General features: G+C 70.1%; 203 protein-coding genes, 2 tRNA genes and 6 pseudogenes (2 of these 211 running past the window's edge). 92 read left to right on the top strand and 119 right to left on the bottom strand.

Annotated elements, in window-relative coordinates; genetic code table 11:
• The 3 genes from QFZ67_RS22545 to QFZ67_RS22535 all read left to right on the top strand — a co-directional run.
• On the top strand, positions 1-520 hold the end of the coding sequence (locus tag QFZ67_RS22545) for a CocE/NonD family hydrolase (RefSeq protein ID WP_307662888.1). The gene continues 1,076 nt to the left of window position 1, outside the view; only the last 520 of its 1,596 coding nucleotides appear in the window; its start codon lies beyond the left edge, outside the window; it ends in the stop codon at positions 518-520.
• A gap of 29 nt (positions 521-549) precedes the next feature.
• Complete coding sequence (locus QFZ67_RS22540; RefSeq protein WP_307662887.1) at positions 550-996, top strand: DUF6069 family protein; 447 nt, start codon at positions 550-552, stop codon at positions 994-996.
• Positions 997-1,187: 191 nt separating this feature from the next.
• Positions 1,188-1,655 carry a cupin domain-containing protein gene (locus tag QFZ67_RS22535; protein WP_307662886.1) on the top strand — a complete coding sequence of 156 codons (468 nt, stop codon included), beginning with the start codon at positions 1,188-1,190 and terminating at the stop codon, positions 1,653-1,655.
• Between the two features lie 959 nt (positions 1,656-2,614).
• On the opposite strand, the gene QFZ67_RS22530 is transcribed toward QFZ67_RS22535, so the two are convergent.
• The 7 genes from QFZ67_RS22530 to galU form a co-directional block, all read right to left on the bottom strand.
• Positions 2,615-2,688, bottom strand: a tRNA-Ala gene (locus QFZ67_RS22530).
• A gap of 80 nt (positions 2,689-2,768) precedes the next feature.
• Entirely contained in the window at positions 2,769-3,860 is a 1,092-nt protein-coding gene (gene glpR, locus QFZ67_RS22525; RefSeq protein WP_307662885.1) for a gephyrin-like molybdotransferase receptor GlpR, read from the bottom strand.
• Between the two features lie 136 nt (positions 3,861-3,996).
• On the bottom strand, positions 3,997-4,608 hold the full coding sequence (locus tag QFZ67_RS22520; RefSeq protein ID WP_307662884.1) for a GNAT family N-acetyltransferase: 612 nt from the start codon (positions 4,606-4,608) through the stop codon (positions 3,997-3,999).
• Between the two features lie 18 nt (positions 4,609-4,626).
• Positions 4,627-5,184 (bottom strand): molybdenum cofactor biosynthesis protein B, encoded by a 558-nt coding sequence (locus tag QFZ67_RS22515; RefSeq protein ID WP_373430089.1) that lies wholly within the window; start codon positions 5,182-5,184, stop codon positions 4,627-4,629.
• A complete protein-coding gene (gene moaC / locus QFZ67_RS22510) occupies positions 5,181-5,693 on the bottom strand; it encodes a cyclic pyranopterin monophosphate synthase MoaC (RefSeq protein WP_373430239.1) in 513 nt (170 codons plus the stop codon). Before moaC ends, QFZ67_RS22515 begins: the two co-directional genes overlap by 4 nt.
• Positions 5,694-5,733: 40 nt before the next feature.
• Positions 5,734-7,035, bottom strand: coding sequence for a gephyrin-like molybdotransferase Glp (gene glp / locus QFZ67_RS22505; RefSeq protein ID WP_307662882.1), 1,302 nt, complete (start codon positions 7,033-7,035; stop codon positions 5,734-5,736).
• A gap of 4 nt (positions 7,036-7,039) precedes the next feature.
• On the bottom strand, positions 7,040-7,942 hold the full coding sequence (galU, locus tag QFZ67_RS22500) for a UTP--glucose-1-phosphate uridylyltransferase GalU (RefSeq protein ID WP_307662881.1): 903 nt from the start codon (positions 7,940-7,942) through the stop codon (positions 7,040-7,042).
• Between the two features lie 94 nt (positions 7,943-8,036).
• Here galU and QFZ67_RS22495 point away from each other — a divergent pair, with 94 nt between their 5' ends.
• Positions 8,037-8,693, top strand: a complete 657-nt coding sequence (locus QFZ67_RS22495; RefSeq protein WP_307662880.1) for a 5-formyltetrahydrofolate cyclo-ligase — start codon at positions 8,037-8,039, stop codon at positions 8,691-8,693.
• Here QFZ67_RS22495 and QFZ67_RS22490 read toward each other — a convergent pair.
• On the bottom strand, positions 8,683-11,409 hold the full coding sequence (locus tag QFZ67_RS22490) for a penicillin acylase family protein (RefSeq protein WP_307662879.1): 2,727 nt from the start codon (positions 11,407-11,409) through the stop codon (positions 8,683-8,685). The genes QFZ67_RS22495 and QFZ67_RS22490 overlap by 11 nt on opposite strands.
• 222 nt (positions 11,410-11,631) lie before the next feature.
• Here QFZ67_RS22490 and QFZ67_RS22485 point away from each other — a divergent pair, with 222 nt between their 5' ends.
• From QFZ67_RS22485 to mscL, 6 genes are all read left to right on the top strand, one after another.
• Positions 11,632-13,140, top strand: coding sequence for a potassium/proton antiporter (locus QFZ67_RS22485; protein WP_307665922.1), 1,509 nt, complete (start codon positions 11,632-11,634; stop codon positions 13,138-13,140).
• 284 nt (positions 13,141-13,424) lie between these two features.
• The gene (locus QFZ67_RS22480) at positions 13,425-14,720 is read left to right on the top strand and encodes an MFS transporter (RefSeq protein WP_307662878.1); all 1,296 of its coding nucleotides are present in this window, start codon (positions 13,425-13,427) and stop codon (positions 14,718-14,720) included.
• Positions 14,721-14,788: 68 nt separating this feature from the next.
• The gene (locus tag QFZ67_RS22475) at positions 14,789-15,139 is read left to right on the top strand and encodes an FmdB family zinc ribbon protein (protein ID WP_307662877.1); all 351 of its coding nucleotides are present in this window, start codon (positions 14,789-14,791) and stop codon (positions 15,137-15,139) included.
• A 76-nt stretch (positions 15,140-15,215) separates the two neighbouring features.
• The gene (locus QFZ67_RS22470; protein WP_307662876.1) at positions 15,216-16,121 is read left to right on the top strand and encodes an S-methyl-5'-thioadenosine phosphorylase; all 906 of its coding nucleotides are present in this window, start codon (positions 15,216-15,218) and stop codon (positions 16,119-16,121) included.
• A 234-nt stretch (positions 16,122-16,355) separates the two neighbouring features.
• A complete protein-coding gene (locus tag QFZ67_RS22465; protein ID WP_307662875.1) occupies positions 16,356-16,889 on the top strand; it encodes an RcpC/CpaB family pilus assembly protein in 534 nt (177 codons plus the stop codon).
• 132 nt (positions 16,890-17,021) lie between these two features.
• The gene (gene mscL, locus QFZ67_RS22460; RefSeq protein WP_307662874.1) at positions 17,022-17,486 is read left to right on the top strand and encodes a large conductance mechanosensitive channel protein MscL; all 465 of its coding nucleotides are present in this window, start codon (positions 17,022-17,024) and stop codon (positions 17,484-17,486) included.
• A gap of 16 nt (positions 17,487-17,502) precedes the next feature.
• On the opposite strand, the gene QFZ67_RS22455 is transcribed toward mscL, so the two are convergent.
• Positions 17,503-17,709: a hypothetical protein gene (locus tag QFZ67_RS22455; protein ID WP_307662873.1), complete on the bottom strand. Its 207-nt coding sequence runs from the start codon at positions 17,707-17,709 to the stop codon at positions 17,503-17,505.
• A 312-nt stretch (positions 17,710-18,021) separates the two neighbouring features.
• Here QFZ67_RS22455 and QFZ67_RS22450 point away from each other — a divergent pair, with 312 nt between their 5' ends.
• From QFZ67_RS22450 to QFZ67_RS22440, 3 genes are all read left to right on the top strand, one after another.
• Positions 18,022-19,161: a low temperature requirement protein A gene (locus QFZ67_RS22450; protein WP_373430088.1), complete on the top strand. Its 1,140-nt coding sequence runs from the start codon at positions 18,022-18,024 to the stop codon at positions 19,159-19,161.
• Between the two features lie 42 nt (positions 19,162-19,203).
• On the top strand, positions 19,204-20,274 hold the full coding sequence (locus tag QFZ67_RS22445) for a P1 family peptidase (RefSeq protein ID WP_307662871.1): 1,071 nt from the start codon (positions 19,204-19,206) through the stop codon (positions 20,272-20,274).
• A gap of 185 nt (positions 20,275-20,459) precedes the next feature.
• Positions 20,460-21,233: a DUF6227 family protein gene (locus tag QFZ67_RS22440; RefSeq protein ID WP_307662870.1), complete on the top strand. Its 774-nt coding sequence runs from the start codon at positions 20,460-20,462 to the stop codon at positions 21,231-21,233.
• A 448-nt stretch (positions 21,234-21,681) separates the two neighbouring features.
• On the opposite strand, the gene QFZ67_RS22435 is transcribed toward QFZ67_RS22440, so the two are convergent.
• The 3 genes from QFZ67_RS22435 to QFZ67_RS22425 form a co-directional block, all read right to left on the bottom strand.
• Positions 21,682-22,563 carry a peptidase gene (locus QFZ67_RS22435; protein ID WP_307662869.1) on the bottom strand — a complete coding sequence of 294 codons (882 nt, stop codon included), beginning with the start codon at positions 22,561-22,563 and terminating at the stop codon, positions 21,682-21,684.
• Between the two features lie 88 nt (positions 22,564-22,651).
• On the bottom strand, positions 22,652-23,197 hold the full coding sequence (locus tag QFZ67_RS22430; protein WP_307662868.1) for a hypothetical protein: 546 nt from the start codon (positions 23,195-23,197) through the stop codon (positions 22,652-22,654).
• Between the two features lie 49 nt (positions 23,198-23,246).
• A complete protein-coding gene (locus tag QFZ67_RS22425; RefSeq protein ID WP_307662867.1) occupies positions 23,247-23,714 on the bottom strand; it encodes a hypothetical protein in 468 nt (155 codons plus the stop codon).
• A gap of 611 nt (positions 23,715-24,325) precedes the next feature.
• Here QFZ67_RS22425 and QFZ67_RS22420 point away from each other — a divergent pair.
• Complete coding sequence (locus tag QFZ67_RS22420; RefSeq protein ID WP_307662866.1) at positions 24,326-25,990, top strand: S8 family serine peptidase; 1,665 nt, start codon at positions 24,326-24,328, stop codon at positions 25,988-25,990.
• 248 nt (positions 25,991-26,238) lie between these two features.
• On the opposite strand, the pseudogene QFZ67_RS22415 reads toward QFZ67_RS22420, so the two are convergent.
• The 5 genes and pseudogenes from QFZ67_RS22415 to QFZ67_RS22395 form a co-directional block, all read right to left on the bottom strand.
• Positions 26,239-27,310 (bottom strand): annotated as a pseudogene (locus QFZ67_RS22415) (replication initiator); the annotation flags it as partial.
• A 174-nt stretch (positions 27,311-27,484) separates the two neighbouring features.
• Positions 27,485-29,140: pseudogene (locus QFZ67_RS22410) on the bottom strand (IS481 family transposase); the annotation flags it as partial.
• Between the two features lie 314 nt (positions 29,141-29,454).
• Positions 29,455-29,850 (bottom strand): ATP-binding protein, encoded by a 396-nt coding sequence (locus QFZ67_RS22405; protein ID WP_307662865.1) that lies wholly within the window; start codon positions 29,848-29,850, stop codon positions 29,455-29,457.
• A gap of 131 nt (positions 29,851-29,981) precedes the next feature.
• Positions 29,982-30,392: a hypothetical protein gene (locus QFZ67_RS22400; protein WP_307662864.1), complete on the bottom strand. Its 411-nt coding sequence runs from the start codon at positions 30,390-30,392 to the stop codon at positions 29,982-29,984.
• A 4-nt stretch (positions 30,393-30,396) separates the two neighbouring features.
• Positions 30,397-31,902: an MFS transporter gene (locus QFZ67_RS22395; RefSeq protein ID WP_307662863.1), complete on the bottom strand. Its 1,506-nt coding sequence runs from the start codon at positions 31,900-31,902 to the stop codon at positions 30,397-30,399.
• Between the two features lie 63 nt (positions 31,903-31,965).
• Between QFZ67_RS22395 and QFZ67_RS22390 the strand changes: the two genes are divergently transcribed.
• Positions 31,966-32,928: a YafY family protein gene (locus QFZ67_RS22390; RefSeq protein WP_307662862.1), complete on the top strand. Its 963-nt coding sequence runs from the start codon at positions 31,966-31,968 to the stop codon at positions 32,926-32,928.
• Positions 32,929-33,071: 143 nt separating this feature from the next.
• Here QFZ67_RS22390 and QFZ67_RS22385 read toward each other — a convergent pair whose 3' ends face one another.
• Positions 33,072-34,064, bottom strand: coding sequence for an RNA polymerase sigma factor RpoD/SigA (locus QFZ67_RS22385; protein ID WP_307662861.1), 993 nt, complete (start codon positions 34,062-34,064; stop codon positions 33,072-33,074).
• Between the two features lie 146 nt (positions 34,065-34,210).
• Between QFZ67_RS22385 and QFZ67_RS22380 the strand changes: the two are divergent.
• Positions 34,211-34,726, top strand: a pseudogene (locus QFZ67_RS22380) (N-acetyltransferase family protein); the annotation flags it as partial.
• Between the two features lie 83 nt (positions 34,727-34,809).
• Here the strand turns inward: QFZ67_RS22380 and QFZ67_RS22375 are convergent.
• Complete coding sequence (locus QFZ67_RS22375; protein WP_307662860.1) at positions 34,810-35,592, bottom strand: dioxygenase; 783 nt, start codon at positions 35,590-35,592, stop codon at positions 34,810-34,812.
• 122 nt (positions 35,593-35,714) lie between these two features.
• On the opposite strand from QFZ67_RS22375, the gene QFZ67_RS22370 reads away from it, so the two are divergent.
• On the top strand, positions 35,715-36,239 hold the full coding sequence (locus QFZ67_RS22370) for a MarR family winged helix-turn-helix transcriptional regulator (RefSeq protein WP_373430087.1): 525 nt from the start codon (positions 35,715-35,717) through the stop codon (positions 36,237-36,239).
• A gap of 185 nt (positions 36,240-36,424) precedes the next feature.
• Here QFZ67_RS22370 and QFZ67_RS22365 read toward each other — a convergent pair whose 3' ends face one another.
• Together QFZ67_RS22365 and QFZ67_RS22360 are read right to left on the bottom strand one after the other, a co-directional pair.
• Positions 36,425-37,942 carry an MFS transporter gene (locus tag QFZ67_RS22365; protein ID WP_307662858.1) on the bottom strand — a complete coding sequence of 506 codons (1,518 nt, stop codon included), beginning with the start codon at positions 37,940-37,942 and terminating at the stop codon, positions 36,425-36,427.
• A 135-nt stretch (positions 37,943-38,077) separates the two neighbouring features.
• Positions 38,078-38,731, bottom strand: coding sequence for a TetR/AcrR family transcriptional regulator (locus tag QFZ67_RS22360; protein ID WP_307662857.1), 654 nt, complete (start codon positions 38,729-38,731; stop codon positions 38,078-38,080).
• Positions 38,732-39,010: 279 nt separating this feature from the next.
• Between QFZ67_RS22360 and QFZ67_RS22355 the strand changes: the two genes are divergently transcribed.
• Entirely contained in the window at positions 39,011-40,300 is a 1,290-nt protein-coding gene (locus QFZ67_RS22355) for a M6 family metalloprotease domain-containing protein (RefSeq protein WP_307662856.1), read from the top strand.
• On the opposite strand, the pseudogene QFZ67_RS22350 reads toward QFZ67_RS22355, so the two are convergent.
• A pseudogene (locus QFZ67_RS22350) lies at positions 40,287-41,988 on the bottom strand (class I adenylate-forming enzyme family protein). The gene QFZ67_RS22355 and the pseudogene QFZ67_RS22350 overlap by 14 nt on opposite strands.
• Before the next feature lie 40 nt (positions 41,989-42,028).
• Positions 42,029-43,183: a CapA family protein gene (locus QFZ67_RS22345; RefSeq protein WP_307662855.1), complete on the bottom strand. Its 1,155-nt coding sequence runs from the start codon at positions 43,181-43,183 to the stop codon at positions 42,029-42,031.
• Between the two features lie 151 nt (positions 43,184-43,334).
• On the opposite strand from QFZ67_RS22345, the gene QFZ67_RS22340 reads away from it, so the two are divergent.
• Positions 43,335-43,410, top strand: a tRNA-Arg gene (locus tag QFZ67_RS22340).
• Between the two features lie 621 nt (positions 43,411-44,031).
• Here the strand turns inward: QFZ67_RS22340 and QFZ67_RS22335 are convergent.
• The 8 genes and pseudogenes from QFZ67_RS22335 to QFZ67_RS22300 form a co-directional block, all read right to left on the bottom strand.
• On the bottom strand, positions 44,032-44,205 hold the full coding sequence (locus tag QFZ67_RS22335; RefSeq protein WP_307662854.1) for a CsbD family protein: 174 nt from the start codon (positions 44,203-44,205) through the stop codon (positions 44,032-44,034).
• Positions 44,206-44,297: 92 nt separating this feature from the next.
• Positions 44,298-44,741 (bottom strand): hypothetical protein, encoded by a 444-nt coding sequence (locus tag QFZ67_RS22330; protein ID WP_307662853.1) that lies wholly within the window; start codon positions 44,739-44,741, stop codon positions 44,298-44,300.
• Between the two features lie 264 nt (positions 44,742-45,005).
• Positions 45,006-46,484 (bottom strand): SulP family inorganic anion transporter, encoded by a 1,479-nt coding sequence (locus tag QFZ67_RS22325; protein WP_373430086.1) that lies wholly within the window; start codon positions 46,482-46,484, stop codon positions 45,006-45,008.
• Positions 46,485-46,501: 17 nt separating this feature from the next.
• Entirely contained in the window at positions 46,502-47,083 is a 582-nt protein-coding gene (locus QFZ67_RS22320; protein WP_307662851.1) for a carbonic anhydrase, read from the bottom strand.
• Between the two features lie 74 nt (positions 47,084-47,157).
• Positions 47,158-47,559, bottom strand: coding sequence for a hypothetical protein (locus QFZ67_RS22315; protein WP_307662850.1), 402 nt, complete (start codon positions 47,557-47,559; stop codon positions 47,158-47,160).
• Positions 47,560-47,788: 229 nt separating this feature from the next.
• A pseudogene (locus tag QFZ67_RS22310) lies at positions 47,789-47,966 on the bottom strand (cell division protein ZapE); the annotation flags it as partial.
• 929 nt (positions 47,967-48,895) lie between these two features.
• Complete coding sequence (locus QFZ67_RS22305) at positions 48,896-49,510, bottom strand: hypothetical protein (protein WP_307662849.1); 615 nt, start codon at positions 49,508-49,510, stop codon at positions 48,896-48,898.
• On the bottom strand, positions 49,507-49,959 hold the full coding sequence (locus QFZ67_RS22300) for a M20/M25/M40 family metallo-hydrolase (RefSeq protein WP_307662848.1): 453 nt from the start codon (positions 49,957-49,959) through the stop codon (positions 49,507-49,509). Before QFZ67_RS22300 ends, QFZ67_RS22305 begins: the two co-directional genes overlap by 4 nt.
• A gap of 185 nt (positions 49,960-50,144) precedes the next feature.
• On the opposite strand from QFZ67_RS22300, the pseudogene QFZ67_RS22295 reads away from it, so the two are divergent.
• Together QFZ67_RS22295 and QFZ67_RS22290 are read left to right on the top strand one after the other, a co-directional pair.
• Positions 50,145-50,456 (top strand): annotated as a pseudogene (locus QFZ67_RS22295) (LysR family transcriptional regulator); the annotation flags it as partial.
• A 151-nt stretch (positions 50,457-50,607) separates the two neighbouring features.
• Positions 50,608-50,985: a hypothetical protein gene (locus QFZ67_RS22290; RefSeq protein ID WP_307662847.1), complete on the top strand. Its 378-nt coding sequence runs from the start codon at positions 50,608-50,610 to the stop codon at positions 50,983-50,985.
• Positions 50,986-51,567: 582 nt separating this feature from the next.
• On the opposite strand, the gene QFZ67_RS22285 is transcribed toward QFZ67_RS22290, so the two are convergent.
• The 3 genes from QFZ67_RS22285 to QFZ67_RS22275 form a co-directional block, all read right to left on the bottom strand.
• Positions 51,568-51,948 (bottom strand): hypothetical protein, encoded by a 381-nt coding sequence (locus tag QFZ67_RS22285; protein WP_307662846.1) that lies wholly within the window; start codon positions 51,946-51,948, stop codon positions 51,568-51,570.
• Positions 51,945-52,532, bottom strand: coding sequence for a TetR/AcrR family transcriptional regulator (locus QFZ67_RS22280; RefSeq protein ID WP_307662845.1), 588 nt, complete (start codon positions 52,530-52,532; stop codon positions 51,945-51,947). The genes QFZ67_RS22285 and QFZ67_RS22280 overlap by 4 nt, the downstream gene beginning before the upstream one ends.
• A 162-nt stretch (positions 52,533-52,694) precedes the next feature.
• Positions 52,695-53,930, bottom strand: a complete 1,236-nt coding sequence (locus tag QFZ67_RS22275) for a PP2C family protein-serine/threonine phosphatase (RefSeq protein ID WP_307662844.1) — start codon at positions 53,928-53,930, stop codon at positions 52,695-52,697.
• Between the two features lie 105 nt (positions 53,931-54,035).
• Between QFZ67_RS22275 and QFZ67_RS22270 the strand changes: the two genes are divergently transcribed.
• Positions 54,036-54,134: an SHOCT domain-containing protein gene (locus tag QFZ67_RS22270; protein WP_307662843.1), complete on the top strand. Its 99-nt coding sequence runs from the start codon at positions 54,036-54,038 to the stop codon at positions 54,132-54,134.
• A 235-nt stretch (positions 54,135-54,369) separates the two neighbouring features.
• Positions 54,370-54,819, top strand: coding sequence for a hypothetical protein (locus tag QFZ67_RS22265; RefSeq protein WP_307662842.1), 450 nt, complete (start codon positions 54,370-54,372; stop codon positions 54,817-54,819).
• Between the two features lie 90 nt (positions 54,820-54,909).
• On the opposite strand, the gene QFZ67_RS22260 is transcribed toward QFZ67_RS22265, so the two are convergent.
• The 3 genes from QFZ67_RS22260 to QFZ67_RS22250 all read right to left on the bottom strand — a co-directional run bounded on the left by QFZ67_RS22260 (position 54,910) and on the right by QFZ67_RS22250 (position 60,829).
• Positions 54,910-55,800: an adhesin gene (locus QFZ67_RS22260; protein WP_307662841.1), complete on the bottom strand. Its 891-nt coding sequence runs from the start codon at positions 55,798-55,800 to the stop codon at positions 54,910-54,912.
• Positions 55,801-55,983: 183 nt separating this feature from the next.
• Positions 55,984-57,717, bottom strand: coding sequence for an MFS transporter (locus QFZ67_RS22255; RefSeq protein WP_373430238.1), 1,734 nt, complete (start codon positions 57,715-57,717; stop codon positions 55,984-55,986).
• Positions 57,718-58,009: 292 nt separating this feature from the next.
• Positions 58,010-60,829 (bottom strand): serine hydrolase, encoded by a 2,820-nt coding sequence (locus QFZ67_RS22250; RefSeq protein WP_307662839.1) that lies wholly within the window; start codon positions 60,827-60,829, stop codon positions 58,010-58,012.
• 253 nt (positions 60,830-61,082) lie between these two features.
• Here QFZ67_RS22250 and QFZ67_RS22245 point away from each other — a divergent pair, with 253 nt between their 5' ends.
• The 3 genes from QFZ67_RS22245 to QFZ67_RS22235 all read left to right on the top strand — a co-directional run bounded on the left by QFZ67_RS22245 (position 61,083) and on the right by QFZ67_RS22235 (position 63,320).
• On the top strand, positions 61,083-61,814 hold the full coding sequence (locus tag QFZ67_RS22245) for a GPP34 family phosphoprotein (RefSeq protein ID WP_307662838.1): 732 nt from the start codon (positions 61,083-61,085) through the stop codon (positions 61,812-61,814).
• Between the two features lie 243 nt (positions 61,815-62,057).
• On the top strand, positions 62,058-62,915 hold the full coding sequence (locus QFZ67_RS22240) for a helix-turn-helix transcriptional regulator (RefSeq protein WP_307662837.1): 858 nt from the start codon (positions 62,058-62,060) through the stop codon (positions 62,913-62,915).
• Positions 62,916-63,110: 195 nt separating this feature from the next.
• Positions 63,111-63,320, top strand: coding sequence for a DUF397 domain-containing protein (locus tag QFZ67_RS22235; RefSeq protein ID WP_307662836.1), 210 nt, complete (start codon positions 63,111-63,113; stop codon positions 63,318-63,320).
• A gap of 178 nt (positions 63,321-63,498) precedes the next feature.
• Here QFZ67_RS22235 and QFZ67_RS22230 read toward each other — a convergent pair whose 3' ends face one another.
• Entirely contained in the window at positions 63,499-64,341 is an 843-nt protein-coding gene (locus QFZ67_RS22230) for a hypothetical protein (protein WP_307665920.1), read from the bottom strand.
• A 96-nt stretch (positions 64,342-64,437) separates the two neighbouring features.
• On the opposite strand from QFZ67_RS22230, the gene QFZ67_RS22225 reads away from it, so the two are divergent.
• Both QFZ67_RS22225 and QFZ67_RS22220 read left to right on the top strand, forming a co-directional pair.
• Positions 64,438-65,220 (top strand): SDR family oxidoreductase, encoded by a 783-nt coding sequence (locus tag QFZ67_RS22225; protein ID WP_307662835.1) that lies wholly within the window; start codon positions 64,438-64,440, stop codon positions 65,218-65,220.
• A 322-nt stretch (positions 65,221-65,542) separates the two neighbouring features.
• The gene (locus tag QFZ67_RS22220) at positions 65,543-67,126 is read left to right on the top strand and encodes a sodium:solute symporter family protein (protein ID WP_307662834.1); all 1,584 of its coding nucleotides are present in this window, start codon (positions 65,543-65,545) and stop codon (positions 67,124-67,126) included.
• 67 nt (positions 67,127-67,193) lie between these two features.
• On the opposite strand, the gene QFZ67_RS22215 is transcribed toward QFZ67_RS22220, so the two are convergent.
• The 12 genes from QFZ67_RS22215 to QFZ67_RS22160 form a co-directional block, all read right to left on the bottom strand.
• A complete protein-coding gene (locus QFZ67_RS22215) occupies positions 67,194-68,309 on the bottom strand; it encodes an ADP-ribosylglycohydrolase family protein (RefSeq protein ID WP_307662833.1) in 1,116 nt (371 codons plus the stop codon).
• A gap of 215 nt (positions 68,310-68,524) precedes the next feature.
• Positions 68,525-72,079, bottom strand: a complete 3,555-nt coding sequence (locus QFZ67_RS22210) for an ATP-binding protein (protein WP_307662832.1) — start codon at positions 72,077-72,079, stop codon at positions 68,525-68,527.
• 4 nt (positions 72,080-72,083) lie between these two features.
• Positions 72,084-74,720 carry a bifunctional FO biosynthesis protein CofGH gene (locus QFZ67_RS22205; protein WP_307662831.1) on the bottom strand — a complete coding sequence of 879 codons (2,637 nt, stop codon included), beginning with the start codon at positions 74,718-74,720 and terminating at the stop codon, positions 72,084-72,086.
• Positions 74,721-74,753: 33 nt separating this feature from the next.
• Entirely contained in the window at positions 74,754-74,912 is a 159-nt protein-coding gene (locus tag QFZ67_RS22200; protein WP_307662830.1) for a hypothetical protein, read from the bottom strand.
• A 215-nt stretch (positions 74,913-75,127) separates the two neighbouring features.
• Complete coding sequence (locus QFZ67_RS22195; RefSeq protein WP_307662829.1) at positions 75,128-77,161, bottom strand: nitrate- and nitrite sensing domain-containing protein; 2,034 nt, start codon at positions 77,159-77,161, stop codon at positions 75,128-75,130.
• A gap of 441 nt (positions 77,162-77,602) precedes the next feature.
• Positions 77,603-78,271 carry a dihydroxyacetone kinase subunit DhaL gene (gene dhaL / locus QFZ67_RS22190; protein ID WP_307662828.1) on the bottom strand — a complete coding sequence of 223 codons (669 nt, stop codon included), beginning with the start codon at positions 78,269-78,271 and terminating at the stop codon, positions 77,603-77,605.
• Positions 78,272-78,317: 46 nt separating this feature from the next.
• Complete coding sequence (gene dhaK / locus QFZ67_RS22185) at positions 78,318-79,310, bottom strand: dihydroxyacetone kinase subunit DhaK (protein WP_307662827.1); 993 nt, start codon at positions 79,308-79,310, stop codon at positions 78,318-78,320.
• A gap of 170 nt (positions 79,311-79,480) precedes the next feature.
• Positions 79,481-81,163, bottom strand: coding sequence for a phosphoenolpyruvate--protein phosphotransferase (locus tag QFZ67_RS22180; RefSeq protein WP_307662826.1), 1,683 nt, complete (start codon positions 81,161-81,163; stop codon positions 79,481-79,483).
• On the bottom strand, positions 81,160-81,801 hold the full coding sequence (gene dhaL, locus QFZ67_RS22175) for a dihydroxyacetone kinase subunit DhaL (protein ID WP_307662825.1): 642 nt from the start codon (positions 81,799-81,801) through the stop codon (positions 81,160-81,162). The genes QFZ67_RS22180 and dhaL (QFZ67_RS22175) overlap by 4 nt, the downstream gene beginning before the upstream one ends.
• Positions 81,802-81,935: 134 nt before the next feature.
• Complete coding sequence (gene dhaK, locus QFZ67_RS22170) at positions 81,936-82,934, bottom strand: dihydroxyacetone kinase subunit DhaK (RefSeq protein ID WP_307662824.1); 999 nt, start codon at positions 82,932-82,934, stop codon at positions 81,936-81,938.
• Positions 82,931-83,707, bottom strand: coding sequence for an MIP/aquaporin family protein (locus tag QFZ67_RS22165; RefSeq protein WP_307662823.1), 777 nt, complete (start codon positions 83,705-83,707; stop codon positions 82,931-82,933). Before QFZ67_RS22165 ends, dhaK (QFZ67_RS22170) begins: the two co-directional genes overlap by 4 nt.
• 379 nt (positions 83,708-84,086) lie before the next feature.
• Entirely contained in the window at positions 84,087-84,863 is a 777-nt protein-coding gene (locus tag QFZ67_RS22160; protein ID WP_307662822.1) for an IclR family transcriptional regulator, read from the bottom strand.
• Between the two features lie 60 nt (positions 84,864-84,923).
• Between QFZ67_RS22160 and dhaM the strand changes: the two genes are divergently transcribed.
• The 4 genes from dhaM to QFZ67_RS22140 all read left to right on the top strand — a co-directional run bounded on the left by dhaM (position 84,924) and on the right by QFZ67_RS22140 (position 87,332).
• A complete protein-coding gene (gene dhaM, locus QFZ67_RS22155) occupies positions 84,924-85,316 on the top strand; it encodes a dihydroxyacetone kinase phosphoryl donor subunit DhaM (RefSeq protein WP_307662821.1) in 393 nt (130 codons plus the stop codon).
• The gene (locus QFZ67_RS22150) at positions 85,300-85,590 is read left to right on the top strand and encodes an HPr family phosphocarrier protein (protein ID WP_307662820.1); all 291 of its coding nucleotides are present in this window, start codon (positions 85,300-85,302) and stop codon (positions 85,588-85,590) included. Before dhaM ends, QFZ67_RS22150 begins: the two co-directional genes overlap by 17 nt.
• Positions 85,591-85,666: 76 nt before the next feature.
• Complete coding sequence (locus tag QFZ67_RS22145) at positions 85,667-86,155, top strand: ATP-binding protein (protein ID WP_307662819.1); 489 nt, start codon at positions 85,667-85,669, stop codon at positions 86,153-86,155.
• A gap of 202 nt (positions 86,156-86,357) precedes the next feature.
• On the top strand, positions 86,358-87,332 hold the full coding sequence (locus tag QFZ67_RS22140) for an aldo/keto reductase (RefSeq protein ID WP_307662818.1): 975 nt from the start codon (positions 86,358-86,360) through the stop codon (positions 87,330-87,332).
• A gap of 515 nt (positions 87,333-87,847) precedes the next feature.
• Here the strand turns inward: QFZ67_RS22140 and QFZ67_RS22135 are convergent.
• Positions 87,848-88,264, bottom strand: a complete 417-nt coding sequence (locus QFZ67_RS22135) for an ATP-binding protein (protein ID WP_307662817.1) — start codon at positions 88,262-88,264, stop codon at positions 87,848-87,850.
• Positions 88,265-88,387: 123 nt separating this feature from the next.
• Between QFZ67_RS22135 and QFZ67_RS22130 the strand changes: the two genes are divergently transcribed.
• The gene (locus QFZ67_RS22130; protein WP_307662816.1) at positions 88,388-89,242 is read left to right on the top strand and encodes a helix-turn-helix transcriptional regulator; all 855 of its coding nucleotides are present in this window, start codon (positions 88,388-88,390) and stop codon (positions 89,240-89,242) included.
• Positions 89,239-89,433, top strand: a complete 195-nt coding sequence (locus tag QFZ67_RS22125) for a DUF397 domain-containing protein (protein ID WP_307662815.1) — start codon at positions 89,239-89,241, stop codon at positions 89,431-89,433. The genes QFZ67_RS22130 and QFZ67_RS22125 overlap by 4 nt, the downstream gene beginning before the upstream one ends.
• A gap of 184 nt (positions 89,434-89,617) precedes the next feature.
• Here QFZ67_RS22125 and QFZ67_RS22120 read toward each other — a convergent pair whose 3' ends face one another.
• Entirely contained in the window at positions 89,618-90,445 is an 828-nt protein-coding gene (locus QFZ67_RS22120; RefSeq protein WP_307662814.1) for an LLM class F420-dependent oxidoreductase, read from the bottom strand.
• 247 nt (positions 90,446-90,692) lie between these two features.
• Between QFZ67_RS22120 and QFZ67_RS22115 the strand changes: the two genes are divergently transcribed.
• The gene (locus QFZ67_RS22115) at positions 90,693-92,225 is read left to right on the top strand and encodes a CehA/McbA family metallohydrolase (RefSeq protein WP_307662813.1); all 1,533 of its coding nucleotides are present in this window, start codon (positions 90,693-90,695) and stop codon (positions 92,223-92,225) included.
• Positions 92,226-92,279: 54 nt separating this feature from the next.
• Here the strand turns inward: QFZ67_RS22115 and QFZ67_RS22110 are convergent, their stop codons facing one another.
• Entirely contained in the window at positions 92,280-92,783 is a 504-nt protein-coding gene (locus QFZ67_RS22110) for a DUF1203 domain-containing protein (protein ID WP_307662812.1), read from the bottom strand.
• 261 nt (positions 92,784-93,044) lie between these two features.
• Between QFZ67_RS22110 and QFZ67_RS22105 the strand changes: the two genes are divergently transcribed.
• The 3 genes from QFZ67_RS22105 (at position 93,045) to QFZ67_RS22095 (ending at position 96,275) form a co-directional block, all read left to right on the top strand.
• Positions 93,045-94,334 (top strand): hypothetical protein, encoded by a 1,290-nt coding sequence (locus QFZ67_RS22105; RefSeq protein WP_307662811.1) that lies wholly within the window; start codon positions 93,045-93,047, stop codon positions 94,332-94,334.
• A 149-nt stretch (positions 94,335-94,483) separates the two neighbouring features.
• A complete protein-coding gene (locus QFZ67_RS22100) occupies positions 94,484-95,395 on the top strand; it encodes an RNA polymerase sigma-70 factor (protein ID WP_307662810.1) in 912 nt (303 codons plus the stop codon).
• A 103-nt stretch (positions 95,396-95,498) separates the two neighbouring features.
• Positions 95,499-96,275 carry an SDR family oxidoreductase gene (locus QFZ67_RS22095; protein WP_307662809.1) on the top strand — a complete coding sequence of 259 codons (777 nt, stop codon included), beginning with the start codon at positions 95,499-95,501 and terminating at the stop codon, positions 96,273-96,275.
• A 126-nt stretch (positions 96,276-96,401) separates the two neighbouring features.
• Here QFZ67_RS22095 and QFZ67_RS22090 read toward each other — a convergent pair whose 3' ends face one another.
• The 9 genes from QFZ67_RS22090 to QFZ67_RS22050 form a co-directional block, all read right to left on the bottom strand.
• Positions 96,402-97,955 (bottom strand): APC family permease, encoded by a 1,554-nt coding sequence (locus tag QFZ67_RS22090; protein ID WP_307662808.1) that lies wholly within the window; start codon positions 97,953-97,955, stop codon positions 96,402-96,404.
• Between the two features lie 226 nt (positions 97,956-98,181).
• On the bottom strand, positions 98,182-99,642 hold the full coding sequence (locus QFZ67_RS22085) for an aldehyde dehydrogenase family protein (protein WP_307662807.1): 1,461 nt from the start codon (positions 99,640-99,642) through the stop codon (positions 98,182-98,184).
• The gene (locus QFZ67_RS22080; protein WP_307662806.1) at positions 99,639-101,378 is read right to left on the bottom strand and encodes an amidohydrolase family protein; all 1,740 of its coding nucleotides are present in this window, start codon (positions 101,376-101,378) and stop codon (positions 99,639-99,641) included. The genes QFZ67_RS22085 and QFZ67_RS22080 overlap by 4 nt, the downstream gene beginning before the upstream one ends.
• A gap of 458 nt (positions 101,379-101,836) precedes the next feature.
• Complete coding sequence (locus QFZ67_RS22075; protein ID WP_307662805.1) at positions 101,837-102,958, bottom strand: LLM class flavin-dependent oxidoreductase; 1,122 nt, start codon at positions 102,956-102,958, stop codon at positions 101,837-101,839.
• Between the two features lie 102 nt (positions 102,959-103,060).
• Positions 103,061-103,822, bottom strand: a complete 762-nt coding sequence (locus QFZ67_RS22070) for an SDR family NAD(P)-dependent oxidoreductase (RefSeq protein WP_307662804.1) — start codon at positions 103,820-103,822, stop codon at positions 103,061-103,063.
• Positions 103,823-103,832: 10 nt separating this feature from the next.
• A complete protein-coding gene (locus QFZ67_RS22065; RefSeq protein ID WP_307665919.1) occupies positions 103,833-104,738 on the bottom strand; it encodes an LLM class F420-dependent oxidoreductase in 906 nt (301 codons plus the stop codon).
• Between the two features lie 179 nt (positions 104,739-104,917).
• The gene (locus QFZ67_RS22060) at positions 104,918-105,559 is read right to left on the bottom strand and encodes a pentapeptide repeat-containing protein (RefSeq protein ID WP_307662803.1); all 642 of its coding nucleotides are present in this window, start codon (positions 105,557-105,559) and stop codon (positions 104,918-104,920) included.
• Positions 105,560-105,618: 59 nt separating this feature from the next.
• Positions 105,619-106,032: a PaaI family thioesterase gene (locus QFZ67_RS22055; RefSeq protein WP_307662802.1), complete on the bottom strand. Its 414-nt coding sequence runs from the start codon at positions 106,030-106,032 to the stop codon at positions 105,619-105,621.
• Between the two features lie 64 nt (positions 106,033-106,096).
• A complete protein-coding gene (locus QFZ67_RS22050) occupies positions 106,097-107,323 on the bottom strand; it encodes an amidohydrolase family protein (protein WP_307662801.1) in 1,227 nt (408 codons plus the stop codon).
• Positions 107,324-107,519: 196 nt separating this feature from the next.
• On the opposite strand from QFZ67_RS22050, the gene QFZ67_RS22045 reads away from it, so the two are divergent.
• The 3 genes from QFZ67_RS22045 (at position 107,520) to QFZ67_RS22035 (ending at position 111,888) form a co-directional block, all read left to right on the top strand.
• Positions 107,520-108,296: a polysaccharide deacetylase family protein gene (locus tag QFZ67_RS22045; RefSeq protein WP_373430237.1), complete on the top strand. Its 777-nt coding sequence runs from the start codon at positions 107,520-107,522 to the stop codon at positions 108,294-108,296.
• A gap of 179 nt (positions 108,297-108,475) precedes the next feature.
• Positions 108,476-111,427, top strand: a complete 2,952-nt coding sequence (locus tag QFZ67_RS22040) for an AfsR/SARP family transcriptional regulator (RefSeq protein ID WP_307662799.1) — start codon at positions 108,476-108,478, stop codon at positions 111,425-111,427.
• Between the two features lie 212 nt (positions 111,428-111,639).
• Positions 111,640-111,888 carry a sigma-like protein gene (locus QFZ67_RS22035; RefSeq protein WP_307662798.1) on the top strand — a complete coding sequence of 83 codons (249 nt, stop codon included), beginning with the start codon at positions 111,640-111,642 and terminating at the stop codon, positions 111,886-111,888.
• Positions 111,889-112,055: 167 nt separating this feature from the next.
• On the opposite strand, the gene QFZ67_RS22030 is transcribed toward QFZ67_RS22035, so the two are convergent.
• On the bottom strand, positions 112,056-113,618 hold the full coding sequence (locus tag QFZ67_RS22030) for a FadD3 family acyl-CoA ligase (protein WP_307662797.1): 1,563 nt from the start codon (positions 113,616-113,618) through the stop codon (positions 112,056-112,058).
• Positions 113,619-113,677: 59 nt separating this feature from the next.
• Between QFZ67_RS22030 and QFZ67_RS22025 the strand changes: the two genes are divergently transcribed.
• Genes QFZ67_RS22025 through QFZ67_RS22015 form a run of 3 tightly spaced genes read left to right on the top strand, consistent with a single transcriptional unit; the run spans position 113,678 to position 116,026 of the window.
• Positions 113,678-114,826, top strand: a complete 1,149-nt coding sequence (locus QFZ67_RS22025; protein ID WP_307662796.1) for a lipid-transfer protein — start codon at positions 113,678-113,680, stop codon at positions 114,824-114,826.
• A gap of 1 nt (position 114,827) precedes the next feature.
• A complete protein-coding gene (locus QFZ67_RS22020; RefSeq protein ID WP_307662795.1) occupies positions 114,828-115,253 on the top strand; it encodes a Zn-ribbon domain-containing OB-fold protein in 426 nt (141 codons plus the stop codon).
• Entirely contained in the window at positions 115,250-116,026 is a 777-nt protein-coding gene (locus QFZ67_RS22015) for an enoyl-CoA hydratase/isomerase family protein (protein WP_307662794.1), read from the top strand. The genes QFZ67_RS22020 and QFZ67_RS22015 overlap by 4 nt, the downstream gene beginning before the upstream one ends.
• A gap of 237 nt (positions 116,027-116,263) precedes the next feature.
• Here the strand turns inward: QFZ67_RS22015 and QFZ67_RS22010 are convergent, their stop codons facing one another.
• The 6 genes from QFZ67_RS22010 to QFZ67_RS21985 all read right to left on the bottom strand — a co-directional run bounded on the left by QFZ67_RS22010 (position 116,264) and on the right by QFZ67_RS21985 (position 121,912).
• Positions 116,264-116,758 carry a hypothetical protein gene (locus tag QFZ67_RS22010; protein WP_307662793.1) on the bottom strand — a complete coding sequence of 165 codons (495 nt, stop codon included), beginning with the start codon at positions 116,756-116,758 and terminating at the stop codon, positions 116,264-116,266.
• 89 nt (positions 116,759-116,847) lie between these two features.
• The gene (locus QFZ67_RS22005; RefSeq protein ID WP_307662792.1) at positions 116,848-117,390 is read right to left on the bottom strand and encodes a hypothetical protein; all 543 of its coding nucleotides are present in this window, start codon (positions 117,388-117,390) and stop codon (positions 116,848-116,850) included.
• A 70-nt stretch (positions 117,391-117,460) separates the two neighbouring features.
• Positions 117,461-117,967: a hypothetical protein gene (locus tag QFZ67_RS22000; protein WP_373430085.1), complete on the bottom strand. Its 507-nt coding sequence runs from the start codon at positions 117,965-117,967 to the stop codon at positions 117,461-117,463.
• Between the two features lie 91 nt (positions 117,968-118,058).
• Positions 118,059-120,509, bottom strand: a complete 2,451-nt coding sequence (locus tag QFZ67_RS21995) for a PQQ-binding-like beta-propeller repeat protein (RefSeq protein WP_307662791.1) — start codon at positions 120,507-120,509, stop codon at positions 118,059-118,061.
• Positions 120,510-120,701: 192 nt separating this feature from the next.
• A complete protein-coding gene (locus QFZ67_RS21990; protein ID WP_307662790.1) occupies positions 120,702-121,016 on the bottom strand; it encodes a hypothetical protein in 315 nt (104 codons plus the stop codon).
• A gap of 122 nt (positions 121,017-121,138) precedes the next feature.
• Complete coding sequence (locus tag QFZ67_RS21985; protein WP_307662789.1) at positions 121,139-121,912, bottom strand: VOC family protein; 774 nt, start codon at positions 121,910-121,912, stop codon at positions 121,139-121,141.
• Between the two features lie 310 nt (positions 121,913-122,222).
• Here QFZ67_RS21985 and QFZ67_RS21980 point away from each other — a divergent pair, with 310 nt between their 5' ends.
• Positions 122,223-122,870 carry a TetR family transcriptional regulator gene (locus tag QFZ67_RS21980; protein ID WP_307662788.1) on the top strand — a complete coding sequence of 216 codons (648 nt, stop codon included), beginning with the start codon at positions 122,223-122,225 and terminating at the stop codon, positions 122,868-122,870.
• Positions 122,871-123,234: 364 nt separating this feature from the next.
• On the opposite strand, the gene QFZ67_RS21975 is transcribed toward QFZ67_RS21980, so the two are convergent.
• Entirely contained in the window at positions 123,235-123,705 is a 471-nt protein-coding gene (locus QFZ67_RS21975; RefSeq protein WP_307662787.1) for a nitroreductase family deazaflavin-dependent oxidoreductase, read from the bottom strand.
• Complete coding sequence (locus QFZ67_RS21970) at positions 123,705-124,889, bottom strand: acyl-CoA dehydrogenase family protein (protein ID WP_307662786.1); 1,185 nt, start codon at positions 124,887-124,889, stop codon at positions 123,705-123,707. The genes QFZ67_RS21975 and QFZ67_RS21970 overlap by 1 nt, the downstream gene beginning before the upstream one ends.
• Positions 124,890-125,032: 143 nt before the next feature.
• Between QFZ67_RS21970 and QFZ67_RS21965 the strand changes: the two genes are divergently transcribed.
• The gene (locus QFZ67_RS21965; protein ID WP_307662785.1) at positions 125,033-126,202 is read left to right on the top strand and encodes an acetyl-CoA acetyltransferase; all 1,170 of its coding nucleotides are present in this window, start codon (positions 125,033-125,035) and stop codon (positions 126,200-126,202) included.
• 124 nt (positions 126,203-126,326) lie between these two features.
• Here QFZ67_RS21965 and QFZ67_RS21960 read toward each other — a convergent pair whose 3' ends face one another.
• Together QFZ67_RS21960 and QFZ67_RS21955 are read right to left on the bottom strand one after the other, a co-directional pair.
• Positions 126,327-126,521: a hypothetical protein gene (locus QFZ67_RS21960; protein WP_307662784.1), complete on the bottom strand. Its 195-nt coding sequence runs from the start codon at positions 126,519-126,521 to the stop codon at positions 126,327-126,329.
• A gap of 151 nt (positions 126,522-126,672) precedes the next feature.
• Positions 126,673-127,245, bottom strand: coding sequence for a TetR/AcrR family transcriptional regulator (locus tag QFZ67_RS21955; protein WP_307662783.1), 573 nt, complete (start codon positions 127,243-127,245; stop codon positions 126,673-126,675).
• 52 nt (positions 127,246-127,297) lie between these two features.
• On the opposite strand from QFZ67_RS21955, the gene QFZ67_RS21950 reads away from it, so the two are divergent.
• Entirely contained in the window at positions 127,298-127,966 is a 669-nt protein-coding gene (locus QFZ67_RS21950) for a pyridoxal 5'-phosphate synthase (RefSeq protein ID WP_307662782.1), read from the top strand.
• Here QFZ67_RS21950 and QFZ67_RS21945 read toward each other — a convergent pair whose 3' ends face one another.
• Both QFZ67_RS21945 and QFZ67_RS21940 read right to left on the bottom strand, forming a co-directional pair.
• On the bottom strand, positions 127,967-128,377 hold the full coding sequence (locus tag QFZ67_RS21945; protein WP_307662781.1) for a Zn-ribbon domain-containing OB-fold protein: 411 nt from the start codon (positions 128,375-128,377) through the stop codon (positions 127,967-127,969).
• A complete protein-coding gene (locus QFZ67_RS21940; RefSeq protein WP_307662780.1) occupies positions 128,377-128,826 on the bottom strand; it encodes a DoxX family protein in 450 nt (149 codons plus the stop codon). Before QFZ67_RS21940 ends, QFZ67_RS21945 begins: the two co-directional genes overlap by 1 nt.
• A 171-nt stretch (positions 128,827-128,997) precedes the next feature.
• Between QFZ67_RS21940 and QFZ67_RS21935 the strand changes: the two genes are divergently transcribed.
• From QFZ67_RS21935 to QFZ67_RS21925, 3 genes are all read left to right on the top strand, one after another.
• Positions 128,998-130,146 (top strand): NAD(P)/FAD-dependent oxidoreductase, encoded by a 1,149-nt coding sequence (locus QFZ67_RS21935; protein WP_307662779.1) that lies wholly within the window; start codon positions 128,998-129,000, stop codon positions 130,144-130,146.
• Between the two features lie 276 nt (positions 130,147-130,422).
• Positions 130,423-132,642 carry an acetate--CoA ligase family protein gene (locus tag QFZ67_RS21930; RefSeq protein WP_307662778.1) on the top strand — a complete coding sequence of 740 codons (2,220 nt, stop codon included), beginning with the start codon at positions 130,423-130,425 and terminating at the stop codon, positions 132,640-132,642.
• Positions 132,643-132,679: 37 nt separating this feature from the next.
• Positions 132,680-133,513 carry an enoyl-CoA hydratase/isomerase family protein gene (locus QFZ67_RS21925; protein ID WP_307662777.1) on the top strand — a complete coding sequence of 278 codons (834 nt, stop codon included), beginning with the start codon at positions 132,680-132,682 and terminating at the stop codon, positions 133,511-133,513.
• Positions 133,514-133,701: 188 nt separating this feature from the next.
• On the opposite strand, the gene QFZ67_RS21920 is transcribed toward QFZ67_RS21925, so the two are convergent.
• Complete coding sequence (locus tag QFZ67_RS21920) at positions 133,702-134,586, bottom strand: sigma-70 family RNA polymerase sigma factor (protein ID WP_307662776.1); 885 nt, start codon at positions 134,584-134,586, stop codon at positions 133,702-133,704.
• A gap of 187 nt (positions 134,587-134,773) precedes the next feature.
• Between QFZ67_RS21920 and QFZ67_RS21915 the strand changes: the two genes are divergently transcribed.
• Positions 134,774-135,388: a flavin reductase family protein gene (locus tag QFZ67_RS21915; RefSeq protein ID WP_307665918.1), complete on the top strand. Its 615-nt coding sequence runs from the start codon at positions 134,774-134,776 to the stop codon at positions 135,386-135,388.
• Here QFZ67_RS21915 and QFZ67_RS21910 read toward each other — a convergent pair.
• Entirely contained in the window at positions 135,378-136,736 is a 1,359-nt protein-coding gene (locus QFZ67_RS21910; RefSeq protein ID WP_307662775.1) for an MFS transporter, read from the bottom strand. The genes QFZ67_RS21915 and QFZ67_RS21910 overlap by 11 nt on opposite strands.
• Positions 136,737-136,795: 59 nt before the next feature.
• Here QFZ67_RS21910 and QFZ67_RS21905 point away from each other — a divergent pair, with 59 nt between their 5' ends.
• A complete protein-coding gene (locus QFZ67_RS21905) occupies positions 136,796-137,788 on the top strand; it encodes a GlxA family transcriptional regulator (RefSeq protein WP_307662774.1) in 993 nt (330 codons plus the stop codon).
• Positions 137,789-137,823: 35 nt separating this feature from the next.
• Here QFZ67_RS21905 and QFZ67_RS21900 read toward each other — a convergent pair whose 3' ends face one another.
• The 3 genes from QFZ67_RS21900 to QFZ67_RS21890 form a co-directional block, all read right to left on the bottom strand.
• Positions 137,824-138,873, bottom strand: a complete 1,050-nt coding sequence (locus tag QFZ67_RS21900) for a Zn-dependent alcohol dehydrogenase (RefSeq protein WP_307662773.1) — start codon at positions 138,871-138,873, stop codon at positions 137,824-137,826.
• Positions 138,870-140,087, bottom strand: coding sequence for an acyl-CoA dehydrogenase family protein (locus QFZ67_RS21895; protein WP_307662772.1), 1,218 nt, complete (start codon positions 140,085-140,087; stop codon positions 138,870-138,872). Before QFZ67_RS21895 ends, QFZ67_RS21900 begins: the two co-directional genes overlap by 4 nt.
• 352 nt (positions 140,088-140,439) lie before the next feature.
• Positions 140,440-141,351: an SDR family NAD(P)-dependent oxidoreductase gene (locus tag QFZ67_RS21890; protein WP_307662771.1), complete on the bottom strand. Its 912-nt coding sequence runs from the start codon at positions 141,349-141,351 to the stop codon at positions 140,440-140,442.
• Positions 141,352-141,434: 83 nt separating this feature from the next.
• On the opposite strand from QFZ67_RS21890, the gene QFZ67_RS21885 reads away from it, so the two are divergent.
• Positions 141,435-142,361: a cyclase family protein gene (locus QFZ67_RS21885; protein WP_307662770.1), complete on the top strand. Its 927-nt coding sequence runs from the start codon at positions 141,435-141,437 to the stop codon at positions 142,359-142,361.
• 32 nt (positions 142,362-142,393) lie between these two features.
• On the opposite strand, the gene QFZ67_RS21880 is transcribed toward QFZ67_RS21885, so the two are convergent.
• The 4 genes from QFZ67_RS21880 to QFZ67_RS21865 all read right to left on the bottom strand — a co-directional run bounded on the left by QFZ67_RS21880 (position 142,394) and on the right by QFZ67_RS21865 (position 146,539).
• Positions 142,394-142,846: an ATP-binding protein gene (locus QFZ67_RS21880; RefSeq protein WP_307662769.1), complete on the bottom strand. Its 453-nt coding sequence runs from the start codon at positions 142,844-142,846 to the stop codon at positions 142,394-142,396.
• Between the two features lie 413 nt (positions 142,847-143,259).
• Positions 143,260-144,183 (bottom strand): acyl-CoA dehydrogenase family protein, encoded by a 924-nt coding sequence (locus QFZ67_RS21875; RefSeq protein ID WP_307662768.1) that lies wholly within the window; start codon positions 144,181-144,183, stop codon positions 143,260-143,262.
• Positions 144,183-145,316 carry an acyl-CoA dehydrogenase gene (locus QFZ67_RS21870; RefSeq protein ID WP_307662767.1) on the bottom strand — a complete coding sequence of 378 codons (1,134 nt, stop codon included), beginning with the start codon at positions 145,314-145,316 and terminating at the stop codon, positions 144,183-144,185. The genes QFZ67_RS21875 and QFZ67_RS21870 overlap by 1 nt, the downstream gene beginning before the upstream one ends.
• Positions 145,316-146,539 (bottom strand): amidohydrolase family protein, encoded by a 1,224-nt coding sequence (locus tag QFZ67_RS21865; RefSeq protein WP_307662766.1) that lies wholly within the window; start codon positions 146,537-146,539, stop codon positions 145,316-145,318. The genes QFZ67_RS21870 and QFZ67_RS21865 overlap by 1 nt, the downstream gene beginning before the upstream one ends.
• 140 nt (positions 146,540-146,679) lie before the next feature.
• On the opposite strand from QFZ67_RS21865, the gene QFZ67_RS21860 reads away from it, so the two are divergent.
• The gene (locus QFZ67_RS21860; RefSeq protein WP_307662765.1) at positions 146,680-148,194 is read left to right on the top strand and encodes a class I adenylate-forming enzyme family protein; all 1,515 of its coding nucleotides are present in this window, start codon (positions 146,680-146,682) and stop codon (positions 148,192-148,194) included.
• Positions 148,195-148,365: 171 nt separating this feature from the next.
• Here QFZ67_RS21860 and QFZ67_RS21855 read toward each other — a convergent pair whose 3' ends face one another.
• Together QFZ67_RS21855 and QFZ67_RS21850 are read right to left on the bottom strand one after the other, a co-directional pair.
• A complete protein-coding gene (locus QFZ67_RS21855; RefSeq protein WP_307662764.1) occupies positions 148,366-148,878 on the bottom strand; it encodes an EF-hand domain-containing protein in 513 nt (170 codons plus the stop codon).
• Positions 148,879-148,991: 113 nt separating this feature from the next.
• Positions 148,992-149,366, bottom strand: coding sequence for an STAS domain-containing protein (locus QFZ67_RS21850; protein WP_307662763.1), 375 nt, complete (start codon positions 149,364-149,366; stop codon positions 148,992-148,994).
• Positions 149,367-149,566: 200 nt separating this feature from the next.
• Here QFZ67_RS21850 and QFZ67_RS21845 point away from each other — a divergent pair, with 200 nt between their 5' ends.
• Complete coding sequence (locus QFZ67_RS21845; RefSeq protein ID WP_307662762.1) at positions 149,567-150,148, top strand: sigma-70 family RNA polymerase sigma factor; 582 nt, start codon at positions 149,567-149,569, stop codon at positions 150,146-150,148.
• A gap of 47 nt (positions 150,149-150,195) precedes the next feature.
• Entirely contained in the window at positions 150,196-151,464 is a 1,269-nt protein-coding gene (locus QFZ67_RS21840) for a maleylpyruvate isomerase N-terminal domain-containing protein (RefSeq protein WP_307665917.1), read from the top strand.
• 37 nt (positions 151,465-151,501) lie between these two features.
• Here QFZ67_RS21840 and QFZ67_RS21835 read toward each other — a convergent pair whose 3' ends face one another.
• Positions 151,502-151,807, bottom strand: a complete 306-nt coding sequence (locus QFZ67_RS21835; protein WP_307662761.1) for a trypco2 family protein — start codon at positions 151,805-151,807, stop codon at positions 151,502-151,504.
• 36 nt (positions 151,808-151,843) lie between these two features.
• Here QFZ67_RS21835 and QFZ67_RS21830 point away from each other — a divergent pair, with 36 nt between their 5' ends.
• From QFZ67_RS21830 to QFZ67_RS21815, 4 genes are all read left to right on the top strand, one after another.
• Positions 151,844-155,635: a tetratricopeptide repeat protein gene (locus QFZ67_RS21830; protein ID WP_307662760.1), complete on the top strand. Its 3,792-nt coding sequence runs from the start codon at positions 151,844-151,846 to the stop codon at positions 155,633-155,635.
• 61 nt (positions 155,636-155,696) lie between these two features.
• A complete protein-coding gene (locus QFZ67_RS21825; protein WP_307662759.1) occupies positions 155,697-156,518 on the top strand; it encodes a hypothetical protein in 822 nt (273 codons plus the stop codon).
• Between the two features lie 17 nt (positions 156,519-156,535).
• Positions 156,536-156,859 (top strand): hypothetical protein, encoded by a 324-nt coding sequence (locus QFZ67_RS21820; RefSeq protein ID WP_307662758.1) that lies wholly within the window; start codon positions 156,536-156,538, stop codon positions 156,857-156,859.
• Positions 156,856-158,238 carry an extracellular solute-binding protein gene (locus tag QFZ67_RS21815; RefSeq protein ID WP_307662757.1) on the top strand — a complete coding sequence of 461 codons (1,383 nt, stop codon included), beginning with the start codon at positions 156,856-156,858 and terminating at the stop codon, positions 158,236-158,238. The genes QFZ67_RS21820 and QFZ67_RS21815 overlap by 4 nt, the downstream gene beginning before the upstream one ends.
• A gap of 13 nt (positions 158,239-158,251) precedes the next feature.
• Here QFZ67_RS21815 and purU read toward each other — a convergent pair whose 3' ends face one another.
• Together purU and QFZ67_RS21805 are read right to left on the bottom strand one after the other, a co-directional pair.
• Positions 158,252-159,103, bottom strand: a complete 852-nt coding sequence (purU, locus tag QFZ67_RS21810) for a formyltetrahydrofolate deformylase (RefSeq protein ID WP_307662756.1) — start codon at positions 159,101-159,103, stop codon at positions 158,252-158,254.
• Positions 159,104-159,174: 71 nt separating this feature from the next.
• The gene (locus tag QFZ67_RS21805; RefSeq protein WP_307665916.1) at positions 159,175-159,621 is read right to left on the bottom strand and encodes a hypothetical protein; all 447 of its coding nucleotides are present in this window, start codon (positions 159,619-159,621) and stop codon (positions 159,175-159,177) included.
• A 173-nt stretch (positions 159,622-159,794) separates the two neighbouring features.
• Between QFZ67_RS21805 and QFZ67_RS21800 the strand changes: the two genes are divergently transcribed.
• Positions 159,795-161,213 carry an ABC transporter substrate-binding protein gene (locus QFZ67_RS21800; protein WP_307662755.1) on the top strand — a complete coding sequence of 473 codons (1,419 nt, stop codon included), beginning with the start codon at positions 159,795-159,797 and terminating at the stop codon, positions 161,211-161,213.
• A 27-nt stretch (positions 161,214-161,240) separates the two neighbouring features.
• Here the strand turns inward: QFZ67_RS21800 and QFZ67_RS21795 are convergent, their stop codons facing one another.
• Complete coding sequence (locus QFZ67_RS21795; protein ID WP_307662754.1) at positions 161,241-162,785, bottom strand: hypothetical protein; 1,545 nt, start codon at positions 162,783-162,785, stop codon at positions 161,241-161,243.
• 162 nt (positions 162,786-162,947) lie between these two features.
• The gene (locus QFZ67_RS21790) at positions 162,948-164,330 is read right to left on the bottom strand and encodes a transcriptional regulator (protein ID WP_307662753.1); all 1,383 of its coding nucleotides are present in this window, start codon (positions 164,328-164,330) and stop codon (positions 162,948-162,950) included.
• Positions 164,331-164,607: 277 nt separating this feature from the next.
• Here QFZ67_RS21790 and QFZ67_RS21785 point away from each other — a divergent pair, with 277 nt between their 5' ends.
• The 5 genes from QFZ67_RS21785 (at position 164,608) to QFZ67_RS21765 (ending at position 169,626) form a co-directional block, all read left to right on the top strand.
• Positions 164,608-165,264, top strand: a complete 657-nt coding sequence (locus QFZ67_RS21785) for a bifunctional DNA primase/polymerase (RefSeq protein ID WP_307665915.1) — start codon at positions 164,608-164,610, stop codon at positions 165,262-165,264.
• A 59-nt stretch (positions 165,265-165,323) separates the two neighbouring features.
• Positions 165,324-166,145 (top strand): ABC transporter ATP-binding protein, encoded by an 822-nt coding sequence (locus QFZ67_RS21780; protein ID WP_307662752.1) that lies wholly within the window; start codon positions 165,324-165,326, stop codon positions 166,143-166,145.
• Positions 166,142-167,737, top strand: a complete 1,596-nt coding sequence (locus tag QFZ67_RS21775) for a transporter (protein ID WP_307662751.1) — start codon at positions 166,142-166,144, stop codon at positions 167,735-167,737. Before QFZ67_RS21780 ends, QFZ67_RS21775 begins: the two co-directional genes overlap by 4 nt.
• A 70-nt stretch (positions 167,738-167,807) precedes the next feature.
• Positions 167,808-168,836: a hypothetical protein gene (locus QFZ67_RS21770; protein WP_307662750.1), complete on the top strand. Its 1,029-nt coding sequence runs from the start codon at positions 167,808-167,810 to the stop codon at positions 168,834-168,836.
• A 325-nt stretch (positions 168,837-169,161) separates the two neighbouring features.
• Entirely contained in the window at positions 169,162-169,626 is a 465-nt protein-coding gene (locus tag QFZ67_RS21765; RefSeq protein ID WP_307662749.1) for a subtilase-type protease inhibitor, read from the top strand.
• Here QFZ67_RS21765 and QFZ67_RS21760 read toward each other — a convergent pair.
• The 3 genes from QFZ67_RS21760 to QFZ67_RS21750 all read right to left on the bottom strand — a co-directional run bounded on the left by QFZ67_RS21760 (position 169,623) and on the right by QFZ67_RS21750 (position 172,026).
• Entirely contained in the window at positions 169,623-169,955 is a 333-nt protein-coding gene (locus QFZ67_RS21760) for a hypothetical protein (protein WP_307662748.1), read from the bottom strand. The two genes, QFZ67_RS21765 and QFZ67_RS21760, sit on opposite strands and share 4 nt — an antisense overlap.
• A 3-nt stretch (positions 169,956-169,958) precedes the next feature.
• Positions 169,959-170,828 (bottom strand): alpha/beta fold hydrolase, encoded by an 870-nt coding sequence (locus tag QFZ67_RS21755; RefSeq protein ID WP_307662747.1) that lies wholly within the window; start codon positions 170,826-170,828, stop codon positions 169,959-169,961.
• 505 nt (positions 170,829-171,333) lie between these two features.
• A complete protein-coding gene (locus tag QFZ67_RS21750; protein ID WP_307662746.1) occupies positions 171,334-172,026 on the bottom strand; it encodes a metal-dependent transcriptional regulator in 693 nt (230 codons plus the stop codon).
• 248 nt (positions 172,027-172,274) lie between these two features.
• Between QFZ67_RS21750 and QFZ67_RS21745 the strand changes: the two genes are divergently transcribed.
• Positions 172,275-173,030, top strand: coding sequence for an SIS domain-containing protein (locus tag QFZ67_RS21745; RefSeq protein ID WP_307662745.1), 756 nt, complete (start codon positions 172,275-172,277; stop codon positions 173,028-173,030).
• A gap of 97 nt (positions 173,031-173,127) precedes the next feature.
• Here QFZ67_RS21745 and QFZ67_RS21740 read toward each other — a convergent pair whose 3' ends face one another.
• Both QFZ67_RS21740 and QFZ67_RS21735 read right to left on the bottom strand, forming a co-directional pair.
• Positions 173,128-174,351, bottom strand: coding sequence for an ATP-binding protein (locus tag QFZ67_RS21740; RefSeq protein WP_307662744.1), 1,224 nt, complete (start codon positions 174,349-174,351; stop codon positions 173,128-173,130).
• Complete coding sequence (locus QFZ67_RS21735) at positions 174,348-175,025, bottom strand: response regulator transcription factor (protein ID WP_307662743.1); 678 nt, start codon at positions 175,023-175,025, stop codon at positions 174,348-174,350. The genes QFZ67_RS21740 and QFZ67_RS21735 overlap by 4 nt, the downstream gene beginning before the upstream one ends.
• Positions 175,026-175,113: 88 nt before the next feature.
• Between QFZ67_RS21735 and QFZ67_RS21730 the strand changes: the two genes are divergently transcribed.
• From QFZ67_RS21730 to QFZ67_RS21715, 4 genes are read left to right on the top strand one after another with little or no spacing between them, the layout of a single operon-like run.
• On the top strand, positions 175,114-175,617 hold the full coding sequence (locus QFZ67_RS21730; protein WP_307662742.1) for a hypothetical protein: 504 nt from the start codon (positions 175,114-175,116) through the stop codon (positions 175,615-175,617).
• Positions 175,614-176,675, top strand: coding sequence for an efflux RND transporter periplasmic adaptor subunit (locus tag QFZ67_RS21725; RefSeq protein WP_307662741.1), 1,062 nt, complete (start codon positions 175,614-175,616; stop codon positions 176,673-176,675). Before QFZ67_RS21730 ends, QFZ67_RS21725 begins: the two co-directional genes overlap by 4 nt.
• Positions 176,672-177,382: an ABC transporter ATP-binding protein gene (locus QFZ67_RS21720; protein WP_307662740.1), complete on the top strand. Its 711-nt coding sequence runs from the start codon at positions 176,672-176,674 to the stop codon at positions 177,380-177,382. Before QFZ67_RS21725 ends, QFZ67_RS21720 begins: the two co-directional genes overlap by 4 nt.
• The gene (locus tag QFZ67_RS21715; protein WP_307662739.1) at positions 177,379-178,581 is read left to right on the top strand and encodes an ABC transporter permease; all 1,203 of its coding nucleotides are present in this window, start codon (positions 177,379-177,381) and stop codon (positions 178,579-178,581) included. Before QFZ67_RS21720 ends, QFZ67_RS21715 begins: the two co-directional genes overlap by 4 nt.
• Positions 178,582-178,900: 319 nt before the next feature.
• Here QFZ67_RS21715 and QFZ67_RS21710 read toward each other — a convergent pair whose 3' ends face one another.
• Positions 178,901-180,283, bottom strand: coding sequence for a PAS domain-containing protein (locus QFZ67_RS21710; RefSeq protein ID WP_307662738.1), 1,383 nt, complete (start codon positions 180,281-180,283; stop codon positions 178,901-178,903).
• A 487-nt stretch (positions 180,284-180,770) separates the two neighbouring features.
• Here QFZ67_RS21710 and QFZ67_RS21705 point away from each other — a divergent pair, with 487 nt between their 5' ends.
• Positions 180,771-181,649 (top strand): winged helix-turn-helix transcriptional regulator, encoded by an 879-nt coding sequence (locus QFZ67_RS21705; RefSeq protein WP_307662737.1) that lies wholly within the window; start codon positions 180,771-180,773, stop codon positions 181,647-181,649.
• Here the strand turns inward: QFZ67_RS21705 and pdxH are convergent.
• Positions 181,641-182,264: a pyridoxamine 5'-phosphate oxidase gene (pdxH, locus tag QFZ67_RS21700; RefSeq protein ID WP_307665913.1), complete on the bottom strand. Its 624-nt coding sequence runs from the start codon at positions 182,262-182,264 to the stop codon at positions 181,641-181,643. The two genes, QFZ67_RS21705 and pdxH, sit on opposite strands and share 9 nt — an antisense overlap.
• 478 nt (positions 182,265-182,742) lie before the next feature.
• On the opposite strand from pdxH, the gene QFZ67_RS21695 reads away from it, so the two are divergent.
• Positions 182,743-183,843 carry a citrate synthase 2 gene (locus tag QFZ67_RS21695; protein WP_307662736.1) on the top strand — a complete coding sequence of 367 codons (1,101 nt, stop codon included), beginning with the start codon at positions 182,743-182,745 and terminating at the stop codon, positions 183,841-183,843.
• A gap of 387 nt (positions 183,844-184,230) precedes the next feature.
• Here QFZ67_RS21695 and QFZ67_RS21690 read toward each other — a convergent pair whose 3' ends face one another.
• The 9 genes from QFZ67_RS21690 to QFZ67_RS21650 form a co-directional block, all read right to left on the bottom strand.
• Entirely contained in the window at positions 184,231-184,818 is a 588-nt protein-coding gene (locus QFZ67_RS21690) for a TetR/AcrR family transcriptional regulator (protein WP_307662735.1), read from the bottom strand.
• Positions 184,806-185,552: an enoyl-CoA hydratase family protein gene (locus tag QFZ67_RS21685; RefSeq protein ID WP_373430084.1), complete on the bottom strand. Its 747-nt coding sequence runs from the start codon at positions 185,550-185,552 to the stop codon at positions 184,806-184,808. The genes QFZ67_RS21690 and QFZ67_RS21685 overlap by 13 nt, the downstream gene beginning before the upstream one ends.
• Positions 185,549-187,144: a 4-coumarate--CoA ligase family protein gene (locus QFZ67_RS21680; protein WP_307662734.1), complete on the bottom strand. Its 1,596-nt coding sequence runs from the start codon at positions 187,142-187,144 to the stop codon at positions 185,549-185,551. Before QFZ67_RS21680 ends, QFZ67_RS21685 begins: the two co-directional genes overlap by 4 nt.
• A gap of 40 nt (positions 187,145-187,184) precedes the next feature.
• Positions 187,185-188,345 carry an acyl-CoA dehydrogenase family protein gene (locus tag QFZ67_RS21675; RefSeq protein WP_307662733.1) on the bottom strand — a complete coding sequence of 387 codons (1,161 nt, stop codon included), beginning with the start codon at positions 188,343-188,345 and terminating at the stop codon, positions 187,185-187,187.
• Positions 188,342-190,513 carry a biotin carboxylase N-terminal domain-containing protein gene (locus QFZ67_RS21670; RefSeq protein ID WP_307662732.1) on the bottom strand — a complete coding sequence of 724 codons (2,172 nt, stop codon included), beginning with the start codon at positions 190,511-190,513 and terminating at the stop codon, positions 188,342-188,344. Before QFZ67_RS21670 ends, QFZ67_RS21675 begins: the two co-directional genes overlap by 4 nt.
• A 10-nt stretch (positions 190,514-190,523) precedes the next feature.
• Entirely contained in the window at positions 190,524-192,122 is a 1,599-nt protein-coding gene (locus tag QFZ67_RS21665; RefSeq protein WP_307662731.1) for an acyl-CoA carboxylase subunit beta, read from the bottom strand.
• Positions 192,119-193,792, bottom strand: a complete 1,674-nt coding sequence (locus tag QFZ67_RS21660; RefSeq protein WP_307662730.1) for an acyclic terpene utilization AtuA family protein — start codon at positions 193,790-193,792, stop codon at positions 192,119-192,121. The genes QFZ67_RS21665 and QFZ67_RS21660 overlap by 4 nt, the downstream gene beginning before the upstream one ends.
• Positions 193,793-193,794: 2 nt before the next feature.
• Complete coding sequence (locus QFZ67_RS21655; protein WP_307662729.1) at positions 193,795-194,583, bottom strand: TIGR03084 family metal-binding protein; 789 nt, start codon at positions 194,581-194,583, stop codon at positions 193,795-193,797.
• Positions 194,584-194,660: 77 nt separating this feature from the next.
• The gene (locus QFZ67_RS21650; protein ID WP_373430083.1) at positions 194,661-195,623 is read right to left on the bottom strand and encodes a DMT family transporter; all 963 of its coding nucleotides are present in this window, start codon (positions 195,621-195,623) and stop codon (positions 194,661-194,663) included.
• A gap of 110 nt (positions 195,624-195,733) precedes the next feature.
• Here QFZ67_RS21650 and QFZ67_RS21645 point away from each other — a divergent pair, with 110 nt between their 5' ends.
• The 9 genes from QFZ67_RS21645 to QFZ67_RS21605 all read left to right on the top strand — a co-directional run bounded on the left by QFZ67_RS21645 (position 195,734) and on the right by QFZ67_RS21605 (position 200,563).
• Positions 195,734-196,591 carry a LysR substrate-binding domain-containing protein gene (locus QFZ67_RS21645; RefSeq protein WP_307662728.1) on the top strand — a complete coding sequence of 286 codons (858 nt, stop codon included), beginning with the start codon at positions 195,734-195,736 and terminating at the stop codon, positions 196,589-196,591.
• A 137-nt stretch (positions 196,592-196,728) separates the two neighbouring features.
• The gene (locus tag QFZ67_RS21640) at positions 196,729-196,920 is read left to right on the top strand and encodes a hypothetical protein (protein WP_307665910.1); all 192 of its coding nucleotides are present in this window, start codon (positions 196,729-196,731) and stop codon (positions 196,918-196,920) included.
• Entirely contained in the window at positions 196,904-197,428 is a 525-nt protein-coding gene (locus QFZ67_RS21635) for a DUF6879 family protein (protein ID WP_307662727.1), read from the top strand. The genes QFZ67_RS21640 and QFZ67_RS21635 overlap by 17 nt, the downstream gene beginning before the upstream one ends.
• Entirely contained in the window at positions 197,425-198,255 is an 831-nt protein-coding gene (locus QFZ67_RS21630) for a helix-turn-helix transcriptional regulator (RefSeq protein ID WP_307662726.1), read from the top strand. The genes QFZ67_RS21635 and QFZ67_RS21630 overlap by 4 nt, the downstream gene beginning before the upstream one ends.
• A gap of 81 nt (positions 198,256-198,336) precedes the next feature.
• Positions 198,337-198,594: a hypothetical protein gene (locus QFZ67_RS21625; protein ID WP_307662725.1), complete on the top strand. Its 258-nt coding sequence runs from the start codon at positions 198,337-198,339 to the stop codon at positions 198,592-198,594.
• Between the two features lie 88 nt (positions 198,595-198,682).
• Complete coding sequence (locus QFZ67_RS21620) at positions 198,683-198,916, top strand: DUF397 domain-containing protein (protein ID WP_307662724.1); 234 nt, start codon at positions 198,683-198,685, stop codon at positions 198,914-198,916.
• 72 nt (positions 198,917-198,988) lie between these two features.
• Complete coding sequence (locus tag QFZ67_RS21615; RefSeq protein ID WP_307662723.1) at positions 198,989-199,456, top strand: hypothetical protein; 468 nt, start codon at positions 198,989-198,991, stop codon at positions 199,454-199,456.
• A 19-nt stretch (positions 199,457-199,475) separates the two neighbouring features.
• Positions 199,476-200,009: a DUF6879 family protein gene (locus tag QFZ67_RS21610; RefSeq protein ID WP_307662722.1), complete on the top strand. Its 534-nt coding sequence runs from the start codon at positions 199,476-199,478 to the stop codon at positions 200,007-200,009.
• A gap of 119 nt (positions 200,010-200,128) precedes the next feature.
• On the top strand, positions 200,129-200,563 hold the full coding sequence (locus tag QFZ67_RS21605; RefSeq protein WP_307662721.1) for a pyridoxamine 5'-phosphate oxidase family protein: 435 nt from the start codon (positions 200,129-200,131) through the stop codon (positions 200,561-200,563).
• Here the strand turns inward: QFZ67_RS21605 and QFZ67_RS21600 are convergent.
• Positions 200,550-203,414, bottom strand: a complete 2,865-nt coding sequence (locus QFZ67_RS21600; protein ID WP_307662720.1) for an FAD-binding and (Fe-S)-binding domain-containing protein — start codon at positions 203,412-203,414, stop codon at positions 200,550-200,552. The two genes, QFZ67_RS21605 and QFZ67_RS21600, sit on opposite strands and share 14 nt — an antisense overlap.
• Before the next feature lie 219 nt (positions 203,415-203,633).
• Between QFZ67_RS21600 and QFZ67_RS21595 the strand changes: the two genes are divergently transcribed.
• Positions 203,634-204,329, top strand: coding sequence for an ATP/GTP-binding protein (locus QFZ67_RS21595; RefSeq protein ID WP_307662719.1), 696 nt, complete (start codon positions 203,634-203,636; stop codon positions 204,327-204,329).
• An 82-nt stretch (positions 204,330-204,411) separates the two neighbouring features.
• The gene (gene serC / locus QFZ67_RS21590) at positions 204,412-205,530 is read left to right on the top strand and encodes a phosphoserine transaminase (protein WP_307662718.1); all 1,119 of its coding nucleotides are present in this window, start codon (positions 204,412-204,414) and stop codon (positions 205,528-205,530) included.
• 97 nt (positions 205,531-205,627) lie between these two features.
• Here serC and QFZ67_RS21585 read toward each other — a convergent pair whose 3' ends face one another.
• On the bottom strand, positions 205,628-206,599 hold the full coding sequence (locus tag QFZ67_RS21585; protein ID WP_307662717.1) for a WD40 repeat domain-containing protein: 972 nt from the start codon (positions 206,597-206,599) through the stop codon (positions 205,628-205,630).
• A 124-nt stretch (positions 206,600-206,723) separates the two neighbouring features.
• On the opposite strand from QFZ67_RS21585, the gene QFZ67_RS21580 reads away from it, so the two are divergent.
• Positions 206,724-207,413, top strand: a complete 690-nt coding sequence (locus QFZ67_RS21580) for a GDSL-type esterase/lipase family protein (protein ID WP_307662716.1) — start codon at positions 206,724-206,726, stop codon at positions 207,411-207,413.
• Positions 207,414-207,431: 18 nt separating this feature from the next.
• Here the strand turns inward: QFZ67_RS21580 and QFZ67_RS21575 are convergent, their stop codons facing one another.
• The gene (locus tag QFZ67_RS21575) at positions 207,432-208,211 is read right to left on the bottom strand and encodes a hypothetical protein (RefSeq protein ID WP_307662715.1); all 780 of its coding nucleotides are present in this window, start codon (positions 208,209-208,211) and stop codon (positions 207,432-207,434) included.
• A gap of 378 nt (positions 208,212-208,589) precedes the next feature.
• Here QFZ67_RS21575 and QFZ67_RS21570 point away from each other — a divergent pair, with 378 nt between their 5' ends.
• A complete protein-coding gene (locus QFZ67_RS21570; RefSeq protein ID WP_307662714.1) occupies positions 208,590-208,763 on the top strand; it encodes a DUF397 domain-containing protein in 174 nt (57 codons plus the stop codon).
• Between the two features lie 70 nt (positions 208,764-208,833).
• Here the strand turns inward: QFZ67_RS21570 and QFZ67_RS21565 are convergent, their stop codons facing one another.
• Positions 208,834-209,301: a hypothetical protein gene (locus tag QFZ67_RS21565; RefSeq protein ID WP_307662713.1), complete on the bottom strand. Its 468-nt coding sequence runs from the start codon at positions 209,299-209,301 to the stop codon at positions 208,834-208,836.
• 233 nt (positions 209,302-209,534) lie between these two features.
• Positions 209,535-210,047: a carboxymuconolactone decarboxylase family protein gene (locus tag QFZ67_RS21560; RefSeq protein WP_307662712.1), complete on the bottom strand. Its 513-nt coding sequence runs from the start codon at positions 210,045-210,047 to the stop codon at positions 209,535-209,537.
• A 24-nt stretch (positions 210,048-210,071) separates the two neighbouring features.
• Between QFZ67_RS21560 and QFZ67_RS21555 the strand changes: the two genes are divergently transcribed.
• The 3 genes from QFZ67_RS21555 (at position 210,072) to QFZ67_RS21545 (ending at position 211,989) form a co-directional block, all read left to right on the top strand.
• Entirely contained in the window at positions 210,072-210,587 is a 516-nt protein-coding gene (locus QFZ67_RS21555) for a MarR family winged helix-turn-helix transcriptional regulator (protein WP_307662711.1), read from the top strand.
• A 41-nt stretch (positions 210,588-210,628) separates the two neighbouring features.
• Positions 210,629-210,829 carry a hypothetical protein gene (locus tag QFZ67_RS21550; RefSeq protein ID WP_307662710.1) on the top strand — a complete coding sequence of 67 codons (201 nt, stop codon included), beginning with the start codon at positions 210,629-210,631 and terminating at the stop codon, positions 210,827-210,829.
• A 170-nt stretch (positions 210,830-210,999) separates the two neighbouring features.
• Complete coding sequence (locus tag QFZ67_RS21545; RefSeq protein ID WP_307662709.1) at positions 211,000-211,989, top strand: aldo/keto reductase; 990 nt, start codon at positions 211,000-211,002, stop codon at positions 211,987-211,989.
• Positions 211,990-212,128: 139 nt separating this feature from the next.
• Here QFZ67_RS21545 and thpR read toward each other — a convergent pair whose 3' ends face one another.
• The 3 genes from thpR to QFZ67_RS21530 all read right to left on the bottom strand — a co-directional run bounded on the left by thpR (position 212,129) and on the right by QFZ67_RS21530 (position 214,717).
• Entirely contained in the window at positions 212,129-212,698 is a 570-nt protein-coding gene (thpR, locus tag QFZ67_RS21540) for an RNA 2',3'-cyclic phosphodiesterase (RefSeq protein WP_307662708.1), read from the bottom strand.
• 224 nt (positions 212,699-212,922) lie between these two features.
• The gene (locus QFZ67_RS21535; protein ID WP_307662707.1) at positions 212,923-214,245 is read right to left on the bottom strand and encodes an MFS transporter; all 1,323 of its coding nucleotides are present in this window, start codon (positions 214,243-214,245) and stop codon (positions 212,923-212,925) included.
• 28 nt (positions 214,246-214,273) lie between these two features.
• The gene (locus QFZ67_RS21530) at positions 214,274-214,717 is read right to left on the bottom strand and encodes a MarR family winged helix-turn-helix transcriptional regulator (protein ID WP_307662706.1); all 444 of its coding nucleotides are present in this window, start codon (positions 214,715-214,717) and stop codon (positions 214,274-214,276) included.
• Between the two features lie 140 nt (positions 214,718-214,857).
• Here QFZ67_RS21530 and QFZ67_RS21525 point away from each other — a divergent pair, with 140 nt between their 5' ends.
• The gene (locus QFZ67_RS21525; RefSeq protein WP_307662705.1) at positions 214,858-215,040 is read left to right on the top strand and encodes a ribbon-helix-helix protein, CopG family; all 183 of its coding nucleotides are present in this window, start codon (positions 214,858-214,860) and stop codon (positions 215,038-215,040) included.
• A gap of 60 nt (positions 215,041-215,100) precedes the next feature.
• Here QFZ67_RS21525 and QFZ67_RS21520 read toward each other — a convergent pair whose 3' ends face one another.
• Positions 215,101-216,546 (bottom strand): NCS2 family permease, encoded by a 1,446-nt coding sequence (locus QFZ67_RS21520; RefSeq protein ID WP_373430236.1) that lies wholly within the window; start codon positions 216,544-216,546, stop codon positions 215,101-215,103.
• Positions 216,547-216,728: 182 nt separating this feature from the next.
• Between QFZ67_RS21520 and QFZ67_RS21515 the strand changes: the two genes are divergently transcribed.
• Both QFZ67_RS21515 and QFZ67_RS21510 read left to right on the top strand, forming a co-directional pair.
• On the top strand, positions 216,729-217,049 hold the full coding sequence (locus QFZ67_RS21515) for a DUF2530 domain-containing protein (protein ID WP_307662703.1): 321 nt from the start codon (positions 216,729-216,731) through the stop codon (positions 217,047-217,049).
• Between the two features lie 137 nt (positions 217,050-217,186).
• The gene (locus QFZ67_RS21510) at positions 217,187-219,646 is read left to right on the top strand and encodes an HAD-IC family P-type ATPase (protein WP_307662702.1); all 2,460 of its coding nucleotides are present in this window, start codon (positions 217,187-217,189) and stop codon (positions 219,644-219,646) included.
• Between the two features lie 170 nt (positions 219,647-219,816).
• On the opposite strand, the gene QFZ67_RS21505 is transcribed toward QFZ67_RS21510, so the two are convergent.
• From QFZ67_RS21505 to QFZ67_RS21495, 3 genes are all read right to left on the bottom strand, one after another.
• Positions 219,817-220,467, bottom strand: a complete 651-nt coding sequence (locus tag QFZ67_RS21505; protein WP_307662701.1) for an SUMF1/EgtB/PvdO family nonheme iron enzyme — start codon at positions 220,465-220,467, stop codon at positions 219,817-219,819.
• 97 nt (positions 220,468-220,564) lie between these two features.
• Positions 220,565-223,708: a sacsin N-terminal ATP-binding-like domain-containing protein gene (locus tag QFZ67_RS21500; protein WP_307662700.1), complete on the bottom strand. Its 3,144-nt coding sequence runs from the start codon at positions 223,706-223,708 to the stop codon at positions 220,565-220,567.
• Positions 223,709-223,892: 184 nt separating this feature from the next.
• Positions 223,893-224,188 carry the 3' portion of a DUF3027 domain-containing protein gene (locus tag QFZ67_RS21495; RefSeq protein ID WP_307662699.1) on the bottom strand. The gene runs 640 nt beyond the window's last position, so 296 of the gene's 936 nt are visible here — the last part of the coding sequence; the start codon falls outside the window, past its right edge — the gene reads right to left on this strand; it ends in the stop codon at positions 223,893-223,895.

Raw genomic sequence — 224,188 nt, 5'->3', positions numbered from 1 at the left:
CGAGTGGACGGTGGGCACCACCGTCATCACCGACGGCATCCCGCAGCCCACCCGCGGCATCCTCACCTTCACCACCCAGCCGCTGGAACACGACACCGAGGTCACCGGGAAGATCACCCTCGTGCTGTACGCCGAGTCCGACCGGACCGACACCGAATTCCACGTCAAGGTCTCCGAGCAGAAGGCCGTTCCGAAGCTCAAGGAGGCCCTCATGCGCAAGGTCGCCAAGAACGTGCCGCCGCCCTCCGCGATGGTCACCCGCGGCTGGCTGAAGGCCTCCCACCGCACCCATCCGCCCCAGCCGATCGAGCCGGGGAGCGTCGTCCGCTACGAGATCGAGGTCTGGCCGACCTCCTACCTCTTCCCAAAGGGCAGCCGCATCCGCCTGGAGATCGCCAACGGCGATTCCCCGGTCGCCGACGGCCTGTTCCACCACTACTACGGCCACCAGGTGGGCCGCGACCTCATCCACCACGACGCCGACCACCCCTCCCACCTCATCCTGCCCGTCATCCGCTGACCCCCACCTCTTCCAACGGAACAACCATCATGGCCACCACATCGTCTGCACCGAGACCATCCGCCCGCCGCCTCACCGAAACCCCAGCCCGGGTACTGCGACCGGCCGCCATCGGCATCGCTCTCCTCGCGAACCTCGCGTACGTGCTCGTCCTCACCGAGGTCGCCGGGTACGACCTCAGGACTCCCGCGATGTTCGGCCGGCCGGCCCAGTCCATCCTGATCAGCGCGGTGATCGCCGCCTCCGTCGTCCCGGCGCTGCTCGGCTGGGGACTGCTGGAGCTGCTGGAACGATTCGTCCCACGGCGGGCCACCGTCATCTGGGAGGCGCTAACGGCTCTGGTGCTCGTCGCCAGTCTTCCCTACAACGGGGCCGGCATCACGACATCCGACCAGCTCCTGCTGGCCCTGATGCACCTCATCGTCGGCGCGGCGGTGATCCCCGCATTCGTAAACACGTCACTGCGCCGATCCTGACGCCCGGCTCAGGCCATCCGAACAGCTCGTGGTGCCATCCCGGGTGTGACTGACGGCGTCTGCACCGTCTACCCCATGCTTACCGCCCTTCAACAGGGCCCCCGCGTCCAGGTCGTCGCCAACGCCGGCGTCGGCCTCCTCCCCGCCTGACTCGCCCTACGCGAGCCACCGCACCCACCCCGGAGACCGCCATGACCATGGCCTACCTCGCCCAACCCGAGCAGCAGCAGACCCTTGAATGGCTCGACGGCGGGCTGTTCACGATCCTGCTCGACAGCCAGGCCACCGAAGGACAGCTCACCGTCGGACGGTTCGACATCCCCAAGGGCGAGGCCCCACCCTTCCACCTCCACACCCGCGAGGACGAGGTGTTCCTCCTCCTCAAGGGCGAGGCACTCGTGTGGGTCGGAGACGCACGCCACGAACTGTCCGAAGGCGGCGTCGTCTACCTGCCCCGCAACATCCCCCATGGCTACCGCATCACGTCCGACCGCGCAGACCTCCTCCTCATCGCCACCCCCGCGGGCATAGAGGAAATGTTCCGGCACGCCGGACGTGACGTCACCACCCCCCGCCCCGACGGGTTCGAGATCACCAAAGCCAAGCTCGCCGAAGCCGCCGCCCTGCGCGGCAACCGCATCATCGGACCACCTCGCTGACCATCCGCCCTCACCGCGTCCGCCCCCACCCGCCGTCCCGCATCAGCGGCAGGACGGCCCGCCGCTCCGCTCGGTGTGGCGTTCCCCGCATTCGTGATCACGTCACTGCGCAGATCCTCAAGCCCGGCTCAGGCCGTCCGAGGAGCTCGTGGTGCCCTCCTGCGCACGTCCAGTTCCTCGACCTCGAGACGGCGTCGAGCGCTTCGTTGTACGTGCCGTCCCGTCGTGCGGCAGGAGCGCGGTATTCCCTGCGCACGCCGCGGCCAGCGGCACCCGGACCCGCCGGGGGCAGGCTGCGGCGGGGGCAAGCGGATCGGTCCGATGCCAGCGGCCCACCATCACCGTCCGTCCCGGCGACCTCGGAAAACTCGACAAGTTCCGGCAGAGCCGGCATTACCTTCACCCCAGCTGGCAGAACGCCTACCGGCCGGGCCGGGCAAACATCGAAGGTCTCAACGGCAGGCTGAAGGGCACGGCATCGACATCGCCGACCCCAGGAAGCGACTCGCTCACGGCCGCGTCGCGCAGACCATCCTGCTCGCCCTGATGATCTGCAGCAGCAACCCGCACGTCTTGTTCACCTGGCACCAAAGCGCGGCCACCAACGCAGGCACCGACAGCCCTGCCGATGAAATCAGCGAGCTCGCTGGTGCCGCTCCAACGCCACTGGTCGCGACCGGGCTTCCCCCACCCGCTCGGCCGCCAGCCCGCACGAATACCTGACACCCCAGCACGTTGAACCGGATACGCGCGCGTCCAGCGATGGCCCCGGCACCTCCCACGCACCCGAACCACCCCGAACCCCAGGCCAATGTCTGCCAGGCAACCGCCCCCGGCCCCGCCCGCGTTCGGACACCACCTCGAACAGACCGCGGAAACGCCGAAATCCCGCCCGATCTAAGTGATCGGACGGGATCTCGTGAACTCTCCCTGAGCGAACTCAAGAACAGCCGTTGTTGTGGACCTGTGGGGATTTGAACCCCAGACCCCCTCGATGCGAACGAGGTGCGCTACCAGACTGCGCCACAGGCCCTTGCAACGAGTGAAACTCTAGCATCCTCGTCGGGGTGCTTGGAAATCCGTTCCGGCGCTGGTCACGCGCCGATGGCGGGCTCACTCGTTGGCGGCGCGGGGCCTGTCCTCGTCCGCGTACTGATCGAAGAGCGGGGTGCGTCCGCGCTCGCGCGCACGCCGGGGCGCAGGCGTGCGCCGGCTCGGCGCGGGGTCCGCCGCCGGGGCCGGCCCGGAGGTCGGTTCCGCCGTCGAGGAGCGGGCCGCGCTCCAGGTCTCCGGGTCGCTCACGTCCACGCCGCTCGTGGCGCGCGGGGCGACGGGCGCGGTGACGTACGTCGGCAGCGGGACCGGGACCGGCTCCCAGCTGTCGCCGCGCGTCGGCCCGCGTTCGCGCTGCTGGTCGACCCACTCCGCGTGGTCCGTCTGCTCGACCAGCGCACGGCGGCCTGCCTCCTGCGGGGAGAGGGCGCTGCCCGGTTCTGGCTCGGTGCGTCCCGCGGGCTCCTCGTCCGGCTCGGCAGTGGCCGCCGCGTCCGGGTGCCGGCGGGGACGGTTCTCGCGCAGCCGCTGCGCCGCCGCCTCGGCCCGGCGGCGGTCCATGGTGAACGCGAAGCGCCGGCGCTCCTGGGTGCGCAGATGGACGATGTACGCGCTGAGAAGTATGGCGGGGACGGCCGGGGCCCACAGGAAGCGGAGTCCGCCGACCGCGGCGACGATCGCGCCGAGCGTGAACGCGAGGAAGAGGACCACGGTGGTACGTCTGCGGCGGGCCAGGACCTTGGTGCGCCGGGCGCGCTCGGCGGCGGAGCCGTTCGGCCGCGGACGCGGACGCGGCACCGGGCGTCGCGCCTGGGCCTGGGGCGGGACGGGCGCCTGGCGGGCCGGGATGTCCATCCGGGCTTCGGTACGGGCCGGGGGCGCGGCGAAGGCCCGGACGTCCACGGAACTCAAACGGTCCGTGGAGGCATCCGGGTCCGCCTCGGGCTCAGCCTGCTCGGCGGTGCGTTCCCGCAGCTCCTTGGCGTACCGGCGCTCCATTGCACCGCGTCCGGACAGCAGCCGGATGGCGGTGGAGAAGCGTTCCGTCGGACGGGCTTCATTGAGCTCGTCCTGCCTGCGGAGCCACATCGGCACCAAGTAGGCGGCCCAGGCCCCGACGATGACTGCGTAGATGAGGCCGCTGCTGCTCACGCATCACACCGTAGAGGGATTTACGCAAGGGCATCCGCCAATTGGCCCGGTGTGTCGCACGATCTGGCTGATATCACGGACTTTTTTTGTGATTGTTCAGATCGGAACATGGTCGACAGCGATCGCTTTCGAACGTTTATTTTATTTCCCGCGACGTCCCGGGTCGTGCCTGGTGCCAGCGGCGAAGCAGTCCTTCGGGCACCTCTTCGGCCGTGAGGGCGAACACCAGATGGTCCCGCCACGCACCGTCGATGTGGAGATAACGAGGGCGCAGTCCCTCTTCGCGGAATCCGAGTTTCTCCACGACCCGGCGACTGGGAGCGTTCTCGGGCCGAATGCAGACTTCCATGCGGTGCAGTCCGACCGAGCGGAAACAGTGGTCGACGGCGAGCGCGACGGCGGTCGGCATGACCCCACGGCCCGCGATCTCCCGGTCCACCCAGTAGCCGACATGGCCCGAGCACATCGAGCCCCAGGTGATCCCGGCGACCGTCAACTGGCCCACCAGTCGGCCCTGGTACTCGATGACGAAGGGGAGCATCCGGCCCGCGTTGGCCTCGGTGCGCAGATGGCGGACCATCTGCCGGTATGTGGGCCGGTGCGCGACGGGCCCGCCCGGTGCGGGCGGCGGGATGGTCGCCTCCCAGGGCCGCAGCCAGTCGCGGTTGCGCCGGTTCACCTCGCGCCAGTTCCGCTGGTCGCGCAGCTTTATCGGGCGGAGGACCACATCACCGTCCGCCAGGATCACCGGCCAGGTGGGGGGCGTTCAGCTTGGGCTCCGGGGGGATCTTGGGTGATCGCCGCCGCGGATCTGGTCCACGGCATGCACCAGTAGCTGCTCCAGTACGGCGAGGCCGTCGCGCACCCCGCCGGTGGAGCCCGGCAGGTTGACGATCAGGGTGCGTCCCGCGACTCCGGCGAGCCCCCGGGACAGCGCCGCGGTGGGCACCTTCTCGCGTCCGTACGCGCGGATCGCCTCGGGGATGCCGGGGATCTCGTGGTCGAGCACCCGCCGGGTGACCTCGGGGGTCTTGTCGGTGGGCGAGATGCCGGTACCGCCGGTGGTGAGGATGACGTCGTACGCGGCGGCGACGCCGTCGCGCAGGGCCTGCTCGACCGGGTCGCCGTCCGGGACGACGCGCGGCCCGTCGACCTGGAAGCCGAGCGCGGCCAGCCCCTCGGCGAGGATCGGACCGCCCTTGTCCTCGTACACACCGGCGGCCGCGCGGTTGGACGCGGTGATGACCATGGCCCGCTGGGCCGCCTCGGGGCGCGGCCCGTGGCTGTGGCCGTACACCTCTCCGGCCCTTGGCGCCGGGCTCATGAGCGGCTCCAGTCGCCGGACTTGCCGCCCGTCTTCTCCTCGACCCGGACGTCGGTGATCACCGCGCCCTTGTCGACGGCCTTGACCATGTCGACGACGGTGAGCGCGGCGACCGAGACGGCGGTCAGGGCCTCCATCTCGACGCCCGTACGGTCGGTGGTCTTCACCGTGGCGGTGATCTCGACGGCGTCGTCCGCGACCGCCAGATCGAGGGTGACGCCGGAGACCGCGAGCGGGTGGCAGAGCGGGATCAGATCGGGGGTGCGCTTGGCGCCCATGATGCCCGCGATACGGGCCGTCGCCAGCGCGTCACCCTTGGGCACGCCCTCGCCCCGCAGCAACTCCACGACCTGCGGTGATACCAGGACCCGGCCGCTGGCCCGGGCGGTGCGTGCGGTGACGTCCTTTCCGGAGACGTCGACCATACGGGCCGCCCCCGCGTCGTCGATGTGCGTCAGCCTGCCTTGCGTACTCATTTTGCTGTGGCGCTCCCGGTCCTGGCCCCTCAGGGCCTGTGTGGGCAGACACGGTACCGCCACCGTATGCAGGTCAGCCGAGGAGGACCACTTCCACCTCCGCGCCCGGCTCGGCCGAGGTGTCGGGCTCCGGGACGACGATCAGGCAGTCGGCATGGGCGAGGGCCGCGATCAGATGGGAGCCGGAACCGCCGACCGGAGAGACGGTGCCCGACTCGGGGTCGTACACACCGCGCAGGAACTGCCGCTTGCCCGCGGGCGACGTCAGCGGATTGTCGGCCTTGAGCAGGGCGCGCGCCTTCGGGCGGTGGACGTCCTTGAGCCCCATCAGGGCCCGGATCGCGGGACGTACGAACAGCTCGAAGGAGACGTACGAGGAGACCGGATTACCGGGCAGCGCCAGCAGCGGGGTGTGCTCCGGGCCGATCGAGCCGAAGCCCTGCGGCTTGCCGGGCTGCATGGCGAGCTTGCGGAAGTCGATCCCGCTGCCCGGCACGTCCACGTCGCCCACCGAGGCGAGGGCCTCCTTGACGACGTCGTACGCGCCGACGCTCACGCCGCCCGTCGTGACCAGCAGATCGGCGCGGATCAGCTGGTCCTCGATGGTGGCGCGCAGCACCTCCGCGTCGTCGGTGACCGCGCCCACCCGGTAGGAGAGGGCGCCCGCGTCGCGGGCGGCGGCACACAGCGCGAAGCTGTTCGAGTCGTAGATCTGGCCCTCGCCCAACTCCTCGCCGGGCTGTACCAGTTCGCTGCCGGTGGAGAGCACGACGACGCGCGGACGGGGACGGACGCGCACGGAGCCGCGGCCGATCGCGGCGAGCAGGCCGATCTGCGGGGGACCGAGGACGGTGCCCTCCTCCAGCGCCAGGTCGCCCGCCTGGACGTCGCTGCCGCGGGCGCGCACATGGGCGCGCGCCTCGGCCGGCCGGTGGACGCGGACCTCGCCGCTCGCGCCCTCCGGGGCCTCGCCGGCCGGGCGCATCGTGGTGGCGGCTCCGCCGCCCGTGCCGCCGTCGGTCCACTCGACCGGGACGACCGCCTCCGCGCCGGGCGGCAGCGGGGCGCCGGTCATGATGCGGGCGGCCTGGCCGGGTCCGACGGTGGGCAGCCCGCCGCCGCCGGCCGGCACATCGCCGATCACCGTGAGAACGGCGGGGAACTTCTCACTCGCGCCGGCGACATCGGCCGTGCGGACCGCGTACCCGTCCATGGAGCTGTTGTCGAAGGGCGGCAGCGCGACCGGCGCGGTGACGTCCTCGACCAGGACGCAGCCCTGGGCGTCGGGCAACTGCAGCTCGATCGGGTCCAGCGGGCGGATCGCGCCGAGGATGTCCTCCAGGTGGTCGTCCACCGACCAGATCGTGCTGCTCACGGTGTTACATCTCCTCGGTCACATAACTGCGAAGCCAGGTCCGGAACTCCGGGCCCAGGTCTTCACGTTCGCACGCGAGTCTGACAATCGCCCGCAGATAGTCCCCACGGTCGCCGGTGTCGTAGCGGCGGCCCTTGAAGATCACGCCGTGCACTGGTCCGCCCACCTTCTCGTCCTCGGCGAGTTTCTCGAGTGCGTCGGTGAGCTGGATCTCGTTGCCCCGGCCCGGCTCGGTCTCACGAAGTATGTCGAAGACGGCAGGGTTCAGGACATAGCGGCCGATGATGGCGAGGTTACTGGGGGCCTCGGACGGGTCGGGCTTCTCGACCAGGTTGGTCACCTTGACGACGTCGGACTCGCCGGTGGCCTCGACTGCCGCACAGCCGTACATATGGATCTGGGCGGGGTCGACCTCCATCAGCGCGATGACGCTGCCGCCCTCCCGCTCCTGGATCTCGACCATCCTGGCGAGCAGCGGATCGCGCGGATCGATCAGGTCGTCGCCGAGGAGGACCGCGAAGGGCTGGTCGCCGACGTGCGGGGCGGCGCAGAGCACGGCGTGGCCGAGGCCGCGCGGGTCGCCCTGGCGGACGTAGTGCATGGTGGCGAGGTCGCTCGACTCCTGGACCTTCGCGAGGCGGCGGGCGTCGCCCTTGCGGGTGAGCGCCTCTTCCAGCTCGTAGTTCCGGTCGAAGTGGTCCTCGAGCGGCCGCTTGTTGCGGCCCGTGACCATGAGTACGTCGGAGAGGCCGGCCGCGACCGCCTCCTCGACGACGTACTGGATCGCGGGCTTGTCGACGACAGGCAGCATCTCTTTGGGAGTGGCTTTCGTGGCAGGCAGGAACCGGGTTCCGAGGCCTGCGGCAGGGATGACAGCCTTGCTGATCCTGGGGTGCGACTGAGTCATGCGCAGCACCATAGCCGTCGAGTATGGGCTGAAGATGAGCCTCCGGTTAACTTCCGACTCATAAAGACATGTACGAGAGGTTTGTGAACGGGTAATGAGCGGTGACTTGTCCGGAAAGAGTGCGGTTCGGCGTGAACTCCTGGACGCCCGGGCCCTCCTGTCCCCTGAGGACGTCCAGCGGGCCGCCGCGATTCTCGCCCGGCTGGCCCTTGACCTCCCGGAATTGGCCGAAGCGGGCACAGTCGCCGCATACGTCTCCGTCGGGCGCGAGCCCGGCACCCGCGCGCTGCTCGACGCGCTGCGCGCGCGGGGCGTACGCGTCCTGCTGCCGGTCCTGAAAGCGGACAACGATCTGGACTGGGGAGTGTACGAGGGCGCGGAACATCTGGTGCGCGCGGGGCGCGGGCTGCTGGAGCCGGACGGCGCGCGGATCGGCGTGGACGCCGTGCTGGATGCGGATGCCGTGCTCCTTCCCGGGCTCGCGGTGGACGCCCGCGGTATGCGGCTCGGCCGCGGCGGCGGCTCGTACGACCGGGTCCTCGCCCGCCTCTCGGCGGCGGCCGCCGACCCGGCGCTGGTGGTGCTGCTGTACGCGAACGAGGTGGTCGCGCGGGTCCCCGAGGAACCGCACGACCACCCCGTGCACGCGGTGGTGACACCCGAGGCCGTCAGGCGCTTCACCGGCTCGACGGACGCTACGGACGCTACGGACGCTACGGACGCTACGGACGCTACGGACGCTACGGAGTGAGCTTGAGGGTGTCGGAGGTCTTCTGGGACACGGCCTGCGCACTGTAGGCCCAGTCGAGAAGCTCGCCGTTCGCCCACTTGTCCGTCTGGTCGGTGTAGTGCGCGCTGTACGCGTGCCCCGACGCGCCGGTCAGATTGATCCACCGGGACTTGTCCCAGTCGCCGACGTTGACGACCATCCGCATCGACGGCACCCAGATGACTCCGTAGCCGCCCGCCGCGTTCCAGCCGGTCGCATTGACCGCGGCCTCGCCGCCGCCAAGATTCCACGGGCCGCGGTTGAGCACGAACTGCAGGAAGCCGGGACCCTCGGTGCCGAGCGTCTGGTTCCTCAGCGTCAGCTGGTGCAGCCGGCCCCAGCTCCAGCTGGATGCATCCTTGCCGAGCTCGGCCGTCAGCTCCCAGCGGGCGTCCTCCATGGCCCGCGCGAGCAGCTGGTCACGCGTGGTGGTGGCCGAGTCGGTACGGCTGGCCGGGGACTTCCACCACTCGTTGTTCTCGTCCTCGAGGATCTTGATCACGACCTCGTACCAGCGGTCGCCGCCGTCCGGCTGCGCTGACTCCGTGTCGCGCTGGCCGCACTCGCGCACCCGCTCGGTCAGCTGGTCGTCCGGGGCCGAGCTGTCGGCCGGGCGGACGTTGAGGCACTCGCCCTCGACGCGCAGCTCCTTGGGCAGCTTGTTGCCGAAGGCGAGCTTGAGGACATTGCGCCAGACCCCGTTGAAGTACGCGGCGGCGCCGGAGTCCGCCTCCTGGGTGTAGTCCCAGCCCTCCAGCAGCTTCTGCGCCTCGCGGACGTAGCTGTCCGAGACGTCGATCTTCAGCAGATACGGCGTGAGCCGCTTGGCGATCTCGCTGCTGTTGTCCATCTGCATGGTGCGCATGTCTTCGGTCGAGATCTTGCCGCCGCCCTGGATCTTCGACTCGATGAGGTCGTTGATCCGCTGGCTGCGGGCGCCGTAGCCGTAGTCCTTGGTGATCAGGTACGGGTACTTCTTCGCGTCGACGACGGCCTGGTTGGCGGTGACGATATAGCCGCGCTCGGGGTTGTACTCGTAGGGCAGCTCATCGAAGGGGATGAAGCCCTTCCACTTGTACTTCGGGTCCCAGCCGGGAGCGGGCGTGGTGCCGTCACCTTGGGCGCGGACCGGGATCTTGCCTGGTGCCTGGTAGCCGATGTTGTTCTTGGAGTCGGCGTAGACGAGGTTCTGCGCGGGAACCTCGAAGTTCTCGGCGGCCGCGCGGAAGGTCTTGAAGTCCTTGGCGCGGTTGAGCTCGAAGATCGCGTCCATGGACTTGCCGGGCACCAGGGCGGTCCACTGCAGGGCCACGGCGTAACCGGCGCCGCGGTCCGGCGCGGAGTTGGAGACCGGGGCCTTTTGGCCGACCTTCTCCAGCTCGTTGCTGCGGTCGGAGACCAGCGGGCCGTGACCGGTGGAGCGGACCGTGATCGTCTTGGAGCCGCCGCCCGCGATCTTGATGACCTCCTTGCGGGTGGTCAGCTTCTTCTCCTCATTGCCCACCTGGTAGCTGTCGCCGGCGAGCTTCTCCAGGTAGAGGTCGGTGACGTCCGCGCCGAGGTTGGTGAAGCCCCAGGCGATGTCCTGGTTGTGACCGATTATCACGCCGGGCGTGCCGGAGAAGGTGTAGCCGGCGGTGTCGTACTGGCAGGAAGCCGAGACCGTACGGCAGTGCAGCCCCATCTGGTACCAGAGGGAGGGCAGCGAAGGCGCGAGATGCGGATCGTTGGCCAGCATCGGCTTGCCGGTCGTCGTGTAGTTGCCGGAGACGACCCAGGAGTTGGAGCCGATGCCGCTGCCGCTGGGGCCGAGCAGCGCCGGGATCGTGTCCAGCGTCTTCGAGAGCGCGGCGAGCTGGGAGTTCAGGCCCTGGGTGGCGCCTGCCGGGCTGTTCCCCCCGCTGCCGGACAGGTCGGACGGCTTGGCGTCCGGGTCGAACTTTCCGGTGGCGGGGTTGATTCCGCCCTTGTCGACGATCGGCTTGTTCCGGTCGTACGGATACGACGGGTACAAGTCCTTGATCTGCTGCTCGGTGAGCCTGCTGGTCAGCAGCGAGCGGTCTATCTCCTCCTGCATATTGCCGCGCAGGTCCCAGGCCATCGCCTTGAGCCAGGCCACCGAGTCGACCGGCGTCCACTGCTCGGGCTTGTAGTCGTTGGCGAAGGACAGGGCGGCGTACTCGACGGAAAGGTCCTTGCCGTCGCGGCCCTTGAGATAGGCGTTGACGCCGTCCGCGTACGCCTGGAGGTTCTTCTTCGTCTCCGGCGTGAGCTTGGTGTCGTACTCCTCCTGCGCCACCCCGCGCCAGCCGAGGGTGCGCAGGAAGGCGTCCGTCTCGACCTGCTCGGAGCCGAACATCTCGGAGAGCCGGCCGGCGGTCATATGGCGGCGTACGTCCATCTCCCAGAAGCGGTCCTGCGCCTGGACGAAGCCCTGAGCGCGGAACAAGTCTTCGTCGCTGTCGGCGTAGATCTGCGGGATGCCGTAATTGTCGCGCTTGACCTCGACCTGGCCGCGCAGACCGTCGAGTTTGAGTGTCCCGGTGGTCTGCGGGAAGGAGGCGCGCACGGTGCTGATGCTCCAGTACGTGCCGTATCCGACACCCGCGACAAGCGCCAGCACCAGGACGATCACGAGCAGGCGGGCGCGTCGCCCCTTCTTCTTCTTGGGGGAAGAGGCGGTTGTGTTGGCGGGCATCGCTGTCCTTCGAGGGGCAGGGTGGTCCTGGAGTGCTGGAGCAACTGTAGGCGCAGCACTCCACCCGTCCGGACGCGGTATCCGTAAGGCAGCAACCCGGCCCCTCAACCCGTACAGATGATCGACCCGCATCAAGGAAACGTTAAAGATTAGGTAAGGTAACGAAGTGTCGCCTGCCGGTAGAACGGTCCGGCATGTAGGCGCGAAGGGAAGGATCGGCCACTGACTGTCCACCAGCTCAATGAACTCCTGCTCATCTGCTCCCTCGTTCTGCTCATCGCCGTCGCGGCGGTGCGCATCTCGTCCCGCAGTGGGCTCCCCAGCCTGCTGCTGTATCTCGGGATCGGGATCGCCATCGGGCAGGACGGCATCTTCGACGTCAGGTTCGACGACGCCAGGCTGACGCAAGTGATCGGCTATGCCGCGCTTGTGGTGATCCTGGCCGAGGGTGGCCTGAGCACGAAGTGGAAGGAGATCAAACCCGCGTTGCCCGCGGCGGTCGCGCTGTCGACCGTTGGCGTCGCGGTGAGCGTGGGCGTCACGGCGGCGGGGGCTCACTATCTGGTCGGGCTGGAGTGGCGGCAGGCACTCATCATCGGCGCGGTGGTGTCCTCGACGGACGCCGCCGCGGTCTTCTCCGTACTGCGCAAGGTGCCGCTGCCGTCCCGGGTGACCGGTGTGCTGGAGGCCGAGTCGGGCTTCAACGACGCCCCCGTGGTCATCCTGGTGATCGCCTTCTCGACGGCGGGGCCGGTCGACGACTGGTACGTACTGATCGGGAAGATCACGCTGGAGCTGGCGATCGGCGCGGCCATCGGCCTGGCGACGGGCTGGCTGGGCGCCTTCGGGCTGCGGCATGTGGCGCTGCCCGCGTCCGGCCTGTATCCGATCGCGGTGATGGCGATCGCGGTGGTGGCGTACGCCGCCGGCGCCATGGCGCACGGCAGTGGATTCCTCGCGGTCTACCTCGCCTCGATGGTGCTGGGGAACTCCAGGCTCCCGCACGCGCCGGCGAACCGCGGATTCGCAGAGGGCCTCGGCTGGATCGCCCAGATCGGCATGTTCGTCCTGCTCGGCCTGCTGGTGACGCCGAGCGAGCTGATGGGCGACTTCTGGCCCGCGGTGATCGTGGGGATGGTGCTGACCGTGGTGGCGCGTCCGCTGGCGGTTCTCGTCAGCCTGCTGCCCTTCCGTATCCCGTGGCAGGAGCAGGTCCTGATGTCGTGGGCGGGGCTGCGCGGCGCCGTGCCCATCATTTTCGCGACCATCCCGATGGTCTTCGACATCGAGGGCAGCGACCGGGTCTTCAACATCGTCTTCGTTCTGGTCGTCGTCTACACCCTGGTGCAAGGGCCGACGCTGCCCTGGCTGGCGAAGGCACTGCGCCTGCGCTCGACCGACCCGGCCGATCTGGGCATCGAGTCGGCGCCACTGGAGCGGCTGCGCGGGCATCTGCTGTCGGTGACGGTCCCGGAGGAGTCGAAGATGCACGGCGTGGAGGTCGCGGAGCTTCGGCTGCCCCCGGGTTCCGCGGTGACCCTGGTCGTACGGGACGGGAAGAGCTTCGTACCGCTGCCGTCGACCGTGCTGCGGCGGGGCGACGAGCTGCTTGTGGTGGCGACGGATCCGGTACGGGACGCGGCGGAACGGCGACTGCGGGCGGTCGGACAGGGCGGAAAGCTGGCCGACTGGCTGGGGACGGGTGGAAACGGCGGAGGAAGATCCGACTAATCGCAGGCAGACCCCTAGGTATGTGACCCATTTCCCAGGCGTAACTCCGAGATCCACCTGTACCATGAAGCCACACTGATCGACCAACTCTGCCTGACGCAGAGCTGGCGCGACCGTATGGCGGCCGCGGCGCCCTCGCAGTGGGCCCCGGTATCTACCGCAGATCCGCGCAAGAGGACAGCTCTCGGCAGCTCCCGTACGTCTCGTATCACGAGCGTGCGTCTCGTATCACGAGTACGACGCGTACCAGGGGCGCGCTACCAGGCGGCAGAAAGGCACGGACCGTGGCATCCACGGTCGAGACCCGCCCTGGGTATGGGCTGCTCCTGCGCACCCCCGGCGCCTGGACATTCCTGCTCCCCGGCTTTCTGGCACGCCAGCCCTTCGCGATGCTGACCATCGGCATCGTCCTGCTGATCCAGCACACCACCGGTTCCTACGGCAGCGCCGGCGCCGTCGCCGCCTTCACCGGTGTCTCCATGGCGCTGTTCGCACCGCAGAGCGGCAAGCTCGCGGACCGATTCGGGCAGCGGGCCGTCCTGCTGCCGGGCGTGCTGGTGCACACCGCTTCCGTATCCGCCCTGACAGCGCTCGCGCTGGCGGACGCGCCTATTTGGGCGCTGTTCGCGGCAGCCGTGCCGACCGGTGCGTCCGTACCGCAGATCGGCCCGATGGTGCGGGCCCGCTGGGCCGCCATGCTCGGTGGGGGCACCTCCCAGGCCGAAGGCTTCGGGGGAGGCTCGCCACTGATGTCCACGGCGGCGGCCTTCGAGTCCGTGACGGACGAGTTCACCTTCGTCGTCGGACCGGTGCTCGCGACCGCGCTGTGCACGGGCGTCCACCCGGCGGCGGGACTGATCGCCGAGGCGGCACTGACGCTGGCCGGCGGTCTCTTCTTCGCGGCCCAGAGCCGTACGCAGCCGGCGGTCCGGCCCGCGGCGACAGCCGCCGAGCCGCACGCCTCCGCCCTGTCCATTCCGGGAGTGCGGGTACTGGCCGTGGCCTTCCTCGGCATCGGCTCGGTCTTCGGCGGAATGCAGGTCGCACTGACCGCCTTCTCCGAGGAGATCGGCAACCCCGGGGTCAACGGTCTGCTGTACGGAATTTTCGCGGCCGGCAACATGCTGGCGGGCATCGCGTGCGGCGCGATCGCCTGGAAGAGCGGGCCGCGGCGGCGCATGGTGCTCGGCTACGCCGGGCTGACACTGGCGGCCTCCGCGCTGTGGGCGGTTCACTCCGTGGCACTGCTTGCGGGGCTCGGGCTGCTGGTCGGCCTGTGCATCGCGCCCGCCCTGATCAGCGGCTACACGCTGGTCGAGACCCTGGTGCCGGCTTCGGCCCGTACCGAGGCCTTCACCTGGCTGACGGGCGCGGTGGCGCTCGGCCAGGCGGCGGCCGTGACGGTGGCCGGACAGCTGACCGACGAGCACGGCGCGAGCGCCGGATTCCTGGTCCCCCTGGTGGGCACCGTGCTGGCCCTGGTCACCCTGGTCGCGCTGCGCTCGCGGCTCTCGGCGAGGGCTTCCGGGCGGATCGCGGCACGTGGGATGGGTCACCGAGTGCCGGTGGCGGTGGACTGATCCAGCGGAATACGTCACTATGGACCGTCGTTAGCACTCATTGAGTGAGAGTGCCAGGAGGAAGACCAGTGCCGACCTACCAGTACCAGTGCACCGAATGTGGCGAGGGCCTCGAGGCGGTGCAGAAGTTCACCGATGACGCCCTGACCGTGTGCCCGAGCTGCGACGGACGCCTGAAGAAGGTGTTCTCGGCGGTCGGCATCGTGTTCAAGGGGTCCGGCTTCTACCGGAACGACAGCCGTGGGTCGTCATCGAGCAGCTCGCCGGCGTCGACGTCGGGCGCGAAGGCTTCCGACTCCAAGTCGTCGGACCCGAAGCCTGCGGCTTCGACGTCGTCCTCTTCCTCGTCGTCGGGTTCTTCGGGCTCGTCGAGCTCTTCGAGTTCGTCCACGAGCTCCAGCGGCAGCTCCGCCGCCTGAGGTCTGCTTCCGGGGACCCCGCCGTTGTGTACGGCGGGGTCCCTTGGCGTTTTCGCGCCCGGATACTGTGACAGCCATGGCGACCAACGCGAGTAACGCGAGTAACGCGAGTAACGCGAGTAACGCGAGTAACGCGAGTAACGCGAGTAACGCGAACGCAGAGATCGGTGTGATCGGCGGCTCGGGCTTCTACTCCTTCCTGGAGGATGTCACCGAGATCCAGGTGGACACCCCCTACGGCAGTCCCAGCGACTCGCTGTTCCTCGGCGAGATCGCCGGGCGGCGGGTCGCCTTCCTGCCTCGGCACGGACGCGGCCACCATCTGCCGCCGCACCGCATCAACTACCGCGCCAATCTGTGGGCGCTTCGGTCAGTGGGCGTACGGCAGGTGCTGGGCCCGTGCGCTGTGGGCGGACTGCGGCCGGAGTACGGGCCGGGGACGCTGCTCGTACCGGATCAGTTCGTGGACCGTACGCAGTCGCGTGTGCAGACGTTCTACGACGGGCTGCCGCTGCCGGACGGGACCATTCCGAACGTCGTGCATGTGTCACCGGCCGATCCGTACTGCCCCGACGGGCGCAAGGCGGCGCTGGAGGCGGCGCGCGGGCGGAACTGGGAGCCGGTGGACGGCGGGACGATGGTGGTGGTCGAGGGACCGCGCTTCTCGACCCGGGCGGAGTCGCGGTGGTACGCGGCGATGGGCTGGTCGGTGGTCGGCATGACCGGGCACCCGGAGGCGGTGCTCGCCCGTGAGCTGGCGCTCTGCTACACGTCGATGGCGCTGGTGACGGACCTGGACGCGGGTGCCGTGTCGGGCGAAGGAGTCTCCCACGAGGAGGTGATGGAGGTCTTCGCCGCCAATGTGGACCGGCTGCGGGCGGTGCTGTTCGACGCGGTGGCGGGGCTGCCGGCGGACGGGGACCGGGACTGTCTGTGCACGCGGGCGCTGGGCGGCGTCGATCCGGGGTTTCAGCTGCCGTAATCGCTCGCCTGGATGAGGGAGTTGTCCACAGGGCGGGGGTCGTCCACAGGCGTCTGCGGGATGCGGACGGAGGGTGGATCGTGAGGAGCGGTCGGACCAGGTGATCGGTCCTGGTGATCGGTCCAGGTGGTCGGACCAGGTGATCGGTCCTGGTGATCGGACCTGGTGATCGGTCCTGGTGATCGGTCCTGGTGATCGGTCCAACTCCACTCCTCACGACAGGCGGTGAGTGTCATGTCGCTTCTCCCTCCCTCCCCCGCGCCCGAGCCTCTAGGTGTGCCCCCGTTCGCTCCGCTGCGGGTGCACGGCGGAGCGCATCGGCTGCAGCGGGCGATGCGACGGCGAAGGCGGGCGCTGGCGGCCGGTCTCGCCATGACGGCGGCGGCGCTTGCCGCTTCGGGTGCCCGCGGCGCGGACGGTTCGGGGACGGAGTCGCTCGCCGCGGCACCGCAGCGCGAGCGCCGGCCCGCCGCCGAGATGGTGTCGGCTCCGGTGCGTATCGCGGATGCCGCGACAGTACGGCTGCTGCGCCCGGGAGACCGGGTGGATGTGATCGCCGCCGCCAACTCCCCTACGGGGCAAGGGTCCGAGGCACGAGTGGTGGCGTCGGGAGCCCGGGTGGCCGAAGTCCCGGGTACGCGCGAGCCGTCAGCTGAGGGCTCTTCTCCGGACGGCGGTGCGCTGGTTGTGCTGTCCGTTCCACGGGCGACGGCCGCGGCGCTGGCGGGCGCGGGGGCGACATCCCGGCTGGCGGTGACAGTGTGCTGACTGCTCGTGCCCGTACTGACGTACCGTCAGGTTGCTTCTTCGCATATGGGGACTGGACAGCGCGGTCACGCGCTGACGTAGGTTTCGGAGCGTTTGGCTCCGTGTCCTGCACATGCGAAGAGAGGCTCAGTGGTGAGCGAGAAGAAGGTCAGCGTCGTGGAAGGCTTCAAGACCTTTCTGATGCGCGGCAATGTGATCGACCTGGCCGTCGCCGTGGTCATCGGCGCGGCGTTCACCCAGATCGTGAACTCCGTGGTGAAGGGCGTGATCAACCCGGTGGTCGGCGCGTTCGGGACGAAGGAGCTCGACTCCTACAACTCCTGCCTGAAGGGCAGCTGCAAGACGGTGAACGGCGAGGTGGACGGCATCCAGATCCTGTGGGGCTCGGTGCTCAGCGCCACGCTCACCTTCCTGATCACCGCGGCCGTCGTCTACTTCCTGATGGTGCTGCCCATGTCCAAGTACCTGGCCAGGAGGGCCGAGCGGGAGGCCGCCAAGGAAGGCGCGAAGGAAGTGGTCGAGCTGACCGAGCTCGAGGTCCTGAAGGAGATCCGCGACGCGGTCGTGGCGCAGCGCCGCTCGGGCCACGACGAGTAGCGAAGGCAGCGAAAGCTCAGATGTGGTGGGGCGGCTTCTCGTCGAGGAAGCGTGCCAAATCGGCGGCGCTGTCGCCGGCCGCAAGAGGCCGCTCGCCCCACCCACGGTCCGTATCGTCCGGGGATTGCTGGTCCAGCGGATCGTCGAAGATCAGCTTCGGCTTCGGGGACTGCTGTCGTGGCTGCTTCGCATCACGCGGTCCGGGGGCGGGGGCGGTGCTCATACCTCCAGGGTACGGCGAGGGGGGCGGGTACCGGTCGGGTGGCCCGGGCGGTAGTCGGGGCGCGGCGGCAGCTGCGGGTGGCCGAGGGCGGTCGGCGGGGGGGCCGGGGACGGCCGCCCGGGGTGCCCGGGGTGCGCGGGGTGCCCGGTCCGCGCGGGGTGCCCGGGGTGCGCGGGGTGCGCGGGGTGCGTCGGCGGACGGCAGCGCGCGTCTCGCCTCCCAGTCCCGCCCCGGTCTGTTGTGCTTGTGCGCATGACGTCCGCACCCAGCCCGGGCCCCACAGGCCCAGACGCCTCAGCGCCGCTGCGCCGTATGACCCCCCGCAGCCGCGACGAGGCGCACCGCGCCGCCACACCGCTGGAGCTCTTCTTCGACCTCTGCTTCGTCGTCGCGGTGGCGCAGGCCGGTATGCAGCTCGTCCACGCGCTCGCCGAGGGCCACCCGGGCACCGGCATCATCGGCTACGGCTATGTCTTCTTCGGCGTGTGGTGGGCCTGGATGAACTTCACCTGGTTCGCCTCGGCGTACGACGTCGACGACGTGCCGTACCGGATCGCGACCCTGGTCCAGATCTCCGGAGTACTGGTCTACGCGGCCGGGGTGCCCCGCGCCTTCAACGACAACGACTGGACCGTCGCCGTCATCGGCTATCTGATCATGCGGGTCGCGCTGACGACCCAGTGGCTGCGGGCGGCGGCCTCGGAGGCGGGACCGGCCCGGAGGACCGCGCTCGAGTACACCGCGAGCCTCGTGGTCTGCCAGCTGGCCTGGGTGGGGCTGCTGTTCGTGCCCGACGGGGCCAAACGGTGGCTGTTCATCGCCCTGGCCGCCGCGGAGCTGCTGATCCCGCTGGTCGCCGAGCGGAACCAGCAGACCCCGTGGCACCCGCACCACATCGTCGAGCGCTACGGACTGTTCACGATCATCGTGCTGGGCGAGACGATGTTCGCGAGCACCATCGCCGTACAGTCCGCGCTCGACCAGAACGAGGCCCTCGGCGAGCTGCTGCCCATCGCGGGCGGCGGGCTGCTGATCGTCTTCTCCGCGTGGTGGATCTACTTCGCCGTACCGGCGCACGAGCGGCTGGTCTCCAACCGGCAGGCCATTCCATGGGGCTACGGACACGTCCTGATCTTCGGGTCCGCGGCAGCGATCGGCGCGGGCATCGAGGTCTCGATCGAACACGTGGTGGGCAAGGCGCACATCTCCGCGGTCGCGGCGAATGCCGCCGTCACCGTCCCGGTCGCCCTCTTCCTGTTCACGGTCTGGCTGCTGCACGCACGTCACTTCAAACGCACCCTCCCACAGCAACTCACCCTGCCCGTCGCGACCCTGGCAGTCCTCGCCTGCACATTCGCGGGGGACTGGGGCGTCCTCGCCGCAGGGCTCGTCACCGCGGCGACGGTCGCGGTGGGTGTGACACTCGCCACCCGCCAGACGGTCACCGCGTGACGGCCACCGCCTGCCGCAACTGGCGTGATACGCATGGGCGTTATGGACAGGAATGATGCTCCGGCAGACGGGCCGGCCGGCGGACCGGCAGAAGGTGGGCTCACGGACGTAGCCGGCCTGCGGGTCGGCCACGCGCGCGTGCCCGGCGAGCGTGCCCTCAGCGGCACCACCGTCGTGCTCGCCCCCACGGGCGGAGCGATCGCCGCCGTCGATGTACGCGGCGGTGGCCCCGGCACCCGGGAGACGGACGCCCTCGACCCCCGCAATCTGGTCCAGCGCGTCGAGGCGGTCGTACTGACCGGCGGCAGCGCGTACGGCCTCGACTCCGCCGCCGGCGTGATGGCCTGGCTGGAGGAGCAGGGCCGCGGCGTCCGCGTCGGCCCCGACCCCTCGCACGTGGTGCCGGTCGTCCCGGCCGCCTGCGTCTTCGACCTGGGGCGCGGCGGCGACTGGCTGGCCAGACCGGACGCCGCGACGGGACGCGCCGCGGTGGAGGCGGCAGCCCGTACGGAGGAGGGCGCGCCGGTCGAGGAGGGCGGCGTCGGCGCGGGCACGGGCGCGGCCGTCGGGCAGCTCAAGGGCGGGATCGGCACCGCGAGCACGGTCCTGGACTCCGGGATCACCGTCGCCGCGCTCGTCGTGGCCAACGCCGCGGGCTCGGCCGTCGATCCGCGGACGGGCGCGCTGTACGGGCAGTACTTCGCGGGCCGCGTCACCTACCCCTCCCCCGACGTCCACGCCGCGGCCCAGCTCCGCCTCACCGAGGCGCGCGAGAAGAGCGGGCCGCCCCCGCTCAACACCACACTCGCCGTCGTCGCCACCGACGCCGACCTCACCCGCGCCCAGGCGCAGAAGCTCGCGGGCACGGCGCACGACGGCATCGCCCGCGCCGTACGCCCCGTCCATCTGCTCAACGACGGGGACACCGTCTTCACCCTCGCCACGGGCGCCGTCCCACTCGACGCCGCCAACCCGCTCGCGCTCAACGAGGTGCTCGCGGCGAGCGCGAACGTTGTGATGCGGGCGATCGTACGGGCGGTACTCACGGCCGAGGGGGTCGAGGGACCGGGCGGGGTGTTTCCTGCGTACCGGGACCTGTACGGCATCAACTGACTTACGGGGCAAGTCAGTTGGCTCCGGCGCACGGAACCCCCCGCGGATGCGCGGGAACGCGAGCGGACGCGCGGGAACTTCCCTCGCACCCCCTTCGTTTTCCCGAACCCCGGACACGTTGTCAGACCCAGGGGCTACGTTTAGCAATCACCAAGTGACTTGCGGCGACGGCCTGGAGACCCACCTTGAACGATCGGTACGAGACAACCGAGACGCAGCTCGAGCGACTCCTGGGTCGGGCGCTCAACTCCTTCGACCTGCCCGACGCCACGGTCGAAAGACTCGAGTCGGCGCTGGCGCACGCCAGTTCGCTGCACTCCTCGCACCACAGCGCGGCGCTGCACCGCGCGACGTACCGCCATGCCTATCTGCTCAGCGACGGCAGCTCGCTCGTCCTATGGGAGCTGGTGCACAACACCGGGCGCGGCGGCGCTGAGCAGCACGAGCTGTACACCGAGGAGTCGGAGGCCCGCCTCGCCGCCTCACGGCTGCCCGCCGGTTTCCCGGGCTTCGCCGGACCGGACGCGGGCCCCGGCTGGGATCCGGGCGCCGATCCCGGCGCCGACCTGGACGCCGATCTGGAGCTTCTCGCCAGCCTGATGGCGACGCCGCCGGCCCCGCTCCCCCGGACGTACGTCCCGGACAACTCCGCGGACCACGCCCGCCGCGTGCTGCGCCGCGCGGAGAACGCGGACCGGCCGGGCGAAGAGACCGCGCGCCTGCTGCGGGCGGCGTTCGCCCACCACATCACGCAGGTCTTCGGCCGCCAGTACCGGGTGGAGGGCAGGGACGCGGGCTTCACCCTCTACGAGCACGCGTTCTTGCTGCTGGACGGGACGGAGACGAGCCTGTGGGAGGTGGAGCACACGGCGACGCCGGACGGCCGCCATATGTGCGAGGTGTACGGCACGGAGCACACCGCGCGGGAGGCGATGGAGCTCCGGGCGCGGGTGCGTTAGCCGACGGGCTGCGTCAGCCGACGGGTGCTTGGGCCCGCGGGTGCTTGGGCCCGCGGGTGCTTGGGCCCGCGGGTGCGTTCGGCACAGGCGGTGATCATCCACCCCCTTCCGAGGGGGCGTGGCCGAGGCAGCAAGTTCGACCCCGAATTGTTGGAGCCGGTATTCCGGACCCCTCACTGATTACCGTTTCTGACACTGAGCTAGAGATCTTTAACGGTGCAGGTTACGGACGGGCAGTGACGTGTTCGAGGCAGGTCTTGACCAGCGCGGTGAGCCGGTCGAGGTCCTGTTTGGTGAGGTTGGTCAGGGATCTATTCAGGTGTGACCACACGCCCTCGACCGGGTTGAGTTATGGCGCGTACGGCGGCAGCTGGTAGTCGGTCAGCCGTAATCGGGCGGCGATCAGATCGCGCATGGTCCGCGCTGCGGGCATCTCGGTGTGGCCTGGTCAGCGGAAGCGGTTGCGGCGGCGGTATGCGTAGGCGGCGAGCAGCGCTGCGGCAACCGAAACGAGGCTGCCGACCGTGAGTATGGCGTTCTGGGTGTTCCCTTCGCGCTGGGGGGTCGGCTTCGTGCCGATGGTGATGCGGCCGGTGGTCTCTCGTGTGACGAGTCCACTGGCGAGGGTCAGTCGTGCAGTCCACTCACCGTCTGGCAGACGCGGGTTGAGTGTGGTCTTTGCCAGCTTGGAGTGGCCCGGGCCGATGGTGCCTGCCTTGACGTTGAACGGGCCTGCGGACAGGCCGCCTGGCCCATCTGACAGCGTGAGTTTGCCCGTGAGGTCGAGGGCCCGCCCGCCGGTGTTCTTCACCCGGGCGGTGACTACCGGTACGCCGTCTGCGGCGCGGGTGCCAGTCAGATCTTTGATGTGGAAGTCCGACCGCGGTGCCCCGCCGGGCCCGACGGACAGATAGATGCGCACCCCTGCGCGGGCCGCGTTGCGTACTTGCTCTGAGGGGTCGTGCTGGGGACTGATCTCCGCCCAGAGGACACCGTAGTGTTCGCCGCCGGTCGCATCATTCGCCACGGTGATCTCGGTCCACACTGTCGCCGTCTCGTCGGGGGCCAGGACGAGTTCGCTGTGCTCGAGCGTCACCCAGCTGGTGAGCTCGTTGCCGGTACGACCGGGGGCGAAGGTGAAGCCGTCCTTGCGGACCGCGGCGGCCGCGGGGTAGAGCTGTACGCGGCGTCGTGTGTCCGACAGGTTGGTGACCGCGATCCGCCTGCGGATCTGCTGGTCCGGTTTGACGTGATCGATGATGTACCGGTGGGCGCGCTCGTCGTCGCGGCGGCTGACCGGCGCGTCGACGATCCGGATGCCGACGCTCACGTGGTCAGACGCCTGCGGCGTCTCCGCGGCCACAGGCGCGACTGATCCGAAGAGCAGTGACACTGCAAGCAGCAGTCCACCCACGGGCTCACGCCACCGAATGGGTGACCGTCCCGCTGTAGAGCCCGCCGACGGCGCCGTTGGGGATGGTGATCTCCAGGGTGGGGTTCCAGCTCGCGCTGTTGTTTCCGCTGCCCGAGGTCTTGGAGAACGCGGTGCGTGGCCGCTCCAGGCTTTGCCGGTCGGCACGTGTGGGTTGGCCGGGCACGAAGTCGCCGTTGCCGGTGGTAGCGGTCGCCGGCCCGGACCAGTAGTCCACCAGGTTCGGCAGGACGGTCTCGCTGGGCGAGTCCGTTCCGGTGTCGAACTGCGTCGAGACCACCGACGCTGTCCACGTGGCATCCGCCGCGGCCCGCTCGTCGATCACCGTCACGGTGCCGAGCTGACCGCTGATCGTCTGCCCCGGGAACCCGGACCCCAGATTGCGCGAGGCGGGCACCTCGATCCTGAGGTTCGCCGTTGCCACGGTGAACGTTACGGTCGTGTCCCCCGACGGCTGGGCGACCGCAGGCAGCGATGCCGCGCCCACCACGGTGATGGCGACGACACACGAAAACATTGCTCTTCTGCGCATCACACCACCATAGTTTGGCATGTACTGAAACCTTGGTATTTAGCCTGCGTCATGCGACTGAGTGGGTGACCGTCCCGGTGTAGGTGCCGCCCACAGCGGTCGCCGGCACCGCGACGGTCAGCGTCGGCTGCCAGGCGGTGGTGTTGTTCCCGTTGCCCGACGTCTTGGCGAACGCCTTACGCGGGAGGCTGAGGCTCTGCGCCTGCGCGCTCGTGGCCTGGCCCGGTACGCGGGTGCCGGGGCCTATGGTTCTGGTGGCCTGACCCGACCAGTACGAGAGTTGGTTCCTGGAGATCTGCCGGGCGGCGCCGCCGCCCGGCGTGGTGAAGTCGCTCGCCGACACCGTCGCGGTCCAGACCGCGTTCTGCCCGCCCCGCCTGTCCGACACCTGGACTTCACCGAGCTGTCTGCTGATCGATGAACCAGGAAAGGCCGCGCCGAGACTCACCGCAGCCGGGACGGTGATCGTCAGTGTGCCCGACGGTTGCGCGATGCGTACCACGGCGTGATTTGTCACCGGCGCTGCTGCGCCGGGCAACACCGTCACCATGACAGCCGACCCAACGCCCATAAGCGTCCACAGAGTTTGCACGCCGCGACTATAGATCCCGCTGCGGGTCCTTTTGGTTCATCATCACCCATTTGGTGGGTTTCTATCTGGCTGCGACCGGTTAGCGTTCCCCGACCGGTTTCGCCCATCCGCACCCCCCGGCGGATCTTCGTCCAGGAGCCCCATGCGTAACTCCGCACGCACAGCGACGTACACCGTCCTCGCCCTGGTCCTCGCCGCCTCCGCCAGCCCCGCCCTGTCCATGCCGGCGCACCACGGCCGAACGGAACCAACTCAGCTCGCCAGCGCCGCCCACGACGCCCTGAATCGAGACGACCGTCCGAGGTGGAGCCCGACACACCCGGAGCCCACACCAGATCCGGCTACGCACCCGCACCTTCGATCCGACCACACCTGAGGGGGAAGGCACCCGGCCGCGGGGACCACTACGGTCGGAGAGCGGCCACGCGTACCTGGTCCAGTTCGCGACCACGCCGCTCAACAGCCACCGAGCCGAGCTGGCGGCCCTCGGTGCCCGGATCGGCGCCTACATTCCCGACGCAACGTACGTGGTGCGCATGGACGCCGCGACCCGAGGGCGGGTCGCTGCGCTGCCGTTCGTGCGATGGGTCGGCCCGTACGACGCCGGCGACAAGATCGAAGGCGGGGCCGGGCCGTCGAGCACCCGCCGGTACCTCATCACGCTCGTGGAACGGAACGCCGCCGACCAACGGGCGGTGGTCGAGCGGATCAGAACGATCGGCGGCACAGTGCACGTCGCATCGGCGAGCCGGCAACTGATCGAGGCAACCCTGGAGCCGGCGCAGGCGCTTGCAGTGGCGCACCTGGACGCGGTGCTCGCGCTCGACATCTGGACGGCAGGCGAAGTGGACATGAACAACGCCCGCATCGCGGGCGGCGCCAACGCGGTCGAGACCGCGCTGGGCTACCTCGGCCAAGGCGTACGCGGCGAGGTGATGGACACCGGGCTGCGCACCACACACCAGGAGTTCGCGGCATTCCCGCCGATCATGCATACCGCCAACACCACCAGCACGAGCCACGGCACCTCGACGTACGGGCAGATCTTCTCCTCGGGCGTCAGCGCCAATGCCCGCGGTCTGCTCCCCCAGGCGCAGCCCATCTTCGCCGCCCAGACCCTGGTGTCCGACCGATGGGCGCACACCGCGCAGCTCGTCGACCCGGCAGGCCCGTACCGGGCGGTGTTCCAGTCCAACAGTTGGGGCAGCGCGCTGACGTACGGCTACAACTCGACGTCGGCGGCGATGGACGACATCGTCTTCGACCACGACATCCTGATCTGCCAGACGCAGGGCAACACCGGTAACCGCTCTGCCCGGCCACAGGCGTGGGCGAAGAACGTGGTGTCCGTCGGTGGCGTCTACCACTACGACACCGTCTCCCGCACCGATGACGCGTGGAACGGCGGCGCGAGCATCGGCCCTGCCGCGGACGGGCGGATCAAGCCCGACCTGTCGAACTACTACGACGCGGTCTACACCACCGCGAGCGGCGGCGACGCCGCGTACACCGGCACGTTCAACGGCACCAGCGCCGCCACCCCGATCACCTGCGGCTACGCGGGCCTCGTCTTCCAGATGTGGGCTGACGGGGTCTTCGAGGGCAGCCCCGGTCTGGACCGCGACGTCTTCGCGTCCCGGCCACATGCCGCCACCGCGAAGGCGTTGCTGATCAACTCGGCCGACCAGTACGCCTTCACGGGCACATCCCACGACCTGGCCCGAATGAAACAGGGCTGGGGTACGGCCAGCGCCGGCAACCTGTACCAGCAGGCGCAGGGCAACAACTGGCAGCTGCCGATCCTGGTCAACGAGACCGACGTGCTCACGGGGGGCCAGACCGCGACGTACACACTGACCACCGACGGCAGCCAGCCGCTGAAGGCGACGATGGCCTACACCGACCCGATGGGCTCCCCGTCGGCGGCCCAGGCGCGGGTCAACGATCTGACCCTGAAGCTCACTGCCCCGGACGGCACCGTGTACTGGGGAAACAACGGACTCGCGGCAGGCAACTGGTCAACACCGGGTGGCTCGGCGAACACGATCGACACCGTCGAGAACGTGTTCATCGAAACCCCGGCCGCCGGCACGTGGACGATCGAGGTCATCGCCAGCCAGGTCAACGTGGACGGACACGTGGAGACCCCCGCGACCGACGCTGACTTCGCCCTGGTCGCCACCGGAAAAGTCACCGGCTAGTCCAGAGATCATTAATGGCTGTTTACGCCCTCTTCAGCCGTCACCGCACCCCGTAACCCCCCGCGTTCACTCGTCGCCTGCCTGCATTGGAAACAGCTACTGAAACAGCTCTCGCAGCGTCTCAAGCTGTCCCTCGCCCAGGCGGGGGGCAGCTTTCGCTTGCCGGGCCGCCCACGCCTCGATGTGCGGGGCAACGGGGTCCGCATCAGCAGACATGGGGCGTCCGATGCCGGCAGCAACGACGGCCGTCACTGCCACACCTCCCCTTCTGACTTGACGCGTTCAGCTTGATCGCGGACCTGGGTGATGTCGTGTCGGGTTTGGGCGGCGAGGAGTTCTTCGCCAGGGCGGTAGCCGGAGGCCAGGTAGGCCCACGAGGATTCGGTGACGAGGGTGGTGTTCTCGTCGGGCGTGGACTGACCGGCACGGGTGCGGGCTTGCTCGGCTTGTGCGGTGCGCCAGGCTCGACGTACGTCCCGGAGTGCGCCGAGGGTGGTGGAGTAGCGGCGGGATTTGGTGGAGAAGTGGCCGCGGAATCCAGCATGTGGGCCCATTTCCAGAGCTTGAGGTCTGCGAATTCCGGGAGGTGGCCCAGCGCCCAGGCGGTGCGGATCATCTGGCGTACGTGCCGCTGCACGCGAGGTCTTTGAGGGGTTCGGCTTGTCCGGTGCCGTCGCAGTCGGTGCGCAGGTCGCGGAAGTTGTCGGGGCCGCGCACATAGCCGCGCCCGGCGCAGGGGTGACAGATCAGGGAACGGTCGACGGTGCCGGAGCCTTCGGCGCTCTTGGTGGCGTACTTGGCGACGTAGGCGGCGACTTTCTGGTCTGAGAGGTCGCCGTTCCCGAAGGCGGTGATCTCGCGTACGTCGAGCTTCTGGCCCCACCGGATCTTGCGTTCGCCGATGGCATCGGAGGCGATGGTGAGGAAGGTCTTTTGTGCAGTCTTTTTGATGGCGTGGGTGAGTGCGTCGACGGTGGCCCAGGCGGGTGGGGGCTGGTTACCGCCTTCGGGGCCGTCGAAGCGGATCACGGCGTGGAAGTGGACCGGGCCGCGATTTTGGTACTCGGCGACCTTGGCGAACGAGACGCGCAGTGCAGCGTTCAGTGCCTTCTGTGTCATGCCGAGGTGGGCGGCGAGTTCGCGGCGGAGGTAGGTGGTGAAGCGTGCCCAGAGTGCACCGGCGTGGGCGTTCCACAGCACCGCACCGGTGTAGTCGTAGGTGGCGGGGTTCAACGGTGTGCCCAACATGGTTGATTCTGCGGGGTGTTGGGTGCCGCAGTGGCAGCGCGGGTGGTCGCCCCTGCCGGTTGGGCGGCGATTCGCGAGACGAACCAGCGCAAAGCGGCCCAGACGGGGTCAAACGGTGATGTGAGCGCCACGGGCGAGGAGACAGCGGCGGAGCGCTCCGCAGGAACCATCCAACGAGGAGCGACAGCCTGTCTAGTCCCAGGTGATGTTTGACGTTCTGGTCCCAGTTGATGCTTGACGGTGGGCCTAGACAACATCAGGAACTTCGTGGGGCTTGTTCGCCTTCGTATTGCGGACCGGGATGTCGGTGGTGCGCTGGATGACCCGGGCCTGCCCGTCCAGCTCCACGGTGATCTTCGACTCCGCCACGTGCACGGTCACGGTCTGTCCGGCGTAGGTCCGGCCGAGCGAGACGACCTGTCGGCAGACCATGATCGTGCCCTGGGTGCTGATCCGCCGCTGGACCCGGACGGGCTCGACGCGTAGTCGTGGCGCCGGACCTGCCGGCCGGACGCCTCTCAGGCGGCGGACTTCCTCGCTGCTGAGCGGGTTGGGCCGCACCCGCAGTAGTTCCCGCGACTGTGGATCGAAGAACGACAGCGTTGCGCCGTCGATCCGGATGCTCACCGGGCGCCCACCCAGGATCTCCGCCGCCAGCACCTGGTGCCCGCCCAGGCCCACCAGCCCGCTGTTGTTCACGACCCGGTCCACTTCGAATGCTGCCGTGTCCCCGGCCGGCAGCGGAGACGGCCCCGCCACACGCCCACCCCGAGCGGCCAGCAACGCCAGATCAGCCACCGACAAGTGCGAGCGCACCGTCTTGATCCGCGCCCCACCGATCAGCAGGTGGATCACGGTCGTGTCGGCCCAGAACGTCACCGTCAGCCCCGAGCGGGTCGGACCCAGCCAGAACTGCTTGCCCGCCAACTGAAGATTCCCGCTCGGCGGCACCACCCGCTCGAACTCCACCGCCCCACCATCTGCCACCGGCACGGCCACCGCCGCACCCACCGCGGATGCATCCTGGCCCGAACTTGCAGACATTTCCGCAACCGATGCAGCCCTCTGCGCAGGCACTGCCGACAGCACCGCGGGCACCCGCAACCCCAGCAGATCCCGCTCCGCTGCGGGGACCGGCGCGAACCGGTCGGCCGGAGCCTGCATCTCCAAAGCCTGGTGCGGCCGGACGGTGTTGTATTGCGCCACCCACGCATCCAAAGCGTCCTGCGCCAGCGCCATGCTGGTGAACGGCCCGCAATCATTCAGCAGTTCACGCCGCAGCGTCTGATGGAACCGCTCGACCTTCCCGGTCGTGGTCGGCGACGCCGGCTGGGTCAGCCGGTGCGCGATCCCGTTCTCCCGGCAGATCCGGTCGAACAGCACCTCACCACCCTGCCCGAACCGGTCGGTGAACTGCTTGCCGTTGTCGGTCAGCACCTCCTGGGGCACCCCGAAAGCCCGCAACGCACCCGCGAACGCCGCACACATCGCACGTCCCGTCGCGCGGGCCACCACCGACGCGATGACGCAGTACCGGGAGTGATCGTCCACCCCGGTCACGACCTTCGCCTCAGTCAGCTCCCCGGTCATCTCATCGACCAGCATCACCCCGCCAACGATGTCCATCTGCCACAACTGCATCGGCGCCTCACGCTGCCAGCGCTTGTAATCCTCCCGCCGCCGACGCCGACTGACCCGCTCCACCAGCCCGTGCCGCACCAGGATCCGATACACCGTCATCCTCGAAGGCGCCGGAGCAACCGCTCCAGCCCGCTCCAGCACATACGCGATCCGCCGAGGCCCCCACGCGGGATGCTTACGCCGCAGCTCACACACCGCCGCCTCCACCTCCGCAGAGGCCTGATGCGGACACGAGGCCGGCCTGCGCGAGCGGTCCGCCAGTTGCCGTCGCTCCTGTGCGAACAGGAGCGACGGCGGTCACGACCACAGACTCCGGGCTTTGCTGGATCCGTGAGCAGGGATTGACCTGCGGTGAGCCGCGCCGGTACTCGTGGACGCATGGGTAGAGCCAACGTGGACCAGGGGTGCGAAATAGCGAGAGGCTCCTACCCGGTCCATCCCGGTGGGGCCCCTTCGGCTCGACTCAATGACCCAGGTCGATGCCCAAACGGGCCGCCAGTTCGCGGAGGTCTTCAACAGGAATCGTAGGCGCCTGCATCAGCGTCACAGCCGGTGCTTCGGCCTGCGGGGTGACGCTAGGGGGACAGCCGCACGGCCGCCCACACGGTCTTCCCCCTCGGGTGGACGTGGACCTGGACGTCCGCCGACAGCTCCCGCACCAGATGCCAGCCGAACCCGCACGGCTCGCGGACACCCGCCGGGCGGGGCCGTGGCGGGGCCGGGCTGGCGTCCTGCACCGCCACCGTCACCGTTCCCAGGCCTTCCTCCAGCCGGAACCCGGTCACCCCGCCGGCATGCCGCACCGCGTTGGTGACCAGTTCCGACACCACCAGCACCACCGCGTCCGCCCCGCTCCCGCCACCCGGCGCGACGACGGACAAGAACCTGCGGGTCACTTCTCTCGCGCGTTCCGGTGTCTCGACGCGGGACCCGTCCAGGGGTCCGTAGTCCTCCTCGGGTGGATACACCATCGCGGCCTCCGACGGCTCGGCACTCAGACTCTTGCCGTCTTCCCCGAACCGATCGCATCACGGCCGGCTGGGCTTATCGGCTCCCCGCTCGGCCGGCCGCGAGTTCGCCTCGGCCCGGGGCTTCACATCGGTCATTGATCCAGTGGTGGGATGGACGCCACGACACCGTTCAGAACCCGATCCCGCAGCTGGACAGCGAGCACATCAACCGCGTTGACCAGGGCCACGAGGACGTTCTCCGGCTCACCGGAATCGATCGCCGCTTCGGTGACTTCCAGGAGCTGGAGGGCATCACCGGCGAGTTCCGTTCGGACGGCGGCTTCCTGCGGGCTGAAGCCAGCCAACTGCTCAGGAGCGAGGGCAGTCACGAGCGCATCCAACTGGGTGCGGGAACAGACCAGTTGCTGCATTGCCGCATCGAAGCGTTCGTACTCCACTTCTTTGGAACGACACACCGCCGCCAAGGTCACTTGACCACGGAAATGTGGAGCAGGCACCGAAAGAGTTTTTTGTTCCGCCAGGGCCGGGCCTGTCAGCCGCACGAGCTCAGTTGGCGAGCACCGGCTCCCGGTCCACCGGACCCTCGGTCTCCGCCGCCCCCTCCACATGCTGCTTCGGCCGCGCCGGCAGCGCGAACATCACCACGAAGATCGCGCCCAGCACCGCCACCACCCACCACAGCGAGTTCTGGAACGCCTCCCCGAACGCCTTCCCGACCGCGCTCGGCGCGATCCGGTCGTCGATCGAGCCGAAGAAGACCACCGAGACCAGTCCGAGCCCCAGCGCATTGCCCATCTGCATGGTGGTGTTGATCAGTCCGGACGCCGAGCCCGAGTGCTCGCGGGGCACGTCCGACAGGACCGCGTCCGTCAGCGGCGCCACTATCAGGCCCATCCCGATCCCCATGACCACCAGCGGGAGCGCCATCTGCCAGGACTGGATCCCCGTCCCGTACCGCCCGGCCTCCCAGATGTAGATCAGCAGACCCGCGGCCATCGTCACCGCGCCCGCCTGCAGCACCTTGCGGCCGAAGCGCGGCACCAGCTTCTGTACGGACATCCCGGCCGCCGTGGACACGGCGATGGAGAAGGGGACGCCGGTCAGCCCCGCCCGCAGCGGCGACCAGCCAAGACCGATCTGCATGTACAGCGTCCAGACCAGGAAGAAGATCCCGCACGCGATCCCGAAGGTGAGCTGCACGGCGATGCCCGCGGCAAAGCTCTTCACCTTGAACAGCGACAGCTCGACGAGCGGCGAGGAGTCCTTGCGCGTCTTGTACTTCTCGTACATGACGAACGCGGCGAAGACGATCAGGCTGCCGGCCATGCACAGGTGACCCCACAGCGGCCAGCCCAGCTCACGGCCGCGCGTGAGCGGGTAGATCAGCATCAGCAGGCCGAGCGTGACCAGCGCGACGCCGGCGAGGTCGAGCTTGAGCGCCTTCGGGGCGCGGGACTCGGTGATGTACTTCCGGCCCAGGATCAGCCCGGCTATGCCCACCGGCAGATTGATCAGGAAGATCGGCCGCCACTCGAGGCCGAAGAGGTTCCACTGGGTCAGCAGCGCGCCGAGCAGTGGCCCGGACACCGCGCCGAGCCCGATGATCGCGCCGAACATGCCGAAGACCTTGCCGCGTTCGTGCGCCGGGAAGGTGACATGGATGATCGCCAGCACCTGCGGCACCATCATCGCGGCGGTCGCGCCCTGCAGCAGGCGGGAGGCGACCAGCATCTCCTCGTTCGCGGCGAAGCCGCAGAGCGCGGAGGCGAGCGTGAAGCCGGTGATGCCGATCAGGAAGAGCCGCTTGCGGCCGTAGATGTCACCGAGCCGGCCGCCCGTGATCAGACCGGCGGCGAAGGCCAGCGCGTACCCGGCGGTGATCCACTGGATCGCGCCGAAGGACGCCCCGAGGTCCCGCTCGATGCTCGGGATCGCGATATTGACGATGGTGACGTCGACCAGATCCATGAAGGCGGCGGTCATGACGATGGCAAGCGCGATCCAGCGACGACGGTCTGAAGCCGTATCCGGGACGGCGGGCTGTGAACTCATAGGAAGGAAAGTAGAGGCCATGTAGGTCAGATCACGACCTATATAAGCGGCATCCTGAAGAACATGACGGATACTCCGGCACGACTCCTGAATCTGCTCTCCCTCCTCCAGACACCGCGCGAGTGGCCGGGCAGTGAGCTCGCCGAGCGCCTCGAGGTGAGCCCGCGCACCATCCGGCGCGACATCGACCGGCTGCGCGACCTCGGCTATCCGGTCGAGGCGACGAAGGGCGCGGTCGGCGGGTACCGGCTGGTCGCGGGCGCCGCGATGCCGCCGCTGCTCCTCGACGACGAGGAGGCGGTCGCGATCGCGGTCGGCCTGCGCGCGGGGGCCGGCCACGCCATCGAGGGCATCGAGGAGGCCTCCGTACGCGCCCTGGCCAAGCTGGAGCAGGTGCTGCCGTCCCGGCTGCGGCACCGGGTGACCACGCTCCAGGCGGCGACGGTCCCGCTCACCCGGGGCGACGGCGCGACGATCGACCCGCAGACTCTGACGGTCATCGCGGGCGCTGCCACCGGGCGCGAACGGCTCCGCTTCGGCTACCGCGCGGGCAACGGCACCGAGACGAAGCGGCAGGTCGAGCCGTACCGCCTCGTCTCGACCGGCCGCCGGTGGTATCTCGTCGCGTACGACATCGGCCGGGAGGACTGGCGTACGTTCCGGGTCGACCGGGTCTCTGAACCCCTGGCCACGGGGGCGCGCTTTGTGCCGCGGGAGCTGCCGACGGGCAGTGCCGCGGAGCTGCTGGGGCACTCCATGTCCCGGCAGCCGGAGCACGCCATCGACGTGACCTTCGAGGCCCCGGCGGCGTTCGTGGCCGCGCGTCTCCCGGAGACGCTGGGCGCGCCGGAGGCGACGGGAGAGGGAACATGCCGGCTGCGGGCGAGGTCGGCGGACTCGCTGGAGTGGGTGGCGCTCCGACTGGCGCTGGTGGACTGCGAGTTCACGGTGCACGGACCGCGGCCGCTGGTGGAGTACGTGACGAACCTGGGCGCGCGCCTGACCCGGGCAACTCCTGTCCGGTGACGCCGCGGGCACAAGAGACGTCGCGGGCACAGGAGCAGGAGCCGCGGGCACAGGAGCCGCGGGCACACGGCAGGAAAGGACCCCGGCACCGGGGGGGATGGTGCCGGGGTCCGTCTATGGGGGCCTTTGCCCGCCGCGGGCGATTACGCCGCCGCGTCGAAGCCCGTGTCGCGCGCCATCCGCTTCAGCTCCAGCAGCGCGTGCTTCTCGATCTGCCGTATCCGCTCCCGCGTCAGGCCGTGCTGCTTGCCGACCTCCGTCAGGGTGCGCTCCCGGCCGTCCTCGATGCCGTACCGCATGCGGATGATCGACGCGGTCCGGTGGTCGAGCTTGCCGATCAGGTCTTCCAGCTCCTCGCTGCGCAGCAGCGTGAGCACCGACTGCTCCGGCGAGACCGCCGAGGTGTCCTCCAGCAGGTCGCCGAACTGCGTCTCGCCCGCGTCGTCCACCGCCATGTTCAGGCTGACGGGGTCGCGCGCCCAGTCGAGGACGTCGATGACGCGCTCAGGCGTGGAGCCCAGCTCCTTCGCGACCTCCGCGGCCTCCGGTTCCCGCCCGTTCTCCCGGTTGAACTCGCGCTGGACGCGGCGAATCCGGCCGAGCTCCTCCACCAGGTGGACAGGGAGCCGGATCGTGCGGGACTGGTCGGCTATGGAGCGGGTGATCGCCTGGCGGATCCACCACGTGGCGTACGTCGAGAACTTGAAGCCCTTGGCGTAGTCGAACTTCTCGACCGCGCGCACCAGACCGGCATTGCCCTCCTGGATCAGGTCGAGCAGGGGCAGGCCGCTGCGCGGGTAGCGCCGGGCCACTGCCACCACAAGCCGGAGGTTGGAGCGGATGAAGACGTCCTTCGCGCGCTCGCCCTCGGCGACCAGCGCCTCGAGCTCCTCGCGCGTGGCGTCGACGGCATCGCTCTGCACGTCTTCGTCGAGGATCTGCTGGGCATACACGCCCGCCTCGATGGTCTTGGACAGCTCGACTTCCTTTGCGGCGTCGAGCAGCGGCGTACGTGCGATCTCGTCGAGGTACATGCCGACCAGGTCGCGGTCGGCGATCTCCCCGCCCACGGCACTGCTTGCCCGGCCGGTCCCAGTGGACTCGGACTGACGACGGGCGACGGCACGGGTTGCCATGCGAGCTCCCTTGCTGAGTAGGTCGCGACACCCTTCCGGGTGCCCTGCATCCGTTGGAAACAACGACTGGAATCCGGACAGAATTCCCACGCGACACATCGATTTTCGTGATCTTGCAGTACCCTGTCCGGCCATCGGGAGGAAGAGTGCCGAAGGATCACGCAGAGGTGCAGGTCAGGGCGGGCACGGAGGCCGACCTCGATGCCCTCACGGAGCTTTACAACCACTACATACGTGAGACCGCCGTCACCTTCGACACGACCGTCTTCACACCCGAGCAGCGCCGCTCATGGCTGCACTCCCACCCTGAAGACGGCCCGCATCGTCTTTTGGTTGCTCGCGATGTCCGTTCTGCCCTCATTCTTGGGTACGCGACGAGCAGCCCCTTCCGCCCCAAGCCCGCATACTCCACCTCGGTCGAGGTCAGCGTCTACTGCGCTCCCGATGCGGCGGGCCGCGGCATCGGCACACTCCTCTACAAGGCGCTCTTCGAGGCACTCGACGGTGAAGATCTGCATCGCGCGTACGCCGGGATCGCCCAGCCGAACGAGGCCTCGGCCCGGCTGCACGCGCGTTTCGGCTTCCGGCACGTCGGTACGTACCGCGAAGTGGGCCGGAAGTTCGGCCGGTACTGGGACGTGGCCTGGTACGAGAAAGACCTGGGTAAAGACGTGGGCAAAGACCTGGGTAAAGACGTGGGCAAAGACCAGGGGAAAGACCAGGGGAAGAACCTGGGCAGCAGCGGCTAGCCGAACTGCAAGGACCGCTTCGCCAGGCCCATCCAGAAGCCGTCGATCACGCTCTTCCCGCTCTTGAGCTCGTCCTGAGACGCTCCCAGGGTGACGAACAGCGGCGCGAAGTGCTCGGTCCGCGGGTGGGCCAGCCGGCCGGCCGGGGCCTTGTTCTCGAAGTCCAGCAATGCGTCCACGTCCGCCGCCGCGAGCGCCCGCCGCCCCCAGTCGTCGAACTCCGCCGACCAGCCGGGAGTCCCCTCATGCCGCAGCGCCGCCAGATTGTGGGTGAAGAAGCCGCTGCCGACGATCAGCACGCCCTCGTCGCGCAGCGGCGCGAGCCTGCGCCCGATGTCCATCAGCTTCTGCGGGTCGAGCGTGGGCATGGAGATCTGGAGTACGGGAAGGTCGGCGCCCGGGAACATCTCCACCAGCGGGACGTAGGCGCCGTGGTCGAGCCCGCGGTCCGGGACATCCTGTACCGGCGTTCCGGCGGTGCGCAGCAACTTCCGTACGGAATCGGCGAGTTCGGGCGCGCCGGGCGCGCCGTACCGGACCTGGTAGTAGTGCTCGGGGAAGCCCCAGAAGTCATACACCAGCGGTACGGTCCCGGTCGCGCCGAGCGCGAGTGGGGCGTCCTCCCAGTGGGCCGAGACCATGAGGATCGCCTTCGGGCGCGGCAGGGACGAGGACCAGGCGGCGAGCTCGCCGGGCCAGACGGGGTCGTCGGCGAGCGGCGGTGCGCCGTGCGAGAGATAGAGGGCGGGCATGCGCTCCGCGGCAGGGGTGGCATTCATGACAGCGGCTCCCGATCCACATCCGGTCCGGTCTACGTCCGACCTACCTGCGACCTACTTGAACTTTCAAGCTAGCTCCACTCTAACTCCACATAGTTCAACCTTCAAGAATAGGTCGTAGAGTGGAATACATGAACACGGCATCCACTGGCGGGGGCGGCCGCGAACCGCGCTGGCTCACCGAGGACGAACAGCGCGTCTGGCGCGCCTATCTCCATGCCACCACCCTCTTCGAAGACCACCTCGACCGCCAGCTCCAGCGCGACGCCGGCATGCCGCACATCTACTACGGACTGCTCGTCCAGCTCTCCCAGGCCCCGCGCCGCCGCAAGCGGATGACCGAGCTGGCCATCGACGCGAAGATCACCCGGTCCCGGCTCTCGCACGCGATAGCCCGTCTCGAGAAGAACGGCTGGGTGCGCCGCGAGGACTGCCCCTCCGACAAGCGTGGGCAGAACGCCGTGCTGACGGACGACGGCTTCAAGGTCCTCGAACGGTCCGCGCCCGGCCATGTCGAGGCCGTACGACAGGCGATGTTCGACCGGCTCACGCCCGAGCAGGTCGGACAGCTCGGCGAGATCATGCAGATCATGGCCGCTGGGCTCCAGCCGCAGGACTCCGGCGCGGACCTGCCCTGGCTGCGCTGACCCCACACGGCAAGAGAAGGGCCCTGCCCGGGTTCAACCCGGGCAGGGCCCTGCCGCTTGACCTCTCAGCGTCCGCCGAGCTCGTGTCAGTGCACGACTGGTCAGTGCGCGACTGTCACTGCACGACCGTCACTGCACGACTGTCACTGCGCGACCGTCAGTGCACGACCGTCAGTGCACGACCGTCAGTGCGCGACGACCGGGACCTTGATCTCGTCCTCGACGCCCTCACCCGACCCCGCGGTGACCGAACCGGCCCCCGGGCGCCCGGTGTTGATGAACGTGAACGCGATCGCCGCGGAGGCCGCCAGGATCCCGACCGCCCACCAGATCGCGGACGAGAAGCCGTGCACCATGCCCTGGAGTTCCAGCAGCTTCGGGTTGGCCGCTCCCGCCGCGTGCGAGGTGATGTACGCGGTTGTGGCCGAGGCCGCGATCGTGTTCAGCAGCGCCGTGCCGATCGCGCCGCCGACCTGCTGCGAGGTGTTGACCATCGCGGAGGCGACGCCTGCGTCGGCCGGGTCCACGCCGTGCGTGGCCAGCGACATCGCCGGCATGAACGCCGTACCCATGCCCAAGCCCAGCAGCACCTGCGCCGGCAGGATCAGACCCGCGTACGAAGTGCCGATCTCCAGCTGGGTCAGCATCAGCATGCCGACCGCCGCGACCAGGAAGCCGGGGCCCATCAGCAGCCGCGGCGGAACGCGGGTCATCAGCCGGGCGCCGATCTGGGTCGAGCCCGCGATCATGCCCGCGATCATCGGCAGGAACGCGAAGCCCGTCATGACCGGCGAGTACCCCTTCACGACCTGGAGGTAGAACGTCAGGAAGAGGAACAGCCCGAACATCGCGATGATGGCGAGGCCCAGCGAGAGGTAGACACCGCCGCGGTTGCGCTCGGTCAGGACGCGCAGCGGCAGCAGCGGGGACTTGACCTTCGCCTCGGTGACGACGAATCCGGCGAGCAGCACCGCGGAGGCGACGAACATGCCCACGGTCAGGCTGTCGGACCAGCCCGCGGACTCGGCGCGGGTGAACCCGTACACCAGCGCCACCAGGCCCAGGGTGGACAGGACGACGCCGGGGATGTCGAGCGAGGAGCGGTTGCGCGCGCCCTCCGGCTCACGGATCACGAGGTACGCACCGACGGCGGCGACGATCGCGAAGGGGATGTTGACGAAGAAGGTCCAGCGCCAGTTCAGGTACTCGGTGAGGAAGCCGCCGAGGATCAGGCCGACGGCGCCACCGCCACCGGCGATCGCACCGTAGATACCGAAGGCCTTGGCGCGCTCCTTCGCGTCGGTGAACATCACGGCGAGCAGCGAGAGCGCGGCGGGCGCGAGCAGCGCGCCGAAGGCGCCCTGCAGGGCGCGGGCCCCGAGCATCATCGCCTCGCCGGTGGCCGCGCCGCCGAGCGCGGATGCCGCGGCGAAGCCGAGCAGTCCGACGACGAAGGTGCGCTTACGGCCCCACAGGTCGGCGATGCGGCCGCCGAAGAGCAGCAGTCCGCCGAAGGCGAGGGCGTAGGCGGTGATGACCCACTGGCGGTTGGCGTCGGAAATACCCAGGTCCTGCTGGGCCGTGGGCAGCGCGATGTTCACGATTGTCGCGTCGAGCACCACCATCAGCTGGGCCACGGCTATGAACACCAGCGCTCTCCAGCGGCTGGGGTCCGGAACGGAAATGTCGGCTGTTTTTGGCATGGAAGTAGCCACCTAAGGGTGCGGAGAGGTCAAAACGGACGTGGTCAAGGGTGTTGTAGACGTGGTCAAAGGTGTTGCAGAGGAGACCTGCGGCGCCGGTTCAACTCATCGGCGCGGCCAGGCTGCTTCACCGCTTCACGGGGTGCTGCCGCGCAGTCCCTCCATGGTCGCGGCCGTGCCCGGCAGTTCGGAGCGCGCGGGCGCTTCGAGTCCGTCCAGGAAAAGCTGCAGATGGCGATGGGCGAACCGGTCGATGTTCAGGCACGCGGTGCCCGGCAGCGGCCGGCTGAGCTGGGAGAGAGCGACGAGCAGATCTCCGACGGCGACGTCGGCGCGGAGCCTGCCTGCTTCATGTGCGCGCGCGAAGAGGCCGTCGACTGCCGCTTCGAGGCGTACCCGCTCATGGGTCAGATCGGGATAGTGCTTGTCGAAGGTCCCGGTGAGCAGTGGGCACAGCGCCCCGATCCGCTCGTCGGCGGCCGCGTGGGTGAAGCGCCGCAGCGCCTCGAACGGGTCCGCCTCCTCGGCCGCCGCCTCGTGCGCCCGCTGCGTCGTGCGGGCCAGGACGAAGAGGACGACCTCCTGGATGAGGGTGTCGCGGTCGGGGAAGTGCCGGTAGAGCGTGGCATTGCCGACACCCGCCCGGCGGGCGATGTCATCGAGCGGGACCTCGGGCCCGAACTCGACGAACATCTCGCGCGCGGCCGTCACGATCCGCTCCCTGTTCCGCAGGGCGTCCGCCCGCGGCCGGGAAGAGCGGCGCGTTTCGGTGTCGGCGGCGGGGCTCACGGCTCCACTTCCTCTCGTATCTGCCTCGTATCGCTACGTACATCGGCTGCACTCGGTACGTAACCGGGGACCTCTTCCCCGTTTCGCGGGGACACGAGTTCAAACGGGGAAACGATCCCCGGTTATTTCCCGTACGAGATGTGACCTGCGTCACAAATGTCTCGCGTGAAATACCACGATCGGCCCACCCGGCGGGCACCCCGCCACCACCCGTCACAGGCTGATCGCAATGAGTGCAGCCAGGGCCCGGCCTGCTGCCGCGGACCCGAAGGCGATTGCATGCAGCCAACGCGCCACCGGATACGCACCACCGGCAGCTCCCGCCGCCGCCTCGGCGCACTCGCCGCCCTCACAGCGCTCGCCCTCGCCGCACTCACGACGGCGAGCGCCCACCTCCCCGACCCCACCCGGGCGTCGGCCGGGCCGGTGGCAGGCGCCGACAAGTCCGCGCTCGGGCCCTGCAAAATCGCCTCCACGCTGGGGATCCAGATGTCGGAGGGCGTGCCCACCCCGCCCGGCTACTCCCGCTCCACCGGCGAGGTCCGCGCGCTCAACCTGATGATCGACTTCCCGGACGCGCCGGGTTCGGGGCGGGCGGTGGACCGGCTCGCGGAGTTCTTCCCGCAGACCGCCGAATGGTTCCGGACCAGTTCGTACGGACGCCTCATCTATCGCACGCACACCCCGGTAACCGACTGGCTGCGGATGCCGATGCCGTTCGCCGCGTACGGGATAGAGCGCGGCTCCCCCTATGAACCGGGCTACCGTCGGCTCGCCCAGGACATAGTGACGGTGGCCGACCCAAAGGTGAACTTCAAGGCGTACGACCTGGTCAACATACTGGTCACGCCCAATGCCGGGCCGTCGGCGCTGGACACCGTGCTCTCCGTTACCTTCTCCGGCAATGACGAGGCCCCGCTCGCGGACGGCGTGCCGCTCGCCAACACGTCCTTCGTCTACAGCCGTCAGGACGACGGTTCGGGGTCGTACGGCGAGAACGGCTATCGAGTACTGCCCCACGAGAACGGCCATGTCTTCGGCCTGCCCGACCTCTACACCTCCGAGGGCGCGGGCGCGGTCGGCCACTGGGACATCATGTCCGAGGACTGGGGGGCCAACAACGATCTGCTGGGCTGGCACAAATGGAAGCTGGGCTGGCTCGACGCCGGCCAGATCGGCTGCGCGGCCGCGCCCGGCACCACCGATTACGCGCTGACGCCGCTGGCGGTCGCGGGCGGCGCGAAGATGGCGATCGTGCCGCTCACCAAGAACGCGGGGTACGCGGTAGAGGTGCGCACCCGGGCGGGCAACGACGAGGCCGTGTGCGCGCCCGGCGTGCTGATCTACCGCGTGCAGTCAGACGTGGACACCGGGCAGGGGCCGGTGTCGGTCTCGGACAGCACCCGGAACAGCGGGGGCTGCACCCGGCGTCCCAATGTGCACGCGGAGCTGTCGGACGCGCCGTACCGGCCGGGGCAGTCGTTCGTCGACCGGCAGAACGGCATCCGTATCGCGGTGCTCCGGGCGGAGTCGGACGGCACCTACCGGGTGCGCGTCACGCGTTCCTGAAGAGCCGCTCCCGCGACACCTGTTCCTCCACGGGGCCGCGGAGTTCGCGCTTGAGGATCTTCCCGGTCGGATTGCGGGGCACGGGCTCGTCCCGTACGAGGACATGAGCGGGCACCTTGAAGGCGGCGAGGGTCTTGCCGACGTGCGCCCGCAGCTCGTCGACGGTGACCGTGGCCGCGGCGCGCAGCTGCACCACGGCCGCCACCTCCTCCCCCAGCACCGGGTGCGGGACACCCAGCACGGCGGCGTCGGCGACGTCCGGGTGATCGTGCAAGACGGCTTCCACCTCGACGCAGTACACGTTCTCGCCGCCGCGGATGACCATGTCCTTGAGCCGGTCGACGATGCTGACCCGCCCGTCGCGCACCGTCGCGAGGTCGCCGGTCCTGAACCACCCGTCGTGGAACGCGGCGGCGGTCGCGTCCGGGTTGTTCCAGTACCCGCGCACCAGCGCCTGCCCGCGCAGCCACAACTCACCGACCTCTCCTTCGGGCAGTTCACTACCGTCCGGCCTGGCGATCCGCACCTCGGTGGCGGGGGTCGGCCGCCCCACGCTCCCCGGGTTCTCCCGGTACCCGGGGCCGAAGTTGGCGAGCACGCCGCCGCTGGTCTCGGTCAGTCCGTAGCCGGTGCGCGGCTCTATCCGCTGCCCGTAGCGGGCCCTCAGCCGGGCCATGAGGTTGGGCGGGGCCGCGGCCCCGCCGGTGTTGAGATGCGTGAGCGTCTCAAGCTCTCCCCCGGCCCGCTCGGCGGCGTCAAGCAGCTGGAGCGCGGTGGTCGGCACCCCGGAGTAGTGCGTGACGCGGTGCCGCTCGATCAGCGCGAGGGCCTCTTCGGCGTCCCACTTCCGCATCAGTACGAGCGCCCCGCCGGCCGCCATCGTCGCGTACAGCGTGGTGAACGCGGCCACATGGAAGAACGGAAACGTCATCAGCACCACCGGCGCGGGCCCCTGCCCCGGCAGCACCCCGCTCGCGAGGGCTGAAGCGGCGGCGTAGAACCGCGGATTGTGCGCGGCCCCGGCCTGGGCGAGCTGAGTGGCGACGGCGCCCTTGGGCCGCCCGGTGGTCCCGGACGTATAGATGATGGTGGCGTCGTCCTCGGCCCGCACCTCGACCCCGGGCGGCGCGGCGAGCGGATCGGGGGCCTCGAAGTCTTCGTACCGCTCCACCCCCTCGCCGGGCGTGCCTTCCCCGTGGAAGACGACGACCGGGACGCCGGCCCGCCTGCGCCAGGCGTCGACCCGCGGCAGCCGCTCCCCGTCGACGAGCAGCACCCGCGGCGAACAGTCGTCGAGGGCGTACGCGAACTCGTCCTCGGTCCCACCAGGCATTGAGCGGCACCGCCACCAGTCCCGCCAACTGGGTGGCCCAGAGGGCGATCTGCCACTCGGGGTGATTCCGCATCGCCACAACGGCCCGATCGCCCTGCCGCAGCCCGTACACCTCGACGAACCGCCGGGCGAGCGCGGAGGCGGCGGCGAAGAACTCGCGGTAGCTGTACGTCCCGGTGGCGGCGACGAGGAACGGCTGGTCCCCGAACGCCCAGGTGGCCTCGACGAACTCCCGCAGGGTGCGCGGGCCGCCGGCGTAGAGCAGCCCGCCGTCCTCGCCCCGTACGACTTCGAAGGGTGCCCCGGGCGCAGTCAGTGCGGCCTCGGGGCGGGTGGACGGATCGGGGTGCGGCACGGTCGACCCTCTCTAAGCACCTGCTCAGTACGGAGCGACGCTATGCCCGTGCCCCACCCTCGTCAACATTCGTGTACGACCCATGCAGGGAACCGGCCATGAGCATCCCGCCGGGCTCCAGGCCGATGCGCACACCGAAGCCGCGACTGACCCGGTCGAGAGTCGCCCGCAGCCACTCGCGGTCTTCGCCCGACGCGTGCCGCAGCCGCATCTGCCGGCTCTGCACGGCTGCCATCCGCACGTCGGCCGCCTTGCCGGTGTCCGGCTCCACCGAGACGAAATACAGCAGCCGCAGGTCGTCCCGGTACTGCTCATAGCCGGTGATGCCTTCGTAGTCGTCGATGAAGTCGCCGCAGCCGTAGAGGATGAGCTTGCCGCGGTACAGCTCCAGCGGGCGGGGATGGTGCGACGAGTGCCCGTGCACGACATCGACTCCACCGTCGATCAGCGCATGCGCGAAACGGACCTGGCTTCGCGGGATGCCGTATCCCCAGTTGGATCCCCAGTGGACGGAGGCGACCGACACATCACCCGGTCGTTTCACCTGCCGTACGCGGCGGACGACCGAGGCCGCCGCGGCGTCCGACGGCTCCGCCACGAAGTCGACCCCGGCCCGGTGCTCGCCGGCGGCCCAGCTTCGCGGAATGCCGCTGGACGCCATCCCGAAGGAAAAGACGAGCACCCGCGCGCCGCCCTGGACGGCGACCAAGGCGGGCCGCCGCGCCTCATCCACATCCCGCCCGGCGCCCACCGCCCGCAGGCCCGCGCCGGCCAGGGAGTCGAGCGTCTCCTCCAACCCCCGGCGACCGAAGTCCAGCACGTGGTTGTTGGCCAGCACACAAGCGTCGGGCCGACCGGCGACCAGGCAGGGAAGGTTGGCCGGATGCATCCGGTAGTGCACCTCTTTGCCCGCGGCGAAGTCGTTGCTGCGCGTGACGCTGGTCTCCAGATTCACCACGCGGGCATCGGGCGCGGCCTCGTCGAGGATCTCCAGCGCATCCCCCCAGGGCCAGGAGTGACCGACCGGACGCGGGATCGGCCCGTTCACCGCCTCCGCCAACTCCACATAGGACCGGGCGTCCGCGGTGTACCGCTCCCACAGGGCGGGGTCGCCGGGGTGCGGGAGGATCTGATCGACGCCACGGCCGAGCATGACGTCACCGCAGAGGAACAGGGTCACCACGTCCTCGCGCATGCTTCCACGCTAAGTCGCGCGGAACGCGACCGGAAACCACCCGGATCCACGACCGCCGACCACGGCCTGACCTGCGGAAACGGAATGCCTGCCAGGCTGGAGCCCGCATCCGCTAGGCTAGTCGCCGGATCTGGATCAACCGGGTCTCCCCGCCTTCGTAGCTCAGGGGATAGAGCACCGCTCTCCTAAAGCGGGTGTCGCAGGTTCGAATCCTGCCGGGGGCACCACAAAGGTGCAGGTCAGTGCGCTAAAGGCCTTCCAGGGAACCACCCTGGAAGGCCTTTGGGCGCGCAATGGGAACTTCCTGGGAACATTGAAATGCGCATTAGTCCCACTTCGGACATTCATTAATGATCTAACGGAAAGCCCCCGTCTCTACGGCCAGACGAGCCTCAGTGTCGGCGACGGCTGGGAGAGACCGCCGACACCTGGTCGATGCGGGAGCGTCGATCGTTGGCCTGATAGTGGATGCCCGCGTCATTGCTCATTCCGCGTGGCAAGGTTGTTCGCGCAACGGAGAGGAGCGGCCGCAGACCTTCGGGTGCTGCTGCCGTTCCTTGCTCGTTCCCGCTGCGTCGCTGCGTGGGTGCTCGGTCGGCTGTCCTGGCGCCCTCGTCTACCGGGCCCCGGAATCGGCACTGCACGCATCGCGCGCCGGGCGTGCTGCCGTTACCCCGCCTTGGACCGCTCCCTGCGTTCGCTCTGGACGAATCGGCGTTGTGGGGCGTCGTCAGCCGCCTGAGGGCATGCGCAAACAGCGCCTGTCTCAGATCGACGCCCAGCTGTACCCATGCAGGTCCTCCCGCGTGCTTCGGCGTAGACCTGGTCGGGTCGACGGGGCGGAGTGGTCAGTGTTTGAAGGCGTCCTTGATCTTTGCCCCGGCCTGCTTGATGTTGCCCTTGAGTTGGTCTCCGCGGCCTTCGGCCTGCAGGCGCCGACTGCCGGTGGCACGGCCGGTTGCCTTCTTGGCGCCGCCTTTCATCGCTTCGGCCTTGTGCGCGATCTTCTTCGCGAAACTCATGGGAGCCACCCTGGGTGAGTTGTCTGTTGGGGTTCGGTGGCAGGAATACCGTGACGCCGGCCGGTCAGCGATCTGCGCGTGCGGCCGCACGCCTACTGGGGGGTGGATTGGTGCCCGAAGTGCAGTCTGCTGCGGCGACCGCTGTCCGGGGCTCGAGTGCGATCACCTTGGGGTGAGTCGTTCCCCCGCGCATTCGCGTTGTCCGCGCGGGCGGGCTCGCGTTGGTCGACCAGGTCGTCGCGGTCCCTCCCGGCAGAGGCCGTCTCGCGGCGCGACGGCTTGCGTCCGCGGTGCGCGGTGCTGCCACGGCGAGAGGTACGGCGTGCGCCGGTCAGGAGCAGGCTCAGTCCAAACAGGGCCGCTGCCCCGACGATCATGCCGTAAAGGAAGAGCGTGCCGGTGGAGCCGGTCACGTCGAAGCCGAATACCGAGAACCCGCCGGTAACCTCGTGCGCGCTGCCGCTGTTGGTGACAACACCGGCCACGCCGACGACTACCGCGGCGAGCAGGATGACGAGTCCGAGGATGACGATCATGACTCGCTCCAAGGATCTGCTTCGTATCTCCCTACGGTAGAACTGCACCGCCAACGAGGCCACTGCGACAGGGACGGCATGAGGCCCCGGGATTGGTGGTCCACTCGATCACAGGATGCTCCGCCACCGCGACCTCCACTCTGTCCAAACAGTAGCGCCGGGTTCCTGCGCTTCAGGCAAGTATTCGCACCACTTTCGGCGATATGCCCGGCCGGGGGCTCGGTCGAGCCTCCGGCCGGGCGGCAGATCCCTACGACGAGATCCTTACTGCGCCGTGGCCTTCACCGGTTGTGCGGTCGTGACCTTCACCGGTTCGGTGTCCGGTGCACTGTGCCGCTCGGCCCAGTTCTCCAGGGCCATGCGGCAGGCGTGGTCGAGGTGGTGCAGCCCGGACAGATCCAGCTCGACGGGCCGGTCCTGGGGCAGCGCCTCCAGGCTGTCGAGGATCTTCGGCAGGCGCAGGAAGGTCGCGTTGCCCGACAGGTACGCCTGGATCGGGCCGGCGCCCTTGTCGATGACCTCCAACTTGAGGTGCGAGGCTTCCCAGGCGGTCTTGATCACCGCAAGGGCCAGGCCGATGAGCACGCCCTCAAACATGTTCACTACGACGATCGACACGGCGGTGACGATGAGGATCAGCGCCTCACCCTTGTGGTCCCGCCACAGCGTCGCGATCTGGCGGAACGGGATGAGTTTCCAGCCCGCGTGGACCAGGATGCCGGCCAGGGCGGGCAGCGGGATCAGCGCCAGGGCGGAGGGCAGCGCGGCGGCGAACAGCAGGATCCACACGCCGTGCAGCACCCGCGACGCCTTGGTCTTCGCGCCCGCCTGGACGTTCGCGGAGCTGCGCACGATCACCGCGGTCATCGGCAGCGCGCCGAGCAGACCGCATACCGTGTTGCCCGCACCCTGGGCGATCATCTCCTTGTTGTACTGGGTGCGTGGGCCGTCGTGCAGCCGGTCCACGGCCGCCGCGCTGAACAGCGACTCGGCGGAGGCGATCAGCGCGAACGCGATGATGGTGCCCCAGATGGCCGGGTTGGCCAGTTCACCGAAGGCGTCGGACCCGGGCGGCTGGATGACGCCGAGTAGACCCTCCACCTCGACCGTGGCGACCGGCAGGCTGAAGGCGAGCGAGGCGAGAGTGGCCAGCATCACCGCCGCAAGGGCGCCGGGCACGGCCTGCACCTTCTTCGGCATCTTCTTCCACAGCACGATGACGGCGACGGTGCCCGCGCCGATTGCGAGCGAGGTCAGGGCCTCGGTGCTGCCGAGCGCGTCGGCGAACGCCCCGGGCAGGCCCACGATCTTGCCGATGCCGGTCTCCGGGGCCTTCAGGCCCGACGCTGCGTAGAGCTGGCCGGCGATGATCACCAGACCGATGCCGCAGAGCATGCCCTCCACGACGGCGACGGATATCGCCCGGAACCAGCGGCCCACCCTGAGGAAGCCCATGGCGAGCTGGAGCAGCCCGGCCATCAGCACGATCACGCCGAGCGCGGCCACTCCGAACTCGCTGACCGCCTCGAAGACCAGCACAGTCAGGCCTGCCGCCGGCCCCGACACCTGAAGACTGCTGCCGGGCAGAAAACCGGTGACCAGCCCGCCCACAATGCCGGTGACCAGGCCCAGCTCCGCGGGGACACCGGAGGCGACCGCCACGCCGACGCACAACGGCACCGCGACCAGGAAGACGACGATGGAGGCGGCGAAATCCTGCCGCAGGTAAGGGAACCTCGACATCACAGTCATGGTGTCCCTCACAGCGCCTCGAACGTGTCGGTCTCCGCGCGGTGTTCGCGCACGGCTCCGGTGTGCACCTCGTAGTACCAGCCGTGCACCCGGAGTTGGTCCGCCTGCAGGCGCTTCTCGATGCAAGGGTAGGAGCGCAGCCGCAGCAGCTGCGTCAGGAGGTGGTGCTGCACAGCCTCGGCGACCGTCGGGTCGGCGGGGTCGGAGCACTTGGGCTCGTCCGCGGCGTGCGCGAGCCAGTCACGCACGGCGGGTACGGCGTTCAGGTCGTCGCCGCGCACCACAGCGCCCACGGCGCCGCAGTGCGAGTGGCCACAGACCACGATGTGCTGGACGCCGAGGACCTCCACGGCGTACTCGATGGTGGCCGCCTCACTAGTGGGGTGCTCGGAGGCGTACGGCGGGACGATGTTGCCCGCGGTGCGCAGCTCGAAGAGCTCGCCGGGGCGGGCGCCGGTGATCAGGGCCGGAACGACCCGGGAGTCGGCACAGGTGATGAACAGGACCTCTGGCGACTGGCCTTGGGCGAGGCCGGCGAACTCCTCAGGGCGCTGTCCGAACGTGCGGGCGTTGTCGATGAGGGGTTGCATGATGTGGTGATTCCTCCTGGCGCGCCGTGGGGGCGCGTCGGCTTACAGGACAGGTGGGGGGACTGCTCTGCTGCTCAGCAGCGGAACACCTGAAGTGCCGCCGGTGAGTGGGCTGCCGAGGCTCTCGACGTGCGGTGGTGCGCGGTACGGGATGTGCCCGGCTCGCCCGCTTTCGAGGCCCCCTGCCTCAGGTGTGGACGGTCGGGTGCCTCGGGTGCACAGTCGGCGGCAGTGCGGTACCGGTCGCGGGTGCGCAGGGGACCGGTCGGGTCCCCGTGGCGGCCGGCGTCCCGGTAGGTGACGATCTCGTCGCGCAGCGCCTTCCCGGAGGGCTTGATTCCGGGCTGGCCCTTGGCTACGGCATGACGGGCCGTGTGCGCGGATGCGAAGGATGCGGTGGGCGCGAAGACCTGAAGGCCGAGCAGGACAGCGGCGAGGATCGACACCACGGTCCGGGCCGTCGTACCTCGGAACATGAGCCTCCCTCCAGGTAGTTCACGTCTCTAGAGCATGCCAACGCTTAGTCAATGATCAGCCAAGAAACACAATAACCTTGCAAAATCATTTGCAGGGTTAACTTAAGGTTTCGACAGGAAGGGAGCCTGAAGGCGTGTCGTGGGTGGCGTGAACTGGCCCTTGATGTGCTGAAGTTGGCCGCCCGGGGCCCGGACACGAGCTCGACGAGCCGTTGGGCGTCCAGGTCGGGGCCGTCAGCCGGGAGATTGCCCGGATGCCCTTCCTGCGGTAGCCGCCCTTCAATGTCTCCTCGCTGAACAGCGAGCCCGAGGAGCAGCCCGGAGGCCAGGACCGGCACCTCAACGGCGTACAGCCGGTCTGCGAGGACGACAAGCCGCAGCGCCGTCGACTGGTCCGGCGCCAGCCGATGTCCGGCGTCCCGGTCGTCGGCGTTGCCCCGAACGCCCTGCCGCTCGCCGACTGGGTCACCGACACGCCACTGCCGTGGCTCTGCGCGACTGGGCCACAAGAAAAGGATCAGAGCCGAACGAACTGGCCGTTGACACAAGCCTTGAAGAACCACCAGGGCGCGACTCCAACGCGCCCAGCAGCGCCTGGCCGCAGAAGTCGCCGCCGTACGGCACCTGGGGGAACCTGGAGACAACCCAGGCGGAGCAGATCCTGTTCCGAACGGAGAGGCAGCGGGCTAGTCTGTGAGCAGGCGACTGACCTGCGAAAACGGCCACTGGCTCAACTCCCGGGCCAAGGGAGCGAGCCTATTGCTCCTCCAAAGCATCTGCGGTGCTCAACGGAACCCGACTGGGCGACAGAGCTGCGTAGACGCTCCCGCCGACTCTCGAAGACCGTTCCCAAGGCCTCAGTTGGGAACCTGGTGGGAACAGCAGGACAAAGAAAGCCCGCGAAGGATCGTGAAAGATCACTCCCCCGTCTTTCCTTATCAGGCCGCTGACCTGTGCAAACAGCGAATCATCAAGCAGGACAAGGAAAGACGAGTAGCCTTATGATCATGCTCCTAAAGCGGGTGTCGCAGGTTCGAATCCTGCCGGGGGCACACGCAGAAGGGCCGGCTCAGGAGGGGTTTCCTCCCGGACTGGCCCTTCGTCGTGTTCGAGGACGCGCCACACGCGTGCCACTAGTGCCGCACGACGCCACATCCCCCTGACCGGGGGCGCCCCTCCCCCACCCTCGCGGATCACGGCGCCGAGCCGATCGGCGATGGCGCGGTCGTGACGGCTCATCACCGGCAGCCTACGAGGGTCTCGCTCGTGCTCGCCCAAACCCGCACACCGGGTTGGCCGGACGCGCCCTGGACGTGGTCTTCCACGGCAAGACCTTTCAGGGGGCCGTCAGCGGATCGAGGCCGAAGGTGCGGTGGAGCCTTGCTTCGACCGCCTTGAGGCCCTTGATGCCTTCGGCGAGTTCTTTCCAGCCCTGGGCCTCCTGCTTGGCCCGCTCGGCGCTCTGGCTCTGGGCGGTGCCGAACCGCGTCGCGTTGAATACGTCACCACCGCCGTTGTTGACGTGCTTGAGGGCGGCAGACCAGGCGGCCTGGGTCTTACGGTCGGGGATGGGGGGGTACTCCTGGGCCTCGTGGACTTGGTCGAAGAGCCGACTGAAGTCAATGAACCAGAAGTCATCGTCGTGGTGGGAGTAGACCGCCTCGGCCTCGCCGCGCACGCCGGTGATTTGCTCCTCACCTCCGGATTCGTACCAGAGGGCGACGTTGTTGGCGATCTGCGCGGGGTCGGTGGCGGACGGGTAAGCGGTCGGTGCGGCGCTCTCCGTCGGTGTCAGCAGCTGGTCGACGATCGACGGGGTGCTGTCCGTCGGCGTCGGCTCGGCGGTCGGCGCCGCGCCGGGATCGCCGGAACAGGCGGCCAGCGTCACGGCGGTGACCACGGTGAACACCAGGGCGTGAACGCAGCTGAGGTGACGCGTCGGCCGCTTCATCGCACGATCCTGGTGATCAGCTCGGCGAGCAGAGGGGCGCAGGGGATCATCCGCGCGACCTCGACGTACTCGGTGTCCCCGTGTGCGCCGCCGCCCACGGCGCCCAGGCTGTCCAGGGTCGGGGAGCCCGTCGCCGCGGTGTAGTTGCCGTCCGAGGCGCCGCCGACGGCGGTTCCGCGCAGGGGCGCCTGGCCCAGTTCCGCGGCGACGCGGGAGGCGAGGGCGAACAGGTCGGCGGAGGACCCCGGTTCTATGGGCGGGCGCCCGGCGCCGCCCAGGACCTCCAGCCGGGCTCCGGGCGTGATCGTGCCGAGGGCGCCGATCACCTCGGCACTGCGCGCCACCGTGGCGTGGTCGGCCGAGAAGGACTCGCACGACATGAGTTCCTCCACATCGGCCGGCATCGCCGGCAACGCGAGCGCGGCCCCCCGGGTCACCGGTCCCACCACTTCTCAACTCCTTGTCGCAGCAACACACTTCTCCCTCGGATCTCATGGGTCAGTGGAGGTGCGGCGCGCCTGCCCCCTCGGGAGCGCCGCCGCATGAACGACGTTAGGGCGGGACAAGGCATGAGACCAGCGACTGGATTGCATGGGATCCATGCATCGGAGGAATGTGTTGAGGGAAGATGCCGATGGCCGGACGAAGGCCCTGGCGGCGGAAGGAACGTGTTCGAGACGCGCTGCAGTTGCTCGTCACCGTGGCCGAGACCGGGTCGTTCACGAAGGCGGCGGTTCGGCTCAACTAGACGCAATCCGCGGTGTCCCGGCGGATCGCTGCGCTGGAACAGCAGGCGGGCGGGCCGCTGTTCGAGCGGCTCCCGCGGGGTGTACGGCTCAATCCCGCCGGGCGTGCGTTGCACCGGCACGCCGTGGAGATGCTCGACCGGCTGGCGTGGGCGGGGCGGGAACTGGCGGTGCTGCACGCGGGGCACGGCGGGCTGCTCGCGGGTCAGGCCCCTCGTGCCGCCGATGTGCCGGAGGACCGGCCCAGCCATTTCGTCGAGGCACACCAACTACTCGGGTACTGAAAAATCACACGTCGCAGAGAGGACAGGGCGATAGGATCCTGCTCCTTTCTCTGATCAAGGACAGCCCATGTCGCCTGCCATACGCCGCTACGCTGCCGCTCTCGCGGGCGCTTTCCTGCTGGTCGGCTGCGGCAGCCGACCGACGCTTACTCCCGAATCAGTGCGTGCCTCAGTCGGCTCGGACAGCTCAGTCATTACGAAGCTGCGCATCAAGGGGTCAGTTGCCGTGATCAACACCAGCCTCGGGCCGGATCAGGCCAGCGGCGCTAAGGGCTTGAAGATGTGTCAAGCCATCCACGAAAGCGGAGACAAGCCCACGATCTTCGTGTACGGCGAGGTGCAGCCTTACGTGCCCATACTTCTTGCTCGTACCGCCAAGGAAGGTGACACCCCAGGCGACTGCGAGTTGGGACCTATGGTCGGTGATCCTGCCCTAACCAGCTGACGGGCAGCGACCACATACGTGCCCCTCGCGTGCCCGACCGGACGGTGCCCAGCGGGGAATCACGGGGAACGGCCGGCGAGTCGTGCTCGAACGCGCGGGTCAGCGTCTTGCCTGGTCGCAGCACACAGGCGTACGCGAACTTCCAAACTGGGGCCGCCCCTGGGCCGTCCGAGGTCGATCGACATGGTCACTCCAGCCGCACGAGGCCGGACCGGCGTCAGGGCCGCGATGAAAGGCGGTCGCCGCCAAGCGGGATCACTTTTCCGCAGTCGCGACGGTGTCCGGAAATCGCCTTGTGAGCAGCTCCTGACCGCCGACTCTTACGTGGGCTCGGTTCCTCACGACCGAGGGCTCGGTTGTTTGCGTTTTTCGCCTGCCGGGTCTACGCGGCGATGTGTCGGGCGGAAGCGGTCGGACTGCGTGAGAAGGACTGCTGTCTATCCGAGAAAGGGATGCGGGAGGGGCGCCCCCCTCCTGAAAAGCCATGGGGACTCGCGCGGAGCGGAAGCGGCCTGACGGTGGTTACCCCGTCTGCCGTCTGCCCGCCTGGATCGCAAGGCCGAGTGCTGTCCCCCGGTGTTGCTACGCGGCGCCCGCCGCAGTCAGCAGCGCGACCGGCAGGAGCAGAATCCACTGCGGCAGCCGGAGCAGTGGCTTCGGCCAGTCGGCCGACAGCGAGACGGCCAGGAATGCCGCTGCGTAGGCGAAGAAGTGCGCGGCCACGAACCACGCGACCAGGTCGGCTCCTGCCGTACCGTCCGCCAGCGCAAGGTAGACCAAGCCGGCTGCGGAGAGCACCAGGTCCACGGTGACCATGTGCCACACGGCATGCATGACGCGCTTGGGTTCGTCTGCGAGCCCGCAGGACAGCAGTGGGCGCACTACGTCCCGGTGCCCGGCGACGATGTGTACTGCGGCCACGCCGAATGCGGTGATGCCCGCTGCGAGAAGCCAGCCGTTCATCGGATCTCAATTCCTTTGGCTATGACGGTAGCCAGCCGGCCGGCCAGCTGTGGGGTGGGGCGCTCTCCGACCAGTCCGATGTGGAAGAACACGGCTCCTGCCAGCGTGTCCAGGACCAGGTCCACGGGTGTACCGGCCGCGATCTCCCCGCGCAGCACGGCGCGTTCGAAGACGATGAGCAGCCGTTCCTTCGACGGGGCCAGGAAGTCGCTGCGGATGCGCGCCTTCAGGGCCGGGTCGGCGGCGAAGTCGGCGAGCAGCCCAGGGAGCACCGCTGCAGCGGCAGGCGAGTGGAACTCCTCGACCAGGCCCTGCAGCAGTACGGTCAGATCCCCGGTCAGCGTCCCGGTGTCCGGTATCGGCGCTTGGTCGGTAGTTGTGAACACGGCCTCGAAGACCAGCTCCGGCTTGCCCGACCAGCGCCGGTAGATCGTGTCCTTGCCGACGCCGGCCCGCGCAGCCACGCCCCCGATTGACGTCGCGGCATAGCCCAACTCGGCCACCAGCGCTGCGGTCGCGCTGATGATCGCCTCGTGTGAACGGGGATCCCTGGGACGCCCCCTGGAGGGCCGAGAGGAGCTCATGGCATTTATCTTACGGGTCGACCCGTTTGATAAACACACCGGGTGGCGGATCGGCTGGTGGAGATGGTCAGCAGTTGCGGCCGGGAACCCGATCAGGGCCCCAGCCAGGGCTGACTTGTGCGCCGCCGCACGGCCTGGGGAAGCCGAAGCACCAACGATTGATCATTCCTGGCCAGGAGCGGAGTGCGGGGTAGCTTCGGCGTCCGGTGCTCCGTCGGCGTGGTGGGAGATGCCGCTGATATGGATGATCTTCCTGAGCTGGTGGCCTGGCTGGAGTTTGGGCGAGCGTTGGATCACCACCATGGCTGCGTCGTCGCCCAGATGCCCGCCGACGAAGGCGAGGAGGTCGTCGCGGATGTGCTGCAGCAGTTTCTCGGGACCACTGCCGGTCCATTGGGCGACCCGTTCGGCGAGCGGGTAGAAGGTCCCGTCGGGAGCTCGGGCCTCGATCACGCCGTCGGTGTAGAGCAGCAGCGTGTCGTCGTCCTCGAAGGTAAACGCGTTGAGAGTGAAGCCGGTCCTCGGCAAATCGCACATGCCCAGCGGGGGTTGGGGATGGCTGGAGTACAGGGTTGTCACGCGGCCCTTGTGCAGCAGCAGGGGCGGGGGGTGTCCGCAGTTGGTCATCTGCACCATGGGGTCCTCGTCCGGGATGTCGAGTATCAGGGCCGTGATGAAGTGCTCGTGGAGCTCGTGGTCTGCCTCGGAGTGATGGGTGTGCTCGGCTTGCTCGGCCAGGTGCCTGCAGATGCTGTTCTCCAGGGTGTCGCCGAGTTCGAGAAGGGTGGTGCTCCGGTGAGCGGCCTCCCGGAATGCGCCCATCAGCACCGAGGCGTCGCTGATGGATGTCAGGCCTTTGCCCCGGACGTCACCAATGATCAGACGTGTGCCGTTCCCGGCGCGGGTCGCCGCGTACAGGTCTCCGCCGATCTGCGCCTCGTCCTCGGCGGCCAAGTACGAGGAGGCGATCCGCAGTGGGCCCATCCGGTGGGGCAGCGGGCGCAGAACCACCCGCTGCGTGGCCTCGGACACCGACCGCACCCGGTCCAGCACACGAATGCGACGCTCGCGCTTGCGGCAGAAGTACACGAGGAGGAGCGAGATCACGGCCAGGGCGGCAATCTGCACCTGGTGGTTGGCGGTGAACCCGCCGCGCAGTGCGGCGATGACCGTCTGGGCGATCACGGCCAGTGCGCCGACCAGGGCAGTGAGTCGTGGGCCGGCGAACGAGGGCGTGATGGCGGGGGCGACGACCAGCAGGGGGCCGAGATGGATGTGGCGCGGGGCCAGGACGTCCACGACCGTGATCGCAACGATCAGCGCAAGTGGGATCGCCAGCAGCGCATGGCCTGACTGCCATGGCTGCCACAGATCCGCTAGGCGCCGCCGAAGGCCCATGTCTCCTACTGTGCACCCCCTGCGGCCCATCTGAGCGCTGACGCGGAACGAGCGCACGTGCGGCCGCAGTGCCCCCACCGGGCGTGCCTCAACACGACGACGCCCGTGGAGCAGCTGCAGCAGCTTGTGCATCTGCGCGACGCGGGGATGCTCTCCGAGCAGGAGTTCAACCCAAAGAAGGCGGAGATCCTCGCACGCATGTGAGGCGGAGCAGACACGACACCGCTCTGGGTGAGCTCTGATTGCGGCTTGCGAGGAGGACGGCATCACATCGAAAGGGGGTGTCGCAGGCGAATCCTGCCGGGGCACCAAAAGCATGAGGCCGTAGGCACCGCTTCCCGAAGGCCTCCAAAGTCTGGGGCTCTTCGGCAACCTGAGCGTCCAGGGCCTCGATGCCACCGCCCGCTTGCGGCATCTCGCCTCACCCACCCTGTCCTGCATGCCGTTACCGGCCGAGGAGCTGGCCACGCTCAGCCGGCTCCCGTCACTGAGGGACGTGACCTTCGCCGTCGAAGACCTCTGGCGCCAGGATGTCTCCGAGGTGGTCGCCCTGCCCGGTGTGACCAGGGCTGAGGTGACGCTCTACGCCACCGAGGACTTCTGCACGACGGAGCACCTCCGGCGTATGCTCCCCGCGCTGCGTGAACTCGACCTGCGCATCCGGTTCCCGCACTCGGACCACCGGCCGGTGACGCTGGACCTCTCCCCGCTCTCCGACCTGTCAGACGTCTCGGTCGATGTCGAAGGGCTGTCCCTCGGAGCCCTGCGTGTCATCGCAGCCGAACAGCTGCCGCACGGTTCCGTGGTGTACCGGCACCGGCCGTGCAGCGCACTCGGCGAACCGAGGCGCGCCGCCGCCTGGTGGCGGCGCCGCTTCGGCGGCCGCTGAGCATGGCGCTTGGCCCGGCGCTGAGCCGGGCACTGAGCCCAGCGCCCAGCCCGCCGCCCAGCCCGGCGCCGAGCCGAGCCGACTCACCCCTCACGCGCGGCAGTCCGCCCTCATCTGGGCCGCCGCGTGGTGCGCCCCGTCGCGTTCGTCGCTGCCCCAGTCCTCGCCGCGGTCCACCAGCTGCACCGCCAGCTGCTGGTTGCTGACCGGGATCTTCTCGACGATCAGGCCTCTGCCGCGCAGCGATGTCTGGTCGATCTGGAAGGACTTGATCGCGCTGTCCCCGTCGTCGGGATCGGCCAGCACGTTGTACGTCGTCGGCTTGCCCGCCACATCGCGGTCCCGGTCGCTTTCCGGGATGACGACGGACACCGAGCAGGTCGTGTAGCCGCTGCCCACGTACCAGGACCAGGTCGCCGTGCCACCGCTGTCCTTGGTCGTGCTGCCCGACATGGGGATCGCGGTGAAGGAGCCGTCGCAGCCGTCGCCCTTGTGGCCGCCCTCTTGCACCGTGTACCAGCCGTCGTCGCCGTCGCTGTAGCGGCCCCGCTCGCGGTAGCGGCCGCCGCCGGTGCAGCCGGGGCCGGCCCAGGCGGAGTACGACGGGACGTTGGCATTCTGCGGAGGCTTCGGCTTGCGCGGGCCGATCCGGGTCGGGGTCGGCAGGGGCGAGCGGGAAGGAGAGGGGGAGGTGCCGGGCAGTGCCGTGGGTTCGATGCGCTCCGGGGCGCCACCGAGGTCGCCGGGGACGAAGTCGGAATCGTCGGCCGCCTCAGTCGGGGCCGAGTCGTCCCCGTACAGCGTGATCGCCGAGACGATCAGCGCGAGCGCGGTCAGCGCAGCTCCCCCGGTCAGCAGGATCTTTCCGCTACGGGAGAGGAGAGAGACGCGTCCCGCCAGCGTCTCCCGTGCAACCCACGCCCCGCCCGCGCCACGACTGTCCCTACCGCCCCGACTACCACTGCCGTCCACACCGCCCACATCACACTCCAGACACCTCAGACCTGGCAGCGCACCTCTGCCGTTGCCACCGCATCGTTCGCACGCCATGTCACACCTGAACCAGTAGACCAACCACGCGGTATGTCAAGGCAGTCCACTATGCATCAGCGCGCCGGGCGGAGATAGGTGTTAACGCCGGTAATGGGACAGCGGCCGTGCGGGTCAGCGGAGTTCGTCGGGACAGGGCGTCCCGCGCGGCAGTTCGTAGGGGGCCGCCAGCCGGTAGACACCCGGGGCGGGCGCGAGCAGTTCGGTCCACTCGTCGCCTTCCGTGTCCTCCTCCGCCTTCAGCAGGCAGCCGTTCCGGTTGTCGAAGGTCTTCGGTCCCTCCTCGCGCGCCTTCGACTCCTCCGTCTCCTCCGGCCCCTTCACCTTCTGGCCCTGCTCGTCGACGATGCTCAGCCACGGCGAGTACGGGACCCGGATCAGCACCCGGCCCGCCGTCTTCACCTGGATCGTGAGCTCGCCCGCGCCCGCGTGGTCCACCGTGGCCGGCGGGTCCGCCAGCGGCATCGGGTCTTTCACCGCGAACAGCTGCCAGTTCGCGTCGCTCCAGATCCGCGTCAGATACGGCTGTCCCTCACGCACCAGCTCCGCCTCCTGCTTCGCCCCGCTGTAGTCGGGCGAGCCCTTCGGCAGCACCACATAGTGGACCGCCCACCGGTCCAGCCAGGCCCGGTAGCCGGCCGAGGTCAGCGTCTTGTCCTCGTCGTAGAAGAGGGGATTGCGCTTCATGTCAGCCTGCCGGTTCCAGCCGCGGGCCAGATTGACGTACGGAGCCAGAGCCGACGCCTCGCGGTGGCTGCTCGCGGGAACCACCTCGACCCGGCCACGCTCGGCGCGGACCTGCTGGAGCCGGTTGACCAGCGGTGCCAGCTCACGGTTCCAGGACGCGGCCGGGGCCGTACGCATCATGTCGTCCACGGCCTTGAAGCCGATCCAGAAGTTCAGCCCGAGGAAGGCGAGGACGAGCGCGTACCACTTGCGGGAGCGCGGCACGGTGTACGGAAGCGCCGCCAGCAGCACCACGCCCGCGAAGAGCATCGGGAGCCGGGACACGTTCGAGCCGATCTGGGAATCGATCGCCCAGGTCAGCAGCGTGCCCAGGGTGTAGACCGCCGCGGCGGCGCGGACCGTGCGCCAGTCCTTCGGTACGAGAACGAGGACGAAGACCCCGTAGAGGAACGGCAACGAGGTGGACCAGAACGACATCGGCTGCGTACCGGAGAAGGGGAACAGCCAGGCGGAGAGCGCCACGACCACGACCGGGGCGACACCGAGGGCGTACGCGCCGGGGCGGCGGCGGTTCAGGAACAGCGCCGCCGCGACGACGCCGAGGAACAGCCCGGCGACCGGGCTCGACGCGGTGGCGAGGCCGGCGAGCGGGGCTGCCACCGCCGCTTTGGCCCAGCGATTCATTCTCCAGCGGTGTGGCCAGCAGAAGACCGCGGCCACCGCGCCGAGCGCGAACATCATGCCGAGGCCGAAGGTCACCCGGCCGGAGAGCGCGTTGCAGAGGAAGGCGAAGACCCCGGCCAGCGAGCAGGCCACGGGATTGCGGACGGCGCGGACGCGGACCAGTATCAGCGCGGTCAGGGCGGCGGAGACCGTACCGGCGATCATCATCGTCGAGCGGACGCCGAGCAGGGACATCAGATACGGCGAGACGACGCTGTACGAGACGGGATGCATCCCGCCGTACCAGGCGAGGTTGTACGCGGAGTCGGGGTGGCGGCCGACGAACTCGGCCCAGGCGTCCTGGGCCGCGATGTCGCCGCCGCTGTTCGCGAGGAAGAAGAACCAGATCAGGTGCGTGAGCGCGGCGAGTGCCGTCGCGATAAGTACGGGGTGGCGGCTCAGCCGGTCGCGGAGGTCTTCGAGGGGGCTGGGGTCCACCTTGCCGGGCAGGGGGATACGTATTCGCGGCCCTGCGTCGGGGCTGCTTCTGCCGTCCGCCTGTGTCGGCTCAGCGGTGGTCACTGCGGCTCTCCCCGTCCTCCCCGGCTGTGCCGTTGTCCCCGGCCTGCCAACCTCCGACGTGCTTCGTGCTGACGACGTTCCGCGCGTTCCGCGCGCTCCGTACTGACGTTCCATGCTCAAGGACGCTGTCCCGGCGCCCGAAGTTGCCCCGGGACGCTAGCACGCGGGCGTCCCGGGACCCCGGGACGCCCGCGCCGACGGCCGGCTGCTAGCCGATGCGGGTGAGCTTGTCGCCCAATCCAGGTTCCGCCAGGTCCTGCTGGAGCGCGACCGGTGAGCTGACCCTGCCGGTGCCGGTGCCGACGGACAGCTGGCCGACGACGGTGCCCGCCTTGGCCGAGTGAGGGACCGTCCTGCCTCCGTCAGCGAGCTCGATCTCGACCTTCAGACCGGCCCAGCCGACCGCCTTGAGCTCCTTGGTGGCGACGACGGGGGTCCGGCCGCCGAGGCCGTCGTCGACGTATCCGACGACATCGCCCTTCTTGATGACGGTCGCGGAGGTCACGCCGTCCTGAGCAGCCTCGATCACCTTGATGCTGTGGGTGATCGCCAGCTCCAGCTTGTCGTTGAGGATGGCTGCGTTCTGGACGCCCATCGTGATGCCGACGATGCGGCGCACCTTGCCGTCGACCACGGCGTTGGCGGACCAGAGCAGGTTGCCGCCGGCCGGGGTGGACGAACCGGTCTTGATGCCGCCCACGCCCTCCTTCAGCAGGGCCCTGTCGTTGTTGTTCCTGATCTGCCCGTCGATGCCGGGGATCGTGGTGATGGTCGTGTTGACGATCTCCCGGAACACGTCGTTCTGCATGACCGCCTTGGCCAGCTTGAGCTGGTCCTGCGGGGTGGAGACGGTGGTGGCCTTCAGTCCGCTGGGGTCCGTGTACGTGCTGTTGGTCATGCCGAGTTCCTTGGCGGCGTCGTTCATCTTCTTGACGAACTCGGCTTCGGACTTGGCGTCCCAGCGGGCGAGGAGGCGCGCGGCGTTGTTGCCGGACGGGATCATCAGCAACTGCAGCATCTGCCGCTCGGTGAACTGCTGACCCTTCGAAATCTGCGCGGTCGACTCGTCGCCGAGCTTCGACTCGTCCTCGGCCTGCTGATCGACCGTGATCTTCGGGCCGACTTCCTTGCCCTTGATCGGATGGTCCTTGAGGATCACGTACGCCGTCATCGTCTTGGCGATGCTCGCGATCGGGGCGGGCTTCTGCGCGCCATACGTCCCGAGGCTGCCGACGCCCTCGACCTCGACGGCTCCCTGGCCCTCGCCGGGCCAGGGCAGGGCGAACCGCCCGCCCTTGAAGGTGAAGGTGGGCTCGGTCGAGAGGGCGAGCTCGGCGGCGGGGAGCGGACGGAAAGCCTGCGCGATCGCAAAGATGATCAGCAGCAACACGACGAGCGGCGTCCAGATCTTGATCCGCCGCACGACGGTGCGGACAGGGGTCTGGGGCGGCGGCGGGGTGTTCGTGAGCTCGGCGAGAAGGTCGAGCGGGGGCAGCGGCGGCATGGGCTGCTGCTTGGTCCGCTCGGCCTCGGTGAGCGAGACGGGGGGCGCGGATTCCTTCGGCTTGGCGGGGGCGGGGGCGGGGGTGCGTACGGCTTCGGCCCGCAGCGGCACGAAGGTGCTGGTCCGCTCGGCGGGCGCCTCCGGCCGGGGAGCCGGGGGCACTTTGAGCGCGGTGGTGGGCTGGTCGACGGCGGGCCGCCGGAGCGCCTTGAAGACGGCGGTGGGCTGATCGACAGCGGGCTTGGACGGCTTTGCTTCCGCAGATCCGGGCGCGGTGGGCGCGGCCTTGGCCTCGGCGTCGGGGGACGCGTCCGGCTTGGCGGCCTCGCCCTTCGCCGCGGCGGATTCCGGCGAACCGGAGGTCTTGTCCTTGGGCTCGTCGGCGCTCGGCTCGTCGGCGGTCGGCGTGGGGGGCCTGTCGCCGGGGCCTTCCTCGGCATCGACACCGGCGTCGCCGTCCGTCTCCTCGGAAGCGCCGGCTTTGTACTTGGCGGACGGCGCTACGTCGTCCTCCACGTCGCCGGACTCCGCCGAATCGGCCGCACCGTCCCCGGGGGCGTCCTCGGTGTCAGCACCGGTCTCGCCAGTCGGCGTGGCTGCCGGGACGGCCTCGCGGGCATCGCCGGAGGCGTCCACGGCGACCGGAGCGTCCGCGTCCGCGTCGTCGGCCTGCGACTCCGCTTGCTCGCCCGCGTCCGCATCGTCGGCACCCGCAGGCGCGTCCCGCTCCACGGCGTCAGACGCGTCCTCAGACCCACCGTCGTCGCCGGAGGCATCCTCGACGACCGGAACGTCCTCATCCGCGTCGTCGGCGCCCGCAGGCGCGTCCTCGCGCCCATCGGCATCCGCACTGTCGTCGCCGGAGGCGTCCACGGCGACCGGAGCGTCCCCGTCCGCGGCCTCGGCCTGCGGATCCTCGCCCGCTTCGACGTCGCCGAGGCCCGCAGGCGCGTCCTCACGCCCGTCGCCGTCCTGTTGCGCGGCAGACGCCTCCGCATCCGCACTGTCGTCGCCGGAGGTGTCCACCGCGACCGGAGCGTCCCCGTCCGCGGCCTCGGCCTGCGGATCCGTCTGCTCGCCCGCGTCCGCCTCTTCGGCGCCCGCAGGCGCGTCCTCACGCGCGTCAGGATCGCCCGATCCCGCGTCGCCAGACGCACCCGCATCCGAATCCGCGTCGCCAGACGCGTCCGCGTCCGCGTCCCCGTCCGCGCTCGCCACCCACGCCGCCACCGCGCGCAACCTCGTGTCGTTCTCCACCGAGCCCGACTCCGTGCCCGGCTCCGCGACGGACCGCGAGCCCGGAGCGGCGTCCTGGTCCGCGCCCGGTCCGCCGCTCCGCTCGGACGATGGCAGCTTGAACACAGCCGTCGGCTGGTCCACCGCGGGAGCCGTCGCCCCCGGCGATGCCTGACGGAACACGGCGAGACGCGGGTCGCGTTCACCCGGAGTCGTCTCCCCCGACGACTTCCGCTGCTCCGACTTGTCGGGGGACTCGCCCGCCACCGTGCCTCCTTCATGAGTCATACGTCTTGCTTCATGAGTCATACGTCTTGCGTCTCGCGTTGTGCGTGTTGCGCAATAAGCACGTCGCACGGGCGCCGTCATCACGACAGCCCGTGTTGTCCGAACCATCTACCAGTGTCCTGTGTGAGAACACGCCCCCCGCGCATAGACGAGAACGACATACCTGCCGGTTCCCATAGAAACCACCCAGGCGCTCTCGACAGACCAATGTGAGAGGGGTCACCCTGTCATTCATCCACGCGGGGAGGCATGGATGGGCAGGAGCCGCAGAACACTTCCGGAGGAGCTACTGCTGCTCGCTCTGGACCCGACCACGGGTACCACAGCGCAGCCGCAGTCGCTCGACATCGGCCTGGCCGGAGCTCAGCTAGTAGAGCTGGCTCTGGCAGGACGGATAGCCCCAGACGGGGATCGTATCGCCGTGGTGATGCCACGGCCGACCGGAGATCCGACTTTGGACTCCGCGCTGGAACTGCTGCGCAGACGCGGCAGTCCAGTTCGGGCTGTCCACTGGATTGGCGGGCCCCGACTGGGGCTGCGCCAGATTTACCTCTCGCATCTGGAGCGGTGCGGCATGGTGCATGCCGTGGCGGGCCAGATGTGCGGAGTACTGCCGACGACTCGCTACCAGGCGACGGACACGGCGATCAGCCGGGACATCAGGGCCCGGCTGGACAGTGCGATCCGCACCGGCGTACCGCCGGACCCGCGGACCGCGGCGCTCGCCGCGCTGGCCCACGCGGTCGGACTCGGCAAGCACCTCTACCCCGGGAACGAAGGGCGTTCCTCGAGGTCCCGTCTGCGGGATCTCATCAGGCACGACCCCATGGGCGGACTCGTGGCACACGCCGTGATGGACGTTCAGAACGGTGCGGCCGCTCAGCCCCGCCGTAATCCCACCGCACCGGCAGGCAGTCGACAGCCGACGGCGGCCGTGTCGATGCAACCACGCCGCGGAAGCATGGCCCGCGTGGCCGCGCACTGACGCAGCAGCACGACCAGCACCAACCGCACCACGCGTTTCAGGAACAACCGCACAAGATCCGCCGCACCGACGTCCCCATGACCCGGTTCGGGAGCCGCACAGGACGCGCGGGGCAGCCACAGCGCTGCCCCGCGCGTTCGCGCGTGCGTCCTGTGTAGCCATTTGGCAGCGCAGCCACGACCATTGGTGGCAATCTGCTGAGCAATAGATACGCTCAGCTACGCAGCCGGAGGTGCAGTTTCCGTGGCGTCCAACGTCAACCCCACCGTCAGGCGACGCCGATTGGGCCAGGAGCTGCGTCGGCTCCGCGAACTCAAGGGCATGACGGCCGAAGAGGTGGCGGAGCGCCTTCTCGTCTCCCAGTCGAAGATCAGCCGCCTCGAGAACGGCCGCCGCTCGATCAGTCAGCGCGACGTCCGCGACCTGTGCGGGGTGTACGAGGTCGAGGACCACCGGATAGTCGACTCGTTGATGCAGATGGCCAAGGACTCCCGTCAGCAGGGCTGGTGGCACGCCTTCGGAGACATCCCGTACAGCGTCTACATCGGCCTGGAGACCGACGCGGCGAGCCTGCGGGTGTACGAACCGCAGGTCGTCCCCGGTCTGTTGCAGACCCGGCAGTACGCCGAGGCGCTGATCGCCGGCGCGCTGCCCGAGAGCGGCACCACCGACGTCGAGAAACGGGTCAGCGTCCGCGTGCGCCGCCAGGAGCGGCTCAACGACGCCGAGCACCCGCTGCGGCTGTGGGTGGTGATCGACGAGGCGGCGCTGCGCCGTCTGGTAGGCGACAAGCAGCTGATGCGCGAGCAGTTGGAGCACCTGGTGGAGCTGTCCCAGCTGCCGCATGTCACCGTGCAGGTACTGCCCTTCGAGATGGGCGCCCATCCGGGCATCAACGGCCAGTACGCGATCCTGGAGTTCCCGGACACCTCCGACTCGAGCGTCGTCTACATCGAAGGCGTGACGAGCGACCTGTACCTGGAGAAGGCCAACGATGTGCAGAAGTACAGCGTCATGTACGAGCATCTGCGCGCCCAAGCCCTGAACGTCGATCACACGAGGCAGTTCATCGCGGACATCGCCAAGGAATACGCACACTGATACACCCGCTGAAAGGTCTCTGCGGCGAGGGGGACCGCACGGTACACCCCCGCCACGGCGTGGCGGAAGAGGCGGATGGAATATGCCATCCGGTCGAGTGAACGCCTGCCTCGCGCACCCATCGCGGCGAGTAGCGTCGATCACGCCAGCAAGAACGTTGGCGCAAATCACACCACTTGCCGAAGCGGAGCGAACATGGCAATCATTCAGGGCGCCACGGATACCTGGACGAAGTCCTCGTACTCCACGGGAAACGGCGCATGCGTAGAGGTCAAGTCCCCCGTCGTGCAGGCCATTGCCGTCCGGGACTCCAAAGTCCCCGCTGGCCCGTCGATCAACTTCGTCCCCGAGTCGTGGACCGCGTTCGTGAACGAAGTGGGCCACGGCGCGTTCAAGCTCGGCTGAGCACGACGCCGAGGAACACGCCGAGGAACCTCGCGAACCGACGCAGCACGGAGCACCACGAGCACCATTTGACAGAGCCCTCTCGACTGGTCCGCCGTCCCGGCCGAGGGGGCTCGGCCATGCCCCCACGACCATCCCCCACCCGCTTCCGTCTCGCGCTTCCGTCTCGCGCTTCGGCTCAGCGCAGTTGATCGACGTAGCGGTCGGTGCCGGGGACTGTCGGGATGAAGGGAGCAACCAGCTCCACCCGCCCGAGCCCCGATTCGACGACCGCTGCGTCGAGCCCGGCGAACGCAGACTCCCAATGCTGCCTCGGGTCTTCCTCGAGGAACCACAGCAGCGTCAGCCGGGTGTCTACGCCCTCCACCTGCTTCACATAGGTCATCCGGTCGCCCGGCAGCGGAGTCGGCCGGAAGACCGTCACCATCGCCGCGCAGGAGCCGGCCAGCCGCTTCGGCAGATGCTTCGTACGCAGCCACTCCAGCAGCTCGGCCCGCTGCTCGGGCCCGTCGGCGTCGATCACCTCCACCACCAGGCCCGCGTACGGATGATCCAGTGCGTGGTAGTCGCGCGGGCCGGCCGAGCCGTCCCGGTAGACGGTCGCCTCGTGGTCCTGGAAGGCCGTGAAGACATGCGTACGGTCCTGGTGGACGCGCCCGTCCCGGTTGAGCCGCTTGTTGATGCCGACGGTCCACTTCATATGGTCGCCGTAGCGGCCCTCGGTGATCCAGTACGTGGAGATGTAGCAGCCCGTGGTGACGGGCTGGGCCACCGCCGACTTCTCGGGGTAGCGAAGCAGTTGGAGCTCCTTGGTGGCGACCCAGCGCCGTCCGGCGTACATCCAGGGCATCGCCATCGCGCCCGCGTAGTAGTGGTCGTCCTCGTACCAGCGGTTGTACGCGTGCTCATGGCCGAGGTGCGGTTCGACCATGGTGATCAGGGCGTGGCCGGGGTGCACCCCGTACGGTCCGACACCCGCCAGCTCCGCGTACACCTCGCTGCGTGTGTCCTCGCTGCGCATGTCCTCGCTCACGATGTCCGCTCCCCTTCCTTCCGTCGGCGCAGGGACCTACTCTGACGCTCCGTCAGAAAAACCGCCATAGCCGGGAGGCCGCGGATGCCGCTCAACGGGAAGACCGTGATCGTCTCCGGCGTCGGGGCCGGACTCGGCCATCAGATTGCGGCCACCGTCGTACGGGACGGGGGCAACGCGGTCCTCGGCGCGCGTACCGAGGGGAATCTCGCCAAGTCGGCCTCAGAGATCGACCCCGACGGCTCGCGGAGTGCGTACCGGGCCACGGACATCACCGACGAGGCACAGTGCGACGCGCTGGCCGCGGTCGCCATCGAGCGGTTCGGCCGGATCGACGCCGTCGTCCATGTCGCCGCCTGGGACAGCTATTTCGGCGGCCTGGCGGACGCGGACTTCGAGACCTGGCAGGGGGTCATCGATGTGAATCTGCTGGGGACGCTGCGGATGACCCGGGCCTGCCTGCCGGCGCTGAAAGAGCGGGGAGGCTCGATCGTCATCATCGGTACGCAGTCGGCGGTGGCCGCGCCCTCACAGGTGTGGCAGGCGGCGTACGCGGCGTCCAAGGGCGCACTGACCTCTGCGATGTACTCGCTGGCGCGCGAGCTGGGCCCGGACCGGATCCGGGTCAACACCGTGCTGCCGGGCTGGATGTGGGGGCCGCCCGTCCAGGCGTACGTCCAGTTCACCGCGCACACCGAGGGCGTACCGGAGGACGAGGTGCTCGGGCGGCTCACCGAGCGGATGGCGCTGCCCGAGCTGGCCACGGACGGAGATGTCGCGGAGGCCGCGGCCTTTCTCGCCTCCGACCGGGCCCGGGCGATCACGGGTCAGTCGCTGCTGGTCAACGCCGGCGAACTGATGCGGTAGTAACGCCAGTTGCCCTCACCCTTTCCCAGCCGCACGGGACCCGCATCCCGTGCGGTCTTTCCTTGTCCGCGGAGCCTGACGAAGTGCCTGCTCATCGTGTGGCCGCCGTCACGTTCACGACAACGTCCGGGGAGGTCAAGAACAAGCAAAATCGTTCGGCTTTCTGATCTGTGTTCACATTTATGACCGCGCATCCCCTTGACCCGCCACCCGGCCAGGCGGTTCAATCCCCGAAGTCCCCACTCCCGCACGGGGGCGCCGCTGATCGGACGTACTGACGAAGAGCTTCGACGTTCACAAGGCGGACCCAAGGAGGGGGCACATGAACAGTCTCGACTGGACCGTGCTCATCAGTTACTTCGGTGTGATGGTCGCGATCGGACTCTGGTCGCACAAGCGCGTCGACAACGTCAGCGACTTCTTCACCGCCGGCGGCAAGATGCCGTGGTGGCTGTCGGGCATCTCGCACCACATGTCCGGCTACAGCGCGGTGATGTTCACCGGCTACGCGGCCATCGCGTACACCTACGGCGTCACCTCGTACGTCACCTGGTCCTTCCCCATCGCGATCGGCATCGCCATCGGCTCCCGGGTGTTCGCGCCCCGGCTCAACCGGGTGCGCTCACGGCTGCATGTGGCATCGCCGCTCGAATACCTCAAGACCCGCTACAACCTGCCCACCCAGCAGGCGCTCGCCTGGTCCGGCGTACTGCTGAAGATCGTCGACGTCGGCGCCAAGTGGGCCGCCATCGCCACGCTGCTCTCCGTCTTCACCGGTGTCTCCCTCAACACGGGCATCCTGATCACCGGCGCGGTCACCGCCGTGTACTGCACCGTCGGCGGCCTGTGGGCGGACGCCCTCACCGAACTCGGCCAGTTCGTCATCCAGTTCATCGCCGGCATCGCGATGCTCGTCGCGGTCATGGCCGAACTGGGCGGTTTCAGCTCCCTGTGGAACGTCTGGGACGAGCCGGAGCTCAAGGGCCACGCGGAGCCGCTGGCCGGCCCGTACATGATGGTCTTCCTGATCGCCTACCTCTTCATCAAGACCTTTGAGTACAACGGCGGCATGTGGAACCAGGCGCAGCGCTACATGGCCACCGACTCCGCGAAGTCGGCGGAGCGGTCCGGCCGGCTGTCCGCCGTACTGTGGCTCATCTGGCCGCTGGTGCTGTTCTTCCCGATGTGGGTGGCGCCGCTGATCATCGACACGAAGGTGCCCGCCGACTCGTACGCGCTGATGGCGGAACAGCTGCTGCCGCACGGTCTGCTGGGCCTGGTCATCGTGGGCTTCTTCTCCCACACCATGGCCATGTGCTCCTCCGACGCGAACGCGATCGCGGCGGTCGTCACCCGCGACATCATGCCCGCCGTGTCCCACAAGGTCCGCGAGTGGGACACCCGCGCGGGGCTGCTGGCCGCCCGCTGGGCCACGCTGCTCTTCCTCGGTCTCTCGATGGCCATCGCGACCCAGGTCAACTCGGACTTCTTCGGTGACATCATCACGGTCGTCATCAAGTGGGTGGCGGGGCTCATGGGTCCGATCGCGATTCCGCTGATGCTGGGCATGCTGCCCTGGTTCCGCAAGAGCGGACCGACGGCGGCGCTGGTCAGCTGGGGGCTCGGCCTGATCACCTTCTGGCTGGTCAACTACCCCATCAGCTGGAGCGTCGACGGCGGCGTGCCGTTGCAGTACCAGGTCTCCATCCCGCTGGCGGTCTCGCTCGTCCTCTACATCCTGATCGGCCTCGTCAAGCCGGAGGACACCCCCGAGCGCGACGACCTCATCGCCCGGATCAACTCGGACGGAGACGGCCCGGGCCCGGCGTCCGCCGCGGCGACCGTGCCGGCGCCGGCGGAGCCCGCCGAGGCGAAGGTCCTCGGCCGCGAGGGCGCGGACGGCTGACGCTCGCTCTTCGCCGCGGACGAGGGCCCTGCTCCCGAGGAGGGGAGGCCGGGCCCTCGTACGTACATCAGCTGCGCGGGTAGCGCGACAGCCAGCCGGGCGCGGTGACCGTCGGGCCGTGCAGGGCCGGGCCCTGGGTCATCTCCATCGCGAAGTCGTCCGCCAGCTCAAGGATCGTGGGGCGGCCCTCCAGCTCGCAGAGCCAGGCGGGCGGCAGCGCCGTCTCGCCGTGCAGCGCGCCCAGCAGCGAGCCGGTGACGGCGCCGGTGGTCTGAGAGGGGCCGTCGTGGTTGACGGCGAGACGCAGACCGTGCCGGATGTCCTCGCCGACGAGCGCGGCGTAGACGGCGATGGCAAGGGCGTCCTCGGCGTTGTGGCCCTCGCCGAGCGAGGCGATCCTGGCGGGGCTCGGAATGCCCTGGCGTACGGCGCCGAGCGCGTGCTTGAGGGCGTCCGTGACGGGCTGGTGGCCAGGGCGCGCGGCCAGCTGGGCGAGGGCGCGCTGCACCGAGCCGTCGAGCGTCTCGCCGCGGGCCAGACCGTGCACGATGACGGCGAGCGCGCCGGCCGAGAGATACGCGGTGGGGTGGCCGTGCGTCTGCGCCGCGCACTCCACGGCGAGCTGGCACACCAGCTGCGGCTCCCAGCCGACGAGCAGCCCGAACGGCGCGGAGCGCACCAGCGCGCCCGCGTCGCGCGCGGCGGGGTTCTTGGGTGCTTCGAGGGTGCCCATGGTCTCGTCGCCGAGCCCGATGAGGCAGGCCGTGGCGGCGTCGCGGCGGGTGTAGAGCCATTCCTCGCGGGCGAGCCAGCCATTGTCCTTGCGGCGCTCGTCGGGGCCCCAGTCGCGCTGGGTGGCGGCCCATCTCAGATAGGCGCGGTGCATATCGGTGGGCGGGTGCCAGGCGCCGGTGTCCCGGCGGACCTGCGCGCGGATCAGCCCGTCGACGGTGAACAGGGTCAGCTGGGTGGCGGCGGTGACGGCTCCGCGGCGGCCGTGGGCGGGCACGAGGTCGCCGAGGCCGTCCGGGCCGTGGGCGGCGCGGATCTCCTCCACGGTGAGGGCGGCGACCCCGGCGCCGAGCGCGTCGCCGATGGCGCCGCCGAGCAGGGCGCCGCGCACCCGGGCGCGGAAGTCCTGCTGCTCGGCACGGCCCCAGACGGCCGTGGCTGTTGCGCTCACCGCGCGTCCCTCCCTGGACGTCGAACGTATGCCTGGCGCAGCACTGTAATCGAACGGGAAAGGGGGGCTCGGGGACGCGAGGGGTGACCGGGGCCGCCCGGTGGTCGGTTTGTCCTCAAACGCCGGACGGGCTTAAATTCGCGTCCCGGGCCGCGGGCGGGCGGCGCGGCCCCGGCACGAAGGGCGACCCGGGACCCTCCGGCGCCGGTTTGTCCTCAAACGCCGGACGGGCTGGAAAGGGCGTCCCGGGACCTGGTCAGGCGGTGCAGCCTCGGCTCCAGTTCGGTCGGGTCCGCGCCCGGGCATGCGAGCAGCTCGGTCAGGTCGTCCGCCGCGTCCGCCACCGTCGTCCAGGTGGGCGTCTCGGCGAGGAGGCCGGCGAGCAGCGTGTCGGCGCGGGGCCAGTCCCCCTGTGCACAGGCGACGACCAGCAGCTCAGCATCGGCGGCACGCCACAGCTCGGCAGCCTCCGCCAGCCCCTCCCTACGACTCACAGTGAGCGCCGGCTGGAGCGAGGCGGGGTCGATCGTCCGCAACCTCTCGGCCGCTTCCCTCGCCAGGTCGAAGCGGCCGGTCCTGCGGTGGGCGCGGGTGAGCAGGGCGAGGTGGTCCGCGTCCTGGTCGTCCCCGGCGGCCTCCCCCAGGGCTGTCAGCGCCTCCTCCGGGCGGTCGAGGTACAGATAAACCCTCGCCCGCTCGCGGTGCACCGCCGGGTCGTCGTCGCCGAGCTCCAGCCGGCGCTCGAGGTCCGCGAGCGCCGGCAGCAGACGGCCGGTCACCAAGCGCACCGACGCCCGGCGTGCGTGCGCCCAGAAGTACTGCGGGTCGAGCGCGATCGCCCGGTCCAGCTCGGCCAGCGCCTCCTCGTACCGCTCCAGGTCCTGGAGGGCCGCACCCCGCTCGGCGGCGATCCAGGCCTTGTCCGGCTGGAGCTCCCCCGCGCGCGCCAAGGCCGCCAGCGCCTCGTCGAGCCGGCCGAGGCTGCGCAGCGCCTGGCCGCGGCTGCCGATGGTCCAGCCGTCGTCGGGGCGGATCCCGTCCGCCCGGTCGTAGTCCGCGATCGCCTGCTCGTGCCGTCCGGCCCGGCGGTGGGCCTCGCCCCGCAAGGTGAGTTGGACCGCGTTGTCCGGGTCGAGGGCCACCGCCTCGTCGAGGTCGGCGATTTCGCCGTCGGGGTCCCCGAGCGCCCGCCGCAGCCAGGCCCGTTCCAACAGCGCCAAGGGCGCTTGGGGGTCCAGCTCCACGGCGCGGTCCAGGTCCGCCTGCGCCTCCTCGTACCGGTGCAGCTGTCCGTACACCCGGCCGCGGGCGAAATACCCGTAGGCGTACTCCGGATCGTGCGCGAGCGCTCGGTCGTAGTCGGCGAGGGCGTCCTCCTGCCGCCCGGCCTCCCGGTGCGCGTACCCCCGCTGCGCCAGCGCCCAGGCCTTCGAGTCCGCCATCTCCACGATCCGGTCGAGATCGGCGAACTCCCTTACTGAATCACCCCGTTGGCGATGGATCTCGGCCCGCCGCAGCAGCGCCCACAGATAGTCCGGCTTCAGTTCCAGTGCTTCGTCCAGGTCCGCCAACGCCTCATCGCCGCGCCCCAGCTCGTGCTTCGCCATGGCCCTGCTGCCCAGCGCCCACGTGTACGCCGGGTCGAGCGCGAACGCCCGGTCGAACTCGGCGATCGCCTCCTCGTACCGCCCTTCGTGCCGCAGGATCTCCCCGTGTTCGCCGACGATCCACGGATTGTCCGGGTCGAGCTCCCGGGCCCGGCCGACATCCGCCAGGGCGCCGTCACTGTCCCCGAGTGCGCGCCGGATCTGGGACCTGCGCACCAGCGACCAGACATGGCCGGGCCTGGCATCCAGCACCAGGCCCAGATCCGCCAGCGCCTCTTCGCTGCGTCCCAGCAGGTGCTTGGTCTGGGCTCGGCCGGATAGCGACCAGGTGTCGACGGGGTCGAGCTCGAGGGCCCGCTCGAACTCGGCGAGGGATTCCTCGTACCGTCCCGTCAGGCGGTACGTCTCCCCCAGCCCGTAGTAAGCCCGTTGGCAGCCCGCGTCCCGGCTGATCGCCTGCCGGTAGTCGAGCAGCGCCTGTTCGTACTGACCGGCATTGCGGTGGTCCCGGCCGCGGACCACCAACGCCGCCACCCGCGTCTCGTCGTCCGGCTCCGGCCGGGCGAGGATCAGGTCCAGCACCCCGGCGCCCCGGCGCTGTTCGTCCTCCAGAGCCGCCAGGCAGTCCGTGCCCAGCGCGCGCAGCAGCCCGCTGTCGCTGTCGGCGCCCGCGTCCGCGACGGTCCGTGCCCAGCGCCGGGCCGCCACCGTGCCCGCGTCGCAGGCGTCGACGCCGTCCCGCAAAACCGCGGGCAGCGCCGTCCGCGGCCGCGCGCACAGAAGGTGGTAGGTCTCCTCAAGACGTAACTCGCGCCAGGCGTTTTGACCCCACAGCTCGTTCGCGCCCAGGCCGTCGCCGGCCTCCGCCCGCCAGCCGGCGAACGCCTCCGCCAGCCGCGTGTGCCCGGCCCGCCAGCGCTCCGGCGAGGTGTTGCGCCGCAGCCGCAGCATCGGCTGCCGTACGACATCGTGGTACTGGGCCCGGCCGCCCCGGTCGCTGACGAACGGCAACCCGCGCAGCCACCCGAACAGCCCGGTCGCGTCGTCCCCTTCGACAGCCGCCCGGAAGACGTCCTCGTTCAGCCGCCGCGGCAGCGCGCCGTCGAGGGCGGCGGCGCGGCGGACCGGGTCCTGCTCCCACTTCAGGAAGCGCTCGACGGCGGTGGCGCTGGGGTCGTCCACCGCACCCGGGTTCTCGGCGAGGGTGGAGACGAGTACGGGCAGCCGGCCGGAAAGCCTGAGCACGTCCCGGACCACCTCCTCGTCCACCACGCCCTTGGCGGCGAGGAGCTGGCGGGCCTCGGGCTCGGTGAAGGGTGCGAGCGGGAGGTCGGTGACGAAGTCGATGTAGTCGGCCCAGCAGTTGGGGTCGAGCGGCCGCTGCCCGGAGAGGGTGACGACGATATGGCCGGGCAGCGAGCCGTACTGCCTGGTGGTGATCAGATCGCGCAGCCAGGTGTCGAGGAAGGGCCCGGTGCGTTCGTACGTGTCGAAGAAGAGCGTGATCCAGGGGACGGCCGCCCCGACCCGGTTCAGCTCGGCGACCAGGACCGGAGTGAGGGCCCGGACGGGGTTGAGGACCAGCTGTACGTCCTCCTGCTTGCCGAAACGGGTGGTCAGGACGGCCCTCACGTGATCGGCGCCGCGGGCGACCTGCGCCGGGTCCACCGCTCCGGCGAGCGCGCCGACGCCCGGCACCATGCCAAGTCCGATCAGAGAGGCCTGGGCCGCGGCCATGCTGCCCGCAGAGGGCTGCGGCTGCGGCTGTCCGTCCGCCGCCGCGTTGGTCAGGACCTCCGCCTCGTACCGGCGCTGGCGGTAGGTCGCCAGCTGCCGGTCGAGAGCCTTGAGCACCTGCCCCTGCTCGGCGAACTGGGCGCTGATCGCCTCCATCGCCTCCGGCACGCTGTTCACGGACTCGTCGAGGACGGCGGTGAGCGCCTGACGCCGGCGCGCGGTCTGCACCAGCTCGCGCACGAGGGAGGTCTTGCCGACACCCGCGTTGCCGTGGATATGGAAGATGAAGCGGTGCCGCGGATCCTCCGGGGGCACGTCGAAGTTCTCGCGGAAGGCGGCGAGTTCATCGCGCCGCCCCACGAATCCCGCGCGCCTGCGGATGTTGATCAGTTCCTGCATCGACAGTCTCGCGGCACCGGCACTCATGCGGTCAGTCTGTCAGCAGCGGCAGCAGCTCGGGCAGATGTCCGTCGGACGCGGCGGCGGCGCGCACGCGCTCCTGGGGGACCTCGCCGTACAGAGTCGTACGCGGCCTGGCCGGCCGCCCTGCCGCCTCCGCGATGGCGATCAGGTCCTGTACGGAGCGGTACGAGCCGTAACTCGAGCCCGCCATCCGGGAGATGGTCTCCTCCATCAGAGTGCCGCCGAGATCGTTGGCCCCGGAGCGGAGCATCTCGGCCGCGCCCTCCGCCCCCAGCTTCACCCAGCTGGTCTGGATGTTGGTGATGTGGGGGTGGAGGAGGACGCGGGCCATGGCGGTGACGGCGCGGTTGTCCCGCGTGGTCGGCCCCGGCCGCGCGATCCCCGCCAGATACACAGGCGCGTTCGTATGAATGAAGGGCAGCGTCACGAACTCCGTGAAGCCTTGCCGCCCAGAATCCAGTGCAGCCTGCTGGATCCCGGCGAGCGTGCGGAGGTGGCCGAGCCAGTGCCGGGGCTGGTCCACATGCCCGTACATCATCGTCGAAGACGAACGGATACCCAGCTCGTGCGCGGTCTTGACGACCTCGATCCAGGTGGCGGTGGGCAGCTTGCCCTTGGTGAGGATCCAGCGGACCTCGTCGTCGAGGATCTCGGCGGCGGTCCCGGGGATGGAATCGAGTCCGGCCTCCTTTGCGGCAGCAAGCCACTCACGGATCGAAAGGCCGGTCCGCGACGCGCCGTTGACGACCTCCATCGGCGAGAAGGCGTGCACATGCATGTCCGGCACGCGCTCCTTCACGGCGCGGGCGATGTCGAAGTACGCCGTGCCCGGCAGGTCGGGATGGATGCCGCCCTGCATGCACACCTCGACCGCGCCGACGTCCCACGCCTGCGCGGCCCGGTCGGCGACCTGGTCGAGGGAGAGGGTGTAGGCGTCGGCGTCCGTACGCCGCTGGGCGAAGGCGCAGAAACGGCAGCCGGTGTAACAGACGTTGGTGAAGTTGATGTTGCGCGTGACGATGTAAGTGACATCGTCGCCGACCGTGTCGCGGCGCAGCTCGTCCGCGATCCGCGTCAGCGCGTCGAGAGCCGGGCCGTCCGCGTGCAGCAGGGCCAGGGCCTCGTCGTCCGTCAGCTTGGTCGGATCGTCGGCGGCCTGCTTGAGCGCGGCTTTCACATCGGTGTCGATACGGGAGGGCACCATGCCGGGCACGGCGGCCTCGCGCAACGCGTCCCAGTCGCCGTACACGTCGTCGAAGTCGTCGCGGCGGTCGGTGGTACGGCCTTCGGTGTCGATGGTCCGGTGAAGGTCCGTCCTGCCCGAGGCGGTGAAACCTTCGTCCGGCTCCTGCCAGGGGTGCCCCTCGACGACGGCGTCCTCGCGGGCCAGCCCGGTCTCCTCGTCGACGAGCGCGCGGACGTGCGGAAGCAGCCGCGGATCGAGCCAGGGCTCGCCACGCTGCACGAACTCCGGGTACACGCAAAGCCGTTCACTAAGCTCAAAGCCGGCCTTTGCCGACTCCGCGGCGAGCTCGTCGATGTGCGGCCAGGGCCGCTCCGGATTCACATGGTCGATGGTGACGGGCGAAACCCCGCCCCAGTCGTCGATGCCGGCGCCGATGAGCCGCGCGTACTCGCCCGCCACCAGGTTCGGCGGCGCCTGGAGGCAGGCGGACGGCCCCATGATGTGCCGCGCGACGGCGACGGTGGCGACGAGCTCGTCCAGCTCGGCGTCCGGCATACCGCGCATCGCCGTGTCAGGCTTGGCGCGGAAGTTCTGCATGATCAGTTCCTGGATGCCGTGGTACGCACGGGCGATGCGCCGCAGCGCGAACAGCGAGTCCGCCCGCTCCTCATACGTCTCGCCGATCCCGATCAGCAGCCCGCTGGTGAACGGCACGGAACTGCGCCCTGCGTCCTCCAGCACGCGCAGCCGCACGGCCGGCTCCTTGTCCGGAGACCCGTAGTGAGGCCCGCCGGGCTCGCTCCACAGCCGGGTCGCCGTGGTCTCCAGCATCATGCCCATGGACGGCGCGACCGGCTTGAGCCGCTGGAAGTCGGTCCACGTCATGACGCCCGGGTTGAGATGCGGGAGCAGCCCGGTCTCCTCCAGGATGCGGATCGCCATGGCCCGTACGTACGCGATGGTGTCGTCGTAGCCCTCGGCCTCCAGCCACTCACGCGCCTCGGGCCAGCGGTCCTCGGGCTTGTCGCCGAGGGTGATGAGCGCTTCCTTGCAGCCAAGTGCGGCGCCGCGCCGCGCGATGTCGAGGACCTCGTCCGGCGACATGAACGCCCCCAGACTCCGTCCGGGAGGTGCCCCCTCCGTAGCCCGGGCCCGGCGCAGCTTGCCGGGCACGGTGGCGAAGGTGCAGTAGTGGCACTTGTCCCGGCACAGCCGGGTCAGCGGAATGAACACGCTCTTCGAGTACGTGATGACCCCGGGCCGCCCCGCGGCCTCCAGCCCGGCATCCCGCACGCGCGCGGCGGACGCGGCGAGATCCTTGAGATCCTCCCCGCGCGCCTGCAACAGCACGGCCGCCTCGGCGGTGTCGAGAGCGACGCCGTCCCTGGCCCGCTTGAGGGCGCGGCGCATGGCGTTCTCGGTGGGCCGTCCAGGTCGTCCGGGCTGGTGATCCGTCATGGATCGAGCATACGAGCGGAGGCTCCAGGCACATCACGCCTGGGCGACAATTGCTGTCGCAGCGGTGATCTGCAGCGTGAGCTGGGCGAGGACGAGCGTTTTCCGCAAGCTCCTCGCCCAGTCGGCCGTGGAGGTCACGACCATCGCCGCGACTCCGGCTGCGGCACTGCCCCAGAACGAGTACCACGCCACGTTGACTTGGCCTGGACCTTTCCCTGGACGAACTCCAACCCCCGCGGCCTGCGCCGCTCCTTGGACGAGGGCAGTGTTGGCGGCGGAGTAGTCGACGCCGTCCACCCGTACCCCGTAGATGTCGGCGAGCAGGAGTGCGGTGGTGCCGCGGCCAGAGGCGACATCCGGGACGCGAGACTGCGACCCCCATGGCTGGGCGAGGGTCGCGGTAGCGCTTACTCTCTGCTGGCCGAGCGGGCGCCGTGAAGGCGTGTCCGGTACGCGCGTTTGGTCAGCGTGCTGTCGTTGAGTTGCTCGGTCGTGTCGTAGTTGCGCCAGCCGGTGAGGCGTCCATCCGAGTTGTACCTGGCTGACAGTCCGGGAGGATCCATGTGATCTCCGTGTTCCCGGACCAACTTCTGGGGCAGCATGACCACTGCTGTGATGCCGCGAGGGGATGAACTGCGGAGCTGGACACGTATGCCGTGGCGGCCGGAGAGCTGGCCCACGACGAACACACCCATGCGCCGCGCCACCGAGACGTCGACGACTGGCGGGCTCAGGAGCCTCTCGTTGGCCTCCTCAAGGTCCTTTGTGGTCATGCCGATGCCGCTGTCCTGGATTTCGACCTTCGCGCCGCCGCCGGACAGCAGCTGGCTTGTGACGAGCACCTCGGTGTCCGGCGAGGAGAACGTGGTCGCGTTCTCCAGCAGCTCCGCGATGAGGTGAACGATGTCGTTCACTGCCCGGCCGTCGACGTCCGCGGTTACCAGTCCGCGTAGCTGCACACGCTGGTACTGCTCGATCTCACTGGTGGCGGCCCGGAGGACGTCCACGAGCCGGACCGGGGCGCTCCAGCGGCGGCCCGCCTTCTCGCCCGCGAGGACGAGTAGGTTCTCCCCATTGCGGCGCATGCGGGTGGCCAGGTGGTCGAGCTTGAAAAGGCTGGCGAGCAGGTCGGGGTCCTGCTCGCCGTTCTCCAGATGGTCGATCAGCTCCAGCTGCCCTTCCACAAGGCTTTGGCTGCGCTGCGAAAGGTTGACGAACATCGCGTTGATGCGGCCTCGCAGCTGAGCTTGCTCGAACGCCAGCCGTACGGAGTCGCGATGGACGTCGTCGAACGCGTGGGCGACACCGCCGATCTCGTCGGTCGAGTTGATGCCCGTGGGCTCGAACTTGATGGCCTCCAGTTGCGTATCGCTGGAGCCCCGCAGCAGCCGGACCACTTCAGGCAGGCGGCGTTCCGTGATGTCGAGAGCGGAGGCGCGCAGGGTGTGCAGCGGGCCGACAATCGACTGTATGAAGACGTGCGTCACACCGAACGTGAGCAGGAGGATTAGCAGCACGACGAGCGAGGTGATGAACACTGAGCGCTCGGCCTGGTGCTGCTCGCGCGAGCTCTCGTCTTCGACCGATCCGACGAGCCGCTTCTCGACCAGACGCATCAGCTCGAGCTTGCTCGTCATGGTGTCGAACCACTCGTCGGCGTCGAGGCGGAGGCGGCTGGTGCCATGCCGGGCGAGCACCTGCTTCTGGAGCACCTCAGCCTTGTTGACGTCCCTTTCGGTGACGGTGCGCTCGTAGAACTGACGCTGGGCCGACGGCGCAGCGGACCGGAACTCGCCGATCAACGCCTGTTGCTGCCGGTCGGCGAGGGTCATGCCCTGGGCCTCGCTCGAATCGAAGTGTCCCTGGGTCAGCACCCCGCCGAGCAGCGCGCGTTGCCGGGAGGCTGCCTCCGTGGCCTGTGTGAAGTTCTCGAGCGCGCCGGCCCTCACGGCAAGGGTCTGGTGGGCGATGTCCGGCGTGAGAAGGTCAAGGGCGTCGGTGAGCTCGGTGATCAACGCCGTGTATGCGTTGACCACGGACAGCAAGCGCATTTTCGAGTGGACTACCGTGTGGCGCAGTGACGCCACCTTCCCGCCAAAGGCGTTGAGCACCGCGAGCCGGGTGGCCAGGACGGGATTCGTCCCGCGGTGGACATGGGCGACCTCGGCACGGACCCGGGCGAGCGCCGCGTCTACCTGGGAGCCCTGAGTGTCCAGCTGGCTCGTGTCGCCCGTACGCCCGGCCGCAACGTAGAGCGCGGTGAGATCGCGTTCGTCCTCAAGCTCCTCCAACAGCCCCGTGCCCTTGTCGACGGTACGAACGAGCTGGCGGACGTTGTTGACGTCCTGTGCGTTCTGCACGGCCGAGCCGATCCGCAGACCGCCGAGTACGAGCGTGGTGATGATCGGGATGAGCACCACAGCCACCAGCTGGGTACGCACACTCCAGTTACTCGGGGCGAACTCCGCCTGGTTGCTGCCCCTGTACGGGCGACGGCCTCCACCTGCACGCGCGGGGCCCGGATCGGTATTGCCCGGCTCGGTACTGCCGTTGTCGGAACCGTTGCCTCTCGCCTGGGGCGTCTGCACCGGTTCCGTGCCGTGGCGATGCACCGCGGGTTGTGTTTGCACTGCCCTCGCACCTTCTTCCCGCCATTGAACGTGCGCGATTCAGGGGCGCGTGCGCGCATCGCGGACGCGCCCCTCATCGCGCGAGTGCGCTTGTCGTGACGTCGCTGAATGAGGCCATTGCCTCGTGAGTCCACTTGGAGGTGCATGGGGCAGCGAACTACGCGTCGGTCTCGGAGCTGTTCAAGATCGCAACCACTTCGTTGGCGGTGTCGGGAGCCACCCCCGTGCTGGCCCACCTGCCGGACACCACGTTCATGGCGCCGCCCCTGTGCCTGGCCGCTCGCTCCTCCGCCCGCTTGCCGCGGTGACGGTCGCGAGGGCAGACAGAATGAGCACGGTCGACGCCGCGCCGGGGTCCTCGTGGCCGATGGTGCGGGCGCCGAGATAGCTCGCGCGGCCCTTCCGTGCCTGCATGCCGACGGTCTGCTTCAGGCCCCGCACTGCGGCGTCGGACGCCGCGCGGGTGGCGTTGGTCAGGTCACCGCCGGTGTCGATGACGGCCTGGTAGGCGGTCACGGCCGGGCTGAGGGCGTCGATCATCGTTTTGTCGCCCTCGAGTGCCGCGCCGATCCGCTGGATGCCGGTGAGGGCAGCCGTCAACGCTGCCCCAAGTTGTGCCGCAGACACGTCTGGTTCCTCGCCCAGGGTCCGCGCGGCCTGCCGGAACCCGGTGCCGTACAGCGGTCCCGAGGCGCCGCCGGTCTTGCTGATCAGTGCCCGGCCGACGGTGGCGAGCACCGCACCGGGGGTGGACGGGTTGGTTTCGTCCAGCATTGCCACCGCCGCTTGCAGGCCACGGCGCATGTTGATGCCGTGGTCGGCGTCGCCAACAGCGGAGTCGAGGCGGGTCAGATGATCGGTGTTGTCGACCACCAGTCGGGCCGCCTCATGGATCCAGGCCCGGAACATGCTCGCGTCCATCGTCGTCCTTCTCCCTCGTGGTGTCCGTCGTGGTGTCCGAGGCCGTTCAGCGTCCCCAGCGCAGCGCGGGGGTCTCGACGGGGGCATCCCACAGATAGGTGAGCTGCGGCGTAAGGCGGCACACCGTGATCGTGCAACCGGCCATGTCCAGGCTGGTGATGTAGTTGCCGACCAGGTTGCGGGTGATCCACACGCCATGGTCGGCGAGCCACTCGGCAACCGCGGCATACACCACGTACAGCTCAAGAAGCGGGGTGCCACCCAGGCCGTTGACCATCACGAGCACTTCGCCTGAGAGCGGCATGTCGGCGTGGATGGCTTCCAACGCGACACCGACGATCTCCTTGGCGGAGACGAGGCTGCCGCGGGCGCGACCGGGCTCGCCGTGGATGCCGACGCCCAGCTCGATCTCGTCCTCGCCCAGCTCGAAACCGGGTTTGCCCGCCGCGGGCACCGTGCACGGCGTGAGCGCCACCCCGAACGAACGGGACCGGTCGTTGATCTCCCGGCCCCAAGCCGCAGCCGAGGCCAGGTCGGCGCCAAGCTCGGCAGCCGCACCGACGATCTTCTCCACGAAGACGGTCGCCCCGGTACCCCGTCGGCCGGCCGTCCACGTACTGTTCTCCACGGCGACGTCGTCATTGACCACGACGCCCTCCACCCGCACGCCGTCGTCGGCGGCCAAGTCGGCGGCCATCTGGAAGTTCAGCACGTCGCCGGTGTAGTTCTTCACGATGTGCAGCACCCCCGCCCCGCCGTCAACGGCCCGCGTGGCCGCGAGGATCTGGTCCGGCACGGGAGATGTGAACACCTCACCAGGACAGGCCGCATCCAGCATCCCGTACCCGACGAACCCGCCGTGCAGCGGCTCGTGCCCGGACCCGCCACCTGACACCAGGCCGACCTTCCCAGCGGTCGGCCCGCCCGCGCGGATGATGTAGCGGTCGGACGTGTTGACCGTCAGTGAGGGGTGCGCGGCGGCCACGCCGACGAGAGCATCGGCAAGCACCTCATCGGGCGAGTTGATGAGCTTCTTCACGGTTCAGGCCCCTTCTTGACTGGATAAGAGCATCAGTAGAAATCCCTTAAATGGGGTGGATCAGTGGGATTTGTCAGGGCGTCACCTTGCGCGTCACGCAAATCCTTTGGTGGGCCGGTCCGGTCGGACCTGCCCACGCTCGACTGATCGCGCCATGTGCGCGGCTCGGGTCAGGGCAGCGACGGCAGGCAGCACTGCTCGACGAGTCGCCAGACCTCTTCGGGGGTTTCGCGGGTGAGCGCGATGGCCGCCAGGGAGGCGCAGGTGTCATGGCGCAGGCGGCGGATGCGGGCGCGGACCTCGTCGAGGGCGGCGGGGGCGACGGAGAGGCTGTCGCAGCCGAGACCGATGAGGAGGGGAGTGACGAGGGGGTCGGCTGCGGCGTCGCCGCAGACGGAGACCTGACGATTGTGGCGGTGGGCGGCGGTGACGACCTGGGCGATGGCGTGGAGTACGGCGGGGTGTGCCGCCATAGCGGGGGTGGCGGTGGGGTCGCGCCGGTCCAGGCCCAGGATCTGGCAGGTGAGGTCATTGCTGCCGATGGACAGGAACGCCGCCTCGCGGGCGAGGTCGTCGGCCGCGGCGACGGCTTCGGGAAGCTCCACCATGATGCCCAGCGGCGGGGTCGGGACGCCGGCTTCGGCGGCTGCGGCCTGGAGAAGGCGTCGGCAGGCACGGAGTTCGTCGATGCTCGCGACCATCGGGATCATGATGCGCAGATCGGTCTCTGCTCCCGCGCCGAGCAGGCTGCGGAACTGATCGGCGAAAGCGTCCGGTTGGGCCAGCATGAGCGGCAGACCGCGGCCGATCCGCACGCCCTGGAGGCTGGACAGGAACGGCGGCAGTTTGTCGTCGGCGAAGTCCAGGGTGCGGGCGGTGACGGTCTGTCCGGCGAGTGCGCGCAGGACGGGGACGAGGGTGGCCGCGTGCTGGTTGCGGGTGGGCCAGGCGGGGTGGTTGAGGAAGGGCAGCTCGGTGCGGAGCAGGCCGACACCCTCGGCGTTGGCCGCGAGGGCTGCGCGGGCGTCGGACGGGGTCGCCACGTTGGCCCGGAGCACCATGGGGTGGTGGTCGAGTGTGTGGGCGGGCAGGTGGCGCCCTTCGGCGAGCGCGAGCCTGCGGGTGCGGGCTGCGTCCATGGCGTGGAGCGCGGTTGCGCGTTCGTTGTCGTCGGGGTGGGCGACCGCGGTGGCCCGTTCGGCGTCGAGCAGGATCTCCTGCCCGTCCGGCAGGTCGAGCAGCTGGGGGTCGACGGCCAGGAGGAGGGGGATGCCCTGTGAGCGGGCGACGATCGCGGCGTGGGAGTTCGGGCCGCCGGTGACGGAGATGGCGGCGGTGACCGTCTGGCCGGGTTCCAGCAGGTCCGCCGCGCCGATCTCGTGCGCGACCAGGACGAGGGGCTGGTCGGGCGCGGGGCCGGTGTCTCCGTGCAGGTGAGCCAGGACGCGGCGGCCGACCTGCCGTACGTCTGCCGCGCGTTCGGCGAGGGTGGGGTCGTCCAGGGCGGCGATGACTGCGGCGTAGGTGTCGATGGCCTGCCGGACAGCGACGGGTACCGGCTGCCCTTGGTGCGCTCGCTTGATCGCCTGGTCGCGCAGATCATGGTCCTGCGCGATGTAGCTGTTGACCTCCATGATGTCGGCCTGTTCGTCCTTGCCCTGTTCGCGCAGGGAGGTGGACAGGGCAAGCAGACGGGTGGCGATGGCGTCGAAGGCGTCGGTGATCTGCTGTGCGGGGTCGCCACTGGTGCGGTGGGGGAGCGCGGTGCTGGTGGGCGGGCGGTCGGTGCGGTGGAGGAACCCCAGGGCTATGCCGGGTGCGGCGGTATGCCCGGCGTAGGTGCGGCGGATCATCGGGAAGCCACCACCTCGGCGAGTGCGCGGAAGATCAGGGCGGTGGAGGTGGCTCCCGGGTCCTGGTGGCCGATGCTGCGGGCGCCGAGGTAGGAGGCACGGCCCTTGCGTGCCTGCATGGGGGTGGTCGCGCGCATGCCCTCCTCGGCAGCGTCGGCGGCGGCCAGGGCCGCGGCGGCGAAGTCGGCTCCGGCGCCGGAGTACTGCTGGAAGGCGGCCAGCGCGGGAGCGTAGGCGTCGATCATGGTCTTGTCGCCGGGTGCGGCCGCGCCGAGCTTCTGGACACTCTCCAGGCCGGCGGCGAGTGCGGTGGCGAACTGCTGCGTGTCGGCGGTAGGTGCGTCAAGGGCCTTGCCCATGGCGCGGAACGCGCCGCCGTAGAGCGGGCCGGAGGCGCCCCCGACGCTGGAGATCAGGGTGGTGCCCGTCTTGACCAGCACGGCCCCGACGGTGTCCGGCTTGTAGTCGGCCAGGGCCGTGGTGACGGCGGAGAAGCCGCGTTTCATGTTGACGCCGTGGTCGGCGTCGCCGATGGCCGAGTCGAGCTGAGTGAGGTGGTCCTTGTGCTTGTCCACGGCGGCGGCAATGGCCTGCACCCACGTGCGGGCGAGGTCGGTGTCCACGGAATCTCCGTTCATGGTCGGTGCGTGGCAGGTTCACGGTTGGGTGAGCCGGGGGCGGGGGCGGATGCGGGGGTGCGGTCCGGGCGAGCTGGCGCGGGAAGGATCCCGCCCGGCCCTCGCGTATCGCGCGGCCCCGCCCCCGGCTCGGTTCAGGCGCCCCAGCGCAGGGCTGGGGTGTTCACAGGTGCGTCCCACAGGGACAGCATGTCGGCGTCGGCCTTGCACACTGTGATGGAAACACCGGCCATGTCCAGGCTGGTGACGTAGTTGCCGACGAGGTTGCGGGCCATGACGATGCCCTTGTCCGCCAGGGCGGCCGCGACGTCGTTGAAGACCACATACAGCTCGATAAGCGGTGTGCCGCCCAGGCCGTTGACCATGACGATGGTCTCGTCCCCTGCGATGAGCGGCTGGTCGGCGAGGATCGCGTCCAGGGCAGTTGCCACGATCTCCTTGGCCGGCCGGAGCTTTTCCCTGGTGCGTCCGGGTTCGCCGTGGATGCCGACGCCGACCTCCACCTCGTCCTCGGGCAGGTCGAAGCCCGGCTTGCCCGAAGCGGGGGTGGTACAGGCGGTCAGCGCCACAGCGAAAGACCGGGAGGCGGCGTTGACCCGCTTACCCATCTCCGCCACTGCGGCGAGATCGGCGCCCTTCTCGGCGAGAGCGCCGGCGATCTTCTCGACGAAGACCGTGGCGCCGGTGCCCCGGCGCCCCGCGGTCCAGGTGGAGTCCTTGACCGCCACGTCGTCGTCGACCAGCACGGTCTCCACCGTGATGCCTTCCTCGGCGGCCAGTTCGGCGGCCATCTGGAAGTTGAGGACGTCACCGGTGTAGTTCTTCACGATGAACAGCACGCCCGCGCCGCCGTTGACGGCCTGCGCGGCGGTCAGCATCTGGCCGGGTACGGGCGAGGTGAACACCTCCCCGGGACAGGCCGCGTCCAGCATGCCCAGTCCCACGAAACCGCCGTGCAGGGGCTCGTGCCCGGAACCACCGCCGGAGATCAGGGCCACCTTGCCCGTCCTGGTGCCGTCCGCGCGGGCGATCACCTTGTTCTCCGCGTCGACTTTCAGTTCGGGGTGGGCGGCGGCGATGCCGGCCAAGGCCTCATCCAGCACCGCCTCGGGGGCGTTGATGAGCTTCTTCATGACAGGGCTCCTTCGGCAGAGGCGGGCTGGGCGGCCCGGTTCTCGGCTGCTGTTGCGGCGGCGGCCTTGCGGTGGGCGTTGAGAGCGGTGTAGAGGACGCCGGCGGCGACGGCGCCGATCACCTCGGCGGCCAGGTAGACGGGCAACTGGTCCCAGTGGACCGTGCCGTTGAAGAGCTCGCCGGTGATCATCGGGCCGAGCGTCCTGGCCGGGTTGATGGACGCCGCGGTGGCGGGGGCCACAGGAATGATGATCGCGAACACGCCGAGGCCGATGGCCAGGCCCGCAAAGCCGCCGGCCGCGCGCCGGTCGATGGCCCCGAAGACGATGAACGCGAGGATGAACGTGCCGATGGCTTCGGCGAAGAAGGCCTGGCCGGCGCCGACACCGGTGCCGTAGGCGGCGATACCGAGGCCGACGTCGACCGCCTTCTTCCCCAGCACGCCGACGATCGCAAGCGCTCCCAGCACCGCACCGGCCACCTGGGCCGCGATGTAGCCGGGGACATCCCGCCAGGGCATCTTCTTCGTGGCGGCGAGCGCCAGGGTGATGGCCGGGTTGATCTGGCAGCCGGAGATATGGCCGATCGCGTAGACCATGGCGATGACGGCGGTGGCGAAGGCCAGCGAGATCATTCCCAGCTGCGCCATGGTGAACGGGGCGTCGCCGCCGACGATGAGCGTGGCGGGGACCGAACCGACACCGATGAACACCAGCACCGCGGTGCCCAGCATCTCGGCCACAAGCTTCTGTGAGTAAGAGTTTTCTTCCATGATGGCGCCCAGCGCCGAGCGGCAGCTTGGGCGTCTCACCTCCTCCGCGTGGAGCGGGCTATGAAGGGAGGTGGCCGCCAGGTGGTCAGGGGTCGGGCACCTGGCGGCCGGCTCAGGGGAACCGGACAACCAGCGGAATCCGGCAAGACGTTCACTATGGATGAACGTTGTTCCGGAAGTTAAGCCCGCGTTTCAGACCTGTCAAGAGGTTCGGCCACTATCGGGCACTACGGGCACGGGAAAGGCCCCACGGCGATGCGCCGAGGGGCCTGGGCAGAGCGGCAGGTGGCGGGGTCGGAGGCGCCGCCGCCGAGTTGCAGGTGGATGCGGAGTGTGCAGGTCAGGTGCCCGCAAGGCTGGTGATCGCGGGGCGGGCGGGTCAGGGGCCGGGCATGCGGGCGGTCCCCCGAGGGGCACCCAGGTCACGGGAGAGGTTGCGGGCGGTCTCCCGGACCGCGACCGCGAGCTCCTGACGTGCCGATTCGGCCAGCAGCCGCTCGACGGGGCCGACAATGCCGATGGCGCCCACCACCTCGCCGGAGCGGTCGAAGACGGGCGATGCGATACCGGCGTCACCGATGGCGGACTCCTGGTCCTCGATCGCGTACCCCGTCCTGGGGATCTCCTTCAGCTGGCCGGCCAGCTCCTCCGGGTCGGTGATGCTGGCGCCGGTGAGCACTGCCCGGTCGCCCGCGAGCAGCCGCTCCCGCTCGGCCGCCGGAGCGAAGGCGACGATGGCCTTGCCCAGGGCGCAGGTGCTCCACGGGATGCTGGCTCCCACCTCGAGGATCTGCACGGCACCCTCCGGCCGGAAGGCGTGGTGCACCACAAGGACATGGTCGCCGGTGAGCACGGCCACCCACACCGCCTCGTTCGCCCGGGTGGCGAGCTGGTCCGCCCAGGTCAGCGAGCGGGTCCGCAGCTCCTGGGTGTCCAAGTAGGCGTTGCCCAGCTGCACCAGGTGCGGGCCGAGCTGGTACTTGGAGCTGTCCCGGTCCTGCACCACCAGCCCCTCGCGCTCCAGCGTGCGCAGCAGCGCATGGACGGTGGGTTTGGCCACGCCCAAGCGGTCGGCCAGCTCGGTCACACCCAGTCGGGGCCCAGTGGATGCGAGCTCCCGCAAGATCTGCACCGCCCGATGCACCGCTTGCACCATCGAAGAATTCTCCTTGTTCAGTATTGATGAACAGCGTTCTGGGATATAGCGTGGTTGTTCATGAGCAACCCTGTCGGCATCGTACTCGTGTCCCACAGCGCCGAGCTCGCCGCAGGCCTTCGCCTGCTGGTGGAGCAGATCGGCTCCGACACAGTCCCCCTCGCCACTGCCGGAGGAACGGACGACGGCCGGATCGGCACCAGCTACGACCTCGTCCTCACCGCCATCCAGCACGCCGACCGCGGGGCCGGCGTCGTCGTCCTTCCCGACCTCGGCAGCTCCGTCCTGACCGCCCGCACCGTCATGGAAGACCATCCCCGCACCGACGTCACGATCGTCGACGCGCCCTTCGTCGAAGGAGCCGTCGCAGCCGTCGTCACCGCCGCATCCGGCGCTGACCTGCAGACCGTCGTCACCGCCGCCAAGGAGGCCCGCAATGTCCTCAAGCTCTGAGACCACCACCACGACCACGGCGAGTCACGAAATCGCCGTTGTCCTACCCGCCAACCTGCACGCCCGCCCAGCAGGCCAACTCGCCCGCGCCGCAGCCGGATTCACCAGTGCCATACAGCTGGAGCACAGTGGCCGGACCGTCAACCCGACTGGCGTCCTCGCCGTGATGGCGCTGGGCGCCACCGCCGGCAGCACCGTGACCGTGCGCGCCGAAGGCCCCGACGCAGAACAGGCCGTCACGGCACTGACCGACATCCTCGCCACCGCCGAATAACCCGGCGCCAGGCCACCGCACCGAACGAGCCGCCGATTCCGCCATGAGGATCCGAGACGAGTGGAGGTGGCCGAGGATGACCACCCCGGCCATGCCCACGTCCGACATCGACGTGGACCTGCCCCCGCGGACCGAGCACATCTGCCCGCTGCCGCACATCCCTGACAGCGTCTCCGCCGTGCGCCGCCGCGCACGCACAGTCCTGGCCCACTGGGCCCTGCCCACGGAGACAGCCGACGCCGCCCTCCTGGTGATCTCCGAACTGATCACCAACGCGATCGCCCACGCACTGCCCCCAGCAGTGCTGCGGCTGTCGATGCCCGTGGCCGGCGGCCGTCGCGGCCTCCGCATCGAGGTCACAGACGCTGGCCCCCTGCCCCGGCCGCGCCCATCACCCGACAGCCCGCACTCTGCGGAATATGAGGAACACGGCCGCGGGACCGGCATCATCGCCGCCCTCTCCGCGCGGCACGGCGTATCCCATCACCTCCACAGAATCACCCGATGGGGGGACCTCCACGTGGCGTCCGGCCACACTGGATGTGCTGCGGCTGCAAGCCCTTGAGGACCTCCCGGCGCGGACAGGAACGGCCGGACCTCATGCTGTCTTGCGGCGCCGGGCCACCGGTGAAGCGCGCGAGTACGGTGGTTGAATCGGTGCCCCCGATACCCCGACGACTCAGGAGCCGAGACGCCCAACCCCTGACCTCAACCCCCAAACCCCCCACCCACAGCCGACGAGCACCCCAGAAGCCCGGGAGTGAGCGATGCCCTTCGCCCGCCTAGCAGCCGCGACGACCCCCACCGCCCACATCGGCCTCGGCCTTGCCGCTGTAGGCCGCCCCGGGTACATCAACCTCGGGAGGGACGCCGATCTGCCGGCCGAGCGCAGTGTCGAGACCCTGCGCCGCCGGACGCACGAACTGCTGGACGCCGCCTATGCCCAGGGCGTCCGCTACGTGGACGTGGCCCGCTCCTACGGCCGCTCCGAGGAGTTCCTCGCCGACTGGCTGGCCCGGCGACCCGACATCGACGACCTGGTCGTCGGCAGCAAGTGGGGATACCGGTACACGGCGGACTGGCGCACCGACGCCGACGTCCACGAGGTCAAGGACCACAGCGTCAGCACCTTCGAGGAGCAGCGCGCCGAGACGGCCGCGCTACTGGAGGACCGGCTCGACCTGTACCAGATCCACTCCGTCACGCCCGACAGCCCTGCCCTCTCCGACAAGGAACTCCACACCAGACTTGCCCAGTTCGCCGCCGAGAGCGGAGTGAGCGTGGGCTTCACCACCAGCGGCCCCTCCCAGGCCGAGACGATCCGGGCGGCCCTCGCCGTCACGGTCGACGACAAGCCGCTGTTCCGTACGGTGCAGAGCACCTACAACGTTCTCGAGACCTCGGCCGGGCCCGCGCTCGCCGACGCCCACGACTCGGGCGTCTGCGTCATCGTCAAGGAGGCCATGGCCAACGGACGCCTTGCCGCGCCGCACGCCCCGGCCGCGCTCCGGGAGATCGCCGAACAGACCGGCCTGGGCTGTGACGCGGTCGCGCTGGCCATGGTCCTGCGCAAACCCTGGGCATCGATGGTCCTCTCGGGCGCCGCGACGGCCGTGCACCTGTCCTCGAACCTGCACGCGGCGGTCGTCGACCTCGATGACGAACAACTGGGCCGCCTCGCCGACATGGCGGAGAAACAGTCCGACTACTGGCGTGAGCGAGCCGCACTCCCCTGGACCTGAGCGCCACACCCGCTGCGGCCCGCGGGAGGTCCGGGCGGCGCTCGGACCCTGCCGGCTGTCGGCAGCCCAGTCAGGGCGTCGAAGTCAGCGCGGGTCGGCCCGATCGCCGGATGGATCGTTGTCAGAAGCACGTGCCCGAGGTGGCAGCCACGCTGCCGCTGAGACCCAAAACCGCCGACTACCCCCGCCAGAACAGCTCCCCAAGCTCTCGCTCATGCCGCCATCCCGGCGGCGGTTCGGACCGTGGTGGGTCGGCTGCGAGACGGCCTCTGGTTCCGCCGTGATCGCGAAAGCGGCTCCCGTCAACAGTGGTTCACCGATAATGACGATCAGCCGTGTGGCGGAGCGGATGCGTGGTTGAAGCTCCCCGGCCTCGGGTGTGCGACGGTGGCGTGCGGAGCGCTGCGCAGCTAACGTGACCGTGGGCGTAAGCATGACCAGACCACACTTCGGAACGTATTCCGAAGTCAATGCTTCCGAGGTACCGCCGTCCACGTCCGGCGCCCACAGCACTCTCACGGCGCCGTCAGTTCCGCCCAGACCGTCTTGCCGATAAGACGGTCTTTCGTGCCCCAGGACGTGGCGAGCGCCTCGACGAGCTGAAGTCCGCGGCCGTCCTCGGCCTCGGGCGCGGGCGGCCGCGGCTCCGGTTCGCGCTCCCCGCGCGGGTCCGAGACCTCGATGCGGAGGGTCGTCGGGGCAAGGGTGAGGCGCAGCTCGAAGTCGCGGCCAGGGACGCGGCCGTGGGTGACCGCGTTCGCCGTGAACTCGGCGACGATCACCGCGGTCGAGTCGGAGAGGTCGCTGCCGTACGGGATGCCCCACGCGTCGAGCTGGTGCAGGGCGAGGTGCCGAGCGAGGCGGGCGCCGCGGCGGGTGGCGCTGAAGCGCTGCGTGAACTCAGCGGTGGGGAGGGTGATTTCGGCCTTCATGTCACTGAGCGTGGCCGGTTCGCCGTACCCTGACCAGGAGTGAGATCGCGACGCTGGGTAACTGTACGGGTACGGGCGGCGGGCTGTACGGGACGTCGGCCGTGACCGAGAAAGCGGTACGGCATGACGGAAGAGCGGCCGGAGCGGCCGGCTGAAGTGGACGGGACGGCGCACCTCTTCAGCGCTCTCGGCAAGCAGATCAAGGTGCTGCGTGAGAACGCCTCGATGAGCCAGCGGGAGCTGGGCGTTGCTGCGCACTGCGGGGAGGACCTGATCTCCTCGATGGAGCGGGGCGTACGGACACCGCAGCCCGACTTCCTGGAGCGGGCCGATGAGTTGCTGGCGGCCGGGGGCGTACTGAAGGCGGCGATCGAGGACGTACGGGAGGCGCAGGCGAAGGCACGGACGCGGCATCCGGACTGGTTCCGGGATTACGCGAAGGCCGAGGCGGAGGCCGTCGCTCTGCACGACTACAGCAATCAGGCCGTTCCTGGACTGCTCCAGACCGAGGAGTACGCAAGGGCGATCTTCACCCAGCGGCGGCCGCTGTTGGACGAGTCAACCATCGAGAAGCGGGTAGTCGACCGACTCGCTCGCCAGCAGATCTTCGAGCGCTGGCCCGCGCCCATCTTCAGTTACGTGCTGGAAGAGGCCCTGCTGCGGCGACCGATCGGCGGACGGGCCGTCCATGAGAACCAGTTGCGGCAGCTACTGCGCTTCGGACGGCTGCGGACCGTGGAGCTCCAGGTGATGCCGCTAGATCGCGAGGAACACCCAAGCCTGGACGGCGCGTTCATCCTTCTGACGCCCAAGGGGCGGCAGCAGGTGGCGTACACGGAGATCTACGGACACCCCCGGCTGATCACCGACCCGGAAGAAGTCCGCACCTTCACCGAACGCTATGGGATCATCCGAGCGCAGGCTCTCACGCCCCGGGAGTCGCTGTCCCTGATCGAGAAGATGCTGGGAGAACGATGAACACCACGGAACTCGACTGGTTCAAGAGCAGCTACAGCAGCGGCGAAGGCGGCGCCTGCGTCGAGGTCGCCACCTCCCCCGCCGCCATCCACGTCCGGGACTCCAAGGTCACCCAGGGCCCCCAGCTCGCCGTCACCCCCGCCACCTGGTCCGCCTTCGTCTCCTACGCCCGGCGGCACCCGACCGGCTGAGGCCCGTGCGTGTCTTCGGCACCCCGTCGGGCCCGGTCGGCAGGCTCGGGTGCATGAAGACATCACGCCTGATCGCCGTCGCCACGCTGGCCGCCGCCGCGCTCCCCGCTGCCGTCCTGCTCGCCGCCAACAGCGCCGCCGCGTCCCGGGCGCCCACCGTGCAGGCGCCCGGGCCGGCCGGGGGTCACACGTACTGCGCGTACTCGTCCAGCACCCCCAGCACCTCCGCCTCCCCCGCCGGCGGCAGTTGCAGCACGACCTCCTCCACGCCCAGTTCCGCGTAGTGCGCCAGCTTCCCGGGGCTCGGCAGGACCGCGTACGGGACGACCTGCAACGCGCCCGGGTCACGCCCCGCCTTCTCCCACACCTCGCGCAGCACCGGGACCGACTCCGTCAGGCCACGCCCGCCGATCGGGAGCCAGCCGTCCGCGTACTCCGCGATGTGCGAGAAGAGCTTCGGACCGGCCGCCCCGCCGACCAGCGTGCGCGGCGCGCCGCCCGCGGGCTTCGGGTACGCGTACGACGCCCGCACCGCCCCGAACTCGCCGTTGTACGCGGTCGGTTCGGCCGCCCACAGCGCCCGCATCAGCGCCATCCGCTCCCGCCCCAGCTCGCGCCGCGTCGCCCACTCCACGCCGTGGTCCGCGGCTTCTTCCTTGTTCCAGCCGAATCCGACGCCGAGCGTGAACCGCCCGCCGGAGAGATGGTCGAGGGTCGCGATCTGCTTGGCCAGGTCGATCGGGTCGTGCTGGGCGACCAGCGTGATGCCGGTGCCCAGGCCAAGGCGCGACGTGGCCGCCGCGGCCTGGCCCAGGGCGACGAAGGGGTCGAGGGTGCGGCCGTACTCGGGCGGCAGCTCTCCGCCCGCGGGGTACGGGGTCGCGCGCTCCACCGGGATATGGGTGTGTTCCGGCAGGTAGAGCCCGCCGAAGCCACGTTCCTCCAGCTCCCGCGCCAGCCGTACGGGCGTGATCGTCTCGTCCGTGAGGAAGATCGTCGTCGAGATCCTCATGGGGCTCCTCCGTCGTCGTCGGCGCTGGTGGCGGGCCCAAGGTACGCCGTCCCGCGCCAGATGCCGAGTACACGCCGAGTGCAGGCCAAAAGCGCACGCCGAGTGCACGCCGAGTCCAGGCCAAGCACTGTCCGGCCATCGCCCCGCCCCCTGCCACCCCCCTTCCCTTGCACGGCAGTTCACGGCTCAATACGAGGGTTTGAGTACACCACTTCTGTCCCTCTCACCAGCCTGGGGAGCCGACGGCATGTGCAACGACGAACACACAGAACACGCCATGGACAGACGCGGCCTGCTGGTGACGGGAGCGGCCGCGGCGCTTACGTTGGGCACTGTGAGCTTCGCCAACGCGGCACCGAACAGCGACGGACAAGCCGGCCAGAGCGACGGGCAGACCGAGGTCGTACGCGGCACGCTGCCGCCCGGCTCCCCCGACTTCGTGTATCTCCCGGTCGAGGTCCCGCGAGGCGTACGCGAGATCCACGTCGCGTACACCTACGAGCGGCCCGTCGTCCCGGCCGGCACCCAGGGCAACGCCCTCGACATCGGCATCTTCGACGAGCGCGGCACTGAGCTCGGCGGGGACGGCTTCCGCGGCTGGTCGGGCGGGGCGCGCACCGAGTTCTTCATCCGCGCGGACGAGGCGACGCCGGGCTACATCCCGGGCCCGGTACGGGCCGGCACCTGGTACATCGCGCTGGGCCCGTACACGGTCTCGCCGCAGGGTCTCACGTACGAAGTCACCATCACGCTCCGGTACGGCGCGCCCGGCAAGACCCCCAAGCCGGTCTACCCGCCGGAGCGGGCCAAGGGCCGTGGCCGCGCCTGGTACCGCGGCGACTGCCACCTGCACTCCTGGTACTCGGACGGCAAGCGCACCCCGGCCGAGATCGCCGCGCTCGCGCGCGGCGCCGGGCTCGACTTCATCAACACCTCCGAGCACAACACCCATGCGGCGCACCGGGCGTGGCAGGGACAGTGGGGCGACGACCTGCTGATCCTCACCGGCGAGGAGGTGACGACGCGCAACGGCCACGTCGTCGCGCTCGGCACCGACCCCGGGACCTTCGTCGACTGGCGTTACCGGGCCCGCGACAACCGTTTCGGCCGCTACGCCCGCGAGATCAGGCGCTCCGGCGGCCTGGTCGTCCCGGCCCACCCGCACGCCACCTGCATCGGCTGCAACTGGAAGTTCGGCTTCGGCGAGGCGGACGCGGTGGAGGTGTGGAACGGCGCGTACACCCCCGACGACGAGGTCTCGCTACAGGCCTGGGACAACACGCTGGTCGCGTCCGTACGCTCCGGAAAGCCCTGGACCCCGGCGATGGGCAACAGCGACGCGCACCGCCACCCGGACCCGGTCGGCACGCCGCAGACCGTGGTCCTGGCCGACGAGCTGTCCCGCGAGGCGATCCTGGACGGCATCCGGGCGGGACGCTCGTACGTCGCCGAGTCCTCCGCGGTGTCGCTGTCCTTCTCGGCGGCGGGGGGACACGGGCAGCACGCGGGCATCGGCGAACGGCTGCGCGTCGACGCCGACGACCCGGTGACGGTACGCCTGGAGGTCGGCGGCGCGCCGAACTGCTCGGCCCGCATCGTGACCGACCAGGGCGTGCTGCACACGGTGGCGCTGCCGGCGTCGGGGACGGGCACGGTGGAGTGGGGCACGACGGCGTCGTACGCGGCGTATGTACGGGCGGAGGTGCGGCGCGCGCCGGTGGTGCCGGGACTGCCGGGTCCGCTGGCGGCGTTCACGAACCCGGTCTTCCTCGGAAGCTGAGGGAGTAAGGGAGTAGCTGAGGGAGTATCGGGAAACCCGGCGGAACGAAACACCTCAAAGGCGGCGCACCTCGAAGTGGAAGCAGCCGTACTCCACAGCCCTGACATGTACGAGGACCACCTCGGGACCGGCAAAGGCTTCCGCGAACGCCGCGTCGAACCCTTCGGTGGCCGCCTCCGGAATCTCCAGGAGGCGGCCGCCCGCGATGTGGCCCTCGGCGTCGTAGCGCCGCAGCGTCCGCAGGGCCCCGGGGTGGGCGAAGGGGTAACCGTCCTGCTCCCGAGGCCCCTCGCACTCCTCGGCATGGATGAAGACGGGCCCCTGCTCGTCGTACGCCCCGGGCTTGGCCCACGTCTCGGCGGCCCATCGCCGCAGCGGCGCGTACGAGACGAGCGCGATCCGCTCCCCGATCCCGCTCGGCCGCAGACAGCAGCGCAGGGGTGCGCCGCCCTCGGTGTCGGTGTACGGGACGCAGGGCCGGCCCGCGTCGTCGGTGTCGCGCAGCTGCTTGAGAGCGGCGGGCTGGATGGGGCGGGCGGTCCAGAGAGTCGATGTCATGCCTTCAGCGTGGCGCGCGAGGCGTCGCGCTTCCGGCGGGAAACGGACATGGCGGTCAGCCGGGGCTGCCGGACTGCGCGTCGACGGTTCGGGGCGATGTGCCGGCCATGCGCCGGTAGGCAGATGCAGCGAGGACTGCGCCAAGCGACTGCCCGTGCCACGGCCTTGATCCGTACAACCATGTGATCAACCCGCAGGTCTCCTCTGTGCAAGGGCCCGGCGGTCGGCCGCCCGGCCGGGGGGAAGAGCAAGAGGAGACATATGCGTACGCAGCGACACCCCGGGCACGTCCGGCGGCGGTTCGCCGTCGTCGCGGCTACGGCCATGGCGCTTCTGGCGACCGGCGGATTCGCGTACGGCGCGCCGACGGCGGACCCGCAGCTGCCCACGATCAAGCTCGAGACGCCGGACGTCGCCGCGGGGGGCTCGGTCACCCACACCATCAAGGTGCTCGTGTCGGAGAAGGGCCGGGTCGAGCTGCACATGGAGCCGGCCGAGGGCTTCCGCTGGTGGCACCTCCAGTCGGAGGCCTCCGACCTGCACAGAGGCCCGGTCACCGGCGCGAACGCCTCGTGCCGCGAGGAGCCGTACTCGAACGGGGAGCTCCTGGCGGTCTGCGACATCGCCCCGGGCGAGACCACCCTCACGTACTCCGTGGCCGCTGCCGCGGACATGGAGGCGTGGACGATCTCGGCGCGCGCCAGCTTCCAGGCGACGGGCGACCCTGTGAAGTACAGGGAGATGAGCGAGTTCTCGGTGCTCAGCGACGACCCGGTGGAGATGTCGTACCGCGTCTTCGGCCGGGACACGGCCGCCCGGCTCTGGTCGCACGAGACCTACCCGGTGGAGGTTCCGCCGCTCCAGCTGGGCTGGCGCCGGGACCACGGCTCGGGCTGGAACGCCTTCGACGCGCTGACCAAGCTGTCCCCGATCAGCATCGTCAACCGGGGCGGTGGCGTCGTCGCCCGGGAGCCTTCGGGTCTCCTTTGGTACTACCCGGTCTCGGGCGCGAAGTATGCCCCCGTGTTCAAGCCCCGCGTACGGGTGGGCACCGGCTGGAGCATCTACAACTCGGTGCGCGGCACCGGCGATGTCACCCGCGACGGTCACGCGGACCTCATCGGCCGTGACAGGGCCGGGGTGTTGTGGCTCTACAAGGGCACGGGTGTCGAGTCGAAGCCGTTCGCGGCGCGCACCAAGGTCGGCTCGGGCTGGAACGTCTACAACGCGATGACCGGCGGCGTCGACGTCACCAAGGACGGCATCGCGGACCTGTACGCCCGGGACACGTCCGGCGTGCTGTGGCTCTACAAGGGCACCGGCAACGCGGCGAAGCCCTACGCCGCCCGCATCAAGGTGGCCACCGGCTGGAACGCGTACACCGCGATCATCGCGCCGGGCGACGGCTCGGACATCGGCAAGGGCGCGCTGCTCGTGCGCGACAAGGCCGGCGCGATGTGGTGGTTCCGGGGCACGGGCGTCGCGACGAGCCCGCTGGCACCGAGGTCGTCCGCCGTGGCGGAAACGTACCCGTACAACGCCTGGATGTAGTCCACAACTCGCCTGTGCGGTAAGCAGCATCGAAGGGTCCGCACAGCGCACTGTGCGGACCCTTCCAGATCGGCTGCCTCAGGCACGTCAGCCGGCCGGGGCCGGGGCGCTGCTGCTGGATGCCTCCGCGCCTCTGGCAGGCTGGGCGCATGATGTCAGGGAACGCCGAGGAGTTCACAGCCCACCGCCCCAAGGTGTTCGGCCTGGCCTACCGGTTGCTCGGTTCCGCCGAGGAGGCGGAGGACGCTGTGCAGGACGCGTATCTGCGCTGGAGCAGCGCCGACCGTGCGGCGATCGAGCACCCATGGGCTTGGCTCGCCAAGGTCGTCACCAACCTCTGCCTCAACCGGCTCACCTCGGCTCGTGTGCGGCGCGAGCGGTACGTGGGGCCGTGGCTGCCGGAACCGGTGTTCACGCAGGACGGTGCGCTCGGCCCCATGGAGTCCGCCGAGCAGCGCGACGCCGTGTCGACGGCGCTCCTGGTGCTGCTGGAGCGGCTCACGCCGACGGAGCGTGCGGTCTACGTTCTGCGCGAGGCGTTCGGCTACCGCCATCGGGACATCGCCGGGGTGCTTGCGCTGAGCGAGGCCAACTGCCGCCAGCTGTACCGCAGGGCGGTCCAGCGGGTGGCGACGCCCGAGGCCCGCTTCACACCGGCGGCCGAGCGGCAGCACGAACTCGTCGAGTCCTTCGTCATGGCAGCACGCGAGGGCGATCTGGCAGGACTGGAGAGGCTGCTCGCCAAGGACGTGACCTGGTGGAGCGACGGCGGCGGCAAGGTCACCGCGGCCCGGCGGCCCATCGTCGGCCGGGAGAAGGTCATGCGCTTCCTGGTGGGCAGCGCGCAGCGGTTCGCCGGCGGCTGGGACATCACGGTCGCCGAGGTCAACGGGGCGCCGGCGCTGCTGACGCACGCGGCGGAGCAGCTCATCGCCGTCGCCTCCTTCGAACTGTGGGACGGCGTCATCGCCCAGGTGCGGGTCGTCGTGAACCCGGACAAACTCACGTTCGCGGGCCGGCAGTTCGCCGCAATGGCCCCCGGGGGCGTGACCCACGGGTGAGTGTGATCACGAGGAGGCTGTCACATCTTTGGGTGCTCGTCGGTTCTCAGCGGATGACGTGCGCTCCACGGGGAGCGCACGCCCACCGAAAGGGAGAACTGCGATGACCACGATCCTGGTGACCGGCGGCACCGGAACGCTCGGCCGGCTCGTCACCGAGCGGCTGCGCACTGGGGGTACCACCCAGGCCGGAGGCTCTGGGGGAGGGCACGAGGTGCGCGTGCTGAGCCGACACTCGCGGCCGTACGCCGTGGACCTGCGCGAGGGCACGGGGCTGGCCGAGGCCGTCGCGGGCGTGGACACCGTCGTGCACTGCGCGACCAACCCGCGCGGCGGCGACGAGCAGGCGGCACGCCACCTGATCGAGGCGGCCCGCCGGGCCGGGGTGCGGCATCTGGCGTACATCTCGATCGTCGGCGTCGACCAGGTGCCGCTCGGCTACTACCGGACCAAGCTCACCGTCGAGAGGCTGCTCGAGGAGTCGGGGCTCAGCTGGACCGTGCTGCGCACGACGCAGTTCCACGACCTGGTGCTGCAGCTCCTGGCAGGCTCGGCGAAGCTGCCGGTCATGCTGCTCCCGGCAGGGGTCGCCGACCAGCCGATCGAGGTGGCGGAGGTCGCTGCCCGGCTGGCCGAGCTCGCAACCGGGGCGCCCGCGGGGCGGGTGCCGGACATGGGCGGCCCCGAGGTCCGTACGTTTCCGGAGCTGGCCCGGGCCTATCTGCGCGCGAGCGGACGACGCCGTCCCCTGCTGAACGTGCGTCTGGCAGGCAAGGCCTACCGCGGGTTCCGGGCGGGCGAGCATCTGACGCCGGAGCGGGCCGTGGGCAAGGTCACGTTCGAGCAGTTCCTGGCGAGGCGTTTTCCTGCGCGAGGCTGACGCCTGGGTGGGGGCGCGTGGAGGCGTGCCCGAACTTCCCCGGGGCCGCTCAGGGAGAGTTGCTGGTTCGGATCACATTGCCGAACCAGGAACGCTCCCTAGGGCCCTGGAAGGCCCTTCCCGCTTCTAGTCGTTGACGACCAGCGCCGGGGTCTCCTTCGTCAGCACCTCGCCCCGGAAGAACGCCGGGCTCCGGCGCTGCATCGCCAGCATCAGCACGACCCCGAGCAGCAGCAGCCCGACCCCGATCACGAACACCGAGCCGACGCCGAAGACCGCCGAGCCGCTGCCGTACGCCGGGTCCCACATGTCGTACAGCGTCTTGCCGAAGACCGCGGTGAGCATCAGCCCGCCGACACCCGGATAGACGCCCTTGACCAGCAGGTCGCGCGTCGAGCGGCGCAGTTCACCGCGGAAGTACCAGACGCAGGCGAAGGCGGTGATCGCGTAGTAGAAGCAGATCATCAGGCCCAGCGCGTAGATGGTGTCGATGAGGACGTTCTCGCTGAGCAGGGTCATCACCGCGTAGAAGACGCCGGTGGCGATGCCCGCCACGACGGTGGCGCGGCCGGGCGTCTTGAAGCGCGGGTGGACCTTGGCGAAGGAGGCAGGCATGGCCTGGTAGCTGCTCATCGCGAGGGCGGTGCGGGCCACCGGGATGAAGGTGGTCTGCAGGCTCGCCGCGGCGGAGGCGAGGACCGCGAGGAAGAGCAGGATGCCCAGGCCGGAGCCCATCACCGGCTCGGCGAGGACGGCGAAGACATTGTCCGCGGTGTCCGGGTTGCCGAGGCCGGTGCCTTTCTCGCCGACGCCGGCGTACATCTGGGCGGCGACGGCGACCATCAGGTACGAGGCGACGATCACGACGATGGCGAGGAGCGCTGCGCGGCCGGGGGTCTTGGCGCTGCCGGTGCTCTCCTCGTTGACCGACAGACAGGCGTCCCAGCCCCAGTAGATGAAGATCGACAGGGAGAGGCCCGCGGTGAAGGCGGCGAAGGAGTCGACGCCGAAGGGGTTCATCCAGGACCAGGAGAAGTCCAGTGCTCCCGCGACCTCGTCGGACTTGGTGATCGCCATGACGGTGAACATCACGAGCACCGTGAGCTGCAGGCCGACCAGGGCGTACTGGACCCACTTGGTGGCGGTGATGCCGCGGTAGCTGATCGCGGTGGCGATGGCTATGAAGACGAGGGTGGTGAGGATGTGGGCGGCCTTGTTGCCGTCCAGGGCGGCGACCGCTTCACTGCCGGTCACCTCACCGAGGAAAAGATAGAAGAAGGAGGTGGCGACGCCGGCGAGGTTGGAGAGCACCACGACGGTGGCCACCAGCAGGCCCCAGCCGCACATCCAGCCGATGCGCGGGCCGAACGCCTTCACCGACCAGGTGAAGGAGGTGCCGCAGTCGGGCAGTGCCTTGTTCAGTTCGCGGTACGCGAAGGCCACGAGCAGCATCGGCAGGAACCCGGCGAGGAAGATCGCGGGCATCTGCAGGCCGACCTCGCCCACCGTGGGGCCGAGGGTGGCCGTCAGGCAGTAGACGGGGGCAACAGTGGACACACCGATGACAGCGCCACCCATGAGCCCTACTGAATTGCCGCCGAGGCCCTTGTCGGGAACGCCCGCTTCCTGGACGCCCCGTACCGTGTCTCCGGCCTGGGGCCGTGCTTCCACCTGAGTCATGAGAAGGACGGTAGGTGCTGCGGTTTCCACATCCGGAGGATGTGACTCCGCCTACGATCCCTTGGCTTTCAAGGACTTCGGCGGGAAACGGTCAATGAATAGAAGATCACGAGACCAACTCAGCCACCCATTTAAAGGACCGAGCCGGATCCTTCCGGGATACGAAAACCGCAGCACTGTCCGTTTTGCCTGATTTCAAAATTTCCCGTACGGATTCCCCGAGGCTTCAGCCGGGCCAGACGATCGACTGCAGCTCGCTGTACGCATGCAGCGCGTACGAGCCCACATCCCGCCCCACTCCGCTCTTCTTGCACCCGCCGAACGGCGCCTCCATATTGCGGCCGATGGTGTTGACGCCCACCCCGCCCGCTCGCAATTCCCCCGCCACCCGGAACGCCCGGGCCACATCCCCCGACCAGACGTAGTCGATCAGGCCGTAGTCGCTGTCGTTCGCCAGCGCGACGCCCTCCTCCTCGTCGCCGAAGGGCACCACGACCACCACCGGGCCGAAGATCTCCTCCCTGACCACCCGCATGTCGTTCGTGCAGTCGGCGAAGAGCGTCGGCGCGACATAGAAACCCCGGTCCAGTGACGCCGGGCGCTCGCCGCCCGCGACCAGCCGCGCGCCCTCCTTCTTCCCCAGTTCGATGTACGACTCGACCCGGTCACGGTGGGCCGCGGAGATCACCGGGCCGACCACCGTGCCCTGCTCCGCCGGGTCGCCCACCTTCATATGCGTGAGGTAACCCGACAGCTTCTCGATCAGCAGGTCGTAGATGCCGCGCTGCGCGATCACCCGCGTCGGCGCCGTACAGATCTGGCCGCTGTAGAAGGAGAACGTGGTGCCGATGCCCATCACCGCGGAATCCACATCCGCGTCGTCGAAGACCAGCGCCGCGCCCTTGCCGCCCAGCTCCATCAGCTGGCGTTTCATCCCGCGGCCGCAGACCTCCGCGATGCGCTGTCCGACCGCCGTCGAGCCGGTGAAGCTGACCATGTCGACCTCCGGGGAGTCGACGGCGGCCTCGCCTACGGCCGGCGCGGAGCCGGTCACGACATTCACGACACCGGGCGGCGCGCCCGCCTCCGCGAGGGCCTCGGCCATCCGGTAGACGGAGAGGGGGTCCTGCGGGGCGGGCTTCACGACGACCGTGTTGCCCATGGCGAGCGCGGGCGCGACCTTGCCTGCCGGGTTGGCCCAGGGGTTGTTGTACGAGGTGATGCAGGTGACGACGCCGACCGGGCGGCGTACGGCGAGCGCCCCGAACACGCCCGCCCTGCCCATCGGGCCCGCGGCGTTGATCTGCGGCGGCAGCCCCTGCTCCACGGGTTCCAGCGCGCCCTTCGCGTACCGCCGGAAGCGGGCCGCGCCCACCGCGACCTGCATACCGCGCGCGGTCGCCGTGGTCGCGCCGGACTCGGCGCGGGCCAGGAGGGCGTACGGCTCGGACTCGCGCTGGATGACGTCGGCGGCCGCGTCGAGGATCCGGGCGCGCTCCTCGGGGGCGGTACGGGACCACGTGCGGAAGGCCTCGCGGGCGGCGTCCGCTGCCGCGTACACCTGGTCGCGGCTCGCCTCGGGCGCGAGGCCGACGACCTCCTCGGTGGCCGGGTTGAGTACTTCGTAGTGCCCGCCGTCGGGCTCGACCCACTCGCCACCGATGAACAACCGCTGCGGGTAGGTCACTTGGTACTCACCGTCTTCGTGTCGCGGCCGGACCTGAGGACCGTGCCCGGCACGGCTCCGGTGACCTGGTCGTCCCGTATCGTCTCCACGCCGTTGACCCGCACCGACACGATGCCGATCGCCTTCGCGTCCAGCCGCGGGCTGTCGCCCGGCAGATCGTGTACGAGGGTCGCCGGGCCCGCCTCGATCCGCCGCGGGTCGAAGAGGACGAGGTCGGCATGGAAGCCCTCCTGGACGCGGCCGCGTTCGCGCAGGCCGAAGAGGCGCGCCGGATCGTCTGTCAGCATCTTCACGGCCTCCTCCAGGCCGACGAGCTTGCGGCCGCGCAGACAGTCGCCGATGAAGCGCGTGGTGTACGGCGCACCGCACATCCGGTCCAGGTGCGCGCCCGCGTCGGAGCCGCCGAGCATGACGTCCTCGTGCTGCCAGGTCTGCCGGCGCAACTCCCAGCTCGCCGGGTCGTTGTCGGTGGGCATCGGCCACAGGACCGTACGCAGCTGGTCGTTGGCGCAGATGTCGACGAGGCACTGGAAGGCGTCCTGGCCGCGCTCGGCCGCGATGTCCTTCACCACCCGCCCGCTGAGACCCTCGTTCTCCTTGGAGTACGTGTCGCCGATGACGTAGCGGCCGAAGTTCGCGAGGCGGCGGAAGACTCCGGCCTCCTTGGAGTCGGCGCGGCGCAGCATCTCGGCCCGTACGTCCGCGTCGCGGAGCTTCTCGATCCGCTCGGGGACGGGGAGGGAGAGGATCTCGCCCCAGCCGGGGATGAGATTGAGCGCGCAGAAGGTCCCCAGCGACATGTTCATCGGGGTGAGGATCGGCATGGTCAGGGCGACGATGCGGCCGCCGGCCTTGCGGGCGCGCTCGCTCGCTATCAGCTGGCGCGGTACGCGCTCGGGCACGGACGCGTCGATGGTGAGAACGTTCCAGTTCAGCGGCCGCCCGGCCGCCGCTGTCATCTCGACGAACAGATCGATCTCCTCGTCGGCGAACTGGTCCAGGCAGCCCGCGACGATCGCTTCGAGCTGCGTGCCCTCGTGCTCGGCGACGGCCCTGGACAGTGCGAGGAGTTCATCCGGCTTGGCGTGCCGGGACGCGACCGGTTTGCCGTCGCCGTCGGAGTGGGTGGATGACTGTGTGGTGGAAAGCCCCAACGCGCCCGCGTCCATCGCGTCGTGGAAGAGCCTGAGCATCTCGTCCAGCTGCTCGGGCGTGGGCTGCCCGCCGACCGCGTCGGGCCCCATGACATGCCGGCGCAGGGCGCAATGGCCCACCATGAAGCCCGCGTTGACGGCGATCCGGCCCTCCAGGGCGTCCAGATACTCACCGAAGGTGTGCCAGTTCCAGGGCGCGCCGTCCTCCAGGGCGACCAGCGACATGCCCTCGACCCTGGACATCATGCGGCGCGTGTAGTCGGCGTCCTCGGGACGGTCGGGGTTGAGCGGGGCGAGGGTGAAGCCGCAGTTACCGCCGGCGACGGTGGTCACGCCGTGGTTCATGGAGGGCGTGGCGTACGGGTCCCAGAACAGCTGCGCGTCGTAATGCGTGTGCGGGTCGACGAAGCCGGGGGTGAGGACGAGCCCGGACGCGTCCTCGCTCGTCCTGGCCTCCTCGGCGACGGTGCCGGGGGGTGCGATGAGGGCGATGCGGCCGTCGCGTATCCCGACGTCGGCGACGTAGGCGGGGGCGCCGGTCCCGTCCACGACGGTCGCGGAGCGAATGAGGTGGTCGAGCATGACGGGTCCCTTCACTGCGTCGGGTGATTCGTGGCTCCGGCCGGGGCGCGGGCGGCAGGCCGCTGCCGCGGACGCGCTCCGGCCGGGGCCGGGGCGGCGGTCCGGGAGGCCGCCGCCGTTTCTGTGGGCGGGGGCGTTTTCCCCTACCCGCCCCTTCCCGCTGTATCGATTTGCGGCTCCGCCGCGTGGGGGGCTCCGCCCCAGACCCCGGTACGCCCTTCGAGCGTTGTCCTCAAACGCCGGACGGGCTTGATTTCCGCCGGTCGGCCTGAAACTTCAGGCCGACCGGCGAAACTTCAAGTCCGCCCGGGCGGAAATCCAGCCCCGTGGGGGTCCCCCCGGACGAAGTCTGAGGGAGATTGAGGCCCGCGGTCCCGGACGCGAAATCAAGCCTCGCCGGCGATTGAGGCGCGGGGCCCGGGGCCGATCCCCGGTTCGGGCGGCCCGCAGGGGCATCCTCAGCTCGCCGCCCGGCGGAAACGCGTCGTCCGGTGGACCGGATCCGTGTCGATCTTCGGGATCACATGCTCCCCGATCAGCCGTATCGACTGAAGCGTGTCCTCACGCGAGATCCCGATCGGAAGCCCGAACGAGAGCTGGTCCGCCCCCGCCTGCTCCCAGCGCTTGCACTGCGTGAGCACCTCGTCCGGATCACCGCAGATCAGCAACTCCTCGGCGATGAGCAGCTCGATGATCTCCTCGTTGAACTCGGGCAGAGTCTCCGGCCACACCGGGAAACCCTCCGGCCGCGGAAAGGTGTCGTGGTAGCGGAAGACCAGCGACTGGAGGTAGTGCAGCCCGCCGCCCGCCGCGATGCGCACCGCCTCCTCGTGCGTCGGCGCACAGATCGCCGTCGACGTCACCATCACGTTGTCATTGACGAAGTCCCCCACCGGCTCCGCCTCGATGATCGCCGTCTTGTACTGCTCCAGCACCCACTCCATGTCGGAGACCTTCTGCACGCTGAAGCCCAGCACCCCCAGCCCCTTCTTCGCGGCCATGGCGTAGGACGGCGGCGATCCGGCCGCGTACCACATCGCCGGGTGGGACTTCCCGTACGGCTTCGGCAGCACCTTGCGCGGCGGCAGCGACCAGTGCTTGCCCTGGAAGCCGACGTACTCCTCCTGGAGCCACATCTTGGGGAACTCCGCGATCGTCTCTTCCCAGAGTTCCTTGGTGTGGTTCATATCGGTGATGCCCGGCAGGAAGCCGAGGATCTCGTGGCTGCCTGCGCCGCGGCCCGAACCGAACTCGAAGCGGCCTTCGGAGAGATGGTCGAGCATGGCGACCTTCTCGGCGACCTTCACGGGGTGATTCACGGGCGCCAGCGGGTTGAAGATGCCCGAGCCCAGATGGATCCGGTCCGTCGCGTGCGCGAGATAGCCGAGGAACACGTCGCTCGCCGAGAGGTGCGAGTACTCCTCCAGGAAGTGGTGCTCGGAGGCCCAGGCGTACTTGAACCCGGACTTGTCCGCCTGGATGACGTACTCGGTCTCCTCCATCAGCGCCTTGTGCTCGGCGAGCGGGTCGGTCTCGGCGCGCTTGCCGACGTATCCCTGTACAAAGAGCCCGAATTCCAAGGTGGTTCACCGCCGTCCTATATTTCTGACGAACCGTCAGATCTGAGTGCTCGACTGTTCCACCGCACGGGTGAAGCGTCAATAGATGCCCCTGACGCCCAGTCAGAAAAGACTCACTCCGGCCAGCCAGCCGCCGTCGATGACGAACGGCTGGCCGGTGATGTACGAGGAGTCCTCGCTGCTCAGGAAGAGCGCCAGCTTGGCCACCTCCTCCGGCCGCCCGACGCGGCCGAGCGGCACGAGCTTGCTGTAGAGCTCGGCAACGGCCTCCCGGTCCACGCCGTCCGGATTGCTCATCGGGGTGTCCACCGCGCCCGGGCAGACCGCGTTGACACGGATCTTCTTCGTGGCCAGCTCCAGCGCGGCGACCCGGGTCAGGCCGAGGGTCGCGTGCTTGGTCGCGGCGTACGCGCCCACGCCCGCCATGCCCGTCAGGGCCGTGTAAGAGGCGGTGTTGACGATCGTCCCGCCGCCGGCCGCCTCGATCTCGGGCGCGACAGTGCGGATGCCGAGGAAGCAGCCGACCTGATTGACCTGGATGATCCGCTGGAACTCCTCCAGCGGCGTGGACACCAGCTCGTTGAAGTGCAGAATGCCCGCGTTGTTGACCAGCCCGTCGATCTTCCCGAACGCGTCCTTCGCCGCGGCAACGGCGGCGACCCAGTCGCCTTCCTCACCGACGTCGAGGTGGCTGTACACAGCAGTGCCCTCGCCCAGCTCCTTGGCAAGGGCCTCACCCTGGTCGTCGAGCACATCGGCGAGCACCACCCTGGCGCCCTCCGCCGCGAAGAGCCGTGCCTCCTGCTCGCCCTGTCCGCGCGCGGCGCCCGTGATCAGGACGACGCGTCCGTCGAGCTTTCCCATGCCACACTCCTCAGTTCAGGTGCGGAGCCACGTCGGCGCCGAACGCCGCGATCTGGTCGGTGAGCTCGGTACGGCTCCGGCTGCGGAACCGCACCTGGATCTGGTGCACGCCCATCGCGGCGTACTCGCGCAGCGACTCGGCGATGGCGTCGGGCTTGCCGGTCAGGGTGCGGCGTCCGACCGCCCAGTCCGACTCCCCCACGTACAGGGGCTCGGTGATCGCCCCGATCTCGATGGGTTCGGTGATGCCTGCCTCTTCGCGCAGGGCCTTCAGCTTGGCGATCCGGTCGGGGAGTTCCGTACGCGGGTCACCCTGAGGAAGCCAGCCGTCGCCCCGTACGGCGGCCCTGCGCACGGCGGCGGGCGAGGAGCCGCCGACCCAGAGGGGGATCCGCGGCTGGGCGGGCCTGGGGCGCTGCCCGAGCCCGCTGAAGGAGAACCGTTCCCCGGCGAACTCGGGGTACTCGTCCTCGCCGAGCGCCGCCCTGAGCGCATCGATCGTCTCGTCGAGCACCGCCCCGCGCGCGGCGAAGTCGGCGCCCAGCGCCTCGAACTCCTCCGCCACATGTCCGGCCCCGACCCCGAGGATCAGCCGCCCGCCGGAGAGATGGTCCAGGGTGGCGTACTGCTTGGCGGTCACAAGGGGGTGCCGCAGCCCGACGACGGCGACATGGCTGAGCAGCAGGACGCGCTCGGTGATCCCGGCGAGGAAGGAGAGGGTGGCGACGGGGTCGTACCAGACGGTGGACATGGCACCGGCGAGCCGCCGCGGGATCGCGACATGGTCGCAGCTCGCGAGATAGGCGAATCCGGCGCGGTCGGCGGCTCTGGCGATCTCGGCGAGGTCCTCGGCGCCGGCGTCGGCCTCCCACGGCTCGGCGTAGATGGTGCTCTGCGACTGGACGGGGAGCTGCATCCCGTACGACAGCCGCCCCTTGGGCAGTACCTGCACGTGCACCGTGCCGCCTCCTCCGCCTTGACTTGACGCTCCGTCAACTAGTCGGGCGGGGCCATCGTCGTACCTGACGGCCCATCAGACAAGGGGTGCGCGGGCCGCAAGTGCGCGGACGGCAAGTGCGCGGACGGCAACCGGCCTCAGCTCACGTCGAACCCCAGCGTGGTGGCGATGACGGCGGCCTGCTCCAGATCGATCTTCGCGCCCGCGAGTTCGACGGTGAGGGGATCGAGGGCGGACAGGTCGCTGCCGCGCAGATCCGCACCGGTGAGCTTCGAGCCGTGCAGCATGGCCCCGGACAGATCCACGCGCGCGAGGGTCGCCCCTTCCAGCCGGGCGGCGGTGAGGTCGGCCTCCCGCATCCGCACACCTTCGAAGACCGCCTTGCGCAGATCGGCACCGGGGAGCCCGACGAAGGACCAGTCACCGCCGGTTACGGAGAAGAGGTTGAAGGTGGACTGCTGGAAGAGGCTGCCGACGGCCTTGCACTGCTCGAACCGGGTGTCGAAGAAGGTGCAGCTCTTGAAGGTGCAGTTGGTGAAGGCGGCGTTGGTGTGCCGGGAGGCGTTGAACCGTACGCCCGAGAAGGTGCACTCGTCGAAGATGCCGCCGTCGTTGACGACCTCGGTCCAGTCGGTGTCGTAGAAGGTGTGGCGGGTGAATCTCTGCCCGGACAGATCCCGTCCGTACCAATCCTCGCCCCTGATGACGAGCCCTTCGTCGGGGACGGGGGGCCGGTGCGAGAAGGGGTCGCCATTGGCACGCTCGCGTCTGATGGACATGCCTCCGATTGAACACCTCGCCACTGACATCGCCGGTCGCCGGTCGCCCGTCGGCAGCCTCAGCCGAGCAGGGCGTACACGGTGGAGGCACGGGCGGCGACGTCCTCGGAGCCGTCGGCCGTCATGGTGACGTCCGCGAAGGCCATGCGGCGCCCGAGCTTGGTGATGCGGGCGTCGAGCAGTACGTCGGCGCCGAGAACCGCGCGCTGGAAGGTGGTGGACTGCTGGACGGTGGTCATCGGCCCGTACGCACCGCGTGCCGACGCGACGGCGATCACGGTGGCGGTGTCCGCGGCGGCCATGAGCGCCTGCCCGGACAGCGCGCCGCCTTCCCGGGCGAGCCGTTCGGACCAGGGCAGCCGCAACACGGCGTGGCGCTCGCCGGTCTCGACGACGGCGAGCCCGAGATCGAGCACCCAGGGTGCGAAGTTGTCGGCGAGGATCTTCTCGGCTTCGGCGAGCGGCATCGTCATGCCCTGATGGTGCCCCGGAAAACCGCTGCCGGGTACTGCGCTACGGGGCGGTGTTGCCCAGACATCAGGCCCCGGGCCCCGCCCAGAGGCCCTCGTCCGTCAACCCCAGCAGTTCGATCGCATTGCCCCGCACGATCCGCTCCACCACATCCCCCGCCAAGTGGCCCATCTGGCTCTCCCCGACCTCCTTCGACTTCGGCCACGTGGAGTCCGAGTGCGGGTAGTCCGTCTCGTACAGCACATTCCCCACCCCGATCGCGTCCAGGTTCTTCAGCCCGAACGCGTCGTCGAAGAAGCAGCCGTACACATGCTCCGTGAAGAGCTCGGACGGGGGCCGGTGGACCTTGTCCGCGACCCCGCCCCAGCCGCGGTTCTCCTCCCAGACCACGTCCGCGCGCTCCAGGATGTACGGGATCCACCCGATCTGGCCCTCCGCGTACATGATCTTCAGGCCGGGGAAGCGCTCGAACTTGCCGCTCATCAGCCAGTCGACCATCGAGAAGCAGCAGTTGGCGAAGGTGATCGTCGAGCCGACGGCCGGCGGGGCGTCCGCCGACGTCGAGGGCATCTTCGAGGACGAGCCGATGTGCATCGCGATCACCGTGCCCGTCTCGTCGCAGGCCCGCAGGAAGGGGTCCCACTCATCCGTGTGGATGGACGGGAGGCCTAGGTGCGGGGGTATCTCCGAGAAGGCCACCGCCCGTACGCCCCGCGCCGCGTTGCGGCGGACCTCCGCCGCCGCCAACTCCGCGTCCCACAGCGGGATGAGCGTGAGCGGGACGAGGCGGCCGTGCGCCTGCGGGCCGCACCACTCGTCCACCATCCAGTCGTTGTACGCGCGCACCCCAAGCAGCCCCAGCTCGCGGTCCTTCGCCTCGGTGAAGGTCTGGCCGCAGAAGCGCGGGAACGTCGGGAAGCAGAGCGCCGACTGGACGTGGTTGACGTCCATGTCGGCCAGGCGCTCCGGGACGCTGTACGACCCCGCCCGCATCTGCTCGTACGTGATGACCTCGAGCTTGATCTCGTCGCGGTCGAAGCCGACCGCCGTGTCCAGCCTGGTCAGCGGCCGGTGCAGATCCTCGTACACCCACCAGTCGCCTATCGGCCCGTCGTCCCCCGGCGCGCCCATCACCGGGGCGAACTTGCCGCCCATGAAGGTCATTTCCTTCAGCGGGGCCCGGACGATCCGCGGGCCGGTGTCCTGGTACTTCGACGGGAGCCGGTCCCGCCAGACGTTGGGGGGCTCCACCGTGTGGTCGTCCACCGAGATGATCTTCGGGAAGGTCTCCATGGGCTCCACGGTAGCGCTGATCTGACGATCCGTCAGCTAGTACGACATGGGCCAGGGTCGGGCTCCAGGTAACTATAAACCCCGTATATACATGGTGTGTATAGTGCGACGCGCGCACGGCCGCCCAGCGGCAGATCACCGCATTCCGTGCGCCTGCCATCCACCGAGGGGGATATTCGCCATGCCCAAAAAGGCCATGCCCGTAAAGGCCATGCCCAAAAGGACCGTCGCCGCGGCCATCGTCGCCGCTCTCGCGCTCACGCTCACCGGCTGCTCCATGGAGACCACCTCGCCCGGCGCCGCCCGGGACCAGGCCGGCAAGGCCGGACCCGACGCCAAACCGCTGACGGCGCACGGCGGCGTCGACTGCGAAGAGGCCAAGTGCATAGCCCTCACCTTCGACGCCGGGCCCGGCAAGGACACCCCGCGGCTGCTCGACACCCTGAAGGCGAAGAAGGTTCACGCAACCTTCTTCCTGCTCGGCAAGAACCATGTCCTCAAGCACCCCGACGTCGTACGCCGCATCGCCGACGAGGGACACGAGGTCGCCAACCACACCTGGTCGCACCGCCGTCTCGACGAGCTGAGCACCGACGAGATACGCGACGAGCTCTCCCGTACGCAGGACGCCATAGCGAAGATCACCGGCCGCAGGCCCACCCTGATGCGCCCGCCACAGGGCCGGATCAACGACGATGTCACCGAGGTCAGTCGGGAACTCGGCCTCGCGCAGATCCTGTGGAGCGCCACCGCCAAGGACTACTCCACCACCGACTCCGAGCTCATCAAGAGCCGGATACTCGACCAGGCCGGACGCGACGGCATCATCCTGCTGCACGACATATACGACGGGACCGTGCCCGCCGTCCCAGGGATCATCGACGAGCTGAAGAAGCGCGGCTACGCCTTCGTCACCGTGCCCGAGCTGCTCGAGCCCGGAAAGGCCAACCCTGGTGAGGTGTACCGCCCCTGACTACCGCCCCTCAACACCGCCCCATCACACAGATCACACACCACCGTTACCTGCGCGGGTTAGCGCGCGGCCGGGCAGGGGCAGGGGCGGAGCAGGAAGTGCCCCGCTGCTGACGGGGCCACCATGCACAGGGCAGACTGTCGAGGGCGATTCCGGCAGTACGGGGGCAGGGGGCAGCTATGGACCGTGACAGCGGGCCACGCGTACCGGAGCAGCGCGCTCCGGCGCAGAGCGGCGTCAGCGAACTGCGCTTCAGCGTGCTCGGCCCGGTACGCGCGTGGCGCTGCGGGGAGAGCCTGCCGTCCGGATCACCGCAGCAACGCGCCCTGCTGGCCGCGCTGCTGCTGCGCGACGGCCGTACCGCGACCGCCTCCGAGCTGATCGACGCGATCTGGGGCGAGGACCCGCCCTCGCAGGCGCTCGCCGCGGTCCGCACCTACGCGTCCCGGCTCCGCAAGGTGCTCTCCGTGAACGCCTTGGTCAGCGAGTCGGGCGGCTATGCCATACGGGTCAGGCGCGATGCCCTCGACCTCGCGGTGGCACAGGAGTTGGCCGCCGAGGCGGAGAAGTCCCGTGCCGCCGGGGACCGCGGCCAGGCCCGCCTGCTCATCAACAAGTCACTCGGCCTGTGGGACGGCGAGCCGCTGGCCAATGTGCCCGGGCCGTACGCCGAGAACCACCGGGCCCGCCTCGAGGAGTGGCGGCTCCAGCTCCTGGAGACACGGCTCGACCTCGACCTGGAGGTCGGCAGCCATGCGGAGGCGGTCTCGGAGCTGACCGCGCTCACCGCCGCACACCCGCTGCGCGAGCGGCTGCGCGAGCTGCTGATGCTGGCCCTGTACCGCAGCGGGCGGCAGGCCGAGGCGCTCGCCGTGTACGCGGACACCCGCCGGCTGCTCGCCGAGGAGCTGGGAGTCGACCCGCGCCCCGAACTCGCCCGGCTGCAGCAGCGCATTCTGCAGGCCGACGCGGAACTGGCCCGTCCCAGCGAGGAGCCCGCCCCGGCCCCGCAGGTCACCAGGCCCGCCCAACTTCCGGCCACCGTTCCGGACTTCACCGGACGCGCCTCCTTCGTACGCGAACTGGGCGGCCAGCTCGCCACCGCCGAGGGCTCGGTGATGGCCGTCTCGGCGCTCGCCGGCATCGGCGGCGTCGGCAAGACGACCCTCGCGGTCCATGTGGCGCACGAGGCGCGCCCGCACTTCCCGGACGGCCAGCTCTACGTCGACCTCCAGGGCGCGGGCAACCGCGCCACCGAGGCGGAGACGGTGCTGGGGGCCTTCCTGCGCGCGCTCGGCACCCCGGACTCCGCGATTCCGGAGACCCTGGACGAACGGGCCGCGCTCTACCGCTCGACGCTGGACGGCCGCCGCATCCTGGTTCTCCTCGACAACGCGCGCGACGCCGCGCAGATCCGCCCCCTGCTGCCCGGTACGGCGGGCTGCGCGGCCCTGGTCACCAGCCGCGTCCGGATGGTCGACCTGGCAGGGGCGCACCTCGTCGACATCGATGTGATGTCGCCGGAGGAGGCTCTGCAGCTGTTCACCCGGATCGTCGGCGAGGAGCGGGTCACCTCCGAGCGCAAAGATGCCCTGGATGTGGTCGCGGCCTGCGGTTTCCTTCCCCTCGCGATCCGTATCGCCGCATCCCGGCTGGCCGCCCGCCGCACCTGGACGGTCTCCGTCCTGGCCGCGAAGCTCGCGGACGAGCGCCGCCGCCTTGACGAACTCCAGGCCGGAGACCTCGCGGTGAAGGCCACCTTCGAACTGGGCTACGGCCAGCTGGAGCCGGCCCAGGCCCGTGCCTTCCGCCTCCTCGGGCTCGCAGACGGCCCCGACATCTCGCTCGCCGCGGCCGCCGCGATGCTCGACCTGCCGGTCCAGGAGACGGAGGACCTGCTGGAAGCGCTGGTCGACACGTCCCTGCTGGAGTCCGCGGCGCCGGGGCGGTACCGGTACCACGACCTCGTACGGCTCTACGCGCGTGCGTGCGCCGAACGGGACGAACAGCCGTCACAGGAGACGGAGTTTGCGCTGTCGCGACTGCTCGACTTCTATCTGGCGACGACCGCGAAGGTGTACGCGATCGAGCGCCCGGGCGACCGGCTGGTCGCCCATCTGGAGCCGACCGGCCACGCGGGGCTCGAGTTCACCGACCGGCAGGACGCGCAGGACTGGTTCTACGCGGAGGCGCACTGCCTCCTGGCCTGCGCGCGGCAGGCTGCCGGTGGGGCGGAGCGGCTGCGCCCCGCCGTCGATCTGCTGTGGGCGGCACAGGATCTGGCGGAGTCCGGCGCCAACTCCAAGGTGTACGAGGCCGTCGCCTTCGCGGCGCTCGAAGCGGCACGCGCCGTCGGCGACACCCGCACCGAGGGGCGCGCGCGGACTTCGGTGACCAACGTCCATCTGGTTGCGGGCCGTTACGAGGAGGCGGACGAGGAGGCCAAGCAGGCGGCCGTGCTCGCGAGGGGCGCACAGGACCCGGCGCCCGTGTACTGGTCCGACAACGACCGCGGCATCATCGCCTTCATACAGGGGCGCAACGAGGAGGCCGAGGCACACCTGGGCCGGGCGAGGGAAGGGTCACGCGCCGACGGGAACCTTCCCGGAGAGGCCAGCGCCCTGTGCAACCTCTCGCGCATCCACGTCGCCATGGGCCGCACCGCGCAGGGCATCGCACTGGCCGAGCAGGGCATCGCGATGTACGACCGCATCGGACACCCGCTCCGGCTGGCCAACGCGCGCTACGCCCTGGGGGTCGCGCTCACCCAGGCCGGGCGTCACACCGAGGCGCTGGACCAACTGGCCGAGGCACTGGACCGGTTCGAGGCGAACCGGCAGCGCCTGTGGGAGGGGACCACGCATTTCCGCATCGCGCAGGCCCACCTCTCGGCCCGCCGCGCCGCGCGGGCTGCCCAGCATGCCGAGCAGGCGCTCGCGATCGGATGCATCGGCGGCGACCGGATCCGGGCGAATGTGCTGGTCACCTTGGGCAAGGCGCTGGACAGCCTCGGCCAGGCGGACCGGGCGCGTGCCTGCTGGCGCGAGGCGCTGCTGCTGCACGAGCAGTCGGGCGCCCCGGAGGCCGAGGAAGTACGGGAGCTGCTCACTCCCCTCAGCGGCGCGGCCTGAGAACTCCGGGCCAGGGCGTTCATCGATTGTTTATGCTCTTCCGACATGCTCTAGAGCATTCGATCCGTCGCGTCGGGGGGCAGGCGGATCACGGGGACCGTCACCTCAGCGGGGGGCGACAGGTCCACTGGCCTTCTGTCCGGCGACCCTCGGGGGAGTCTCCGGGCAGAAGGCCACATTCGGTCATGTCGAGCAATCCCATGGGGGACACCATGAGCAGTAGCGAGAAGAAGCCGGAAGAGATCACCACGCTGGGCGACCACCACGCGCCCGTGCCGCCGCAGCTCCTGGGCGACGGCGAGGTCACGACGCTGGGCGACCACCACGCGCCCGCGCCGCCGGCCGACGGCACCATCACCACGCTGGGCGACCACCACGCTCCGGCGCCGCCGAAGCTCCTGGGCGACGGTGGGGCCACCACCCAGGGCGACCACCACGCGCCGGTCCCGCCCAAGGGCTGATCAGGACTCCTCACTACGGGGTGCGGCCGCGGCGGCGCGGAGGGGAGCCGCCGCGGCCGCGGCATGTCCGGGGCCGGCCAGCCGCCCCGCCCGCGCCCGAGCCGGTCAGCCACCGCGCCCGGGCCATAGGCAACCGCGCCCGGGCCGTAGGCCACCGCCCGCGCTTGTCAGGCTCGTTGCCGCGACCGCAGCTCCGTCTTCAGGACCTTCCCGCTCGCGTTCCGCGGCAGTTCGCCCACGAACTCGACCTCCCTCGGGACCTTGTAGTTCGCCATCTCCCGCCGCGACCAGGCGATCAGATCGTCAGCCGTGAGCGTCGAGCCCCGGTGCCGTACCGCATACGCCTTGCCCACCTCGCCGAGCCGCGCGTCGGGGACGCCGATGACCGCCACATCCGCCACATCCGGGTGCAGGCCCAGCAGTTGCTCGATCTCCGCCGGGTAGGCGTTGAAGCCGCCGACGATGAACATGTCCTTGATCCGGTCGGTGATACGGAGATTGCCCCCCTCGTCCAGAACGCCGACGTCGCCCGTGCGCAGCCAGCCGTCCTCGGTGATCGCCTTCGCCGTCTCCTCCGGGTCCTCGAAGTAGCCCTGCATCACATGGTGTCCACGGACCAGCACCTCACCCGGTTCACCCGCCGCGGCCGACACACGAACCTCAGTACCGGGGATCGCACGGCCCGAGGTGGTCGCGATCGTCTCCGGGGCGTCGCCGCGGCGGCACATGGTGACGATGCCGCTCGCCTCGGAGAGGCCGTACGCGGTCAGCACCGTGGCGATGTGCAGCTCGCTGCGCAGCCGCTCCACCAGCTGGAGCGGGACGACCGCCGCGCCGGTGACCACAAGGCGCAGCGCGGACAGGTCGTGCTGGTCACGGGCCGGGTGGTCGAGCAGCGACTGGTGCAGGGTCGGCGGGCCAGGCAGCACCGAGATGCGTTCGGACGCGATGTTCGCCAGGACCGTGTCCACATTGAAGACCGGCTGCGGCACCATCGTCGCGCCCCGCGTCAGACAGGCGATGATGCCGGCCTTGTAGCCGAAGGTGTGGAAGAAGGGGTTCACGATGAGATAGCGGTCGCCCTCGCGCAGCCCCGCGAGGTCGCTCCACACCTCGTAGCAGCGCAGCGTCTGCGCATGGGTGATGACGGCGCCCTTGGGGCGGCCGGTGGTGCCCGAGGTGAAGATGATGTCGGAGGGGGCCGAGGAGTCGATCGAGTCGGCCCGGGTGCGGACTTGTGCCGATGTGACGCCGTCGCCGCCCGCCAGGAAGTCCTTCCAGGTACGGAAGTCCTCGGGCGCGCTGTCGGCGAGGACCACGACCTGCTCCAGGTGCGGCAGGTCCACCTCCGCGCGGCGCAGGGACGCGACGTACGAGGTGCCGAGGAAGGTGCCGGTGACGAAGAGCAGTCTGGCCCGGCTGCGTTGGAGTACGTACGCGGCCTCCGTGCCCTTGAAGCGGGTGTTCAGCGGCACAAGCACCGCACCGGCCGTGACCGCGCCGAGCGCCGAGACGATCCAGTCGAGGGTGTTCGGGGCCCAGATGGCGACCCGGTCGCCCGGTTCGATGCCCGAAGCCATACAGGCGGCGGCCGCCCGCTCGACCCGCTCGCCCAGCTCGGCGTACGAGACACGGGTGCGGCCGTCGACGACGGCCTCCCGCTGCCCGTACCGTCCGACGGCGCTCCGCACCAGCTTCGGGATGGTGCCCCACTCCAGGTCGCCGCGCATCGCAAGCCCTCCTACCGCACTAGCTGACTACCCGTCAGATTAGCTGTACCCTCCCCCTCATGGCGAGCCTCAAGGACGCAACCGCGATAGCCGGGATAGGGCAGACGGCCTTCGCGAAACACCTCCCCGAATCCGAGAAGACCCTGGCCTGCCGGGCAATCGTGGCCGCGCTCGACGACGCCGGCATCGGCCCTTCCGAGGTCGACGGCTTCGCCTCGTACACGATGGAGGAGACGGACGAGGTCGAGATCGCGAAGTCCATCGGCGCCTCAGACGTGACCTTCTTCTCCAAGGTCGGCTACGGCGGCGGCGGTTCCTGCGCCACCGTCGCCCATCTCGCCGCGGCGATCGCGACGGGCCAGGCCGGCGTGGGGGTCGCCTGGCGCTCGCGCAAACGCGGTTCGGGTCCAAGGCCCTGGAAGAACACAGCCGTTCAGCTACCGACCCCCGGCCAGTGGACCCGGCCTTTCGGACTGCTGCGGCCCGCCGACGAGATCGGCATGCTGACACGACGCTATATGCACGAGTACGGCGCCACCCGCGACCATCTCTTCAACGTCGCCCTCGCCTGCCGCAACCGCGCCAACCAGAACCCCGCCGCCGTGATGTACGAACGGCCGCTGACCCGCGACATGTATATGACCTCGCGCTGGATCAGCGAGCCGCTCTGCCTCTTCGACAACTGCCTGGAGACGGACGGCGCGCTGGCCTGCGTGATCGTGAGCGCCGAGCGCGCCCGCGACTGCCGCCACCAGCCGGTCTACGTGCACTCCGCAGCCCAGGGCCTGCCCGCCCAGCACCACGGAATGGTCAACTACTGGAACGACGACCCGCTCACCGGACCCGCCTGGACGGCGGCCCGCCAGCTGTGGAAGACCTCCGACTTCGGGCCGCAGGACGTCGATGTGGCACAGATCTACGACGCGTTCACCCCGCTCGTACCGCTCTCCCTGGAGGGCTACGGCTTCTGCGGGAGGGGCGAGGGTGCGGCGTTCACCGAGGGCGGCGCGATGGAGATCGGCGGCCGGCTGCCCCTCAACACGGGGGGCGGCGGGCTGAGCGAGGCGTACGTACACGGCTTCAACCTCATCAACGAGGGCGTGAAGCAGCTGCGCGGCATCTCCACCGCACAGGTCCCGGACGCCGCGACCTGCCTGGTCACCGCGGGCGAGGGAGTGCCCACTTCGGCCGTACTGCTGAGGAGTTGAGATGCTCACACCGGTTGTCGACGAGGACGGCGCACCCTTCTGGGAGTACGCCGCCCAGGGCGAACTCCGCGTCCAGGCATGCGCCCCCTGTGGCGAGCTGCGCTTTCCGCCCCGGCCCTGCTGCCCGCACTGCCAGTCCTTCGACAGTGAGTGGCGCAGGATGAGCGGGCGCGGCCGCATCTGGTCGTACGTCATTCCGCATCCGCCGCTGCTGCCCGCCTACGCCGCCCTGGCCCCGTACAACGCGGTCGTCGTCGAGCTCGTGGACGCCCCCCGCATCCGGCTGGCCGGCAATGTGGTCGCAACGCCGGACGCCCCCCTGAACTCCGTCGACCCGGCGCGGCTGCGCATCGGCGCGGGGGTAAGGGTGGCGTTCACCCGGCTCGGTGACATCACTGTGCCGCGCTGGCTGCTGGAGCGCTCATGAGTCTGCGTATCGACAGCGACAAGGAGGCGGGCGTCGCGCTGGTCACGCTCGACCGGCCCGAGAAGCACAACGCGATCGATCTGGGGACAGCGGCTGAACTGACCGCCGCCTGGCAGGAGTTCCGCCGCGACGATGCCGTACGAGCCGTGGTCGTGACCGGCGCGGGCACCAAGGCGTTCTGCACCGGAATCGACCGCTCGGTCCAGGTGCCGCAGCCCTCGTCCCCGTACTCGATCGACGATCCGCTGATCGCGATCGGGCCGAAAGCGAACGACCTGTGGAAGCCGGTGATCGCGGCCGTGGAGGGGATGGCCTGCGGCGGGGCGTTCTATCTGCTCGGCGAGAGCGAGTTCGTGGTGGCCTCGCGTGAGGCGACGTTCTTCGACCCGCATACGACGTACGGCATGGTCAGCGCGTACGAGACGATCTACCTGGCGCAGCGGATGCCGTTCGGCGAGGTGGCGCGGATGGCGCTGATGGGGACGGCGGAACGGATCTCGGCCCAGCGGGCCTACGAGACGGGCCTGGTCTCGGAGTTGACCGAACCGGGCGAGGCGGCGGCGGCCGCGCTGCGGGCGGCGGAGGTGGTGGCGTCGTACCCGACCCAGGCGGTGCAGGGGACGGTACGGGCGGTGTGGTCGGCGCGCGAGGCGGCGAGGACGCAGGCGCTTGGGCATGCGCCGCACTTGATTGCGCTCGGGAACGTGGCGCGGGAGCGGCAGGCCGAGCGGTTTGCGGGGCGCCGGGGCGGGGGCGGGTACCGGTTGCGGTGACTTTCCCCCACCCCGCCCCTTCCCGAACTGGGGGCCGGCCCCCAGACCCCCGCACGCCCTTCGGGCGTTGTCCTCAAACTCCCCCAGACTTCGTCCGGGGGGACCCCCAACTGGCTTGATTTTCCCGCCGGTCGGCCTGAATCTTCAGGCCGACCGGCGGAACTTCAAGTCCGCCCGGGCGGAAAATCAAGCCCCGCCGGCGTTTGAGGCGCGGGGCCCGGGGCAGAGCCCCGGCAACTAGCTCGCAGTGCGGCTCGCGCTGATTACTTCGCACTTCTTGTACTCGGAGCCGTCGCCAGATCCCGTGTACGGCGTCGTCGCCACGCTCGTCCCCGACGCGCCCGCCGCGACCTTGAGGTCGTCCACCTTCGCGATCACCGTGTTCACGCTCTCGCCGAGGCCGCCCTTGAACTGCAGGCTCACGTCGTAGTCGTACGTCAGCGAGTCACTGTTCGTGACAGTGATCTTCGCGGTGAGGTTCTTGCCCGAGGCGTCGAGCTTGCACTCGTCGATCCTGACGTCGCGCTCGGCCTTGTTGGCGCTGGAGCCACCCGTCACCGAGCCGGTGGAACCGCCGGACGTGGTGGTGTCGTTGTCGTGGCTGCCACCGCTGCTGCTGCTTCCATTGCTGCTGCTCCCGCCGCAGCTGCCGCCGTGGGAGCCGCGGGCTCCGGTCAGTGCGACGATCGCGATGCCGAAGACGGCGATGGCGCGGACATGACGGATCTTCACGTTTCAACCCCCGTTGAACGTATGAGTGAGTAGCTCGCTTTGACGAGCGCACGTCACACTAGCAGCGCCTGATCACTGCCACCGCCGACTCAGTCGTCGAGCAGGGCGTCGGCTTCGCACTTCTTCACGCGCGACACCTTCTTGGGGCTCTGCATCCTGACCGTGACGGTCTCGGTCTCCCCGCCGTCCAGGGTGACCTTGGTGTAACCGCGGTCGACGACATCGCCCACGGCGTCCAGGAACACCACGTCGACCTCGTACTGGTGCGCCACCGATGAGTCCGAGACGACCTTCACCGTGGCCGACGTATCCGCCTTGCGCTTGCCGCGGCCCTTCTTCACACAGTCGACGACATACGCCTGGGCGGCGCCGCTCTCCGTCGCGGTGGGAGTGGGCTCGTCGGTGTACGTGTCCGAACCGGAGGAGGAGCCGGAGGAGCTGTAGTCGTCATCGTCGTAGTCGCGGTAGCCGCCGTTCGACTTCTTGGAGCTGGAGCAGCCGCCTCCGCCGCTGCCCTTCGACCCGCTCTTCCCGCCCCTGCCCTTGCCGCCCGATGACGAGCTCGAGAAACCGGTCAGCGCGAGCACCACAACGACAAGTGCGGCCGCGAGCTTGAGACGTCGGCGCACCATGGCCACTCTCCCCCTGGAACTGAGGTACTTGATGTACCTGACAACCGCGCGACACCGTAGCAGTCGCGAATCAGGCGCGGCCGGGCGGGGATTGGTCCCCGGGGTGCGTCGGGGGTCCGTCCAGCCTGGGGGCGGTGTGAGGCTCGGTCTCCGGCGGCTCTCTGCGGATCCGGCCGCTCATCACGGCCGCGGCAACAAGCAACAGCAAACCGCCGCCGACTGCGCATGCGACTCCGTCACCGAGGCCACCGCCGTCGCCGCCGACGGTCAGGGTGCCTGCCTCCTGGCCCAGGCGGACCATCCACAGCACGGTGAAGCCGAGCACGATCACCCCGGAGAGCGCGACCAGCAGCCGCGAGCGCAGGACGAGGCCGATCAGGGTCACCAGGGCCGCGAAGGCGAACGGCAGGAGAATCGAGACGATCAGTTCGGGCTTGGTCTCGGTGATGCCGTTGAACAGATCCTGGACGCGGTAGTCGCGCCCGTGACGGCCGTCGTACCAAACACGGAAGGGGCTCCATACGGCGGCCGCCGCTCCGATGAGAGCGAGGATCGAGCCGATGATGTTGCGTGTCATCGTCGGCCTCCCTGGGTACGCCGCGCTCGATCACGACGCTACGCCCGGGGGATACACCCCGCCATCGGGGGCCGGAAGGCCCCGGGAACGACTACCGAGCCGCGCTCCGCCCGGTCGCCGTCCCCTTGACCGCGTCAAGCGCGTACACACACCGGTCCTTGCTGCACGCGTACACCACACCGCCCTGCGCCACCGGCGACCCGGTGATCTCGCCGCCGGTCGCGAGCTTCCAGCGCAGCTGGCCGCCGCTCGCGTCCAGCGTGTAGAGCACATGGTCCGCGGAGCCGAAGTGCACCCGTCCGTCCGCGACGACCGGCGCGCCGATGACCTCGCCGCCCGCGGCGAACCGCCACATCGGGGTGCCCGTCACCGCGTCCAGCGTGTACAGCGCGCTGCCGCTGCCGACATGGATGTTGCCGCCCGCCACGAGGACCGGCTCGACGGACTGGCGCGACTCGGTGGCGATACGCCAGCGGTCCTTACCGGTCGTGGCGTCCAGGGCGTACACCGTGCCGAGGTAGTCGGCGAGATAGACGCCGCCGCCCGTCACCGCCGGGCCCGGTGCGAAGACCGGCGGCGAGAGGAACACCGCGGGGGCCTCGAAGTGCCAGCGGACCAGGCCGTTCGCGATGTCGATGGCGAGGACGCGGGTGCCGGCCGCGACGTACACATAGCCGTCGGACGCGGGATGCACCCGGACGGGCACATTGCCGCAGGACGCCGCGTCACCGACGGGGTAGGACCAGCGCTCGACGCCCGTACGGGCCTCCAGCGCGCGCAGCCTCGCGTCCTGCCACACGTACACCGTGTCGCCGAAGATCGCGGGCCCTGCCTCCGGGGTCTCGAAGTCCGTCTGCGCCCCGGTCGTCTCCCACAACTTCTCGCCGTTGGACGCCTCCCAGGCCTGTACGCCGCCGCCGCGGGTCCCGGTGAGGACGGTGCCGCGGTCGACCTTGAGGGAGTACACCCAGGCGTCGGTCTGGAGCCGCCACCGCTCCTGGCCGCTGGTCGCGTCGAGTGCGTACAGCGAAGGCCCGTCGGAGGCGTGGATACGGCCGCCCGCGACGGCCATCGCCCAGGCCACGTCCCGGGTCTTGAACTGGCGGCGGCCGCTGCCCACGTCCAGCGCGTGGACCTCGAAGGAGGTGACGTAGAGGAGACCCCCGGCGACCACGGGCGTGCCCCAGACGTCGTTCGACATCCGGAAGCGCCACGGGCGCCAGTGCCCGGAAACCGCGTCCGGGGGCGAGGCGGGCGGCGGCACAGGTGCCTGGACGGGGGCCGGTCCGGGTGACGGGAGGGCGCTGGTCGCGGCCTCGGCGCCGTTCAGCCCGCCGGGCGGGCGGATCCAGCCGGTGGCCGGGCCGGTCTCGACGACCCCGCCGCGGCCGGCGTCGGCGACGCGCGGGCCGGGGCCGATCGGCACCTTGGAGCCGGGCAGCCGCACGGGTCCCGCGGTGGCGGGAGAGGTCACCGCAACGGGTGACGGCGAGGCCTGTCCCGTACGCGGATCGCTGCCGCCGCGCCAGGCGGAGTCCCAGTCGGTGCCCTGCCGGGGCGGCTGCTGCTGCGGCTGCTGCTGCGGTGCCTGGGGAGCGGGCGGGACGGGCTCGGCGGGACGCGGCGCGGCGACCGGGACGGCGGGCCTGCCGCCGCGGCGCAGCTCGATCATCGCGGTGGCCCGCGACGGCAGCCATGCGGACGCGGTCCCGCTGTCGTCGCTGCCGGAGGAGAACAGATGCGGGGCGAGCTGCGCCTGCAGATCCTCTGGCGTGGGCCGCAGCCCGGCCTCCATCTGCATACAGGACTCGATCAGCGGCCGTAGCTCGTCCGGCAGCCCCTGAAGGTCCGGGCCCTCGCGCAGCAGCATGAAGACGGTCTCGACCGGGTTCGCGCCGTGGAAGGGGGCGTGGCCGGTCGCCGCGAAGACCAGCGTGGAGCCGAGCGAGAACACATCGCTCGCACCGGTCACGCTGCGGGAGTCGCGTGCCTGCTCCGGCGACATGTACGCGGGCGTGCCCACGGCGACATTGGTCATGGTCAGCCGGGTGTTGGAGACGCCGGACGCGATGCCGAAGTCGATGACGCGCGGCCCGTCCTCCACGACCAGGACGTTCGACGGCTTGAGGTCGCGGTGGACGAGGCCGGCGCCATGGATGGACTGCAGCGCCTCGGCGACGCCGGCTGCCAGCCAGCGCACCGCCTGGGCGGGCATCGGCCCGCACTCATTCACTATCTCTTCGAGGGAGGGTGCGGGGACATACGCGGTGGCAAGCCACGGCACGGCCGCCCGCGGATCGGCGTCGACCACGGCCGCCGTGTAGAAACCGCTGACGGCCCGGGCGGCTTCCACCTCACGGGTGAAGCGGACGCGGAAGAGCTGGTCCTCGGCGAGCTCGGTACGCACCGTCTTGATCGCCACCCGGCGGCCGGACGCCGACCGGGCGAGATAGACCAGCCCCATGCCGCCTGCACCGAGCCGGCCCAGTACCTCGAACGGACCGATCCGTCTCGGGTCATGCTGCGTCAGCTGCTCGATCACTTGCCTGCCACCTCCCCGTACGGGCCCCAGAAGATACGGAGCCCGTCAATTCCAGCTCCGTGCAGCGTCCCACCACCGAGACCCTCAGCGGTGCGCACCCTGATTCTTCCTGTCGGAGGCGGCGGTTGCGAACCCGGGGGCGGATCGGGGTGTCTCACCCGGTTTCGGACACGGATCGGGAGGCGTAACGGTTCAGCCGCGCGCCTCCAGGCGTCCTGTGGCGCGCAGAGACCCACCACAGGAGATCGAGTCGCTGCCGTCCCCGGTGTGCCAGGCCCCGTGAACAGTCTTGACGCGGACCGGCCACTTCGGGTTGCTCACGTCGTCGCAGTCGACGACAAGCCGCCAGGTGTAGGAGGAGCCGCTGTAGCAGTTGGCGGATGCCGTGTCACCGCTGCCGGCGAGGTTGCAGGGGAGGCGGGCGGCGGAGGCGGGGGTCGCGGTGAGGAGTCCGGCGGCGACGGCGGCACAGGCGGCGAGTCCCAGGGCGGTACGGGCACGGAGCACGGAAGGTCCTTTCATGGAGGGGAAGGCCCCCACTATGGATCAGAACCCCGGCCTAGGTCTAGACCATTCTTCCGTCAACTCCCTTTCACCTCACGTTCGTTGAGGCCATCGCAAGGCTTCCCTCAGGCAGCCTTCGGTTCGGCGAGCACGGCGAACGAAGCGCCCTGGTTGTCGGCGAGCACGGCGATGCGCCCGTACGGAATATCGAAGGGCAGCGCCTGGATGCGGCCGCCGAGACGGGTCGCGGCCGCGGCCGTCTCGTCGCAGTCGTCGACGCAGAAGTAGATGAGGAAGTGGCCGGGCATCTCGGCCGGGAAGGCGTCGGTGATTACGCTGCGGCCGCCGATGGCGGTGTCCTCCCCCGGTTCCGTACCTGCCGGGGACCACATCCGGAAGTCGATGGAGTCGTCGGGCAGATCCGTGCCCTGGAAGCCGAAAACCCGTTCGTAGAAGGCGTCCGCCCGCTCCTTGTCCCGCGTGTACACCTCGGTCCAGCAAAAGGAGCCCGGCTCGCCCTGCTTCTCGAAGCCGGCCCTGTCGCCCGCCTGCCAGAGCCCGAAGACCGCGCCGCCGGGGTCTGTGGCAAGCGCCATCGTCCCGGCCGTGCCGACTTGCACCGGGGCCGTGATCACCTGGCCGCCGGCGTCCCTGATCTCCCTGCACAGCGCGGCGGCGTCGGAGGTGGCGAAGTAGACGCCCCAGACGGTGGGCATCCGGCCGTCGCGCTTGGGCACGAGGGCGGCGACCAGCTTTCCGTCGCTGAAGGCATCGACGTACGCCCCTTCACCCTCGCCGAATGTCCAGCCGAACAGCTCACCGTAGAAGCGCTTGCCCGCCTCGACATCGGGGAGCGCCGCGTCCACCCAGCACGGCGCGCCTTGTGGGAATACGGCCATGGACCTGGCTCCTTCCCTGGTGCGGGATGTGGCGGGCGTGATGCCCGTCACACTCAAGCTAGCGGCGTGGCCCGCGTGGCGCAGGGGATCGAATCGAACATTTGGGCAATTATCAGGACATGGGAGCCGCGGCGGGGCCGGGGATTGTTGAGTTGTCCACGGAAGTTGTCCACAGGCTGTTGATAACACTATTGGAGTACACCGGCCGCACCCTTGCCGCCGCCCTGCCGCGCCCTGCCCGCCGGCCTTGCCGCACCCCATTTGCACTCGGCCGAATCGCGCGCCGATCACCCCTCGGTAAGCTGACGGCATGACAGGACAAGTACGCACCGTCGACGGCCGAGTGGCCGGACGACGCGGACAGGCGACGCGGCAGAAGCTGCTCGACTGCCTCAGCGAGATGCTCAGCTCCTCGCCGTACCGGGACGTCAAAGTCATCGACGTGGCCCGGAAGGCGGGCACTTCACCCGCGACCTTCTACCAGTACTTCCCGGACGTCGAGGGCGCGGTCCTCGAGATCGCGGAGGAAATGGCCAAGGAGGGCGCGGGGTTGACCGAACTGGTCTCCGGCCGCTCCTGGGTCGGCAAGGCCGGCTGGCAGACGTCGGAGGCACTGGTCGAGGGCTTCCTCGATTTCTGGCGCCGCCACGACGCGATTCTGCGAGTGGTGGATCTGGGGGCCGCGGAGGGGGACAAGCGGTTCTACAAGATCCGCATGAAGATCCTGAACTCCGTCACCAACTCCCTTGCGGACGCGGTGAAGGACTTGCAGTCCAAGGGAAAGCTCGACAAGGACGTCAGCCCGGCGGCGATGGCAGGCTCCCTGGTGGCGATGCTGGCGGCGGTGGCGTCGCATCAGAAGGGGTTCACGACCTGGGGTGTGAAACAGGCGGAACTGAGGCCGAATCTGGCGCTGTTGGTGCACTTGGGCATCACGGGCAAGAAGCCGACGAAGTAGGCGGCTGCGGCTCACCTTTTTCAAGTCCTGTCAGGCCGACGGCGGTCCCTTTCCGGGTGACCGCCGTCGGCTTTAGTCATCCTGGTCCGTGGTGAACGTGGGCCAGGGGGCGTTGGTGGTTGCTGTCCGGTGATGGGTTTCGCGGGCGAACCCCCGAAGAGCACCACAACCCGCGTGGTGAACGTGGGCCAGGGGGCGTTGGTGGTTGCTGTCCGGTGATGGGTTTCGCGGGCGAACCCCCGAAGAGCACCACAACCCGCGTGGTGAACGTGGGCCAGGGGGCGTTGGTGGTTGCTGTCCGGTGGTGGGTTTCGCGGGCGAACCCCCGAAGAGCACCACAACCCGCATCCCCAAATCCGCATCCCTACCGGCGGGACAGGCGGAAGAGGCGGATCTGCCGGTCCACCCTTGACTGGTACGTCGCATACGGCGGCCCGAACTTCAGGGCCTCCCGCCAGGCCTCTTCCCTCTCCTCGCCCTCCAGCAGGCGGGCGTGGACCTGGATGTCCTCGCCCTTCCAGCTCACCTCCGCGTCCGGGTTCTTCAGCAGGTTCGCCGTCCAGGACGGGTGGCCCGGGCGGCCGAAGTTTGAGCCGATCAGGAGCCAGTCGCCCGAGTCTTCCGGCATACAGGCCAGCGGGGTGACCCTCGGCAGGCCGCTCTTCGCGCCGCGGGCCGTGAGGATGACGCCCGGCAGCATCTGTGCGCTGAGCAGCACCCTGCCGCGTGTCACGCGGTGCACCGTGCGGTCCATCGCCGGGATGAAGTGGGGCGCGATCTTCGCAAAGGCGCGGGTCGACGAGATCTTCTGGATCAGTCGCACACCGGGAGGCATCAGACCGCCACCGCCGGTCGCGCGGCGAAGAGTCCCGCCCGTTCGGCCGCATGAGCGCGCAGCCGGTGGACCGGGCCGAACAGCAACTCGTCCGCCGTCGCCCGTTTGAAGTAAAGGTGCGCCTCGTGTTCCCAGGTGAAGCCGATCCCGCCGTGCAGTTGGACAGCTTCCCCGGTGACCACCCGCAGCGCCTCCAGGCACTGGGCCAGCGCCAGGCCGCCCTCCGCCGGGTCCCATGCCGCGTAGTACGCCGCCGAGCGGGCCGCCTGGACCCGTACGTACAGATCCGCAAGCCGGTGCTTCACCGCCTGGAAGGAGCCGATCGCCCGGCCGAACTGCTCGCGGGCGCGGACGTACTCCACCGTCCGGTCCAGCGCGCTCGCGGCCGCGCCGACCGCCTCCGCCGCCAGCAGGGCCGCCGCCCGCGCCCCCGTACCGGCCAGCGCCCCCGGCACATCCGCGGCGTCGTCCGCGCCCAGCAACTCCGCCGCGCAGTCCCGCAGTTCGATACGGGCCTGCGGCCGTGTCTCGTCCAGCGACGTCTGCCGGACCCGGGTAAGACCCGCCGCATCCGCCCGTACCAGGAACAGGAGCGTACGGCTGCGGGCGAAGCCGCCCGTGTGCGCCGCGACCAGCAGCAGCCCCGCGCTGTGCCCGTCGAGGACCTGCCCGGCCTCCCCGTAGAGCAGCCACTCCCCGCCATCGCCGGGCCGCGCCTGTACGCCGCCGGCCCGGCCGCCGCCCGCCCACTCCCCCGACGCGTTGTCGGCGGTCAGCCCGAGAGCCGACGCCAGAGCGCCGCCCGGCACCGCGAGTGCGCAGGTCAGCGATCCGTCCGCGATCCGCGGCAGCAGTTCGTCGCGCTGCCCGGGCGTCCCGAGCGCGGTGATCAGCGGCGCCGCGAGCCCAGCGGTGGCCAGCAGCGGCGAGGGCAGCAGCGCCCGCCCGGTCTCCTCGCAGGCGAGCGCGAGCTCCGCGAGGCCGCACCCCACGCCGCCGTACGACTGGGGCAGCGCGAGACCCGGCAGGCCCAGCTGCTCGGACAGCTGCGCCCACAGCTGCGGGTCGTACCCGGCGGCGGTGCGGACGGCGGCCCTGACCTCTTCCGGGCCGGACCGTTTGGTCAGCAGTTCGCGCAGGGTGCGGCGGATCTCGTCCTGCTCCGCGGTGAAGGCGGTGTCCATGGGAACCCTCCGTATCTGACGGGCCGTCATGCTAGGGCCGACGAACCCAGATTCACAGAGGCATGCGCTGCGAGGCAGGCATCGACGTCTTCGGCATTGCTTCCAGCCATACGCTCCAAGCTATCTGATGTACCGTCAGATTCATGGCCACCCCACAGCGCAGAGTCGCCATCGTCGGCATATCCCTCTCGGACTGCGGCCGCGTCGACGGCCCCACGCCCTACGCCCTCCATGCCCAGGCCGCCCGCCGCGCGCTCGCCGACAGCGGCCTCGACAGGTCCGTCATCGACGGATTCGGTTCGGCCGGACTCGGCACGCTCGCCCCGGCCGAGGTCGCCGAGTATCTGGGCCTGAGGCCGCGCTGGGTGGACTCGACCGCCGTCGGCGGCGCCACCTGGGAGGTCATGGCGGCGCATGCGGCAGACGCGATCGCCGCCGGTCACGCCAATGCCGTACTACTCGCCTACGGATCGACCGCCCGCGCCGACATCAAGGCGCGGCGGCGCACCTCCAATCTCTCCTTCGGCGGCCGCGGACCGCTCCAGTTCGAGGTCCCGTACGGCCACACCCTCATCGCCAAGTACGCGATGGCCGCCCGCCGCCATATGCACGAGTACGGCACGACGCTGGAGCAGCTCGCCTCGGTGGCGGTCCAGGCGCGGGCGAACGCCGCCGCCAACCCGGACGCGATGTTCCGCGACCCGATCACCGTCGACGAGGTGCTGGACGGGCCCGTGATCGCGGACCCGTTCACCAAGCTGCACTGCTGCATCCGCAGCGACGGCGGCTGCGCGGTGCTGATCGCCGCGGAGGAGTACGTACCCGACTGCGCGAAGGACCCGGTGTGGATCCTGGGCACCGGCGAGTACGTCTCCCACACCACGATGTCCCAGTGGGAGGACTTCACCGTCTCCCCGGCGGCGGTGAGCGGCCGGCTCGCCTTCGAGCGCGCGGGCGTCACCCCCGCCGACATCGACATCGCCGAGATCTATGACGCCTTCACCTATATGACGCTGGTGACGCTGGAAGACCTGGGCTTCTGCGCCAAGGGCGAGGGCGGACCCTTCGTCGAGAAGGGGCGGCTCAAGCTCGACGGCGAGCTGCCGGTGAACACCGACGGCGGCGGCCTTTCCGCCTGCCATCCCGGGATGCGCGGGCTGTTTCTGCTGGTCGAGGCGGTACGACAGCTGCGCGGCGAGGCGGACGGCCACCAGGTGCGCAAGGCGGACGGCGGGCCGCCGCGGCTGGCGGTGGCATCCGGTACGGGCGGATGGTTCTGCTCGTCCGGGACGGTGGTGCTGGGCCGGGACTGAGAAGCCGGGAGGGACTCCACGGGAACGAAATCTCTAAGGGCACCGACCTCGCGCTGATCGGCACGTACATCCTGGCGGGCGAACTGGCGGCGGCGAACGGCGATCACACATTGGCGTACGAGCGCTACGAGAGTGGGAGGCGGCCCGGCGTGGAGCTCAACCAGAAGTTCGCCGAGCGCTTCGCGAAGGAGATGACGATCCAGTCCAAGGGCAAGATCCGTCTGCGGATGGCGATGTTGCGCATGCTGCCGTACATGCCCTGGAAGAACCTGATCGCGAGGAAGATCACCGAGAGTGTGCAGGAGGCGGCGTACGCCATCGGGATCAAGGACTACGCGAGGCGCGAGGCGCCGGCCGCGGCGCGGCGAGGCGCGAGGCGCCGGCCGCGGCACGGCGAGGCACGGGGCGGTGAGGCCCGGCTTGGCGAGGACCGGGCTACTCCGGGAGCGCCCGGCGCGGTGCCGCACGGGCTACTCCGGGAGCAGCCGCTCGACCAGCGCGGCGATGAGGTCGCCGGCCTCCTCCCTGGGGAAGACATCGGGAAGCGTGAGGCGTTCCACCACCAGCCAATTGGCGGCGAGGTAAATCATCCTGACCGCGTCGGCGTCGCCGGGCAGACCGGCGGCCAGGTGGCTGGTGACATTGTTCTCGACGTCCTCCCTGACGCGCTCGGTGAGCACCGCACGCAGGGCGGGGCGGCGGGTGGCCTCCAGACGCAGCTCCAGAAGCGCGAGATAGCCGGTGCGGAACGCGGTGACGCGCTCCACCACTTCGCGCACCAGCTCGGCGGTACGCGCGCGAGTGGCCGGCCCTTGAAGCATGGCCTCCATGGTCGGCTCGTCCGGTTGCATCCGCTCGTAGATCCGGCCGCCGGCCTGGGTGAGCAGATCGTCGCGGTTGGTGAAGTAGTTGGACGCGGTGCCCTTGGGCACCTCCGCCTCGGCGTCGACGGCCCGGAACGTCAGGCCGCGCGCACCCTCGCGGGCGAGCACCTCGATGGCCGCGTCGATCAGCGCGGCGCGCCGGGCCAGGTTCTGCCTCATGCGTGTTCCTCTCACTGCCCCCTGACACCACTGCGAGTGTAGTAATTACCGCATGGACAACGATCAGCAGGAAACGTTCCGCAGGCTCCTGCGCGCACAGCGGGTCTGGGACACCACGCTCCCCGGCTTCGACCCTGCCGGGGCGCCCGGCGCGCCACTGCCGCTGTTCCACCGGTGGTTCGCGGAGGCCGTGGCAGCCGGTCAGCGAGAGCCGCACACCATGACCCTGGCCACCGTGGACGAGCCGGGGCGTCCTGACGTACGAACGCTGATGCTGCACGACGTGGACGAGCGGGGCTGGCACTTCGCCTCGCACGCCACCAGTGCGAAGGGCCGACAGCTGGCCGCGCACCCCTATGCCGCGCTGGGCTTCTACTGGGCGACGCAGGGCCGCCAGATCCGGATCCGGGGCAAGGTGAGCGCGGGCGGCTCCACCGAGAGCCAGGCCGATCTGCACGCCCGCTCGACGGGCGCGCTGGCCGCGGCGCTCACCGGCCGCCAGAGTGAAATCCTGGGCTCCCAGAGTGAGTTGGCGGACGCCTCGCAGGCGGCGTGGGAGCGGGCACAGGCCGAGCCCGACGCGCCCGTGCCGACCTGGACGCGCTATGTGCTCGATCCGTACGAGGTGGAGTTCTTCCAGGGCGACGAGCAGCGGCGGCACGTACGGCTGCGCTACCGCCGCGAGAACGGCGGCTGGGCGACGGAGCTGCTCTGGCCGTGATCACGCCGGCCGGAAGACGGGGACTGCTTGCTCGCCGTCCTCCTGGCGGAAGCTGACCTCCAGCGCCATGCCGATGCTCAGCCCGCTCGCCGGGCACTGAACGATCTCGGTCATCATGCGCGGGCCCTCGACGAGATCGACGACCGCGGCGGTGTACGGGACGCGAGCGCCGAAGGGCGGCAGGTCGTTGCGGTGCACGACGGACCAGGTGTAGAGCGTCGCGCGGCCGCTCGCCCGCTCCCAGTCGACGTCCTCGCTCCAGCAGTACGGGCAGAACTCGCGCGGATAGTGGTGGGCGCTCGCGCACGCGCGGCAACGGCGGATCAGCAGCCGCCCGTCGGTGGCGGCGTCCCAGAAGGGGCGGGTGAAGTCGTCGATTTCGGGCAGATCGACCCGTGGTGCCGTCGCCATCAGAAGAGACCGATCGCGCTGTCGAGGGACCAGGTCTGCCAGGACATGGCGAAGAGCGCGACGAAGGATATGAGCGCCATCATGGCGTTCTGCCCCTGTTCCGCCCAGTCGTGGATCATCAGGACGAGATAGAGCAGATTGAGGAGCAGGCCGCCGACGAGGGCGATCGGGGTCAGAAAGCCGACGACCAGACCGAGCCCGAGGGCGAGTTCGGCGTAGACGACGATGTACGCCATCGCCTTGGGGCGGGGCTTGACCACCGTCTCGAAGCCGGTCTTCACCAAGGGCCACTTGTGCTTGCCCGCGACATCGGCGGCCCAGGCGATGCCGGTGCCGCGCTCGAACCAGCCCTTCTTGTCCTTGTGGCGCCAGCTCTCCAGCCACCACAGGCCGAGACCGATGCGAAGGACGGCGAGCCATTCGGCACCGGTGAGCCAGACGGTCTCCATCCGGACCCCTTTCCACATTTCTGACGGTACGTCAGTTCAGCGGATGGGGCGGCTCGCCCGCAAGAGCTACGGCGGCTTGTGAGCAAGTGGTGTGCGCGCGTGACCGATTCGCAACCGATTCCCGTCTTGACTGAGACCCATCAAGTAATCGTGCGGTTACGCTCACGATTCATGCCCGGCGAAAAGGACATCGACTTCACGAACGACCGGCCCGTCTACGTCATCGGCGGCGGCCCGGGCGGTCTCGCGGCTGCCGCCGCGCTGCGGGAGCAGGGCGTACGGGCCGTGGTGCTGGAGAAGTCCGAATCCGTGGGCGCGTCCTGGCGCCGCCACTACGACCGGCTGCACTTGCACACCACCCGGCGGCTGTCCGGCCTGCCGGGCCTCGCGATGCCCCGGTCCTTCGGACGCTGGGTCTCGCGCGACAACGTGATCCGCTACCTGGAGAAGTACGCGGAGTTCCACGAGCTGGAGATCGTGACGGGGGTCGAGGTCTCCCGGATCGGGCCGTCGGGCTCCGACTGGCTGCTGCACGCGACGGGCGGCCGTGAGCTGACCGGGCGGGCGGTCGTGGTGGCCACCGGCTACAACCACACCCCCCGGCTGCCCGACTGGCCGGGCCGCGATTCGTACAACGGCGAACTGCTGCACGCGGGCGAGTACCGCAACGCCGCCCGGTACGCGGGCAAGGACGTACTGGTCGTCGGCGTCGGCAACACCGGCGCCGAGATAGCCGTCGACCTGGTGGAGGGCGGCGCCGCCCGGGTCCGCCTCGCCGTGCGGACGACCCCGCACATAGTCCGCCGCTCGACGGCGGGCTGGCCGGCCCAGCGCACCGGCATCCTGGTCCGCCGCCTCCCGGTCCGCCTCGTGGACCGGGCGGGCGAGATCATGGGCAAGATCTCCGTCCCCGACCTCGCCGAACAGGGTCTGCCCCGCCCGGACACGGGCCTGTACTCCCGGGTGCGCGAGGGCGCGATCCCGGTCCAGGACGTCGGCCTGATCGCCGCGGTCCGCTCCGGCAAGGTCGAACCGGTCGCGGCGCTGGACTCCTTCGAGGACAGCAAGGCGGTCCTGGCGGACGGCACCCGCATCACCCCGGACACGGTGATTGCGGCGACGGGCTACGAGCGGGCACTGGAAAACCTGGTGGGCCACCTCGGCGTACTGGACGAGCGGGGCCGCCCGGTGGTGCACGGCGGCCGCGCCGCCGCGCATGCCCCGGGGCTGTACTTCACCGGGTTCACCAACCCGATCAGCGGGATGTTCCGCGAGATGGCAATCGACGCACGGAAGATCGCGAAGGCGCTGGTGCGCTAGCGGGCCGCCCGGCCACCCCGCCGGAGAACAGGATCGCGCCCCCACTCCCGCCCGGCATGGAGGGTGCGGGCTCACACACATGGGTACGGGTGGGACAGCGGCCGCCCGCGGGGCGGGCGGCGCACCCGCGAGAGACTGAGCGCGCCCTTCCCCCGAACCTGCAAATCGGTGCCCGCCGCCAGCCTTTGCCCGCAGGACTGTTCCTGACAGGCCGTCAGGTCTGTAATCTGACTATGCGTCAGTTAACTGTCCAACGAGCAGGAGCGGGGCTCGGCGATGCTTGGATCGACTCACGGCACCCTCACCACCGACCTCCGCGCCCGCGTTGTGGCCTGCGGCGAATCACCGCACACCGTTGTGCACGGCACCGCCACCGACGGTGATCTGGATGTCAGCGGGCGACCGCTGTACGCGCCCGTGCCCGATCTGGACCGGTTCTTCCGGCCCGCGTCCGTCGCCGTCGTCGGGGCGTCCGACGGCGAGGGACGGCCCAATACCGGGATCACCCGGCAGCTCGTCGACTGGGCGGAACGCGTCGGGGCGCGGCTGTATCCCGTGCATCCGACCCGGGAGAGCGTCTTCGGGCTGCCCTGCGCGCCGTCCGTCGGTGAGCTGCCCGAGCAGATCGACCTCGCCGTGCTGCTGGTCGGCGACCCGCTGCCGGTGATCGAGGAACTCGCCGAGGCCAAGGTGAAGTTCGTCGTGGCCTTCGCCTCCGGGTACGCCGAGACCGGCGAACAGGGCGCGGCCGCCCAGACGCGACTGGCCGCCGCGGTGGAGCGCTCGGGGCTGCGGCTTCTTGGCCCCAACACCAATCTGAACGTCTTCGAGAAGTTCCGGGACGACCTGGACGGGCCGGCGATCGCGCTGATCACCCAGTCGGGACACCAGGGGCGGCCCGTCTTCACCATGCAGGAGCTCGGCGTACGGCTCTCCCACTGGGCGCCCACGGGCAACGAGGCCGACCTGGAGACCGCCGACTTCATCTCGTACTTCGCCGAGCGGCCCGAAGTCGGGGCCATCGCCTGCTATGTCGAGGGGCTCAAGGACGGACGCTCCTTCCTGCTCGCCGCCGACCGGGCCGCGCGGCGCGGGGTGCCGGTGGTCGCGGTCAAGGTCGGGCGGACCGAGACCGGGGCGCGGATGGCCGCCTCGCACACCGGCAAACTGACCGGCGCGGACCAGGTGGTGGACGCGGCGATGCGGCAGTTCGGCGTGATCCGGGTGGACGGGCTCGACGAACTCCAGGACACCTCAGCGCTGTTGGCACGGGCGCGCAGGCCCGTGACCGACGGCGTCGTCGTCTATTCGATCTCGGGCGGTACGGGCGCGCACTTCTCGGACCTGGCGACCGCGGCGGGGCTGCGGCTGCCGCGGCTCTCCGAGGCCAAGCAGGCCGAGCTGCACGAGTGGATACCGCCGTATCTGAGCGTCGCGAACCCCGTCGACAACGGCGGGCATCCCGTGGGCGACTGGCGCGGGCGCAAGATCATCGACGCGATCCTGGCCGACCCGGAGGCCGGGGTGCTGATCTGTCCGATCACCGGCCCCTTCCCGCCGATGAGCGACAAGCTGGCCCAGGACCTGGTGGACGCGGCGGAGGCCACGGACAAGCTGGTGTGCGTGGTGTGGGGGTCGCCGGTGGGCACGGAGTCGGCGTACCGCGAGACGCTGCTCGGGTCCTCGCGGGTCGCCACCTTCCGCACCTTCGCCAACTGCATCACCGCCGTCCGCGCCTACCTGGACCACCACCGCTTCAGGGCCGGCTACCGCTCCCCCTTCGACGAGGCGCCGCGCACCCCGTCGCCCTCCTTCCGCAAGGCGCAGGCACTGATGCGCCCGGGCAAGCAGCTGAGCGAGCACGCCGCGAAGCAGCTCCTTCGGGCATACGGCATCCGCGTGCCGCGCGAGCAGCTGGTGACCAGCGCGGCGGCGGCGGTCCGGGCCGCGGGCCTGGTCGGCTACCCGGTCGTCATGAAGGCGTCCGGAACGCAGCTCGCCCACAAGACCGAACTGGGCCTGGTCAAGGTCGGGCTGACCTCGGCCAGCCAGGTCCGCGACGCCTATCGCGAGCTGACCGACATCGCCGGCTACGAGGGCGTCGACCTCGACGGCATCCTGGTCTGCCAGATGGTCGAGCGGGGCGTCGAGATGGTCGTCGGCGTCACCCAGGACGCGCTGTTCGGCCCGACGGTGACGGTCGGCCTCGGTGGGGTGCTGGTGGAGGTGCTGCACGACGCGGCCGTACGCGTACCGCCCTTCGGCGAGGACCAGGCGCGCGCGATGCTCGGCGAACTGCGCGGCCGCGCGCTGCTGGACGGTGTCAGGGGCGGCCCACCGGTGGATGTGGACGCGCTGGTGGAGGTGGTGCTGCGGGTCGAGCGGATGGCGCTGGAGCTGGGCGACGAGCTGTCGGAGCTGGACATCAACCCGCTGATGGTGCTGCCGCGCGGGCAGGGCGCGGTGGCGCTGGACGCGCTGGCCGTGTGCCGGTAAGTCCCCCGCCCGCCTGACGAATCGGAGCCGTACCCCCATGACTTCCTCCCCCGAAGAACCCGTTGCTCACGTTGATCACGTTGATTCATTGATACTGCACGCCACTGACAACGGCGTCTCGTGGATCACGCTCAACCGCCCCGAGGCCATGAACGCGGTCACCTGGGACCAGCGGGAGAGGATCACCGCGCTGCTCGACGCCGCCTCCGCCGACCCGGGGATACGCGCCGTCGTCATCACCGCCACCGGCAAGGGCTTCTGCGCCGGCGCGGACCTGCGCGGGACGCCGCCGGCCGGCCGGGAACGGATCGCCGGGGACGTGGCGCGGACGATCCGGCTCGGCGCGCAGCGCCTCATCGGGGCCGTACTGGACTGCGAGAAGCCCGTGATCGCGGCCGTGAACGGCACCGCCGCAGGCATCGGCGCGCATCTCGCCTTCGCCTGTGATCTCGTACTGGCCGCGGAAGAGGCCAAGTTCATCGAGGTGTTCGTACGGCGCGGGCTCGTCCCGGACGGCGGCGGGGCGTATCTGCTGCCGCGGCTGGTCGGGCCGCAAAGGGCCAAAGAGCTGATGTTCTTCGGTGACTCGCTGCCCGCCGGGGAGGCCGAGAGGATCGGGCTGGTCAACCGTGTCGTGGCGGCGCGGGAGCTGGAGAAGACCGCGCGCGAGTGGGCGGAGCGGCTGGCGGCCGGGCCGACGAGGGCGATCGCGCTCACCAAGCAGCTGGTGAACGCCTCGCTCGACGGCGACCGGGCCACAGCCTTCGCCTCGGAGGCGGCCGCGCAGGAGATCAATATGACGACGCGGGACGCGAACGAGGGCGTGGCGAGCTTCGTGGAGCGCCGCACCCCTCAGTATCGCGGGCTCTAGCCAAAGCGAGTTCCTCGAACGTCACACACAACGCGCCTCAGCCGGGCCCGAGTTGGGGACGGACCGGTTGCCTTTCTGACATGGCACCGTCATCCTGAACAGGCGAGTCTACGCGCTTGCTGTGAGGCGCTTGCTGAGCCGCTGAGACGCTTGCTGCGAACGGCCCCTGCTCACCAGCCCCTTGAGGTCTAGTCGTCGACAACCGCCAGGTCGAGCTCGCCGATGAGCTCGGGGTCGGCGAGGATGTCGATCCCGACGATCTTCCCGTCCCTGATCGTGAAGTCGAAGACGATCCGCGGCTTCCCGCCCGGAGCCCACAGGGCACCCGCCGCCCCGTCCACCAGCGCCGGCTGCGCCATCCGGGCCCGTCCCGAGAAGGTGTCGGCCACCGCCTGCGCACCACGGACCTGCTCCGCCGCGCCCGCGGAAACGGCAGCGCGGTCGGCCCGGAGCACGACGTCCGGATCGAGCACGGCGAGCAGCGCGTCGAAGTCACCGCCGCGCGAGGCGGCGAGGAAGGCGTCGACGACCTCGCGCTTGCGACCGAGGTCGACGTCGGGAACCGGGGTCGACCCCTGCACCCGGCGGCGTGCGCGGCTGGCGAGCTGCCGTGCCGCGGCGGGAGAGCGCTCCACGATGTTGGCGATCTCGTCGAAGGGGACGGCGAACATGTCATGCAGTACGAAAGCGAGCCGCTCCGCCGGGGCCAGCGTGTCGAGTACGACGAGCAGGGCGAGCCCGACCGAGTCGGCCAGCATCGCCTCCTGCTCGGGGTCGATCCCCGCGGCCCCTTCCGCACGGCTCACGACCGGCTCGGGCGCATGCGCGTCCAGCGGGTCCTCGCGCCGTGAGGTGCGCGACCGCAGCATGTTCAGCGACACCCGGCCGACCACTGTCGTCAGCCAGCCGCCCAGGTTCTCGACCCCGCTGGTATCGGATCGGCTGATCCGCAGCCAGGCTTCCTGAAGGGCATCGTCCGCCTCACCCGCCGAGCCGAGCATGCGGTAGGCCACGGCCCGCAGATGGCTCCGGTGCGACTCGAACCGCTCAGCCAGCCGCTCGTGCTCGTCCATCGGTCGCATACCTCCGTCGCGTCGTGTCACAGCAATGACCGACGAAACCCATCCGATGTGACAGGGGGACGCAATGCAAGCACCGATGCGTACGGGCCGCATGCATACGGACCGCACGGGCCGCGCGCACGCGCTTCCCATCTGACGCACCGTCAGGTTCAATGGGGATGTGATGGGACACGCAGGGATGGCGGCCACCGCCGTCCGATACCTCAGGTCCGTGGGGGCTCCCACGGCCACGGACCCGGCCACCGACCCGGCCGGCGAGCCCTTCGAGGTACTCCCGCGCCCCGATCTGCGGGCTGTCGGTGATGACGAGCGGCTGCCCGTCGAGCCGGCCGAATTCCGGCGTGTGCTGGGGCACTTCGCGACCGGCGTCACCGTCGTCACGGCGCACGACGAGGACGGCCCCGCCGGGTTCGCCTGTCAGTCCTTCGCGTCCCTGTCGCTCGATCCGCCGCTGATCGCCTTCATGGTCGCCCGTACGTCCACGACCTGGCCGCGTATCGCCCGCGCCGGGGCCTTCTGCGTCAACGTCCTGGGCGCGCACCAGGGCGAGCTGTGCCGGGGGTTCGCCGTCAGCGGCGCGGACAAGTTCGCCGGGGTCGTCCACACCGCATCACCCGCGACCGGGTCGCCGCTCCTCGACTCCGTACCGGCCTGGATCGACTGCACGATCCACGCCGTGCACACCGGGGGCGACCATCTGATCGTCGTCGGCCGCGTGGCGGCGCTCGGTGCGGAGCACGAGGGTGCGCCGCTCCTCTTCCACCGGGGGAAGTTCGGGCGCTTCAGCCCCTGACCGGGTCTTCTGCCCCTGCCCCCTTCTGCAACGACACCGTCGGCAGCGCGGTCAGCGGCCTGCGCCGGATCACCAGTGCCATCAGCGCCGCCGCCGCGCAGAGCGCGCCCGAGGCGTACCAGATCACGTCGTACGAGCCGAAGACGTCCCGCGTCACACCGCCCGCGAAGGCGACGACCGCCGCGCCCACCTGGTGCGATGCCAGCACCCAGCCGAAGACGATCGCGCTGTCCTCGCCGTAGTGCTCGCGGCACAGGGCGATCGTCGGCGGCACGGTCGCCACCCAGTCCAGGCCGTAGAAGACGATGAAGAAGATCATCGGCGGGTGGACGGACGGGGCGAGCAGCATCGGCAGGAAGAGCAGTGAGATCCCGCGCAGCGCGTAATACACCGCCAGCAGTCGCCGCGCCTCGAAGCGGTCCGTGAACCACCCCGACGCGATCGTGCCGACGACATCGAAGACACCTATCACCGCGAGCAGCGACGCCGCCGCCGTGATCGGCATGCCGTGGTCGTGGGCGGCGGGTACGAAGTGGGTCTTGACCAGGCCGTTCGTCGACGCGCCGCAGATCGCGAAGGTGCCCGCCAGCAGCCAGAACGGCCCGGTGCGGGCCGCCTTGAACAGCACCCTGACCGCGCGGCGGGCCGCGCCCGGCACCGGGTCCGGCTTCGGGGTGAAGCCCTCCGCGCCGTACGCGGCGATCCCCACGTCCGCCGGGTGGTCCCGCAGCAGCAGCCAGACGAAGGGGACGACGGCCAGTGCCGCGAGCGCGACCGTGATCGAGGCCGGGCGCCAGCCGTGGCTCTCGACCAGCCAGGAGAGGAGTGGGAGAAAGATGAGCTGGCCGGAGGCGCCGGCCGCGGTGAGGATGCCGGTGACCAGGCCGCGCCGCTGCACGAACCAGCGGTTGGTGACCGTCGCGGCGAACGCCAGCGCCATCGAGCCGCTGCCCAGGCCGACGAGGACGCCCCAGTAGAGGACGAACTGCCAGGACGTCGTCATGAAGACGGTGAGCCCGGAGCCGACCGCGATGACCGTAAGGGCTAGGGCGACCACCCGGCGGATACCGAAGCGGTCCATCAGCGCCGCGGCGAACGGCGCGGTGAGCCCGTACAGCGCGAGATTGACCGAGACCGCGAAGCCGATCGTGCCGCGCGACCAGTCGAACTCCCCGTGCAGCGGCTCGATCAGCAGACCGGGCAGCGAGGCGAAGGCCGCGGCGCCGATGATCGTCACAAAGGTGACGACGGCGACGAACCACGCACGGTGGACACGGGTACGCGGAGGGCGGCGAAGGGGCAGTCTGCCGTGCTGCGGCTCGGTTGTCTGGGTCACGTCACCCAGCATCCGGGGAGCGATCAACCGCAACGAGTGGCCCGGAGGACAGCGTTCGATAGGATCGGGCCATGGGCGATGTAAAGGGCATCAAGAGGCATCGGGTCGTCGTGCTGGCCCTGACCGGGCTGCTCCTCTTCGAGCTGGGCATACCGCACCGGATCTTCGGCCGTGCCAAGGACACGGACGGCCACCCCCTGTACGAGGTCGTCACCTGCTCGGTCCGGCCCGGCCCCGTCCGCACGGACGCCGACTTCGACATTCACGTCGAGCACGGCCCCGAAGCGCTGGCCACCGCCGACACCGTCGTCGTCCCCGCCTCGTACGAACTGGGGCCGGTCTACGAGGAGGGCCGCCTCACCGAGGAGCTCGCGGCCGCCCTCGCGCACATCCGGCCCGGCACCCGCATGGTCTCGATCTGCACCGGCGGTTACGTCCTCGCCGCAGCCGGGTTCCTCGACGGCCGGCCCGCCACCACCCACTGGTCCTCCGCCGAGCACTTCCAGCGGCTCTTCCCATCCGTCAAGGTCGACGCGGACGTCCTCTTCATCGACGACGGTGACGTGCTCACCTCGGCGGGAGTCGCGGCCGGAATCGACCTGTGCCTGCACATCGTGCGGCGTGACCACGGCACGGCCGTCGCCAATGAGGTCGCGCGCCGTACGGTCGTACCGCCGCACCGGGACGGCGGTCAGGCCCAGTACATTCACCGGCCCGTCCCCGAACCGCAGTTGGCGACCACCACCAGCGCACGGGCCTGGGCACTGAGCCGCCTCCACGAGCCGATCCAGCTGCGCGACATGGCCGACCAGGAGTCCATGTCGGTACGGACGTTCACGCGCCGCTTCCGCGAGGAGGCGGGCATCAGCCCCGGCCAGTGGCTGACGCGGCAGCGCGTGGAGCGGGCCCGGCATCTGCTCGAATCCACGGATCTCTCCGTCGATCAGGTGGCACGGGACGCGGGCTTCGGCACGGCGCAGTCGATGCGCCAGCACCTGCAGGCGGCGCTGGGCGTCCCGCCGACCGCGTACCGGCGCGCTTTCCGCGCCGCTGCTGGGGCGTGAGGGGCTGGGGAGGTGAGGGGCTGGGGGCCCAGGGCTCAGAACGTCAGCACGCCGCGCGCCACCCGCCCGTGGTGCGCGTCGTCAGCCGCCTTCGCGAAGTCCTCGATCGGGTAGATCTCGGTGACCAGTTCGTCCAGCAGTAGCCTGCCCTGCCGGTACAACTCGGCGTACAGGGCGATGTCGTGCTGCGGACGCGAGGAGCCATAACGGCAGCCCAGAATCGACTTGTCCAGGAACATCGCCGCCGGCACGAAGTTCGCCTCCGCCGTCGCCGCAGGCATGCCGAGGAGGATCGCCTGGCCGTGCCGGTCTAGCAGCTCGATCGCCTGCCGGATCAGCCCCACATGCCCGACGCACTCGAAGACATGGTCGGCGCCGGTCGGCAGGATCTCCCGTACGCCCTGTGCCGACGCGAGGAAGTCCGTCGCCCCGAACTGCCGGGCCACCGCCTCTTTCGCCGGGTTCGAGTCGACGGCGACGATCGCGGACGCGCCCGCGATCCGCGCGCCCTGTATGACGTTCAGGCCGATGCCGCCGGTGCCGATGACGACGACCGTGTCACCGCGGTCGACCATCGCGCGATTCAGCACGGCTCCCACCCCCGTCAGCACCCCGCAGCCGATCAGCGCGGCCGAGGTCAGGGGCAGGTCGGCGGGGATCTTCACCGCCTGGACGGCCTTGACGATCGTGCGTTCCGCGAAAGCGGAGTTGGAGGCGAACTGGAAGAGCGGCTCACCGCCGCGGGAGAACGGCCGGCCGGGGCGGCCGATCGCCTTGCGGCACATGGTGGGGCGGCCGCGGTCGCAGTCCGCGCACGCGCCACAGTTGGCGAGGGTGGACAGCGAGACATGGTCGCCGGGCGCGACATGGCCGACGCCCGCGCCGACCGCCTGGACGACGCCCGCGCCCTCGTGCCCGAGCACGACCGGCACGGGGAAGGGGATCGTGCCGTCGATCACGGACAGGTCGCTGTGGCACAGCCCGGCGGCGGCGACGGCGACCAGCACCTCGCCGGCCCCCGGCTCCCGTATCTCCAGATCGTCGACCACCTGGGGCTGCTTGCCGTCGAAGACGACGCCTCTCATCGGGGCTCCCTCGGTAGGCCGAGCACCCGCTCGGCGATGATGTTGCGCTGGATTTCGTCCGAGCCGCCGTAGATCGTGTCGGCGCGGGTGAAGAGGAACAGGCGCTGGAAAGCGTCGAGTTCGTACGGGCGCTCACGGCTCCAGTCGTACGGGCCGGTGGCCGCGGCGGCGCCCCGGACGGCCATGGCGAGCTCGCCGAGACGCTGGTGCCAGCCGCCCCAGAGCAGTTTGGCGACGCTGGGGGCGCCGGGGTTGGTGGGGGCGCTGGGGGCGCCTCGGTCGCCCGAACCCCCCAGGGTTCGCAGGGCGTTCCACCGCATGGTGCGCAGCTCGGCCCACTGCCGTACGAGCCGGTCGCGCAGCACGGGATCGCTGACCGCGCCGCTGTCGACAGCCAGCCGCACGACCCGCGTCAACTCCTCGGCAAAGCCGATCTGTTGGACGAGGGTGGAGACCCCGCGCTCGAATTCGAGCAGGCCCATGGCGACGCGCCAGCCGTTGCCTTCGCCGCCGACGACATGCTCGGCGCGGGCCTCGGCGCCGTCGAGGAAGACCTCGTTGAACTCGCTGGTCCCGGTCATCTGCCGGATGGGCCGTACGTCGATACGGCCCGGCTGGTCCATCGGGACGAGCAGGAACGACAGCCCTAGATGCCGCCGGGATCCCTCTTCGGTCCGTGCCAGTACGAAGCACCAGTCGGCGTCCTGCGCGAGGGAGGTCCAGATCTTCTGCCCGCTGATCCGGTAGACGTCCCCGTCGCGTACGGCCGCCGTCCGCACCCCGGCGAGGTCGGACCCTGCGTTCGGCTCGCTGTACCCCTGGCACCAGAGCTCTTCGCCGCGCGCGACGGCGGGCAGGAAGCGGTCCTGCTGCGCCTGGCTGCCGTACGCGATCAGGGTGGGCGCGAGGAGGTTCTCCCCGATGTGCCCGAGGCGGCCGGGGGCGGCGACGCGGGCGTACTCCTCGGCCCAGACGACCTGCTGGGTGAGGGTGGCCCGGCGGTTCCCGTACGCGCCGGTGTCCCAGCCGAGCCCGATCCACCCGTCGCGGCCGAGCTCCCGCTCCCAGGCGCGGTGCGCGTGGACTCGCTCGTGCTCGCTGCCGGAACCGCGGAGGCCGGCGGGGCCGGCGAACTCATCGGTCATGTGCTCGGCGAGCCATGACTGTGCGTCTCTGCGGAACGCGTCGTCTGGCGGCCCGAACGCGAAGTCCACGTCTCCTCCAAGGAGTTGAAGTTCCCCTACCCTCCCCCTACGCCCTGGCGGGCGTGGGGGGACCCCCACTTCCCGAACTGGGGGCAAGCCCCCAGACCCCCGCACGCCCTTCGGGCGTTGTCCTCAATCTCCCCCAGACTTCGTCCGGGGGGACCCCCAACGGGCTTGAATTTCCGCCCGTCCGGCGGAAACTTGAAGCCCGCCCGGGCAAATCAAGCTCCGCCGGCGATTGAGGGCGCGGTCCCGGACGCGAAATCCAGCCTCGCCGGCGATTGAGGCGCGGGGTTTGGGGCGGAGCCCCGAATCCAGCCTCGCCGGCGTTTGAGGCGCGGGGCCCGGGCCAGAGCCCCGGCTAGCCGTTCGGGCGGTCCCTCCTCGCCGCCGCCCGCGCCATCTCCTCCAGGTGCGCCAGCATCGGCATCGGGTCCACCCCCACCGTTCCCGGCAGGAAGTCCGCGATCTTCTCCGGGGTCCATGCACCCTCCGCGTAGCCCGCCCGGAGTTCCCTCGGCTGGGCCCACACCGCGATCTTCGGGCCGGCGATCGTGTAGACCTGGCCCGTGATCCGCTCCTCCCGGGCCCGTTCGGAGAGCAGGTACACCACCAGCGCCGCCACATCCTCCGGCTCGCCGATCTCCTTCAGCTCCATCGGGACGTTCGCGGACATGCGCGTACGGGCCACAGGGGCGATCGCGTTCGCCGTCACCCCGTACTTGTTCAGGCCCAGCGCCGCGCTCCTGACCAGAGAGATGATTCCGCCCTTCGCAGCGGAGTAGTTCGCCTGCGCCACGCTGCCCTGGTGGTTACCGCTGGTGAAGCCGATCAGCGTGCCCGTGCCCTGTCTGCGCATCACCGCGGACGCCGCGCGGAAGACCGTGAAGGTGCCCTTCAGGTGGGTGGCCACGACCGGGTCCCACTCCTCCTCCGACATGTTGAAGAGCATCCGCTCACGCAGGATCCCGGCCACGCATACGACCCCGTCGATACGGCCGTACTCCGCGAGCGCGACGTCGATCAGTCGCTGCCCCCCGGCCATCGTCGCGATGTCGTCGGCCACCGCGACCGCCTCGCCGCCGGCCGCGACGATCTCCTTGACGACCTCCGACGCGACCTCCGACGTCGGCTCGCCGCCCTCGATCGAGACGCCGTAGTCGTTGACGACGACCCGCGCCCCCTCCGCCGCAGCGGCCAGTGCCACCGCCCGGCCGATGCCGCGCCCGGCACCCGTCACGGCGACGACCTTGCCTGCCAAGAAGTTCCCCATGTCCGGCCCCTTCCCGCGGTTTCTGACGGACCGTTAGATTCTACGGTCAGTCAGATACCTGAGCACAAGCTCCAGGAGGCCCGATGTCACTCCCGGCCGAGTTCCACGAGATCGCCAAGCGCGTGAACAACTGGGGGCGTTGGGGCGCGGACGACGAGATAGGGACCCTGAACCTGATCACCGACGAGGTGGTACGGGAAGCAGCCACAGCCGTCCGCGGCGGACGGAGAATCCCCCTCGCGCTGCCGCTCCACCAGGACGGCATCCAGACCGGCATGATTCCGGGGCGGGTCAACCCCCTCCACACCATGGTCCAGATCAACCAGGAGCTCTTCGGCCCCGGCACGGTCGCCACCAGCGACGACGCCGTGACCATGGGACTTCAGGCCGCCACCCACTGGGACGCCCTGACCCATGTCTCCCACTCGGGGAAGATCTACAACGGCCGCCCCGCCGACACCATCACTCCCCACACCCGCGCCCGGTTCAGCGGCATCGACAAGGCCCCGTACATCGTCTCGCGTGGCGTGCTCCTCGATGTCGCGCGCGCCAAGGGTCTCCACCGGCTGCCCGGCGACCACGCCGTCACCCCCGAGGATCTGGACGAGGCCGCCGAGTTCGGCGGCGTCACCGTGCGAGCCGGTGACATCGTTCTCGTACGGACCGGCCAGATCCAGGTCTGCCTGGCCGGCGACAAGCACGGCTACGCATATCCGTCGCCAGGGCTCTCCGTCCGTACACCCGAGTGGTTCAACGCCCACGACGTCGCCGCCGTCGCGAACGACACCCTCACCTTCGAGATCTTCCCGCCGGAGATCGAGAACCTCTGGCTTCCCGTGCACGCCCTCGACCTCGTCGAGATGGGCATGCTCCAGGGCCAGAACTGGAATCTGGAGAGCCTGTCCACAGCCTGTGCGGAGGAGAGGCGGTACGCGTTCCTGCTCTCCGCGATGCCCGAGCCGTTCGTCGGCGGTACCGGAACCCCCGTCGCTCCGGTCGCGATCCTGTGAGAACCGCCGTCGCGATCCTGTAAGGCCCCGCCCTACGGCGCGGTGACGAAGCCCCGAACCACCGGCTCGTACGCGACCTCCGGCGCACCCCTGTCCACCTCGCACCAGATGGACTTGCCCGCGCCCTCCGGCTGCCAGCCCCACCGGTCGGCGAGGCCGTCGACCAGCTCGAGCCCGCGGCCGTTGGTGTCATCACCCTCGGCGTGGCGCGGCTTCGGCGGGCAGGCGCTGATGTCGGCGACCTCCACCCGTACGGTCCCGGCCTCCGCCGCACCCGCGCCGAAGAGCATCCGCAGCACCGCCGGACAGCCGGTGTGCACGACCGCGTTGGTGACCAGCTCCGAGATCAGCAGGATCAGCGTGTCGGCCAGTGGCTCGTCGTCCCCTATGCCTGACCCGGCGAGCCGCGAACGGGCCCACCTCCGGGCGCGTCCAACCTCCGCGGGGTCGGGCCCGACTTCCAACTGAACCAGAAGCACCTGCACCGCTCACACCATCCGAACCGGCGGACACATCGCCTCGCGCCTCGACAAGGTCCTCAACCAGGTCACTGAACGTGACTCCCTTGCAAGACAGCATGGTTGACGTACAGTCACCGCAACAAGCGCTTCAGGCATATTCCAGCGCGAAGGAGTACTCGTGGTGCATACTGTGCGACGCACGTTGCGGGGAGTCGAACAGAGGCTCGCAGCACGCGCGCGCACCGCGTGAACGGCGCGCATTCCCGGGCCCGGCGTCGCCGCACTGGCAACACCGTGACAACCCTGCCTCGGAACCACTCGCATCCCACGGAGAGTACCGGAGCAGGTCCCCGACTCCGGGCCGTGACGAGTCGCGCGAAGGACACAACCCGGTATCGACGCCCGTACCCCACGCCCGGTCAACGCTCGGTAACGCTTCAGAGTGCTGAGGCCAAGGCCTCCGCCTGGATCTCCTCCGCCTCCGCCGCGGTCAGCCACATCTGCGCGCGCAGCCAGGCCCGCTTGAGGTGCAGATGCACGTCCGCCTCCCAGGTGAAGCCCATTCCGCCGTACACCTGGAGGCAGTCGCGAGCGCCCCGGACCGCGGCCTCGTCGGCGAGCAGTTTGGCGCCGGCGATCTCGGCGAAGTCCTCGGTGACGGCCGCCGCGTAGACGGCGGCGCGGGCCACCTCCGTACGTACGAGCATCTGGGCACACAGGTGCTTGACTGCCTGGAAGCCGCCGATGGGCTGCCCGAACTGTCGGCGGTCCTTGGCGTATTGCACGGCCGTCTCGGTGGTGCGGGCCGCGCTGCCGAGCTGCTCTGCCGCGGTGAGGAGCACGGCGTCCGGGCGCGGCGGGGCCTTCGGCGTCCCGCCCGGGATCCGGTGCAGCGGAGTGAGCGGGTCCATGGACCGTACGGACCGGGCCGACGGCAGGTCCTTCGGATACCGGACCCGCATCGAGGTGCCATGGATGTCGACGACGGCGTCCGAGTCGGCGAAATGCGGTACCAAACCGCGCAGTTGGGTGGCGCAGGTGAACACACGCGTGCCGTCCGCAGCGCCCGGCAGCCCGCCGCACGCGGCCAGATGGGTCGCCACGAGCGGCCCGTTCAGCAGCGCCCGGCCCGCCTCCTCGAAGACCAGGACCGCCTCGGGCAGGCCGAGCCCCACCCCGCCCTCCTCCGGCAGCCGCAGCGAGAAGAACCCGGCCTCGCCCAGCTCCCGCCACAGTTTCCGGTCGACCTTGCCCCCGTGGTCCACGGCCGCCCTGAGGGCATCGCGCCCGAAGCGGCCGGCCAGCAGCTCCCATACACCTCTTTGCAGCGCACGCTGGTCGTCCGTCAACTGGAAGTCCATCAGCGCCCCTTCGGGAGGCCGAGGATCCGCTCGGCGACGATGTTCCGCTGGATCTGGGAGGTGCCCGCCGCGATGGTGTACGAGAGGGAGGACAGCCGGTCCGCGGTCCACTCCCGGTCGAGGTCGAAGGCGTCGGGTCCGAGTACCTCGGCGGCCGTGTCGTACAGCTCCTGGCGTGCGTGCGAGTAGCGGAGCTTGAAGACCGAGCCGCCGATGCCGGGTACGCCGCCCGTCATCTGGGACTCGCTGACGTTCCACTGGGTGAGCCGCCACAGGGCGCGGAACTCGGCATTCAGGCGGCCAAGCCTGCGGCGCAGCACCGGGTCGTCCCAGGTGCCGTTCGCGCGGGCGGCGGCGGCCAGTTCGCCCAGCGTGCGGCGGCAGGCGACGACCTCGCCGACGAAAGCGGTGCCGCGCTCGAAGGAGAGGGTGACCATGGTGACACGCCAGCCGTCGTTCTCCCGGCCGACCCGGTCCGCGACCGGCACCCGGACCTCGTCGAGGAACATCTCGGCGAACTCCGCCGACCCGGCCAGCGTCCGCAGCGGCCGGACGGTGATCCCGGGCGCGTCCATCGGCATGGCGAGCCAGGTGATGCCGCGGTGCTTGGGCGCCTCGGTATCGGTCCGTACGAGCAGCTCGCACCAGTCGGCGACCTCGGCGTGCGAGGTCCAGATCTTGGAGCCGGTGACGACGTACGAGTCACCGTCCCGGACGGCCCTTGTACGCAGCGACGCGAGATCGGAGCCCGCGTCGGGCTCGCTGAAGCCCTGGCACCACACTTCGTCGCCGCGCAGCACGGGCGGCAGCCAGCGGGCGCGCTGCTCGGCCGTGCCCTCCGCCGCGATGGTGGGGCCCGCGTGCAGCAGCCCGACGAAGTTCGCGCCGACATAGGGCGCCCCGGCCAGCTCCGTCTCCTCCAGGAAGATCAACCGCTGGGTCGGGGGCGCGTCCCAGTGCACTTCGCCGTACCCGGCGTCGTACAGCATCCGCTGCCAGGTGGTGTCGTACGCACGCCGCCCGGGCCAGTCCAGCGGGCCGGGCTTCGCGGGCAGCTTCGGCAGCGACACGGCCAGCCATTCGCGCAGCCGTGCCCGGAAGTCCTCCTCCTCGGCGGTGTACGTGAGGTCCACTACCGGTCCAGGCCCAGGTCCAGATCGCGGTCCAGGTCGAGGTCGAGGTCGAGCATGCGGATCGCGTTGCCGCGCATCAGCTTGTAGACCGTCTCGTCGTCCAGGCCCTTCATGTGGTCGAGGGCGACTTCCTTGGTGTGCGGGAAGGTCGAGTCGACATGGGGGTAGTCGGTCTCGAAGGTGGCGTTGTCGCGGCCGACGACGTCCAGCGAGGCGATCCCGTGCTTGTCGCGGAAGAAGCAGCAGAACATCTGCCGGTAGTAGTACGTGGAGGGCGGCTCGGGGATGAGGTCGCGCACCCCGCCCCACGCCCGGTGCTCCGCCCACACATCGTCGGCGCGCTCCAGGGCGTACGGAATCCAGCCCATCTGGCCCTCGCTGTACGCCAGCTTGAGCCGCGGGAACTTCACCAGCACGCCGCTGAAGAGGAAGTCCATCATCGAGGCCATGGCGTTGTTGAAGCTGAGCGACGCCTGCACGGCGGGCGGCGCGTCCGGCGATGCGGCGGGCATCTGGGAGGACGACCCGATGTGCATGTTCACGACCGTGCCGGTCTCCTGGCAGATCGCGAAGAACGGGTCCCAGTAGCCGGAGTGGATCGACGGGAGCCCGAGGTGGGTCGGGATCTCGGAGAAGGTCACGGCCTTCACACCGCGCGCGGCGTTGCGCTCGATCTCCGCGACCGCCAGGTCGATGTTCCAGAGCGGGATGATGCACAGCGGGATGAGCCGGCCGCCGCTGTCCCCGCACCACTCCTCGACCATCCAGTCGTTGTAGGCGCGTACGCAGGCTAGCGCGACCTCCTTGTCGTGCGCCTCCGCGAAGGTCTGCCCACAGAAGCGCGGGAAGGTCGGGAAGCAGAGCGAGGCCTCGACATGGTTGAGGTCCATGTCCTTGAGGCGTTCCGTGGGGTCCCAGCAGCCGGGCCGCATCTCCGCGCGGGTGATGCCTTCGAGGGTCATGTCGTCGCGGTCGAAGCCGACGGCGGCGATATTGCGCTTGTACGGGAACTTGAGATCCTCGTAGATCCACCAGTCGGTCGGCGGGCCATCGGGATCCATCGTGATCTGGTACTTGCCCGCGACGTACGCGAGCTCACCGATGCCCGCGGTCAGCGGCCTGGGTCCGCGGTCCTGGTACTTGGCGGGCAGCCAGGTCTCGAAGAGGTGGGCCGGCTCGATCACATGGTCGTCGACGCTGATGATCCGGGGCAGTTCGGTCATGGTGTCCCCTCCGACAGTTTCTGATGACCCGTCAGAAATCAGGCTAGCCCCGCACCCCTGGACCGACAAGGCGGCGAGCCCTACGCTCTCCCACGATCTGACTGCCCGTCAGGAATGCGCCACCATGGAGGGATACGGGCATGACCGAGACCCCACACGCACTGGGCGAATCGCGCACACTCTGGGAACTCGTCCAGCGCAGGGCGGCCCTCACCCCGGACCGGCCCGTGCTCCTCCAGGACGACCGCGCCCTCACCTTCGGCGCCCTGCGGGACCGCTCCGAGCGGGTCGCGGCCGGGCTGTGGGAGCTGGGCGTACGGCCCGGCAGTGTGGTCGCCTGGCAGCTGCCCACGCGGATCGAGACGGCGCTGCTCTCCTTCGCGCTCGCCCGCGTCGGAGCCGTACAGTCGCCGGTCATCCCCTTCTACCGGGACCGCGAGGTCGGCTTCGCGCTACGGGAGTCGAAGGCCGCCTTCTTCGCCGTGCCCGGCACCTGGCGCGGCTTCGACCACACCGGCATGGCACGCCGTCTCGCGCTGGAACTCCCCGAACCGCCGCTGATCTTCGAGGCGTACGACACCCTCCCCGACGCCGACCCCGCGGTGCTGCCGCCGCCGCCCGCCTCCGGTACGGACGTACGGTGGATCTACTGGACCTCGGGCACCACATCGGACCCCAAGGGCGTGCTGCACACCGACCGTTCGCTGATCGCGGGCGGCTCCTGCCTCGCGCACGCGCTGCACCTGTCGTCCGACGACGTCGGCTCGATGGCCTTCCCCTTCGCGCACATCGCCGGGCCCGACTACACGGTGATGCTGCTGCTGTACGGCTTCCCCGCGGTGATGTTCGAGCAGTTCGCGCTGCCCGAAGCGCTGGAGGGCTACCGCAGACACGGCGTCACGGTCGCGGGCGGCTCCACCGCGTTCTACTCGATGTTCCTCGCCGAGCAGCGCAAACAGCCGGAGCGCAAGCTGATCCCCAGTCTGAGGCTGCTGGCCGGGGGCGGGGCGCCCAAGCCGCCGGAGATGTACCACGCCGTCGTACGCGAGATGGGCTGCCAACTCACCCACGGCTACGGCATGACCGAAGTCCCCATGATCACCATGGGCGCGCCCGACGACACCGCGCACAACCTCGCCACGACGGAGGGACGGCCGCCGGCGGGCATGGAGATACGGATCGTCAACGGCGAGGTGCGGCTGCGCGGCGAGGCCGTCTGCCGGGGCTATCTGGATCCGGTGCAGAGCGCCGCGGCCTTCGACGGCGAGGGGTTCTTCATCACCGGCGACCTGGGACACGTCACCGAGTCCGGGCATCTGGTCCTCACCGGCCGGCTCAAGGACGTCATCATCCGCAAGGGCGAGAACGTCTCCGCGAAGGAGATCGAGGACCTGCTGCACGAGCACACGGGGATCGCGGACGTGGCTGTGATCGGGCTGCCGGACGCGGAGCGCGGCGAGCGGGTGTGCGCGGTGGTGGTGGAACAGCGGGACGGCGCCGGGGGGTTGAGCCTCGGCGCGGTCACGGAGTATCTGCGGGGGCGGGGGCTTTCGGTGCACAAGCTGCCTGAACAGCTGGAGATCACGGATGCGTTGCCGCGGAACGAGACGCTGCGGAAGGTACTGAAGTACAAGTTGAGGGAGCGGTACGCCTGAGGTACGCGTTGTCCTCAATCTCCCCCAGACTTCGTCCGGGGGACCCCCAACGGGCTTGATTTCCGCCGGTCGGCCTGAAAACTCAGGCCGACCGGCGGGAAATTCAAGCCTCGCCGGCGTTTGAGGCGCGGGGTCCGGGGCGGAGCCCCGGCGGGCGGCTCCGGAGGCGGCCTACGGCTCGGGCGTGACGTAGTACGACGCGAAGGCGGAGAGGATCTCCTCCTCGCTGATCCGGCCGTCGCCGTCCGCATCCAGCGCCGCCGCCACCTTCGCCGCGACGTCGGCCTCCACGCCCAGCACCCGCAGCACCCGCTCGGCGGCCGACGGGGTCACGCCGCCGCCGTCCTCGTCGGCGATGGCGATCACGGCACGAAGGAAGGGGCGGGCGATCTCGGCGAACCGTTGGGGGTTGTCGCGCAGTCTCTTCACCGCACCCGTGATGAACTCCTGGCGGGTGACCCGCTGGTCGCCGTCCACATCGGCGATTCCGGCCATGCCCTGCCAGAACGCCTCCGCACCGCTGTACAGGGCCTGGCCCTTGTCGCAGCGTGCGGTCGTGTCGAACTCGGCGAGCAGGGCCGCGGCGGCCCCGCTGAAGTCCTCACGGTCGATATAGCCATTGCCGTCCTGGTCGAAGGCGGCGAAGCGGGAAGCGATCTTGCGCTCGTACTCTGCGCTGTCCATGCGGCGAGGGTACGGCCCCGGACGCTGACGCGTGCAAGTACCCAGCCAATTACCTGACGGCGACATCCGGGCGACGGCCTGGTGACGGACAGACAGTCACCCGGTGACTACGGTCAGGCGGAGAGCGGCTCGGCCTCCTCGTCGGTGGCCGAGCCGGCGTCCGCGTACACCTCGAAGAGACGGCGCACCCCGAGGGCCGCCAGCACCCGGTTGACGTGCGATCCTTCCTCAGCGCCGCGGGCGGGCAGGACCAGCCGGAGCCTGCCCTGGCATGAGCGCAGCAGGCGGCGGGCGGCGATCAGCTGGCCGACGCCGCTGGAGTCGCAGAAGAGCACCTCGGAGAGGTCGAGCACCAGATCCCGGCGGCCGACGGCGACCGCGTCATGGACATGCTGGCGGATCACCGGCGAGGAGACGAGATCGAGCTCGCCGCAGACGTGCAGCACCGTCCATGCGCCCTGCCGGGTCTCGTCCACCTTGAGCATCACGACCCGACCTCTCCTCGTACCGGAATCCGCGCTTCCTGTGGCGGCTGCCCAGCCGTACTCGCGCGAAACACAGACCGTGAGGCTCCTACCATCCCGGGGCGCCTCGGGGCGCGCTCTTGCCGCAAAGGGTCGTGCGTCCGCGGCCGCGCGCATTACATTCGAAGAGGCGACAGGCACAGGGGCAAGGGCTTGGGGGCCGTATGGCAAAGGACGCACCACCGCGCTGGGACCGCAAGATGCAGCAGCGGCTCTCGCGCGGAGAGGCCGCCGCGCTCGGGGAGCTGTACGACAGGTTCGCGTCGCTCGTGCACATGCTCGCCCACCGGGTTCTCGACGACGACGAGGCCGCCGACCAGGTCACCCGCGAGGTCTTCGGCTACATCTGGGAGAACCCCGACGCGTACGACCCCAAGCAGGGCTCGGTGCGCTCCTGGGTGGCGAAGATCACCAACAGCCAGGCGGTGTACCGACTGCGGAGGACCGAGGCCGCCGCGCTCGCGGAAAGCGGCGAGGGCACTACGGAGGAGCTGGAGCAGAAGGTGCGCAGGGCGGCGGTCGCGGCCCGCGCCGACTACATCGTGACCTCCATGCCTGCGCCGCTGCGTGCCGCGCTGGAACTCGCGTACTTCCAACGCAGGGACTACCGCCAGACCGCGGCCGACCTCGGGGTCACCGAGGACGAGGCCAGGCGCCGGCTGCGGCTCGGCCTCCAACTGCTGTCCACCGCCAACACGCGCCCGCTGGAGGGCTCGTCCCCGCCCGGATACGGACGCTCCTTGTGAACGGCCCGCTTGACGGCGGCCACGGCGACGATGACGGCCGCGACGAGATGCGGGGCGCGCCGCGTATACCGGGGCCGCGGTCGGCGGCGGACGATCTGGACGCGCTGGACGTGCCCGCGCGCCTGCGGCCCGAAGCGGCTGCCCCGGAGCCAGAATCGCCGCCCGATGCAGGCAGCGGAACGGGCGGCGGAACGGGCGATGGACCGCGCAAGGGCGAACGCCGGTCCCACAGCGTGCTGAAGTCCCTGCTCGGCGCATGGGCGCTGTCCGCCTGCTCCGCCGAGGAGACCGCGGCCGTCGAGGAACACCTCGGCGACTGCGCGCCCTGCGCGGAAGAGGCCCTGCGGCTGCGTGACGCCGTCGCGCTGCTGCACACCGACCGGGACCTGGACCTCGACCCGCTGCTGCGGTTCCGCGTCCTTGAGAACTGCCTGGGGCGCAGGCCCGCCCGTATCCCGGTGCCCACCTGGGCGAATCCGTACGACGCCGAGACCGCGCGGCTCGACGCGCTGCTGCGGGACATCGGCGAGTCGGAGTGGCATGCGCCTGTGCGCCTCAAGTGGTTCGAGGGCGAGCGGCAGGTGAGCCGCCGGACGACCGTGGCCGGGGTGATCGCGCATCTGATGACCGTCGACGGTCTGGTCGCGGGCACCCTCGGTCTGGACGATCCGCTCGGACCGAACGCGCCGAGAGTGCCGACCGAACGCACCGAAGTTTTCTGGAACACGGCCGACCGGCCGCCCACCCGCACCATCCGCGAGCCGTGGCGCGACCAGAGCCACACGCTCATCCGCACGGTGTCCTTCGCCGGCCGCGGAGTCGCCGAACTGTCCGTCTCGTACGGTGACTTCGCCCTGCCACTGCAGGACTCCCTGCTGGACCGGGCCTTCGAGTGCTGGATGCACGCGGGCGACATCGCGGACGCGGTGGACTATCCGTACGAGCCGCCGAGCGGCTCCCATCTGCACCGGATGATCGACCTGGCGGCCCGGCTGCTGCCCGCGGCACTCGCCGACCGCAGACGCGCGGGCCTCGCCGGACCCGCGAAACATCTGGTCGCGGCGGGTGCGCCGGGCCGTTCTCTGCGTCTGGAGGTCGAGGGCTCGGGCGGCGGGAACTGGTTCATCGCGCTGGACTCCCCGGCGGCCGTCGGCTCCGCGGAACAGACGGTGGCCCAAGTGGCGCTGGACGGCGTGGAGTTCTGTCGCCTGCTGGCGGGCCACATCTCGCCGGAGGAGGCCGCGGCGGGCCAGGACGGGGACCGCGAGGCGATCCGGGACGTGCTGTTCGCGGCGGCGTCGCTGAGCAGGCTGTAGCGGCCGCGGCCGCCTGGCCGGTGCGGGGACAAAAAAGCTACTCCCCGCCCACCCGCACGTTCGGGTCCCCGTCGCGCCCCTGTGGCTTCAGCTCGATCTGGATCGTGTGCGTCGTGTCCCGCGCCGCCGTCCCGCCGGCGCCCGCCGTGACCACCCCGATCCGCAACTCGGCCCTGCCGCTGCCCTCGCGCCGGACCTGCACCGCGAACTCCAGGTTCACCCTCTCCACGCTGAATTTGAGATCGCGTCCCTCCCCGGCCCGCTGCGCCCGCTCCAGCTCGTCCCGGACCTGTCCGATCACCTCGGCGAGCCCGGCCACCGCGGCATCGTCACGCTCAGCCATCGCGCCCCCCGTCTCCTGTAGTTATCGTTGTGAAGTATGAGGGAGCCGTTGCGTGCGTCCAACACCTCTTCGCATGAGGAGAGTTGGCGGGTCTGTCTGCTGCGTACGCAAGACCGGGCGGGCCGCCCGCTGGGCGCCGGGGTGCTGCTCCCCGGAGGGCTGGTGCTCACCTGCGCCCATACGGTGCTTTCGCGCCCCGGCCAGGACGGCGCCCGCACCCCCTTCGACACCGTGTACGTGGACGGTCCCGGCGCCGCCCTGTCCGGCGACGGGCCGGGGCCCCTGCGCGCCCGGCTGCTGCGGGAGTATCTGGTCCTGCCCACCCCGCACTTCAGCGGCGACCTCGCCCTGCTCAAGCTGGACCACGAGCCGTCCGTGCCGCATGCCGTGCTGCACCGCCAGATCCCGGCGCGCAATGAGCCGGTGCACTTCACCGGCTACCCGGAGGACCTGCCGGGCGGTGAGCATCTCGACGCCCGGCTGATGGGGCGCGGCGGGCCCGCGCCCAAGCCCGAGTGGGTGCAGCTCGACACGGAGGGCTCCTCGTACGTCGTCCGGCACGGCTACAGCGGCAGCGGGGTCGTCCACAGCCGCTCACGCCGGCTCATCGGCATCGTGGCCCACCAGTTCGGTACGCCGCAGGCGCCCGTACGCCGTGAGCACGCGTACATGATCCCGACCGAGACCGTGCTGAAGTATCTGCCGCTGGAACGGCTCGGGCTGACGGTCAACGGACCCCGTGCCGTCTCCCGCGACGTGGCCGTCGCCCCCGACAGGACCGCCTCCGGCCGGGTCCCCGGCCTGCATCGCAGGCTGACCCGCTGGCTGGACGGCGCTCCGGACACCGACCCCGTCGAGCTGGCCTTCGCCGGTGAGGGGGAGCACGCGCTGCTGCACACCGTCCGCTCCGCCCTCACCCTCGCCGACCGGGAGCAGAGCCCGCCGTCCGCGTCCGCGAGTTCGGCGGGCGAGCCGCAGGTGGGCAGCATCGACATCGCCGTCGACGCCACCAACCGCACCGCCGAGGAGCTCGCCGTCCACGCCGCCGACCGGATCGGCCTGGACGACCCGCCCCCGTCCCGTACACCTCACACCGAGCTGCTCGACCAGATCGCCGACGCGAGCCCGCCGCTGATCGCCGCCTTCCTCGCCGTCGACCGGTCCGCGTCGCCGGACGCGGAGATCGTGGCGCTGCTGCGCGCGCTGCTCGCCCGCGGCCACAGCCGGCTGCTGCTCGTCTTCAGCGACCCGCGCTCGCCGCTGCTCGCCCGGGTACGCGCCGAGCTCCTGGAACCCGAGTGGCCCGACCGCCGCGCCGACCGGCTCGCCGCGCGTATCACCCGGCTCGCCGAGACCGAACAGCGCTTACGGCAGCTGCCCGGGCATCCGGCCACGGCGGGCCGGCCGACACCGCGCCGCCCCGACGACCGGTCCCCACGGTTGCGCGGGCGGCTCCAACAGCTACGCTGCGGCGGCCTCTTGTACGACTCGCCCGCCCTGCCTCACGAGCTGTTCCGGCTCGCCGTCGACATCGAGACGGCGCTGCTGGACGCCGAGGCGGCCGAGCTGGTCCTGGCCGGGCCGCTTGGCCCGCACGAGTTCGTCGTGGACCCGCCCGGCGACGGGCTCACGGATCTGCCGGTCGTCGCCGTGCGCGACCCGGACGCGCTCGTCACCGCACCGGCCGGGCCCCATTTGGCGGGCGGCGACCGGCTGCACCAGCAGTACGAGGTCGTGGGCCCGATCGGCCAGGGCAGCCACGGGCAGGTGTATCTCGCCCGCGACCTGCTGCTCGACAACCGTCCGGTGGCGCTCAAGGGGATCCTCGACCCGGGAAACCCCGCGGCCGTCCTTCAGGCGCATCAGGAGCGGCTACGACTGGTCAGCCTGAATCATCCGTCCGTGATCCGGGTGGTCAACTACGCGCGTCATCCGTCGACTTCGGCGGAGTTCATCGTGATGGAGTTCGCCGACGGGGCGCCGCTGGAGTGGGTCGCGGCCCGGATCGCCCAGCACCGTTCGCCGTTCTCCGGGCCCCGGGTGCGGGAGTTCATCGTCGTGTACGGGTTGCTCATCCTGGACGCGCTCAGCTATCTGCACGACCAGGAGGGCCTCGTCTACGGCGATCTGTCCCTCACCAACGTCCTGCACTGCGGCAACGGCATCAAACTCATCGACGTCGCGGGCGTCCGCAAGCCCGGCACGCCAGGACCGGTCAGCCATCGGCCGCCGGAGACCGGCCCCGCGGGCGAGATGACGACCGCGGGCGACCTCTACAGCGTCGGCGCGGTCCTCGGCTCGCTGCTCGCCAAGGCCCCCGCGCCGCCCGCCGACCTCGGCACCGTGTCGCTGGAGCGTGCGCTGCGGCGCGCCATGGCAAGCGATCCCAAGCGGCGTTACGCATCCGCCCAGGAGATGTCCCTCCAACTGCGCGGTGTGCTGCGCGAACTGCGTTCCCTGCGGCTCGGCGAGGAGACCTTCGAGCCGTCCCCGCTCTTCGACCGGGCCGCCACCGCCCTGGACGGTCAGCTCGGCAAGGCCCCGCCGCTGAGCCGCTGGCGGGCAGGCGGCGCCGGCGGCTACCTCCTCGGCGCGGGGGTGCCCGACCCGGCCGAGGTAGCGGTGGCCCTGCCGATGCCAAAGCCGGACCAGCGGGACCCCAACTGGAAGGAGTTGCAGCGCACTTCGTATGCCGACCCGGCAGGTCTGCTCCAGCTCAGCGACGAGTGGCTGGCCTCCCCCGAGCTGCATCTGCTGCGCTGCCGGCTCCATCTGGAGCTCGCCCGCGACCAAGTGCGCCTGGGGGCACCCCCAGCGGTCGCCGGGGCGGGTGGCCGAGGGAGGGACCAGCAACTGGTCGCGGCCGCGATGGAGCTCGACCGGGCCCGTCGGCTGCTCGGCGAGCGCGCGGAGTACGACTGGCGGCTCGACTGGCACCGGGGGCTCACCGAGCTCGCCCACGGCCGGCTGCGCCGGGCCCTGAGCTGCTTCGACGAGGTGTACTACGCGATCCCGGGCGAGTACGCGCCGAAGCTCGCCCTCGGCTACTGCCACGAAAGGCTGGCGGACGAACGGCGCGGCGCGGACGACGACGGCACCCCCGGGGCCGCGGCCCGGGAGGACCACGAGCAGCAGGCCATGCAGTTCTACGACGCGGTGTGGCGGCGCAACCACGCGCTCGGCAGCGCCGCCTTCGGACTCGCCCGCATCCATCTCGCCCGGCGCAGCCCGGATCTGGCCCTCGCGTACCTGGACGGTGTGCCCCCGGACTCCCGGCACCGCACCGCGGCGCGCACGGCGATGGTCCGCATCCACGCCAGCCCGCCCGCGGACGGGAGCGCGCCGACGGTGGCGTCGGCGGTGCGCGCGTACGCCGCGCTGCGCCGACTGGTGAGCCATGAAGGGCTCACCGACCGGCAGGCGTACGAACGGCTCACCGCGGAGCTCCTGGAACTGCTCCTCGAACTGGTCGGCGCCGCGCGGGAGAAGACCGACCCGCTGGCCGACCCGCTGACCGACCCGCTGGCCGAACTGCGCGACTCGCTGCCGCCCGGGATGCCCGTCCCGGCCACCGAACGGGAGCTGCGCGAGCAACTCTCCGCCAGCTACCGCAAGCTGGCCAAACAGGTGCCGCGCACCGACCGCGCGGAGGACGCGGCGCTCGCGGAGGCGCTGCTCGACAGCGCGTACCGGACCCGTCCGCTTGGCCTGAAGCACTACCGGGACCGGAACCCGGACCGGGACCCGGACCGGGGCCGGACGCCGCGGCCGCTGACCGCGTGGCTGCCCCGCCGCCCGCGGCTGCGCGAGCCGGGCGATGACGCATGAACGGCCCGAATCGGCGGCTCCGTCCCGCGCCGGCGCGGCACCGCGGCCCCCGGGAGAGCACATGACCAGCCGCAAGCTGTTCCGCTTGCGCCTCGACCGGCTCCGCCCTGCCCTCGCGCGGCTGCGCCCAGCCGCCACCGGCGTCCTCCCTGCCCTGCGCGGTCTCTTCCCCGCCCTGTGGCTGCGCGCCGCGGGCCGGACCCCCGAGGGGAGCCGCCCCACCGCCGCGTTCCTGCGCCGCAGGATGCTGGTGCTGCCCGCGCTCGCGGTGGTCGCCCTCGCCCTCTCCGCGGCCGCCTACGGCGACGTGCACGGCCGTACGGAGCGGCTGCGGGATCGTTGCGCGCCCGCGCTCGTGGATCTGGCGCAGGCCCGGGTCTCCCTCGAACTCGCCCAGGCCCAGGCCGAGTTACGCCTCAAAACCGCCGAGCAGGCCGGCTCTGTCGAGCTCGGCGAGACCTACCGCTCGCTGCTCACCGAAGCCTCGCAGAGCCTCAACCGGGTCGCACAGTCCAGAGCTCTGCACAAGGCGCAGCAGCAGGAGCTGCGGGTCGTCTCCGGCCTGGTCGTCGCATACGGCGACAAGATCGCGTGGGCCGACCGGAACCGTCTGAGCAAAGTGCTGCGCGAAGCCGGGGTCGACTACGCCGACGACATGCTGCGCGGCAAGCACCTGACCGTCGCCCAGGCCACCCCCAGGAGCCCATCTCCATCCTCGACCGCATCGCGGAGCTGGAGCACCAACTGCACGAGGAGAACCGCGACCTGGCGGCCTGGAGCCCGCTCACCCTGGCCGCGGCAGCCGCCGCGGCACTCTCCGCCGCCCTCTTCGCCTTCGTCCTCGTCGGCACCTCGATCTTCCTGCGGGACCGGCTGCGGCTGATCAGCGTGCAGCTGGCGGTGGCCGCGGTACCAGTGCTTCTCACGCCCGTTCTGCTGGCCCTCGGCGGCGTCGAGGAGCACGCCGCGCAGGAGCGGGTGCGTACGACCGTCGGCGCCCTGGAACAGCTGGGCGCGGAACGTACGGCACCCCGCAAGATCGAGTCCACAGCACGCGAGGCGGCTGCTGTGATGCGCGAAGCCCACCCCGACGGCTGGTCGCTGACCGCGGGCATCGTCGTTCCCGCGGCCGGGGCGGGCGCGCTCGCCTGCGGCGTCACGCTCTTCCTCTACGGCCGGCCCTATCCGGCCGTTCGCCCCCGACGGAAGTACACAGACGCATGAAGCGATTGAGGGCACTGCTGGCCTGCTGTCTGCTCACCGCTGCCGCCGTTATGGCGGACGGCTGCTCGGACGCGGCCGAGGAGCGCACCCTGGTCGTCCTCGGCCCATGGACCGACGGCGAGGAGAGACCGTTCAAGGCGGCGCTGCGGCGCATCGGCGAGCGGACCGGACGCAGTTACGTCTACAAGGGCACCCGCTCCCTGCGCGAGACGCTGGTGGCCCAGCTCCAGGCGGGCGCGCCGCCGGACCTGGCGATCCTGAGCAGCCCCGGTGAGCTCGCCGAGTACGCCAGGGCCGGAGACGCGCATCCGCTCCCTCAGCGGGTGGCAGGGGCGGCGGTCCCGCCGTGGGCGCCCTTCCTCACCGTCGAGAACGAGCAGGGCCAGGCCCGTACGCACGCCTACTGGGCGCCGGTGCGGGTCGACCTGAAGTCACTGGTCTTCAGCCGCGCAAAAAGTACCCGGAAGCAGCCGGACTGGTGCCTGGGCGTGGGCTCCGGCGCCACCTCCGGCTGGCCGGGCACGGACTGGGTGGAGGACCTGCTGCTGCAACGGCAGGGACCCGACGCGTACGAGAGGTGGGCGACCGGCAAGACGCCGTGGCAGCAGACCAGGGAGGCCTGGAAGGAGTGGGCCGCGCTGCTCGCCGCGAACGACGGGAACCTCGCACGGGAGGGGCTCAGCATGTCCTTCGAGCAGCTCGACAACGGCCGGTACGGGCTGCTGAACGGCGGTCACTGCACCCATGAACACCAGGGCTCGTTCATCCGCCGCCACTACGGCGACGACGTGCAGCCCACGTCCACCGCCGCCTTCTTCGGTGCGGGGAAGACCGGTGGGCAGCCTGACGCAAAGAGCGACGCACAGAGCGACGGACAGAGCGACGGAGAGCGCGACGGAGAGCGCGACGGGCAGAGCGACGGACAGAGCGAGGCGCAGAGCCAGGACAACGCCTTCGAGGTTTCCGGCGACATGGCCGCGGTCTTCAAGCCCAGCGCCGCTGCCTGGGACCTGCTCGACCGGCTGACCTCCCGCCAGGCCCGCGAGGACTGGGCGAAGGCGGCGCGGCCCGGCGAGCGGCCGTACTTCCCCGGCGGCGCGTTCGGCACCGTACCGCTGTCGCAGAACACCCGCGCCGTGCAGGGCCTGTTCGACGGGGCGAGCCAGATCTGCCTGGACGCCTCGGACGCCATGCCGCCGACGCTGCGGGACGCCTTCTACCGCGCCGTACTGGAGTTCCTGGGCGATCCGCAGGACGCGGGTCTGCTGGACCGGCTGCTCAAACAGTTGGAGGCGGAACGGATCCTGCAAGTGCAGGAGAGGGCGTTCGTACTGGATGATCTGTGCGAGAACGTGCCCGGGCCGTCCGGCAGCCGGTGAGGACAGCGCGCGGTTACGCGAACACAACCGTACGGCGGCCGTTGAGCAGGATCCGGTGCTCCGCGTGCCACTTCACCGCCCGCGCCAGCGCCTGGCACTCCACATCACGGCCGATCGCCACCAACTGCTCCGGGGTGACCCCGTGGCCGACCCGCTCGACCTCCTGCTCGATGATCGGGCCCTCGTCGAGGTCGGCCGTCACATAGTGCGCGGTCGCGCCGATCAGTTTCACGCCGCGCTCGTGCGCCTGGTGGTACGGCTTCGCGCCCTTGAAGCTCGGCAGGAAGGAGTGGTGGATGTTGATGATCCGGCCGTTCAGCTGCTTGCACAGATCGTTCGAGAGCACCTGCATATAGCGGGCGAGCACCACCAGCTCGACATTCTCACCGCGCACCAGCTCCAGCAACTGCGCCTCGGCCTCGGCCTTGTTGTCCTTGGTGACCGGAATGTGATGGAACGGCACGTCGTAGGAGGCGACCAGCTCGGCGAAGTCCGTGTGATTGGAGACGACCGCCGCGATCTCGACCGGCAGCGCGCCGGTCCTGGAGCGGAAGAGCAGGTCGTTGAGGCAGTGACCGAACCTGCTGACCATCAGCACGATCCGCATCCGCTCTTCGGCGAGATGGATCTGCCAGTCCATCTGGAACGAGTCCCCGACGGCGGCGAAGCTGGCCCGCAGCTTGTCCACGGTCACCGGCGTCTCGGCCGAGAAGTGGACCCGCATGAAGAACAGTCCCGTGCCCCGGTCTCCGAACTGCTGACTGTCCTCGATGTTGCAGCCGGTGATGAAGAGATAGCTCGACACGGCGTGCACAATGCCCTGTTTGTCCGGGCAGGAGAGCGTCAGGACGTACTGGTCAGTCATCCTCGTAGGGTGCCATATCCGCCGGTCCCGAAGGATCCCGGCCCGTCAGGCGGACCCTCGGGAGCGGACCCTCAGGCGGACCGCGTCATGATTCGCAGCACATCGAGCGAGCGCGGCGGCGCGTCCGGATCCTCGCCGTCGCTCACAGAGAGGCGTACGTGTGCCTCACGGGCGGCCCGCACGGCCTCCGGCCAGCCATGGTGTTCCAGATAGGCCGATACGGGAGCGTCCGCACCTACTTGATGCATGATCCGCAGCACGCGCAGGACGGCGACATCGACGAGGGCGGCCTCGCCCGAGTCGCGGAAGATCGTCCCGACGTACTTCTCGGCGGACCAGTTGTCCAGCCAGGTGTCCTCGACCAGGCGGTACACGGCGTCGGTGACGTCGCCGTATCCCTCGCGGCCGGCCAGCCAGCACTCCTGGTGGAAGACGGGGTCGGAAAGCATGTGCAGCGCCGAGCGCACATTGCTGCGCCAGCGCCACCAGGGCATGTCATTGAGCGGCATGCCGCCCATGGTGGAGGAGCGACGGCCGCGACGGGAAGAGGTGTCCGAACCTTGCTGCACGCCTGCGATCGTACGTTCCCCCCTCGCTCGACCGAACAGCCCCCTGTAATTCACCTTCCCGTCACCCTTCGTTGAAGAATGCTCACTACTCCGTTACCCGGGAAGCGGAAATGTGGCGGAGCATGACCGGTTGGCGACGTTCCTCCTCCCCCCGCCCCTCAAGGACCGCTCGAGTTCGCGCCGTGTGTATGACGACGGCTGCCGTGGCGGCCGGTGCGTCGCTGGTCACCGGCTGTGGCGTCTTCCCTGGAGGCTCGGGGGGCTCCAGGGAACCCGTCAAGGTGATGACCTTCGCCCCCGAGGAGACACGGGCGACGAACATGCCCGGCATGCCGGCGATGGCGAAGGCGTACGCCCGCTGGGCCAAGACGCAGGGCGGGCTCGACGGACACGAGCTGCGCATCATCTCCTGCAACGAGCAGAACACCTCGACCGGCGCCGCCGCCTGCGCCCGGCGGGCGGTCAAGGAGGGCGTGGTCGCGGTCGTCGGCTCGTACAGCCAGCACGGCGAAGCCTTCATGGCCCCGCTGGAGGCCGCGGGCATCCCCTTCATCGGCGGCTACGGGATATCCGAGGAGGAGTTCACCAGCTACCTCTCCTACCCGGTCAACGGCGGCCAGGCGGCCCTCCTGGCCGGCAACGGCCAGCAGCTCGCGGACACCTGCGACCGGGTCTCGCTGGTGCGGCCCAACACCCTGGCGGGCGACGAACTGCCCGGGCTGCTCAATGCGGGCCTCGCGGAGGGCAGTCGGCGCAAGTCGACGGACATCCTGGCGGCGGAAGACGCGACGGACTACACGGCGCAGGCGGACCAGGCCCGCAGGAAGGCGGGGGCCAGCTCCGGGTCGGGGCTGGGATCCAGCTCGGGTTCCGGGTCGGGTTCCGGGTCGGGTTCCGGGTCGGGTTCCGGGTCGGGTTCCGGGTCGGGTTCCGGGTCGGGCGCCGGGTCGGACGACCGCCCGGGGTGCGTCACCGCCGCGCTCGGCGACCGTACCGAGACCTTCTTCGACTCCTTCCGGCGGCTGCCGGAGGACGACCAGAAGATCCGGGTCTCCTCGGTCATGGGCTCCGTCGGCCAGCCCCTCATCGACCGCACGGGCGGCCGCAATGGCCCGTTCGAAGGCGCCTACATCACGGGCTGGTATCCGGACGCCGGCGACACGCGCTGGGGCGAGATGGAGCGGGTGATCCGCGCCCACGCGTTCGGGGACAACCGCATCGACCCGGCCGACGCGGGCGTGCAGACCACCTGGATCGCGTACACCGTGCTGCGGACGGTCGTCCAGTCGCTCGACTCGGACGACATCACGGCGGGGAAGATCTCGCACGCCCTGGACAGCGGGGTACAGGTGCCGACCGGCGGGCTGACTCCCACCCTGCGCTGGGACTACGAGGACATGCTCGGCACGCCCGGCTTCCCGCGGATCGTGAACCGAAGCGTGACGTTCCAAGTGGTGCGCGACGGGCGGCTGGTGGCCCAGAAGCAGGGCTTCGTGGACGTCAGCAAGACGCTGTCGGCTTCCGCCGTCACGTCCGGCTGACGCCGCGCGTCTGTCTCCTGCCGTCCCCTACAGCTGGTCGCTGCGCCGCTCGGTGAGGCCGTACTTTCCGGCGATGGCGTTCCACAGCCCGGAGGCTTCCTTCTTGGCCTTGGTCGCGTCACCGCTGGCGCGGTTGGCCTGGGCGGTCTGTCCCGTATTGCGCGCCCGGCCGTCCTTGCAGCCCTTCTTGCCCTCGACCTGCTTGGCCCAGGCCGCGTAGTGGTCGTCCGCCGATGCGGACGCCTGCCAGGCCTTGGTGAGCGACGCGGTCAGCTGGGCATGGCTGGGCAGCTTGTCCACGGTGAGCCCCTCAAGGCGGGTCACCAGACTGCGGCGCTGCTCCGCGGCCCCGCTCAGATCACTGGCCGCCTGGTCCAGGTTCTTGCACTGCTTGATGTTCTCCACCGAGCGGATGACCGCGGCGCGGCTGTTGTTGCTGTCGGCGAGGAGCTTGTCGAGCGCCTCGGCCTGCGGCTTGGCGGGGTCGTCAGCGGCCTTGGGGCTGCCGCTGGGAGCATCGGAGGTGGCGGCGACGTTCTTGCCGGCGCCGGGGTCGTTCTCCTCGTCCCCGCCACCGCCGAACATGACGGCGCTGACGCCGAGCCCGAGGACGGCACAGCCGACGACGACAGCGGCGATGACGGGCACGTGCGAGGACTTACGCCGCCGCGGCTCGTGCTCGGGACCCTGCGGCTCGTACGGCGCCTGCGGCTGTGGGTACTGCGGCTGCTGGTACTGCGGCCGGCGCGGCGGCCGGCCGACCCCTCGCGGGGTCTCGAACCGGGGCAACTGCTGTGTGGCGTCCGGGGTTTGGCCGGCGGGCGCGTCCGTACGGAAGAGGCTGTCGAACTCCGCGGGCGGCTGCCGGTCACCGGGAGTCCCCGGCCGGATCCCGAAGGGCGCGGCGGAGGGCGCGGCTGGCACGGGCGGGATGTACTGCGTGGCGTCGGCGTCGGGCCCCGGGGCGGGCGCCTGCGCGGGCCCGGTCCCGAGGAACTGCGTCGACTCGGCGGGAGCCTCGGGCGGCAGCGCCCCGGGCGCGACGGGAGGGATGTACTGCGTGGCGTCGGAGTCCCCCATGGGGACGGCCTGCGGGGGCAGAGCCTGCGGCAGCGGCTGCGCACCGTGCCCGCCCTGCGAGGCCTGTCCGTACCCCGCCTGCGCGGGCGGCAGCGCGTCATAACCCGCCTGCGCGGGCGGCAGCGCGTCATACCCCGCCTGCGCGGGCGGCAGCGCGTCGTACCCGCCCTGCGCGGGCGGCAGCGCGTCGTACCCCGCCTGCGGCGGCTGTCCCTGTGGCGGCAGTGGCTGCGCGCCGTACCCCGCCCCCGCCTGGGGGGCCTCGCCCCAGCCGTGCTGGGCGACCGGGCCACCGTCAGTCGGCGGCCCGGGCTGCCCCGGCTGCTGCTGCGGTCCCCACGGCTCACCCCACGGCTGTCCGCCCGCCGGAGCCACCTGGGCGTCGGAGACGCCTGGAACCCAGGGCTCACTTCCGTCGGCGGGCAGCACGACGCCTTCGTACGCGGGCCGCGCAGCAGGCGGCTGCTCGTCACCCTGTCCGTTTTGCGTCACCGGGACTCCTACGTGTGGACCTACGGAATCGTCGGCTCACGCTACCGGGTACGTCAGGGGCTCCGCACACACGTGTGGGAGTGGTAACAAGAAGCCTCCTCAAGACGCTGTTAAAGGTCGGCCGACGATGAGCGGCGGAAGGGGTCCGGGGGCGCAGCTCCCCTAGGCCGCCTGGAGCTCCAGCCGCGCCCCGAAGTCCCGCACCGCCGACTCGTCCTCGTACGGCTCGAGCCGCTGCTGGAGGTCTTCCAGATACTCCGCGCCCCGGCTCGAGCGCAGCGTCCCCAGCAGTTCGACCGCGCGCGTGCCCGTGTGGCAGGCCTGTTCCACCTCGCGCTGCTGGACCTGGGCCGTGGCCAGCAGGACGAGGCCGATCGCCCGGCGCCTGGCCCTCGACTCGGGGTGGCCGTCCAGCGCGTGGGACGCGTGGTGCGCGGCCGCCTCCGCCTGGCCCAGGTCGCGGTAGCAGTGCGCCAGCTCGTCCGCGAGATAGGCGTGGTCGAAGTGGGCGATCCACACCGGATCGTCCCCCGCCGACGGCTCGGCCCGCTCCAGCGCGGCGAGCGCCTTGCCCGCCACCTCGTGGCAGGTGCGGGCGTCGCCGAGCAGGGCGTGCCCGCGCGCCTCTGCCGCGAAGAACATCGCCTCGGCCCTCGGGGTGACGTGCCCCCGCGCTCCTTCCTGCGCGGCCCGCGCCAGCTGGGCGATCTCCCGGGGGTTCCCCAGCTGCGCCGCGAGGTGGCTCATGGAGGCCGCCAGCACATACCCGCCGTAACCACGGTCGCCCGCCGCCTGGGCGAGGCGCAGAGCCTGGATGTAGTAGCGCTGAGCGAGCCCGGGCTGGCCGGTGTCGACGGCCATGTAACCGGCGAGCTCCGTCAACCGGGCCACCGCCGCGAACAGTTCGCGGCCGACCGATTCGCGGTACGACCCCGAAAGGAGACCGGAGACCACGCTGTTCAGGTAGTGCACGAGGACCGGACGGACGTGCCCGCTGCCGAAGCGGTGGTCCAACTCGGTCAAGGCTGTCGTCATCGCCCGTACCGCTTCGACGTCCGAGACCCCGACCCGCGCCCCTGCCGTACGCGCCACCTGCGTGTCCGCGCCGGTGATCAGCCAGTCGCGGCTCGGCTCGACCAGCGCGGACGCGGCGACTGCCGCCCCGGACAGGAAGTCGCGGCGGCCGACGTCGCTGCGCCACAGCTCGCAGACCTGCTCGATCGCGCCGAGCACGGTCGGCGAGAACTGCAGTCCGACGCCCGACGCCAGGTTCTTGCCGTTCGCCATGCCGATTTCGTCGATCGTGACCGTACGGCCGAGTTTGCGGCCGAGCGCCTCCGCGATGATTCCCGGCGCCCGGCCGCGCGGCTGCTGCCCGCGCAGCCAGCGCGCCACCGATGTCTTGTCGTAGCGCAGGTCCAACCCCCGCTCCGCGCCGACAATGTTGACTCGGCGGGCGAGGCCGGCGTTGGAACACCCGGCTTCCTGAATGAGCGCCTGCAACCGTTCGTTCGGTTGTCGGGCGACGAGAGGCCTGGCTGCCATGACTACCCCCTGAGGCCGCGTGATCAATGAATTGATCACTGCCCGGCTGATATACGGAGAATGCAGACTTGGAGCGAGTTCGTCGGTTTTTCCCGGGAATCGGCGTGACCCCCTGCGAGTGCCTACCCGCCCGCCGCGGTCCGGCCTCATGCGCGCCCCCACCCGTGCACCCGTGCGCCCCGCGTGCAGGATCGATGCTTCGCGCCCCGCCACGGCACGCCCGTAACCCAAGGTGACGGCGGTAGTTGAGTGTGTCGTGGAAGAGACCATCGGAGTCATGGAAGCCGCGCAGATCCCCCAGCAGCGAGGTGAGCAGCAGCTGGACCATGCCGTGCGGTACGCGGAAGAGCGGCATTGGGACGTGTTCCCCGGCACCTGGCTCGAGGCGGTGGACGGCAGAGAACACTGCTCGTGCGGCGACGTCGCATGCGCCTCGCCCGGCGCCCACCCGGCCAGGCCGGACTGGGCGAACCAGGCGACCGGGAGCGCGACCGCGGCCCGCCGGCTGTGGTCGAAGCAGCCGAAGGCGTCGATCCTGCTGCCGACGGGCCGCACCTTCGACGCCATCGACGTCCCCGAGTCCGCGGGCTTCCTGGCACTGGCGCGGCTGGAGCGGATGGGCCTCCCTCTCGGTCCGGTGACCTGCACCCCCAACCGCCGGATGCTGTTCTTCGTACTGCCCGGAGCCGCTCTCAAGGTCCCCGATCTGATCCGCACCCTGGGCTGGGCGCCGAGCTCCATCGATCTGATCGCGCGCGGCCAGGGCCACTATGTCGCGGCCCCGCCGACCCGCATCGGCGGCCATGGCGCGGTGCAGTGGGCGCGCCGCCCCACCTCCGCCAACCGCTGGCTGCCGGACTCGGACGAGTTGATCAGTCCGCTGGCGTACGCATGTGGGCGGGAGGCGGCAGCTGAACGAACACGCCGTAGATAGGGCGTGCCGTACATAAGGTGGACCCGTACAGACACGGGGACATCGAAAGGCAGGGCACCATGCCGGACCAGGCAATTGGAGCCACAAAGGCGGGCGGAGCGCACACAGCGCCGCCCGCCGTTCGCGTTGAGGGGCTGTGGAAGCGGTTCGGCGAGCAGATCGCGGTCGCCGGCATCGATCTGACACTCCCCGCCGGCAAGTTCATCGGCCTGGTCGGACCGAACGGCGCGGGCAAGACGACGACCCTGTCGATGGTGACGGGCCTGCTCCGCCCGGATCAGGGGCGCGTGGAGGTGTCGGGCCACGATGTGTGGCGCGATCCGGTCGAGGTGAAGTCCCGGATAGGCGTGCTGCCGGAGGGTCTGCGCCTCTTCGAGCGCCTCTCGGGCCGCGAGCTGCTCGCATACAGCGGACGGCTGCGGGGCCTGCCGGGCGCCGAGGTCGACAAGCGCACCACACAGCTTCTGGACGTACTGGACCTGGCGGGCGCGCAGCACAAGCTGGTCGTCGACTACTCGACGGGCATGCGGAAGAAGACCGGTCTTGCGTCCGCTCTGCTCCACAACCCCGAAGTGCTGTTCCTGGACGAGCCGTTCGAGGGCGTCGACCCGGTGTCGGCACAGACGATCCGCGGCGTCCTCGAGCGGTACACCGCATCTGGCGCGACGGTCGTCTTCTCCAGCCATGTGATGGAACTGGTGGAGTCGCTGTGCGACTGGGTGGCGGTGATGGCCGCGGGCCGCATCCGCGTACAGGGCCCGCTGGCGGAGGTACGGGGCGACGCGCCGTCGCTGCAGAGCGCGTTCCTGGAGCTGGTGGGGGCGAACGGCCGCGATGCCGGTCAGTCGCTGGACTGGCTCGGCGGCGGTGGGTCACGGTGAACACCGCTTCCCTGGCCCCCATTTTCGTACGGCTGAAGCTGTCACTGCTGCGCAACGGACTGCGGCAGTCCTCCGGCCGCAAGGCCGCGTACATCTCGTCCATCGTCGTCACCCTGCTCTTCGCGGCGCTCCAGCTCATCGGACTGATCGCGCTGCGCGGAAACGATCACGCGGCGTCGGTGGTGGTGCTGCTGACGGCGGTGCTGGCACTCGGCTGGGCGGTGATGCCGCTGTTCTTCCCCAGCGGTGACGAGACACTGGACCCGACCCGTCTGGTGATGCTGCCGCTGCGTCCCCAGCCTCTTGTACGGGCACTGCTCGTCGCATCGCTCGTGGGCATCGGCCCGCTGTTCACGCTGTGCCTGGCGGTGGGTTCGGCGATCGCCCTCGCGCACGGAGCGGCCGGGGTCCTGGTCTCCGTCCTCGCCATTGTGCTCACCCTGCTGGTGTGCGTGGCTCTGGCGCGGGCAGTCGCGGCGGCGAACATCCGCCTGCTGACCTCGCGCAAGGGCCGCGACCTGGCGGTGCTCAGCGGTCTGGTGATCGCGGTGGGCATCCAGGTCGTCAACTTCGGCGCACAGAGGATCGGGGAAGCGGGCGGCCTCTCGGCGCTGGACCCGGTGGCGGGGATCGTACGGTGGCTGCCGCCGGCGTCCGCGATCGGCGCGGTGGACTCGGCGAGCAAGGGCTCGTACGCGGTCGCGGCGGGGCAGTTGGCCCTGTCGGCCGTGGCTCTGTTCGCTCTGCTGTGGTCCTGGCAGCGCAGCCTGACGAAGCTGATGACGAGCCCGGACGGCTCGACCCTGGCCGCGGCTTCGGAGCCGACCCGCAAGGAGGCTGCCTCCAGCTTCCATCAGCTGCTGCCCGAGGGACGGACGGGCACGGTGATGCAGCGGAGCCTGCGCTATGTGTGGCGCGACCCGAAGACGAAGGCGGCATGGGTGACGGCGCTGGCGATCGGCCTGATCGTGCCGCTGTTCAACGCGCTGCAGGGCACGGGCTCGGTCTACTTCGCCTGCTTCGCGGCGGGGATGCTCGGCATCCAGATGTACAACCAGTTCGGCCAGGACACGTCCGCGTTCTGGATGGTGGCGCTGACGATCTCGTCCACGAAGGACGCGTACACGGAACTGCGTGCCCGCGCTCTGGCGTTGCTGGTGATCACCCTCCCGTATACGGCCCTGGTCTCGTGTCTCACCGCGGCCGTACTCGGCGACTGGAAGGCCCTGCCGGAGGTGCTCGGCCTCTCCTTGGCGCTGCTGGGCGCGATGCTGGCGACGGGGGCCGTGGCGTCGGCCCGTTTCCCGTACTCGATCCCGCAGGACAGCGCGTACAAGAACGTCGCCCCGGGGCAGGGCGGGCTCGCCTGGATCTCGATCTTCGGCGGCATGATCTCGGCGGCCGTGCTGTGCGCCCCGGTGATCGCACTGACGATCTGGCTGCATGCCTCCAACTCCCAGTCGGCGCTGTGGCTGCTGCTGCCGTTGGGCACGGCGTACGGCGTGCTGATCGGATGGGCGGGGGTACGGGTGGCGGCGCCGCAGACGGCGAGGAGGCTGCCGGAGATCCTGACGGCGGTCAGCAAGGGGTAAGGGGTGAAGGACCAGGGGTGAAGGACCTGTTGGTGGGGCGCTGTCGCACCCGTCAAGTAGCGTGACGGTCATGTCGACGCCGCCGTCCCCGAACCCGTTTACGCAGCCGCAGTACCCACAACAGCCGCAATACCCGCAGTACCCGCAGCAGGGGTACGCGCCTCAGCCGCAGTACCAGCAGCCGTACCCGGGGACGGGAGGCCCGGCGTACGGCTGGGGCGCGCCGCCGCCCCCGCCGCCGAAGAAGAACCAAGGCCCGAAGATCGCGCTGATCACGATGGCGTCCATCGCGGGTCTGTTCGCCTTCTCCTGGTTCGGGAACAACGTCGTCGGTGGTGGAAGCAGCAACAGTGGGAGTGGGAGCTTCCCTCCGGCGGAGTACCAACTGACGCTCCCCGAGACGCTGCTGGACGGAAAGTACAAGCTGGCCGATGACCAGTCCGACAAGGGCCAGGCCGGGCTGGCCGGCACGAGCGAGGCCAACATCCGCGATGCCAAGGCCGCCGTGGGGCAGTACCTCTCGACGTCGGAGTCCGGAGTCCTGGTCATCTCGGGCGGGTACGGCCGCATCAAGGACCCGGACGAGGCCCGCACCAAGATCCTGAAGGGCGCCGGGGAGTCGGACGGGTCCACCATCGCCGTACCCGCCAAGGACTTCACTCCGGCCGGCTCCGAAGTGACCATCACCTGCCAGGTGCTGACGACGGAACAGACCGGTGGCGGAACGTCCACGCTCCCGATGTGCGCCTGGGCCGACGACAACACCAGTGCGGCAGTTGCCCTGACCAACGTCCAGATCGCGAAGCAGACCCCGGAGGAAGTCGACCTCAAGGCGGTGGCGGAGGCGACGCTGAAGGTGCGCGAGGCGACGCGGAAGCCGATCGGCGTGACGACCTGCGTCGGTCAGGGCATGGGTGGCGGACCATACGTCCCCATGCCCTGGCCAGTAGTCGCGCTCGTCGTCCGGACTGTCCACCACGAATACCGAGGCCGAGGCCGAAGCCTTCGCGAGAGCGCCGCGCCCGCAGAGATCGTCACCCCCACCCCCACACAACTCCGCGGCCCCACCGCGGCCATCAGGGCGACACCCAGCGATTAGCAGGCGTATACGTTCCGCCCCCGCAGGCGCACCCCACCGCGACGCCCGCGCCCCTCACGGAGCGACGCTTTCCAGTCGAAGCGGTTCGACCGAACGAAGTGCCGTCCGAGCATTCGCGCAGCTCAGACGGTAGTTTTCCGTTGCACCACAAGCGATCGTCCACATGCTGGACATGCTCCCGCACCCGCTCCGAGCTGCCCGAACGACCATTCGGTAGTCCTCGTTGCAACGTACGCGGCCAGAAAGTGGCGATGAATGTGCACTCACTGTCCGCATGCGCAAGACTCCCGACCGCAATCACCCCCCGAGCGAAGGAGTTTCACACATGCGTTACATCCTCAACACAGTCGCCGCGACCGCCACGGCAACCGCCCTCCTGCTGACCGGCACGGCCGCAGCGGGCGCCGCACAGGCCCAGCCCATGCAAACTGCCCAGCCCGCCCAGGCGAAGAGCCTGTACTCCCCCTCCGCCCTCGTACTCACCATCGGCAAGGGCGAGGACGCGGTAACCGCCACCGTCGAGCGCGCCGTAACCCTGAACTGCGCCCCGCGCCCCGACGGCACCCATCCCATGCCCGCGGCCGCGTGTATGGAACTGCGGGACGTCGAGGGCGAGTTCGGCGCGCTGACCGAGGCCCCGTCGACGAAGAGGTGCACGCGCCAGTGGGCCCCGGTCGTGGTCACCGCCCAGGGCGTGTGGCAGGGCAAGCGTGTCGCGTGGTCGGCCACGTTCGGCAACGTGTGCGAGATGGAAGGCAGCCTGGCCGAGGGCACGGTCTTCGCCTTCTAACCCTGCGCGACGTTCCACGAGGCCGGTAGCTCACCCCCGCAGAAGACGCACACGAAGTCGCCCTCCCGCACGACGCTGACCTCCCCGCATCCAGCGCAACGCCGGAAGACGACCTCGCACGTGAAACCGTCAGGACGACCGAGCCCCACCCGATCCAGCGCACCGGCGACAGCCGGCCAGGAGTCGAGGTCCGGGCAACAGCCGGTCGACTGGTTGCCGACCTCGCTGATCGCCCAGCCGTTGCCGCCGCGGCTGAAGGCGATCTCTCCCTCTCCGAGCGCGAACCCGCCCCCACCCCCGGCACAGGCGACATGCTGACTGCGTGCCACGCCTCAGGGCGTCAGCACCCGGTCCAAGAATGGCTCGATCGCCGTCCGCCACCCCTCCGGCTGGTCGTAATGCACCAGGTGGCCCGCGTCCGCCACCTCCGCGTACTCGCCCCGCGGCAGGACCCTGACCATCTCCTGGGCCTCCGCGCGGCCCAACTCCCCGTCCAGGCCACGCACCACCAGGGCCGGGCACCGGACCTGGGCCAGCTCCTCCCAGTGGGGGTCGTGGACCCACGTCGCGCGGGAGGTCAGCATCTGGCGGCGGGAGAACACCGGGCGCCAGCCGTCGGCCCGTTCCGCCATCACTTCTGCGAAGAATTCGCCGCGGGACGGATTGGGGCGCTCGACCCACGGATCGTCCTCGCCGAACCACTTCCGTACATCCGCAAGCGTCGCGAAGGGGACGGGCCAGGAGCGGAACCAGTCGTCCCACTCGCGCTGCGAGGCCGCGCCCAGCGCCGAGGCGCGCATGTCGCAGATGATCAGGGCCTGGACCAGGTCCGGGCGTTTGGCGGCCAGTTGCCAAGCGGTGAGCGCGCCCATCGAGTGGCCGATCAGGGTCACCGGGGCGAGGCTCAGCTGTTCGATCGCGGCCTCGGCGTCGGACACATACGCCTCGCGGGTGAACGGGCCCTCGGCCGGCTTGTCGCTTCGGCCGTGACCGCGCTGGTCAAGGGCGACCGCGCGGTGACGCTCCGCCAGCCAGCGGGCTGTGGACGCCCAGTGCGAGGCGCGGCCCATCAGGCCGTGGAGCAGTAAGACTCCAGACGCGGGGGCGTGCACGGCCTCGCCCGGCCCCTTGGGTGGATCTGCGAACTCCCAGGCAGCCAGGCGTACGCCGTTGGCTCCGGTTACGTCGATGCGCCGCACCATGTGGCCTGGCACCCCCTTCTCTCCCCCGGTGATCGAGACCGCGCCGAGCCCCTGTCGAGCTCGTCGAGTACCGCCAGACTATCGAACCTTTATTCGAAAACGTGCTTCTGGTGCGCAACACCCCTCGTTCGAGTGACCGCCTTCAAGGATTGACGCCCGTGACCGAGGGGAGATCTTCAGCGGGAGGCGGGCCGGTCGGGGAAGACGGTCCGAGGGGATTGACCCTGAGAGCTCGGGGCTCCGGGTCAGCACAGGGGAGGACAGGCCCCGGCGCCGATGGGCGCCGGGGCATTCCTGTGTGCACGGGGCGCAGGGCATGCGCTGGGCGTACATGTGCTGGGCGCAGTTTTGTGCGCGCGGGGCATACGACGGGCGCATCACCCTGATCCCTCCCCGGCCGTCGGGTCATGCCTAGCCACAGCGTGGCACGCGATTCGCCCGGGCGCTGCCATTCCGGACAGAAATCGGTTACTGGCTGACGGAAAGCGAGGTGACGGTTACGCGACTACTGCTTGGCCACGAAGACGTGCGACGCCACGTCCGCCTCCAGCTCCGCCGCCTCGCCGCTGCTGCCCACCAGCACCCCGCCCGCGGACTCCGTCACGCTCACCACCGAGCCGGGCTGCACGCCCGCCCGCCGCAGCGTGTACATCAGCTGGGCGTCGGTCTGGATCGGCTCGCCGATACGCCGTACCACCACCGTCTTGCCGTCCACGCCCGGGTCCAGGTCCGCCAGCGACACCATGCCGTCGTCCAGGAACGGGTCGGCCTCCGCCTTCTCGCCCAGCTCCTCCAGGCCCGGGATCGGGTTGCCGTACGGCGACTCCGTGGGGTGGCGCAGCAGCTCCAGCACGCGCCGCTCCACCGCCTCGCTCATCACGTGCTCCCAGCGACACGCCTCCGCGTGGACCTGCTCCCACTCGAGGCCGATCACGTCGACGAGCAGACACTCGGCGAGGCGGTGCTTGCGCATCACGCGCGTCGCCAGCCGCCGGCCCTCGTCGGTCAGCTCCAGGTGACGGTCGCCTGCGACCGTCACCAGGCCGTCCCGTTCCATACGCGCCACGGTCTGGCTGACCGTCGGGCCGCTCTGGTCGAGTCGCTCGGCGATACGGGCGCGCATGGGCACCACGCCTTCCTCTTCCAGCTCGAGGATGGTGCGGAGATACATCTCCGTCGTGTCGATCAGTCCGGACATACGTGCCCCTCGATGGAATCGTGCGCTGCGGCCCCGACTCAATTCTGACGCATCCCACTGACAAGCGTGCCGTGCCGGGGAAAGCCTGTCGGAGAGCCCGTATTGACAGGGCAATGGTCCAGACCGCAACGTGATCCGCGACACGCGGTATTCCCGCCGGGGTGCCACGTGGTCGTTCCCCCTGCGATACCTCCGTTACCTGCCTTACCTCCGTACGCATCTATCCATCCTCCGGAAAGGGCTCGGCGATGAGCGAGAGCAAGCTGGCCGGTCAGTTTTTCGATGCCGCGATCGGTCTGCTGCAACGCGTACGGGACGAGGAGGCGGCGAACATCGCGGCCGCCGGCGTCGCGATCGCCGACACCGTCGCGGCGGGCGGGCGGCTCTTCGCCTTCGGCGCCGGCCACTCCTCGCTCGCCGCGCAGGACGTCGTCTACCGGGCCGGCGGCCTCGCCCTGATGAACCTGCTCGCCGTCCCGGGCGTCGTCGGCGTCGACGTCATGCCGGCGACGCTCGGCTCCGCGCTGGAGCGGGTGGACGGGCTCGCGGGGGCGGTGCTCGACTCCAGCCCGGCCAGGTCCGGCGACGTACTCGTGATCATCTCGCTGTCCGGGCGGAACGCGCTGCCGGTGGAGATGGCGATGAACGCGCGGGCGCTAGGGCTCAAGGTCATCGGCGTGACGTCGGTGGCGTACGCGCGGGAGACGAGGTCCCGGCATGTGTCCGGCACGTTCCTCAGGGACCACTGCGACATCGTGCTCGATTCGAAGATCGCGGTGGGGGACGCGGAGCTGACGCACGAGGGGATCGAGGCGCCGTTCGCGCCGGCGTCGACGGTCGTGACGAGCGCGCTGATGCAGGCGACGATGGCGGCGGCGGCGGAGAGCCTGGTGGAGCGGGGGATCGAGCCGCCGCTGCTGAGGTCGGGGAATGTGGATGGGGGGCACGAGTGGAACGGGCGTGTGATGAGTGAGTACGGGGACCGGATCTTCTTCCACCACTAGGCGGGCCTTCGCGCCGCCCGGGTCGGAAACACCGCAACCCGCACCGCAGCCGCCCGCACCCCACGACACAGGGCAAGCCCACGACCCGCACCACGGCTCACGCACCGTCCCCCGTGGGGAAACTCACCCTGATCGTCAGGCCGCCGCCCCCCTCATTCGGTTTTGCCGTCGCCTCCCCCTCGTGCGCACGCGCGATCGACGCCACTATCGACAGGCCCAGGCCCGCCCCCTCCCCCGGCGCATGGCGGCGTTCGGACAGCCTGCGGAAGGGTTCGAAGAGCAGCGGGACCGTCTCCGCCGGGACCACCGGGCCCGTGTTCGAGACCTCGATGCCCGTCGGGCCGCAGCGGACATCCACCCGGCCGCCCCGGACGTTGTGCCGGATCGCGTTCGCCACCAGGTTGTGCACCAGGTGGTCGAGCAGGATCGCGTCGCCCCGGACCGTCAGGGGATGCGTCCGTACAGTCGCCGTGACGCCGTGGGCCTCGGCCTCCGCCGCCAGAGCGGTCGTCGCCGATGAGACGACCTCGTCCAGCCGCACCGGGTCGTGGCGCTCCAGGCCCTGGTCGGAGGCGGCCAGCAGCAGAAGGCCCTCGATCAGGCGCTCGCTGTCGTCCGCGACGCCGAGCAGTTTCGTACGGATACGGGCCACCCGTTCCGCATCCGGCTCGCCCGCCAGGCCGATCTCCGCGGCCGCCCGCTGGACCGCGACGGGAGTGCGCAGTTCGTGCGCCGCGTTGGCGGCGAACCGCTGCTGCGCGCCCACCAGTTGTTCCATGCGGCCGAGCATCTCGTCGAACGTGTCCGCGAGCCCCTTCAGCTCGCCCGGCGGCCCCTCCAGCGCGATCCGCTCGTGCAGATTCCGGCCGGACAGGCTGCGCGCTGTCTCCGTGATCACGGCGACCGGGCGCAGCACTCGGCCCGCCATCCACCAGGCGAGGGCCACGGACAGGACGGCGTACGCGGCCAGCACGATGACCGAGACCATCAGCAGCCGGTTCAGCACGGCGTCCTCGGCGGCGTCGCTCACCGTCTTGGTGGCCACCTTGATCGCGCCGACGTGGCTGGGGGGCTCCACCGGCGATACCGGCCATACCTGCGCATCCGGCGTTGCCGGCGACAGCGGGGACGGCTCGTCCGCCGCCCTCTGAGCGGGCACGGAAGATGTCACTGCCGTACTGATCGAGGCGTACAGCCCCTGCCGTACGAGCAGATAGACCAGGCCGGTCAGCAGTACGCCCGCCAGCACCAGCAGTCCCCCGTACAGGGCCGTCAGTCGCGCCCGCTCTGTGCCCGGGAAGCGATTCACGAAGCGGCTCACGAGCCTGCTCCAGATGCGTCCTTGATGCGATAACCCACGCCCGGCACCGTCTCCACCACCGGCGGTTCGCCCAGCTTGGCGCGCAACTTGCTCAGCGCCACCCGCACCGCGTTGGTGCGGTAGCTGGTGTGCTCCTCCCACACCTGCTCGATCAGGTCCTCACCGCTGACCACCGCGCCCTCCGCGCGCAGCAGCGCCTCCAGGACCGCGAACTCCTTGCGCGACAGATGCAGATGACGACCGTCACGGCTGACCTGACGGCGGGCGGTGTCGAGTACGATCCCGGCCCGCTCCAGCACGGGCGGCAGTGCGGGCATGGCCCGGCGGCCCAGCGCCAGCACACGCGCCAGCAGCTCGTCGTACGCGAAAGGCTTGGCCAGATAGTCGTCGGCTCCGAGCCCGAGGCCCTCGACCCGGTCCCGTACCGTCCCAGCGGCCGTCAGCATCAGCACCCGCGTCAGCAGCCGTTGCTCGACGACGCGGCGGCACACGTCGTCGCCGTGCATGCCAGGAAGATCGCGGTCGAGGACGAGTACGTCGTACGCACCGAACTGCAGCTTGCGCAGTGCCTCCAGGCCGTCAGCCGCGACATCCACCGCGAGTGCGTCGCGGCGCAGCCCCTCGGCAATCATCTCGGCGAGAAACCCCTCGTCCTCCACCACCAGTACGCGCATGGCCCATGTGTATCCCAGAGGGGGCTTTCGCCGGTGTTAACGACTGCGCTGAGAGAAACGAAACCCGCTCCCCCGCCACCCTCGTGCCATGACGACTCAACTGCGACAGCGACAGCTCAGGACCATGGCCGCCGTCGGCCTCACCACGCTGGCCCTGTTCACCACGGCCTGCTCCGCCAAGCCCGACGGCGAAAAGAAGCCCAACGACGTGAGCGGCGAGGACAAGAAGGCCGACCAGGCGCGGGAGCACCGCAAGTGCCTGCGCGAGCACGGCCTGGACGTACCCGAGCCCAAGCCCGAAGAGGAGGGCCAGGGCGTGGGCGTCGACGGCAACGGCATGTCCAAGGAGAAGCTGGAGAAGGCGATGAAGGCCTGCCAGAGCAAGGCGGGGGGCTCGGGGGCGGGCGAGGAGATGAGCCAGGCCGACAAGGACAAGGCTGTGAAGTACGCGCGGTGCATGCGCAAGAACGGCTTCAACCTGCCCGACCCGAAGTTCGACGACGGCTCGACGGAGGCCATGCCCGCGCTGAGGGGGGAACAGCTGAAGAAGTTCGAGAAGGCCAACAAGGCGTGCGCGAGCGTGCAGCCATGAGCCGCCGCCGGCTCGTGATCGCCCTTGTGGCGATCGTCGCGGTCGCCGGCGGCGGGACCACCGTCACCGCGCTCACCGCCCGCGAGAAGCAGGAAGTCCGGAACGACTCCGCGCGGCTGCCCGACACCGAACCGATCACCCGCGGCGACCTCAGCAACAGCAGCCAGCAGGAAGGCACCCTGGGCTACCTGGGCGAGCGCAGGATCAACGCCGGCCCCACCGGCACACTCACCTGGATCGTCGGCTCCGGCTCCACCGTCGAGCGCGACGAGCGGCTGTACGAGGTCGACGGCAAGCCGGTCCGGCTGATGTACGGCTCCGAGCCCATGTACCGGACCCTCAAGACCGGCGACAAGGGCAAGGACGTACGGCAGTTGGAGGAGAACCTCCGCGACCTCGGTTACGGCACCGGGCTCGCCGTCGACGAGAAGTTCACCAAGGGCACGGCCGAGGCGGTCAAGCGCTGGCAGAAGGCCCATGACCAAAAGCGCACCGGGCAGGTAGGCCCGGACCGGATCGCCTTCGTGAACGGCGCGGTCCGCGTCAAGGACCGGGGCGCGGAGACCGGCGAGCCGGTCGCACCCGGCAAGCCGCTGCTCACCGTGACGGGCTCCCAGCGCGTCGTACGCTTCAAGCTGTCAGTCGCCGACGGCGGACTCGCCAAGGTTGGCACACGGGTCTCTGTTGGCCTCCCGGACGGCAGCAGCGCGACCGGGAAGGTCACCGGGGTCGGCAAGACGGCCAAGTCGGGGGACGACCCGCAGGACAAGTCGCCGAAGATCGATGTCACGGTCTCCTTCGACAACCCGAAGAAGGTCACAGCGTTCGACCAGTCGCCGGTCACCGTCAGCCTCACCGGCGAGACCCGCGAGAACATCCTCTCCGTACCCGTCAACGCGCTGCTCGCACTGCCGGGCGGCGGGTTCGGCGTGCAGGTCGTCGAGAACGGCGGCACGCGCGATGTGAAGGTCGAGCTCGGCATCTTCGGGCAGGGCCGCGTCGAGGTCAGCGGCGAGGGGCTGCGCGATGGCATGAAGGTCGGGGTGCCGTCCGCATGAGCACGCCCTTGAACACTGTGGTCGCACTCTTTGGCGTCACCAAGGAGTACGCGGGCGGTGTGCGGGCGCTCGACAGCGTCGATCTCACCGTCGGCGCCGGGGAGTTGCTGGGCATCGTCGGACCGTCCGGCTCCGGCAAGTCCACGCTCCTGCACATCGTCGGCACCCTGGACCGGCCCACCGCGGGTACGGTCACCATCACCGGGCACGAGGTCGCCTCCCTCAACGACCGGCGGCTGTCGGCGCTGCGGTCGCGGCACATCGGTTTCGTCTTCCAGGCGTTCCACTTGGTGCCCGGGGTCAGCGCGCAGGACAACGTGGCCGAAGGGCTCCTCTACTCCGGTCTGCCGCGGGCCCGTCGGCGTGCCCTCGCCGCGGACGCGCTCGCCCGGGTCGGGCTCGCCGACCGGATGAAGCACCGCCCGCACGAGCTGTCCGGCGGGCAGAAGCAGCGCGTCGCGATCGCCCGCGCGGTCGTCGGCGAGCCCGATCTGCTGCTCGCCGACGAGCCGACCGGGGCGCTGGACTCGGCGTCGGGCGAGGCGGTCATGGGGCTGCTGCACGACCTCAACGCGGAGGGCGCGACCATCGCCGTCATCACGCACGACACCGAGATTGCGGCGCAACTGCCGCGGCAGGTGAGGCTGCGGGACGGCCGGATCGTCGCCGACAACTCCCTCGCGGGTCTTGAGGGAGCGGTCTGTTGAGGGCGGGTGCGCGCCTCAAAGCGGCGCGTCTCAGCCCCCGGGACGTCCTGCATGTCGGATCCGCGGGGCTGCGGAGCCGTCCGGTACGTGTCGTGCTGTCCGCGCTCGGTATCGCCATCGGCATCGCAACGATGATCGCGGTGGTGGGCATCTCGGCCTCCAGCAAGGCGCAGTTGATGCGTCAGCTGGACGAGCTCGGTACGAATCTGCTGGTGGCGACGCCCGGCGAGTCGCTGTTCGCCGGGGAGGAGGTCAAGCTGCCCAAGGACGCGCCCGGGATGGTGAGCCGTATCGACGGCGTACAACAAGTCGGCGCGACAGGCAACTTGAAGCATTCGGTACGGCGGCACGAGAAGATCCCGGAGGACGAGACGGGCGGCATCGCCGTCAAGGCCGCGACGGAGAAGCTGCTGGAAGTGTTGCGCGGCACGGTCGCGTCCGGGACGTGGCTGAACGCCGCCAACGGCCGCTACCCGTCCGTCGTCCTCGGCGATGTGGCCGCCGAGCGGCTCGGCGTCACCGAGCCGGGGCGGCAGGTATGGATCGGCGGCCGCTACTTCACCGTCGTCGGCATCCTGGACCCGCTGCCGCTCGCGCCCGAGATCGAACGGTCGGTGCTGGTGGGCCCGGAGGCGGCGGAGGAACTACTCGGCTACGACGGTCATCCCACGTCGGTGTACGAACGCTCGACGGACACCTCCGTAGGGGACGTACGGAAGCTGCTCGCCCCGACCATCGATCCGCAGAACCCGCAGAACGTACGGGTCACGGACCCGTCGTCGGCGCTCAAGGCGAAGGCGGCGACCGAGGGCGCGTTCTCCACGCTGCTGCTCGCGCTGGGCGGGATCGCCCTGCTCGTCGGCGGTGTCGGGGTCGCCAACACCATGATCATTTCTGTGCTCGAACGCCGACACGAGATCGGTCTGCGGCGCTCGCTGGGCGCGACCAGGGGGCATATCCGTATCCAGTTCGTCACCGAGTCACTGATGCTCTCGGGCCTCGGCGGCCTGGCGGGCGTGGCACTCGGCGCGGCGGCGACGGGGGCGTATGCGGCGTCGGGCGGTCTGCCGTGGGTGGTTCCGCTGTGGGCGGTCGGAGGCGGCTTCGGAGCGACGCTCCTGATCGGCACGGTGGCGGGACTGTATCCGGCGGTCCGGGCGGCGGGGCTGTCTCCGACGCTGGCGTTGCAGGCGGGGTGAGGGTGCGGGTCCGGGGGTCTGTTCCCCTACCCGCCCCTTCCCCGTAACTGGGGGGCAGGCCCCAAGGCCCCGGTACGCCCTTCTGGGGGTCCCCCTACGCCCTCAGGGCGTAGGGGGAGTGTCCTCAATCGCCGGACGGCTTGTTTCCGCCGGTCGGCCTGAAAATTCGGACCGACCGGCGGGAAGTCCAGCCTCGTGGGGGTCCCCCCGGACGAAGTCCGGGGGGAGTTTGAGGCGTCCCGGACGCGAAATCCAGCTCCGCCGGCGATTGAGGCGCGGGGCCCGTGGCCGAGCCCCGGTGCAGCCACAGGTGGCCGGCTCAGTCGGCCGTCAGTCGGGTCAGGTCAAGCGCCGACGCCGTCAGTACCGCCATGCTCTCCGCGTACATCGCGTCCGCGCGTTCGAACGGTGGGCGGCTCGCTCCGCGCAGGAACGTCACCACACCCAGCGTCCGGCCCCGGCTCCGCAGCACCGTGCACAGCGCGTGCACCGCGTCCCGGGGCCACTGGCGCTCCGCCGCCCACTCGTCGGCCGGCTTACTCGTGGGCGCGCTCGCGCGCACCGAGCCGTTGCGGTCGGCCGCCTGGAGCGCCGGGTGGCCCGGTGGGTAGCGCACCGGGATGCCGCCGCCCACCACCGGGACGCACGGGCCCGGCGCGCCCGACGGTGTCGCCGCCGCGCGGATCAGGCGTGCGCCGTCCGGTTCCGCCAGGTCGATCAGCGCATGGTCCGCGAAGCCCGCCAGCGCGAAGTCCAGATACGCCGTCGCCGCCTCCATCGGGTCCTCGCACTCCGCGGCGGCCCGCCCCGCCCGGTGCAGCTGGCTCGACCGGAAGCGCAGCCGGTCCGCCTCCTGCTCGGCCAGCTTCGACTCGGTCACGTCGTGGAACAGCCACCCCACGCCCAGCGGCACCGGCTCCTCCGCCAGCGGTGAGGCCAGCCGCAGGAACCCGCTGCGCCAGCACCGCCGCCGCTCCCCATCGCCCGTGCCCAGCGTCACCCACAGCTCCACGAGCCCCCGCGGCGCACCCTCCGCCAGCACATGGTGGAGCGCGCCCTCCAGCTCCTCCACGCCCTGGACGACCAGCTCACCCAGCGGCCGCCCGAGCGGAGACGTACGCCCCGCGCCGAGCGCGCGCGACGCATAGCCGTTGACGACGGTCGGCCGCAGGTCCACGTCGACCAGGACGACACCCCAGGATGCGTCCTCGAACAGCGCCTCACTGAGCGCGATCGATCGCTCCAGGTCGATCTGCGCATGCACCTCGCTGAAGGCGCAGTACACCCCCGCCGGTTTGCCGTCCGCGCCGAGCACCCGCGCCGACTGGGTCCGTACGAGAACCCGCCCGCCGTCCTTGCGCAGCAGCGCGAACTCGTGGACCTGCCGCCCCGGCCCGTCCATCGCGGCCATCAGCCGCCCCTGCACCTCCTCGGCGTCGGCGGTCCGCACCGCCCACCCGGCGAACCCGCGGCGCCCCACGGCCTCCTCGGACGACCACCCGAGGATCCGCTCTGCCTCGCGGTTCCAGTGCGTGATCGTGCCGTCGGCATCGAACGCACAGAGCGCGGCGTCCATCCCGTCGAGCAACGCCGCAAGCAGCTCCGACCCCGGTACCGTCACGGGCTCCGCCGAGCCCTCGCCCTCGGGCACCGGCTCGTCAGGCCCGAGCGCGTTGGTGGTCTCACTCCTGGAAGCACTCATCCCGGACCCCCTGCAGGACGCCTCCGCGCATGCTGATGCACGTCAGACCATTCAACTGGAACGTGACGCAGGACACATAAGGTTCCCCAAAATCTTTGTACCCCCGATCAATTCGGTTGATCCTCAATCCGTCGGTTCCTAAGGTGTGGGCCACACGGTGAAAGGAGGTGATCCGGAAGTGAAGTCGTTTCGGATGCGTGAGGTGACTGCGGGCTGACGGCCCGTCGTCGCACTCTGTGTGCAGCCGACTGACCGTCGGCCGAAATTCCAAGCAGTCACCGACCCGCGGGCTCGCCGGCACATCCGGCCGGCTCCTCTCCGGAGGAACCAGAGCCCGCGGGTTTCTGCATTCCCGGGCCATGAGTGTCCCGGCCCGGAGTCGCCCCGGCCCGGGTCTCCCCCGCCCCGGTTCCCCCGCCCCGGGTTTCCCCGGCCCGGAGTCCCCCGGCCTAGAGTTTCCATCGGGAACTCACGGAGGTGCCGGACCATGGCCAGATCAGTACCCGAGCGCGACGCCGCATGCGCCGTCGCGCAGGCCGCCGCCGTGATCGGCGACTGGTGGAGCCTCCTCCTCGTACGCGAGGCAGCGCGCGGCCGGTACCGCTTCGACGAGCTCCAGCACGAGCTGGACATCTCCCGGAAGGTCCTCACCGAGCGGCTGAACCACCTCGTCGACAGCGGCGTCCTGGAGAAGGTCCCGTACCAGCAGGGGCCCGTCCGATACGAGTACCGGCTCACCGACACCGGACGCGCGCTGCTCCCGGTACTCGTGTCCATGCAGGACTGGGCCGACCGCTGGCTGCTCGGCGACGGCACACTCACCGCATCCGCCGACGAACACAGCGCCGAGGCGCACCGGGTGCTCGGGCTGCCCGGCACGCGACTGCCGCGGATCGCGCTGCCCGCGCACACCGGCGGCGAGCTGGATCCGGTGGACGCGCAGGCCGCGGCCACCGTGCTGTTCTGCTATCCGGCCACCGGGCGGCCCAGCCCGCTGCCGGACGGCTGGGCCGACATCCCGGGGACGGTCGGCTGCACCCTGGAGAACCGGCTGTTCCGGGACGCGTACGGCGATTTCACCGCGGCGGGCGTCGCGGTACGGGGGGTGAGCACCCAGCGGCCCGACGAGCAGCGCGCCTTCGCCGTCGCCGAGGACATTCCCTTCCCGCTGCTCTCAGACATGGACACCCGGCTGTCGGCGGCGCTGCGGCTGCCGACCTTCCGGGCGGGGCAGGCGCTGCGGCTGAAGCGGGCGGTGCTGGTGCTGGACCGGGAGCGCGCCGTCCGGCATGTGCAGTACCCGGTGACCGACATCCCGGCGGCGGTGCGCACCGCGCTGCTGCAAGGGCGGCAGCTCTCAGGGTGACAGGCGCTCGACCTTCCAGCCTGACTCCGTACGGACATACCGCAGCCGGTCGTGCAGCCGGTTCTCGTGGCCCTGCCAGAACTCCAGCGTCTGCGGATCGATCCGGTAGCCGCCCCACTCCGGCGGCGCGGGGACCTGCTCTCCCTCCGGGTATCGGGTCGCCAGCTCCTCGTATCTGCGCAGCAGTTCGTCGCGCGAGCCGATCACCGAGGACTGCTCGCTCGCCCATGCGCCCAGCTGCGATCCGTGCGGACGGCTGCGGAAGTACGCGGCGGTCTCGTCCCGTCCGATACGGGCCGCGACGCCCGTGACGATGACCTGACGGGCCAGCGGATGCCAGGGGAAGAGCAGCGAGACGTACGGATTGGCGGCCATCTCGCGACCCTTGCGGGAGTCGTAGTTCGTGTAGAAGACGAAGCCGTGCGCGTCGTACTGCTTCAGCAGCACGGTGCGGGAGGACGGGCGGCCGTCGGGGGTGGCGGTGGAGACGATCATGGCGTTCGGCTCGTGCAGACCGCCGGACGCGGCGTCCTTGAACCAGCGGGCGAACTGGTCCATGGGGTCGGCGGCCAGATCCGTCTCCAGGAGCGGGGTGGAGCGGTACTGCTCCCGCATGACGGCAGGGTCGTGCGAAGCGGCTTCCGGGTCTGGGGCGGCTTCCGGGTCCGGGACGGCCGGATCCGGAACGACGGGTCCAGAGCCGGCCGCTCCGGAGGCGGCGGGATCCGGGACGGCGGCGGGATCCGGGACGGCGGCGGGGTCCGGGACGACGCGTCCCAGCGCGGCGAGATCGTGGTCGGTCACGGGGCCATCCTGCCGCAGGGGCGGAGTTTGCCCGGCACGGAGTGCCGCTAATCCTCGTCGCCCGAAATGGGGCAGTGTGCCGGATGTCACGCTTCCCCGCATCAGCCGGACCCGCCAAAATCTTGGGTCGGGCCTCTGTGGCCTCCATACAGCAGGGGATATCGTGCCTGCCTCCCGGCGGTTGGGTGACCACCAATCGCACGGGGCATCACCGGGGTGACAGATCCACACCGCCCATGCCGACCCACGGCGACCCACGCCTGTCGCACACATCTCGAGGAGCCGCCTGATGTCCGACTTCGTACCTGGACTCGAAGGAGTCGTCGCGTTCGAAACGGAGATCGCCGAACCCGACAGGGAAGGCGGGGCGCTCCGTTACCGAGGCGTCGACATCGAGGATCTGGTGGGGCACGTCTCGTTCGGGAACGTATGGGGGCTGCTGGTCGACGGCGCCTTCAATCCCGGCCTGCCGGCCGCCGAGCCCTTCCCGATCCCCGTGCATTCCGGCGACATCCGTGTCGACGTGCAGTCCGCGCTGGCGATGCTCGCGCCGGTGTGGGGTCTGAAACCGCTGCTGGACATCGACGAGGCGCAGGCCCGCGACGATCTTGCGCGGGCCGCCGTCATGGCGCTTTCGTACGTGGCACAGAGTGCGCGCGGCCAGGGGCTGCCGATGGTCCCGCAGAAGGAGATCGACAAGGCGCAGTCCGTCGTCGAGCGGTTCATGATCCGCTGGCGCGGCGAGCCGGACCCGCGCCACGTCAAGGCCGTCGACGCGTACTGGACCTCGGCCGCCGAGCACGGCATGAACGCCTCCACCTTCACCGCCCGCGTCATCGCCTCGACCGGCGCCGATGTGGCGGCCGCGCTGTCCGGCGCGGTCGGCGCCATGTCGGGGCCGCTGCACGGCGGGGCGCCCTCCCGCGTCCTCGGCATGATCGAGGAGATCGAGCGGACCGGGGACGCGACGGCGTACGTCAAGCGGGCCCTCGACAAGGGCGAGCGGCTGATGGGCTTCGGGCACCGGGTCTACCGCGCCGAGGACCCGCGGGCGCGCGTCCTTCGGCGTACGGCCAAGGAGCTGGACGCGCCGCGCTTCGAGATCGCGGAGGCGCTGGAGAGGGCCGCGCTGGAGGAGCTGCACAACCGCCGCCCGGACCGGGTGCTGGCGACGAACGTGGAGTTCTGGGCGGCGATCATGCTGGACTTCGCCGAGGTCCCGGCGCACATGTTCACCTCGATGTTCACCTGCGCCCGTACGGCGGGCTGGTCGGCGCACATCCTGGAGCAGAAGCGGACGGGCCGGCTGGTGCGGCCCTCCGCGCGGTACGTCGGTCCCGGTACGCGCGACCCGCGCGAGATCGTCGGCTACGAGGACATCGCGGGCTGAGTCGTTCGATGCGTACGGCGCCGTGCCCCTGGTCAGGCGGGGGTGCGGCGCCGTATGCGTGCGCGGGCCTGGGGGCCGCGGTCGGCCGCGGAGAGGTCGATGACGGGGAGCTGCGAGTACGACATGGGGTACGTCCGCTGAGGTGAGCCCCGGCCGCCGCGCCCGGCGATGACCGGATGCGCGTGCCGCCGGCTGCCGCCAGGGTGGGGCGGTGCCGGGGGACCGGGTGGGTGGAGAGGGGGGCTGGGTCAGGCGGAGGGCCGACAGCCCATGCTCGTGACGCGGACGAAGTCCACGTGACGGCGGCGTACAAGCAGAAGCATTCGCCCGGGGTACTGCGGTGGGGGCGGATGCGAATGTCCCAGGTCGCAGCGGGGAGGGCGGGGGTCACCCGTGGTCCTTCAGCCCCTCCTCGACAAGTGCCGCCCACTGTGACACCACCCTCCGGCGGCGCGCTGCGTCATCCGTGAGGAGGTTGGCGAGGCCGAGGCCACGGGCCATGTCCAGCAGGCCCTGGACCGTCTCCCGCACGCCCGGACGTGACTCGTCCGCGTTCAGCAACTGGACCGCGATCCGGTGGGTCTCGCGGCCCACCTTCGCCTCCAGCTCCGTTACCCGCGAGCGCAGTTGCTCCTCGTTGGACGCTGCCACCCACAAATGCAGCGCCGCCCGGAACAGCGGCCCCGTATAGAGGTCGACCAGCGCCGCCACGACCGCCGTGCGGTCCTGCGTAGGGAGCGCGCGCAGCGCCTGTGAGCGCTCTTCCGCGACGTACTCCACGGCCGCCGTGAACAGGTCCTCCCTGGTCGGGAAGTGGTGCTGCGCCGCGCCCCGTGAGACTCCGGCCCGCTCGGCGACCGCCGAGACGGTCGAGCCCGCCCAGCCGTGCTCGGCGAGGCAGGACACCGCGGCTTCCAGCAGCCGCTGCCGGGTGGCCCGGCTGCGGTCCTGCTTCGGAGGGGTCACAACGCCCATGCGGGGTCCCGTCGTTCGAGGAAGGCCGTCATCCCCTCGCGTGCCTCCGCGGACGCGAAGAGCGACGCCGAACGCTGCACCAGGTCCTCGGCGTCCCGGTCGAAGGCATCCAGGACCCGGGCCGCGAGCAGCTCCTTCGACGCGGCCAGCCCCTGCGGCGACGCCCCCCGCAGCCCGTCGAGCACCGGGGCCAGCGCCTCGTCCACATCGTCCGCGGCGAGCGTGAGCAGCCCGGCCCGTACCGCCTCCGCCGCGTCGAAGCGCTCCCCGGTGAGGTAGTAGCGCTCGGCCGCGCGCGGGTCCATCCGCGGCAGCAGGGGCAGTGAGATGACGGCCGGCGCGACCCCGATGCGTACCTCCGTGAACGCGAAGTCGGCCCCCGTGGACGCGGCCGCGATGTCGCAGGCGCCGAGCAGGCCGAGGCCCCCGGCCCTTACATGCCCGGTGACGCGGGCCACCACCGGTTTGGGCAGCGTGACGATCTGCCGCAGCAGACCGACGAAGGTGTACGGATTGGGCGGGGCCTTCAGATCCGCGCCCGCGCTGAACGTGGACCCGGTGTGGGTGAGGACGACGGCCCGTACGGACTCGTCCTTGGCGCAGTCCGCCAGCGCCTCGCCGAGCTCGCCGACGAGCCGCGCCGACAGGGCGTTGCGGTTCGCCGGCGAGTCCAGCGTCAGAGTGGTGATGCCGCGCTCCTGTGCGGTGGCGAGCAGCGTCAGGCGTTGTGTCACGTGTTCTCCCTGTCCCGGTTCCTCAGTTCACGCCTGAGGATCTTCCCCGAGGCGGCACGCGGCACCCCGCCGATGAACTCGACGCGCCGGACCTTCTTGTACGGCGCCACGCGCCCGGCGACAAAGGTTATGACGTCGTCCTCGGTGAGGTCTTCGGCGGTCCGCTGCCGTACGACGTACGCCTTCGGGATCTCGTTCCCGTCCGTGTCGTACACGCCGATCACCGCCGCGTCCGCGATGCCTTCGTGCGTGAGCAGCAGCGCCTCCAGCTCGGCCGGGGCGACCTGGAAACCCTTGTACTTGATCAGCTCCTTGACCCGGTCGACGACGAAGAGCCAGCCGTCTGCGTCGACGCGCCCGATGTCGCCGGTGTGCACCCATCCGTCGGCGTCGATCATCTCGGCGGTGGCGTCGGGCCGGCCGAGGTAGCCCTTCATCACCTGCGGGCCGCGGATCGCGATCTCGCCGGCCTCGCCGACGCCGACGTCCTTGCCGGGTTCCTCGAGGGCGACGAGCCGCATTTCGGTCGAGGCGATGAGCTTGCCGACGGTGCCGGGCGGCGGGTTCTGGGCGCCCAGCGGCACGACATGCGTGCCGGGCGAGAGTTCGGTCATGCCGTAAGCCTGGCCGATGGGCGGGAGGCCGAGCCGCTGGGAGCAGGCGGCGGCCAGTTCGGCGTCCAAAGGAGCGGCCGCGCTGATGATGTACTCCAGCGAGGACAGGTCGTACTGCGCGACGGCCGGGTGCTTGGCCAGGGCGAGGACGATCGGCGGCGCGACGTACAGGCCGTTGATGCGGTGCTTCGCGATCGCCGCGAGGAAGGTGTCGAGCTCGAAGCGGGGCAGCACTACGACGGTGGCGCCGTTGCGCAGCGGGGCGTTCATCAGGGCGGTGAGGCCGTAGATGTGGAAGAACGGCAGCACCGCCAGGATGCGGTCGCCCGGGCCCATCGGCATCAGCGGGTAGAGCTGGGCGAGGTTGGTGGCGATGGAGCGGTGCGTGAGCATCACGCCCTTGGGGACGCCGGTGGTGCCGGAGGAGTACGGCAGGGCGGCGATGTCCTCGGACGGGTCGATGGCGACGACCGGCTCGGGTGCGGTCGAGCCGAGCATGTCGAGGATGCTCACATGCCCGTCGGCGCGGTCGCAGACGAAGATCTCCTCGATGCCCGCGACCAGTTCGGCGGCCCTGCGGGCGATTTCGAGCAGCGGTGAGATGGTGACGATCCAGCGGGCGGAGGAGTCGCGGAGCTGCTTGGCGAACTCCTCCGCGGTGGCGAGCGGATGGACGGTGGTGACGGAAGCGCCGGCGCGGGTGGCCCCGTAGAAGACGGAGGGGTACGCCACGGTGTTGGGGCTGTGCAGGGCGAGAACGTCGCCCTTGCGCAGGCCGGCCTCGGCGAGCGAGGCGGCGATCCGCCGGTGGAACAGGTCGAGCTGCGCATACGTGACGGTGGTGCCGTTCACGCCGTCGACCAGGGCGATCGTGTCGCCGAACTCGACGGCGGCCCGGCCGAGCACCGCGTCGTGGATCGGCTCGACGACGGCCGGGACATCCGCGTACTCGCTGTGAAACACGCTCTGAAACACCATGACGGCCCCCTCGCAGTGTGGACGGCCAGAATCGCCTGTGTCAGTACGACTTGGGGAGACCCAGGGACTGGTGGGATACGTAATTGAGGATCATCTCGCGGCTGACCGGCGCGATCCTGGCGACGCGGGCGGCGGTGATGAGCTGGGCGAGGCCGTACTCGCGGGTGAGACCGTTGCCACCGAGGGTGTGGACGGCCTGGTCGACGGCCCTGACGCAGGCCTCGCCGGCGGCGTACTTGGCCATGTTGGCGGCCTCGCCGGCGCCGATGTCGTCGCCGGCGTCGTAGAGGGTGGCGGCCTTCTGCATCATCAGGCGGGCGAGTTCGAGCTCGATGTGAGCCTGGGCGAGGGGGTGGGCGATGGCCTGGTGCGCGCCGATGGGGTCCTTCCAGACCTGGCGGGTCCGCGCGTACTCGACGGCTTTCGCCAGCGCGTAACGGCCCATGCCGATGGCAAAGGCGGCGGTCATGATGCGCTCGGGGTTGAGCCCGGCGAAGAGCTGGAGGAGGCCGGCGTCCTCTCCCCCACAGCCTTCGGCGTGGGAGGTACCCCCACCGACGAGGGCGTCCTCGGGCAGGTGGACGTCGTCGATCACGAGCTCGAACTGCTTCTCCTGGGCGGCCAGTTCCATGTCGATCTGCGAGCGCTGGAAGCCTTCGGCGTCACGGGGGACGATGAAGAGGCAGGGTTTGAGCCTGCCGGACTTGGCATCCTCCGTCCGTCCGACGATGAGGGTGGCGTCGGCGATGTCGACGCCGGAGATGAAGACCTTGCGCCCGTTGAGTGTCCAGCCGTCGTCGGTCCGGCGGGCGGTCGTGGTGATCCGGTGGGAGTTCGACCCGGCGTCGGGCTCGGTGATGCCGAAGGCCATGGTGAGGCTGCCGTCGGCGAGGCCGGGCAGCCACTGCCGCTTCTGTGCTTCGGTGCCGAAGCGGGCGATGACGGTGCCGCAGATGGCGGGCGAGACGACCATCATGAGGAGGGGGCAGCCGGCCGCCCCCAACTCCTCCAGCACGATGGACAGTTCCTGCATCCCGCCCCCGCCGCCGCCGTGCTCCTCGGGAAGGTTCACCCCGAGGTAGCCGAGCTTGGCGGCCTCGGTCCACAGCTCTTCGCGTACGTATCCGCGCCCGTGCCGCTGCCCGAGCGCGGCAACGGCGGCGCGCAGTGCGGTGTGCTCCTGGGTCTCTACGGTGCTCATGCTTCCTCCTGTACGTCTGCGTCCTGTACGTCTGCGTTCTGTACGACGGCTAGCAGGGCGCCGACCTCGACCTGACGGCCGGGCTCGGCGTGGAGTGCGGTGAGGGTGCCGGAGGCGGGCGAGAGGATGCGGTGCTCCATCTTCATGGCCTCCAGCCATACGAGCGGCTGCCCCTGAGTGACATGGACCCCTTCGGCCAGCCCTTCCCCGACCCGTACGACGGTCCCGGGCATGGGCGCGAGCAACGACCCGGGCTGGGTTCTTTCCCGGGGTTCGGTGAACCGCGGCCGCACGGGCAGGGCGTACGCGCCGGCGGGGCTGTCGACGTGGACGATCCCGTCGCCGTGATCGGTGACGTCGAAGGGCCGCACGACGCCGTCGATCTCGAGCCGGACACGGTGGGGGGTGACGTGGACGACGCGCACGCCGGGGTCGTCGACGAGGAGGAACCCGTCCCGGGCGAAGCGGTACCGGACTTCGTGCGGGCCGTAGGCCTTGACCTGCGGCTGGGAATGGAGGTTCCGCCACCCGCCGCGGCGTCCGGCGGCGTCCGCGAGCGCGGCGGCGACGGCCGCGTACCGCTCTCCGTCACCGGGCGCGGTGAGCGCGTCCAGGTTCCGCTCGTAGAAGCCGGTGTCGAGCTGCGCGCCGGTGAACTCGGGGTGCTCCAGGGACCGTACGAGCAAGGCTCGATTGGTGACGGGCCCGTGCACACGGGCCCGTCGCAACGCCTGGGCGAGCCGCCGCACGGCTTGGTCCCGGGTGGGAGCCCAGGCGATGACCTTGGCGATCATGGGGTCGTAGTGCACGCCGATGGAGTCGCCGGCGGCGTAACCGGTGTCGACGCGCACCCAAGGGGTGGCGTGAGCACCCTCCCCGCCGCCCAGCGAGTCACTCGCCACCCCGCCCGCGCGAAGCGCCGGGCCGACGGCATCGTCGCGGGACACCGGCCCGACGGCTGACGGGCCGTCCGGGCCAAGAGCCGCCAGGCCATGGGCCACCGGGCCCGCGCCCGCGCCCAGCGCCGGGCCCTGCGAGTCACCCGCCACACCCCCGCCCGCGCGCAGCGCTGGGCGGACGGGGGCGTGGGGGGTCCCACCCCCCACATTCAGGGGCGGGTGGGTGGGAACGAACCCCCGCACCTCAAGCGCATGCAGCACCCCCGTCTGCGGCGTCCACCCCTTCGCCGGATCCTCCGCGTACAGCCTCGCCTCCACCGCGTGCCCCCGCCCCACCGGCCGCCCCGGCGGCAGCGCATCGCCCTCCGCCACCCGCAGCTGCAGCGCCACCAGGTCGATGCCGAACACCGCCTCCGTGACCGGGTGTTCCACCTGGAGGCGGGTGTTCATCTCGAGGAAGTGGGCCCGGCCCTCCGGGGAGATCAGGAACTCCACCGTTCCCGCGCCCTGGTAGCCCACCGCCCGCGCCGCCGTCACCGCCGACTCGTGCAGCGTCGCGACCAGCGCGTCGGGCAGGCCCGGGGCCGGGGACTCCTCGATCACCTTCTGGTGGCGGCGCTGGAGCGAGCAGTCGCGGGTGCCCAGCGCCCACACCGTGCCGTACGCGTCCGCCAGCACCTGCACTTCCACATGGCGGCCACGCTCGATGTACGGCTCCAGGAACACCTCACCGTCACCGAAAGCCGACGCCGCCTCCGACCGGCCCGCCTCCAACTCAACGGCCAGCGACGCCAGTTCGCGGACGACACGCATGCCGCGGCCGCCGCCCCCCGCCGCCGCCTTCACCAGCAGCGGCAGGTCCGCATCCGTCACCGCCGACGGGTCCAGCGGTGCGCCGCCCATCAGTTGCTTCGCCCGCGTCTTGGACGCCATCGCCTCGATCGCCTCCGGCGGCGGACCGACCCACACCAGCCCCGCGTCCGTCACCGCCCGCGCGAACTCCGCGTTCTCGGACAGGAAGCCGTACCCCGGGTGCACCGCGTCCGCGCCCGCCGCGAGCGCCGCCTTCACGATCAGGTCGCCGCGCAGATACGTGTCCGCCGGCGCCACCCCCGGCAGCCGTACCGCCGCGTCCGCCTCCCGGACGTGCAGCGCCGACGAGTCCGCGTCGGAGTACACCGCGACCGTCGAGATGCCCAGCTCACGGCAGGTACGAAAGACCCGGCACGCGATCTCGCCCCGGTTCGCGACAAGGACAGAAGTGATCATCGTCAAGCCCTCACATCCGGAAGACGCCGAAGCCGCCGCGCGCGCCCTCGACCGGTGCCGTGTGGATCGCGGACAGGCACAGCCCCAGCACCGTCCGCGTATCGCGCGGGTCGATGACCCCGTCGTCGTACAGCCGCCCCGAGAGGAACATCGGCAGGGATTCGGACTCGATCTGCTGCTCGACCATGGCGCGCAGCCCCGCGTCCGCCTCATCGTCGTACGGCTGCCCCTTCGCCGCCGCCGAAGCCCGGGCGACGATCGAGAGCACGCCCGCCAGCTGCTGCGGGCCCATCACCGCCGACTTCGCGCTCGGCCACGCGAAGAGAAACCTCGGGTCGTACGCCCGACCGCACATCCCGTAGTGCCCCGCCCCGTACGACGCGCCCATCAGCACTGACAGATGCGGGACCTTCGAGTTCGACACCGCGTTGATCATCATCGCGCCGTGCTTGATGATGCCGCCCTGCTCGTACTCCTTGCCGACCATGTAGCCGGTGGTGTTGTGCAGGAAGACCAGCGGCACATCCCGCTGATTGGCGAGCTGGATGAACTGCGCCGCCTTCTGGGACTCCTCGCTGAACAGCACGCCCTGCGCGTTGGCCAGCACCCCCACCGGGTAGCCGTGCAGCCGCGCCCACCCGGTCACCAGGCTCGGCCCGTACAGCGGCTTGAACTCGTCGAAGTCCGAGCCGTCGACGATCCGCGCGACGACCTCGCGCGGGTCGAAGGGGGTGCGCAGATCCTCGGGCACGATCGCGAGGAGTTCCTCCTCGTCGTACTTGGGCGGCTCGCCGGGCGACGGATCGGCGTGCGCCTTGCGCCAGTTGAGGCGCGCGACCACCCGCCGCGCCTGCCGCAGCGCATCCGCCTCGTCGAGAGCGAAGTAGTCGGCGAGGCCCGACGTTCGCGCGTGCATCTCCGCGCCGCCGAGCGACTCGTCGTCGCTCTCCTCCCCCGTCGCCATCTTCACCAGCGGCGGTCCGCCGAGGAAGACCTTCGACCGTTCCTTGATCATGATGGTGTGGTCAGACATCCCGGGTACGTACGCCCCGCCCGCCGTCGAGTTCCCGAAGACCACCGCGATCGTCGGAATCCCGGCCGCCGACAGCCGGGTGAGGTCCCGGAAGAGCGCCCCGCCGGGGATGAAGATCTCCTTCTGGGACGGCAGATCCGCGCCGCCGGACTCGACAAGTGAGATACAGGGCAGCCGGTTGGCGTACGCGATCTCATTGGCGCGCAGGGCCTTCTTCAGCGTCCAGGGGTTGGACGCACCGCCCCGCACGGTCGGGTCGTTCGCCGTGATCAGGCACTCGACGCCCTCGACGACCCCGATGCCGGTGACCATCGACGCGCCGACCGGATAGTCGCTGCCCCACGCGGCGAGCGGGGACAGCTCCAGAAAGGGCGTGTCGGGGTCGAGCAGCAGCTCGATCCGCTCCCGAGCGAGCAGCTTTCCGCGCCCCCGGTGCCGTGCGACGTACTTCTCGCCGCCGCCCGCGAGTGCTTTGGCGTGCTCTGCGTCCAGCTCGGCGAGCCTGCCGAGCATGGCGTCGCGGCGAGCGGCGAATTCGGGACCGGCGGGGTCGACGGCCGAGGCGAACACGATCACAGCAGAACCTCCGGGATGTCGACGTAGCGCGAACGGAGCCACTCGCCGAGCGCCTTGGCCTGCGGGTCGAACCGGGCCTGCGCGGCGACGCCTTCGCCGAGGATGCCTTCGACGACGAAGTTCAGGGCGCGCAGATTCGGCAGGACATGGCGTGTGACTCTCAGCCCGGCAGTCTCCGGGAGCAGCGCGCGGAAGCGGTCCACGGTCAGCTCGTGGGCGAGCCAGCGCCAGGCGTCGTCGGACCTGGCCCAGACGCCGACATTGGCGTCGCCGCCCTTGTCGCCGCTGCGGGCACCGGCGACCAGACCGAGGGGCGCGGCGCGACGAGGTCCGTCCGGCAGCGCATCGGGCAGCTCGGACCCGCTGTCGACCGGTTCGACTTCCTTCGTACGTACCGGAGTCGGCACCGCGACCTGCCGCCCGTCGGGCAGTACGGCCGTATGCGGAACGTCGGAAGCGTCGACGTGCTCGGCCTCGAAGACCCCGTACGGCGCGCCCTTGCCCGGCGGGGCCGTCACATGGAAGCCCGGGTAGCTGCCGAGCGCCAGCTCGATCGCCGCGCCGCTCACCGCACGCCCGACCTTGTCCGGGTCGCTGTCGCGCACAACGAGGCGCAGATACGCGCTCGCCCGCTCCTCGGTGTCGCCGTCGGGACGCTCGGTACGCGCCAGTTCCCATCGCACGTCGGCGGGACGGTGCTTGCCGAGCGTGTCCTCCAACTGGTCCCGCACCAGGCGTGCCTTGGCCTCGATGTCGAGTCCGGTCAGCACGAACACCACCTCGTTGCGCCAGCCGCCGATCCGGTTGAGGCCGACTTTCAGGGTGGGCGGCGGGGCTTCGCCGCGTACGCCGGAGATCCGCACCCGGTCATGGCCGTCCTGCGCCAGCCGTACGGTGTCGAGGCGCGCGGTGACGTCGGGTCCCGCGTACCGCGCGCCCCCGGTCTCGTACAGCAGCTGCGCGGTGACCGTGCCGACGTCGACCAGGCCGCCGGTGCCGTCGTGCTTGGTGATGACGGACGTCCCGTCGGCGTGGATCTCGGCGAGGGGGAAGCCGGGGCGGCGTACGTCGTGCCCGCTGAAGAACGCGTAGTTGCCGCCGGTGGCCTGCGTGCCGCACTCCAGCACGTGCCCGGCGACGACCGCGCCGGCGAGCGCCTCGTAGTCCTCGGGACCCCATCCGAAGTGCGCGGCCGCGGGGCCGGTGACCAGGGCCGCGTCGGTGACCCGGCCGGTGACGACCACATCGGCGCCCGCGCGCAGGCACTCGGCGATCCCGGCGCCGCCGAGGTAGGCGTTGGCGGTGAGGGCGTCCGGGAAGCGGGCGGCGAGGTCGTCGCCCTCGACGTGGGCGACCTTGACGGGTACGCCGACGCGGTCCGCGAGCTCCCGCACGGCGTCGGCGAGGCCCGCCGGATTGAGCCCGCCCGCGTTGGCGACGATCTTCACGCCGCGCTCGTGGGAGAGCCCGAGGCTCTCCTCCAGCTGCCGCAGGAAGGTCTTGGCGTAGCCGAGGCGGGGATCTTTCAGCCGGTCGCGGCCGAGGATGAGCATGGTGAGTTCGGCGAGGTAGTCCCCGGTCAGAACATCCAGCGGCCCGCCGGTGAGCATTTCCCTGACCGCGTCGAAGCGGTCGCCGTAGAAGCCGGACGCGTTGCCGATGCGGAGCATCCTCAGGCCTCCTTCGGTTCGCGGCCCGGTCCCGCGGGGCCCGCGAAGGCCTGCGCGATGTCCAGCCACCGGTCGGCGTCCTCCCCGTCGGCCCGTACTTCGAGGTCGGCGCGGTTGGCCCGCTGGGTCACCAGCAGGCAGAAATCCAGCGCGGGCCCGGTGACGCGCTCGGCGGCGTCTTCGGGTCCGTACGCCCATAGATCGCCGTCCGGCGCGGTCAGTTCGACCCGGAAGGGCGCGCCGGGCGGCGTCAGTCCTCGTACTCCGAAGGCGTAGTCCCGCGCCCGCACGCCGATGTACGCGACGTGCCGCAGCCGCGCGGTGGGTTCGCGTACGACACCGAGCGCGTCCGCGATGTCCTGCCCGTGCGCCCAGGTCTCCATCAGCCGCCCGGTCGCCATGGACGCGACGCTCATCGGCGGCCCGTACCAGGGGAAACGGGCCCCGGCCGGGGCGGCGCGCAGGGCCAGCTGGAGGCGCTCGCGGCCGTCGCGCCAGCGGGCGAGAAGCCGGTCGGGCGGCAGCGCGGCCACTTCGTCCGCGCCGTCGTCGACGAAGGAGTCGGGCGCGGTGAGGGCCTTTTCGACCTGGGCGGCGAAGGCGTCGGGGTCGGTGACGGCCAGGAGGGCGGCGGAGTCGGTCCACGCGAGGTGGGCGATCTGGTGCGCGATGCTCCAGCGCTCGGCGGGAGTGGGGCGGGCCCATGCCGCCGACTCCAACTCGCTCACCAGTCGGTCGAGTTGGTCACTCTCACTGAGCAGGTCGTCGAGTACGACGGTGGGGTCGGACACGGTGCGCTCCCTCAGGACACGACGTTGTGTGCCCTGGAGCATGGCAGCGCTCAGGAAAACAAGCAAGCATGCTTGCTTTAGCTCTGGAGCCTTTCTGACGACTTTCTCGCCACCTGGGTCCGTACCGCGCCCATGCTCGCGGCGATGACCAGCGCGATCGCCAACGCGTCCAGCACGGAAAGGGCTTGATGCAGTACGAGGAACCCGGCCGTCGCCGCGATCGCCGGCTCCAGGCTCATCAGCACCGCGAAGGTCGGGGCGGGCAGCCGACGCAGCGCGAGCAGTTCCAGCGTGTACGGGAGGACGGACGACATCAGCGCGACGGCGAGGCCGAGCCCCAGCGTGGACGGCACGATCAGCTTCGAGCCGGACTCGGCGATCCCGAGCGGCAGGCTCAGCACGGCCCCGACACCCATGGCCAGCGCGAGCCCGTCGGCCTGCGGGAACCGCCGCCCGGTGCGGGCGCTGAAGACGATGTACGCGGCCCACATCGCGCCCGCGGAGAGCGCGAAGAGCGCGCCCACGGGGTCGAGCCGGTCGAAGCCGCCGCCGCTGAGCAGGACCACGCCGGCGAGGGCGAGTCCCGCCCAGACGAGGTTGACCAGCCGCCGCGAGACGATCACCGAGAGCGCGAGCGGTCCGAGGACCTCGAGGGTGACGGCGACGCCGAGCGGGATGCGGTCGACGGCCTGGTAGAAGAGGACGTTCATGGCGGCCATGACGGCGCCGAAGGCGACGACGGTGCTCCAGTCGGCGCGCGAGTGCCCGCGGAGTTTGGGCCGGCAGACGACGAGCAGGACGAGCGCGGCGAGGACGAGCCGGAGGGTGACGACGCCGAGGGCTCCTGCGCGCGGCATGAGCAGTACGGCGATGGCCGCGCCGAACTGGACGGAGAGCGCACCGGCGACGACGAGCGCGACGGGCCCGAGGCTGCCGCGGGAGCCGGGTGTACTGGCGGCACCCTCCAGGGCGACGGCACCCTCCAGGGCGACGGCGGCTTCCGGCTCGTTGGCGACGACGGTGTTGCGAGGCTCGTCCACCGGAAACCTCCCTCGATGCTTCTCGGCGCTTTTCGGCCGACGCCCTCCACGCTACGGGTCTTCGCGCGCTGCGTGAAATGCCGACTGTGCTGCCGTTATGCTCCACGTGCATGAGCATCGAGATACGCCATCTCCGCTGCTTCCTGGCCATCGCGGAGGAGTCCAGCGTGACCAGGGCGGCTGCCCGGCTGCACCTCACCCAGCCTGCGGTCTCCCGGTCGCTGGCCGCGCTGGAAAAACACCTCGCCACCCGGCTGGTGGACCGCTCCACCCATCATCTCGCCCTCACCGCTGAGGGCCTGGTCTTCCGCGACAAGGCAGCGGCAGCGGTGGCCGCCTTCGACGAGGCCCTGGACGCGGACCGGCTGCGCCGCCGGCCGCTGCGGCTCGGCCACGCCTGGTCCGCGCTCGGCCCGTACACCACCCCACTGCTGCGCCGCTGGCAGCGGGAGCACCCGGACACCCCGCTGGAACTCCTCCGCATCGACGACCGCACGGCCGGCCTCGCCCGCGGCGAGGTCGACGCGGCGGTCCTGCGCGGCCCGGTGGACACCCCCGGCCTGGTCACCGAGCTCCTCTTCACGGAACCCCGGGTGGCGGCGGTGACGTCGGACGGCCCCCTGGCGGCGAGCGCCTCTTTGGCACTCGCGGACCTGGCGGCGGGACCGGTGATCCTGAACACGATCTCGGGCCTGACGACGCTGGACCTCTGGCCACCGGAGTCCCGCCCCACGAGGGTGCTCACGGTGGCGAACACGGACGACTGGCTGACGGCGATCGCGGCGGGCCGGGGCGCGGGCGCGTCGGTGGCCTCCACGCCGGAGATGCACCCGCACCCGGGCGTCGCGTACCGCCCGCTGTCGGACGCGCCTCCGGCGCCGGTGCTGCTGGCGTGGCGCGCGACGGCGGGGCATCCGGCGATCCCTCAACTGGCGGCGCTGGCGGGGGAGGTGGCAGCACTGCAGTGAGCCGCACCCCCATGTGGGTGACATGGTCCCGGTTTCCCGTTCCCTCAACTGTGATCCCTTGACCCTTGGGTCCCCGCCTCGGGAGCATCGAACGGGACACGGAGCACTGGCAGTGCGGGAGAGGGGAACCGATGACCATGAAGGTGACCAAGCTGGTCAGTACGTGCGATATCACAGAGTGCCCGACGCTGTACGCGACGGACCGTGACACCCTTCTCGTGCAGGGCGAGACTCCGACCGACCACGGGCTACAGATTCCCGCTCATGAAACCCTCGTAGAGATCCCGATGGATCTCATCCGGAGGGCCATCCGTGACAAGCTCATCTAGGACTCTCGGCGGCCTCTTCGACGCATTCGAACGAGAAGCGTTTCGGCTGGAAACCATGGCCGACTACAGCAAGTCCGGGAACATCGACGCCTATCAGGCGTTCATGGCCGGGAAGCGGCAGCCGGAGGACTATAACTCTGGCTGGGTGGAAACACTTCGGTCGCATACGAGCCAGGGGAAGCGCATCTACCGCGTGCACATCTTGACCCGCCCGCTGACGGACTATCTCAGGTTCGAACTTGGGTGGGGATACCAGAAGAACATGACCGGAGGGGAGGAATTCTTCATCCTTGACGTCACCGAAAAGACTAACCCACTAGCGGGCGTGCCGGATTTCTGGCTCTTCGATTCGGAACATGCGGCCGTCATGCGCTATGACGACCATGGGGCGTTCCTCGGGGCGGATGTGTTGGCGTCGAACGGTGCGGCGGAGTTTACCCGTTACCGAGAAACAGCGCTCGCTCACGCGGAGCCGTTCACCGACTGGTGGGCCAAGTACGGCGAGTGAACAGAGCACAGCTTGGGGCCGCGCTGCGGGCGCTGCGGCAGGCATCCGGAAAGGAAGCCAAAGCAGTGGCCCGTGGCGCGCTCATGTCTCCGTCCAAGCTGTCCAAGATTGAGAACGCGAAGCTTCAGCCCAGCGCAGCGGACGTCGAGCGCATCCTGGTCGCTATTGGCGTATCGAATGAGATAAAGGCTGAGTACACCGAGGCCGCTCGAGCAGCCGGCACCGAGACTACCGAGTGGCGACTGCTGAAGCGGGTTGGCGTCCACAAGGGCCAACAGGAGGTCAGGGCTCTTGAGGCCCAGATGTCGGTACTGCGCCTGTTCCAACCGGCTCTCGTTCCTGGGTTGCTTCAGACACCGGAGTACATCCGAGCCGTTCTGCAACGTCATAACCTGAGCGAGGATTCCCTTACGCGCACCATTAGCGGCAGACTTGAGCGTCAAGCGGTTCTCTATGACAGCACAAAGTCACTGCGCTTCGTCATCACAGAACCCGTGCTTCGGTGGAGAATCGTCTCACCACAGATGATGGCTGCCCAGCTCGACCGGATCGTCTCGGCATCACGACTTTCTCACGTAGACATCCGCGTAGTCCCCCTCGGTGTACAGCAATACGACGTTGCAAACCATTCATTCGCGATCCGAGACAACCGAATGGTCACCGTGGAAACGGTTCACGCCGAGGTGCTCGTTACCGACTCGAGGGACGTGGACCTGTACGTCCAGAAGTTCGACGGCTTCGAGCAAGTAGCGTTGTCCGGCGACGGAATGCGGAGCATGGTCGAGGCCATCCGGGACGGATTCTTGCGGGAACAAGAAACAGACTAGAAGCGGTCTCCGTGTTGGCCCCACGATGAACCCATGCCGCAAGCGATGCCCAAGCAGCATCCCGTTCCCAGAGGTTGGCGGATGGACCCCATTCCAAGCCGCCCCGCCTACAAAGACGAAGACGGGAACGTTCGTATTCCCATCTGGCTGACGAAGAACGGCCGGCACACGGCGGACACGGAAATGGTCCTGCTTCCCTCGGAAGCCGAATTCCTGAGCGAGCAGCTGACCGACGCCCTCGGAGGCTCGCCGTCGAGCGTGCAGGCGCTGCTCCACGCCCACGTCATCGCCAAAGGCCCAGGCGTCACCGTCGTGTCCAAGCTCCCCCACTCCGCCTGAGGCAGACTCCACACCCCACGACTTCCGCCCGGCACGGGCGGGGGACGGCCACGCCCTGTGGTCGCCAGACGATCAGGAAGGCACACCCATGCAGAACGTCACCGACCTGTACGCGCTCACCATCGAGAGCGCCGCCTTCGCGAAGGCGTGCGGCGGGAATACCCACCCCGACGGAGAGTCCTGCGTGACCCTCGCCCGCATCGGCGAGGACGCCTGGGCCCTGGGTGACAGCAAGCAACCGGGCGCGAAGCCGCTCCGGTTCACCACGGCAGAGCTGGACGCGGCCGGGATCGACCCGGAGCGGTTCGGTCTCTCGGCCTAGAGGAACCCCCAGCCGGCCTCGGCCCCTTCCCCCTGGGGCCGAGGCCTCCAACCACACTGAACGGGGTGCAAGTTGCACCATCACGGCTACCTGTGGACGGGGCCGAAGCAGCGATTCGACCAGGAAGGCTTGCGCCGCCCTCCACACCCCGAGCCGCCCCCGGTCGGCAGCAAGCCGGAGCTGATCCAGCGGTACCGCGACGTCGTAACCGATTTTCCAGTCTGCGACCTGCCGCCGCTCGAGACCGCTCACTGGCTGATGAAGCCCCGGACGCTGCTCCAGGGCACCTGGGAGGAGCCGAAAAGGGCTGCAGAATGGCTCGATGAGCGACTGGCCGAGTACGCGCCTCGCTTCGCTTCAGAATCGGACCGGGAAGCCACACGCCTGGCCGCGCTGATCAACTCCGCTGCAGAGCGCCTTGGTTGGGGCGGCGACCTGTCCATCGGCTTCTACCTCGAACAGCCGGCGTTCCTGACAATGACCTTGGTGACGTGCTCCCCCAACCGGACCTCGCCCGATCTTCAGTGCCCCGCATGTTAGTTGAGAAGGAGACTGCCCCATGTCCGTGGATGGCCCTAACCCTGTCGTACTGGACGGCGCAGAATGGAAGGCGTACTTCCGAAACTTCAAGCGCTCCGCGTTCCGACTCGAGGTGCACCAGGTGTACACAATGCCGGCCGAAGACGAGACGTTCCGTAGCTTCCTCGCCGGTGACTCCAAGCCCGACCACTTCAATGCAACGTGGCACCAGACGATCCGGGGCAATGCGTCGTCGGGCCGCACCATGACCCGGGCCAAACTGGTCCGCAGGCCGTTGACGGACTACAGCCGCTACCTATTCAGGTGGGCAATCCCAGGAAACGTGGAGGCTGGGGAGGACTACCGGATCGTGGATGTGACTGAACGGGAGGTCGACCTGCCGATTCAGGACTTCTGGATGTTCGACGAATCGACCGTGGTGCATCTGAACTACCGGCCGGACGGAACACAGGTCAACCGTGAACTGATCGAGTCCCCTGACATCAGCCAGTACCTCGCATGGCGCGACCTGGCACTGGAGAGTTCCGTTCCCTTCAATGGGTATCGAACCTGATCAAGAGCCCGGAGGACCTTGCCCGGTGTGACAACGCAGCCTGGCCAGGGCACCCACAGAGCGTGGCGAGGCGAATCCGACAACGGGCTGCGCCGTCCCGCCCGTGGTAGAGAGGGCCCATGAAGCGCGACGAGCTGATGTGGTTCCTTCGCCGGTACAAGCTCGCCGTCCAGGCGTCCGTCGCCCCGGACGGAGCACCCCAGGCCGCCGTCGTCGGATACGCCGTCAGCGACGAGCTCGAGATCGTCTTCGACACAGTCGAGACCACGCGCAAGTGCCTCAACCTGCACGCCGACCCCCACATCGCGCTCGTGATCGGCTGGGACGACGCGATCACCGCGCAGATCGAGGGCGTCGCGGACTTCCCCACCGGCTCCGAGCTCGAGCGCATTCAGGCGTGCTACTTCACCGCGTACCCGGACGGCCGGGACCGTCTCGCCTGGCCGGGCATCACGCACGTCCGGGTCCGGCCGACCTGGGTGCGCTACAGCGACTTCACCCAGGACCCGCCGCTGATCGAAGAGCTCACCATCGAAGAGCTCACGATCGGGTGACTCCCAAACCCTTCGCCAGGCCCTCCGCCAGCACCTCCGCCAGATGCCTCGCCCCCCTCCCCTCCAACTGCTCCAGCTGCGTACGGCACGAGAACCCGTCCGCCAGCAGCTCCGCCCCCTCCCCCGCCGCCCGCACCGCCGGCAGCAGCTGGTCCTCCGCACACGCCACCGACACCCCGTAGTGGCCCTTCTCGAAGCCGAAGTTCCCCGCCAGGCCGCAGCAGCCACCGCTCAACTCCCCGACCAGCCCGGCCCGTTCGCGCAGACGGCGCTCCGCCGCATCCCCCAGCACCGCATGCTGGTGGCAGTGCGTCTGGCCGGCCACCGCCCGGTCCAGGCGCGGCGGGGCCCAGTCCGGTGCGCACTCCTCCAGCGCCTGGGCGAAGGTCCGGACCGATGCCGCCAAGCGCGCCGCCCGGGGGTCCTCGGCCAGCAGTTCCGGCAGGTCCGTCTTGAGCGCCGCCGCGCAGCTCGGCTCCAGGACGACCACCGGGACGGCCAGGTCCAGCAGCGGCTCCACCGTGTCCAGCGTCCGGCGCATCACGGCACGCGCGCGGTCGAGCTGGCCCGTCGAGACGTACGTCAGACCGCAGCAGACCCGGCCCGGTGGCACCACGATGCCGATGCCCGCCGCCTCCATGACCTTCACCGCCGCCCGGCCGACGGACGGGGACAGATGGTCGGTGAAGGTGTCCGGCCACAGCACCGCCGTGCGGTTCTCCGCCAGGATCTCCGTCCGGCTCTCCATGTGCTCCCCCAGCCAGCGCCGGAAGGTCACCGGTGCGAGCGTGGGAAGGGAACGCTCCGGGGCGATTCCGCCCAAGCGCTTCGCGAGCGCCGCCAGCGGGCGGATCCGGGCCACCGCGTTGGCCATCCGGGCAAAGGGAGCAGCCGCCCGCAGCCAGACGGGCAGGAGGCCCATCGCATAGTGCGAGGCGGGCCGCACCCGGCCCGCGTAGTGGTGGTGCAGGAACTCCGCCTTGTACGTGGCCATGTCGACGCCCACCGGGCAGTCGCTGCGGCACCCCTTGCAGGACAGGCACAGGTCGAGCGCGTCGCGCACCTCCGTCGAGCGCCAGCCGTCGCGTACGACCTCGCCCGCCAGCATCTCGTGCAGCAGCCGGGCCCGCCCGCGCGTGGAGTGCTGCTCCTCGCCCGTCGCCCGGAAGGACGGGCACATCACACCGCCGCCCTCACTCGCCTCAGTCGTACGGCATTTGGCCACACCGACACACCTGCGTACCGCCGTCGCGAAGTCCCCGCCGTCGTGCGGATAGCCGAAGGCCACGTCCACCGGTTCCTTCGGCAGGACGGAGAAGCGGAGATTGGAGTCGAGCCGGTCGGGGCGGGCGAGTATCCCCGGGTTCATGCCGCCCGCCGGGTCCCACACGTCCTTGAACCGCCCGAAGAGGGCGACCAGTTCGTCGCCGTACATCTTCGGCAGCAGCTCCGCGCGCGCCTGCCCGTCGCCGTGCTCGCCCGACAGCGAGCCGCCGTGCTCGACGACGAGTTCCGCGACCTCGACCGAGAACGTCCGGAAGCGGGCCACGCCCTCCTCGCTCATCAGGTCGAAATCGATACGGACATGGATGCAGCCGTCCCCGAAGTGTCCGTACGGCGTGCCGCTCAGACCGTGCTCGGCGAGCAGCGCCCGGAAGTCCCGCAGATACGCCCCCAGCCGGGCCGGCGGCACCGCGCAGTCCTCCCACCCCGGCCAGGCCTCGCCGCCTTCGGCGGTCCGCGTCGCCGTCCCCGCCGCGTCCTCCCGTACCCGCCACAGCGCCCGCATGCCCGCCGGGTCGTCCACCACCGTGCCGTCCAGTGCGTCCGCCGCCCGGACGATGGCCGCCGCGGCGGCCCGCGCCTCGGCCGCCGTGTCGCCGCCCGTCTCCACGAACAGCCAGGCCCTGCCGCGCGGCAGCCCACGCGCGTCCGGCACCAGGTCCTGGGCCATGCCCTCGACGGTCAGCGGCCGGTGCGCCAGCAGCCCGGGCGCCGCGTCGGCCGCCGCGCTCTCGTCCGGGTAACCGAGGACGGCGAGCGCCCGCGCACGCGGCGCGTCAACCAGGCGTACGGCCGCCTCCGTCACCACCCCCAGCGTGCCCTCACTGCCGCAGAACGCCCGCGCCAGATCGACGCCCCTCTCGGGCAGCAGGGCGTCCAGCGCGTATCCGGAGATACGGCGCGGCAGCCCGTCCGGAAACCCCGTTCGCAGCAGCGCCAGATTCCGGCCGACGAGCTCCCGCAGGCCGGTCGGGGCACCGCCCTCCCAGCCCTGGCCGAGGCGGATTTCGTCCCCGCCGTACGTCACGACCGACAGGCCGCGGACGTTGTCGGCGGTCGTCCCCCACGCCACCGAGTGCGCGCCGCAGGAATTGTTGCCGATCATCCCGCCGAGGGTGCAGCGGTTGTGTGTGGACGGATCGGGCCCGAACGTCAGCCCGTCGGGCCGTACGGCGTCGCGCAGCGTGTCCAGTACGACGCCGGGCTGCACCACCGCCGTACGGGCGGCCGTGTCCAGCTCCACCACCGCGTTCATATGGCGGGTGAAGTCCAGCACCACACCGATGCCGGTGGCCTGCCCGGCGATCGATGTACCGCCGCCGCGCGGCACCACCGGCACCCCGCGCCGCCTGCACACCTCCAGGGCGGCGGCCACGTCCTCCGCGTCGCGCGGCGTCACGACGCCGACCGGGACGCGCCGGTAGTTGGACGCGTCCATGGTCATCAGGGCCCGGGCGGCGGCGGTGAAGTCCACCTCTCCGCGCACCGCCTTCGCGAGCTCCCGCGCCAGCTCGCCCGTCTCGCGCCGGCTCGCCCCGCCTCGCCCCGCCTGTCGCTGTTCAGCCATGTGTCTCAGGATGCCCCTGTCACTCACATCACACCGGCAGGAAACGTGCCGCTTGCGCCCGTTGCGCCCGCAGCGCCCGCGAGAAAGCCCGCAAGAACTCCCCAATTGTGATCGCCAACTCTCCTATAGTGACGACCACTTGATCAGGAACAAACGGCTCCAGTTACGCCCTCGCCACCCCGGAAGGCAACACTCGATGACCGGCACTGCCCAGAACCAATGACCCGCGTCACGCGGGCGGTCCCACCGGCGCAGCCCCACCCCGCGCTCCCCGGGACGACCGTCAACGCCCTGAAGATCGTCGTCGTGGGCGGCTTCGGAGTCGGCAAGACGACGATGGTCCGCTCCGTCAGCGAGATCCGCCCACTGCACACGGAGGAGGCGGTGAGCAGCGCGGGCCGCACGCTCGACGACACCAGCCGCGTACGCGCCAAGGGCTCCACCACCGTCGCCTTCGACTTCGGCCGGATCACGATCGACGAGCGCAGCGTCCTGTACCTCTTCGGCGCCCCCGGCCAGGAACGTTTCTGGTTCCTGTGGGACCGCATCTTCGCCGGCACGCTCGGCGCGGTCGTCCTGGTCGACACCCGCTCGCTGCCCGACGCCTGGTACGCACTCGACCGCCTGGAACACCACGGCACGCCCTTCATCGTCGCCGTCAACGACTTCGGCGGCCCGCTGCACGGCGAGGAGCAGATCCGCGAGGCGCTGGCGCTGGGGCCGGAGGTGCCGCTGGTGGAGTTCGACGCCCGCGATCACTCCTCCAGCAAGTTCGTACTGATCGCGCTGGTCGAGTATCTGCACGCGCTGTCGCTGGGCGAGGAAGACCGCAAGGAGGACCGCGCGGAGGACCACAAGAAGGACCACGGTCAGGACCACAAGGAGGACCGCGGTCAGGACCGTAAGGGCGACTGACGCGCAGGTCAGGACCCGGGGTGCCGTCTCATCGGCCGGACCGCGTATCCGCCGCGTGCCTCGACCGGATACGCTCCGGAACGTGGCTGAGATCCAGATTCCCGCTGACATCAAGCCCGCCGACGGCCGTTTCGGCGCGGGCCCCTCCAAGGTGCGTACGGAGGCGCTGGACGCCCTGGCCGCGACCGGCACATCCCTCCTCGGCACGTCCCACCGCCAGGCCCCGGTCAAGAACCTGGTCGGCGCGGTGCGCGACGGCGTACGCGACCTCTTCCAGCTCCCCGAGGGCTACGAGGTGATCCTGGGCAACGGCGGCTCCACCGCCTTCTGGGACATCGCGACACACGGCCTGATCGACAACAAGTCCCAGCACCTGTCCTTCGGCGAGTTCTCGTCCAAGTTCGCGAAGGCGTCGAAGCTCGCGCCCTGGCTGGCCGAGCCGACGGTCATCGCCTCCGACCCGGGCACGCACCCGGACCCCGAGGCGGAGGCGGGCGTCGACGTCTACGCCTTCACCCACAACGAGACCTCCACGGGCGTCGCGGCCCCGATCAAGCGGGTCGCGGGCGCGGACGAGGGCGCGCTGGTCCTGGTCGACGCCACGTCGGGCGCGGGCGGGCTGCCGGTCGACATCGCCGAGACGGACGTCTACTACTTCGCCCCGCAGAAGTCCTTCGCCTCGGACGGCGGCCTGTGGATCGGCGTCTTCTCGCCGGCCGCGCTGGAGCGCGCCGCGCGTATCCACGGCTCGGGCCGCCACGTACCGGAGTTCTTCTCGCTGCCGACGGCGATCGACAACTCGCTCAAGAACCAGACGTACAACACCCCGGCGCTGGCCACGCTCTTCCTCCTCAACGAGCAGCTCACCTGGCTGAACACCCAGGGCGGCCTGGACTGGTCGGTCCGCCGCACGGCGACGTCGTCGCGGAACCTGTACGGATGGGCCGAGGCGTCCAAGTACGCGACGCCGTTCGTGGTGGACCCGGCGAAGCGCTCGCAGGTCATCGGCACGATCGACTTCGCGGACGAGATCGACGCGGCGGCGGTGGCGAAGGTGCTGCGCGCGAACGGCATCGTCGACACGGAGCCGTACCGCAAGCTGGGCCGGAACCAGCTGCGGGTGGCGATGTTCCCGGCGATCGACCCGGCGGACGTGCAGGCGCTGACGGCGTGCATCGACTACGTGATCGAGAAGCTCTGAGGGCTTGAGCCACGAGCGAGGGGCCCGGCGGCACGACGCTGCCGGGCCCCTCGCCGCGTACGGGGGCTCGCGGCCGCGTCGCCCGCGCCAGGTCGCCTCAGTCGCGGCGCAGCAGCCGCTTCCCCCCGAAGACGAGCGCGGCGGCGCCGACCAGGACGATGAGCCCATACGTAAAGCTGCTCTTGTCGCCGCCGTCGTCGGCGGCCGAACTCCCGCCCTCGGACGGTGACTTGCTTCCCCCGTCCGAGACGGATTCCTTGCCGAGCCGGACCCGCTCCACCTCGCTCTGCTCGCCCTCCGTCCCGAATATCAGCGCCGTGCCGTCAGCGGTGTACGTCACGGACTCGGCCTGCCCCTGAATCGGCGCCGACACCCGGTGGTCGGCCCCGAGACCGCCGTCCTTCCACTCGTAACCGCGCGCGCTGAAGTACGAGCGCAGCACCAGCTCCTTCCCGTCCGGCGAAAAGGCCCCGTCCGTCACCCATGGCACCTCCCCCATCCGCCGGAAGACATTGGTCCGCGTGGGGCTGAGGGTCGCGGGCCCTTCGTACAGCCCGCCGCCGTCCTCGTTCTTCGACGCGATGTAGACGCGGCCGGTCTTGGGATGGACCATCAGCGCCTCGGCGTTCCGCGCGCCGTCCGCGTACTTCACGGTGTACTGCGTCGCGCGGACGGTCATGTCCTTGAGCGCCTTCGGCTCCGTGAAACGGTAGATCCAGACGTGGTCCCAGCCGCCGTCGAGGTTGTCGCCGATGTCCCCGACGTAGACGTTCCCGTCCGTGCCGACCGAGATGGCCTCCATGTCCCGGGGCTTCCCGACCCCGCTGAGGGTGATCGTCGCGACGGTCTCGCCGGTCTTGGAGTCGATGGCGAAGACGCGCGGCTCGTCCTGGTCGTTGTGCGTCCAGTAGATCCCTGGGTGCACGCGGCTGGCGGCGAGCCCGCTGGACTCCGTTATCCGCGGGTCCTGGATCGTGAACCCGGAGTCGTCGGCGGCGACGGGGGCGGCGGCGAGCACCACGACGGCGGCAGCCGCGGCGGCCCCGGTGACGTACGGAAGCGAGCGCATTGCCCCAGCCTGCCACGACGCGATCAGCAGGCACCGTCGACGGCCCGGCCGCCCCATCCGTCCGAGCCGCCCGTGTCCAGCCTCACATCGCAGGTGCGCGCCTTGATCGGCCATGATTGCGCCCATGCGTTTCATGTTCGTCGGCGACTCCATGACCATCGGACGCGCCGGCGATTACACCTGGCGCTACCGCATGTGGCAGCACCTGGCCACGTCCTTCGACGGCCCGTACAAGATCGTCGGCCCGCGCACCGAGCTGTACGACACCGTCGCCAACGCCCCCGTCGGCGCCTCGTACGCGGACCCCGCCTTCCCCGCCGACGCCCGCAGGCACCTCGCGGGCTGGGGAGAGGGCTGGCTGCACATGGCGCCGATCGTCCGGGAGACGGTCGCCGCGGAGCAGGCCGACATACTGCTGGTCTCGCTCGGCCTGATAGACCTCGGCTTCTACACGGACAGCGCCCAAACCGCCCTGAACGCCCGCCATTTCATCGCCGAGGCCCGCGCGGCAAACCCGCATGTGCGGATGATCCTGCTGCCGGTCATCCCCAACATCCGCGCCCGCACGGACGCGCCCTTCGCGGCGGAGTGCGACCGCTTCAACGAGCTGCTGGCGAAGTCGGTCGCGGACCTGGACTCGGCGATTTCGCCGATCCTGCTGGCATCGCGCCCGGAGTCGTACGCCATCGACAGGGACACGTACGACGGGACGCACCCGGGCCCGTCGGGCGAACACAAACTGGCGGCGGCGTTCGCGGGGGCGATGCACCAGGCTTGGGGCTTGGGCGGGCCGTACGGGTCGGTCAGCCGCTGACCAGCGGTAGGTGTGAGGTCAGTGGTCGTCGCGGATGGTGGTGGCGATGCCGTTGACGACGACGACCTCGGCGGACACGCCGGTGCCCTTGGTGGCCGCCTCCAGTTCTTCTTCGGTGCACTCGGTGCCGGCCTGTCCGGCCTCGTCGCCGCAGATGTCGCCGTAGCCCCAGATCTTGGTGTCCTCGGCGACGAAGAACTGCTGCTCGGTTCCCTTCATGTCCGAGACGGTGTACTTGCCCGGCGCCAGGTAGGACACGTTGCCGAACCAGGTGCCGTTGACGCCCTTGCCCTTGTTGATGCCGTCGATGGTCGACTCCGGGGCGCCGGAGCCGCTCTTGCTGTCGTCGACAGCGGGGCCCTCGTCCGGTGCCGGGCGCTCGGTGACCTTGGTGGCGATGCCGTCCTTCATGACCACGTCCGCGGCGATCGACCCCTCCTTGAGGGCCTTCTCCAGGTCGTCGACCTTGCAGGGGGTGTCGGCGGCGGGGTCGTTCTTGCCGCAGATGGCGCCCGCGCCGTAGACCTTGGTGTCCTCGGCAACGAAGAACTGCTGCTCCTTGCCGTTGGCGTTGACGATGTGCTTGCCCGGCGCCAGATACTCCACCGTGCCGCCGACGAAGGTCCCGCTGACCCCCTTGGACTTCGCCGCCGCCTCCACCCCCGACGCTGCGGAGGCACCGGTCCTCGACGAGGAGTCCGCGCCCTTGGGGTCGCCCTGGCAGGCGGTCAGCAGAGTGGTACCCGCGAGGAACGCGGCGGCGACGAGAAAAGACTTGGCGCGGAGGGTGGAGGCCATTGTGTGTTCCCCGTGTCATGGAAGGGGGCCGGCGGCGGATGCCCGTTCCCTGTGGTGAGCGGTCGTCTGATCACCATGCGCGAGGTGAGTGGGCCGAGGGAAGGCAGATCCTCGACCCGCGACGACGCTGTGACCATTCCCGGATACTGCAACACCTGTACGAAGAAGGGCTGCTGGAGCAACCTCCGCACCCGGGAGACACTCGGGGATGCTGTCGGGACGCTGGACTGTCGCCGGGCTCCGGCGGACTGCTCCATCTACGGAACGTAATGACACGATCACCGTGCAGCACACATCACCATCTCGTGGAATCCTGCGGGCGCAGGCCCTCGATCCCGAAGAGTCCGCGAAATTGATCGAACAGGTGGCACAGGGGCTATGAACACGGACCTCGACTGGTTCAAGAGCAGCTACAGCGGCGGCGAGGGCGAGTGCGTCGAAGTCGCCACCTGCCCCCACACCATCCACGTCCGCGACTCCAAGAACCCGGCCCGCCGCGCCCTCGCCCTCTCCCCCACCGCCTGGACCGCCTTCATCGAGTCCGTCAGGTAAGCCAGTCAGGGCGGCGCCACGCGAGTGTGCGCGACGCCGCCCTTTGGGTTCCGTTGCTCCCGCCCAGCTGTCAGAACACGAACGGGCCGGGAGACTGCGCGGAAGTCGCGGTGCAGTTCGCGGTGATGCCGAAGACCACGACCTCCAGCGACTTCGCCTCCAGGCTGTCGCCCGCGGCGACCGTTCCGTCGAGCGGTCCGGTGGAGACCGCGCCCCCGGCAGGGATTGCCGGGTTGGCGTTGCCGGTGAACGTCGCGGTGCCTGAGCCGTTCTTGGTCAGAGTGAGGGTCGATTTGACCGAGTTCGCCGAGATGGCGATGGGAGACGTAATGGCCGATGTGGACACGCTGATGGTCGCGGCCGTCCCGTCCTGGGTGGCCGTGAGCGTCGCCGTGCCCGAGCCGAACGAACCGCAGTCGAAGGAGATGGTGGCTGTTTCCGGCGTCACCGCGTTCGCGATGGGCGCCATGGCGAGCGAACCCGCGGCCATCACGCCGATGCCCAGTAATGCGCCGATTCCGAGTCTGCCGTGCCTCATGGGGGTCCGCCTTCATGTGGGGGGGGTACGGGCTGGCGTCGCCGACTGCCACTGCGCGGGCTCGCGGGATCCGTGGGGTGGGGGGGTGTTGGGGATTGCCCAGTGGCTCGATTCCCGCGCCGACCGCTCTGGGTCTGATGGGCAGTCAGTGACAATTGCATTGGGGCACGGGCGCCTCGAGAAGGCAAGGACGTTCGCAACGAATTTTGGCGTGCACCGACCAAATCCGGCCGCTACTGAAGCGGTGCGCGTGTAAGCCGGTTCGCCAGCGTCGACATCGTGTACGTCCCGATGCCCATGACCACCTCCAGCGCGTTCTGCTCCGTGTAGCCCCGCGCCAGGAACGCCCCCAGCTCCTCGTCGCCCACGCCCCCTGCCGTACGCAACACCTCCAGCGTGAACTGCCGTACCGCTTCCAGGCGCTCGTCGGCCAGCGGCTTCTGCTCGCACAGCGCGGCGATCAGCCCTTCCTCCGCACCCAGCGTGCGCAGCTTGCCGGTGTGCATCGCCACGCACACATGGCACTCGTTCCGCGCCGCGACCGTCATGACGACCACTTCGCGGGCGACCGGGTCGAGGGTCGTCTGCTCGAACATCGCACTGAGCTTGAGGAAGCCGTCCAGCAGGTGGGGCGAGGAGGCGAGTCTGGCGACGGCCGGCGGCAGGTGGCCCAGGCGCTTCGTCGTCGACTCCATGGCGCGGCGCGAGGCGGCCGGCGCCGATTCCAGGGTGTGTTCAGCGAACATGTGGCGGCTCCTATAATCGACAACGTGGTTGACGACAAGAAGGTAAACCAGGTTGTCGAAGTGCGCAACACCGTTGCCGACGTGCCGGGTTACGAGCTGCCCCTGCTGCTCTTCGCCGGGTTCCGCTCCCTTATCGACCGGCTCCACGCGGAGCTGGCCGCGCAGGGACACCCGGATGTACGGCCCGCGCACGGCTTCGCCATGCAGGCCATCGGCGCGCACGGCGCGACCGCCAGCGAGATCGGGCGGCGGCTCGGGGTCTCCAAACAGGCCGCCGGCAAGACGGTCGACCGCCTCGTCGCCCTGGGTTATGCCGAGCGCACCGACGACCCGGCCGACGCGCGCCGCAAGCGGATCCGGCTGACCGCGCACGGAATGGACGCCCTCGCCCGCTCGGCCGCGATCTTCGACCAGCTGCGCGCGGAGTGGGCGGACGCGCTCGGCGCGGGGCGCGTGGCCGATATCGAGGACGCGCTGCGTACGGTCGTCCCGGCCGAGGCCTTCCGGCTCGACGCCGCGGGCTGGTTCGGCGGCGCGTGACGGGTTCTCGCCACGGCGAGCGCCCAGGCTTCGCGCCAAGCGTGCTCGCGATCAGGGACGGCGGAGTCCTGGACCCGAGTGACCGCTGGCGGTATCAGGACATTGATCTCGTCGCCGAGGTCACCCCTGAGGCCACAGCCGCCAACATCCACGGCTACTACCCGAAGAAGACCGCGTACGCCACGGCCGAGGTCCCGGTGTACCTCATAGTCGACCCGCACCTGGGCAAGTGCCGCGCCTAGACCCAGCCCGAGGACGGGGACTACCTCAGCGAGCTCACCGTCGCCTTCGGCGGGGAGATCGACCTCACCGCCACCTCCGTCGGCCTCACCCTCACCACCGGTGAATTCCCCCGCGACTGACCCCGTCCGCCCTTGCCTCGAGCGCGCTCGAAGGCGTTGGCTTGGTACTCATGAAGTACACGCAGCTCGGACGCACCGGACTCAAGGTCAGCCGACTCGTCCTCGGGACGATGAACTTCGGGCCTCTCACCGAAGAGGCCGACAGCCACACCATCATGGACGCCGCGCTCGGCGCGGGGATCAACTTCTTCGACACCGCCAATGTCTACGGCTGGGGCGAGAACAAGGGCCGCACCGAGGAGATCATCGGCAGCTGGTTCGCCAAGGGTGGCGACCGCCGCGACAAGGTCGTGCTCGCCACCAAGGTGTACGCGAACATGGCCGCCGACAGCGACGCCTGGCCCAACCACGACAAGCTGTCCGCACTGAACATCCGCCGCGCCGTCGATGCCAGCCTCAAGCGGCTGCGGACCGACTACATCGACCTCTACCAGTTCCACCACATCGACCGGGACACGCCCGTCGAGGAGATCTGGCAGGCGATCGACGTCCTCATCAAGCAGGGCAAGATCCTTTACGCGGGCTCCAGCAACTTCCCCGGCTGGAAGATCGCGCAGACCAATGAGACCGCCCGCCGCCTCGGCTCGTTCGGCCTGGTCAGCGAGCAGTGTCTGTACAACCTCGCCGAGCGCCGCGCCGAGATGGAGGTCATCCCGGCCGCGCAGGAGTACGGCCTCGGCGTGATCCCGTGGTCGCCGCTGCAGGGCGGGCTGCTCGGCGGAGTCATCAAGAAGGAGACCGAAGGCGGACGGCGTGCCTCCGGGCGGGCCGCGGAAGCCCTCGCCGACGCCGAGACCCGTGCGCAGATCCAGGCGTACGAGGACCTGCTCGACAAGCACGGCCTGGAGCCGGGCGAGACCGCGCTGGCCTGGCTGCTCACCCGGCCGGGGGTCACCGGGCCCATCGTCGGGCCGCGTACGGCGGACCAGCTCGCCTCCGCGCTGCGCGCCGTCGAACTGGAGCTGAGCGACGAGTTGCTGTCCGAGCTGGACGAGATCTTCCCGGGGCCGGGGCCCTCGCCGGAGGCCTTCGCCTGGTAGGGCCTGACAGGCCCGGGACAAGGCCGTGGGGCGGTCAGGGTTACTGACCGACCACGGCCGCCACGGCGACGATCGCGAATATCAGCACGAGCACGCCGGCCATGATCTGGTTTCTGGTCTTGGGGTTCACGTAATGAGGTTAACTCGCCGGTTCGAGCGGCCAGGACCCGACCGTCTCGTACCGCGGCTGCTCGCCCCGTACCCCGCTCACCGGCAGATTGCTGCGTACGAGCGCGAGCTCGGCCACCTCCCAGGGCGTGCCCTCGAAGGTGTCGAGCGCCTCGACGTACGGGCGCAGATCCGCGTCGTCGCGGCTGCGGGCGATCGTGAGATGCGAGTGGTACCGGCGGTGCTCCTCCATGCTGACCCCGGACCGCCGGGCCGCCGCGTCGGCGCGTTCCGCGAGCATGCGCATCTCCTCCAGACCGCCCGCCACGCCCGCCCACAGCGCCCGTCGGCCGAACCGTCCGCCGCGGTGGAGGCGCAGCGGGAAGGACGCGGTCCTGTGGGCGGCCCGCCCGAGCCGCTCGTGCAGCTCGGGGAGCAGGCTGTCGTCGACCTCGCCCATGAAGGCGAGCGTGAAGTGCCAGCCGTCCCGGCCGGTCCAGCGCAGGCCGTCCGCGCCGGGCAGGGTCCTCAACCGGTCTACGGCGAGGGCGAGTTCACCGGCGGCCGGGGCCGGCGGCAGTACGGCAGCAAAAAGTCTCATGATCCGAGTCTGGCCCAAACGGGGGCGGTACGGGACGGGTGGGACCGTGTCCTACGGACCCGGGGCCCGGGCCGTACCGACCGCACGGCCCGAGCCGTGTGGATCGCGCGGCCCGACCCCGTACAGGCCGCGGTCCGTTCATACAGACCGCGCGGCCCGCGTCATACAGACCGCGCGGCCCGAGCCGTACAGACCGGCGGACCCCGGCCGCACGCGCGGCCCGCTCACGCCGCCGTCGCCAGCTCGTCCCTCGCCCTCGGGACGAACTCCACATGCCTGCGTCCCCGCCGCAGATCTATTTTGAGGCGCAGCCCGCCCACACGGGCGAGCATCACGCCGACTCCGATCGCCGCGACCAGCGCCACCGTGCCACCCGCCGCGAAGCCGATCCGCGGTCCGTACGTGTCGGTGATCCAGCCGACGAGGGGCGCGCCCAGTGGCGTACCGCCCACGAAGACCATCATGAACAGGCTCATCACGCGGCCTCGCATGGCCGGTTCCGTCGCCATCTGAATGCTGGCGTTGGCCGTGACGTTGACCGTCAGGCCGAACATCCCGATCGGCACCATCAGCACCGCGAAGATCCAGAACTGCGGCGCGAACGCGGTCACGATCTCCAGGACGCCGAACAGCACCGCCGCGCCGACCAGCACCCGCAGTCGCGAGGTGCCGCGCCGGGCGGCGAGCAGGGCGCCCGCCAGGGATCCGGCCGCCATCAGGGTGTTGAGCAGGCCGTACGTACTCGCGCCGGAGTGGTAGACGTCGTCCACGAAGGCCGAGAGCCAGATCGGGAAGTTGAAGCCGAAGGTGCCGATGAAGCCGACGAGGACGATCGGCCAGATCAGCTCGGGCCGGCCCGCGACGTACTTCAGCCCTTCCCGCAGCTGCCCCTTGGCGCGCGGTGCGCGCTGGAGCTTGTGCAGCTCGCTGTTGCGCATCAGCAGCAGGCCCGCGATGGGCGCGAGGAAGGACAGTCCGTTCAGCAGGAAGGCATAACCGCTGCCGACGGCCGTGATCAGCACACCGGCGACGGCCGGGCCGACCAGCCGCGCGGACTGGAAGTTGGCGGAGTTGAGGCTGACCGCGTTGCCCAGCTGCTCAGGACCGACCATCTCGGCGACGAACGACTGGCGCGCCGGGTTGTCGACGACGGTGACGAGGCCGAGCAGAAAGGCCGTGAGGTAGACGTGCCACACCTGGACATGGCCGCTGAGCGTGAGTACGGCGAGCGCCAGGCCGGTGATGCCCATCGCGACCTGGGTGGCCAGCAACAGCGGCCGCTTGGGCAGCCGGTCCGCGAGCACGCCGCCGTACAGGCCGAACAGAAGCATGGGCAGGAACTGCAGCGCGATGGTGATGCCGACGGCGGACGCGGATCCGGTCAGCGTCAGTACCAGCCAGTCCTGGGCGATGCGCTGCATCCAGGTGCCGGTGTTGGAGACCACTTGCCCGGTGGCGAAGAGCCGGTAGTTACGGATCTTCAGCGAGCTGAACATGGTTGTAGGGGCGGGTGCGGGTGCGGAGTCTGCTCCGGGTCCCGTACTCAAAAGGGTTCGCCTCCTCAAAGGTGCTTGGTTACAGGTGTGCGAGCTTCTCCAGTACGGGGGCGGCTGCGCGCAGCTTCGCCCATTCGTCCTCGTCCAGACCCTCTGCGAGCGAGGCCAGCCAGGCGTTCCGCTTGCGGCGGCTCTCCTCGAGCATGGCTTCCGCCCGCTCGGTCGGGCTGACCACCTTCTGCCGGCGGTCATCGGGGTGCGGCTCGAGCCGGACCAGTCCCTTGGCCTCGAGCAACGCCACTATCCGGGTCATGGACGGCGGCTGGACATGCTCCTTGCGGGCCAGCTCGCCGGGGGTGGCGGAGCCGCAAAGGGCGAGGGTGCCGAGCACCGACATTTCGGTGGGGCTCAGCGATTCGTCGACGCGCTGGTGCTTCAGGCGTCGGCCCAGCCGCATCACGGCCGAGCGGAGAGCGTTCACGGCGGCGACGTCGGCGTCGCTGCCAGGGGACAGGTCAGGCATGTTCATTAGCGTAACTCATTACCCTGCCTAAATACCAGTCGGTACCGCGGTCGGCCAGGAGATAGCTGTGTCACCCATATGAGTGAGACGGATCCGGAAAGTGACGCACCGGCCACGGCGGTACGGCAACCCTGGCTGACATGGGATCGACAGTGCTCAGTCTCCGGATAGACGGTGAGCTGCTCGACCGTCTCAGGCACCATGCCGCCAGACGCGGAATGAGCGTCCAGGACTATGTGGTCCGGACGCTCATCCGCGATGACTTCGACGAACGCTTCAAGGCGGCGGTCGACGAGACAGAGAAGTTCTACGGGCGTACGTGAAGCTACGGGCGTACGTGAAGCTGCGGACGTACGTGAAGCTGCGGACGTACGTGAAGCGCCTTACGTAAGGCCCAGCGCCGGCATCGCGTAGTAGAAGACGAACACCGCGGACACCACATACATGGCCACGGGCACCTCGCGGCCCCTTCCGGCCGCCAGCCGCAGCACGCTGAAGGCGATGAAGCCGATGCCGATGCCGTTGGTGATGGAGTACGTGAACGGCATCATCACCATCGCCAGGAACGCCGGGACGGCGACGGTGAAGTCGTTCCAGTCGATGTCCCGTACCGACCCCGCCAGGATCAGGAAGCCCACCGCCAGCAGCGCGGGCGTCGCCGCCTGGGACGGGACCATCGTGGCGAGCGGCGTGAGGAACAGCGCCACCGAGAACAGCGCACCCGTGACGACGGACGCGAGGCCGGTACGGGCCCCCTCGCCGACGCCCGCCGTGGACTCCACGAAGCATGTCGCGGCGGATGACGAGGTCGCGCCGCCCGCGGCGACCGCGATGCCGTCGACGAACAGCACCTTGTTGATGCCGGGGAGGTTGCCGTCCTTGTCCATCAGCTTGGCCTCGTCGCCGACGCCGAGGATCGTGCCCATCGCGTCGAAGAAGCAGGACAGCAGCACGGTGAAGACGAACAGCACGCCCGTCAGATAGCCGACCTTCTCGAAGCCGCCGAGCAGGCTGACCTCGCCCACCAGTCCGAAGTCCGGCGACGCGACCGGATTGCCGGGCCACTTCGGCGTGGTCAGGCCCCAGGACGGGACCGTCGCCACCGCGTTGATGACCATCGCGACGATCGTCATCACGACGATCGAGATGAGGATCGCGCCCGGCACCTTACGGATGATCAGCCCGAGCGTGAGCAGCGCACCGAGGGCGAAGACGAGGACCGGCCAGCCGTCCAGGTGGCCGCCCATGCCAAGTTGGAGCGGGACGGTGGTCATGGCGGCGTCCGGAATACGGGAGACGAAGCCCGAGTCCACCAGGCCGATCAGCATGATGAAGAGACCGATGCCGATCGCGATGCCCTTGCGCAGGCTGCGCGGTACGGCATTCATCACGCGCTCGCGCAGACCGGTGGCGACCAGCAGCATCACGACGAAGCCGGCGAGTACGACCATGCCCATCGCGTCCGGCCAGGACATCCGGGGTGCGAGCTGGAGGGCGACGACGGTGTTCACGCCGAGGCCGGCCGCGAGAGCGATCGGGACATTGCCGATGACGCCCATGAGCAGCGTGGAGAAGGCCGCGGTGAGCACGGTGGCGGTGACCAGCTGGCCGCCGTCGAGCTGGTGCCCGTACATGTCCTTCGCGCTGCCGAGGATGATCGGGTTCAGCACGATGATGTAGGCCATCGCGAAGAAGGTGGCGAATCCGCCGCGTACCTCGCGGGCGACCGTGGAACCGCGCTCAGAGATCTTGAAGAAGCGGTCCAGGTGGTTCTGCGGCTGCTGCCCGGGGGTCGGCTGTGGGGCGCCGCCGACCGAGACGGTGGCCATGGGGGACATGCGGAACCTCAGTCGTACGGGGGAGGGGGGCTTGGATGTTTGCACGAATAATTCAGGCCAACGGCAAACCGTTTCAGTATGAATACATCAGACAAGGATCGCTATCTCCGCGCGTAGATCCTTGAAACGACCGGTCCCCGAACGGCTGGTCGGGTGCCGCCTACACTGTGCGCATGGCGAAGTGGACCCCGAAGCACGAGGCACCCGAGCCCCTGGAGGGGCCCGTCGTCGCCACCATCATCGGCGGCACGAGCCTCTGGTTCGTCCTCTTCCTCGTACAGATCCCCTTCTACAGCTGGTTCGACGAGCGCGACCTCATGTGGTGGGTGTGGACATGTCTGGCCGGCGCCGGTCTCGGGCTGATCGGCATCTGGTACGTGCGGGGGCGGGAGACGGCGATCAAGCGCTCGCAGGCCGCCGAGGCGTCTGAGGCGGCCGAGGCAGCCGAGGCAGCGGATGACGGTCCGGCTTCCGCAACCGACGAAGGCAAATGACGAAGGCGACCGAAGGCGACCGAAGGCGGGGAACCCTCCGGCGCTTGTAGTGCCAGGGGACCATTCGCGTCCTACCCGGGTCTGACTTCGGCGCACTCGGCGGGTGAACCGGCCCTTCCGGCCGTACCGTCGAAACCATGACGCAGCGGGCGAGGATCGACACGGACGGCCCCGAGCCGGGCCAACCCGTCATCGACGCGGGAGCCGAACTCGACCCCGTACACCCGATGAAGCCACCCCCGTCAGCGATTGTGCGGCGCAGTTCCGGGCTGACGACCGCGGAGGTCGCCGAGCGGGTCGCGCGGGGCGAGGTCAACGACGTACCCGTCCGCTCCTCGCGCTCCACCGCCGACATCATCCGCGGCAATGTGTTCACCCGCTTCAACGCCATCATCGGCGTGCTGTGGGTGATCATGTTCTTCGTCGCGCCGATCCAGGACAGCCTCTTCGGCTTTGTGATCATCGCCAACACCGGCATCGGCATCATCCAGGAGCTGCGCGCCAAGAAGACGCTGGACGGGCTCGCGGTCATCGGCGAGGCCAAACCGACGGTGCGACGCGACGGCGTGGCCGCGGAAGTCTCCACCTCCGAGATCGTCCTCGGCGATCTCGTCGAACTCGGGCCCGGCGACAAGGTCGTCGTGGACGGCGAGGTGTCGGAGGCGGACAGCCTGGAGATCGACGAGTCGCTGCTGACGGGTGAGGCCGACCCGGTCGTCAAGCAGCCGGGCGAGAAGGTGATGTCGGGGAGCTTCGTGGTCGCGGGCGGCGGGGCGTTCACAGCGACGAAGGTGGGGCGCGAGGCGTACGCGGCGCAGCTCGCGGAGGAGGCGTCCCGGTTCACGCTCGTCCACTCCGAGCTGCGCAGCGGCATCTCGACGATCCTCAAGTATGTGACCTGGATGATGATCCCCACCGCGATCGGGCTCATCATCAGCCAGCTGGTCGTCAAGAGCAACAACTTCAAGGACTCGCTGGCCAGGACCGTCGGCGGCATCGTGCCGATGATCCCCGAAGGGCTTGTGCTGCTGACGTCGGTCGCCTTCGCGATCGGTGTCATCCGGCTCGGCCGCAAGCAGTGCCTGGTGCAGGAACTGCCCGCGATCGAGGGGCTCGCGCGGGTCGACGTCGTCTGCCTCGACAAGACGGGCACGCTGACGGAAGGCGGCATGGACGTCACCGAGCTGCGGCCGCTGGGCGACTCGGACGAGACGTACATACGTAAAGTCCTGGGCGCGCTCGGCGAGTCCGACCCCCGGCCCAACGCGTCCCTCCAGGCGATCATCAACGCGTATCCGGACAGCGAGGACTGGCGCTGCACCGAGTCGCTGCCCTTCTCGTCGGCGCGCAAGTACAGCGGCGCCAGCTTCAGCGAGGGCAACGGCGAGAACTCCACATGGCTGCTGGGCGCGCCCGATGTGCTGCTGCCGACGGGCGATCCGGCCCTGGCCGAGATCGAGCAGCTCAACGAGCAGGGCCTGCGGGTGCTGCTGCTCGCCCGGGCGGCGGGCGAACTGGACGCGCCGGCCGTCGCGGCCGGGGCCGAGTCGACGGCGCTGGTCGTGCTCGAGCAGCGGCTGCGGCCCGACGCCTCCGACACACTGCGGTACTTCGCCGACCAGAACGTCGCGGCGAAGGTCATCTCCGGCGACAACGCGGTGTCGGTGAGCGCGGTGGCCGGAAAGCTCGGTCTGCCGGGCGCGCAGAACACGGTGGACGCGCGCCGGCTCCCCACGGAGCAGGCAGAGATGGCCACGGCCCTGGACTCCAACTCGGTCTTCGGCCGGGTCACCCCGCGGCAGAAGCGCGACATGGTGGGCGCGCTGCAGTCCCACGGCCACACCGTCGCGATGACGGGCGACGGCGTCAACGACGTCCTGGCCCTGAAGGACGCGGACATCGGTGTCTCGATGGGCTCGGGCTCGGAGGCGACGCGCGCGGTGGCCCAGATCGTGCTGCTCAACAACAGCTTCGCGACGCTGCCTTCGGTGGTGGCGGAGGGGCGCCGGGTCATCGGCAACATCACCCGCGTCGCGACGCTCTTCCTGACCAAGACGGTGTACTCAGTGCTGCTGGCGATCCTGGTGGTGTGCAGCCAGGTCGAATACCCCTTCCTGCCACGGCACTTGACGCTGCTGTCGACGCTGACCATCGGCGTACCGGCGTTCTTCCTGGCGCTGGCCCCGAACAAGGAGCGCGCGAAGCCGCACTTCGTACGCAGAGTGATGCGGTACGCGATCCCGGCGGGCGTGATCGCGGCGGCGGCCACCTTTGCCACGTATCTGCTGGCCCGCTCGCACTACAGCGGCCCGGGCGCGCTGGACGCGGAAACGAGCGCGGCGACGCTGACGCTGTTCCTGGTCTCGATGTGGGTCCTGGCGATCGTCGCCCGCCCGTACACGTGGTGGCGGGTGTGCCTGGTGGCGGCGATGGGGGCGTGCTTCCTGATCGTGCTGATCGTGCCGTGGCTCCAGGACTTCTTCGCGCTGAAGCTGGTGGGGACGACGATGCCGTGGGGGGCGGTGGGGATTGCGGCGACGGGGGCGGTGCTGCTGGAGGTGGCGTGGCGGGTGGTGGACAGGAAGTATCCGGCGTAGCCGGCCGCCTCAGCGGGCGGGGGCTGCGTCGCTCTCCCCACCCCGAATCGTTGCGGCATCGCGCAGCAGCTGGGTGAGGACGGTCCGGACGGCTCTTCGTGCGGAAGCACAGGCAGACCAATCCGCCATACGGAGATCCAATCAGGCGGCTCCGGGCGGCCTGACGCGGATCAGCGCACGATGGAACGCGCGATGCGGAACCCTACGTCGTCGACCTGGAAGCTCGGGTGGCTGCGGCGCCGCGCGGAGGCCCGGCAGCTCCAGTGCTCGTCGAACCAGCCACCGCCTCGTAGCACCCGGTAGGTGCCGTAGACCTCGGCGTCGTAGATGTCCCAGCACCAGTCCCAGACGTTGCCGAGCATGTCGTAAAGGCCCCACGGGTTGGGCTGCTTGCCGCCCACGTCGTGGATTCGCTCGTGCGAGTTGCCGCGGTACCAAGCGATCTCGTCGAGCGGCCCGTAACGCGGTCCGGTCGTCCCGGCACGGCAGGCGTGCTCCCACTCGGCTTCGGTCGGCAGCCGGTACCCGTCGGCGGATGCGTCCCACTCGATGCCTTCGCCGTTGGCATGGAGGTGGTAGGCGGGCGCGAACCCGTCGCGTTGGGACAGGTCGTTGCAGAACCGGACCGCGTCCCACCAGGAAACGCCCTCCACAGGCAACTGGTCCCCATGGGCGGTGCTTGGCCGTCGGCCGGTGATCTGTGCGTACAGCGCCTGGGTGACCGGGAACGCCGCGAGCTGGTAGGGCGCAAGCTCGACCGACCAGTTGCGCTGAGTCCGCCGGTCCGACAGCGTCACCTGCCCCGGCGGGACAGCGATCATCTCGTTTCCTGCGCTCGCGCCCATGATCAGGAAATCCTACGGGCACCTGCCCGGACGACCGCGCGGCCAGCCTTCCACGCCGCTCACAGCGACCCCGCTACGAACTCGCGTCGAACCAGCGTGCCGTTGCCAGTTCATCCGTGCGCGACGGGTCCTCCAGCAGCGCCGCCACCTCGAAGCGGCGTGGCCACTGGCCCGCCGACCAGGCCAGGCCAGCCGCCACACCCTCCACCGTGGACGCGTGGATCACGCCGTCCGGGGTGCGGCGCCACTCCAGTTCCGTGCCGCCGGCGATCAGTTCCTCGTGTTCGACGTACGTCGCCGGCGTGGCCGGGCCGAGCAGGACGTGCACCGATTCGGGGACCTCGTGTTCCTCGCCCTCCGTCGTCACCTCCGCCGGGACCGTCTCGCTCAGGCGGCGGACCTGGAACAGTTCCGCCAGTTCCGCCGCCCGCGCGGGGCTCACCGGAAGCAGCGGCATGCCCGCGGTCAGCGGGAGCAGATCCGGCGCGTCCGCGACCACCGCGTCCGCCGCGTCGACCACGCGGACCTTGCCGTCCACGACCGCGCGCAAGTCGTCCGGGAGCGTGACCTGTTCCGGGTCGAGGTCGGCCAGGGCCGTGTACAGGGCGTGGAGTTGGGCCGGGCGTACCGGGCGGTCCGGGTCCGCGAGGCGGCCGAGCAGCTCCGCCGCGCCGCCCGGCTCGTCGAGGAGCGCGGCGACCGAGGTGCGTACACCCAGTGCCCGCAGCACCTGCGCGTCGTCGAAGCCCGTCGCGTCCACGGCCTCGTAAAGCCCGGCCAGCAACGGGTCGCCGCCCGCCGCCCGCAGGCCCGCCGGGCGCCTGCCGTCCAGGACCGGATGGTCCCGCAGCCACCACGCCGTGTACGGACGCACCGTCTCCGTCGTGCCGTCCGGCAGCAGGATCCGTACGGACTGGGTCAGCGCGTCCCGCAGCGGCGGCTGCGCCAGCAGGGCCAGCGCCTGCGGCCAGCAGTCGTCGTCCACCAGATCCAGGTCGCGGACGGCGACGAGCTCCGTGGCGACCGGCGGCACCGGCGTGTCCGGCAGCCGGTCGAGCACGTCCTCGCACCAGACGTCGACCGCGTCCAGCAGACCCGGGTCATCGGGCTCGGCGAAGTCCCCGTCACGGGGCTCCAGTTCGTCGGGGTCGAGGACGACGTCCGTGGCCCGTACGAGCGCGAAGTTCGCCAGCACACCGCACGCGGCGAGCGGCTGCTCGCCCCACCGTTCGGCCAGTTCCGCGTCGCACAGCGCCAGTTCGTCCTCGCTCATCACGGAGGCGAACGGGCTGCCCGGGAGGACCAGTTCACCGGCGGGCGCGAGTTCGCCGTCCTCGTCGGGCAGCGCCAGCGCGCCCAGCCACGGCTCGTCGCCGGGCTCGAGGCCCGCGTCGCGTACGAGCGTAAGGACCGTTTCCGCGAGCTCGTCCGCGTCCAGCGCGTCTTCATCCCAGACTTCGCCCGCGTCCAGCGAGCCCGCGACCGCCGTCCGGACCTGCGGCGTCGTCAGCACGGCGCGCGGCGTCGCGGGCAGCGCGCCCAGCTTCTCGAGCAACGGGTGCGCCGCGTCGGGGTGGACGACCTTCAGGCCGAGGCGGGCCAGCTGCGGCGGAGTCTCGGCCAGCGGCAGCAGCGTCTGGCGCGGCCCGATCGTGGTACGGCCGTCCGCAAGCGGGACGGGTAGGCCGGACAGCCGGTCCGGGTCGACCCCGGCGAGGCTGTCGTACAGCCGCTGCCACCAGCCGGGCTCGCGCTCAAGACCCGCCAGCCGGTCGATCGCCTCGGTCAGCGGCACCCGCGCGACACCGAGCGTACGCAGCTCGACCCGGCGCTCAAGACCCGCGGGCAGCAGACTCGGCAGCACCTCGGCCAGCACCTGTACGGTCTCCGCGCCGGCGGCCTCCAGGACTTCCGCCTCGATGGGCCGCAGCCCGGCGGAGATCTCGCGGTCCGGCAGACCTGTGTCCTCGCCGGACACGTCGCGCGGGGCTGCCGCCTCCAGGAACGGCGTGCGTCGCAGCAGCTCCAGGATCGCCGCCCGAAGCGCGCCGTCCAGCTCCCCCTTGCCGAGCGGGCCGGGCACCAGGTCGATGGTACCGACGGTCACCGGCTGCCAGTTGCCGAGCAGTTCGGCGTACGCGTCCGCCGCCCGCCGCACCAAGAAGTCGGTGAGCGGCCCGGGCGCGGGATGCCGGCGGGTGGGGTCCAACGGCAGCGAGGCGATCAACAGCGCGGGCACGCCGAGGGGTTCGTCGGTCGGCGTCGGCGCGTGCACCACCGGGGCGGTGCGCGGCCGGGCGGGCGCGCCCTCGTCGTCCACGGGCACCGCCCAGGTGACGGTCCAGTACGGCCGCAGCCGCTCCTCGACGGGCCGGTCCGCGAGCAGCGCGGGCTCGACGGAGCCGCCGTGGCTGACGACCCGCCAGCGCCGGTCGCCCTGCGTGCTGTCTTCGATGTGTACGTACGCCCCGTGAACGGAGCGCCTCAATTCCCGTACGCCGGACGGGGTTTCGATCACGATCTCGGCGAGCCCGGGCAGCGTGAGCAGCAGCGCGTCGTCGACCCGGGCGAGCAGCCGCTCCACCAGGTCGACCGCGGCGCCGTCCCGCAGCGGCAGGACGACCACGGTGTCGTACCCCTCGGGAGCCGTGCCCTCGGCGGGCAGCGGCAGCCGCAGCAGCGGTACGTGCCCGTCGCGGCGGCGCAGTTCGTCGCCGAGTCCCGGGCTTGCCTGGGCGGCCTGCTGGGTCAGCTCCCTGGCCTCCGCGAGCGACCAGCGCACACCGCCGTGCCGGCCGACGACGGCGGGCTCGTCGCTCACCGCGAGCACGGCCGCGAAGCCGACGCCGAAGCGGCCGACGGCGGACTCGTGGCCCTCGCGTTTGGCCGAAGCGCGCAGAGTACTCAGGGACTCGACGCCGGTCGCGTCCAGGGGGGCGCCGGTGTTCGCGGCGGCGAGGACGGCGGGCTGATCGGCCGTGGCCGGCCGCAGGGTCAGCCGGAGCCGGCCCGGCACGCCCGCCCGCGCGGCGGCGTCGGCGGCGTTCTGCGCCAGCTCCACGACGAGTCGGTCCCGATAGCCGCCGAGCGCCAGGTCCTCCTCGGCGTTGGCGTCCTCCCGGAAGCGGGCGGGACTGGCCCCCCACGCGTCGAGCACCCCGCGCCGCAGCCGCGCCGTCCCGAACGGGTCGGCCCACTCGGTCGTCCTGACGCTCACGCTGTGACTCCGCTCTCTCCGGTTGACCCGCGTATGTACCTGTGCGGCCGAAGGTACCCCTGTGCGGCGGGTCGTGGTGAACGCGGGCCGGGGGACGTTGGCAGGACCTGAGCCTCAAACGCCGGACGGGCTTGAAATCAAGCCCGTCCGGCGTTTGAGAACAGATTTCAGAACAGATGAAGATTTAGGAGTGGCCGAGATCCTCCGTGCCGTCCGGCTCCGGGGAGACCGAGCCGCTGTCGCGGGCCGGGTGCAGCAGGAACTCGTCCGTGCCCATCGAGTCGAACACCGGCGGCGCGGGGGTGGGCGGCTTCGGCATCACGGCCGCCTCCGAGTGACCTCCGCAGCCGTACGTCAGCGACACGACGTGCCCGTCCGCCGGGGAGAACTCGTTCGCGCAGACGCCGAAGGCCTGCCGCAGAGAGCCCGCCATCGGAACCAGGAATCCACAGGTCACACAGGCCGCTGGGGCCGCCTGTG

It is taken from the genome of Streptomyces sp. V1I1 (assembly GCF_030817355.1).
GTDB lineage: Bacteria > Actinomycetota > Actinomycetes > Streptomycetales > Streptomycetaceae > Streptomyces.
The sequence above is the reverse complement of the archived record's forward strand: the minus strand, read 5'-3'. Positions and strand labels throughout refer to the sequence as shown.

What these genes read in the sequence shown, in the direction of transcription:
- QFZ67_RS21885 (WP_307662770.1), top strand. Translation starts at nt 141,435, where the DNA reads ATGTCACTCCCGGCCGAGTTCCACGAGATCGCCAAGCGCGTGAACAAC.
- QFZ67_RS22100 (WP_307662810.1), top strand. Translation starts at nt 94,484, where the DNA reads ATGATGTCAGGGAACGCCGAGGAGTTCACAGCCCACCGCCCCAAGGTG.
- QFZ67_RS22225 (WP_307662835.1), top strand. Translation starts at nt 64,438, where the DNA reads ATGCCGCTCAACGGGAAGACCGTGATCGTCTCCGGCGTCGGGGCCGGA.
- QFZ67_RS21530 (WP_307662706.1), bottom strand. Translation starts at nt 214,717, where the DNA reads ATGCCTGACCTGTCCCCTGGCAGCGACGCCGACGTCGCCGCCGTGAAC.
- QFZ67_RS21945 (WP_307662781.1), bottom strand. Translation starts at nt 128,377, where the DNA reads ATGGCGACGGCACCACGGGTCGATCTGCCCGAAATCGACGACTTCACC.
- QFZ67_RS21755 (WP_307662747.1), bottom strand. Translation starts at nt 170,828, where the DNA reads ATGGTGCGGCGCATCGACGTAACCGGAGCCAACGGCGTACGCCTGGCT.
- QFZ67_RS21965 (WP_307662785.1), top strand. Translation starts at nt 125,033, where the DNA reads ATGGCCACCCCACAGCGCAGAGTCGCCATCGTCGGCATATCCCTCTCG.
- QFZ67_RS22325 (WP_373430086.1), bottom strand. Translation starts at nt 46,484, where the DNA reads ATGTCGAGGTTCCCTTACCTGCGGCAGGATTTCGCCGCCTCCATCGTC.
- QFZ67_RS22030 (WP_307662797.1), bottom strand. Translation starts at nt 113,618, where the DNA reads ATGCGCGGCGACCTGGAGTGGGGCACCATCCCGAAGCTGGTGCGGAGC.
- QFZ67_RS22130 (WP_307662816.1), top strand. Translation starts at nt 88,388, where the DNA reads ATGACGGAAGAGCGGCCGGAGCGGCCGGCTGAAGTGGACGGGACGGCG.
- QFZ67_RS22065 (WP_307665919.1), bottom strand. Translation starts at nt 104,738, where the DNA reads ATGCAGCTCCCCGTCCAGTCGCAGAGCACCATCTACGCCGAGCCGTGG.
- QFZ67_RS21750 (WP_307662746.1), bottom strand. Translation starts at nt 172,026, where the DNA reads ATGTCCGGACTGATCGACACGACGGAGATGTATCTCCGCACCATCCTC.
- QFZ67_RS22110 (WP_307662812.1), bottom strand. Translation starts at nt 92,783, where the DNA reads ATGACATCGACTCTCTGGACCGCCCGCCCCATCCAGCCCGCCGCTCTC.
- QFZ67_RS21940 (WP_307662780.1), bottom strand. Translation starts at nt 128,826, where the DNA reads ATGGAGACCGTCTGGCTCACCGGTGCCGAATGGCTCGCCGTCCTTCGC.
- QFZ67_RS22540 (WP_307662887.1), top strand. Translation starts at nt 550, where the DNA reads ATGGCCACCACATCGTCTGCACCGAGACCATCCGCCCGCCGCCTCACC.
- QFZ67_RS21600 (WP_307662720.1), bottom strand. Translation starts at nt 203,414, where the DNA reads ATGGCTGAACAGCGACAGGCGGGGCGAGGCGGGGCGAGCCGGCGCGAG.
- QFZ67_RS21670 (WP_307662732.1), bottom strand. Translation starts at nt 190,513, where the DNA reads ATGATCACTTCTGTCCTTGTCGCGAACCGGGGCGAGATCGCGTGCCGG.
- QFZ67_RS22345 (WP_307662855.1), bottom strand. Translation starts at nt 43,183, where the DNA reads ATGCGCGAGGACGTGGTGACCCTGTTCCTCTGCGGTGACGTCATGCTC.
- QFZ67_RS21605 (WP_307662721.1), top strand. Translation starts at nt 200,129, where the DNA reads ATGAAGCGCGACGAGCTGATGTGGTTCCTTCGCCGGTACAAGCTCGCC.
- QFZ67_RS22120 (WP_307662814.1), bottom strand. Translation starts at nt 90,445, where the DNA reads ATGAGGATCTCGACGACGATCTTCCTCACGGACGAGACGATCACGCCC.
- QFZ67_RS22210 (WP_307662832.1), bottom strand. Translation starts at nt 72,079, where the DNA reads ATGAGTGCCGGTGCCGCGAGACTGTCGATGCAGGAACTGATCAACATC.
- QFZ67_RS22405 (WP_307662865.1), bottom strand. Translation starts at nt 29,850, where the DNA reads ATGGTGTATCCACCCGAGGAGGACTACGGACCCCTGGACGGGTCCCGC.
- purU (WP_307662756.1), bottom strand. Translation starts at nt 159,103, where the DNA reads ATGACTGACCAGTACGTCCTGACGCTCTCCTGCCCGGACAAACAGGGC.
- QFZ67_RS22365 (WP_307662858.1), bottom strand. Translation starts at nt 37,942, where the DNA reads ATGCCAAAAACAGCCGACATTTCCGTTCCGGACCCCAGCCGCTGGAGA.
- QFZ67_RS21875 (WP_307662768.1), bottom strand. Translation starts at nt 144,183, where the DNA reads ATGGACTTCCAGTTGACGGACGACCAGCGTGCGCTGCAAAGAGGTGTA.
- QFZ67_RS22385 (WP_307662861.1), bottom strand. Translation starts at nt 34,064, where the DNA reads ATGGCAACCCGTGCCGTCGCCCGTCGTCAGTCCGAGTCCACTGGGACC.
- QFZ67_RS21830 (WP_307662760.1), top strand. Translation starts at nt 151,844, where the DNA reads ATGAGGGAGCCGTTGCGTGCGTCCAACACCTCTTCGCATGAGGAGAGT.
- QFZ67_RS21565 (WP_307662713.1), bottom strand. Translation starts at nt 209,301, where the DNA reads ATGAGGCACGGCAGACTCGGAATCGGCGCATTACTGGGCATCGGCGTG.
- QFZ67_RS22035 (WP_307662798.1), top strand. Translation starts at nt 111,640, where the DNA reads ATGAGCAGTAGCGAGAAGAAGCCGGAAGAGATCACCACGCTGGGCGAC.
- QFZ67_RS21560 (WP_307662712.1), bottom strand. Translation starts at nt 210,047, where the DNA reads ATGTTCGCTGAACACACCCTGGAATCGGCGCCGGCCGCCTCGCGCCGC.
- pdxH (WP_307665913.1), bottom strand. Translation starts at nt 182,264, where the DNA reads ATGCGGGAGCAGTACCGCTCCACCCCGCTCCTGGAGACGGATCTGGCC.
- QFZ67_RS21890 (WP_307662771.1), bottom strand. Translation starts at nt 141,351, where the DNA reads ATGGGGAACTTCTTGGCAGGCAAGGTCGTCGCCGTGACGGGTGCCGGG.
- QFZ67_RS21610 (WP_307662722.1), top strand. Translation starts at nt 199,476, where the DNA reads ATGTCCGTGGATGGCCCTAACCCTGTCGTACTGGACGGCGCAGAATGG.
- QFZ67_RS21800 (WP_307662755.1), top strand. Translation starts at nt 159,795, where the DNA reads ATGACCGGTTGGCGACGTTCCTCCTCCCCCCGCCCCTCAAGGACCGCT.
- QFZ67_RS21745 (WP_307662745.1), top strand. Translation starts at nt 172,275, where the DNA reads ATGAGCGAGAGCAAGCTGGCCGGTCAGTTTTTCGATGCCGCGATCGGT.
- QFZ67_RS21780 (WP_307662752.1), top strand. Translation starts at nt 165,324, where the DNA reads ATGCCGGACCAGGCAATTGGAGCCACAAAGGCGGGCGGAGCGCACACA.
- QFZ67_RS21935 (WP_307662779.1), top strand. Translation starts at nt 128,998, where the DNA reads ATGCCCGGCGAAAAGGACATCGACTTCACGAACGACCGGCCCGTCTAC.
- QFZ67_RS21515 (WP_307662703.1), top strand. Translation starts at nt 216,729, where the DNA reads ATGGCGAAGTGGACCCCGAAGCACGAGGCACCCGAGCCCCTGGAGGGG.
- QFZ67_RS22445 (WP_307662871.1), top strand. Translation starts at nt 19,204, where the DNA reads ATGGACAGGAATGATGCTCCGGCAGACGGGCCGGCCGGCGGACCGGCA.
- QFZ67_RS21545 (WP_307662709.1), top strand. Translation starts at nt 211,000, where the DNA reads ATGAAGTACACGCAGCTCGGACGCACCGGACTCAAGGTCAGCCGACTC.
- QFZ67_RS22125 (WP_307662815.1), top strand. Translation starts at nt 89,239, where the DNA reads ATGAACACCACGGAACTCGACTGGTTCAAGAGCAGCTACAGCAGCGGC.
- QFZ67_RS21825 (WP_307662759.1), top strand. Translation starts at nt 155,697, where the DNA reads ATGACCAGCCGCAAGCTGTTCCGCTTGCGCCTCGACCGGCTCCGCCCT.
- QFZ67_RS21725 (WP_307662741.1), top strand. Translation starts at nt 175,614, where the DNA reads ATGAGCCGCCGCCGGCTCGTGATCGCCCTTGTGGCGATCGTCGCGGTC.
- QFZ67_RS22165 (WP_307662823.1), bottom strand. Translation starts at nt 83,707, where the DNA reads ATGGAAGAAAACTCTTACTCACAGAAGCTTGTGGCCGAGATGCTGGGC.
- QFZ67_RS21705 (WP_307662737.1), top strand. Translation starts at nt 180,771, where the DNA reads ATGGCCAGATCAGTACCCGAGCGCGACGCCGCATGCGCCGTCGCGCAG.
- QFZ67_RS21815 (WP_307662757.1), top strand. Translation starts at nt 156,856, where the DNA reads ATGAAGCGATTGAGGGCACTGCTGGCCTGCTGTCTGCTCACCGCTGCC.
- QFZ67_RS21975 (WP_307662787.1), bottom strand. Translation starts at nt 123,705, where the DNA reads ATGCCTCCCGGTGTGCGACTGATCCAGAAGATCTCGTCGACCCGCGCC.
- QFZ67_RS22150 (WP_307662820.1), top strand. Translation starts at nt 85,300, where the DNA reads ATGTCCTCAAGCTCTGAGACCACCACCACGACCACGGCGAGTCACGAA.
- QFZ67_RS22355 (WP_307662856.1), top strand. Translation starts at nt 39,011, where the DNA reads ATGCAGCCAACGCGCCACCGGATACGCACCACCGGCAGCTCCCGCCGC.
- QFZ67_RS21510 (WP_307662702.1), top strand. Translation starts at nt 217,187, where the DNA reads ATGACGCAGCGGGCGAGGATCGACACGGACGGCCCCGAGCCGGGCCAA.
- QFZ67_RS21920 (WP_307662776.1), bottom strand. Translation starts at nt 134,586, where the DNA reads ATGGACGAGCACGAGCGGCTGGCTGAGCGGTTCGAGTCGCACCGGAGC.
- QFZ67_RS21970 (WP_307662786.1), bottom strand. Translation starts at nt 124,889, where the DNA reads ATGGACACCGCCTTCACCGCGGAGCAGGACGAGATCCGCCGCACCCTG.
- QFZ67_RS22495 (WP_307662880.1), top strand. Translation starts at nt 8,037, where the DNA reads ATGAGCGGTGACTTGTCCGGAAAGAGTGCGGTTCGGCGTGAACTCCTG.
- QFZ67_RS22235 (WP_307662836.1), top strand. Translation starts at nt 63,111, where the DNA reads ATGGCAATCATTCAGGGCGCCACGGATACCTGGACGAAGTCCTCGTAC.
- QFZ67_RS22450 (WP_373430088.1), top strand. Translation starts at nt 18,022, where the DNA reads ATGACCCCCCGCAGCCGCGACGAGGCGCACCGCGCCGCCACACCGCTG.
- QFZ67_RS22060 (WP_307662803.1), bottom strand. Translation starts at nt 105,559, where the DNA reads ATGTCCATCAGACGCGAGCGTGCCAATGGCGACCCCTTCTCGCACCGG.
- QFZ67_RS21695 (WP_307662736.1), top strand. Translation starts at nt 182,743, where the DNA reads ATGTCCGACTTCGTACCTGGACTCGAAGGAGTCGTCGCGTTCGAAACG.
- QFZ67_RS21720 (WP_307662740.1), top strand. Translation starts at nt 176,672, where the DNA reads ATGAGCACGCCCTTGAACACTGTGGTCGCACTCTTTGGCGTCACCAAG.
- QFZ67_RS22290 (WP_307662847.1), top strand. Translation starts at nt 50,608, where the DNA reads ATGTCGCCTGCCATACGCCGCTACGCTGCCGCTCTCGCGGGCGCTTTC.
- QFZ67_RS21960 (WP_307662784.1), bottom strand. Translation starts at nt 126,521, where the DNA reads ATGGCGTACGCCGCCTCCTGCACACTCTCGGTGATCTTCCTCGCGATC.
- QFZ67_RS21645 (WP_307662728.1), top strand. Translation starts at nt 195,734, where the DNA reads ATGAGCATCGAGATACGCCATCTCCGCTGCTTCCTGGCCATCGCGGAG.
- QFZ67_RS21580 (WP_307662716.1), top strand. Translation starts at nt 206,724, where the DNA reads ATGCGTTTCATGTTCGTCGGCGACTCCATGACCATCGGACGCGCCGGC.
- QFZ67_RS22005 (WP_307662792.1), bottom strand. Translation starts at nt 117,390, where the DNA reads ATGGTGCGCCGACGTCTCAAGCTCGCGGCCGCACTTGTCGTTGTGGTG.
- QFZ67_RS22000 (WP_373430085.1), bottom strand. Translation starts at nt 117,967, where the DNA reads ATGACACGCAACATCATCGGCTCGATCCTCGCTCTCATCGGAGCGGCG.
- QFZ67_RS21900 (WP_307662773.1), bottom strand. Translation starts at nt 138,873, where the DNA reads ATGAGAGGCGTCGTCTTCGACGGCAAGCAGCCCCAGGTGGTCGACGAT.
- QFZ67_RS22465 (WP_307662875.1), top strand. Translation starts at nt 16,356, where the DNA reads ATGTCGCTTCTCCCTCCCTCCCCCGCGCCCGAGCCTCTAGGTGTGCCC.
- QFZ67_RS21660 (WP_307662730.1), bottom strand. Translation starts at nt 193,792, where the DNA reads ATGCTCCGCATCGGCAACGCGTCCGGCTTCTACGGCGACCGCTTCGAC.
- QFZ67_RS22070 (WP_307662804.1), bottom strand. Translation starts at nt 103,822, where the DNA reads ATGGGAAAGCTCGACGGACGCGTCGTCCTGATCACGGGCGCCGCGCGC.
- QFZ67_RS21925 (WP_307662777.1), top strand. Translation starts at nt 132,680, where the DNA reads ATGACTTCCTCCCCCGAAGAACCCGTTGCTCACGTTGATCACGTTGAT.
- QFZ67_RS22390 (WP_307662862.1), top strand. Translation starts at nt 31,966, where the DNA reads ATGACGGATACTCCGGCACGACTCCTGAATCTGCTCTCCCTCCTCCAG.
- QFZ67_RS22455 (WP_307662873.1), bottom strand. Translation starts at nt 17,709, where the DNA reads ATGAGCACCGCCCCCGCCCCCGGACCGCGTGATGCGAAGCAGCCACGA.
- QFZ67_RS22265 (WP_307662842.1), top strand. Translation starts at nt 54,370, where the DNA reads ATGCCGTTACCGGCCGAGGAGCTGGCCACGCTCAGCCGGCTCCCGTCA.
- QFZ67_RS22045 (WP_373430237.1), top strand. Translation starts at nt 107,520, where the DNA reads ATGCCCGTAAAGGCCATGCCCAAAAGGACCGTCGCCGCGGCCATCGTC.
- QFZ67_RS22470 (WP_307662876.1), top strand. Translation starts at nt 15,216, where the DNA reads ATGGCGACCAACGCGAGTAACGCGAGTAACGCGAGTAACGCGAGTAAC.
- QFZ67_RS22250 (WP_307662839.1), bottom strand. Translation starts at nt 60,829, where the DNA reads ATGACTCATGAAGGAGGCACGGTGGCGGGCGAGTCCCCCGACAAGTCG.
- QFZ67_RS21805 (WP_307665916.1), bottom strand. Translation starts at nt 159,621, where the DNA reads ATGGGCGGCATGCCGCTCAATGACATGCCCTGGTGGCGCTGGCGCAGC.
- QFZ67_RS21570 (WP_307662714.1), top strand. Translation starts at nt 208,590, where the DNA reads ATGAACACGGACCTCGACTGGTTCAAGAGCAGCTACAGCGGCGGCGAG.
- dhaL (WP_307662828.1), bottom strand. Translation starts at nt 78,271, where the DNA reads ATGGACGCGAGCATGTTCCGGGCCTGGATCCATGAGGCGGCCCGACTG.
- thpR (WP_307662708.1), bottom strand. Translation starts at nt 212,698, where the DNA reads ATGAGACTTTTTGCTGCCGTACTGCCGCCGGCCCCGGCCGCCGGTGAA.
- QFZ67_RS21675 (WP_307662733.1), bottom strand. Translation starts at nt 188,345, where the DNA reads ATGAGCACCGTAGAGACCCAGGAGCACACCGCACTGCGCGCCGCCGTT.
- QFZ67_RS22280 (WP_307662845.1), bottom strand. Translation starts at nt 52,532, where the DNA reads ATGAGCTCCTCTCGGCCCTCCAGGGGGCGTCCCAGGGATCCCCGTTCA.
- QFZ67_RS22090 (WP_307662808.1), bottom strand. Translation starts at nt 97,955, where the DNA reads ATGACTCAGGTGGAAGCACGGCCCCAGGCCGGAGACACGGTACGGGGC.
- QFZ67_RS21785 (WP_307665915.1), top strand. Translation starts at nt 164,608, where the DNA reads ATGGAAGCCGCGCAGATCCCCCAGCAGCGAGGTGAGCAGCAGCTGGAC.
- QFZ67_RS21910 (WP_307662775.1), bottom strand. Translation starts at nt 136,736, where the DNA reads ATGCTGGGTGACGTGACCCAGACAACCGAGCCGCAGCACGGCAGACTG.
- QFZ67_RS22375 (WP_307662860.1), bottom strand. Translation starts at nt 35,592, where the DNA reads ATGAATGCCACCCCTGCCGCGGAGCGCATGCCCGCCCTCTATCTCTCG.
- QFZ67_RS22140 (WP_307662818.1), top strand. Translation starts at nt 86,358, where the DNA reads ATGCCCTTCGCCCGCCTAGCAGCCGCGACGACCCCCACCGCCCACATC.
- QFZ67_RS22055 (WP_307662802.1), bottom strand. Translation starts at nt 106,032, where the DNA reads ATGACGATGCCGCTCGCCGAAGCCGAGAAGATCCTCGCCGACAACTTC.
- QFZ67_RS22105 (WP_307662811.1), top strand. Translation starts at nt 93,045, where the DNA reads ATGCGTACGCAGCGACACCCCGGGCACGTCCGGCGGCGGTTCGCCGTC.
- QFZ67_RS22515 (WP_373430089.1), bottom strand. Translation starts at nt 5,184, where the DNA reads ATGAGCCCGGCGCCAAGGGCCGGAGAGGTGTACGGCCACAGCCACGGG.
- QFZ67_RS21585 (WP_307662717.1), bottom strand. Translation starts at nt 206,599, where the DNA reads ATGCGCTCGCTTCCGTACGTCACCGGGGCCGCCGCGGCTGCCGCCGTC.
- QFZ67_RS21855 (WP_307662764.1), bottom strand. Translation starts at nt 148,878, where the DNA reads ATGGACAGCGCAGAGTACGAGCGCAAGATCGCTTCCCGCTTCGCCGCC.
- QFZ67_RS22080 (WP_307662806.1), bottom strand. Translation starts at nt 101,378, where the DNA reads ATGCTCGACCACCTCATTCGCTCCGCGACCGTCGTGGACGGGACCGGC.
- QFZ67_RS21505 (WP_307662701.1), bottom strand. Translation starts at nt 220,467, where the DNA reads ATGATCGCTGTCCCGCCGGGGCAGGTGACGCTGTCGGACCGGCGGACT.
- QFZ67_RS21640 (WP_307665910.1), top strand. Translation starts at nt 196,729, where the DNA reads ATGAAGGTGACCAAGCTGGTCAGTACGTGCGATATCACAGAGTGCCCG.
- QFZ67_RS21985 (WP_307662789.1), bottom strand. Translation starts at nt 121,912, where the DNA reads ATGGCCGTATTCCCACAAGGCGCGCCGTGCTGGGTGGACGCGGCGCTC.
- QFZ67_RS22490 (WP_307662879.1), bottom strand. Translation starts at nt 11,409, where the DNA reads ATGCCCGCCAACACAACCGCCTCTTCCCCCAAGAAGAAGAAGGGGCGA.
- QFZ67_RS22020 (WP_307662795.1), top strand. Translation starts at nt 114,828, where the DNA reads ATGCTCACACCGGTTGTCGACGAGGACGGCGCACCCTTCTGGGAGTAC.
- QFZ67_RS21625 (WP_307662725.1), top strand. Translation starts at nt 198,337, where the DNA reads ATGGACCCCATTCCAAGCCGCCCCGCCTACAAAGACGAAGACGGGAAC.
- QFZ67_RS21620 (WP_307662724.1), top strand. Translation starts at nt 198,683, where the DNA reads ATGCAGAACGTCACCGACCTGTACGCGCTCACCATCGAGAGCGCCGCC.
- QFZ67_RS22335 (WP_307662854.1), bottom strand. Translation starts at nt 44,205, where the DNA reads ATGAGTTTCGCGAAGAAGATCGCGCACAAGGCCGAAGCGATGAAAGGC.
- QFZ67_RS21730 (WP_307662742.1), top strand. Translation starts at nt 175,114, where the DNA reads ATGACGACTCAACTGCGACAGCGACAGCTCAGGACCATGGCCGCCGTC.
- QFZ67_RS22305 (WP_307662849.1), bottom strand. Translation starts at nt 49,510, where the DNA reads ATGAAGCGGCCGACGCGTCACCTCAGCTGCGTTCACGCCCTGGTGTTC.
- QFZ67_RS21765 (WP_307662749.1), top strand. Translation starts at nt 169,162, where the DNA reads ATGCGTTACATCCTCAACACAGTCGCCGCGACCGCCACGGCAACCGCC.
- QFZ67_RS22050 (WP_307662801.1), bottom strand. Translation starts at nt 107,323, where the DNA reads ATGGAGACCTTCCCGAAGATCATCTCGGTGGACGACCACACGGTGGAG.
- QFZ67_RS22180 (WP_307662826.1), bottom strand. Translation starts at nt 81,163, where the DNA reads ATGATCCGCCGCACCTACGCCGGGCATACCGCCGCACCCGGCATAGCC.
- dhaL (WP_307662825.1), bottom strand. Translation starts at nt 81,801, where the DNA reads ATGAACGGAGATTCCGTGGACACCGACCTCGCCCGCACGTGGGTGCAG.
- QFZ67_RS21790 (WP_307662753.1), bottom strand. Translation starts at nt 164,330, where the DNA reads ATGGCAGCCAGGCCTCTCGTCGCCCGACAACCGAACGAACGGTTGCAG.
- QFZ67_RS21955 (WP_307662783.1), bottom strand. Translation starts at nt 127,245, where the DNA reads ATGAGGCAGAACCTGGCCCGGCGCGCCGCGCTGATCGACGCGGCCATC.
- QFZ67_RS22095 (WP_307662809.1), top strand. Translation starts at nt 95,499, where the DNA reads ATGACCACGATCCTGGTGACCGGCGGCACCGGAACGCTCGGCCGGCTC.
- QFZ67_RS21520 (WP_373430236.1), bottom strand. Translation starts at nt 216,546, where the DNA reads ATGGCCACCGTCTCGGTCGGCGGCGCCCCACAGCCGACCCCCGGGCAG.
- QFZ67_RS21595 (WP_307662719.1), top strand. Translation starts at nt 203,634, where the DNA reads ATGACCCGCGTCACGCGGGCGGTCCCACCGGCGCAGCCCCACCCCGCG.
- QFZ67_RS22115 (WP_307662813.1), top strand. Translation starts at nt 90,693, where the DNA reads ATGTGCAACGACGAACACACAGAACACGCCATGGACAGACGCGGCCTG.
- QFZ67_RS22145 (WP_307662819.1), top strand. Translation starts at nt 85,667, where the DNA reads ATGACCACCCCGGCCATGCCCACGTCCGACATCGACGTGGACCTGCCC.
- QFZ67_RS22535 (WP_307662886.1), top strand. Translation starts at nt 1,188, where the DNA reads ATGACCATGGCCTACCTCGCCCAACCCGAGCAGCAGCAGACCCTTGAA.
- QFZ67_RS22430 (WP_307662868.1), bottom strand. Translation starts at nt 23,197, where the DNA reads ATGCGCAGAAGAGCAATGTTTTCGTGTGTCGTCGCCATCACCGTGGTG.
- QFZ67_RS22315 (WP_307662850.1), bottom strand. Translation starts at nt 47,559, where the DNA reads ATGTTCCGAGGTACGACGGCCCGGACCGTGGTGTCGATCCTCGCCGCT.
- QFZ67_RS22230 (WP_307665920.1), bottom strand. Translation starts at nt 64,341, where the DNA reads ATGCGCAGCGAGGACACACGCAGCGAGGTGTACGCGGAGCTGGCGGGT.
- QFZ67_RS21930 (WP_307662778.1), top strand. Translation starts at nt 130,423, where the DNA reads ATGCTTGGATCGACTCACGGCACCCTCACCACCGACCTCCGCGCCCGC.
- QFZ67_RS21865 (WP_307662766.1), bottom strand. Translation starts at nt 146,539, where the DNA reads ATGACCGAACTGCCCCGGATCATCAGCGTCGACGACCATGTGATCGAG.
- QFZ67_RS22285 (WP_307662846.1), bottom strand. Translation starts at nt 51,948, where the DNA reads ATGAACGGCTGGCTTCTCGCAGCGGGCATCACCGCATTCGGCGTGGCC.
- galU (WP_307662881.1), bottom strand. Translation starts at nt 7,942, where the DNA reads ATGACTCAGTCGCACCCCAGGATCAGCAAGGCTGTCATCCCTGCCGCA.
- QFZ67_RS22275 (WP_307662844.1), bottom strand. Translation starts at nt 53,930, where the DNA reads ATGGGCCTTCGGCGGCGCCTAGCGGATCTGTGGCAGCCATGGCAGTCA.
- QFZ67_RS22040 (WP_307662799.1), top strand. Translation starts at nt 108,476, where the DNA reads ATGGACCGTGACAGCGGGCCACGCGTACCGGAGCAGCGCGCTCCGGCG.
- QFZ67_RS21845 (WP_307662762.1), top strand. Translation starts at nt 149,567, where the DNA reads ATGGCAAAGGACGCACCACCGCGCTGGGACCGCAAGATGCAGCAGCGG.
- QFZ67_RS22015 (WP_307662794.1), top strand. Translation starts at nt 115,250, where the DNA reads ATGAGTCTGCGTATCGACAGCGACAAGGAGGCGGGCGTCGCGCTGGTC.
- QFZ67_RS21840 (WP_307665917.1), top strand. Translation starts at nt 150,196, where the DNA reads ATGCGGGGCGCGCCGCGTATACCGGGGCCGCGGTCGGCGGCGGACGAT.
- QFZ67_RS22205 (WP_307662831.1), bottom strand. Translation starts at nt 74,720, where the DNA reads ATGACGGATCACCAGCCCGGACGACCTGGACGGCCCACCGAGAACGCC.
- QFZ67_RS21735 (WP_307662743.1), bottom strand. Translation starts at nt 175,025, where the DNA reads ATGCGCGTACTGGTGGTGGAGGACGAGGGGTTTCTCGCCGAGATGATT.
- QFZ67_RS21770 (WP_307662750.1), top strand. Translation starts at nt 167,808, where the DNA reads ATGTCGACGCCGCCGTCCCCGAACCCGTTTACGCAGCCGCAGTACCCA.
- QFZ67_RS22330 (WP_307662853.1), bottom strand. Translation starts at nt 44,741, where the DNA reads ATGATCGTCATCCTCGGACTCGTCATCCTGCTCGCCGCGGTAGTCGTC.
- QFZ67_RS22160 (WP_307662822.1), bottom strand. Translation starts at nt 84,863, where the DNA reads ATGGTGCAAGCGGTGCATCGGGCGGTGCAGATCTTGCGGGAGCTCGCA.
- QFZ67_RS21950 (WP_307662782.1), top strand. Translation starts at nt 127,298, where the DNA reads ATGGACAACGATCAGCAGGAAACGTTCCGCAGGCTCCTGCGCGCACAG.
- QFZ67_RS22220 (WP_307662834.1), top strand. Translation starts at nt 65,543, where the DNA reads ATGAACAGTCTCGACTGGACCGTGCTCATCAGTTACTTCGGTGTGATG.
- QFZ67_RS21860 (WP_307662765.1), top strand. Translation starts at nt 146,680, where the DNA reads ATGACCGAGACCCCACACGCACTGGGCGAATCGCGCACACTCTGGGAA.
- QFZ67_RS21905 (WP_307662774.1), top strand. Translation starts at nt 136,796, where the DNA reads ATGGGCGATGTAAAGGGCATCAAGAGGCATCGGGTCGTCGTGCTGGCC.
- QFZ67_RS21835 (WP_307662761.1), bottom strand. Translation starts at nt 151,807, where the DNA reads ATGGCTGAGCGTGACGATGCCGCGGTGGCCGGGCTCGCCGAGGTGATC.
- dhaK (WP_307662824.1), bottom strand. Translation starts at nt 82,934, where the DNA reads ATGAAGAAGCTCATCAACGCCCCCGAGGCGGTGCTGGATGAGGCCTTG.
- QFZ67_RS22135 (WP_307662817.1), bottom strand. Translation starts at nt 88,264, where the DNA reads ATGAAGGCCGAAATCACCCTCCCCACCGCTGAGTTCACGCAGCGCTTC.
- QFZ67_RS21575 (WP_307662715.1), bottom strand. Translation starts at nt 208,211, where the DNA reads ATGGCCTCCACCCTCCGCGCCAAGTCTTTTCTCGTCGCCGCCGCGTTC.
- QFZ67_RS22395 (WP_307662863.1), bottom strand. Translation starts at nt 31,902, where the DNA reads ATGAGTTCACAGCCCGCCGTCCCGGATACGGCTTCAGACCGTCGTCGC.
- QFZ67_RS21680 (WP_307662734.1), bottom strand. Translation starts at nt 187,144, where the DNA reads ATGGTGTTTCAGAGCGTGTTTCACAGCGAGTACGCGGATGTCCCGGCC.
- QFZ67_RS22420 (WP_307662866.1), top strand. Translation starts at nt 24,326, where the DNA reads ATGGACGCCGCGACCCGAGGGCGGGTCGCTGCGCTGCCGTTCGTGCGA.
- QFZ67_RS22245 (WP_307662838.1), top strand. Translation starts at nt 61,083, where the DNA reads ATGGGCAGGAGCCGCAGAACACTTCCGGAGGAGCTACTGCTGCTCGCT.
- QFZ67_RS21915 (WP_307665918.1), top strand. Translation starts at nt 134,774, where the DNA reads ATGGCGGCCACCGCCGTCCGATACCTCAGGTCCGTGGGGGCTCCCACG.
- QFZ67_RS21710 (WP_307662738.1), bottom strand. Translation starts at nt 180,283, where the DNA reads ATGAGTGCTTCCAGGAGTGAGACCACCAACGCGCTCGGGCCTGACGAG.
- QFZ67_RS21525 (WP_307662705.1), top strand. Translation starts at nt 214,858, where the DNA reads ATGGGATCGACAGTGCTCAGTCTCCGGATAGACGGTGAGCTGCTCGAC.
- QFZ67_RS21690 (WP_307662735.1), bottom strand. Translation starts at nt 184,818, where the DNA reads ATGGGCGTTGTGACCCCTCCGAAGCAGGACCGCAGCCGGGCCACCCGG.
- QFZ67_RS21980 (WP_307662788.1), top strand. Translation starts at nt 122,223, where the DNA reads ATGACAGGACAAGTACGCACCGTCGACGGCCGAGTGGCCGGACGACGC.
- QFZ67_RS22320 (WP_307662851.1), bottom strand. Translation starts at nt 47,083, where the DNA reads ATGCAACCCCTCATCGACAACGCCCGCACGTTCGGACAGCGCCCTGAG.
- dhaM (WP_307662821.1), top strand. Translation starts at nt 84,924, where the DNA reads ATGAGCAACCCTGTCGGCATCGTACTCGTGTCCCACAGCGCCGAGCTC.
- QFZ67_RS22025 (WP_307662796.1), top strand. Translation starts at nt 113,678, where the DNA reads ATGGCGAGCCTCAAGGACGCAACCGCGATAGCCGGGATAGGGCAGACG.